The sequence below is a fragment of the Primorskyibacter flagellatus genome (assembly GCF_900176485.1).
Lineage (GTDB): Bacteria > Pseudomonadota > Alphaproteobacteria > Rhodobacterales > Rhodobacteraceae > Primorskyibacter > Primorskyibacter flagellatus.
This window is the reverse complement of sequence record NZ_FWYD01000001.1, coordinates 343,267-572,035: the sequence shown is the minus strand read 5'-3', so window position 1 is coordinate 572,035 and position 228,769 is coordinate 343,267. Positions and strand designations below refer to the sequence as shown.

The following is a 228,769-nucleotide window of genomic DNA, read 5'->3' as shown; positions in this document are numbered from 1 at the left end:
TGCCAGAGGTCGTGTCCTCCAGCCCCGCGATCAGGCGGAGCAGGGTGGACTTGCCGCAGCCCGAAGGCCCGACAAACACCACGAACTCGCCATCGTTGATTTCAAGGTCCAGCGGCGGAATGACGGTCACGTCACCAAAGGATTTCTTGACCTGTTTTAGCTGAATGCGTCCCATTATTCTCTCCTCACTTCACAGCGCCGAAGGTCAAGCCCCGGACAAGTTGTTTCTGGCTGAACCAGCCAAGGATCAGGATCGGAGCGATGGCCATCGTGGAGGCGGCGCTCAGTTTTGCGTAAAACAGACCCTCGGGGCTGGAATAGCTGGCGATGAAGGCGGTCAACGGGGCGGCTTTTGCGGCCGTCAGGTTGAGCGTCCAGAACGCTTCGTTCCAGGCAAGGATGAAGTTCAGCAGCATCGTCGATGCGATCCCCGGCACGGCCATCGGTGTCAGGATGTGGATGATCTCTTCCTTCAGCGTGGCACCGTCCATCCGCGAGGCTTCCAGGATCTCGACCGGAATTTCGCGGAAATAGGTGTAAAGCATCCACACGATGATCGGCAGGTTGATCAGCATCATCACGATGACAAGGCCGGTGCGGGTATCAAGGATGCCCAGTTTGATGAAGATCAGGTAGATCGGGTAGAGAACGCCCACCGCCGGCAACATCTTGGTCGAGAGCATCCAGAGCAGGATGTCCTTGGTGCGTTTGGACGGAACGAAGGCCATGGACCAGGCGGCGGGAACCGCGATGATCAGACCAAGGATGGTCGATCCGCCTGCGATCACGACAGAGTTCCACAAGAAGCGCATGTAGTTGGAGCGTTCTTGCACAACGGTGTAGTTTTCCAGCGTCCAGTCAAAGAACAGGAAGACGGGCGGATCGCTGATGGCCTGCGCTTCGGTCTTGAAGCTGGTCAGGATGGTCCAGAGGATCGGAAAGAAGATCAGGATCCCGATGGACCACGCAATGGCGGTATTCAGCGCTTTGCGATTGTTTGTAACGGCACGTGCCATAATCTTGCTCCTCCCTAGTCCAGGTTTTTGCCGACGATGCGCATCAGGAAGATGGCAACGATATTGGCAAGAATGATGGCATAGACACCGCCCGCAGATCCCAGACCGATATTCTGGCTTTCCAGAACACGCTGGAAGATCAGGTAGGACAGGGTCCGGGTGCCGAAGGCGCCGCCGGTGGTCACGAAGATCTCTGCAAAGATCGACAGCAGAAAGATCGTCTGGATCAGAACCACGATCGTGATGGCCCGCGCCAGGTGCGGCAGGATCATGTAGATAAAGCGGCTGTGGAACGGCGCGCCATCCATCTCGGCCGCCTCCAGCTGTTCGCTGTCCAGCGACTGAACGGCGGTCAGCAGGATCAGCGTCGCGAAGGGCAGCCATTGCCAGCTGACAATCAGGATCAGCGATTGCATCGAAGCCTGACTGAGCCATTCAACCGGGGCTGCGCCGAAAAACTTCCAGATATGTGCAAAAAGCCCATTCACAGGGTCCATGAACATGTTTTTCCAGACAAGCGCGGAAACAGTTGGCATGACAAAGAAGGGGGCGATGACGAGGATGCGGACGACGCCCTGTCCCCACATCGGCTGATCAAGCAAAAGCGCCAGAATGACGCCCAACACGATGGTGATGAAAAGCACACCGCCGACGATGATCAGTGTCGTCTGAACGCTTGGCCAGAATGAGCTGGAATTGATGAAACGGACATAGTTGTCAAACCCGGCCCATCCCAGATCACCACCGCGTAGCGGCAGATAGTTCCGGAACGAAAACCATAAGGTCATGATCAAAGGCACCAGCATCCAGCCCAAAAGCAGGATGACGGCTGGTGCCAACATGAACCGTGCAGCGGATCGTGATTGTTGGGTCGCCATGGACACACCTCCCCCGTTGACGGAAAAACCGCCACAGATGATTGGTCAAAAATGAAAGCTGATCACTGGTGTCGGAGGGCCGCCGAACGGGCCGCCCTCCGGAACGATGACGCTTAGTAGCCGGCGGCTTCCATAGCGTCTGTTGTCAGGGCCTGCGCCTTTTCAAGCGCTTCATCGACGCTTTGCTGTCCTGCCAGAGCGGCCGAGAATTCCTGACCGACTTCGGTTGCGATGCCCGCGAATTCCGGGATGGCCGCAAACTGAACGCCGATATAGGGAACCGGATCTACTGTCGGGTTCTGAGGATCGGCCGACTGGATGCTTTCAAGCGTCATGGCCGCGAATGGAACGTCCTTGTAGTTCTCGTTCTCATAAAGCGACGTCCGCGCACCCGGAGGGACGTTGGCCCAGCCTTCGTTTGCTGCAACAAGCTCGATATACTCTTTCGAGGTTGCCCACTCTACGAACTCTTTCGCGGCGGCTTCCTTCTGGGTGCCGGCAGGGATGCCAAGCGCCCAGGCCCAAAGCCAGTTGGAGTTCTTGCCCAGGCCCGTGTTCGGTGCCAGCGCAAAGCCAACCTTGTCAGCAACAGTCGAATCGTCGGGGTTGGTCACGAAAGAGGCCGCAACTGTCGCGTCGATCCACATGCCGCACTTGCCCTGTTGGAACAGCGACAGGTTTTCGTTGAAACCGTTTGTCGATGCACCCGGAGGGCCCGCATCGTTCATCAGGTTGACGTAGAATTCCAGCGTTTCTTTCCAAGCAGGCTGATCGAACTGGGCTGTCCAGTTTTCGTCAAACCAACGAGCACCAAAAGCGTTCGATGTTGCTGTGAGGAACGCCATGTTCTCGCCCCAGCCGGCCTTGCCGCGCAGGCAGATGCCATAGATTTCGTTTTCCTTGTCCGTCATCTTGCGCGCGGCATCCGCCACAAATTCCCATGTTGGCGCATCGGGCATTTCCAGCCCGGCCTTTTCCATAAGGTCGGTGCGGTACATGATCATCGAGCTTTCGCCGTAGAAGGGCGCGGCATACAATGTGCCGTCAACGCTCAGACCGCCGCGCATGGCAGGCAGAATATCGTCGGCATCCCATTCCTCGGACATGTCGTCCATGGCAACGAGCCAGCCATTTCTGGCCCAGATCGGTGTTTCGTACATGCCGATCGTCATCACATCGAAAGCGCCACCCTTGGTGGAAATATCGGTGGTGACGCGCTGACGCAGAACGTTTTCTTCGAGCGTGACCCACTCGACCGTGTGTCCGGTCTTTTCGGTGAAGTCATCGGTTAAACCTTGCATGCGGATCATGTCACCGTTGTTGACGGTGGCGATGGTCAACTCTTCCGCGAAGGCAGCGGTCGATGCGACCGATACGAGCGCAGACGCAGCAAATAATGCGTTCTTCAATTTCATTCCGGATCCTCCCTAGATCTGTCTGGTGCAGTGGCACGAATTAACCGAGCGTCAAGCCTCGAGTCAACAAAAAACTTTACTCCCGTAAAGTTTTTTGGGCCAGGTACTCTCTTTATGCGGAGGTTCGTAAGACAAGTTTCCCGTCAAGTAGATTCTCAAATCTTGAATGCGTTTGCTTGCCCTCTTGAATCAAATCAAAAAGGATCTTGACGCTTTGATCGGCGATTGCAGAGTAATCCTGCGAGACGGTTGTCAGCGGAGGGCAAGTGTACCGAGACCAGGGATGGTCGTCATGCCCGGCAATCCGAAGCGCGCATTCAGGACCATGCCCGACCCGCAAGCCCTTTTGATAGGCGGCAGCCATCAATCCGATTGCCAGGCGGTCATTGCTGCACAAGACGGTGTTGGACGGCAAAGAGCGCTCTTCGATCAGGCGCATGCCGCCTTCGAAGCCGATCCTTTCGAAATCCCAGTTCGTCCCCTCGACCTTGATTACCTGAGGCGTCAGTCCGAGCCGCTCCATCGACTGGACATAGGCTTCGCGTCGCTTGTTGGCGTTCGGGTTCAGCGGTGGCATCTCGAAGAAACAGGGCGGCTCTCCGGTGCGGCACAGGTAGTCGACGATCAAGCCGATACTCTTGAAATTATCATTGCCTACAAAGGCTTCGCCAACGGCGACGTTGCTGTCAAAAACAACGGTCGGCACTTCATCTGCGAACCGTTTGACAGCTTCGAAATCTGATCTTCGGCCAAGGGGCGCAAGCAAAGCACCGGCAGGACGCAGGGATTGCATCGTTGCAAGAGCGTTGTTTTCAGCCTCTTGGTCACCATGCGCGCTGAACACCGTGGGCCAATAGCCCGCGTCAATGCAATGTCTTTCAAGCCGTCGCGCGACTTCGGCAAAAAACGGGTCCGCCAGGTAGGGAACCAGTATGCCGATGGTCTTGGTCAGCTTGCGGTTCTGATTGATCGCGAAAATGTTTGGCTTGTAATCATACGTCTTGAGCGCTGTTTCAATCTTTTGACGGGTGGTCTTTCGGACGCTTTCCGGATCGTTGAAATATTTCGACAGGGTCGGACGCGAAATGTTGCTGACCTTGGCGAGTTCGTCCATATTCTTGATCTTAGATCCGGTCACTGGGTTTGCCCTCATGTTATTCTGCGCCCTAGCCATCACTTGTATCGTGGAATTTCGAGAAACTTAACGCCAAACAGAAAACTTGACGCCCGTAAATACATGACACTAGGTCCGTAGCGTGTCATCAGTCAAGAAAGATTGTGAAATATCAACGAGCGGGCACCGAAGCGGTAGCGCGCGAAGCATCGGCATGCTGCCAGAGTGCCGTGCGATCAGCGTCTAGAATTTGTACGATTATTCGGCGTTGGCAGCGTCGTTGGTGATGATGCTCAGCGTAAAGGCCCGGAAAAACAACGCAAGCCCGCCGATTTTATCACAAAACGGGCAGGCTTGGTCCAGCAGGTCGAGGTTTGAAAGCCTGCCATGCTTTGCACGTTATTCAAGTCAACGGCGGCGCTTGGCAGGCATCATGTTGGATGTCAGAACTTGATTTTCGCAGGTTTGGCCGCCTCAACGCCATCGGCGAAAATACTGCCATCAAACAGGAATATGCTGACTTCGTTGATCAGGTCATTGTCATCCGCAGATCCGAAGACGATGCGCGAGAAATGTCCGCAGCTTTTGGCGAGGCTGGCCAGAGATGCGTTGTCGCCGGACATGATGCGTGCCGTCAGTTCGGCCTTGCCGCCCGAGGTCAGGTTCGCAAGAGACATGCAATCCGACGAACCGACCATCTGGTTGGGGGCGTCCAGAAGGGCTGCATAGCGATCGGCCATCATCTCGCGCAGGCTGTCCTGCGGCATCGGTTGGGTGAAAGTCAGATGACGGCTCATCGCGCCGACCTTGATCTCCCCGTCAGGCATTTCTTCGGATTTGACGGCGACCAGATCCTGCATGGCGTCGCTTCCCGCTGAGCAATGCGTGACGCCGCTGACCTCTTCACAATTCGTAAGGCCCTCGAAGGCCAACTGCTGTTTCGCTTCGCTCAAGCTGCTGCCGGTGCTGACGTCGAGGATGGAAAACCGCTCTGCTTCAGGGGCCGCGGCTGGTGCGGCAGCACCTTTGGGCATCTGAACGGTAGGTTTGAAGCCAACTGCCTGTGCGGCAGATGTAGCACCTGCTGCAACCGCGACTGCCGCGGTTTGCAGTGAGGGAAAGCTTGACTGAGCAGCCCCGAAAGTTGGCGCGACAGAACCTTCCGTCTTTGGCGTGGCTGCAGAAGCCGTAGAGATTGACGGGAACGCCGGCTGGGGCGCGGCAGCCTGTGTGGTTGCGGATTGCGGCGCGGCAGCCGAAGGCATTGTCGGAAAGGCACCACCTTGTGGTGTGGCAGCAGCCATCTGTCCCTGAGGCTGCGGTGCCTGCGGAAAGCCAGGTGCTGCGACCGCGGGCTGCTGCGTGCCGGTTCCCAGTGTCGGGAAGGCGTTATGCGGTGCGGCTGCCGGTTGACTGGTTGCCTGCGGCGCGGTGCCGGCGGGCATAGCCGGGAAGGCCGGGGACGCGCCTGCGGCCTGTTGGCCAAACGGCACTGCTGCGGGCGCGGGATAGCCCGTTTGCGGTTGGGATTGCTGGAAAGCGGTCTGTGGTTGCGGATAGGCTTGCGGCTGCTGGGCGGCCATCGCGTAACCCGCGCTTGGTCCGGCCGTCGCGATCAAAGGTTGGCTGGATCGTTGAATCAGAATGCCAGCTTCGGACGAGGTCAACTTGCCGGTCATCGGTGCGCCGAGACTCGCCTGAAAGCTGGAAACCGCATTCCGTGTCATTTTTCCATACAAGCCATCCGGGGTGCCCGCGTTGTATCCCAGCGCGTTGAGCCGGGTTTGATAATCGCGCACTTCGGTGCGGGTGGTCGCAAAGGTCGCGATGGTAGAGCGGGGGCCAGAGCTACTTTTTTTGGTCACGGTCTTTTTCTTATAGACCGTTCTGGGAGCGGATTTCCGCTGATTTTTGTTGGCATGGTTGATGATCGCCGCCCCCACGCCACCGACGATAACGCCTTTCAGAAAGTCATTTCCGGCCGAAGCCCGTTCCGGCGCGGTCACAAGACCTGCGGAAACAAGTGCAAGAACGGCAGCCGAAGCGATGGGTTTGCGTGATGAAAAATGCATTGGGTCTATCCTTTCTACAACGGAATTGTCTGGCAGAACAATTCTTTCTATTCAGTGTTTTGAGGCTCCTGAGTTTGAGCAGGTTCTTGGGCCGGGATCGGCTGCGGCGCTTGAAGGGACAACAGCCATCGTGCCATCTCGACATCGCCGCGTGCGCCAAAAAGCGCGATTACATCAGTCAAGTTACCATGATTTTGCGCCATTCCTTCAATCAGAGCAACACAAGATGCGGGAAAGGGCTCATATGTCCGGTTCCCACTGCGTTTTCGTTCACCAATTTGTGCGGCGCGGAATTCGTTCTTGTTGCCGAGGACAAAGCGCAAATAGTCGAAAGAGGGTGTCATTTGAGGCGCTAGAAAAGTGATATAGCGGCACAACGCATCATCGCGCGCGCTGGATTCAACCTGTGCGCTGCTCCAGGGGTTTCCCAAAGCAACCGCCAATGCATCCATGAAATTGAATTGCGGGATGGACAGGTAATTATGCGGCATTTGTGGCGGACGTCTTGCAGCGACATTGCGAACCGGCTGAATGCGCATCGTGTTGTTGTGCTCGCGGTGTGCGGCAAGGGTGGCCGGATCATATGGTTCATCACCAAAAATCATGCCTTTCTGGCTGAGTATCTGGATGTCGGAAATGGAATATTGCGCGCCCAATCGGTCGATGACGTCATATGTGGCAGGAGGTCTGCCAGGGTATAGTTTGTTAAGATCAAGCCCAAGATCGGCAAAAACCGCTATCACATTCGCAGGTGCGCCGGTGACGAGGTCGTGCAGCAACACGCAGGTCTGGCTATCGTTGCCATATTGTCCGCACGTCACCTCCTGGTCCATATCAAACGGTTTGAGCGCTTGCAGATAGCCATGCAATGTGGTGATGGCCTGCGTTTTGGAGGTCAGCTGCTGCCAATAGGCGGCATGGATGATGTTGTAAAAGATTGCACCCGTATCCAGCCGCTCTGGAGTGACCAGGCCGTTTTGCAGATAGAAATTCGCGTTCTCGTAATCTGCGCGGGTCAAAAACTCGACAAAGGCGCGTTCGGTCGACTCGTCATTCGCGGCACCTTGCGAGGGCAGGGCTGATGCGATCCCCCATGCAAAGACGCAGCAGCTTCGTTTGAGTGCGGTGTAAAAATCAGCCCAAATTTTGTAATCCAATGCCATCGAAAACCTTGTCATGAATCGAGAAGTCTTGATTTATTACCCCAATTCTAGCACCAAATTCCCTCATGGATAGTAGAATCGAAAGGATGGTCGAGATGGTAAAGTGCCTTGGTTTGCGTCTGTTTTCGACCGTTCGGCATGCTGGCACCTGCGGGATTATCGCCCTGGCAGTTGGGCTGGGAAACGGTGCCGCCGCTCAGACATCGCAAAATACGACGCAAAGCTTTGAAGAGTTTCAGGCAAGCGTTTCCGCAGGTGCGCAGCGGATCGCCAAGTATCAGGAAGTGCTGCAAAATCCAGACGCTCGCATCCAGTACGAGGCTGTGCGTCTGCTGTTGAAATCCGGCGATCCGGCGCTGGTGCGGATCGCCAAGGAGCACGCGCTTTTTTCGACCAACCCGGTGCTGCGCAACTCGGCGATCCTCGCGATTTTCGAGGCCGGAGGAAATTTGCGGATCGAGGTTACGGCGACGGATGAATCGTCTGCCAACGTTCTTAAATGGGTGTCGGATGCCGGTGGCACGCATGACGGCAAGAAAGGCAACCACATCTTCAACATCGGGGCCAAGGCCGAAAATTGCTGGATGTCGGGGCAGGAACGCTATGCGATTTGCGAGTTGACCGTGTCCGGCACCAGTGTGCAGTTCAAGTCGAACCGTGGAAAAGGATCCCAGGCGTCGCTGGCGTTGGGGCCTGACGGTGTGCTGCGCGGTGTCATCTTTGCCGAAGGCGGGCAGGCGAACGCCGCCATCGACCTCAAGGAATAGTCATTCTACTGTCAGCCCATCGATCCGCAGCGCGTTTCTGTCCGCGAACCACATCGACTGGATGGTTATGCGCACACGGCGGGCAAAGATACCGCCGGTCTGATAGGCGAAGACGCCGTTGGGCGGCATGTCGCGCTGACCCAGACTACGCCAGAACGGTCGGCCCGGCGCGCCTGCATCAACCTCGAACAACACGGTTTTGGGCGGACTTTGATCGGGCGCTGCACCGGGGTCGCTTAGCAGATTTATCGCAGCTAATGGGACCGGAGACGCAGGGTCGAGCGTGATTTCGATCTGCACGGGCTCGTTGCTCCACGGCGACACAAAGGCCTGTGACAAAAGCCCCGGCTCAAGGCTCGCAGCACCGGTACCACCCGCCGCGCCGGTCCAGCCGGTGACACGGAACCCCTGTTCGCCATCGGCCCCATCCGGCGGCGGTAGGTCGTCGGGATGCCGGGCGGACAGCCCGCCGCCAAGCTGCGGGCCAACCCGGCGCAGGATTTCGTCCATGCGGAAAAATCGCGCCTCGCGCCCGCTGATCGCCGCCTGGGCGATGCCCACGACGCGCCCATCAACCTCCAGCACGGAACCACTATTGCCCTGATAGATCTGTCCATCCGCTAGGTTGTCAGTCGTGCGGACAATGACCATTTCGGGCGTCACCGCAAAAATCTGCGCATCGGCCCGGTCCTGAATGCCTTCGGGGCTAAGCCGCACAATCTCTCCCCGTGTGCGGGTTTCCAGCAGGCTGCGCAGGTCGCGGTCAAAACTGTCCCATTGGTCGTGACAATAGGCGGTGACGCCACCCTCGACATAGGCGATGGCGATGTCATTGGCCGTGTCGCGCAGAAACGCCGTGCCGGACCCGACGACCCTTTGCAGCGGCAATTCCAGTGAAAAGCGGTCATTTGCAGCGACATGTGATGGCAGGACCGCAAAACAGTTGCCCCGATGCTGAAACAGCATGGCATGTCCAACGTCGCGGTCCACCAATGCCAATTGAGTGGCCAATGCCGGGGCCGAAGCCATCAGCGCCGTCGAAAAGATCATCAATTTACGCATCAAAGAGCTTGCCAGAAACATCTCATCCCCGTCACTATTGCTTTTGGGGAAGACTACACGATCCGGGGGGCGTGCCAACAATGTCATTGATCCATAGCAGTTTGATCTCAATAGCGACGGTTGTCGCCGTCGTCGTACCAGCCCTTCCTGCTCTTGCCGACCCGGCCCTCCGGCTGCGCGGCGAGCGGGTTCACGAGGAATTGCGCAGCGACGCGCTGATCAATGGCAACTGGCTGGTCGGCGCGCATACCGCGGCACCGCGGAACGCCGAGGGACCAAGACTTTACAGCTATATCCCCGGTGGCGCGGACTGGCAGGGACAAACGCTTTGCGCACGGGCGACGGACAAGGAGGGCCGGTATTCGGCACTGTTCGAGTATCATGTCCCCGTGGCGTGGGGCGGCGGGCTGGTCGATCTCGAATACGAAACCGAGTACGAGGCGTTTGTCAGCGCCAGTGACGAAAGCAATAACGGGATTGCGTTGCACAGAGGCGATTGTCGGCTGGTCACAGACGATTTTCTGCCCGTGCTGTGGAATGCGGCGGAAACGCCCGAAACCGATGGCGAGGGGCGGATGACGCTGATCCTGAACCTGAATGCAGGGCGCGCGGACAGTCTGATCCCGCAGGCCGTCCTGTCGCCGCTCGACGGCGCGGCGGGGGACGTCATGCCCATCCGGTGTGATCCGACATCCGAAGCCGGAGTCGGTTTCAACTACCAATGTCGTATTCAGGTGCCCGCCGATCAGGCCGGGGTGCTGACCGTGGGCATCACGCGTCTGCGCTATGGCAAGGCCGCGCCACCGAGAATGGCAAACATCCACCTTTATACGCCAGAAATACCCTGAAATGTCGAACATGGACGAGACCCGCCCGGCTGACAGGGACACGAAAATTCCCGCCAGTCCGTTTTTCGGTCTCTTGCGAGTGAGCAGGGGCCTGACACTACTGCGGACGCCAGGTGCAGGGATATTGCCGTGGCTGTTGGTCGGCATGCTGGCTCTGGTCATTGCCTATTACGTCTGGCCGCGTCCCAAGTCGTTCTTTCTGGATCTGACTACAGATTATCTTCGCGTGCAAACGGACTCGGATACGCAGATCGTTTGGGAATTGCCCAGCCTGCGGATTTGTCTGCCACGCCATGCGTTGACCGAGGCGCAGGACTTCGGCGACACCGTGGACGCGTCAACGGCAAGCTGCAACGGGGTGGCCTATCTCGAACTCCAGCGGGATTTTGTCGAACTGGACTGGCCGCCGGGGCTGAATCTGGAACTGCGTTCCGGGGAAAACCGCGCTGTCGATGTGGTGGTGCGGTTCGATGAGGATGATGCAGATCTGACCCCGGTTATGATCGGCGATGTCGAGATCGTCAGCGAAACGCTGCTCAGGATCCCTGCAAGCACGTTCAGCGAGTTTGGCGGACTTGGTTTGACGGGGCAGTTGGTGGTCGGACAGAAAGCCGACAACGGTACAGTCAAGCTTTTGCGTTCCGGAAAATTCGAAACGCGTGAAAAGTTCTGGTTGCGCAATGACGCGCGTCTGGTGGATAGCGGTGCGCTTTCTTTGGGCGATGTGGTGTCGGTCGAACGCATGAACCCCGACGCGCCGCTTTCTGCATATGCATTCCTGACGCTCGACACGAACGGCGACGGTATGCGTCTGATCGTTTCCACCGAAGAAGCCTTCAGCCGTTTGCGGCTGGAACGGGCGCGGGCGAAAGCGGCCTTTCTGGAACCAAGCTGGGCGCAGAGGCTGGCCCGCGATCCGCTGGCGGTCGGTTTCGCCTCCTTGCTTAGCCTGTTTGGCGCCACGCTTGCCGTGATGAATGCGCTTCTCAGGAAGAGGCCGTAATTTCAGAATATTACAGACGGTTTTTAATGCTGGCGGTGGCGTGCTGCGTCATGTCAACGGTATGGGCCGCTGTTCGGCGATGGCTTCCATCGCGAAATACGAGGTGACGGTCTCAAGCTCGATCTGTTCGATCAGACGCTTGTAGACCTCGTCAAAACTGGTCATGTCGCGCGTCACGATTTTCAGAAGGTAATCGTATTCGCCGCCGATCCGAAAAAAGTCGATCACTTCGGGGATGGTGGTGACCTGTTGGCGAAACTCTTTCAGCCAGCTTGCGGAATGATGTCGCGTCTTGACCATGACGAACACCACCAGCCCCATGCCCAGCTGTTTGCGGTCCAGCACGACAGTGCGGTTTTGCAGGACGCCGGACGCCTCCAGCGTCTTGAGCCTGCGCCAGCACGCGTTTTGGGACAATCCGATACGATCGCTCAGCGCACGCTGGGACTGCGCGGAATCACGTTGCAGTTCTTGCAGGATGAGGCGGTCAATATGATCCAACTTTTGCGTCATTCTTCGTTCATATGATAGAATAATTGTTCTATCAAGGTGAATATCAGTAACAAAATCTACAGGTAAGGTGTCATATTGGATCGGTCTTACCAACCAATGACGGAGCCGGAATGTCCCCTCTTGATGAGTTCAGAAAATCGCTGACAGGCCCGGATCTTGTGCGCCGCATTCAGGAGGGGCTGATCGGTGATGGCATTACGATCGAAGGACCGTTCGGCCCCCGCCCGTTGCTTTATGCCGACTATGTCGCCTCGGGCCGGGCGCTGGCGCAGGTCGAGGATTTCATACGCGACCGGGTGCTGCCCTATTACGCCAACAGCCATACACAAGCCTCCTATTGCGGTGCCTTTACGACACGGCTGCGCGAATCCGCGCGCGCCGAAATTGCCCGTCTGACCGGTGCCGGCGAAGACACAAGCGTGGTTTTCACCGGATCCGGCTCTACCGCCGGGATCAACCGGATTGCCGGGCTATTGGATATCGCCGGGATCACCGCGCGTGGCGGTCGGGCCGTGTTGATCGTCGGTCCTTACGAACATCACTCCAACCTGCTGCCATGGCGTGAAAGCGGTGCCGAGGTCATAGAGATTTCCGAGGTGTCGTCAGGTGGCCCGGATATGGATGAACTGACAGCGGTGCTTGAAGCCGCGCAGGGGGCGGATCTGTTGGCCGGCTCGTTCTCTGCGGCGTCCAACGTCACCGGGATCGTGACAGATGTCGATGCGGTGACACGATTGCTGAAATCGTATGGCGCGCTGGCGTTGTGGGATTACGGATGTGCTGCACCGTATACGCGGATGGACATGTGCGCCGGAACCGACGCAGCCAAGGATGCCATCGTCTTTTCACCGCACAAGTTTCCCGGCGGGCCGGGGGCATCGGGCGTGATGATCCTGCGGGATGTCATCGCAAGGCAGTTCCGCCCAACCTTGCCGGGGGGCGGCACGGTCAGTTTCGTCTCGCCGTGGGGGCATGTCTATTCCTCGCGGCTTAGCGACCGTGAGGAAGGTGGCACGCCCAACGTCGTCGGAGATATCCGCGTGGCGCTGGCGCTGATGGTGAAAGAAGCGCTGGGACAAGACTGGCTGGACAAACGTCAGGCTGAATTGCGCGCGCGCGCCCTGGCACGCTGGTCGCAAAACCCGCGGCTCGAAATTCTGGGCCAGCCCGACGCGACTGCATTGCCGATTTTCAGCTTTCGCGTGCGCGACGGTGCAGGTGGATACGTCCACCACCAGCTTTTTACCCGACTGCTCAGCGACCTTTACGGCGTCCAGGCGCGGGGGGGCTGTGCGTGTGCCGGGCCTTATGCGCATCGGTTGCTGGGCCTTGACCAGGCCCGGTCCGATACGATGCAGGCCGCGATCGCGCGCGGAGAAGAACTTGAGAAGCCGGGCTGGGTACGTTTGAACCTTTCGGCGCTGCTGTCAGATGACAAGGTGGATGCGATTATTTCAGCGGTGGACAAACTTGCGCTGGACGCGCCAGACTATGCGGACCAATACCGGGCTGACCCGAGAACCGCCCGATTCACACCAGATAGCTCCGTGAAAGAAACGCTCGCATCGTGACAAGCCCACTTTCCAGTCCCGCCTTCCGCCGCCTGTTCGCGGCGCAGATCTGTTCGCTTGTCGGCGTCGGGCTGCTGACCGTGGCATTGTCGCTGGCCGCGTACCGGATCGGCGGGATTGCCGCAGGCGGCAAGGTCTTGGGCCTGCTGCTGGCGCTGAAGATGGTGGCTTATGTGCTGCTTGCACCGTTGGCCGAAACGCTTTTGGTGAATGTCTCGCGCAAACGGGCCATGGTGGGCTTGGATCTGGGGCGGATGCTGATCCTGCTGCCAATGGTTTTTGTCACGGAAACATGGCACGTCGCCGGGTTGGCTTTTGTTTTTTTCGTGCTGGCCGCCGGGTTCACGCCGTTGTTCCAATCGGTGATCCCGGATGTCTTGCCGGAAGAGGAAACCTATACCCGCGCGCTGGCCTGGTCGCGGATTGCCTATACGCTGGAGGCCGTGCTGAGCCCGGTGATTGCCGCCGCCGTCCTGAATCTGGTGACCGGCGAGGCACTTTTTGTTGCGGCTGCGCTGGCTTTTCTGGGGTCGGTCGTTGCTCTGCTGATGGCAAAGTTCCCGGCGCGCGGCGAGGCCGCCCGCAAAGGGCCGTTCCTCAAACGCGCGCTGCGCGGGATGTGGATCTACGGGCGCACGCCGCGCTTGCGCGGCCTGTTCCTGCTGAATTTTGCACTGTCATTGGCAATGGCCTGGGTGCTGGTCAATTCAGTCGTCTACGCAGGTGCGCGCCTGAACGATGCTGAGCGTTTCTATCCGATCCTGATGGCCTTTTACGGGGTCGGTGCCGGCCTTGGTGCCGTCTTCGTGCCCCGCCTTCTGATCCGATATTCCGAGCGTTCCGCGATGCTTGCGGGCGCATTTGGGTTTGCCGCTGCGGGTGCCGCTTTCGCGCTGCTGCCATCGCCGCCGCTCGCCTTTATGGCGGTCGCGTGGATCGCATTCGGCGCGGCATCCTCGCTGGTGCTGACGCCCGGCGGGCTGGTCATCACCCGGTCCGCGTCACAAACCGACCGGGCCGCGGTCTTCGCCGCGCAGTTCTCGCTTAGCCATGCCGGCTGGCTTGTCGCCTATCCGCTGGCGGGCTGGCTGGCGGGAACCGTTTCGCTGGAACCGGCGCTGCTGATCCTGTCGGGGCTCTGCGCGCTGGTGGCCATGATGGCGATGCGCGTCTGGCCTGCACATGATCCGCTGGAGCGCCTGCACAGCCATCCCGAACTTCCCGACGATCACCCGCATCTGCGCAATGTGCCGGCCTCCGGCCCGCAACATCGCCACGTCCATGCCTTTCGGATTGATGAATTTCATCCGATTTGGGCCCGGACCGCTAACTGATGCTGATTAGAAACACATAAATCTCGTAGGATGATTCCCATGCAAACCACGGATTCAAGTCCAATTGACGCGCAGGGCTTGCCTGTACTTGAGGCACGGCTGCGAGAAGACCTCGAATTTCTGTGCGTCCCAGGCAAGGACTGGGTGCCGCATCAGGACGGTGTCTCGGATGTGGTCATCATCGGTGGCGGCATGTGCGGCATGGTCGCTTGGCTGGCCCTGAAAACAGCCGGCATTCACAACGTCCGCGTCCTTGACCGGGCAGAGCCCGGCCGTGAAGGCCCGTGGCTGAACTACGCGCGGATGGAGACCTTGCGCTCGCCGAAAGTGTTGACCGGCCCCGCCTATGGGCATGGCGCATTGACCTTTCAGGCGTGGTTCCGGGCGCAATTCGGCACGAAGGACTGGGACGCGCTGGACAAGATCCCGCGGCCAATGTGGATGGACTACCTTCGTTGGTACAGGCAGGTTCTTGATATACCTGTCGAAAATGGTGTTTCAGTTGATAAGGTCGATCCCGAAGACGATCTGATCCGCTTGTCGGTATCCGGTGCGAAGACCGAAACGACCCTGACCCGAAAGCTGATCTTTGCAACCGGGCGCGACGGCACGGGCGGGCCGAATATTCCGGGCTTTATCAAGGATTTGCCGCGTCATCTTTGGGCACATAGCGCCGACGCGATCGACTTTGACGCTCTCAAGGGCAAGCGGGTCGCGGTGATCGGTGTCGGAGCTTCTGCCGTGGATAATGCCGCCGAGGCGCTGGAACACGGCGCGGCGGAGGTCCGTCATCTGGTGCGGCGCAAAGAAATGCCGACAATCAACAAGATGATGGGCATCGGCAGTTTCGGATTCACCGCAGGCTACGCAGCCCTTCCCGATGAATGGCGCTGGCGGTTCATGCAGTACAGCTTTGCCACGCAGACACCGCCTCCGCACGGGTCCACAAAACGTGTCAGCCGCCATCCGAACGCCTATTTCCACTTCGGCAAGGCCACCACACGGATCGAGCAGCGCGGCAATTGCGCGGTCGTGCATTTTGCTGACGGCACGGCCTACGAGGCGGATTTCGTGATCCTTGGCACCGGGTTTGTCATCGACCCGATGGCCCGGACAGAATTTGGCGAAACCGCAGACGACATCCTGTTGTGGCAGGACGTCTACACGCCACCAGAGGGCGAAGAATCCGGCGATCTGGGGCGCTTTCCCTATCTCAATGAGGATTTCACCTTCCGCGAAAAGCATCCCGGAACAGCGCCTTGGCTGAACAAGGTCTACTGCTTCAACTACGGCGCGTCGGCCAGTCTGGGCAAGATCAGCGGTGATATTCCGGGTATCAGTGAAGGTGCCGCATGGTTGTCCCGCGCGGTGGCTGCAACGCTCTATGCCGAGGATGTGACGACCCATTGGCAAGCGATGCAGGACTATGACACGCCAGAGTTGAAAGGTGACGAATGGGAGCCGACAGAGCTTGAGGTTGGGGCGCAAACGCGAGAAGGTCAGATAGCATGACCCATAATGACTCGACAGTTCTGACAATCGCCGGTGTGACAAACGGCAGCGCCGTGGCAGACGCGACGGCCACCCGTGCCAATATCATCGAAATGACGCAATCCGCTGAAAACGCCGTTCTACGCCCCGAGGATTGCGGTGCATTCGATCACGCCACCCGTGCCGCATTGGCCGCGCGCGTGGCGCGGCTGTCTGCGGATGAGGCTTTGGCACAGCACTATCTGGCTGGGGCCGGGGATCATGCCGTTTTGGCTGACCCGTCAGAGACAGGCGCAGGCCAAGGGCTGGGCACGGTCGTGGCCTTTGTCGACAAAGTCGCCAACCAGACCCGCGATATCGCACCAGAGGATATCGCAGGGCTTCAGGCCGAAGGCATCGCAGACGCCGATATTGTGCGGCTCTGCGAGTTGGTCGCATTTCTGGCCTATCAGATCCGGGTGATCGCCGGGCTGCGCCTGATGCAGGGAGAGCTGACATGAGCCGCGTCGTCCACAAATTCACCCGCACCGTGCCACACTGGCAGCCGCGTGTAACGCCGGTCAAACTGGCCGAGGCCACGCAGGCACAGCTTGATGCGCTTCAGGTCACGCCCTCCAACACCAAGGTTTCGGATTATGTGCTGACATTGGCCCATGATGTCGAAAGCCTGAAAGTCCGCTCGCCGCTGTTCAACGCCATCATGTACGACTCCGGCGGGATGAGCCGGGCAGAGCGAGAACTGGGCGCATTGGCGGCGTCGATGGTCAATCGCTGCATCTACTGTGCCGCCGTCCATGCCGATCGCCATGCCAAGCTTGAGAAAGACACAGCCGTCACTGATACGCTTTTTGCAAAAGGTGAAGATGCTGATCTAAATGACAGGAATCGCGCGATTTTTGACTTTGCGCGCAAGGCGGCAGAGGCACCGCCCGCCGCGGGCGAGGCAGAGATGCAGGCGCTGCGCGCGGCTGGGCTGAGCGAGGAAGAGATCCTCGACCTGATCCTTTCGTCGGCGCTGTTCGGCTGGGCCAACCGGCTGATGCATGTGCTGGGCGATCCGGTGCGACAGGAGGCCAAGGCGTGAGTGGTCAGCATTTTCCTGTTTAGTGGAATTGTGTCCGCCATATTGACGCGCCAGCCTCTCTGCGCATAGCATGAGTCGCATGACGGTAACCGAAAGTGAGAGACTGATGACCACGACCAAAGCCAGAGTTGGAATTGCAGGTGCAGGCTCTATCGCCTTTGGCAGCGCAGCCTTGCTGCACGAGCAGGGGCATGACCCGATGCTCTGGTCGCCTTCCGGTGCCGGAACAGAGGCGCTGAAAGCGGCGCCCTTGCATGCCAGTGGCGCTGTCGAGGCAGAGTTTTCACCGCGCGTTGCTGGCAGCGCACAGCAACTGGCCGAGGAAAACGATGCGGTTCTGATAGCGCTGCCCGGCTATGGCCACAAGACCGTGCTGGACGCTTTGGCACCGCATATCCGCGACGGGCAGCATGTCATCATCTCGTCGCATGCCTCGCTTGGGGCCGTTTATCTGATGCAGTTGCTGGCAAAGCGTGGCGTGACTGCGCCGATCACTGCCTGGGGCACCACAGTTGTCACCGGGCGGCGGCAGGAAGGGGCGGCGGTGAAGGTCAACACGCTGCGCGCCCGTGTGGATTTGTGCACCGTCCCGGAAACCGCAGCCGACGATGCGTTGGCTGTTTGCCAAAACCTGTTCGGAGACCGGTTCCAGCCGCGTGACGGGCTTCTGGCGATTTCATTGTCGAACCTGAACCCGCAGAACCACCTGGGCATCGCGCTTGGCAATATCACACGGATGGAGCGCGGTGAGACATGGAGCCAGGGCCAGAACGTCACCCCCAAAGTGGGCCGCCTGCTGGAACAACTGGATCTTGAGCGGCTGGCGATTGCGGAAAAGCTGGGGCTTAGCGTCCGGACAATCTTTGAACATTTCCATCTGAGCTTTCACGTGCCTGTTGCCTCGATTTCCGAAATGAACCAGCAGATGCATGCGCAGGGCAATGGCGGCACAGGTCCGGCCACCGCCGACAGCCGCTATGTCACCGAAGACGTGCCTTACGGGCTGCAACTGACGGCCGTGCTGGGACGGCTGGCAGGCAGCCCCGCAAAGCTGCATGAGGCGGGTATCGAGATATTTTCGGCCATGTATGGCCGTGATTTCGCCCGCGAGAATACGCTGTTGAACGCGCTGGAGCTTGACCGCTTCAGTCTGGACGATCTGCGACAGGCCGCCCGTACCGGTCTGCTGCAAGACGCACCGGAAACGGTGTCCTGAACATCAAGAGATACGGACAAAACCAAGACCAACAAGGAGACGCCCGATATGTCTAAACTTATTTTTAACCGCCGCCGGTTCCTCGGCACCGCCGCAATGACCGGTGCGGCCCTTGCCAGCCCCGCCTATCTGCGCCGCGCGCATGCGCAGGGCGGCGAGGTCAATATCTGGACCTATAACGACTTCGTGCCCGAGGCGTTCAAGGAACAGTTCGAAGCCGAGACCGGCATCAAGGTCAACGTGCGTCTGGTCGACGACCAGGGCAAACAGTTCAACCTGCTTGCTGCCGAACAACCCAACCCGAGCGTCGACATCATGACCGTCGCGGGCCACCGGTTCCTGCAATTCATCGAAAGTGATTTGCTGGCACCGATGGATACCGACCGTCTGAGCAATTGGGACAAGATCAACCCGACCTTCTCGGAAAGCGACTGGTCGACGATCAATGGCAACAAGTGGGGCGTTCCGATCCTGTCCGGGATGGAGGTGCTGTCCTACAACACCGATCTGGTCACCGCCGAGGAAGCGCAGACCTGGGACACGCTGTTCTCCGAGAAATACAAGGGCCAGACCGCCTATATCATTCAGGACATGCTGTCGATCGTGATGCTGATGAAGGGCTATGACGGCAACTTCATCGAATATGCCGACGATCACGAAAAGGCTGCTGAGATCATGGCAGAGATCCAGCAATTCATGATCGAAAAGAAGCCCTTGGTGCGTAAATATTACGACAGCGGTGCCGAGATCCAGCAGATGTTCGTCAATCAGGACATCGCGCTTGGGCATAGCTGGAATGGCCCGGCGGCGGCCCTGATCAATGACGGCTTCCCACTGGCGATGAGCATCCCGCAGGAAGGCTCTTACGGGTTTGTCTATACGCTGAACGTCGCCAATAACGCGCCCAATGCCGACAATGCCTATACGTTCCTCGATGCAATGTTGTCGTCGCCCGAGATTGGCGCGGCGATGACCAAAGCATCCGGTTTCATCTCTACCTACAAGGATTCCGCTCAGTATCTGACGGATCTGGAGAAGAAGTCGACCTCCTTCCCGGAAGAGCAGCTTGCCAACCTGCAATTCTTCCGCGCCGAGGAAAACGAGCTGAAATACGGTCTCATGGACCCCGCGGTCGAGGCCATCAAGGCCGCTTGATCGCGTCAACAGAGAATTGCCCTTGTCCGCCCAATCTGGCGGGCAGGGCACCACAAACCTTCACACCAGATCTTCTTGAAAGAGGACCCCCGTATGAGCAATGAGGCAGCCTCGCGCGCCACCCAGGATGTCGACGCGCATACCGGGGTCGGGCGCACCTTCTGGGGGCGTCTGTCCAACTGGTCACCTTATCGCGCGCTGATGGGGTTGGTCACGGCGTCTCCGCGCCGGCAGTTCCTGATCCTTGCAATCTTTCCGCTGCTCTGGGTGCTGACCCAGCATCTTGGCCCGATGTTGCAGATGGTCAGGGTCAGCCTGACAGATGCCTATCCGGTGGCCCCCGGGGTAGAGCAGCATTTCACACTGGACAATTACGCGCGCTTCTTCGGCGATCAGATCTTCTGGCAGCCGTTTTTCCGCACATTGATCTTCGCGGGCGGGTTCACTTTCTGCACACTGATCCTGACCTATCCGGTCGCCTATTTTCTGGCCCGGCATGTCAGCCGCAAGAACCAGATGCTGTTTCTTTTGCTGCTGCTGATCCCGTTCTGGGTGGGCGAGATCGTGCGCACCTATGCGATCATGATCCTGCTGGGCAATACCGGAGCGCTGAACCTTGTGCTCAAGACATTGGGACTGATCGACCGGCCGATCCCGTTCATGTATACCAGCTTTTCCATGGGGGTGGGCATCGTCTACCTGACCGCGCTTTATATGTTGCTGCCGCTCTATTCCGCGCTGGAGAAACTGCCGCGCAGCTATAATGAGGCCGCCGCCGATCTGGGGGCAGGGGCATGGACCCGGTTCCGCCGGGTGACGCTGCCCCTGACGATCGAGGGGATTTCGTCGGGCTGTACGCTGGTCTTCCTGATCTCGACAGGGTTCTACGCCACGCCGGTTCTTCTGGGTGGGCCATCGACCACCACCTTTGCCGAAACCATTGCCGGTTTCTTCCATGTGGCGGGTGATCAATGGCCGACAGGCGCGGCCTTTGCCACGATCATGTTCTTTGCGGCTCTGGTCCTGACGGCCGTATTCCAGAAACTGATGAACGCCCTGCGCAAGGGAGATACAAAATGAACCGCGGCAACCGTATTCTGCTATCCTGCGTCTATTGGGCGTTCGTGCTCTATGTCTTTGTTCCGCTGATCCTGATGATCCTGATGGGCTTCAAGGACAGCAAATTCATCGGCTTCCCGATCAAGTCATGGACGCTTGACTGGTATACCGGGGTGTTCGCCGATGCCGAGATTCTCTCGACCCTTGGCTATTCCGCTGCCATCGCCGTGCTGGCTACGCTGATTTCCGTGGCTGTCGGGACATGGATCGCCGTGTTGCTTGAGGGGCGCAAATTCTGGGGCCGGACGGCCATTTTCGGGATGACGGTTCTGCCGGCGCTGGTGCCGGGTATCATCTCGGCCATCGCGTTCCGGATCTATGCCCGTTATCTGGGGATAGAGCCCGGAATGGGCGCGATTGTCTGGGCGCATGCCGTGCATAACGTGCCTTTCGTGGTGCTTGTCGTCATGGCGCGGCTGTCCACCTTGCCGAAAAGCCAGCTTGAGGCCGCGCGCGACCTTGGCGCCGACCCGATCATCGCCTTTCTGCGCATCACGCTGCCCTATCTTGTGCCGGCCATTCTGGGGGCCAGCATCTTCTGTCTTCTCCTCAGCTTTGACGATTTTGTCCGCTCCTTCTTCCTTGGTGGCTATGAGCCGACCCTGCCGGTGCTGATCTTCGCAAAGCTGAAATCGGGCATGTCGCCCGAGATCAACGCCATCGCCACAGTGGCGCTTGTCCTGACCGCCGCCATCGGCATCTGGGCAGAGCGTTTCACCCGCCGCATGAACAAGGACACCAAAGCATGACCGATCAAACACCCCTTGTCCGCATTGAGGGCGTCTCGAAGCATTTCGGCGACACCGTGGCGCTGGACGATCTGACGCTAGACATCGCGCGGGGCGAGTTCGTGACCTTCCTCGGGCCGTCCGGCTGCGGGAAATCCACGACCCTGCGTATTCTGGGCGGGTTCGAACGTCCGACCACGGGCCGGGTTATTCTGGACGGCCAGGATGTGACGACGCAGCCGCCTGAAAAGCGGCAGGTGAACATGGTGTTTCAGGATTATGCATTGTTCCCGCATATGACCGTGGGGCAGAACATCTCTTTCGGGCTGGAACTGAAGGGGATGGACAAGGCATCCATCAAGCGGCGCTCTGACGAGATCATGTCGTTCCTTGAACTGGACGCTTTTGGCGATCGCTATCCGGCGCAACTGTCCGGCGGCCAACGGCAGCGGGTGGCGCTGGCGCGGGCACTGGCCCCCGATCCGGCGCTTTTGTTGCTGGACGAACCGCTGGGCGCGCTGGATGCAAAACTGCGCGGACAGGTTCAGCAAGAGTTGAAATCCATCCAGCGCCGGACCAACAAGACCTTCTTCTTCGTGACCCACGATCAGGAAGAGGCGCTGACCATGTCCGACCGTATCGTGGTTATGAACAAGGGCCGGGTTGAACAGGACGGCACGCCGGAGGATCTGTATTTCCACCCTGCAAGCCGTTTCGTGGCCGAATTCATCGGCGAGACCAACCTGCTTTCGGGTGAAATGCGCGGGCATGACGGCGATGCCGTGGTGATGGACTGGTTCGGCCAGACCTTGCGCGGACATGCCCCCGCTGGCGCGCCGCCGGAAGGCGCACCGATTACGGCATCGGTCCGGCTTGAAAAGCTGGGATTCCACGCCACCCGTCCCGAAACCGGAAACGCCGTGCAGGGCAAGGTGGTCGGCAAGACCTTCCTCGGCAGCCGCATGGCGGTGGATCTGATGGTCGAAGAAGCACAAGGTGCCACATTGCGCGCCTTTGTCGATGCCGAGACCGGTCAGACCGTCGGGGCCGATCCGATCTGGATCGGCTGGGACAGCGACAGCATGGCGGTCTTGCGCGACTAAGCGCAGAAGTCTTGCATGTCTCGTCAGCGGCGGCCCGTAAAACGGACCGCCGTCAGACAGTTGCCCGGTTTACGGCAAACCGGCGCTGGCCGCTCGATGCGAATCCGCTTAGACCCCAAGTGTAAGCTTGGGAGAAGCCAGATGCAGAAAGTTGACTTGGCCGAGCGGCCTGACTGGCGCGACCATGCAAAGGAAGTCGGCTTTACCTTTGCTGACATGCATGGCGAGCCCTATTGGGACGAAACCTCGGCCTATGCGTTCTCGCTTGAACAGATCGAAACCGATCTGGAGGATCCCGCGACCGAGCTTCATGCCATGTGCCGCGAGGCGGTGGCCCATATCCTTGACAGCGAAACCCTGATGGAGCGTTTGGCCATTCCCGAGGCGCATCGCGATCTTGTGGCGGATAGCTGGCGGCGCGGGGATCCCGAAATCTACGGCAGGTTCGATTTTGCCTATGATGGGAAAGGCCCGGCGAAGCTGCTGGAATATAACGCGGACACGCCGACCTCGCTTTACGAAAGTGCGGCGTTTCAGTGGCAATGGCTGGAAGATCAGCTTGCCGCCGGTGTCCTGCCTGACGGGACAGACCAGTTCAACGGCATCCACGAAGCGCTGGTGGCCCGGTTCGGCGCCGTCTTTGAAGCCGAGAGCGATCTGCATTTTACCGCCGTCGGTGGCAACCCGGAGGATTACGGCACCGTCGAAGCGATGGGTTGGGCAGCGCGTGAGGCGGGCCTGGGCGCGCATTATTGCGACCTGGACAAGATCGCGCTTAGCGATGACGGGCAGTTTCTCGACGATCAGGATCGCCGCATCGCCGTGCTGTTCAAGCTTTATCCGTGGGAAGACCTGCTGCGCGATGACTATGCCAGTCACATCGCCGGATCGGGCTGCCTGTTCCTAGAACCCGCTTGGAAAGCACTCTTGTCCAACAAGGGACTGCTGCCGGTGCTCTGGCAGATGTTCGAAGGGCATCCAAACCTTCTTCCTGCCTTCTTCGAGCAGGATGTCAGCGATGCATTGGCCGGGCGGGGCGCTGCGGCACCCGAAGTGGCATCCGCCTTCGGGCGGGCTGAGGCGAAACTGACCGCCGGGTATGTGCGCAAGCCGATCCTGTCGCGGGAAGGCGCATCGGTCGAGATCGTGAAAGAGGGCGAGACCGTCGAGCGGTCGCAGAACACCGACTATGCAGAGCATCCGCGCATTGTTCAGGCCTACGCGCCCTTGCCGCAATTTGACGGGTTTCGTCCGGTGGTGGGCGCGTGGGTTGTCGGTGACACCTGCGTGGGGATCGGGATGCGCGAGGACAAATCCCGGATCACGCAGGATCTGTCGCGCTTCAAGCCGCATTACATTCTTGCGTGATTTGCGCTAGTTCTCCACTGACAACTGATCAAGACACAGGACCGCACATGACCAAACGTTCCAATCGGGTCGCCATCGCCATCCTGGGCGCTGCGGCCTTTACCCTTGCGGGGTGCCGCGAAGAGCAAGTCGATTCCGCGGCCTATCCCGATCTGCAAAGCTGTACCGATGAGGCCACCCGTGGCGGCATGTTCACCGTTCAGGATTGCGAAGCGGCCATTGCCGAGGCAGAGACCCTGCATGTCGAATCCGCGCCGCGCTATGACAGTTTGCAGGTCTGCGAGGAGCAGCACGGCGAAGGTGCCTGCGGAACCGAGGCCAGCGCCCAGCAGGGGGGATCGGGGGGCATTTTCATGCCGCTGCTCGCCGGGTATCTGATCGGCAACATGCTGGGCGGGCGCACCGGGATGGCGGCGTCACAACCGCTTTACAAGACCAAGGATGGCAAGTTCACCAACGCGGCGCGGTCCAGCACGTTTTCCTCCAACCGGGGGGCCGCAAAACTGAACACGGCGCAATTCACCCGCCCGGCGGCGACCGCCGGAAAAACGCCCATGTCGCGCGCCACCGCAACGTCCCGCGGCGGCTTTGGCAGAACCGGTTCGGGGCGCACCGGCTTTGGTGGCTAGGCAGTGATCATCGCAAAGACGGTATCGTGACAGACCGTAGCGGCGAGCCTTGCGCAATCGCCGGTTCAGGCGCGCATCGCTGGTTTGCGATTGAGATTGCCCGGTCAATCCAGTAAGGCGCGCGCAGGCGACGTGGAGAGCAGCGATGAGCGACGGCAAGAACGGCATCACCTATGCGGATGCAGGTGTGGATATCGACGCGGGTAACGCATTGGTGGACCGGATCAAACCGGCGGCCGCGCGGACCAAACGGCCCGGTGTTATGTCGGGGCTTGGCGGATTTGGCGCGCTGTTCGACCTCAAGGGGGCAGGGTACCGCGATCCGGTTCTGGTGGCCGCGACGGACGGTGTGGGCACCAAGCTGCGGATCGCGATTGATACCGGTCATGTCTCGGGCGTGGGGATTGATCTGGTCGCAATGTGCGTCAACGACCTTGTTTGTCAGGGCGCAGAGCCGCTGTTCTTTCTGGATTATTTCGCGACCGGAAAGCTGGACACGGACACCGCCGCGCAGGTCATCGAAGGCATTGCCGAAGGCTGTGCGCAGTCCGATGCCGCGCTGATCGGCGGCGAGACGGCCGAGATGCCGGGCATGTATCCGGCCGGCGATTTCGACCTTGCCGGCTTTGCCGTGGGCGCGATGGAGCGTGGACAGGACCTGCCGGCAGGCGTGGCCGAGGGCGACGTTCTGCTGGGCCTTGCAAGTGACGGCGTGCATTCCAATGGCTACAGCCTTGTGCGCAAGCTGGTCGAGGTTTCGGGCCTTGACTGGAATGCCGATTGTCCCTGGCAGGCTGGCACGCTCGGCGCGGCTTTGCTGACGCCGACGCGGCTTTATGTGCGTCAAGTGCTGGAGGCAGTGCGCGCCGGTGGCGTGCACGCCCTGGCGCATATCACCGGCGGTGGGCTGACCGAAAACCTGCCGCGCGTACTGCCCGAAGGTCTGGGGGCCGAGATTGATCTGAACAGCTGGGATCTGCCCCCGGTCTTTGGCTGGATGGCCGAAACCGGCGGGATGGCAGAGGCGGAACTTCTCAAGACCTTCAACTGCGGCATCGGGATGATCGCCGTGGTGGCGCCAGACCGAGCCGATGCGCTGACCACGATCCTCAGCGACGCCGGTGAGACCGTCACGCGACTTGGCACCGTCACTGCCAAACAGGGCGTGGTCTATTCCGGTTCCCTTCGGTGAAGCGAGTCGCCATCCTGATTTCGGGCGGCGGATCAAACATGCTGCGCCTGGTCGAGGATATGACCGGGGATCATCCGGCGCGCCCCTGTCTGGTGCTGGCCAATGATCCGGACGCAGAAGGGTTGGCAAAGGCCGCAACCCTTGGCGTGCTGACCGCCGCCATCGACCACCGCGCCTACAAGGGCGACCGCGCCGCGTTTGAGGCCGCACTTCTGGGCCGGCTGGAAGCGGCAGCCCCCGATATCCTTTGCCTTGCCGGATTCATGCGCGTTCTGACCGCGCCTTTCGTGAACGGATGGAAAGGGCGGATGCTGAACATCCACCCGTCACTTCTGCCGAAATATCGCGGGTTGCACACCCATGCCCGTGCGCTTGAAGCAGGTGATGCCGAACATGGCTGCACCGTGCATGAGGTCACGGCAGAGCTTGACGACGGCCCGATCCTTGGTCAGGCGCGTGTGCCGGTAAAGGCTGGCGATACACCCGATGATCTCGCTGCGCGGGTGCTTACCATGGAGCACCGTCTTTATCCGGCGGTCCTGCGCCGTTTTGCCGGTAATGACCGAACGCCTCTCCTGCTGGGCTGACCCGCTGGCAATCCGTCTGAATCCCCGCTAACGTCAACGAAATGTGCGGACAAACCGCCATCCTTGCAGGAAGCTGAAGACACGAATGCAGACACTGACGACGACGCAGGCGCTTGCGGAATTTTGCGCCAAAGCCCGGCAAATGCCCTATGTCACGGTTGACACGGAATTTCTGCGGGAGCGGACATATTATTCGAAACTCTGTCTGATCCAGTTGGCCTATCCCGGCGATAGCGATGATGACGCCGTACTTGTCGATCCGCTTGCAGGCGATCTGTCGCTGGAGCCGCTTTACGAACTTTTCCGCGATACCTCTGTCGTCAAGGTGTTTCACGCTGCGCGTCAGGATCTGGAAATCTTCTACGTCGATGCCGGCGTCATTCCCAAGCCGCTTTTCGACACGCAGGTGGCGGCAATGGTGTGCGGATTCGGCGATCAGGTCGGTTACGAGACACTGGTGCGCAAGATCGCCAAACAGCAGCTCGACAAATCCTCGCGCTTCACGGATTGGTCGCACAGGCCGCTGTCTGACGCGCAAAAGACCTATGCGCTGGCGGATGTCACACATCTGCGCGACATCTATGAATATCTAGCCGACAAGTTGGAGCAGACAAACCGCCATCATTGGCTGGCCGAGGAACTGGGCACGCTGACCAGCCCCGACACCTATGTGACGCAGCCCGAAGACGCCTGGAAACGGATAAAGACCCGGTCCAACTCGCCGCGCTTTCTGGCCATCGTGCGGGAACTGGCGACCTTCCGCGAGGCCTATGCACAGGGGCGCGACGTGCCGCGCAACCGGGTCATCAAGGATGACGCGCTGGTGGAACTGGCCTCGACCAAACCCACGAATATGGCAGAGCTTGGGCGTTCGCGCCTGCTGCTGCGCGAGGCCCGCAAGGGCGATATTGCCGATGGAATTTTGAAGGCCATTGCCGACGGGATGAACTGTCCAAAGGAAAACCTGCCGGAACCCGATCGCAGCCGCGAAAAGATGCAGGTGAACCCCGCTTTGGCAGATCTGCTGCGGGTTCTGTTGAAGGCCAAATCAGAAAGCTCTGGCGTTGCGTCAAAACTGATCGCGCCCGCTGCGGATCTGGATGGTCTTGCAGCCGGTCTGCGTGACATTGCGGCGCTGAACGGGTGGCGCCGAGAGGTGTTTGGCGACGATGCCCTGAAACTCTGCGAGGGCCGGATTGCACTGGCGGCCAAAGGCTGTTCCGTCAGGGTCATTGAACTCTGATCGGCTTTGCGGGCTGAAGCGGCGCGTGACCTGTACATGGCAACCTATGCGCTGTGGATATCGTAAAGCGCTCAGATCGCTATCGTGCCTTTCCCGGCCTCAAGCAGTGACGTCGGTTTAGCGATATGTCGCTCGGGTTTCGCCTGTTGCGTCGCGGTGGTGAAATCCCGCTTTTAGCCCGGTGCGGCCTGCGCTAGGCTTTGGCAAAATGAATGGTGGTCAGATGATACGCTCTACGCGAAGAACGGTTCTTTTTGGTCTGGGGGCGATTGGCCTTTCCGCCTGTGGCAACTCCGTCGGCCTGCGCGGCCCCAGCGGCGCGGCGGGCCTGCCTACCGATCTGCGGCCGGTGCCCAATCCGGGCTATGAGGCTTGGGTGAACAGCTTCCGAGCACGCGCGGAACGGCAGGGCATCACGCGCGCCACGCTTGATGCGGGCTTTCGCGGCGCGGGGTATCTTCCGGGTGTCGTCACGCGGGATCGCGACCAGACCGAATTCAGCCGGACGCTTGAGGATTATCTCGCGATCGCCGCCTCGGACGAGCGTGTGTCCAAGGGGCGCGCCGCCTTTGCCAGACACCGCGCGACCCTTTCGGCCGTCGAATCGCGCTATGGTGTGTCAGCCGAAATCGTCACCGCCATTTGGGGGCTGGAGAGCTTTTATGGCGAGCGGCGCGGCGATGTACCGGTCATCTCTGCCACGTCAACGCTGGCCTTTGACGGGCGGCGCGGTGCGTTCTTTGAAAAGCAGTTGATTGCGGCCCTCAAAATTCTTCAGAACGGCGATGTGGCGGCCTCCAATCTCAAGGGCTCATGGGCCGGCGCGATGGGACATACGCAGTTCATTCCCACCTCGTATGAGGCTTTTGCCGTCGATTTTACCGGCGACGGGCGCCGCGACATCTGGTCTGAAGACCCGTCAGATTCGCTCGCCTCGACAGCGGCGTATCTTGCGAAAAATGGCTGGACGCGCGGTGTGAAATGGGGCGGCGAGGCTGGCAATGGCGCGCCGTCGGGCCGGATCATCCAGCCTCAGCCGGGTGGGCCGCGCTTTGCCGTGACGTCCAATTTCGGGGTGATCAAACGCTATAACAACTCTGACAGCTATGCGATCGGGGTGGGCCATCTTGCCGACCGTATCGCGGGGGGCGGTCCAATTCGTGCCAGCTTCCCGCCTGACAGGTTTGGCCTGACCAAGGATGACCGTATTCGGCTGCAACAACGGCTTACGTCCCGCGGTTTTGACGCGGGCGGCGCGGATGGCGTGATCGGGTCCAACAGCCGCAAGGCAATCGCCGCCTATCAGAGCAGTATCGGCATGTCCGCCACGGGTGATCCCTCACCGGAACTGCTTCGCGCGCTTGGCGCGTAACGGGCAGGCGTGATGTTGGCGTGGGCGCGGGGTGTCAGGGCGTGAAACTTGCCGTGCAGCCGCGTTTGTCGCCTGTGATTGGCTGAAACAGCCCCGCGCTAAGCCTCTGCCCAGTCGGTCAGCGTCGTGGCAAGGTCGCCGTAGCCGGTGCCGCGGCGTTCGAACTCCAGGCCCAACCGCTGGGCGCAGTCGCGGGCGGTTTCGGTCAGGGCGGGGTCGTCGGTTTGCGCCAGATAGACCAGTTTTTCGTAATGGCCGAAATAGGTGTCGCGCAGCTGCGGATAGCGATCAAGGCCAAGCGGTCGCCAGACGAAAGCTTCAAACTGTCGCGCCAGAAAGTCGGTCAGATAGAAGGCGGTGAACTCATCCTCGGCACGGGCAGCAAACACCTCGTTACCCTCAAAGAAGCTGTAGCAGTGGGGGCCCGCGATCATGTCGACGCCCATCTGCGCGCAGGCTTCCTGAAGCTGCCCGCCAGTGCCGCAATCGGCATAGGCGATCTGGATCGTGGCATAGTCCTTGCGGTGGCGCGCGACGGCGTCCCGCACTGCATCGGTGATTTGATCGGGGTGGTTGTGCAGGATCGCGGGCAGGCATTGCAGGTCAACATGATCCCAGCGGTTGAGCCGCACCAATGCCAGAACTTCACGGGCCAATGCGCCGCAGGCGATAATCAGCACGCGACCCTTGCCAGAGGCCTCCAATCCGGTCTCTGTCAGGGTCTCGTCGCTGGGGAGCTTTGCTGTCATCTGTAATACAGTCCCGGCCCGACCCCGGCAGGGACGGGCCAAACAGGGATTATCCCGCAGCCATCTGGTTGTGCTTGCGGGCGATGAACTCTTTCGCGGTCTCAACCGCAACGGCGGCATCGCGGCAATAGGCGTCGGCCCCGATCGCGCGGCCGAACTCCTCGTTCAGAGGCGCGCCACCGACCAGCACGATATAGTCGTCGCGGATGCCTTGCTCGACCATCGTGTCGATCACAACCTTCATGTAAGGCATGGTCGTGGTCAGCAGCGCTGACATGCCGACAATATCCGCGCCTTCGGATTTCGCCGTGTCGATATAGGCATCCACGGCGTTGTTGATGCCCAGATCCACCACCTCGAAGCCCGCGCCTTCCATCATCATGCCGACAAGGTTCTTGCCGATGTCGTGGATGTCGCCCTTGACCGTGCCGATCACCATCTTGCCGACGCGCGGCGCGCCGGTTTCGATCAGCAGGGGTTTCAGGATCGCCATCCCGCCCTTCATCGCATTGGCGGCCAGCAGCACTTCGGGGACGAACAGGATGCCGTCGCGGAAGTCGCGCCCGACAATGGTCATGCCGCCGACCAGGGCCTCTGTCAGGATGCGGTAGGGTTCCCAGTTCCGCTCCAGCAGGATGTTCACACCTTCCTCGATCTCTTCCTTCAGACCGTCATAAAGATCGTCGAACATCTGTTGCACCAGATCATTGTCGTCGAGTTCCGACAGGATGATTTCGTCTTCTTCTTCCGACATGGGATTTTCCTTTTCGTATGGGCAGGCCCCAGAGCCGTACCGGTTCAATTTCGTATGTCAGCTTATTGTGGTTGTGTGACTTGGCGTTTTCCGACCTGCATCGGCTTGCAACCGACCTGAGGCCGCGTTTCAACGCGACTGTGATTGCCAATGTTCTCCATCTGTTCTAGTTTGACGTCATGGATTGCCGACGCCCACAGATCGCAGCCGAACAACGTCCGGGACGTGCCGCGCTGAGCCGCGCCACCGGGCGCTATGAACGGCATGTCCGCGAGGCCGTGTCCGACGGTTGGGATATTCCTGAAGACCTGCCGGTTATCCGCACCCAGGTCAGCGAAGAGCGGCCGCGCAGCGTGATCACCTATAACCGCTCGCCCGATCTGCCGTTCGACCGGTCGATCAATCCCTATCGGGGCTGCGAACATGGCTGCATCTACTGTTTTGCGCGTCCGACCCATGCCTATCTGGGATTGTCGCCGGGTCTGGATTTCGAGACGCGGTTGGTGGCGCGGCCCGAGGCCCCCGAGGTGTTGGCACGAGAGTTGCGGGCAAAGCGCTATCGCGTGGCCCCGATTGCCATCGGCACGAATACCGATCCCTATCAGCCGATCGAAAAGACCTATGGCATCATGCGTGCCTGTCTGGAAGTGTTGCGCGCGTTTCGGCACCCCGTGGCCATTGTCACCAAAGGGGCGCTGGTGGAGCGGGACATAGATATTCTGGCGGATATGGCGGCGGACGGGTTGGCGCGGGTGGGCATTTCCGTGACCACACTGGACGCCGGACTGTCGCGGTTGATGGAGCCGCGCGTGCCCGCCCCGAAACGTCGCCTTGCAACCATCCGCAGGCTGACGCAGGCAGGCATTCCCGTGCGCCTGATGGTGTCGCCGGTCGTGCCCGCGCTGACAGATCCCGAACTGGAAAGCATTCTGCAAGCTGGGGCTGAGGCTGGTGCCGATGCGGCCAGCTGGATCATGCTGCGCTTGCCGCGAGAGGTGTCGCCGCTGTGGCAGGAATGGCTGGCCGCGCATTTTCCGGACCGCGCGGGCCGTATCATGACGCGGCTGCGCGAGATGCATGGCGGCAAGGACTATGATGCCAGCTGGGGCAGGCGGATGCGCGGTGAAGGTGCCTATGCGCAGATCATCGCCCGTCGGTTCGCGGTAGCGGCCCGCAGGCTCGGGCTGGACCAAAAGACGCCGCCGCTGCGCTGTGATTTGTTCTGTCCGCCGAAACGGGCGGGCGATCAGCTGAGCTTGTTCTAAGGCGATCTGTTGGGCCATGTCTGTTCCGGCGCACTGTCCAAAACGGGCAGGGCGGTCCTTTTGCAATCTGGGTTGTGGTCGCGGTGTCAGCCGCGGGCGCGGCGGCGTCGCGGACGCGCGGCGGGTTTGTCGGCACCCGTCCCGTCATTGTCGGACGAAAATCCACCCAGCTTTTCGGTGATGATCTCCAGCGATGGGCGCTGACCCTTGGGCCGGGTCTCCAACGCCTCGCGCATGGCGCGCAGATGTTCCGGCATCGTGCCGCAGCAGCCGCCGATGATCCTCGCACCGCAGTCACGGGCCAGAATGGCATATTCCGCCATCAGGTCAGGGGTGCCATCATAGTGGATGTGACCCTCAATGAATTTCGGGATGCCGGCATTGCCCTTGGCGATGATCGGCCGCTCTGTCCCCTGGGCTGAAAAGCCAAGCACGGTGCGCAGCAGGTCGGACGCGCCGACACCGCAATTTGCCCCGAAGCCGATGGGCGGGTTGGGCAGGCTTTCGACCAATTGCACCATATCGGCAGAGGTCAGGCCCATCATCGTGCGTCCCGCCGTGTCAAAGCTCATCGTGCCGCACCAATCCATCTCAGCATTGGCAAAGCCTTCGGCCGCGGCGCGAAATTCCTCGGGGGCCGAGATTGTCTCCAGCCACAGCACATCCGCGCCACCTGCTTTCAATCCCTTGGCCGTTTCCTCGAACATCGCGACAGCTTCGGCATGGCCAAGGTCGCCGACAGGCTTCATGATCGCGCCGGTGGGGCCGACCGACCCGGCCACGATAACCGTGCGGCCCGCCTGATCGGCAATTTCGCGGCCGATTTCGGCGGAAATGCGCGACAGCTCGAAGGCGCGGTCTTCGGCCTTGTGCAGCTTCAACCGCGATGCATTGGCCCCGAAGCTGTTGGTCAGAAAGATGTCGCTGCCCGCATCCACCGCACCTTTGTACAGGCTGACGATCTTCGCGCGTTCATCGACATTCCAGAATTCGGGCGGCTCGCCGGATTCGAGGCCCATGTTGAACAGGTTGGTGCCTGTCGCCCCATCTGTCATCAGCCAGTCACGTTCGGAAAGAAGCTTTGTCAGCGGATTGGTCATTGAACAGGGCACTCGTGTGTCAGGACGTTTGTGCCCATGTCCCACATTGCCTGTCTGGACGCAAATTCATAATGTTCATCTTCATTATGAGAATTTGCGCAAAGCCGGATTGGAGCGGCGGCAAGCGCCAACAAAAAAAAGCGCCCCGAACCGATCTGTCGGCAGGGCGCTTTGTCTAATATCTCGGATATTCGGATCGTGAGAACCTGTCAGAGTTCTTTCATCAACTGGCCTTTGGCCACAATCAGCAGGTCGGCCATCTTGGTGCGGATCTCGTCAGCGGTGGCGATATCGCCCAGATCGCCAGACACCTTGCGCACCACGTCCTCATGCCCGGCTTCCTCGAAATCCGATTTGATGACTTCGCGCGCATAGGCGTTGGCGTCGTCGCCCGTCTTGCCCAGCAACTCCGCCGCCCACAGGCCCAGAAGCTTGTTGCGCCGTGCCTCGGCGCGGAATTTCATTTCTTCGTCATGCGCAAACTTGTTCTCAAAGGCACTTTCGCGGTCGTCAAAGGCGGTCATTGGCGCTGCTCCCTGGTGGAAATCCGGTTTCATCTGATATGCGTGACAGAACGCCCAAGAGCAAGAGGCTTGAGCCGCGCTTGCGACAATGCCGCCCATGCACTAAGAGAGCGCTGTGCGGCGGGGACTCGGCCCCGCACGGCGAAGAAAGAGAAAAAATGGCGCGGCGCAAGAAAATCTACGAAGGCAAGGCAAAGATCCTGTATGAAGGCCCCGAGCCCGGCACAATCGTGCAGTATTTCAAGGATGACGCGACCGCCTTCAACGCGCAGAAAAAAGACGTGATCGACGGCAAGGGTGTTCTGAACAACCGGCTGAGCGAATATTTCATGACCGGTCTGAACAATATCGGCGTGCCCACCCATTTCATTCGCCGGCTGAACATGCGCGAGCAACTTGTGCGGTCCTGCGAAATTATTCCGCTGGAGATCATCGTGCGCAACTTTGCCGCCGGCAGCTTCTCCAAGCGGCTGGGGATCGAAGAAGGCACATCTCTGCCGCGTCCGATCGTCGAATATTGCTACAAGGATGACAAGCTGGGCGATCCGCTGGTCACCGAGGAACATATCGCGGCCTTCGGCTGGGCCAGCCAGCAGGATATGGACGATATTCTCAGCCTCGCGCTGCGGGTCAACGACTTCATGTCGGGCGTGATGATGGCCGTCGGCATCAAGTTGGTGGATTTCAAGATCGAAATCGGACGCGTCTATGACGGTGACTTTCAGCGCTTGATCATCGCCGACGAGATCAGCCCCGATAGCTGCCGCCTTTGGGACATCGAAACCGGGCAAAAGCTGGACAAGGACGTGTTCCGCCGTGATCTGGGGTCCTTGACCGATGCCTATACTGAAGTCGCGCGCCGTCTTGGTGTCATGCCCAAGAACGCTACGCAGATCACCAGACCGACCCTTATCAACTAAACCTTTCCGCGCATGAAGGCGCGGGTGAAACCGATTGAAAATATTAGGAAAAGGGCAGGGCGTTGGCCGTGCCTCAGCCGACCGGAGAGTAAGATGAAGGCACGGGTTCATGTGATGCTGAAAGACGGGGTCCTTGATCCGCAGGGCGAGGCGGTGCGCCACGCGCTTGGGTCGCTGGGCTTTGATGGTGTTGGCGGTGTGCGCCAAGGCAAGGTGATCGAGCTGGACCTGGCCGACGGCACGTCGGAAAAGACCGTGCGCGAGATGTGCGACAAGCTGCTCGCCAATACGGTCATCGAACGCTACGACATCGAATTGGCCTGAGGAGGGCCCCGGACATGCGTGCAGCCGTCATCGTCTTCCCCGGCTCGAATTGCGACCGGGACATGGCCACCGCCCTGACTGCGGCGGGGCTGGATGTCACAATGGTCTGGCACAAGGACACCGAACTGCCCGCGGGGCTGGATCTGGTGGCATTGCCGGGCGGGTTCTCCTTTGGTGACTATCTGCGCTGCGGTGCGATTGCCGCCAATTCGCCGATCTGCCGGTCGGTGAAAGCGCATGCAGAGCGGGGCGGCTTTGTGCTGGGCGTCTGTAACGGCTTTCAGATCCTCGCCGAGACCGGGCTGCTGCCGGGGGCGCTGTTGCGCAATGCCGGGCTGAAATATATCTGCCGAACGACGCCTCTGAATGTTGCGACCGAAAACAGCATCTACACTTCTGCCTATACAAAGGGCGCGCTGATCAACATTCCGATTGCGCATCACGATGGCAACTATACCGCCGATCCGGAGACCGTGGCGCGTCTGCAAGATGAGGATCGCGTGGCCTTCACATATGCCGAAAACCCCAACGGCTCGGCACAGGATATTGCGGGCGTGCTGTCTGCCAACCGCCGTGTGCTGGGCATGATGCCGCATCCGGAACGGGCGGCGGATGCGCGCCATGGCGGGACCGATGGTGCGCCGTTTTTCGCTCATCTGACGCAAGCGCTCGCCAGCGCCTGACTTGAGGATTTCGCGCCATCAGCCTAGGCTGGTGGCCATGGTTACGCGCGCCCTCAAACCACAAAGCAAACGTCGCTCTGCCCCGCTTGGCTGGCGGGTGCGAATCGCGCTTGTCACTCTGTTTTTGTTGGCGGCGGTCACGGTGTATTTCACCAACCGGCTGCTGACCGATCGCTTTACCGAAACCACCCGCAACCGGGCAGAATTGCGACTGGCGCTTTATTCGGGGAACCTGCTGTCGGAACTGCGTCGGAACGCCATTGTGCCTCAGCTTCTGGCGCGCGATCCGGCGCTGATAGGCGCGCTGAATTCAAACGATTTTTCGCAATCGACGCAGCGGCTGATTTCTTTTGTCGATGAAATTGGCGCGGCATCCCTGATGCTGCTGGATCGCGACGGGCGCACTGTGGCCGCGACGGATCGTAACAGATTAGGGTCCAATCATCGCACGGCCAGCTATTTTGTCGAGGGGATGCGGTCCAACCAAACCGTGTTCACCACGCTGCCGCGTGAAAGCGGTGGCTATGTCTTCACCTATTCACGCCGGGTTGAAAGCGACGGCAATACGGTCGGCGTGATCCTGGTAGAGGTCGATCTGGCCAAGTTCGAACGCGCCTGGGCGGGGATCTCTGACGCGGTGCTGGTCACCGACAGCGAAGGCACGATCATTCTGGCGACAGAGCCGCGCTGGCGGGGATTGACGGAACCCGAGGCCCTTGCAAAACAACCGGCCGAGGGTGCCATCGAGCGTGCGATCAAGATCACCGATGGCTGGAGAGGCGATTCCGCCGACGCGTATATTCTGGGCGAGGCGGTGATGCGCACCGAAAACCGGATCAGCTTTCGCGGATGGCGCATGGCCAGCTTTACGACCTATACTTCCGTGCGCGAAAGAGTGAACGGCGTTCTGGCGCTGGAAATCATGGGTTTTGCCATTTTGCTTGCACTGGCCTTCTATGTGCTTAGCCGCAAGACGGCGCTGCGCATGGCGCTGTTCCAGCGCGAATCGGCGGAACTGCGGCAGCTTAACCTGCGGCTTCAGCGCGAGATTGCAGAGCGTGAAAAGGTTCAGGAAAACCTGGCCGTGGCCGAGCAGACTCTGGCGCAAAGTTCCAAGCTGGCAGCGCTTGGCGAAATGTCCGCCGCCGTCAGCCATGAGTTGAACCAGCCATTGGCGGCGATGAAGACCTATCTGGCAGGCGCACGGCTTTTGCTGCGCCGCGAGCGCCCCGAAGAAGCGATGTCAAGCTTCCACCGTATCGACGACCTGATCGAACGGATGGGCGCGATCACCCGGCAATTGAAATCCTATGCCCGCAAGGGCCAGCAAGAGCTAAGCCCCGTGGATTTGCGGGATGCGCTGGCCTCGGCGCTGTCGATGATGGAGCCGCAGTTGAAGCTGCGGCAGGTCAAGATCACCCGCATCCTGCCAGACGATCCGGTGCTGGTGATGGGCGATAGAATGCGGATTGAACAGGTTATGGTGAACCTGTTACGCAACGCGCTGGATGCCACAAAGGGCGAAGATGATGCAGAGGTCGATATTCTGCTTTCTTCGGGCCGATCAGCGACTCTGACGGTGCGCGACAACGGTCACGGGATCGAAGATCTCGATGAATTGTTCGAGCCGTTTTACACGACCAAGCAACCCGGTGACGGTGTCGGCTTGGGACTTGCGATTTCTTCAGGTATCGTAGCGGATCTGGGCGGCCGGCTGACCGCACGAAATTCTGATGCAGGGGGGGCAGTGTTCGAGATGCAATTGCCTATATTAGACCAAACACATGAAACACAGGCCGCGGAGTAGAACGGATGTCCAAGGCAATGAAGATCGCCATCGTCGATGACGAACAGGATATGCGACAGTCGATCAGCCAATGGCTGGCGCTGTCGGGCTATGACACTGAAACTTTCGGCAGCGCCGAAGATGCGCTGAGCAAGCTGGGGGCGGACTATCCCGGCATTGTCATCTCTGACATCAAGATGCCCGGCATGGACGGGTTGCAACTGCTGAAGAAACTGATGAGCACGGACAGCGCCTTGCCGGTCATCATGATCACCGGCCATGGCGATGTGCCGATCGCTGTCGAGGCGATGCGGGTAGGGGCGTTCGATTTTCTTGAAAAGCCGTTCAACCCGGACAAGATGACAGAGCTTGCCAAGAAGGCCACCAATGAACGTCGGCTGACACTGGACAACCGCGCGCTGCGCAAGGAACTGTCGGATGGTGGCCAGCTGATGAAAAAGCTGATCGGCGCTTCCCCGGTAATGGAGCGTTTGCGCGAGGATATTCTGGATCTTGGTCAGGCTGATGGTCATGTGCTGATCGACGGAGAAACCGGGACCGGCAAGACGCTGATTGCCCACGCGCTGCATGCGGTCGGCTCTCGTGCCGGCAAGCGATTTGTGCTGTTGCCCTGCGCCGCCTATGACGAGGACGCCTTGATCCGGCGGCTGTTCGGTCCGGCGCAGCTCGAAGATTCGGAACTGCCCGCGATGGAACAGGCGCGCGGCGGAACTCTTGTGCTGGAAGATATCGAAACGCTGGGCGACACGGCACAGGCACGGCTGCTGAGCGCCATAAATGAACAGGGATCACCACCAGAGACGCGGATCGTCGCGATCTCTAACCTTCAGAATGAAGGCCGCACCTGCGAGGATGCGTTGAAATCGGGGTTGTTCTACCGGCTTGCGGCGCTGCGCATCACCGTTCCGCCCTTGCGTCAGCGCGGCGAGGATATTCTGACCCTGTTCAATCGTCTGAGCGAACAGTTTGCCGATGAATATGGCTGTGACGCGCCGGAAATCTCGGCACAGGAGGCGGCGCAACTGCTTCAGGCACCGTGGCCCGGCAATGTCCGGCAGCTTATCAATCTGGCCGAACGGGCGGTGCTGCAATCGCGGCGCGCATCGGGCACCATTTCATCGCTGCTGATGAACGACCATGACGACATGCAGCCGGTGATGACAACCGAAGGCAAGCCGCTGAAAGAATATGTCGAGGCGTTCGAACGGATGTTGATCGACAATACGATGCGCCGTCACAAGGGCTCGATCGCTAGCGTCATGGAAGAGCTGTGCCTGCCACGCCGCACGCTGAACGAGAAGATGGCTAAATATCAGCTACAGAGATCCGATTACCTGTAATTAGGCCGTACGATATTTCGGATAGAAAAAGGGGCTGGGACAGCCCCTTTTTTATGTCGGCTGCCTAAGTCTGGACGATGAATGACACATGATGGCGGATGACTTGCGTTGTTTGGCGATGTCACAGCAGGCGCGTGGTTGGACGGTCGAACACGCGGCGGCCAAGCGCAGAGGCGGCAAGATCTACCATCAACTGCGCCGTGCGTCCGCGTTCGTCCAGTGCTGGGTTCAGCTCCACCAGATCCAGAGAGGTCATCAACTCGCTGTCATGCAGCATTTCCATGACCAGATGTGCCTCTCTCACGGTTGCCCCGCCGGGAACGGTTGTGCCGACGGCAGGGGCCACAGCCGGATCCAGAAAATCGACATCCAGCGAGACATGCAACGCGCCATTCGCGCGCGATACTTCGTCAAGGAAGGCCGAGAGCGGCTTGGCGATCCCGTGTTCATCAATATCGCGCATATCATGACGGCGGATGTCGCTTGCCTGAAGTGCCTCTTTTTCCGCCGCATCGACGGAACGCAGGCCGATGATGCAGATGTTGCGTTCCTCAAGCGGATGCGCCACGTCCGGCATGCCGGGAAAGCCTGCACGTCCGGTCAGATAGCCCAGCGGCGTGCCGTGCATATTGCCCGAGGATGTGGTGTCAGGCGTGTGAAAATCCGAATGCGCATCCAGCCAGAGTACAAATTGCGGGCGACCTTCCGCCGCCGCATGTTCCGCTACCCCGTGGACAGAGCCCAGCGACAGGCTGTGATCGCCGCCCAGAAAGATCGGTACGCTGTCGGCCATCGCCGCCCTTGCCGCGCGCGACAGGGCATGTGTCCAGCCCGCTGTCTCGGTATAGGCGTGGATGTGGGGCGGAACATCGCCGCCGGGCACGTCGTCCGGGCTCAGGTTTCCCATATCGGTTACATCGTGGCCCAGATCAGCGAGTGCTTCGGCCAGACGTGCGGTACGCATTGCATCCGGCCCCATCAGGCAGCCTCGTCCAACACGGCCGCTATCGACAGGGGCACCGATCAATCGGCAATGGATCTTTGTCATCATATCCTCCGTTTAGGCTGTAGCGGCCGGCATCTAAGAGGCGTGATGGACGCTATCGGTTTGCGCGAAACGCCGCGAGCCATAGCGCGACAAGAATCAGGGACGCGACAGCGTTCCAGCTTGCCATCGACAGGCCCAGCATCTCCCAGGGCACCTCGTCGCAGCGTACCATCGGGGCGGCCATGATCTGATCGAGCAGGGCATCGGTGGACAGACCGCCAACCGGACCAGAGGTGCAGGTATCAGGCCCCGGCCACCAGCCGCGTTCAACCCCGGTGTGATAGATCCCCACGCCGGCGGTTGTCGCAGCTGCCGCGGCCCCCACCAGTGTCAGCAACCGCCAGCCGAATGCCAGCGCAACAACCGCGATCACAACCGCCGCCGCATGCGGATACCGTTGCGTGATACACAGCTTGCACGGTGGCATGTCGCCCAGATACTGAAAACCGAAGGCCCCCAGCAACAGCAGCGCGGAGCCAAGTCCGGCAAGGATTGTCAGTGTTTTGCAATTCATAGATATTTCACCACCAGAAACCCACCCAGAAGCAACACGACAAAGGCCGTAAAGACAAGACCCAGACGCCGTTCGATGAAATCACGAATTGGTGCGCCGAAGACGCGCAAAAGCCCTGCAACGATAAAGAACCGCAATCCGCGCGCCAGCACAGAGGTCGCGATGAACGTCGCCAGCGGCATGCCGGTCCAGCCCGACATGATGGTGATGACCTTGTAGGGAAAGGGCGTGATGCCTGCGATCAGGACCGCCCAAAAGCCGAAATCGTTGAACCGCGTGTTGAATGCAGAAATTGCATCCGCCTTGCCCAGCGATTGCAGAATCGGCAGGCCGAGTTGTTCGTAAAACAGCGCGCCGATGGCATAGCCCAGCAACCCGCCGATGACGGAACTGACCATGGCGATCAGCGCAATCAGCCAGGCGCGGCTGGGACGCGCCAGGATCATCGGGATCATCAGAACATCGGGCGGAATCGGAAAGACAGAGCTTTCGATAAAGGCCACGAAGGCCAGCACCCAAAGCGCGTGCGGATGCTCTGCGAGGCCAAGCATCCAATCATAAAATCGACGAAGCATCGCGAAAATCTCTTGGTTTTTGTTGTCGGGCACAGATCATGCGCCGCTTTGCGGGTCAACATGCGACTTTGCCTCTGGACGAACGCGCCTCGCTTGGGTAGAGAACCCCACGTTGCCCAAGTGGCGGAATGGTAGACGCAGGGGATTCAAAAGCCTCTCAAGCTTGCATAACAACATCAACAATTAAGGGACTTCGTGAGGGTATGCCTTCATTGGTAGACGAATGGTAGACAGACTCGCACAACAACCCAACTCGGCAACGTCACCAACAACCTCTATGGCCACCACTGGCTGCACCAGTCAGTCCTCAGTCAGGTCATCCCGTTTGATCGCATGGATAAGGGCAGGCTCATTGATGGGCAGAAATCCGCTTGCGGTACCGACTTGTTTAGTGCAGCGTGCCAGCGCAACCATAGAGAGAGAATTCCGCATGAGAACTTTAGTAATAGCCTTCGGAGCAACATTTGCGCTGACAGCTTGCACAGAAATGGCGTCAGAGCCGATTGTCACATCTTTCAACGAGTCGACTGTCGGAATTCAAATCCAGCAGAGTTCTTTAGCAGTAATGACACCTGAAGCAGAGGCTAAGTCTATTGCTATGGCTGATGCAAAGGCACAGGAAATCTGTAGCCGTGGCCCTAAGCGTCGTGCTGAGCGGGCAAGTTCCCGTCAGGTTCCTGCTGGTGAGTACATGATTGCAACTGAGTATCTCTACCTTTGCTTAAACTAAGCACTGAGGGAACGAAAAACGTGCTTTTGGCCGCTTACTGCACGACTGTACAAATAGGAATTTAGGGATTGAGACCTGTAACGACAATTAAAATTGCGACCGTCATAGCGCTTATGACTGGTCCGGCATTCTCTCAAAACACGCTCTCAGACAGCAGAGAAGAATCGTCTCTTTCGCGGTATCAAGTCGTAGAGGATGGCGAAGAACTGGTTAAGCTTAGAGATTTACAGGCGCTCGAAGACAAGGCCAAAGCTGCGTTTTCTGACGGACTGTGCTTGGAAGGTGCTGATGTTGGATTCGCTGAGCATGCAAATGTTGCAGCTAACGTATTGCGTCAGTCACTGGAGCCATTTTACTCTGCTGACCGTGACGACTCGAGTGCAATAATCCAGCGGTCCGCCAATTCCGACTTAGCTAATGTAGAGCGAGCTTCTAACAATCTCCTCTTAAAAAGGAACGAATATTGGCTTCTCGAAGCAAAATGCTATTTTGAAAAAGGTGATTTTGATAATGCATTAAACCGCACTTATCGAGCGCTCGAATACATACACCCACTCGATCAAGAGGCGCTGTGGATTGAAGCGCGCGAGATGATGTTTAACATGATCGGTTACGAATAGCTCCTCTGCACGGGGTCGAGCTTGTTTTAAGAATTTTCGCTAGACCTCTGAGGTGGCTGCACGGCCAAAACACGCCTGCCCTACCAGAAACCCACGGGGCCCCACCTTTTAGGCAGTTTCCTTAGCTGATCCCAAGATGCGGTACAGGCTGGCCCTGCTGATCCCCAGTTGCTCACAAACCTTGGCCTTGCTCATACCGGACTTGAGCAGTGACAGGGCGGCATCGGTCTTGGCCATGGCTGTAGGTTTGCGCCCTGTGTACTTCCCTTCAGCCTTGGCCTTGGCAATGCCTTCCTTCTGGCGTTCAAGCATCATCTCACGCTCGAACTGGGCAACAGAAGCCATGACGTTGAGCATCATTCGTCCGGTGGCTGTAGTAGTGTCAACCTGCTGACCGCCCATAGACAGGATAACCACACCAGCACCCTTGGCCTCTAGCTCTTCCAAAAGTTCCCCAAGGTGACGCACAGACCTTGCGAGACGATCCAGCTTGCAGACCACCAACTTGTCACCTGACCTAAGCGACTTAATAGCGGCATCCAACTGCTGACGCTCACCTACAGACGAAACCTGTTCCTGATATAGCTCTTCGCAGCCAAGTGCCTTCAAGTCCCGCACCTGAGCCTCAAGCCCTGCGTCCTGCTCCAGCGTCGATGTTCTCGCGTAACCTACCAACATATCCGTCTCTTTCTCACATGATTCTAAGGATATTATGAATATAGCCTCAATAGGGTGGAATGTATAGGGTTTTGAGACAGTTTCTCGCTGTGTCGCTGGATCAGGGTCTAAAGAGACGTGAGGCAAGTTGCAGGGGTGCGCTTGAGTGCGGCCTTGATAACCCTCCAAAATCTATGGTTCTCTCTGTTGAACCTTTCAGGAGTCCGATCATGAACAGATTGATTTTCACCTTACCGTTGGCTTTGTTCCCCTCAGTGCTTCCAGCAGCAGATGCCAGGTTCGACAGATGCCATGCTATGTCGATGAATGATTTGCGCCTTACATGTTACGATAAAGAGACCGGATACGTTGAACCGCAACCTGATGAGCAAGAAAAGGTTGCCAATAAAGAACAAAAAGTTGAGCCGGAAGAAAAGCCACTTGGAAAACAATGGCGGTACAGGGATGAGGTCAGCGCGCTAGATGATCGAACAGATGTGTGGCTGAGCCTGTCCAGCAAAAACACTGAAGGGAACGCTATTGGCTCACCAACAAGGGCAACACTGTGGGTTCGCTGCATGGAAAACAAAACTAACGTGTTCATTGGATTTGGACGATACACCACTGACAACCAAAGCGTTAAATACAAGCTTGATGATGGTCCGGTTCAAAAACAGTGGATGGAGACCATGCGCGGGGGGGAGGGGATAGGCATTTGGTCTGGCTCTCGCGCTATTCCATTCATTAAGAGAACGTTTGGTAAGCAGAGATTGGTGATCTCATACAACACCTACACCGGACCAGTTGAGTTTAAGTTCGATATTTCTGGGCTAAGAGAGCGGATCGACCCGTTAGCAACAGCTTGTCATTGGAAGCCATAAGCCGTGCTCGCCCCGCCTGATGAAAACTCAAGCGATACCGGCCCCAGCGAAATTGGAGCCACAGAGGAATGAAGTGCCTACAAAACCGAAGGGAATCTTCAGAAGACCTGATGGTTTACCTGAGAGCATGAGACACATCCATTTTGATAAATAAGGCAATATAGGAAATACAACATATAGCCGCTTCAAGCCGCATTTACACAATATCTGCTATACCCTGTAATGTTTATGAAATATCCCTCTGAGGGTAATATCTGTACCACCCTCCTTCAGTTAAGGGTTATAGATCATATATGATTATGGTATACTACTATTAAGGTAATACCTATAGGTTATATATAGTTTGTTCTTTCGCCTACTAATACGATTTAGGACGGCTTTGCACTCCTAGCTGGATGACCATTCGACCGACAGCTTGGGGGGCTTGAATCCCATATGGGCGTAGGCTTCCAAGAAGGCATCTTGAGCATCTTTCATGCTGCTTGTGGGTATGATAAGGCAATCGTGGATCGACAAACAGCCAACCCCCTTGTCTAGCAGGTAGTTCATCGCCCGAAGGATGATTTCGCTCTCTATTCGAAACAGGTCCATTCCATGACCGCTACGAACCTTAGACAGCGCAGGATATGTCTCGCTAAGAGCCTGTGCGTAGGTTTTCCAATCCTGTCCAACGATCAGCTGAGCCGCCTTCGAATCCTCTCTGAAGCTTTTAGGCCAGCTTTTACGATCCAGTGAAACCCCGTTAATCACAGCTTGGATAATCGTCTTGGTCAACTTCCTATTCAAGCCTGATAGCTGGCCATATGTGTAGAGGTCTTCTGTAGCAGGTAGGTCAAAGCCAATATCCTCATCTTCTGCCAAGAGGCGCAGTCCAGACGCATGAACATCAATCTCGGAGGTAGGCTCGCCATCAATCAAGGTCTTTTGACGCCAACCTTTCATCTTGCTGGGAATGCTAAAAGTCAAAGGGTATAGTCGCCCATGCGTTAGCCAAGGCTCTCCATCAGCTTGAGGCAGGTTGGTGAAAATCCGCCGATATTGCACGTCAACCCATTCATCACGCTCCCCGTACGGAAACAAAACAAAGTCATGATCGAGCAACCTATCGTTAAGGTTTTCCACAGGTGGAACAAGATTTTCCCTGATCCAAGCCTTCCACTCACGGTTGGCCATTAGTTCGATATCCCATGGTGCCTGTGATAAATCTGTTCCCCCAAGCCTTACCTGCACGGCAGGTGGGCACCAGGACAGCTCATACTTTTTGAAAGACGGTATCTTGCGCATTGGCGAGCCGCTAAAAGCCTTGTAACGGACCTGTCGGTTCCTGGTCCTTTTACCGTGAAGCTTTAGCCACCCCATACCCACCACGGCCTTCACGGTCTGAGACATAGCATCGTAGTTGATAGGCCATTTTTTTATGTCATAGCTGGCTTTGTTTAGGTCGGTGTAAACTATGCAATTTTCGTCACTTGTGACCGCCCAAAGTAAGCTTGTGAAGGCATTGAACCTGTTTTTTATAGCGTCTGCCCTTTTAGGTGGCTTTTCCCACTTTATCCGAGCAAACAGCTTTTGTGCCTCTTCATAAACAGGGCTGGTTTCTGGTATGAAATATATTGGAGCCGCAAAAGTGCCTTCTGTCTTTTCCGTCGCTGGTTTTGCATTCACTGAAGAATCCTCGCCACTCTTGCTCTTGCTTCACCCGACTCTCACCATAGCAAATAGTCTACAGGCTCCAATAGCAACCGATGAATGACCATGAAGATGCCTGAGAGGCTCTGTGCTGCCCGCTGAGTGCTTGTGTGATGTTTTTGGCTACCCAGCCGCCCAGCGCGGAGAGGCGGCTTACAGCGGCCTTTGAGGGCCTCTGAGGGCATCGTGAGTCCGCGCCTCCTACTGTGGCTGCCAATGAATGGTACTGGAAGGTATCTGAGAGGCGCTGTGCTGCCCGCTGAGTGCCCATATAGTGCTTTCGGCGGGGAGGGGTGGTAGTCTTGAGCGATCACGGCCCTCAGCGGGCCCCTCTGCGGTTGTGGGCGAATTTTTTATACCGGTTCCCAATTTTCGGGTACTTTCCTGACTTGACCGCCATGGTCATACTCATAATATCGGTATTGCGACTCTAGATCAGTATACATCTTTTTCAGAAGTTGCTGTTTGGCTAGTTGACCCGCAAGGTAATGTTTCCTTGTGACCCCATGACCTGATTGGTTGTTAGCAACTGCAATATCCTGCTCTGTGTATCCGATTAGGTTCATGTGTTCTGAGAATGTTCTCCTAAGATCGTGGAGCGTCCAGTCTCCTTTGAGGGTGTGTCGTGCTTTGAACTTATCGACGGCGGTTCTCAGGCTGGATTCTGTATAACCAAAAACTAATTTATCATCAGCTCTGCGATCCTCTAACAGCTCACCGATCAAGCCGACTATAGGTATGACGTGATCTTTTCGGTTTTTGGTATCGCGGATATATATCTGACCTTCCTTTACGTCTGCCCATGTCAACCGAAGAACTTCACTCTTACGCAAACCTGTAAGCATGAAAAATAGCAAAATATTCGCAACCCTAACCTTAAAGGTCGAGCGTACCTGCATAATGTCATAAATCTCTCTTCCAGACAGGAACCTATTGCGAGGCTGGGATTGGACCCGAAGATTCTTCTTGGTGAGGATGTCGCAAGGGTTTGGTGTTATGTCGTGGAAATTCAGAATGGCTGACAGGTTCCTAAAAGCCTTGTTGACGTATGCAGGACTCTTTTCTGCTAAAAGTTCCGAGTACCGGTCTTGAACCATCCTCTTGCTTAGTTGGCGGGTGGGGAGGCTCTTCCAGTCGGAGAAACAATTGCTGAAGGTTTTATTGTAGTCATTCAGCGTGCTAGCTTTCAAGCTGTGCTGCTTGATGTTGGTATATGCCTGCAACGCGCCCAAGAGTGTCTCTGGAAGGGGGTCTTCATCAACTTGGGCATGTCTAGGGTCAAAACCTTGAGAGGCTTGCAGGAGTATTCTCTTGGCCTCCTGACGTGCGTCTACCAGTGGCACAAGGTCAACGTCACCTATCCTGATACGCTTTGCGCTTGCTTGCCCTTTTATTCGCTTTTCCACACAAAAGGTAGCTTTACCCTTTGCGGAGACTTCGATAAGAAACCCACGAGTATCGGTGTCGCGGATGAACTTTCGTTTACCTGTGGCTTCGATGCTCGCTAGGGTTCGTTGGGTTATCTTTGTAGGCATCTAATCCCCTGAGTTTAGTTGGTAGACGTTTGGTAGACGTTATGATGTTACTAACGGGGTGCCTTGAAGGCAAGTAGACGAAAAAACCTAGTATTTTCAGTGTGCCCAAGTGGCGGAATGGTAGACGCAGGGGATTCAAAATCCCCCGCCTTAACGGGCGTGCCGGTTCGAGTCCGGCCTTGGGTACCACCCTGTTTTGCAGGGTCTCCGTTGGATATTCGAAGATCGGCGTGACGCGCCGGTGTTTTCGCAAGAATCACCCCGATATGTTGAGTGGACGGCCGTATTACCGCGCAAGGCTGGATCAGTAATGGCCCTTGACCGTAGAATGGCACCGCTTCGTTTCCGGACGGAACCGGCTTGTGCCTTTTCGCGTTGGTTCATTCCGCAGCAGATGGTCCAAAGCAAATCCGACCCCACGTTACATCATGTCGGACGCCACGGTTCAGCCTGATATGGCTTGTTTCAGTTTGAACAATTCTATCAAACCGCCGGAAACCCATCCCCGACGGCGTTCTCCGGCCGGACTTCCAAATCAAAGGCGAGCGGCGGTACGACGCACAATGTCGATGCGCGCAGAATTCGGAGGATGGCTGCCGAGGAACCGGTTTCCCGGATCGGGGATCCGGGTGAAAAACGCAGCACCGCGTATGGCGTTGAACCCCGCACGGCTGGTGATGATCGTGCCCAACTCATCGGCTTCAAGCTCAAAATCCTTGGAATAGGTCCGTGCGCCCACGGCGGCGCCAAACTCTTCGGCGCTGCGGATCCCGGCCGCATCAGCGCCCGACAGTGAGGCAAGCCCGGACAGGATCACGGCCCCCGCGATTGCGTTATTGCGGCTGCGGGCAAGGTGGCCAAGAATATGGTGCGACGCTTCATGGCCCATCACAAAGGCCAGTTCATCGGCATTCTCGACACTTGCGATAAGCGCGAGATTGAAGGCCACAACCGGCCGGCCCGATCTGTCGAGGGTTTGAAACGCATTGGGTGGTTGACCGGGCCGGTCATCCACAACAATCAGGAAATCGCAATTCATCCCCGGCGCGCGACGGCGGCATTCCGATTCGGCGATAGGCTCCATAATGTTGACGACGCTGACAAATTGCTGGGCTGCGCGTTGCGCCCGAAGCCGTCGCGCGGCATCACTGGGCTGGGCGGCCTGCGCCGAGGACTTTTGCGGCGGCGGGGCGGGTGTCTCGATCACTTCGCAGCCGGCAAAGAGAAGAAGAGCGATAGGAAGTAACCAGCGCATGCGATGTCCTGAACAGAATAGGGGGCCCGGAAGGCAACGGGGGTCAGTTTGACCCGGCCAAGGTGGCAATTCAAGGGGTAGGCCAATGTCAGGGGACAGGAGGCACTGCAAGAACGTCTAGCTTGCCAAAGCAGTGCTTGCACAGATGTCTCCCCCACCGATAGGCTGGTGCCATGTTCAGCATAGAGCACGAATTCGACGCGACCGTTGTGACCCTCGTGGACGAGGGCGAAACCCCCTTGCAAGAGGATGTGGTGGTCAACGGATTTGAAGAATGCATCACTGTTGAACAATACGATCCGCGCACGGACCGGGTGAACACGATTACGCTTTCGATTTCGCAGATGCGGGATCTCGCAGCGGCACTTTCGCTTCCCGAGGGCGTCTATTCGCGCAAGAAAACCTGAGCTTTTCTTTTCCATGATGGGCGGCGCATTATCCATCGGGCGCGCATTTGCCGGTGCCTGACCTCGCGGCACCTGCAACCTCAACACCTCATCTTGCAAAAAAGATCAGCTAAAGGAGCGATTGCATTTGAACCTGCCTAGAGTTTGACGGTTTCATGAGACGAAAGCCATGTGCCGGGGTTCGGCATTTGGTGCGAAAAGTTCGAAAGGTATCGCATGTTTACAAGACGCAAAATGATTGGCGTACTGGGCGCGCTGGCTGCGCCGGCCTTTGTCGGGCCTGCTTTCGCAGCGCCCAGCGATTGGGAGGCTTGGGATGCGCAGGTGACGCCTGCGGGATTTGACTTGAGAACCAGCAATCCATGGGGATTGCACCCTCGGTTTCTGCCAACTTTGGTAAAGGCCAATCCGGATCTGGTGCCGGGGGACGTTCATGTCGATGCGGTCGCGCGCTACTTGTACCACATCCAGCAAGACGGCACGGCCATGCGCTACGGCGTGGCAATCGGGCGCGATAATCTGTACGAGCCGGGCGTTTACACGATCAAACGCAAGGCGAAGTGGCCCCGATGGACCCCCACTGCGACGATGATCAAACGCGAGCCTGAGAAATATGCGCACTGGGCAGGTGGTATGGCTCCAGGTCCGGCGAACGCGTTGGGATCACGGGCGCTGTATCTTTTTGTCGGCAATCGCGACACATATTTGCGTATTCATGGGACGCCTGCGCCGCGTTCTGTCGGAACGCGGGCCAGTTCAGGATGTGTGCGGATGGTGATGCCGCATATCAATGCGCTGTACGAGCAGGTGAATACCGGCGTCACCGCCTATCTGTACCCGACAGATGGCGGGACATTGTAACACGCTGAAACTTAGCTGACCGGGCCGGTGCAGATCGGGCTGCCATTGTCTGTGCGCACGGGCAGTTCGGTCGTCTCAACCGGCCCGCGATGCGTGTACCAATAGCACCCGTCCTCTTTCCGAAGCCTTGCCGTGGTCAGATCCTGATAGGATGCCGCGATTGAGGAGACCGATTCCGGTACGCTGACATAGTCCCCACGGCTTGCGCCGCCATCGGAAGGCACGGTTTCACAGGCGGACAGACCCAGCAGGAACAACGGACCCACGAGAAAAGCCTTGGATTGAATCATTTTCGTACTCTCCGGTTTGATCGTCTTTGTAACACGCTTGCATTGCGCGACCAGAGCCGCAAGCCCGAGCGGTGGTTGCGATGCAAATCATGGCAACGGTGCCGCAGCGATAATAATAGCGATCGCGATTGGCAATGCCCCGCATCTACCGGATTTTCAAACTTTTGAGGTGTGTGGGAGGTGGATCAGCGGTGCCGAACCAACAAAATCTAGGCAACAAAACCTAGCAGAGTTTCATACCCGAAAACGTTGCATTCTAAGCAAGAGCTCGCCTTATGCCGCCGCCGAGCTGGCCATCGACCGCTTGGTTGCCGCCAGCGCGTCACGTTGATAGATTTTGGCGGCCCCGGGTTGTGTTCATCTGAAAATCGCACCTGCTCAGGGCCTTGCCCGCCTAAGCACGGCTCTGACCATCAAAAAAAACCGAATTCGCTGTAAGAGCCACACTACCGATACGCGCTGACAGCATATTGCCGATTGGAGGCTCTGTCGTCTTGCGGGCCTATGACTCAGGTGCAGCCAAAAGGCCCGCCAACAGACATTATTCGATCACAGCACGAAGCCAACGATTGCCACTACAACGACTACAACACCGATGATGTAAAAAATATTATGCATTATCATTTCCTTCCGAGTTCGACGCGTCGGGCGCGCTCTGCAAGGCAACGGTCAAGTTGCGCGAAGGTTCCCGAAAAACTGCTGGCACCTTGAGGACAATCTGGAATCCGCCTTGCCGCCAGTCATGCAAGCCATGACCTTGCGGTTTGCCGGGAGAGGCAAGCCTTTCGTCAAGCCGCCGACACACACATCAACATAAGACGTTTGGAAAGACGCGTTCAAAGATATTCCGGTTCACCAACTGCCGGGTCTAATTCTCAAACGTATGTTCCCGTGAGGGGCAGGGGCTTAGGGCTCTGAAACACCGGCGGGGGGACGGCGGCGCAGCAGCAATAGCAGTAGCGGGATCATCCAGACCGCGATGGTGAAGAGGCCAAGCCCGGCGGCGATGGGGCGCTCGAAAAAAGCGATGAAGCTGCCGTCTGACTTTATCATCGACGTGACAAAGTTCTGCTCCAGCATTGGTCCCAGCACCAGCCCGAGGATTGCCGGGGCGATGGGGATGTCGTTTTCCTCCATCAAGAAACCGATGACGCCGAAGACAAGCATGATGCCGATGCCGAAAGCCGAGTTGTTGATGGCAAAGGACCCGACCATGCAGAACATCAGGATGACCGGCATCAGCACCTTCTGAGGGATCGACAACACTTGCCGCGCGCCCTTGATCGCCAGCCAGCCCAGTGGCAGCATGATCAGATTGGCCAGCAGGAAAACGATGAACACCGCATAGATCATCTGCGGCTGCGTGATGAACACCATCGGACCGGGGTTGATCCCCTTGATGTAAAGTACGCCGATCACGATCGCAGTGATCGAGTCGCCGGGAATGCCAAAAACCAGCGCCGGAATCCACGCCCCCGACATCGCGGCGTTGTTCGAGGCCCCGGCCTCTACCAACCCCTCGACATGGCCTGTTCCGAATTTCTCGGGCGTTTTCGAGAATTTCTTCGAGATAGCAAACGAGATCCACGCGGCGATATCCGCCCCGGCACCGGGCAATGCGCCGATGGCGGTACCCATCGCGCTGCCGCGCAGGGCTTGGACCGGGTAGGTGACCAGGTTCTTCGCCTGCTGACGAAAGATTCCCTTGCCCGGTGTTGCGGGCGGACGCACCTCTTCACCACGCTTGATGAAGGTACGGATAACCTCGGACACGGCAAACAGACCGATCATCGCGGGGATGAATTGCACGCCTCCCATCAGCTCGACCGACCCCATTGTATAGCGTGGCGCACCTGCGGGGTTCTCCAGTCCGATGGTCGCGGCGAACAATCCGATGAACAGAGCGACCAAACCCCGCGCCGGAGAGCCGGGAGAGATGAAAACTGCGCAGGATAAGCCCAGAACGACCAGCCAGAAATACTCGAAGGAGGAAAACTTCAGCGCGATCTCGGCCAAAACCGGCGACGCGGTGATCAGCACCAGCGTCCCGAAGATGCCGCCGATCGAAGAGAAGACGAGAGAGGCACCAAGCGCGGCCTCCGGGCGGCCCTGTTTCGTCAGCGCATAGGCGTCCTGCACATAGGCCGCGCTGGCAGGCGTGCCGGGCATCCGCAACATCGTGCCGGGAATGTCGCCCGCAAAGATCGCCATCGCGGTGGCTGTCACGATGGTGGCGATTGCTGGCACCGGGTCCATGAAGAAAGTCACCGGCACCAGCAGTGCGGTGGCCATGGTTGCGGTCAGTCCGGGGATGGCGCCCACGAACATGCCGAAGGCGGCCGAGCAGAGGATGACCAACAGCACATAGGGCTGAAAAACAAGTTGCGCGGCGTCGATCACCGTGGACATTGGGTATTCACCATAAAAAAGAAAGGAAATCGCTGCGCGGCAGTGGCACCAGCAACAGGCGGCCAAAACTTTGCTGGATGGCAATGGCGGCAACCAGCGCGATAATCACGGCGATCCACCAGCGAACCCGTAGGATGAGCATGCCGATTGTCATCACCGCGACGGCCGTGGGCAGGAAGCCCAGTACAGGGGACAGCGCGATATAGGCCACAATAAGGACCAGAACCGAGACCAGCCGGGCGATGGCCGCAGGGCTTTGGGTCCAGTCAGCCAGGTTCAGTCCGGGCAGGCGTTCGCCCTCCATAACCGCCTTTACGATCATGAAAAGTCCCGTCAAACCTGTCACCAGCGCGACCGCGCGTGGCATCGTCCCGGCACCGTAGGCTTGGCCGGGGATAGCCTGAAATTCGATTGCCGAGATATAGATCGCGATGCCGCCCAGAAGAGTCAGTAGTCCCAAGGTAAGGTCGGTGACGCGCATCCGTTATGTCCTGTTTTCGTGTCTTTATCTGCTTGGTATCCGGCGATCAGCGGCATAGCGGAAAAGGGCCAGGTGGACATGACATACGCACCCGGCCCTGCCCGGAAGAAAGACCTTTATCGCTCGGCGCTATTCTGCGGCGAGTCCGGCCTGTTTCATAACCTCGCCAAAGGCGGCGTCGTCATTGGCCACGATCTCGGTCGCATCGTCACCCTTTGCCCAACGAAGGCCAAAGCCGCGGTCTGCCATGAAGGTCTGGTATGCGTCCGAATTATACGCCACTTCTACCGCGTCCATCAGCTTGGTCTTGACGTCATCGGGAAGCCCGTCCGGAGCGGCCACCGACCGCCAGACCGCAACCGTCCAGTCGGATCCGGTGGTTTCAGCCAGTGTCGGCACATCCGGAAACGCGTCCTGTCGTTCTGCGGACATGGTTGCCAGCGCGACCACGCGGTTGGCGTCGATCATCGAGCGCCCTTCGGCCAGCGAGGAGGGAACAATATCCACGCCGCCCGCGACCATATCGGTCAGGCCCGGCGCGGCACCCTGACTGGGCACGAAGGTGACGTGATCGGGGGCCAGATCCTCGGAGAGCAGCCAGCCGGCAAGGCCGACATGCCAGATGCCACCCTGACCGGTGCCGGAGGCCTTGTAGGTGCCCGCAGGTTCGCTCTTGATGCTTTCAAGCAGCGCCTCGACGCTGTCGAAGCCGGACTCAGCAGAGACCATGACGCCGCCGGGATCGGCGTTGACGATGGCCAGAATGTCGAAGTCTTCATAGGTCAGTTCGGTCAGGCCCTGCCAGTGCATCATGTCAATTTCGATGGTCATGATGCCGATGGTGTAGCCGTCTGGATCCGCGTTGGCGATCGCGCTGTGGCCGACCACGCCGGACCCACCGGTACGGTTCACCACATTGACCGGCACGCCCAGTTCGCGTTGTATCTCGGCACCCAGAAGGCGACCCACGGCGTCGGTGCCGCCACCCGCACCCCAGGGCACGATCAGTTGAATTGGCCGTTCGGGATATTCCTGCGCCGAAACGGTGCCAGCCAGAATCAACAGGCCACCAAGGGCTGCTGCGGTTTTCACAAATTGCATGCGTATCCTCCTAGTTGTTTTTTCAGTGCGTCACTTCTGACCGTGCCCGCCGCCGGTATTCATCGGCTGATACGGCGACCGAAGCCCTATGGGATCTGGTCACACGGCGACGCGTCACCGCTTTGGTGTGATCGCGTTGCGTTCAAGTGTGTTGGCTTGTTCAGTCACGCTCCTCCGGATTGACGCTATCCAGCGCTGTGATAACGTTCCAATGAATAAATTGGGCTCTGCGATCGCGAAACACGATCGCTCTGACAGGTCGTAGATACTTGAAACGGGATATCACCGCGCAACTGAAAATCCGGCACATGTCACTGATCGTGGCTTTGGCCGATCACGGAACAACGCATCGCGCAGCCGATGCAATGAACATGACACAATCCACCGCGTCAAAAATGTTGCGCGACGTCGAAGATATCTTTGAAAGCAGCCTGTTCGAACGAAAGCCACGCGGTCTGATCCCGACACCGTTGGGGGAGTTCGTCATTGCCAATGTGCGGGCACAGCTTTCGCGCCTCAGGCGGTTTTCAGACGAATTTCACGCCCGTCGCTCCGGAGGATACGGCACCCTGTCGATTGGGGCGATTACCGGCGCGGCCCCCGATCTGGTGGCCAGGGCCGTGGCTGAGATAAAGCGCAAGCGGCCGCAACTGATGGTCGAACTCCACGGCGAGACAAGCGACGGTATCCTCGACCAGCTTGAGGGCAGTCTCATCGACCTTGCCGTGGGACGGTTCAGTGATGAACGGCAAAGGAGCAAATTCACCTTCGAGCCACTTGCCGAGGAAAGGCTGGTGGTCGTCGCCCGGTCTGGGCATCCATTGGAAAGCGCAGGCGTCACGCGCCTTGCAGATCTCGCCAATTGCGCCTGGGCGCTTCAACCGGGCACAAACCCCTCGCGGCATGTACTGGATGCGGCCTTCGACCACGAACGCGTGCGACGGCCCACGAACACGATTGAATGCTCGTCGATCCTGTTGATTCTGAACCTTGTGCAGGTGTCGGACGCCCTGGCACTGCTGCCCGAAGCCGTGATCGAGGCCTATGAAAAGGCCGGGTTGTTCATCCGCTTGCCAATACGTCCCGAAATCAGACTTGCCGGGTTTGGGCTGGTGACTCGCCGGAAAGAGCCGCTGGGCGAGGCCGCGATGGAGTTCTGCGACATCCTGCGCGCCCGTGCGCGTCGTCAAATACGGACGTGAGGCATCGCACTGACCCTGCCTGTGATGCTATCGCAAGGCCCGCCAGAGTTTCGGGCGTGCATTAGGCCGTCGACCGTGCGTTGCGCTTTTTTCGGGCGACCAGCGCGCAGATTTTGTCAGGTCCCGCGGTTGCGGTTTTGCCGCAGGACCTGACCGCAGGGCAAAGAGGAACGGGTTGGCAACTACTCGGCCACGCAATCGGCGAAATAGTGGATGGTGCCGTCCTCGCCCAATTCCTGTACCAGCCCGTGGATGTCGGTTTCGAACCCCGGACAGGCAAGAGCGAATGCGCGGTTGAACTTGAGGTAGTCCACGATCTTGCGGTTGAACACCTCACCGGGGATCAGCAGCGGAATGCCGGGCGGGTAGGGCGTGACGAGGCCGGTGGTGATCCGGCCTTCAAGATCGTCGATCGGCACGCGCTGCGTGGTCCGGCGGGCGATGTGTGAAAACGCCTCGGACGGGTTCATCGCAGGTGTCAGATCGCTGAGATACATCTCTGTCGACAGGACGGCCACGTCATTCTTCGCATAGAGTGTATGGACGTGCTGACATAGATCGCGCAGGCCCATGCCTTCGTAGCGCGGCTGTTTGGCGCAGAATTCCGGCATCGTGCGCCACATCGGTGTGTTCTTGTCGAAGTCGTCCTTGAATTGCTGAAGCGCCGTCAAAAGCGTGTTCCAACGTCCCTTTGTGATGCCGATAGTGAACATGATGAAAAAGCTGTAAAGCCCTGTTTTTTCGACAACAACACCGTGCTCCGCCAAATATTTCGTCACGATGGACGCTGGGATACCTGTTTCCTCAAATCGGCCGTCCAGATTGAGACCGGGCGTGATGATCGTGGCCTTGATCGGGTCGAGCATGTTGAAGCCGCGAGCCATGTCGCCAAAGCCGTGCCAGGATTCCTCGCCATCGCTTTTGCGCATGCCGTCGGCATCGGTATTGCCCAGCACCCAGTCCTTGGTGCTGCCGATGCCTTCTTCCTCAAGCGTGTCCGGCCCCCAGACCTTGAACCACCAATCCGCGTCGCCGTATTCGTCATCGACCTTGCGCATGGCTCGGCGGAAATCGAGCGCTTCGTCGATGCTTTCCTCGACCAGTGCGGTGCCGCCGGGCGGTTCCATCATCGCGGCGGCCACGTCGCAGCTTGCGATGATGCTGTATTGCGGGCTGGTCGAGCTGTGCATCAGGTAGGCTTCGTTGAACAGGTGACGGTCCAGCGGCGTGTTCTGGCTGTCCTGCACCAGTACATGGCTGGCCTGACTGATCCCGGCCAGCAGTTTATGGATTGATTGTGTCGCGTAAGTCACTGAGTGTATTGGTCTATCACGCTTGCGACCCATGGCGTGGTAATTCCCGTAAAACGGGTGGAACGACGCATGCGGCAGCCATGCCTCGTCGAAATGCAGGTTCTCGACATAGCCGTCCAGCATGTCCTTGATGGTCTCGGTGTTGTATAGCACGCCATCATAGGTCGATTGCGTCAGCGTCATGATGCGCGGCTTGACCGTGTCGGCATCGACATCTGCCAGCAGCGGGTTGGCGCGGATCTTGGCCTTGATCGTTTCGATCTCGAATTCGCTTTGCGGGATCGGGCCGATGATGCCGAAATGGTTGCGGGTGGGTTTCAGGAAGACCGGGATCGCGCCGGTCATGATGATCGAATGCAGGATCGACTTGTGACAGTTGCGATCCACCACAACCACATCGCCGGGGGCCACGGTGTGGTGCCAGACCATCTTGTTGGAGGTCGACGTGCCGTTGGTCACAAAAAAGCAGTGGTCGGCATTGAAGATCCGGGCCGCGTTACGTTCAGACGCGCCGATGGCACCGTTGTGATCCAGCAGTTGGCCCAATTCCTCGACCGAATTGCACACATCCGCGCGCAGCATGTTTTCGCCGTAGAACTGGTGATACATCTGGCCGATCGGGCTTTTCAGGAAGGCCACGCCGCCTGAATGACCGGGACAATGCCACGAATAGGACCCGTCTTCGGCATAATCCAGAAGCTCGCGGAAAAATGGCGGCTGGATACCTTCAAGATAGCTTTTCGCCTCGCGGATGATATGGCGGGCGACAAATTCCGGCGTATCCTCGAACGCGTGGATAAAGCCATGCAGCTCTCGCAGAATGTCGTTGGGCAGGTGGCGGCTGGTCTTGGTTTCGCCGTAGACATAGATCGGCACGTCGGCATTTTTCCAGCGCACCTCTTCGATAAAACTGCGCAGGTTGAGAACCGCCGGATCAAGGTCGGGACCGGCGCTGAATTCCTCGTCGTCGATGGACAGCACGAAGGCACTGGCGCGCGATTGCTGCTGGGCGAATTTGGACAAGTCGCCGTAGCTGGTGACGCCCAGCACGTCAAAGCCTTCTTCCTTGATGGCGTCGGCCATCGCCCGGATGCCCAGACCCGAAGAGTTTTCGGAGTGAAAATCCTCGTCGATGATCACGATGGGGAAGCGAAACTTCATGGGACTCTCCTGATGGGCAGGTTGTTTCGAACCGCGATGCCGTATGCGCCGCAGGCTTGGGCGGTCGCGTTTGGCTCTGTTGTTTCTGTTGCTCTGCGCGGCGTCAAGGGCCGCAACGCGGTTGTCGGGGAAGAGCGCCGCAAAAGACGACACAGCCGCGTCATGGATGAGCTGGACGCCAGGGGTGAAAGCGCCGGTGAAATCTGCCTTGCGTCACCTAGCAGACCTGCGTCCAGCCGGTCTGACGTTCATTTTCGATAAGGTTGAGCAAGCTTCGGTCAGAGATCCGGCCCTGTACCACGGTGCGGCCAATGACCATTGACGGCGTGCCGATCAGGCCGAACAGCTCTGCCAGTGCCGCGCTTTGGTCCAGCGCGTGCTGCACATCCCCGCCATTCATGTCGGCAATCAGCCGGTCGGGATCAATGCCCATTTGGGCGGCGAGCTTACGAAGATAACTTGGTGTCGGTTGAAACCGGGTGCCGAGCAAACGGTCGTGAAATTGCGTGTAGGTATTCTGCCGTCCGGCCGCCAGTGCCGCCTTCGCCGCGACAACGGAGGCATGCCCCAGCAGTGGCAATTCATGCCAGCTGACACGGATACGCTGCGCCGGATCGGTGGCCAATTCTGCCAGATGCCGAGTTTGGATCCGGCAATAGGGGCAATAATAGTCCGAAAACGACGCGATGGCGACGATGTCATCGGTCTGTTGAATGCTCCCGTATAGTGCCCTGCAGGGATTGGCGCGGACATCGGCCACCGAAACGCCGGGGCGCGGTTTTTGATCCGCATCCAGACCGACGAGAAAATTTCCCGAAGCAGAGATCTGCCCACCGGCGATCCTGCGAAACCCCTCCGGGTCACCCAGCGGTGAAAAGGCGGGTAATGGGGCGAAAATGTCTTTGACGGTTCGGATCGCAGGGCCAATGGACACGGCCGCGGCGGCTACGGTGCCGATGACAAGGATGCGTCTTGTGTTCACTGCGGCCCTCCAATGCTTCTGCCCGCCAGATGGGCCTCGCGGAGGGCCAAAGGTCAACAGTGAGCGGGGTCATTTCTTCGTGCGCATCCGTGTCGAATGGAAAAACCGGGTACCCCTCTTGACCTTACAGTCACTGGAAGCCTTATCTGAGCTGTCTAGCGACAAACGGAGACCGTCATGAACGCGACATATCAGGCAACACTTTCAATTGAGGGCATGTCCTGTGCCTCCTGTGTGGGGCGCGTCGACCGCGCGCTTGCGGACCTGTCCGGTGTGGAATCGGTGTCCGTGAACCTTGCCAACGAGACTGCGCGGCTGGAACTCGATGCGCCCGACCGGTTGGCAGCGGTGGCAGCGGCGTTGGACGAATTGGGCTACCCCGCGCGCCGGGGCGAAGCGGTGCTGAGCATCGCGTCTATGTCTTGTGCGTCCTGCGTCGGACGGGTGGACAAGGCCTTGGCCACCGTGCCGGGGGTGTTGGAGGTGAATGTGAACCTCGCCTCGGAAACCGCGCGCGTCACCTATCTGGAAGGCGCGGTCGAGCCGGGTGATCTGGTACGCACCGCGACCGAAGCGGGCTATCCCGCCCGGATCGCTGGTGCCAATGCGTCCCAGGACCAGACTGCGCGCAAAGAGGAAGAGGCGCGGGGCCTGGCCCGTCGCGTGACGCTGGCCGCCCTGCTTGCCCTTCCGGTGTTCATTCTGGAGATGGGCAGCCATATGATTCCCGGAATGCATGGGCTGATTGGCCGTACCATCGGTCATCAGGCCAGTTGGTTGATCCAGTTCGCGCTGACCAGTGCCGTTCTGATCGGGCCGGGGCGGCAGTTCTATCTCAAGGGCATTCCGGCGCTGCTGAAAGGCGCGCCTGACATGAACAGCCTTGTGGCCGTGGGGACCGGGGCGGCCTATGCCTATTCCGTCGTGGCCACCTTCCTGCCCGGGCTGCTGCCCGAGGCTGTGCGTGCCGTCTATTTCGAAGCCGCCGCCGTGATTGTCGTGCTGATTCTGATCGGGCGCTGGCTGGAGGCGCGCGCCAAGGGCCGCACCGGTGCCGCGATCCGCAAGCTTGTCGGCCTTCAACCCCGCACCGCGCGCGTGATGCGGGACGGCGAGGCGGTGGAGACCGACATCGACATGCTGCAAAGCGGCGATGTCATTGTGGTCCGTCCCGGCGAACGGATCGCCGTGGACGGAGAGGTGGTCGAGGGCGACAGTCATGTAGACGAAAGCATGATCACCGGGGAACCTGCGCCGGTTGCCAAGGAGACGGGTGATCCCGTCACCGGCGGCACCGTCAACGGCGCGGGCAGCTTGCAGTTTCGCGCGACGCGGGTCGGCGCAGATACGACTCTGGCCCAGATCATCCGCATGGTCGAGGAAGCCCAGGGTGCCAAGCTGCCCATTCAGGGGCTGGTGGACCGGATCACCCTGTGGTTCGTACCGGCCGTGATGGGGCTGGCGGCGCTGACCGTGCTGGTCTGGCTGGTGATCGGGCCGGATCCCGCACTGACGCTGGCGCTTGTTGCCGGGGTATCGGTGCTGATCATCGCCTGTCCCTGCGCGATGGGGCTGGCCACGCCGACCTCTATCATGGTGGGGACGGGGCGCGCCGCCGAGATGGGCGTGCTGTTCCGCCGTGGCGATGCGCTACAGGGGCTGGGGCAGGTGGGTGTCGTGGCGCTGGACAAGACCGGCACCGTGACCGAGGGACGCCCCGAACTGACCGATCTGGTGTTGGCAGAGGGATTTGCCCGCGCAGATGTTTTGGCAAAGATCGCAGCGGTCGAGGCGCGCTCGGAACATCCCATCGCCGATGCGATTTTGCGGGCCGCGAAGGCAGAAGGACTGACAATGCACGACGTGTCAGAGTTTGTCTCGACCACCGGGTATGGCGTGCGCGCGCTTGTGGGTGGGGTTGAGGTCCTTGTCGGGGCTGACCGCATGATGACCCGTGAGGGTGTTGATACCTCGGCACTCGTCGAGTCCGAAACCGCCTTGGCAGGTCGTGGCCGCACCGCGCTTTATGCCGCCATCGACGGGCAGATCGCGGCGGTGATCGGCGTCGCAGATCCGGTCAAGCCCGCCAGCCGCGCCGCTGTTGCGGCGCTGCACGGGATGGGGCTGAAGGTTGCCATGATCACCGGCGACAAACGCGAAACCGCCGAGGCCATCGCCCGCGAAACCGGCATCGACCATGTGATCGCGGGGGTTCTGCCCGACGGCAAAGTGGCAGCTCTGGACGAGCTGCGCGCGGGGGGCAAACAGGTCGCCTTTGTCGGCGACGGCATCAATGACGCGCCTGCGCTTGCCCATGCGGATGTGGGCATTGCCATTGGCACGGGCACGGATGTGGCGATTGAGTCCGCCGATGTCGTGTTGATGTCGGGCGATCTGCGCGGCGTGGTCAATGCGCTGGAAGTGTCACGCCGGACCATGGCCAACATCAAACAAAACCTGTTCTGGGCCTTCGGTTACAACGTGGCGCTGATCCCGGTTGCAGCGGGCGTGCTGTACCCGGCATTCGGCGTGTTGCTGTCGCCGGTTCTGGCAGCGGGCGCAATGGCGTTGTCTTCGGTCTTTGTGCTGTCGAACGCGCTGCGCCTTCGCCGGATCGCGCCGCTGATGGACGAGGCGAAAACGCCGGAACCGTTCGAAAGACGGCCTTCGGAGGTGGCGGCGCAGTGAAGGAGGGAGCGATGAATATCGGCGATGTATCGCGGCAGTCTGGTCTGCCGGCCAAGACGATCCGCTATTACGAAGAAATCGGCCTGATCACCCCGCAGCGCAGCGCCAATGGCTACCGTGTCTTTCGCGAACAGGACCTGCACAAGCTGGCCTTCATCGGGCGCGCGCGGGCCCTGGGCTTCGGGATCGAGGATTGCCGCGGGTTAATGAAACTCTACGAGGATACGGACCGCAGCAGTGCCGAGGTCAAACAGATCGCCGAAGAGCATCTGACAGAGATTGACCGCAAGATCGTCGAACTGACCGGAATGCGCCAGACGCTGACACGGCTCGTGCATGCCTGCGCCGGGGATGACCGGCCCGATTGCCCGATCCTGGCCGATCTGTCGGCACCGCCCGCAATATAGGCCGCATCGTGCGGCCGCGCGTGCCTTCGTGCTCACCGGTGTCGTGGCAGTCGGTTCGCCATTCAGATCTGACAGACTCTGATTTCGATCTGAAGATGCGGCACGACTTATCCTGACGATATTATCACTTGCGATATTAAGCAATTCCGCTTGCGCTGTTAACGTCACTCCATAACATGGGCAGCGGTCACACGGCCCGACCGCCACCCCAAGGAGCCTGCCGGTGAACAAGACGCTGCCATTGACCTCACGTTCGCTGCCTATTCTGCTGATCCGCGCGCGCGAGGCTGTCATGGCACCGATCCGTTCGATGTTGGCGGACTCCGGTTTGACTGAACAACAATGGCGGGTTTTGCGGGTGTTATCCGAATACGGACCGCAGGACACGACCGACGTGGCGGACCGGGCGTCTTTGTTGCTGCCCAGTCTCAGCCGCATTTTGCGGACGATGACCGAGAAAGGGCTGATCACCCGTCAGCAGCATGACGGTGATCGCAGGCGCCAAATTCTGATGATCACCCCGGCGGGGCAGGCAGTCATCGATGAAAACATCGCCGAAGCTGCGGCGATCGCCGATGCCATCAAAGCCCGGCTGGGGGACGAGAATTACGAGGCTCTTCTGGATCTGCTTGACTTGGTGACGGCTGAACAAAAAAGCCAAACGTCGAAGTGACACGTGTAGCCGTCTTCGTCGCTTTGAACTATCTGAATGTTTTGACCTCAATGGCCGCGACAAATTCCGTTACGATCTTGTAGGGCCGTCCCTCCCCAAAAAATGGGCGGCGAGGCGCAAAAGCGGCCCGACCTTGCAGCGCCGTCGCCAACGGACAGGGATATGTCTTCGGTATGTGTGGCCCCGCCTGCACAGCGTCAGTCATTATCTGCCGCCTGCCCAGATCCAGCCACCACCCAGGATGCGGGTGCCGACGGTTTCGTAGAACACGCAAGCTTGACCCGGCGCGACGCCTTGCTCGGGCGTCAACAGTTCCACCTCTGCCTCTGTGTCCGAGATCGGGCGCAGGATCGCCTCGCGCGGGGGGCGGGTGGATCGCACCTTGACCGAGATGTGCCACTCGTCGCGGCTGGTGATCGGGGCGTCGCCCAGCCAGTTGATCTCGCGCACCGGAACGATCCTTGTGGCCAGCATTTCCTTTGGGCCCACGATCACCTGCTTGGCATCGACATCCAGCTTGACCACATAAATCGGCTCGCTCAGCCCGCCGATGGCAAGGCCCCGGCGTTGTCCGATCGTGTAATGGATGACGCCTTCGTGCCGCCCCAATACCCGCCCGTCGACATGCACGATGTCGCCGGGGTCAATCGCGTCGGGGCGCAGTTTCTCGATCACCGAAGCATAATCGCCGTTGGGGACAAAGCAGATATCCTGACTGTCGGGCTTGTCTGCCACGGCCAGCCCGTATTTGGCAGCCAATTCGCGGGTTGCGGCCTTCGACGGCAAATGCCCAAGCGGAAACCGCAAAAAGGCCAACTGTTCCGGCGTTGTCGAGAACAGGAAATAGCTTTGATCGCGGTTGGCGTCTTCGGCGCTGTGCAGTTCCGGCCCATGCGCGCCGTCCTTCCGCTGGATATAGTGGCCGGTGGCCATGCAGTCGGCCTCCAGATCTCGGGCGGTTTCCAGCAGATCCTTGAACTTCACCCGCTCATTGCAACGGATGCAGGGCACCGGCGTGGCACCGGCAAGATAGCTGTCTGCGAACTCGTCGATCACCGCATCCTTAAAAATGTTCTCATAATCCAGCACATAATGCGGAAAGCCCATTTCCTCGGCCACGCGCCGCGCGTCGTGAATATCCAGCCCCGCGCAGCACGCGCCTTTCTTGGCCAGCGCCGCGCCATGATCGTACAGTTGCAGCGTCACACCCACCACGTCATAGCCTTCTTCGGCGAGCTGTGCTGCCACGACCGAGCTGTCGACGCCGCCTGACATGGCGACGACAACGCGGGTGTCGGCAGGCGCCTTGGCAAAGCCAAGCGAATTAAGAGGTCTATCGAGGGGCATAACAGGTTCCTTGGGGTTTGCGCGGAATATAGGCAAATGCAAGATACTCTCAAGGGGCGGTTTCATATCTCCTTAAGAGCCGTCGCGGCAATTTTACCCTGTAATGAGAAGGGTAAGGTGATGTTTTTGAAAAAGGTTGAGGGTCCGCGCACGGTTACGTTGCCGGACGGGCGGGTGATGACACATGCGGATCTGCCCCCGCCCGAGACGCGTCGCTGGGTGGCGTCGCGTAAACTTGCCGTTGTCAGGGCCGTAGCTTACGGGCTATTGACCCAGGACGCTGCCAAGTCGCGCTATGCGTTGAGCGACGATGAATTGCACGAATGGGTGCGCGCGCTCGCCGAGCATGGCGAGGAGGCCCTGAAAGCCACAGCGGTGCAGCGATTTCGACAACCATGAGTTGCGTGTCGCTAAATCGCGTCTATAGTAACGCACAGTTAACTAATTTCACGGACGTTCGGGTGTGAAGGGTCTGTAAACGGAGAAAACAATAATGCGCGTTCTGCTGGTGGAAGACGATCCCGCGACGTCCAAGAGCATTGAAATGATGCTTACCCATGCCAATCTCAACGTCTACGCCACCGATCTTGGTGAAGAAGGCATAGATCTGGCCAAACTGTATGACTACGATCTGATTCTGCTGGATCTCAACCTGCCCGATCTCAACGGGCATGAGGTTTTGCGCCAGCTTCGACTGGCACGGATAGAGACGCCGATCCTGATCCTGTCAGGCGCGGATGACACCGAAAGCAAGATCAAGGGATTCGGGTTTGGGGCCGATGATTATCTGACCAAGCCATTCCACCGCGAAGAGCTGATTGCGCGTATTCACGCGATCATCCGCCGGTCCAAGGGACATTCGCAATCGGTCATCCACACAGGCAAGATTGCAGTCAACCTTGACGCGAAAACTGTCGAAGTCGATAATAAAACGGTCCACCTGACCGGCAAAGAGTATCAGATGCTGGAGCTGCTTAGTCTGCGCAAGGGCACCACCCTGACCAAAGAGATGTTTCTCAATCATCTATATGGCGGCATGGACGAGCCGGAACTCAAGATCATCGACGTGTTTATCTGCAAACTTCGCAAGAAACTGTCAGAGGCGACCGGCGAAGAAAACTATATCGAAACCGTCTGGGGCCGTGGGTATGTGCTGCGCGATCCAGAACCCGCGCTTGCGCCCGCGCGGTTGGCTGTCGGGGCCTGACAAGCTCTGGACCTGTCGTCGCGCGAACCCTATCACTGTGACCTGACGCCCAGTTGGGCATCCGCAGAGAGAGTGGGGACGCGTGACGGACAAGATTGCGGTCAAAGACCTGACGGAAGATCAGGCGAAAGCAGAACTGAAAAGGCTTGCGGCACTGATTGCGGTGGCCAACACCGCCTATCATACCGACGACGCGCCGGAGATTTCCGACGCGGAATATGACAAGCTGAAACACCGCAATGCCGAGATCGAGACGCGGTTTCCCGGTCTCAAGCGCGCGGACAGTCCCAGTGAGCAGGTCGGTGCCGCGCCGGCGGACAAGTTTTCCAAAGTCACCCATGCCGTGCCGATGCTCTCACTCGGGAATGCCTTCGATAATGAAGACGTCACAGAGTTTGACGTCCGGATCAGGCGCTACCTCGGCCTGAGTGACATTGACGCGCTGCCCTACACGGCAGAGCCCAAGATCGACGGGCTGTCGCTGTCGCTGCGCTACGAACAGGGCAGGCTGATCCAGGCCGCGACGCGTGGCGATGGACGCATCGGCGAAAATGTCACCGCCAATGCGAAGACCATCGACGACCTTCCCGAACAGATCAAAAACGCCCCTGACGTGCTGGAGGTGCGCGGCGAAGTCTACATGAGCCATGATGATTTCGAAGCGCTCAACGCCCGCCAGTCGGATACCGGACAAAAGCTGTTTGCGAACCCCCGCAATGCCGCGGCAGGTTCGCTGCGGCAACTTGATCCGAACATCACGCGCCAACGGCCATTGCGGTTTTTTGCCTATGCCTGGGGCATGCTTTCCGAACCGCTGGGCGATACCCAGATGGCCTCGATCGAGCGTCTGGAAGGGTTCGGGTTCCAAACAAATCCGTTGACGCGGCTCTGCGACGGGCCGGACGAGATGCTGGCGCAATACCACGAGATTGAAGCCCGGCGCGCGACGCTGGGTTACGACATTGACGGCGTGGTCTACAAGGTGAACGATCTGGCGCTGCAAGAACGCCTGGGCTTTCGCAGCACCACGCCCCGTTGGGCCATTGCCCATAAATTCCCGGCCGAACTCGCCTGGACCCGCCTCGAAGCCATCGACATTCAGGTCGGCCGCACAGGCGCGCTTTCACCCGTGGCCCGGCTGACCCCGGTCACGGTCGGCGGTGTCGTGGTGTCCAACGCGACGCTGCATAACGAAGATTACATCGCGGGACGCGACAGCACCGGTGCCGAGATCCGCGACGGCAAGGACATCCGCATCGGTGATTGGGTGCAGGTCTACCGCGCCGGCGATGTGATCCCCAAGATTGCAGATGTGGATCTAGAAAAACGCCCGGATAATTCCGCGCCTTTCGCGTTTCCGACCACCTGCCCGCGCTGCGGGTCAGAGGCGATTCGCGAAGAAGGCGATGCGGTGCGCCGCTGCTCTGGCGGGATTATATGCCCTGCGCAAGCCGTTGAGAAATTGAAACATTTCGTCAGTCGTGGTGCATTTGACATCGAAGGTTTGGGCGCCAGGCAGGTCGAGCAGTTCTACCACGACGGATGGATCAAGGAGCCCGCCGACATTTTTGAGCTGGAGGCGCGCTATGGCTCTGGCCTGCAACAGCTAAAAAACCGGGAGGGATGGGGCGAAAAGTCTGCCGCCAACCTGTTTTCCGCCATCGAAAACCGCCGGACGATCCCGTTGCGCAAACTGATTTTCGCGCTCGGTATTCGGCATGTGGGCGAGGGGGCATCGAACCTTCTTGCGACGCATTACGGCAGTTGGGAGGCATTCGAGGCCGCGATGGGCGAGGCTGCCTCGCTTGAAGGCGGCGCTTGGGCGGAACTGACCGGGATCGACGGCGTCGGAAACGTGCTCGCGGAATCCGTCGTCACCACGATGAAGCAAGAGGCAGAGCGCGCCTCGATTGATCGGTTGGTGGCGCATCTGACGGTCCAAGAGGCATCCCGCCCCGACACCGAAGGCAGTCCCGTCGCTGGCAAGATCGTGGTCTTTACCGGCACATTGGAACGCATGACACGGGCCGAGGCCAAGGTGCGCGCCGAAGCGATGGGTGCCAAGGTGTCCGGTTCTGTTTCAGGCAAGACAGATATTCTGGTTGCCGGTCCCGGTGCCGGGTCCAAGGCCACGAAGGCGCAAGAGCTGGGCGTGACCGTGATGGATGAGGAGGCTTGGCTGACCCTCATCGGGCAGATATGAGCGGTCGGCCCGAGGTCCTGTTTCCGCTGTTTGCGGATGTTCAGGGGCTGGACGGCGTCGGCCCGAAAACGGCGGCCCATCTGGGCCAGCTTGGCATCGAATGTCCGCGCGATCTGCTTTTCACCTTGCCGTATTCGGGCATTGATCGGGCCTTGCGCGAAACGGTGCAGGGCGCGGATTTGCCCCGCGTTATCACCGTCGAAGTGACGATCGGTCAGCACCGGCCGCCGCGTGGCAAGGGGGCATACCGCGTCGATGTTCAGGATGCGAAGACCAGCTTTCAACTCGTCTTCTTTCATGCGCGGGGTGATTATCTGCTGCGCGCATTACCCGTTGGCGCGCGGATGCTGCTGTCGGGAAGGGTCGAGTTTTTCGACGGGATCGCGCAGATGGTGCATCCCGACCACATGGTTTCACCCGATGCGGGCCATCAAATCCCGGCGTTTGAGCCGGTCTATCCGCTGACGGCCGGAGTGACCCAAAAGCTGATGGTCCGCGCCGTGGCCGATGCGATGACCCGGCTGCCGGATCTGGGCGAGTGGATCGACGGGTCGCAGAAGGCGGCGAAGAACTGGCCTGACTGGAAGGCCGCGATTGGGGCTGCGCATGCGCCGGAGGGCCTCGCCGATCTGGCGGCAAATGCGCCTGCACGCGAACGACTGGCCTATGACGAATTCATGGCGCATCAGTTGACGTTGGCGCTGGCCCGGATGAACCGCAAACGCGGCAAGGGGGTCGCGACGCGCGGCGATGCGCGTCTGCGAAACAGGGTGCGGCAACAGTTGCCTTACGCCCCCACAGGCGCGCAGACCCGCGCGGTTTCCGAGATCGAGGCCGATCTGGCGCGGCCCGAACGCATGAACAGGCTGCTTCAGGGGGATGTCGGCTCTGGCAAGACGCTTGTGGCGTTCATGGCGCTTCTGATCGCGGTCGAGGCTGGCGGGCAGGGCGTGATGATGGCGCCCACCGAAATCCTCGCCCGGCAGCATCTGGAGGGGCTGCAACCGCTCGCGGAACAGGCAGGCGTGGTTCTGGAACTGCTGACCGGGCGCGACAAGGGCGCGGAACGGCGCGCAAAGCTGGAAGCGCTCGCCGACGGAGATATTCAGATCCTTGTCGGCACACATGCGGTGTTTCAGGCGGATGTTGCGTTTCGCGATCTGCGGCTGGCGATCGTGGATGAGCAGCACCGGTTCGGCGTGCGCCAGCGGCTGGAACTTGGCCGCAAGGGGGCGGCTGTCGATGTGCTGGTGATGACCGCGACGCCGATTCCGCGCAGTCTGGCGCTGACGCAATATGGCGATATGGACGTGTCCGTGCTGGACGAAAAGCCACCCGGCAGGCTGCCGATCCGGACGGCGATGATCTCGACCCAACGGATGAGTGAGGTGATTGATCACCTGCGCCGCGCCATCGGCGATGGCAGGCAAGCCTATTGGGTTTGCCCACTGGTCGAGGAAAGCGAGGTTTCCGATCTGTCCTCTGCCGAGGACCGTTTTGCGCATCTACGGGCGGCCTTGGGCGAAGGCATTGTCGGCTTGGTGCACGGGCAGATGCCACCGGCGGAGAAGGACGCCGCGATGGCCCGGTTTCAGCGTGGCGAAACATCCGTGCTTGTCGCGACGACAGTGATCGAGGTGGGCGTGAACGTGCCGAATGCGACGATCATGGTGATCGAGCGCGCCGAATCCTTCGGGTTGGCGCAGTTGCACCAGTTGCGGGGCAGGGTGGGGCGTGGCGACAAGGCCTCGACCTGTCTGCTGATGTATCAGCCGCCGCTGAGTGAGACCGGCGAGAAGCGTCTGACCACCCTGCGCGAAACCGAGGATGGGTTTCGTCTGTCCGAGGTGGATCTGGAGATGCGCGGCGCGGGCGATCTGATCGGTACGGCGCAATCCGGTCTGCCACGGTTTCAGATCGCAGACATGGAAGCGCAGGCGGCGTTGATGGCCGTTGCCCAGTCGGACGCGCGCAAGCTGTTGGCAGACGACCCGACCTTGCAAAGCGATCGCGGTAAAGCGGCACGCGTATTATTGTGGTTGATGCGCCAGGACGAGGCGATCCGGCTGCTTTCGGTCGGCTGAACAGACTTGTGTCGCCCCGGCGATCTCTTCGAAATCCCGTAATGTTCTCAAATGTTCTTAAAAAGTTCTTTACTGGCGGTTAATTTTATGAGAACAAAGTAGCAACAAGATATTAACGACGAGGGTTAGAGATGATCAAGCAAGTCAAATCCACGATCCGATCTTCTGACGCGACGCTGGTGCAGGATGCTGTTGGTGCCGTCGCCCTTGTCGTCATGTTGGTGGCTGCCTTGCATCTGCCCGGTCTTGTCTGAGTTTCTGCCTGCGCCCTTGTGCCGGACCGTCCCGCATCCTGTCCCAACTTAGATGCGTCCTGTGACCGACACTGCCTGTTCCGTCCCCCCCTGAGGTCCCCGCCTCATCCGGACGGTCCGGAAATGACACAAGACAGCGCGACTTGCCGCCGCCTTCTTTTGGAAGTGCGGCGGCTTTTTCTTGCGGTGGCAAAAGTCCTGATTTTCTTTCTATCGCGCAAGGGGCTTCGCGGAAGTGCTATGCGTCAGGCGCAGTCTGACCGCTCGGCCTTTTCCGCGGCCTCGGACGCGGCTTCCAGCGTCAGCAGGATCGAGGCGTGCCGGTTCTTGTAATCGCGGGCCGGGCGCAGAACCTCCAAACCGTCAAACGGCGCGGCGGGTGCGGGCCCGTCCTCTTTCAGCATGGTTTTCAGCGAATCCCTCGCGGCCTCGATCTGGGCGCGGGTGGCACCGACGATGGCACCGCCCACGACCGAGGCAGAGGCCTGGCCCAGTGCGCAGGCCTTCACGTCCTGTGCATAGTCCGACACCTTGCCGTCCTTCATGCACAGATCGACGGTCACGGTTGACCCGCAAAGCGGTGAGCGCCGCTTGACGCTGGCCTCCGGCGCGTCCAGCCTGCCAAGGCGCGGAATATCCGCAGCCAGCGCAAGAATGCGCGTGGAATAGAGCTTTATCAGGTCGCTTTCACCGGGCATGGGTTTTCCTTCGTTCCGCAACCTCATAAATAGGCGTCAAACGCGCCAATGCAAAAAGGTTTTTACCGATGACATTCGATCCTGCGACCTTGGTCTATGACGACCGCGGCCTGATCCCCGCGATTGCCCAGCAAGACGGCACCGGCGAGGTGCTGATGATGGCGTGGATGAATGCCGAGTCGGTGGCGCGGACCCTAGAGACAGGCCGGGTGACCTATTGGTCGCGCTCGCGCCAGTCCTTCTGGGTCAAGGGCGAAAGTTCCGGCCATGTGCAGGAACTTGTCGATCTGCGTGTGGATTGCGACCGGGATTGTTTGCTGGTTGTCGTCAACCAGACCGGCCCGGCCTGCCACACCAACCGCCGAAGCTGTTTCTACACGGGCGTGCGGGATGGTGAAGAGGTAGAGCTGATGGCACCGGAAAGCGCGGCCTAGCCCACGGCGGGCAGACCGACGCGATTGCGAATGTCCTGTGGCGTCGCGCCAGCCTCGCGGAACGCGGCGATGGCGCGGGCGTTGTCGCGCTTGGCCAGCCGTTTACCCGCGTCATCGCGGATCAGCCGGTGATGGTGGTAGGTGGGGCGGGGCAATCCAAGAAGATCTTGCAGCACGATATGGATCTTTGTTGCCTCGAACAGATCCTGCCCGCGCACGACATGGCTTATGCTCTGTGCGGCATCATCCACCACGACCGCAAGATGATAGGATGCGCCGAAATCCTTGCGGGCGACAACGATGTCGCCGATGGCATGGGCAAGATGATCTGACGGGACGCCGATATGCCCGTGCTGTCCGGACGGGCCAGTGCCGGTTTCGTCGAAAGAGATCGGTTGCGAGATCCCGGTGCCAGTGACGGCGTGTTCGGCGCGGTCCAGAACGCTCAGCGCCTTGCTCATGTGCAAGCGCAAATGCACGTCTTTCGGGCGCGGAAATGTACCGTCCGCCCATCGTGCGTCTTCCCATATCGGCTGTCGGCACGTTCCGGGATAGACGGGGCCATCGGGGCCGTGTGGCACAACGCCTTCCTGCGGCGCACCGAGCGCCTCTGCGATGTCGCGCCGGGTGCATGTGCAGGGGTAAAGCACGCCCAGATCCCAAAGCCGGTCCAACGCGGCATCGTATTCTGCAAAACAGTCCGATTCGCGTCGGCACGGCGTGGGCCAGTCCAGACTGAGCCAGCGCAGGTCATCGTAGATTTGCGACTCCCATTCCGGTCGCGCGCGGGTGTGGTCCAGATCGTCGATGCGCAGCAGGAATTTTCCACCCGCCTTGCGCGCCATGTCATGCGCCAGAAGCGCCGAATAGGCGTGACCCAGATGCAATGGTCCGGTGGGCGACGGGGCAAACCGGGTGATGAACATGGGGGTCAGGCCGGGACAGGCGCTTGGGCTGACAGCCAGTCGGACCATGCGGATTTCGCGCGGTCGGTATAGGCCTTGTAGCGGTCCTTGCGGCCACGGCGGCCGCCCTTCATGCCTTCTAGTGGGTGGAACAGGCCGAAATTCACGTTCATCGGCTGGAAGGTCTTGGCCTCTGCACCGCCAGTGATGTGATGGACCAGCGCGCCATGGGCTGTGTCCTGCGGCAGATCAGGCATCGGCGCGCCATTGATTTCCGCCGCCGCCAGACGTCCTGCAAGCAGCCCCATGGCCGAGGATTCCACATAGCCCTCCACCCCTGTGATCTGACCGGCAAAGCGGATGTTCGGACGCGAGCGCAGGCGCATCTGCGCATCCAGCAAAGTGGGCGAGTTCAGGAATGTGTTGCGATGGATGCCGCCCAGACGCGCAAAGCGGGCTTCCTCCAGGCCGGGGATCATCCGCAGGACTTCGGTCTGTGCACCGTATTTCATCTTGGTTTGAAATCCGACAATGTTATACAATGTTCCCAGTGCGTTATCCCTACGAAGTTGAACCACTGCGTAAGCTTTGACATCCGGCTGATGGGGGTTGGTCAGGCCAACGGGTTTCATCGGGCCAAAGCGCAGCGTTTCGCGGCCGCGTTCGGCCATCACCTCAATCGGCAGGCAACCGTCGAAATATCCGGCAGTTTCGCCCTCGTGAAATTCGGTCTTCTCCGCCGCAAGAAGCGCGTCGATGAACGCTTCGTACTGATCGTGGTCCATCGGGCAATTCAGGTAGGCCGTACGTTCTTCCTCTGTCTCGCCCTTGTCATAGCGCGACTGCATCCACGCCTTTGACATGTCGATGCTTTCAGCGTGGATGATCGGGGCGATGGCATCGAAAAACGCCAGCGCCTCCGCACCTGTTTCGGCCTGTATGGCGGCACCAAGCGCGGAAGAGGTCAGCGGACCGGTCGCGATGATCCAGTTGCCATCGTCGGGCAGGGCTGTGATCTCTTCGTAGGAGACGGACACATTGGGATGCGCCATCAGCGCCGCCGTGATGGTTTCGGCGAAAGGATCGCGATCCACGGCCAGCGCGCCACCTGCGGGCAGGCGGTGGCGGTCGGCCGTGGCCATGATCAGCCCGTTTGCCTGACGCATCTCCCAATGCAGCAGGCCCACGGCGTTCTGTTCGTCATCATCCGACCGGAAGGAGTTGGAACACACCATCTCGCCCAGATTGCCGGTCTTGTGGGCAAAGGTTTCTACCTTGGGGCGCATTTCGTGGATCACCACGCGCACCCCGGCTTGTGCTGCCTGCCAGGCGGCCTCGGATCCGGCCATTCCGCCGCCGACGATGTGCAATTCCTGTGTCATACGCTGCATGTAATGCGCCGCACCGGGATTGTCACGGGGCGGCCATCACTGTTCCCATTCGGGGGGCCGCTTTTCAAGAAACGCGCTGATGCCCTCGGCCGTATCGCTGTGCAGCATGTTTTCCACCATGACCTGACCGGTATGCGCATAAGCGTCGGCCGCCGTCATTTCGATCTGGTCGTAAAAGGCGCGTTTGCCGATCCTGACGGCGGTGCCCAGCTTGTCGGCAACGGTCTGTGCAAGCGCCTCGGCCTCTGCCGCCACGGCATCGGGTGCAACGACGCGATTGACCAGCCCGAGTTCCAGCGCGCGCTGCGCGTCGATGAAGCTGCCGGTGGTCAACATCTCAAACGCCTGTTTGCGGGGGATATTGCGTGACAGCGCCACCATCGGGGTTGAACAGAACAGGCCGATATTGACCCCGTTCACCCCAAAGCGGGTGCCCGTCGCCGCCACCGCCATATCGCAGGACGCCACAAGCTGGCAGCCCGCTGCCGTGGCTATGCCATGGACCTGTGCGATGACGGGCTGGGGCAGGGCACGGATCGCCAGCATCACCTCTGTGCAACGGTCGAACAGATCCTTGAAATAGGCGCGGCCGCCATACTCTGCCTGCCGACCGGCCGTCATCTGTTTCAGATCGTGGCCCGCGCAAAACGCCTTGCCCTCGCCCGACAGGATCACCGCGCGAATCGTTGTGTCATCTTGCAGCGTCTCGAATTCCGCCTTGAGGGCCGCCAGCATCTCGTCTGACAGCGCATTCAGCCGTTCCGGCGCGTTCATATGCAGCCGTCTGACAGCGTTTGTATCGTGCCGTTCGAGAATTCCCATCTTGTCCTCCTGCTGCTGACGGGCCAACCCTAGGCGGCGAGCGTCTGAGAGGGAAGAGAATGCAGTTGAAAATGACCACAGAAGACCTGACCGAGTTCATGGCAGAGGTGTTCCCGCAGGTCGTCGGGGATTTCGCGGTCGAGGATGTCCGCCCGATGGGCATCACCATGCGGCTGATCGTCAGTGACCGTCATCTGCGGCCGGGTGGCACAGTTTCCGGCCCGTCAATGTTCGCGCTGGCGGATGTGGCCGTCTATCTTGCCGTCCTTGCGATGATCGGACCGCAGGCCTTGGCGGTGACGACGAACTGTTCCATCGACTTCATGCGCAAGCCTGCCGCGGGCGTTGATCTGATCGCCGAGTGCCGTTTGCTGAAGTTGGGTCGCGTATTGGCCGTGGGCGATGTGCTGATTCACTCTGAAGGCCATGAAGCGCCCGTCGCCCGAGCCAGTCTGACCTATTCGATCCCGCCTGTCCCGGTGGGGTAACTTCGTGCCATTTGTCGTGGAATGAACCGTCGGAGCTGAGAATATTCTGGCCCACGTTATCGGCATAGATCCAGGGCGGGTCGTCTGTGTGCATGGCGGCAAGGCATTACCATTCCTGCCAGCTTCGCCGCGCCAGACGTTCTAAAGACGCGTTCACGATGCAATCGCCCGAGGCGGGGTGGAATCCGGTCCGCAAAATTGGGGTATAATGATACCTATTTTGTAGTAGTTTGTTTTCATTATATAAATCAGTAAAACTGGCGCTTGACCTGCATTCCGTGCCGTATATAACCCGGCAATCGAATTCGGATACCGACCTGTTACCGGTGTTCCAACCAAACCAAAGGGCAATCCCGTCATGAAAACCTTTTCTGCTACTCCGGCAGACATCGACAAGAAATGGATCCTGATCGACGCCGAAGGCGTGATTCTGGGTCGTCTTGCCTCGATCGTGGCCACGCGCCTGCGCGGCAAGCACAAGGCAAGCTTCACGCCGAACATGGACATGGGCGACAATGTCATCATCATCAACGCCGATAAGGTGCAGATGACCGGCAACAAGCGCGCTGACAAGAAATACTACTGGCATACAGGTCATCCGGGCGGCATCAAGCACCGCACTGCCGGTCAGATCCTGGAAGGCAAGTACCCAGAGCGTGTCGTGACCGCCGCGGTCAAGCGCATGCTGCCGGGCAACCGTCTGTCGCGTCAGGTGATGACCAACCTGCGCGTTTATGCCGGGGCAGAGCACCCGCATGAGGCGCAGCAGCCCGAAGTGCTGGACGTGAAGAACATGAACTCCAAAAACACTCGGGTGGCAAAATAATGGCTGACCAGATCAACACTCTCGAAGACCTGAACACGGTCGCCGGCATCGAGCCGGTCGCCGAGGTCGAAACCCCGCGTGAGCCGGTTCGCGACTCGCTTGGCCGTGCGTATGCCACAGGCAAGCGGAAGGATGCGGTTGCCCGTGTCTGGATCAAGCCGGGCTCCGGCAAGGTCGTCGTCAACGGCAAGCCGATCAACGATTACTTCGCGCGTCCCGTGCTTCAGATGATCCTCAAGCAGCCCTTCACCGTGTCGGGCACGGAAGATCAATTCGACGTGATGGCCACCGTCAAGGGCGGCGGTCTGTCCGGTCAGGCCGGTGCGGTCAAGCACGGCGTGTCCAAGGCGCTGCAACTTTATGATCCCAGCTTGCGCGGCGCGCTGAAAGCGGCAGGCTTCCTGACCCGCGACAGCCGTGTCGTCGAGCGTAAGAAATACGGTAAGGCCAAAGCGCGTAAGAGCTTCCAGTTCTCCAAGCGTTAAGCTGGCGATTACGTCTAATCTGCTTACACTATGTACCGCGCGTGCCGGCAATCGGCATGCGCGGTTCTTTAGGATAGTCGACGTTGTCCCTGCAAACCATATATTTCGTTTATACTGAGCGCAAAATCCACGTCGGTAGCACATTTATGCGCTGCGTGCAGATGAATGAAATTCTGAATGCAACGTTTGGTGATCGCATAAGCGCTCGGCTTGTCGTTATGCCCGAGAGGAAGAGCGAAGGGTTTGCAGCACAAGAGCGGTGGGCGCTTTCGATGCCGCGGGATGCGGTATATTTCTTTGCCAAAACATCGGTAAGGTCGTTGACGACGGTAGCGGCCCGCATCCTTGGTTTGCGTGCCCGCGGAATCTTGTTCGACCATGTTGATGAAGAACCGCAAAAGCTGCGACTTGAGCTCGCGGATCGACACATTTGCTGCTCTTACGCACAGCTTCAACGATTTCGCGCGATGGGACCCGAGGTTGCGTCCAAGGCGCGCCTCGTTCTGCATGCGGCGGATATTCGTCTGCATAATCTTCCGCAAGCGCAGCAGGAGCATTTTGCGCCGCTCTATTTGGGTGATCCCCTCAATACTCAAATTCCTGAGACGCTGCGATCGGAAATCGAGGTTCTCAATGCGCGCGATCAGAATGAGTTTCGAGCCGTGCTCCGGCACTTGCCGGAATACAATCTGCATTTCGCAGCGAGGCTTTTCCAGTCGGGATTGGAACAAACAGCAAAACCGTTCCTCAAAGGATTTACCGCTGCACATATCGGAGCGAACATCCTGTTGCCCAGAAACGTAGAAGACGCAGAACATTTCTTGGGCGCGGATTATCCGTATTTCTACGACGAGTCAGAAGGTGTTGAAACGGCTTTCGAGCGCGCATACGACGATTTCGGTGGTGACAATTGGCGCAAGGCGCGTGAACGAATGAGTGCCATGTCGAACGCAGTGAAGCCTAAAATGATTGCAAGCCAGTTGCTGGACGTCGTGGACGAGTTCTATTGACTGGTCGAGCGGCAAAAAGAGAAAGAGCGATAATGAAAGCCTGTATCGTGGTCGGCACTTACTTTTCACCGGGTCAGACATTTGTAAACAGACATATCGAGAAACTCTTTGGCGGCGATACCTGCGTCATCTCGGACAGTCTGAATGATCTGCGTGATACAGATGATCGGTTTATGGGCTGGCATTCAGTGCCGGTATCCGGCGTCACGAAACCTTTTCAAAGACTGACAAACCACCTGCGCCACGGGTCCAGCCGAATGCCGCATGGTGCCGCCGACCGCGCGGTACGCAAATTTCTGCGCGAACAGGCCCCTGATGTAATCCTTGCGGAATTCGGGCCGCAGGGCGTTGCCATAGCGCCAATCGCCAACAAGTTGGGCATCCCGGTGTTTTGTTACTTTCGCGGTAGTGACGCCTCTTCGCGCATTCGCCACGACCATGTGCAGCGCGCCTATCAACGCATGATGCCGCGCCTTGAGGGAATCTTCGCGGTATCGCAATTCCTGCTCGACAATCTGGCGCGGCGCGACATCCGGCATCCGAACGCTGTTGTCATCCCGTCGGGCGTGGATGTGCGGCGCTTCGTGCCCGGGGACAAGACGCCGCTAAGCTGCCTGGGTGTGGGACGTTTTGTCGAGAAGAAAGCGCCTCTGTTGACGATCCGTGCTTTCGCGGAGGCGACTCAGAATCTGGACGATGCGCATCTGACGATGATCGGCGATGGCGATTTGCTGGAGAGTGCCCGTTCGTTGGTGAGTGAACTGGGAATTGCGCACAAAGTCAGCCTGCCGGGTGCCTTGCCGCATGAAGACGTGCGGCAGCATCTGGAGCGGACGGAATTCTACATACAGCATTCGGTCACGGCAAATAACGGCAATACCGAGGGCCTGCCGACGGCCATTCAGGAAGCCATGTCCGCAGGCTGCATCACTGTTTCGACGCGGCATGCGGGTATTCCCGAGGCTGTGGAAGAGGGACGCTCGGGGTTTCTTGTCGATGAGTTGGATGAGGTCGCATTTACCAACGCGATCCGCGACGCGGTGAAGCTGCCCGAAGAAAAACGCCGTGAGATGGCAGCTTATGCGCGAGCAGTTGCACTCGAGAAGTTCGACAATGCCAAACTGTTGACCCAGCTTGAACAAGCACTTGCGACAGCGGTCAATCGGTAGCAGCGCGGCTTACTCGTCCGGACGGATCAATCCCAACCCGCGCAAATAGACGCCGATGCCCGATTCCAGCAGGTCTTCGGGGGGGAAAGGGCTTTGTGTTCCGGGCGAGTTCCTTGCAAAAAGCTCCACGACGCCATGACTCATCGCCCAGATATGGGCTGAGAACATGGCGGCGGGGGGGCGCTTTTCCGGGGGGATGTGCTGGCTGAGGTCAGTTGCGGCTTGTTCCAGCACGCCGCGTGCGCGGGTCGCGATCGCTGCCAGTTCCGGCGAGCGATTGACCGATATGCCGCTTTCGAACATCGCGATATAATGGCCGGGATATTTCCGTGCAAAGGCCAGATAGGCGCGGCCCGTGGCCTCGAACGCCGCCAGCGCCGAAGGTTGGCCCGTGTCATAGGCGAATTGCATGACGTCGGCGAAAATCTCATAGCCTTGCCGGGCGCCTTCGGCGATCAGATCCTCGCGCCCCTCGAAGTGGCGGTAAACAGCGGCCGGCGTGACGCCTGCCTGCTTGGCAGCTTCCGACAGGGTAAAGCCCATCGGACCCTTGACCTCGATCAGTTCAAGTGCCGCCTCGATCAGGGCCTGGCGCAGATTGCCGTGGTGATAGCCGCGTTTAGCCATCCCAGGTGTCCGGCCCCCCGCAGATCTGCCCGTCAATTTTGCCAAGCGCCTTGTGATCCTTGCCCGCGTAGTCGATGCCGTGCAGCACATGCCGGATCGCCGCAAGCCGGGCGCGGCGCTTGTCGTCAGAGCGGACGATGGTCCAGGGAGCTTCTTCGGTGTGACTGCGCGCGAGGGTCTCGCCGATCGCTTCGGAATAGGCGTCCCATTTGTGCAGGCCTTCGACGTCTATCCGGCTGAGCTTCCAGTGTTTCAGGGGGTCTTGCTCACGCGCGAGAAAGCGGCGCAGTTGCTCGGCCCGTCCGACATTAAGCCAAAGCTTGAAAAGCTGGATGCCCTCGTCCACGAGCATCCTTTCAAATTCCGGCACTTGCGTGAAGAAATGTTCGCGCTGTGCGTCGGTGCAAAAGCCGAAAACCTTTTCGACGACACCTCGATTATACCAACTCCGGTCGAAGAACACGATCTCGCCGCCCGCCGGCAGGTGGTCGATATAGCGCTGGAAATACCACTGCGTCGCCTCGGTTTCTGTGGGTTTGGACAGCGCGACCTGACGCGCGCCACGCGGATTGAGGTTTTCGCGGAAGCGCTTGATGGTGCCGCCCTTGCCAGAGGCGTCACGTCCCTCGAACACGATCACGATGCGTGCGCCGCTGGATTTGGCCCAGGACTGCATCTTGACCAGTTCGATCTGAAGCGCATCCATGTCCCTTTGATAGGCTTTGCGCGGCATCCGTTCGGAATGCGGATAGGTCGGGTTGAGAACGTCACCCTTTTCGGCTCGGGCGATGGCATTGCGGATCGCGGTGGGCGCGTCATCTTTGTAGAAAGCGCTGATCGCACCGTCAAAGGGCAACTGCATCGGTAACCTCCGGGTTTTGCTTCAATATGGCCATGCGGAAGGGTCAGTGCAATCCGGCACGCGTCGCGGCCCGGTTTATTGCCGCCACGACATCATCCTCGCGGGTGTGCTGCGGCATATGTCCGGCGTCGGGCAACACTGTCAGATTTGCGTCCGGAACCGCCTCTGCCAGAGGTACAGAGTGGATTTTGAGGTAAACAGTCGTGTCGGCATCGCCATGCAGGATTTCCGTCGGCACAGCGATTTGCGGATAGTGGGGCACTTGTGCCCGCAATTCTTCTTTCAGGCTGGCGCGCTGATCGGCATTGGCGCGCAGCGACTCGCGCCGCAGCGTCAGCGGAGCGCCGATATGTTCGGCGTATCCTTGAGGCGCGTCTTCCGGATCAAACACACCTGTGATGGCGGATTGCACATAGCTTTCGGGGACGAAGGCGGTGAGCAGGGGCACGACCAGCGCCTGCCCCAACGGGTTTGACGTGACCTTGTAGAAAAACGGCAGGCCGGTCGGCCAAGGGTGAGACGCCGCAGCCAATGTGACCAGCGCCGACAGCTTGTCCGGATGCTCCGTCGCCCAGGCCAGCGCCACGGCCCCGCCATAGGACTGACCGACCACGATGGGCTTTGCTGCCCCAAGCTGCGAAGCGGCCTTCTGCAAAAGCGTGGCCTGTCCCGCGATGCTGCGGTCCTCACGGCCCAGACGGTCCGTATATCCCAGTCCGGGCCGGTCAAAAACGATCACCCGGTAGCGATCCGCCAGCCGGTCGACCAAATGAAAGGTGAAGTCACGCATATTGCCGCTGGCTCCGTGGATCAGCACCAGATCCGGGCCAGCGCCTTTGACCAGCGCGTGTACACGGGTGCCGTCCACCTCCAGAAACTGCCCTTCTGGCGGGAAGCTCTGAACGGCCTGCGCCTCGGCTGTTCGGGCGCGCCATTGCACCAGCGCAACGGCCAACAGGATGACCGCTGCGAGGATCAGCCAGCGTATCAATGCGATGGCTCGCCTAGCCCGTGCAGGTCAAACGGCGTCGTCTGGTAGATCTCGTTGATCCAGTTTCCGTAAAGCAGGTGCGCGTGACTGCGCCAGCGGTTTTGCGGCGGCTTCGAGGGGTCGTCGCCGGGGTAATAGTTGGCGGGCACATTGATCGGCGTTCCGGACGCAACGTCGCGGTCATACTCTTCTTTCAGTGTGCCGCTGTCATATTCCAGATGGTTGAAGATATAGAGCGCGCGATGCGCCTTGTCCTCGACCAGACAGGGGCCGGTCTCGGCGCTGTCGATCAGGATATCCAAACCGCCTGCGGCCTCGATCTCTTCTCGCTTCATCTCTGTCCAGCGGCTGACGGGCATGACCATATCGTCCGAAAATCCGCGCAGGTAGGGCGAGGCAGGCGCACAGTTGCGGTGCCGCACACAACCAAAAGCCTTTTGATCGAGCATGTGTTTCTGAACGCCGTGAAAGTGATACATCATCGCCATCGCGCCCCAGCAGACGCCGAAGGTCGAATGCACATGGCTTTGCGTCCAGTTCATCACCTGCCGCAACTCGTCCCAATAGGTGACATCGTCGAAGGCCAGATGCTCTATCGGGGCACCGGTGATCACCAGGCCGTCGAACCGCTCGTCAGAATCCGCGACCTCGGCGAAGGGGCGATAAAAGCTCTCCATATGTTCGGCGGCGGTGTTGCGGGCTTCGTGTTCGGTCATCCGGATCAGCGACAGTTCGATCTGCAAGGGCGTCGCGCCGATCAGCCGGGCAAATTGATTTTCGGTCTGGATCTTCTTCGGCATCAGGTTCAACAGCCCGATCCGCAATGGGCGGATGTCCTGCCGCGACGCCTGATCTTCCGACATGACCATGACGCCCTCTTTCGAGAGAACGTCATAGGCGGGCAGGTCGGCGGGCAGTTTGATGGGCATAATGCAGCTCTTTTTTTCAGGCCGTTGACAGATAAGGCGATCCGCATCGGGCTGCAAGGCTGGCAACCGGTCCGGTCAGTGTCGTTCGTCAGCGAGCGCGTACAGCATTGTCGGTGCCAGCCATATCAAGTCGCTGATCACGGCTTTTGGTCAAGCGCGTTTGCGATCACCTCGGTGAAATCGGCCTCGTCGCGCACCGTGGCCATATCGCTGGCTTCAACCGTCACGCCCCAGTTTTTGGCGATACCTTCATAGCGCGGCTGGCGGTGCGCCAACGCCTGCGAATAGGTCCAGCGGATGAAGGAATTCGGATCAACGTCGCTTTCCTGAATGTTGTTTTCACTCAGATATTGCGCCCATACCCGATGCAGGAATTCGGGCTGATAGGCCATCGGCTTTGGCGCTTTGTCGAAGCGTCGGATCAGTTCCTCGGTGTGGGCCTCGGACCCGCGTATCCAGACCATCAGCGACTGGCGGGACAGGTCGCATAGCAGCGCATCTTGCGGGTCCTCGGGGTCTACCCATTCACAGATTGACCCGCCGGTGTCGCAGATGAAATGCGGATAGCCATAAAGATCCTGCGCACGGTCGATGAAATACCCGGTATCCGTCAGGGCGGCCATTTCGGCGCGGCGGAACTGTCCCTGACGACGTTCGTATTCGGCCATTTCCATCCCGCCCTTGTCGGGGTTGCCCGGTTTGCCAAGGTAGGTGGAGACGGGTGCCAGGTTATCGAACGTGATGTTGGACCCGATATAGATCGAATCCGTCATCAGCAATTCGCGCAGGAACGGCACCTTCATCGCCTCGCGCTTGGCGTTGTCGGCGATATACTCGCCCATGTACCGCGTGCCGATGCGGTAATCTATGGAGTAGTGGAACCAGCTGCCCGACTCGCGCAGGATGTTGGACACATGGGTTTTGCCCAGACCCGACATGGCGAACAGAACGACACGTTTATTGGCGGCGCGGTGCCAGTCCTGGGCGGTCTCGTAGATCATCTGGCATCTGTCCTCTGGCCGGTCCGGATGTTGGTAGCCAGAGTGCCGCGCGGCGTCAAACGCTTCTGCGCTTTCGACTGCGTCCCGGCAGAAGTCGCCCGTCCAGCACCACCAGCCCCAGCGCCAACAGGCCAAAGCCCGCATAGGCCTGCGGTGCAAGCGTCTCGTCGCGCAGCAGGGTGCCGAGTGTGATCGCCACCGGCGGGATCATCAGCGTGACCAGCATCAGATTGCCGCTGCCCGCCATGGCCAGCACGCGGTAATAGAGCAGATAGGCAAATGCCGTCGCGGCCACCGCGAAATAGCCAATGGCAAGCCAGGTGCCAAGCTCCAGCGCCAGCGTGGGCACGCCCTCGAAATGCAGCACCAGGGGGATCATCACCAGGGTCGATCCGGTCAGCATACCAGCGGCGGCCACAACCGGATGCAGCCCGCCCAGATATTTGCGGGCCCAGACGCCGCCAAGCGCATAGAACAGCGTGCCGCCCAGAACCGCCAGTTGCGCCAGCGAGCGCAGGTTGAGCTGCGACAGGTTCTCTATCCCGATGGCGGTCACGACACCTGCAAAGCCCAGCGCGACGCCCGCCAGCTTGCGCGGGCTGAGCCGTTCATCGGCAAAGAAGATCGCGGCGACGAGCACCCCGAAAATCGCCGTGGTGGCGTTGAAGATCGACGTCAGCCCGGACGAGATATGCAACTGTCCCCAGGCCATCAGGCCAAAGGGGATCACGTTGTTGAGGCACCCCATCACCAGAAAGGCCCCCCAGGTGGAGACCGCGCGCGGAACGGGCAGGCGGCGCAGCCTGACCACGCCCCACAGCAGGATCATCGCCCAGCCGGTCCGGTGCAGGACGGCGGTCAGCGGGCCGATTTCGTCCAGGGCGATACGGATCGACAGGAACGACCCGCCCCACAGCAGCGCGAGCAGCGAAAGCTCGGCCCAGGCGCGCGAGGAGACGGATTTTTGTTGCATGCTCATGGCGCGACGATGTCATGGCCTGCGCAAGCGCGCGACCCGTTTCTTGCGCTATGGCACTCAATCGGAGTCTCGGGTGAAATGGCAGACCTGAAACGCAAACCGCCCGGCACGAGGGCCGGGCGGTCATGTGTCGTTCAGCGTGGGCCGCGATCAGAATGCGAAGGTCATCGCAGCGCCAAGACCCATAAACGTGTTGTCTTCGAACTTGGTGCCGGACGCGTCTTCCGCATCCCCCAGCTTGGCAAATTCGACACCGCCGCGGATCGTCATGATGCCATCCGTGTAGGTGCCGCCCAGACCAAGGCTGATCCGCCCGTCCGTGGGTGCCAGCCGCGACGCGATGCCGCCGTTCGATTTTTCGTAGGTCACGCGCGCAAAGCCCGAGAACGCGTCCGAGAAGCGCCGACCAACGCCCAACTGCCAGGTGATGACGTCATCGTCGATACCGGTAATCGCATCGCCCCCGGTCACCCTGTCATATTCCTGGGTCCGGACTTCCCATTTCGACCATTCGGTCCACTTGATCTGGCCAAAGACCAAGGTGTCCTTGGCGACGCCGGTCTGGAAATCCAGTGCCAGGGACTGCGGCAATTCAATCTCGGTCGTGGATTCCACGCCGACCACACCATAGCCAAGGGATGTCTCTGTCGTGTCGAACTCATGCGTGACGGCATTCTGCCACGTAAGGCCGACGCGCAAGGCGATGTCCGGGATCTCGTAGGCCGCGCCCAGCACATATCCGAAAACACCATCCGTCTCGGCGTTGGCGGAAAATTCCAGACTGGTGGGCGAGGAAGCTACGGCACTCAGCCTCGCTGCAAGGTTTTGCGCCCCGATTGTCCGCGGATCCGAGGCACCATATGCCGCCGCCGCCGCCGCCGCCGCGGCGCTGGCCTCTGCGGCGCCCCTGGCGGTCTGAGCGCGGATCATCTGGTCGGGAATTGCAATATCGGCCCTGCTTTCGATGTAGCGCACACCGCCATAGACAGAGACGCGGTCCGTCGCCTGATATTTCAGGATCACAGCGGTCTGGTTCGAATCCCATTCGGCGTTCAACCCGGTGTAGAACCCTTCCCTGTAGGTCGAGCTTGCACCGTAACCCTCATTGAAAAACAGCCCGAAGCTCAACCGGTCGTTGATGTCGGTCTTGTAGGCGACACCGGTGGACGTGTAGTCGCCCGCCATGTCACCGGTGCTGCCGCCCCCGGCCGCCGCCACATAGTCGCCGGACACGTTCGGCGCGACATGCGAGAATGTCAGCTCGACCTGATTTCCGTCGTCGAACAACAGCCCGTAATTGTTCGACGACCGTTCAATCCCACCTGCGACGGCACCCGTCGCACAAAGCGCTGCTACCGACGCACCAAGCACATATGTTCTCATTTCAGTCCTCATCCCTCAATGGCCCTGTGGCCAGTGTCCCTAGAGGAAACGTAGTCGTCGCTGGGTTGAGTGGTCAATCTTTGACCAAGCGTAACCTGAACCTTCGCTCCGTAGCGTCACTTTGCAGCAACGGAGCGGGTTTCTCTGAGGATATTGTAGTAATTCGCGCCGAAAATCACCACCGCTCCCAGGATCACGAAAATGTCCAGAGGCTCGCTGTAGAACAGCATCCCGATGATCGCGATCAACGGCAGGCGGAGAAAGTCAAACGGCATGACAACCGACGCGGGTGCAATTCGCAACGCGCTGGTCAGGCAGAAATGCGCGACCAGTCCGGCGCAGGAAATCAGCGCGATCCATGGCCAGGTTGCGGCAGAGGGCACCGCAATGTCCCCGTCCAGCCCGGCGCAGATCAGGCCAAAGACCGCCTGCATGAGTACCAGCCAGAACAGGATGCAGGTGATGGTCTCGGTGCGCGTCAACAGCTTGGTGAACACCGCAGAGCCCGCGAAGCCGATCGCCGCGCCTGTCGCAAGCAGAAGCCGGATGTCAAAGCTGTCCGGGTTTGGGCGCGCGACGATCAGGATGCCGACGAAACCTATCAGCGCGGCAATGCAGCGCGGTTTTGTCAGCTTCTCGCCAAGGAGCAGCGCAGACAGCAGAACGACCCATAGCGGCGAGGTGAATTCCAGCGCGAAGACCTGCGCCAACGGCAGGATCGCGATGGCGTAAAACCACAGGTTCTGACCGGCGAAATGGCTGATATTGCGCACCAGATGAAGATGCATGCTGCGGGTGGTGATCTGGTGTCGCGTGCCCGCCATGGTCGAGATCAGCAGGACAATGACGATCCCGGCAATCGAGCGGTAGAGCATGATTTCGAAGGTGTCCAACTCGAAGCTGACCGCGCGTCCGGCCACCGCCATAGAGGTGAAAGACGTGATCGCCCCGGTCATCCAGAGCGCGGCTTTGAACACCGGGTTAAGATCCGGTGTCGCTTGCGTTTGTGTGGACATGGTGGCGATCCTTCCGCGAGGGACATGCAGCGTGCGCGTCGGCAACAATGACCGATACCAGTGCGGACCCTGAATGCAAACACGTCGTCTGGCTCAGCCCTTCTGTCCGATCAACTCGCACAGATGCCCTGCGCAGCCGGTCAACGCGGCATAGTCATCCTCGACCACCCAGACCGGGAATTGCTGCATGAACGGCCCGAACCGGCCCTTGTCCATGAATGCCTCGGCCAGACCCATCTGCGTCGCGTGCTGCGCCAAGGCGCGGGCGACGCCGCCGACAAGATAGATGCCGCCAAACGGCAATTGGATCAGCGCAAGGTTTCCCAGAACACGGCCCAGCAGGCGCACAGCCATTGCAACCGCATCATGGGCGCGCGGATCATTTTCTGCGGCGCAGGCTGCCATGATCTCGGCGGCGGCGAGGGCAGGGGCGTCCGATGCGCCCTCCTCTTCGCAGCGCCAGGCATAAAGGCGTTCGATCCCGCGTCCTGACAGTACGTCCTCGACCCCCGGAACGCCGTGCTTGCGCCCGGCAAACCGCATCAGGCGCAGCTCCTCTTCGGACTGCACCGGAAAGCTGATATGGCCGGATTCCGACGGGGGCACCAGCGTGCCGGTCTCTGTCCGGTAGACAAGTGCCGCGTTCATGCCGGTGCCGACACCGACGACAAGCCGGGCGGCATGGCTGCTGACATCCTCATCTGATCCGGGCAGGAGCAGGCGCATCTTGGCCGGATCGACATGACGAAGCGCGTGACCCTGTGCCTGAAGATCGTTCAGCACCGCCACGGTTTCCAGATCCAGCGCCTGTGCCAGATCGGCCCGGTCGATCACCCAGTCCAGATTGGTCATGCGCGCCACACCTTCATGCACAGGTCCGGCGGCCGCCACCGAGGCACAGCTTGGCCGGTCCTCCCTGTCTTTGATGTAGGTTTGCAGAACCTCCGTCAGGCCCGAGAAATCGGCATTTCGGAACCGGCGGATCGAGTCTGTCTGCACCCGCGGCCCGCGCGTCATCGCCACGCGGGTATTGGTGCCGCCGATATCCGCAACAATGGCGAGGGGGTCATTCATGGCAATCCTGCTACTGGTTTCTATGCACGGGGCTTACAGTGGGACGATATTCGACGTCAAATCCGTTGAGTGCCAAGCGAGCCAGAGAATATGAGAGGCCTCAAGTGTGGTTCGGGGCAGGGCCGGTTGACTGGCCGATGATCAGATCCGCCTCCATCAGGTGGGTGGGCAGCGGCAGTCCGGGATTGCGGATCATGTCGAGCAGCATCTGCGCAGACAGCCGTCCCGCCTCGCGGACCGAGGACCGTGTGGCCGTGAAAATCGGCACCTCCTGTCCGTTCGACATATAGGACAGGTCATCGTCATAAGTGATCACCGACACGTCGCGCCCCATTGTCAGCCCCGCATCCGACAGGGCGCGCCTGACCCCGATGGCCGAGATGATGGACGAGCAAAGCACTGCGGTCGGTGGATCGTCGGCCTCAAGCATCGCGCGGGTTTCGCGGTAGCCGTAAATCTCTGTCATCTCATCCGACCGCATCAGCGCCGGCTCGGGTTCCAGGCCACGTCCGGCAAGCGCCTTGATATAGCCCTGACGGCGGCGATGCGCGAAATCCAGAAACTCCAGCCCGTTAAGCAACGCAATGCGCCGATGCCCCAGATCAAGCAGAAATTCCGTGGCGCGCTGAAACGCGCGGCAGTTGTTGACATCAAGCCAAGCATAATTCCGGGTCACGTTCGATGCGCGGCCATGTGACAGGAAGGGCAGACCGAGACTGCTGAGAAGATCAATGCGCGTGTCTTCCATCTTGGGGCCGTGAACGATCAGCCCATCAACATTGCCTTTGGATTTGATCGCCCGGTAGAACTGTTCCTCATTGTCGTCATCGACCAGAGAAATCAGCATGTCATATCCGGCGGCGGAATAGCTTTCGCCCGCGCCGGCGGTGTAATCGCCAAACACCGGATTGACCATTTCATGTCGGCTGGATCGTGCAATGACGTGCCCGATCGCCATGGACTTGCCGGTTGCCAGCCCCTTGGCGCGGGCATTCGGGCTGTAATTCAGCTTGCGCGCCGATTCCAGCACGCGCTGGCGGGTCTTTTCGCTGACCTCCGGATACCCGTTCAGCGCGCGGCTGACGGTTGTCTGGGACAAGCCAAGATGTTCCGAAAGTGTTTTAAGATTCATAATTTGGCCAATCAAAGCGCTTGCATAAACGGACCATAAACGTGAAACCCGCCGAAATAAAAGCCCAAATCCTGGACGCCAGCTTAAGCCGCAGTGCAGCATAAGTGCATTTGTTATCATATAAACTCTGATTGACTCAACCATATGCTGTATGAAATGGTAACGCATCCAAAGCGCTTTGATTTGACGTCGGCGCATGCGAACTATGTGACTCTGCGAAGACACGCAATCTGGGAGGATTACCATGAAAAACCGATTTCTGGCGGGCGTTGCTGCGATCGCGCTGACAGCCGGCACCGCACATGCCGCAGGGCATATGCAATTCACACCGGGCGAGGGCGATTTCAACTGGGACAGCTTTAACGCCTTTGCAGACTCCCATGATTTCAGTGGTGAGCAGGTCACGGTTTTCGGGCCCTGGATCGGCCCCGATCAGGCGCTTGTGGAAAGCGTGCTTGCCTATTTCGCCGAAGCCACCGGGGCTGACGTCCGCTATACCGGGTCGGACAGTTTCGAGCAGCAGATCGTTGTCGATACAGAGGCCGGCTCCGCACCCAATGTCGCCGTGTTCCCGCAGCCGGGCCTGGCCTCCGATCTGGCGCGCCGTGGCTTTCTGACGCCTCTGGGCGACGATGACGCCGCAGCTTTGCGCGATAATTATGCCGCCGGACAGTCCTGGGTCGATCTGGGCACCTATGCGGGGGCCGATGGCGAACCGCATCTTTACGCCTTTCCCTACAAGGCCGACGTGAAGTCGCTGGTGTGGTACAGCCCCGAGAATTTCGAGGATGCCGGCTACGAAGTCCCCGAAACCATGGAAGAGTTGAAAGAGCTCACCGATCAGATCGTCGCCGATGGCGAAACGCCTTGGTGCATCGGTCTGGGATCCGGCGGTGCGACGGGATGGCCCGCGACGGATTGGGTCGAGGACATGATGCTGCGCACGCAGACGCCGGAGGTCTACGACCAGTGGACAACCAATGAAATCCCGTTCAACGACGAACGTGTCGTCGAGGCGATCGAGGAATTCGGTTATTTCGCGCGCAATGACGATTATGTTGCGGGCGGCGCGGGCGCGGTTGCGTCCACTGATTTTCGTGACAGCCCCAAGGGTTTGTTTGCGTCACCGCCGCAATGTTACATGCACCGTCAGGCAAGTTTTATCCCGTCCTTCTTCCCGGAAGGCACAGAGGTCGGTCTGGACGCGGATTTCTTCTACTTCCCGGCCTATGAGGGCAAGGATCTGGGCAAACCGGTGCTGGGCGCGGGCACGCTGTTCGCCATCACCAAGGATTCCCCCGCCGCACAAGGCCTGATCGATTTTCTGGCAACTCCCATCGCGCATGAGGTTTGGATGGCGCAGTCCGGATTCCTGACGCCGCATACCGGCGTGAACCCGGCGATCTATGCCAATGATACGCAGCGGCAGATGGGCGAGATCCTGACCAATGCCACCACCTTCCGCTTTGACGGATCGGACCTGATGCCCGGCGGCGTCGGTGCGGGATCGTTCTGGACAGGTATGGTTGATTATACCGGCGGCAAATCCGCCGAGGAAGTTGCCAGCGAAATCCAGCAAAGCTGGGATGGCTTGAAGTAAGACCTTCTCTACATGCTCTCGCCATGCCCCTGCACATCGGGGCATGGTGTCGAAAAAGTATCATTTTCCAATACTTTAACGGGGGAGAGGCTAATGCATCCGGCACTTCAGGGCATGCTGACCATCGTCATCGGTGTAGGGGCGTGCATCACATACTTCTGGGGATCGAACCAGTTTCTGGACAAGGTTCTCTATCCGCCGAAAGGCCCGAATGCAGGGCGCAATATCAACCGCGCCAACATCATTCGGCCCTGGCTGTTTCTGTTTCCTGCTGTCTTCGCGCTTAGCCTCTATCTCGCCTATCCGGTGGTCGAGACGCTGCGCCTGTCGGTAACGCAGCGCATCCCCGGCGGCGGATCGGAATTTGTCGGCTTCGACAACTACGCGCAGATGTTCGGCGAGCAGAAATTCTGGGAGGCGATGCGCAACAATATGATGTGGCTGCTCGTGGTGCCTGCGGTGTCGACCGCAATGGGCCTGCTGGTCGCTCAGCTGACGGACCGGATCAGATGGGGCGCGATTGCCAAGTCGCTGATCTTCATGCCGATGGCGATTTCCTTTGTCGGTGCCGCCGTGATCTGGAAACTGGTCTATGATGCCCGGCCCCCCGGCACCGAACAGATCGGCGTGCTGAACGCGATCTATGTCGGGCTGATGGATGGCGAGCCGCAGCAATGGCTGACGACGCCGTTCTGGAACAACTTTTTCCTGATGGTCGTGCTGGTCTGGATTCAGACAGGCTTTGCCATGGTGATCCTGTCGGCGGCCCTGCGCGGCATTCCCGAAGAAACCGTCGAGGCGGCGATTGTGGACGGTGCCAACCCGTTTCAGGTGTTCTTCAAGATCAAGGTGCCGCAGATCATGGGCACCATCGTGGTTGTCTGGACGACCATCACCATCGTGGTGCTGAAGATCTTCGACATCGTCTTTGCCATGACCAACGGCCAGTGGGAGACGCAGGTCCTGGCAAATTACATGTATGACAAGCTCTTCCGGTCGAATGACTGGGGCGTGGGGTCTGCCAGCGCGATGGTCATCATGCTGCTGGTGACGCCCATTCTGGTGTGGAACGTATACAACGCCCGCAAAGAAATGCGCTGAGGGAGAGGGATCATGGATAATATCGCAGGAACCAAATCCTCTCTGACATGGGCGGTGCATATCTCTGTCGCCATTCTGGTGGCGCTCTGGCTGTTTCCGACGGTGGGGCTGTTCGTGTCCTCGTTCCGGACGGCGGACCAGATCGCGACATCGGGCTGGTGGAAGGCACTGTTTCCACAGGAACAGAACGAAGTGCTGCGCACCGCCGCACCTGACACGCAGGTGCAGGAGGGCACGCTTTATGTGATCGAGGGCAATCTTTTCGAGACCGGTTCAGAGTCGGAGATTTCCGCCTGGGGCACGTCCTCGCGCGAGATCTCGGCCTATGGTCCCGGCGACACGGCCGATCTGGGCGAGGACGGGCGTCTGACCGTGATGGCGGATGGCAACTATCGCTACGAGAATGACACCGCATTCGAGGGCCGTCGCGGCGAGCGCGTGTTTGTCACCGCCACCGCGCCGCCGGAATTCACGCTCGACAATTACCGACAGGTGCTGTTGTCCGAGGATGCGACCGACAGTATGGCAAAGGCGTTTTTCAACACGCTGACCGTGACCATCCCGGCGACCATCATCCCGATCCTGATCGCGGCATTCGCGGCCTATGCCTTGGCCTGGATGGATTTTCCGGGTCGGGCGCTGCTGATCGCGGCTGTGGTCGGCCTGCTGGTGGTGCCGCTGCAACTGGCGCTGATCCCGCTGTTGAAGCTGCATCTGGGCATCGGCATCGGCAAGGGCTATCTGGGCGTTTGGCTGGCGCATACTGGCTTTGGCCTGCCGCTGGCGATTTATCTGCTACGCAACTACATGGTCGGCCTTCCGCGCGACATTATCGAGAATGCGCGCGTCGATGGCGCGTCGGATTTCCAGATATTCGTGAAGATCATCCTGCCGCTCAGCTTTCCCGCACTCGCGTCCTTTGCGATCTTCCAGTTCCTCTGGACGTGGAATGACCTGCTGGTGGCGCTGGTCTTCCTGATCGACTCGACCGGTGAAACCACGGTGATGACCCGCCAGATCGTGGAGCTTCTGGGCACACGTGGCGGCAACTGGGAGATCCTGGCAACGGCGGCTTTCGTGTCAATATCCGTGCCGCTGATCGTATTCTTCGCAATGCAGAAATATCTGGTGCGCGGTATGCTCGCAGGTTCGGTCAAATGACATATCAAACCAAGAAAGTGCAGGCAGACATGGCTGGACAACTCGACCCGACGGACAAGAACTGGTGGCGTGGCGCTGTCATCTACCAGATATATCCGCGGTCCTACCAGGACAGCAACGGCGACGGTATCGGCGACCTGACCGGCATTGCCCAACGGCTGCCGCATATCGCCTCGCTGGGGGTTGATGCGGTCTGGATTTCGCCGTTCTTCACGTCGCCGATGAAGGATTTCGGCTATGATGTCAGCGATTATTGCGACGTCGATCCGATGTTCGGCTCGCTGGCCGATTTCGATCAGGTGATCGAGACGGCGCATGGTCTTGGCCTGCGGGTGATGATTGATCTGGTGTTGTCGCACACGTCAGACCAGCACCCTTGGTTCGCACAAAGCCGTGCCAGCCGGGACAATGCCAAGGCCGATTGGTATGTCTGGGCCGATCCAAAACCCGATGGCACGCCGCCCAACAACTGGCTGTCGATCTTCGGCGGGTCCGCGTGGCAATGGGACGGGCGACGCGAGCAATATTACCTGCATAACTTCCTGACCTCGCAGCCGGATCTGAACTTCCACAACACGGATGTGCAGGACGCGCTTCTGGACGCGGTGACCTTCTGGCTGCAACGCGGGGTCGACGGGTTTCGTCTGGACACGATCAACTTCTATTTCGCGGACAAGGCGTTGCGGGACAATCCTGCACTGGCACCTGAAGACCGTAACAACTCCATCGCGCCCTCGGTCAACCCGTATAATCATCAGGTGCATCTATATTCCAAGAACCAGCCCGAGAACCTGGAGTTCCTCAAGCGGTTCCGCGCCGTGATCGACCCGTTCGGCGCAGCCGCAGTGGGCGAGGTTGGCGATGCGCAGCGCGGGCTGGAGATCATGGCCGAATATACCTCGGGCGGCGACAAGGTGCAGATGTGCTATCCGTTCGAACTGTTGCAGCCTGCGCGTCTGACCGCGGCATCTGCGGTGGACATCTTCGCAAAGCTGAACGAGGCCGCGCCGGATGCCTGGCCCTGCTGGGCCTATTCCAACCATGACGTCACCCGCCACATCACCCGCTGGGATCTGTCGCCCGCCGCCGCGCGTGTCTACACGACGCTGCTGGTCTGCATGCGCGGTTCTGTCTGCATCTATCAGGGCGAGGAGCTGGGCTTGCCAGAGGCCGATGTTCCGTTCGAGGACTTGCAGGACCCCTACGGCATCGAGTTCTGGCCGGAATACAAGGGCCGCGATGGCTGTCGCACACCGATGGTCTGGGAGCCGTCCAACCAGAATGGCGGGTTCAGTTCGGCCAAGCCGTGGTTGCCGGTCAGCAATGAACATCTGCAACGTTCCGTGGTCAGTCAGGAGCAAGACCCCGGCGCGATCCTGCACCACTACCGCCGCGCACTGGCCTTCAGGCGGATGCATCCGCCGCTGATCACCGGCACCAGCAGCGAGGTCCGGCGGAAAGGCGACGTGCTGTGGTTTTCCCGCGCGCAAGACGGCAAGGAAATCTTCTGCGCCTTCAATCTCAGCGACACCCCCAGCGCGTTGGAGATGCCCGCAGGCGATTGGCATCAGACCGGGGCAGAGTTGGGCAGTGCCACCCCGTCAGCCGATGGCAAGCTGCATCTCGGCCCCTGGCAACCCTGCCTCGCGGAGCGTGATGTTTGACGAAAGACAAGGACATGAGGAAGGACCCGACATGGCCGATCTGAAGCTTACCGATGTCGAAAAGACCTATGGCGGCACGGTGAACGTGCTCAATGACATCAACCTGGACATCAAGACCGGAGAGTTGATTGTTTTCGTCGGCCCGTCTGGCTGCGGAAAGTCCACGCTGTTGCGCATGATCGCGGGGCTGGAGAAGATCACTGGCGGCACGCTGGAAATTGACGGCCAGCGGATGAACGATGTGCCGCCCAGCCAGCGCGGCATCGCCATGGTGTTCCAGTCCTACGCGCTTTATCCGCATATGACGGTGCGCGACAACATGACCTTCGCGCTGAAGATCGCCAAGAAGTCGAAGGAAGAGATTGACGCGGCGGTCGCCAAAGCGGCCAAGATCCTGCAACTGGAACCCTATCTGGACCGCCTGCCCAAGGCTTTGTCCGGGGGGCAACGACAGCGCGTCGCCATCGGCCGGTCCATCGTCCGCGACCCCAAGGTCTATCTGTTCGACGAGCCGCTTTCGAATCTTGATGCAGCCTTGCGCGTGGCCACGCGGATCGAGATCGCACAGTTGAAAGAGCAGATGCCGGACTCGACAATGATCTATGTCACGCACGATCAGGTCGAGGCGATGACCCTCGCCACCCGCATCGTCGTGCTGGCCAATAAAGGCATTGCGCAGGTCGGCAGCCCGCTGGACCTGTACGAACGCCCCAACAGCGAATTCGTGGCGCGTTTCATCGGCTCGCCTTCAATGAATTTGCTACCGGGCGAAATCACAGGAACCGGGCAGCAGACGTCGATCCGGCTGGACGGCGGCGGCACGGCTGTATCGGACGTGCCCAGCCGTTCGGAGGATATGGGCCTGAAGGTCAATGTCGGGGTCCGCCCCGAAGATCTGGTGGAGGCGACGGATTCATTCGTCTTCGAAGGCAAGGTGAATATCACCGAAGCCTTGGGGGAGGTAACGCTGTTGTATTTCGAAGCCCAGGGCGGAGGAGAGCCGGTCATCGGCAAATTGCCGGGCATCCACAAGGATCGCCGTGGCAAGACCGTCCGCCTGACCGCGGATCCCACGAAGGTTCATATCTTTTATAACGAGGTCTCGCTGCTTTACCGCTAATGGTTGTTGTGGTCTCGCCGCGCGCGGAAGGGGCCAGGCCAGTCTGGGCGGGAGGGCTGCTAGAGGTTTGGCGTGACGCTCTGACACGCAGGCTTTGGCCAACTTTCTGTGCGTGCGCTTTCCACGGCACGGGACGACATTCTCGAGGCACCGACACGATCTCCGAAACACGCAACAAAAACCAGCCATCCTACGCTATCCTGACGTCAGGTGCGGCCGCGCCTTGGCAACATGCCCTAGGGTAAGGTCGAAAGTTGGAAAAAGTGTCCAAAAACATTTCGTATAACGTTGTATTTAAATGAAAAAAGAGAAACTTAACCAGTTTTTCACTGAGTTGTTTTTGTCAAATGCGCGGCGTCGTTCTGTGAAACTTTTGTGACTTCGTGGTAGATCGACTGTTATTCACAAGTTAATCCTTGAACTGGCGCGCTTCAATTGTGCACACATAGTTGCGACTGGGATCTCGTGTCCGGCATTTGTCACTTTCTGGGAGAATACTGATGAAATATTCAACATCTTTTATCGCGGGTGCTGCGGTTTTGTGCTCGGCGCAAACCGCCTTTGCGCAGACGGAAATCGAGTTCTGGCATGCGTTTACCGGACGTCTGGGTGAACTGGTCGCCGAACAGGTAGAGACCTTCAATGCCAGCCAAAATGACTACACGGTCGTCGCCAGCCACAAGGGCAACTATTCCGAAACGCTGAACGCGGGTATCGCGGCATTTCGCGCAGGCGAGCAGCCCGACATCCTGATGGTGTTCGAGGTTGGCACGGCCACGATGATGGGTGCCAAGGGCGCGGTAAAGCCAGTCTATGAGGTCATGGAAGATGCCGGTGCCGAGTTTGACCAGTCGAAATATATCGGGTCGGTCAAAGGCTATTACACATCGGCCGATGGTAACATGCTGTCGCTGCCCTTCAACTCTTCCACGCCGGTCCTTTGGGTCAACCGCGACATGCTGGAAGAGGCCGGAATCGACCCCGATACAGATCTTTCCACCTGGGAAAATGTTGGCGCGACGCTGGACCAGTTGAAAGAGGCCGGCGTCGATTGCCCGATGACGACCGCATGGCAAAGCTGGATCCAGCTGGAAAACATGTCCGCCTACCATGACGTGCCGTTTGCCACCAAGGATAACGGTTTCGGCGGCACCGATACCGAACTGGTTTTCAACAGCCCCGCACAGGTCGCTCATATCTCGGCCCTGGGGGACTGGGCGAAAGAGGGCAAGTTCATCTATGCCGGTCGTCGCAACGAGGGCGGTGCCAACTTCCGCTCGGGCGAATGCGCGCTCTTCACCGAAAGCTCGGCTGGCTATGCAGGGATCAAGGCCGAAGCAGAATTTGCCTTTGATGTGCGTCCGTTGCCTTACTGGTCAGAGCTTGTCGATGAGCCGCAGAATACCATCATCGGCGGGGCCTCGCTTTGGGTGATGGAAGGTCAGACGGACGAGGAATACAAGGCCGTCGCGGCGTTCCTGAATTTCCTGTCCTCGCCGGAGATCCAGGCGAAGTGGCATCAGGATACCGGCTATCTGCCGATCACCACTGAAGCTGGCGAAAAGACCCGTGCGGACGGGTTCTACGATGAAAACCCCGGCACCGACATCGCCGTGATCCAGATGACAGCGAACGAGCCGACGAACAACTCCAAAGGTCTGCGCCTTGGGTCGTTCGATCAGATCCGCGGAATCATCGACGAGGAACTGGAAGCGGTCTGGGCCGGTGACAAGGACGCGCAAGCCGCGCTCGACAGCGCGGTAGAGCGTGGCAACGCGTTGCTGCGTCGTTTCGAATCTTCTCAACGCTGAATGACCACAGGGCGGTGCCGGAGCATACGGCCCGGTGCCGCCCCACACACGTTCAAAAGCCGGAGGTTCGGATGCACACCACATACAAACCGCTGATTTTCCTCGCCTGTCTCGGACTAACGGGATGCGTCATGTCAGAGCCATCAGCCAACGATGCCGACCCCGCAACCGGGCAAGTCACCAGTGCCAGTGACGCCGGTCTATACGCCGTGCGCCCCTATCCAGATCCGGGCTCTGTCTGTCAGGTCATCGGAGAAAGCGACGCAACACGCGAATTTCTGGACGATGCCGCCCTGCTTATCGGTTGCCCGACCCAGCAACGCAGCGCCATTGCCGACCGAATGAACGAAGGGGCGAGGGTGGTTGCACAGGTTCGCCAGTGGACGCTTCTTTCGGTGCCCATGCGATAACCTGTCTTACCGGAGCAATCCTGACACATCATGGAAAAGCGCGTCACCTTCAAAGGCATCTGGTTGCCGATCCTGCTGGTCCTGCCGCAGATAGTCATCACGGCTGTGTTCTTCTTCTATCCGGCGGGGCAAGCGGTCTGGCAGTCGCTGTTCATTCCCGACCCGTTCGGCCTGTCGATGCAATGGGTCGGGCTTGGGAATTTCGAATACCTGTTTTCCGACCCGTATTACCGTGCGTCTTTCGTGACAACCGCAGTGTTTTCTATTCTTGTTACAGTGGTTTCCATGGGCGTGGCGCTTTATCTCGCGCTGCTTGCGGATCGGCTGATCAAGGGGGCGGGCGCGTATCGGACGCTGTTGATCTGGCCCTATGCTGTTGCGCCTGCTGTAGCGGGGGTTCTGTGGCTGTTCATGTTCAACACGCGCGTGGGCGTCGTGTCATGGTATCTGGGCCTTCTGGGTTATGACTGGAACCACGTTCTGAACGAGGGCGAAGCGATGGGCCTTGTCGTCGTGGCCTCCGCCTGGGGGCGGATCAGCTATAACTTCCTGTTCTTCCTTGCCGGGCTGCAAGCCATTCCCAAATCGGTGATCGAGGCTGCGGCTATTGATGGCGCCCATTTCTGGACACGGTTTCGCACCATCGTCTTTCCGCTCTTGTCGCCCACGACGTTTTTTCTGCTTGTCGTGAACATCATCTACGCCTTTTTCGAGACTTTCGGCGTCATTCACACAATCACCAGCGGCGGGCCGCAACAGGCCACGACGATCCTTGTTTACAAGGTGTTTTCGGACGGGTTTGTCGGGCAGGATCTGGGGTCATCCGCGGCGCAATCGGTGGTGCTGCTGTTCCTCGTTTCAATCCTGACGGTGGTGCAGTTCAAATTCATCGAACGCAGGGTGCATTACTGATGGCAGAGCGGAACGGCATGGTGGAAAAGCGTGGCGCGGGGCTGTGGCTGACCCATCTGGGGCTGATCATCGGCGTCCTGTTCATCTTCTTCCCGATCTGGCTGGCCTTCGTGGCCTCGACGGTGACGCAGGCCGATATTGTCCGCCCGCCAATGCCACTGTTGCCCGGCGATCAGTTCTTCGAGAATTACGGACGCGCCCTGACGTCCGGGGTAAATGCCCCGGTCGCGACAATGCTGTTGAATTCCATGGTGATGGCGCTTGGAATTGCGGTGGGCAAAATCGCGATTTCGCTGCTCTCGGCCTTTGCCATCGTTTATTTCCGGTTCCCGCTGCGAAAGCTGTTCTTCTGGTTGATTTTCCTGACCCTGATGCTGCCCGTTGAGGTGCGGATCGTGCCGACATATGAGGTCATCGCGAATTTCGGGATGCTCAACAGCTATCAGGGGCTGATCCTGCCGCTGATTGCCTCGGCCACCGCGACCTTCCTGTTCCGCCAGTTCTTTATGACCGTGCCGGATGAATTGGCCGAGGCGGCGCGGGTCGATGGCGCAAAGCCGATGCGCTTCTTCTTCGATATCCTGCTTCCGATGAGCCGGACAAACATCGCGGCGCTTTTTGTCATTCTGTTCATATACGGCTGGAACCAGTACCTGTGGCCGTTGCTGATAACCACCGACCCTGACATGAACACGATCGTCATGGGCATCAAACAGATGTTCCCCAGCGGCGACGATACCGCCGATTGGCCGGTGATCATGGCGACGTCGATTCTGGCGATGGTGCCGCCGGTTCTGGTGGTGGTGGGAATGCAGCGGTTGTTCGTGCGCGGACTGGTGGAGAGCGAGAAATAATGGCGACTGTCACACTTCAAAACGTCAGGAAATCCTTCGGGAAAACCGATGTCATCCATGGCATTGATCTTGATATTGCCGATGGCGAGTTTATCGTGATCGTCGGGCCGTCCGGCTGCGGCAAGTCCACCTTGCTGCGCATGGTTGCGGGGCTGGAAACCGTCACATCCGGTGAGGTGAGGATCGGCGGTAAACTGGTCAACGATGTCGAGCCGATGGATCGCGACATCGCAATGGTGTTCCAGAACTACGCGCTTTACCCGCATATGTCGGTCTTCGACAATATGGCCTACGGGCTCAAGATCGCCAAAACCCCCCGGTCCGAGATTGAAGAGCGTGTGGCAAGTGCCGCAGAGCTTTTGCAGCTTGAACCCTATCTGCACCGTAAACCGCGCGAATTGTCGGGCGGGCAGCGTCAGCGCGTGGCCATGGGCCGCGCCATCGTGCGCAAACCCGCCGTGTTCCTGTTCGACGAGCCGCTCAGCAACCTTGACGCCAAGCTTCGTGTGCAGATGCGGCTGGAGATCAAGGCGTTGCAGCGCAAACTGGGTGTCACGGCGCTTTACGTCACCCACGATCAGGTCGAAGCGATGACGCTCGCGGATCGTATGGTGGTGATGAATGGCGGGGTCGCGGACCAGATTGGCAAACCGCTTGAGGTTTACGCCGACCCGCAGACAGCCTTTGTCGGCGGGTTCATCGGCTCGCCGCCGACGAATTTCCTGAATGCCGGGCTGATACCGGGGCTCGCCACCGGCAACACCATCGGCATTCGACCCGAGCATCTGGTACTGGGCGCGGATGGGCGGCTTCAGACAACCGTCGCCTATACCGAGGCGCTGGGTGCCGAGACATTGATCCACTGCCGTCTGCCGGACGGCAATCAGATCACCGCGCGGCAGGATGCGACGCAGCGCATCCCGGCCGAGGGCGAAACCATCGGCATTGATTGGAACGATGGCGACGCGATGCTGTTCGATGCTGGTGGCCGCCGCACCGGAAAGGTCTAGTCTACGCGGCGTTGTTCGCAGGGATTTCAAATCTTATGATCCAGAAAGGGGCCGCCGGCGGCGTGTCTTTGTTGGACTTGATATACTTGCATTTTGTGCGTCTTCCGGACGTCGTCCCAGTCTGTCGGCTTTGGTAGCAAGATTAACGAAGACGCCGCCACTCTTCATCCGTTTGAACCTGAAGGCGTTCCTGCATTTGAAGCACTGCGGTCAAAGGCAACAAGCGCGCACTGATAGATCGGGCGATCTATTGGAAGAGATACGACAGCTGCCAGAGGCACCCTTAGCGCATGGCCATAAGCATCCTTCGACACTCACGGCCGTGTCACCTGAAATTGATGATCTGAGGTTTACAAACCCGTTCAACGGCCATTCGCGGATTTATTTCGAACCGCGAATCATCGGTCAGATATTTGACGGCTTCAATCTACGACCAAGGTCTGTGCAATTCTTATTTTATAAGAATCGCTTTCATGCCCGGTCATCGTGCAATCTGACACGGCGTAAGCATACGCAGAATAAGGAGATATCGACATGGCATGGACGAAACCGAAGATCCGCGAAATCGAATGCGGGATGGAAATCAACATGTACGGACCTGAAAGCGACGAAGAGCGCGAAGTGCTGTTCTGAACGACCTGCGCGGATTAATGGAATGACGTTTCGCGCATATATTCTGGGCGCTGCGGCGGGCGGTGGCCTGCCGCAGTGGAATTGTGGTTGCCAGAACTGTAATCTTGCGCGCATCGGGCAGATACCGCAGCAGACGCAATCCTCGCTGGCGGTGTCCGGGAATGGCCGGGATTGGGCGATCCTCAATGCCTCGCCTGACATCCGACAGCAACTGGCCGATGCGGTCCCTCTACATCCCACAGGGTCGCGAACGCTTCCTTTGAGTTCTGTTCTTGTGACCAATGGAGACATTGACCACGTGGCCGGGCTGCTGACCTTGCGCGAAATGCAGCCCTTCACGTTATTCGCGACACGGGCGATCCACGATGTGCTGGACAACAACACAATTTTTGATGCCCTGCGCCGGGACGTCGTCGCGCGGGAATCCATCGCGCTGGAACAGCCATTCGAACTGGCACCGGATCTTGCGGCGGAACTTTTCCCAGTGCCGGGCAAGGTCCCGCTTTACCTTGAGGGGGAGACCGTCGAAACCGGCCAGATCGGTGAGAATACCGTTGGTGTGGCGCTGACCTTGGGTAAGACACGGGTCTACTACATTCCCGGCTGTGCGACGCTGAACGACACATTGCGAACGCGGCTGGATGGTGCGGATCTGGTGTTTTTCGACGGAACACTCTGGCAGGATGACGAGATGATCCGCGCCGGGCTGGGACAGAAAACCGGCCAGCGTATGGGCCACATGTCGATGTCGGGCAAGGACGGTTCTATCGCGGCGTTTCGCGACCTCAATATTGGCCAGAAGGTTTTTGTTCATATGAACAACACCAACCCTGTTCTACGCCCCAACGGGGCCGAGCGCGCCGAAGCGCAGGCCGCCGGATGGACAATAGGGCAGGATGGAATGGAGATTACGGCATGACCCGCGTACCGCAGTCACGCGAAGCTTTCGAAGCCCGGCTGCGCCAGATCGGGGCTGAGCGTTATCACGATCTGCACCCGTTTCACGACCGGTTGCACGGCGGTGGGTGCACGCCTGAACAGGTGCAGGCCTGGGTTATCAACCGGTATTATTATCAGCATTCTATCCCGATGAAGGACGCCGCTTTCATGAGCCGTGTGGAGGATTCAAACCTGCGGCGCATTTGGCGTTCGCGGATGGAGGATCACGACGGCACGGATGCAAACGAAGGTGGCATTCGGCGCTGGCTGCGTCTGGCAGAGGCGGTGGGGCTTGATCCGGACTATGTTGCCTCCTGCGACGGGGTGCTTCCGGCGACAAGATTTGCCGTCGATGCCTATGTGCGCTTTGTCCGTGAAAAGACGTTGCTGGAAGCGGTGGCCGCGTCCCTGACAGAACTCTTTGCTCCGAAGATCCACGCCAATCGCATCGAGGGGCTGCTGAAGAACTACGCTTTCGCCGACGATTCATCACTGTCCTATTTCCGCAACCGTCTGAAAGAAGCGCCCAAGGATGTGGCCTTTGGTCTGGCTTGGGTGCTGGATCATGCCGATACGTCGGAAAAGCAGGACGCGGCGGCAAAGGCGCTGATCTTCAAGACGGATGTCCTCTGGTCGCAACTTGACGCGCTTTGGGGCGCTTATGTGGAGCCGGCGCGCATCCCGCCCGGCGCATGGCAGCCCGGAACCGGTACCCTGATCCGGCAGGCGTCCTGATGACGCCCGACGACGTTCCTTTTCTGCCGCGCGGTGTGCGGCTTCATTTTGACAAGGTCCGTGACACCTGGGTTCTGCTGGCCCCGGAACGGGCGATAACGCTTGATGCGGTGGGCCACGCCATCCTTGGCGAAGTTGACGGCACCCGCAGCTTTGGCGAAATCGCACAAGCGCTGGCGGCGCGATATGACGCCCCCGTCGAACAGATCACCGGGGACAGTGCGGGCTTTCTGGGCGCGCTGCGCGATCGGCGATTTCTGGAGGTTGCACCGTGAAAATACCGCCCCCCATCGCCATGTTGGCAGAGCTGACGCATCGCTGCCCGCTGTCCTGCCCCTATTGTTCGAACCCGCTGGAACTGGCCCGGCAAGAGACTGAGCTGGACACCGAAACCTGGGCGCGTGTCTTTCGTGAGGCCGCTGATTTGGGCGTCTTGCAATTGCATCTCTCTGGCGGGGAGCCCGCCTCGCGCCGGGATCTGACGCAGTTGGTTCTGGCCGCCCGCGACGCTGGTCTTTACACCAACCTCATCACGTCCGGCATCGGGTTGACCGAGCGGCGCTTGCAAGAGCTTGACAAGGCCGGGCTGGACCACATCCAGCTTTCGCTGCAAGGCACCACAGCCGAAATGGCGGATGCGGTTGGCGGGTACAAAGGCGGCTTCGCGCGCAAGATGCAGGTTGCCGAATGGATCGGCGCGATTGGCTTTCCGCTGACATTGAATGCCGTGCTTCATCGCCACAACCTGCACCAATTGCCGCGCGCGCTGGAAATGGCCGTTGAAATGGGTGCCCGCCGGATCGAGGTTGCGACCGTGCAGTTTCACGGCTGGGCATTGAAGAACCGCGGTGCCCTGATGCCCACGCATGCGCAAGCGAAAGAAGCCACCCGGATCGTGGCAGAGGCGCGCGCGGCGCTGAAAGGCACGCTCGTCATCGACTACGTCCCGGCGGATTACCACGAGGATTACCCAAAGCGCTGCATGGGCGGCTGGGGGTCTTCGGGGTTGAACGTGGCCCCGGATGGGCAGGTGTTGCCTTGCCACGCCGCGCAAAGCATCCCGCATCTGAAATTCGACCGGGTGACGGATAAATCCCTGACCGAGATCTGGTACCGCGGCGCGGCTTTTAACGCCTACCGCGGAACCGACTGGATGGCTGAACCCTGCAAGTCCTGTGACCGCAAGCTGAAGGATTTCGGCGGCTGTCGCTGTCAGGCTTTCGCGCTTCTGGGTGACGCCACGGCGACAGACCCGGTATGTGTGAAATCGCCCCAACATGGCTGGCTGACGTCGCAAACTCAGGCAGAGCTGCAAGGCGCCGACGCTCCCGCGCTCGGCGATCCTGTCGCTGGCGAGGCCGGGGACGTCTTTGATACGTCAGAATTGACCTATCGCGTGCTTCCCCGTCCGTAAGGCGCGCGGCCCGAGTTTCGTCACTACGCGTCGCAATTGCATCCGGGCGAATGTTCCTTTTGATACGGCACTCAACATGCGACCCGAGCGCGCATCTGGGCGCGTTCCCATTTCGTTCTTCGTTATGGGTTGGCGAAACGCTGACTGTCCACTATGTGTTAACCGTCAATCGCAGGGGCAGTCATGGCTGAGTTGAAGCATATAGAGGTGCGCGGCGCGCGCGAGCATAACCTCAAGAATATCGACGTGGACATTCCGCGCGACAAGCTTGTGGTGATCACCGGGCTGTCGGGGTCCGGCAAGTCGTCGCTGGCCTTTGACACGGTCTATGCCGAAGGGCAGCGCCGCTATGTGGAATCGCTGTCGGCTTATGCCCGGCAATTCCTTGATATGATGCAGAAACCCGATGTGGATCATATCAGCGGTCTCAGCCCCGCGATTTCGATCGAACAGAAGACGACCTCGAAAAACCCGCGCTCGACCGTTGGCACGGTGACAGAGATCTACGACTATATGCGTCTGCTGTTTGCCCGCGCCGGTACGCCCTACAGCCCTGCAACCGGCCTGCCCATCGAGGCGCAACAGGTGCAGGACATGGTCGACCGCGTGATGACGATGGAGGAGGGGACGCGGGCCTACCTTCTGGCCCCGATCGTGCGCGACCGTAAAGGCGAATACCGCAAGGAATTCATCGAGTTGCGCAAGCAGGGTTTCCAGCGCGTCAAGGTCGATGGCACTTTTTACGAGTTGGATGAGCCGCCCACACTGGACAAGAAATTCCGCCACGATATTGACGTGGTGGTTGACCGTCTGGTCGTCAAGGAAGGTCTGGAGGTGCGCCTTGCCGACAGTTTCCGTACCGCGCTGGACCTGGCCGATGGCATCGCCGTGCTGGAGACCGCCGTCAGTGAGGGCGAGCCGGAGCGAATGACCTTCTCCGAGAAATTCGCCTGTCCCGTCAGCGGCTTCACCATCCCGGAGATTGAGCCGCGCCTGTTTTCGTTCAACGCGCCGTTCGGGGCTTGCCCGGAATGCGACGGGCTGGGGGTGGAACTGTTCTTCGACCCCAATCTGGTCGTCCCCGACACAACGCTGAAGATCGGCGACGGGGCGCTGGCACCGTGGCGAAAGGGCAAATCGCCCTATTTCACCCAGACCATCGAAGCCATTGCCAAACATTACGAATTTGACAAATCGGCCAAGTGGAAGGATCTGCCCGCGCATGTACAGCAGGTTTTTCTGTACGGGTCCGGCGAGGACGAGATCCCTTTCCGTTACGACGAGGGTGGCCGTGTCTATCAGGTTGAGCGGAGCTTTGAAGGCGTCATTCCGAATATGGAGCGGCGCTATCGTGAAACGGATTCCAACTGGATCCGCGAAGAATTCGAGCGTTATCAGAACAACCGGCCCTGCGGCACTTGCGGCGGATACCGCCTGCGCGAAGAGGCACTGGCAGTGAAGATCGGGCCGTCCGATGGCAAGCCAGAGGAGCGGCTGCATGTCGGGCAGGTCGTACAAATGAGCATTCGCGAAGCGTTTGACTGGTGCGAAGCCGTGCCGGGCCAACTGACCGCTCAGAAGAACGAGATCGCCCGCGCCATCCTCAAGGAAATCCGCGAACGGCTTGGGTTTCTGAACAATGTGGGTCTCGAATATCTGACCCTGTCGCGTAACGCGGGCACGCTGTCGGGTGGCGAGTCGCAACGGATCCGCTTGGCCAGCCAGATCGGTTCTGGCCTGACGGGTGTGCTGTATGTTCTGGACGAGCCGTCGATCGGTCTGCATCAACGCGACAATGACCGGCTGCTCGGCACACTGAAGAACCTGCGCGATCAGGGAAATACGGTGATCGTTGTCGAACATGACGAAGAAGCCATCCGCGAGGCGGATTACGTCTTTGATATTGGTCCCGGTGCCGGGGTGCATGGCGGGCAGGTGGTCAGCCGTGGCACGCCCGAAGAGATCATCGCCGATCCTGCCAGCCTGACCGGGCAATACCTGTCAGGCGCGCGCGAAATCGCCGTGCCTGAGGAGCGTCGCAAAGGCAACAAGAAGAAGCTGAAGGTCGTCAAGGCCACCGGCAACAACCTCAAGAACGTGACGGCGGAATTTCCGCTGGGCAAGTTTGTCTGCGTGACCGGCGTGTCAGGTGGGGGCAAGTCCACGCTGACGATCGAGACGCTGTTCAAGACTGCCTCGATGCGGTTGAACGGGGCACGGCAGACGCCTGCACCGTGTGAGACGATCAAGGGGTTGGAACATCTCGACAAGGTGATCGACATCGACCAACGCCCCATCGGGCGGACGCCGCGATCCAACCCTGCGACTTATACCGGCGCGTTCACGCCGATCCGTGACTGGTTCGCCGGGCTGCCAGAGGCCAAGGCGCGCGGCTACAAGCCCGGTCGGTTCAGTTTCAACGTCAAGGGTGGCCGCTGCGAGGCCTGTCAGGGTGACGGCGTCATCAAGATCGAGATGCATTTCCTGCCCGATGTCTATGTGACATGCGAGACTTGCAAAGGCGCGCGTTACAACCGTGAAACACTGGAAATAAAGTTCAAAGGCAAGAGCATAGCCGACGTTCTTGATATGACGGTTGAAGACGCTCAGAGCTTTTTCAAGGCCGTGCCGTCGATCCGGGACAAGATGGACGCGCTGGCCCGTGTCGGGCTTGGTTATATCAAGGTCGGCCAGCAAGCGACGACGCTTTCGGGCGGTGAGGCGCAGCGGGTGAAGCTGTCCAAGGAGCTGTCAAAACGCTCCACGGGGCGCACGCTGTATATTCTGGACGAGCCGACCACCGGCCTGCATTTCGAGGATGTGCGCAAGCTGTTGGAGGTGCTGCACGAGCTGGTCGATCAGGGCAACTCGGTCGTGGTGATCGAGCATAATCTCGACGTGATCAAGACCGCCGACTGGATCATCGACATTGGCCCCGAAGGCGGCGATGGCGGCGGCGAGATCGTGGCCACGGGAACCCCCGAGAAGGTTGCGGAAGAGCCGCGCAGTCACACGGGGCATTACCTCAAGGGTATGCTGAGCGCCCGCAAGGTGGCGGCAGAGTAGGGCACTGCTACCAGTCGCTGCGATCAATCGAGGATCGCAGCAACCGCACCGATCAGGTCCAGCACCTCGCGTGTTTCACGGTCGACCCGCAGCACCTGATCACCCACGCGGTAGTAGGTGTCGCTTGGGTCCAGCCCATAACGACCCGGTTCGCGGATGATTATGTAATCGCCGCGCCGCACGACCTCGCCGACGCGGTAATGGTAGCGGTCATGATCGTCATCCCGAATGCCTTGCTTCTTCGCAAGTCCGGGTGGGACGCAGGCCGGGCTCTTCTTGGTCAGTCCCGGGGGGCACGCCTTCGGCCCGGCAAGTCCCGCAGAAGCCGTGCCAACCGTCATCAATCCGGCAAGCATGGCGATGGCAGCAAGTTTCATGTGCATGACTGTTTCTCCAGAGTCGTTCCAAACGCCAATGCGCCGGTATCCAGAAATGTTCCAGCTGTTTCAGTTTCGCGCGCGGATCCTTGCCGTCATGCGGCGGCGACTTGCCTACTTGGTCTTGCAGGTGTTGATGCCGAGCAGCGCATAGGGCGGGCAGGAGCCCATGGCCGCCGTCGCCAGCATCGCCACGCCGACGACGCCCGCAATCCAAGCCCAACCGCCCGTAAGCGACGTGAAGACCAACAGCAGCAGCACGACGCCCAGCACGGCGCGGATCATCCGGTCGGTCTGGCCCATGTTTTTCGCAAGCATTTTCTTTTCTCCAATGAAGGTTTCATTCGAGGCTGAGCTTAACGACATATACAATTCGCGGAATATGACACAGATCAACTCCGCGCGCGTTTCTCGAATCGCGGCAGCATGGCAGAGAAATCCTTGCCTCTGCCATCCTCGTCCTCGACAAACCGCTTGTAGAGTTCCAGTGCGGCCGCGCCCATCGGCGTGTCAGCATCCGCCGCATCCGCAGCCTGCTGCGACAGGCCAAGGTCTTTCAGCATCAGTTCGGCCGCAAAACCTGGCAGGTATCCGTTATCGGCGGGTGATTGCGGACCAACCCCCGGTGCCGGACAATAGGCGTTCATCGACCAGCTATAGCCTGAAGAGGTGGAGACAACGTCGAACATTGCCTCGCGCGCAAGACCCAGCTTGTCGGCCAGCGCGAAGGCCTCGCATGTGGCAATCATGGTGACGCCTAGGATCATGTTGTTGCAGATCTTCGCGGCCTGCCCGTTGCCCGACGGACCGCAATGCACCGCTTTCTGGCCCATGACCTCGAACAGTGGCGCGGCCTTGGCAAAGCCTGTGTCGTCCCCGCCCACCATGAAGGTCAGCGTCCCGCCCGCAGCTCCACCGACCCCGCCGGATACCGGCGCGTCCAGCGCTGACAGGCCCGCCGCCTGCGCCTGCTCGGCCACGGCGCGCGCACTGTCCACATCGACAGTAGAGCAATCCAGAAACACCGCGCCATTTGTCATGGCCGGGATGATCTGGTCCGCGACATCGCGCAAAATCGCGCCACTGGGCAGCATGGTGATGACGACATCGGCCCCTGTTGCGGCCTCCGCGGCGCTTTTCGCCACTGATGCGCCCTCGGCCGTGGCACCCGCCACGTCAAAGCCGATCACATCATGTCCGGCCTTCACAAGATTGGCGGCCATCGGCGCGCCCATATTGCCCAATCCGATAAACCCGATCTTCATGCGTTAATCCTTTCCGTCGAAACTCAATACGTCAGCGCCCAGCGGTTGCAACATCTGCGACACCTCATCCGCAGGCACGCCGTCGATATTGTGCCGCCAGTTCGGGTTGCGATCCTTGTCGATGATCGCGGCGCGGATCCCTTCCAGAAAATCGCCGTGTTCCATGATGCGCCAAGAGACGCGATATTCAAGCGCCAACGCATCCCGGACCGTCAACGGCCCGGAACGCAACCGGCGCAGCATTTCCAGCGTCAGCGCCATCGACAACGGGGATGATCGCATCATGGCCTTGAGGGTCTCGGCGGCAAAGGTGCTGCTGTCCTGACGCAGCGCTGCTACGAGATCGGCAAGCGTATCTGTACTGAACAGCGTGTCGATCCGCGACTGGTGCCCGGCGAGTGTGCTTTCCGGTGCGGGACGCGACGCCGCTGAGATTGCTGTGATGTCGCCGCTCTGTTCAAGCGTCGCGATAAGCTGGGGCCACGCATCCTCTGGCACGAAAGCGTCGGCAAATCCCGCATGGATCGCGTCGCCCGGACCCATCCGCGCGGCGGTCAGGCCAAGATATTCGCCAAGCCTGCCCGGCGCGCGCGCCAGAAGGCAGGACCCGCCGACATCCGGCACAAAGCCGATACCGCATTCGGGCATGGAGATTCGGCTGCTATCGCCCACGATCCGGTGCGAGGCATGCCCGCCCAGACCGACACCGCCGCCCATCGTGAAGCCCTGCATCAGGCTGACGACAGGTTTGGGATACTCGGCAAGCGCCGCATTCATCCGGTATTCGTCATGCCAGAATTGCCGCCCATAGGCGTAGTCGCCATGCGCCCCGGTACGGTACATCTCGGCAATATCGCCACCGGCGCAGAACGCCTTGTCGCCTTGCCCGTCGAGGATCAGCAGGTCCACGTTCGGATCATCGCGCCAATCCTCCAACGCTTTCGCGATGTCGAGACACATGTCATAGGTCAACGCGTTCAGCGCCTTCGGGCGGGTCAGGGTGATCCGTCCGGCGCGGCCTTCGCGGCGGATGTGACTGTCCATGCTCATGCCCGCTCTGCCAACATCTGACGCGAGATGATCAGGCGCATGATCTCGTTCGTGCCTTCGAGGATCTGATGCACGCGCAGATCGCGGACGATCTTTTCGACTCCGTAATCGCCGAGATAGCCATAGCCGCCATGCAGTTGCAGGCATTGGTTGGCCACATCAAAGGCCGCGTCGGTGACGTAAAGCTTTGCCATGGCGCAGAATTTTGTGGCATCGGGTGCCTGATTGTCCAGCTTCCACGCGGCCTGACGCAGGAAGATCCGTGCCGATTGCAGCGCGACCTCCATTTCCGCCAGCCGGAACTGGAGCGCCTGAAACCGGTCGATGGTCTGGCCGAAGGCCTTGCGCTCGCCCATATAGGCCAGCGTCAGGTCCAGCGCGTTTTGGGCGCCACCAAGCGCGGAGGCCGCGATGTTCAGACGGCCGCCATCCAGCCCCGCCATCGCATAGGAAAAACCGCGCCCCTCTTCGCCGATCAGGTGGTCAAGCGGCACGGTGCAATCGTCGAATTGCACCTGGGCGGTGGGTTGCGCGCGCCAGCCCATCTTGTCCTCCAGCCCGCCAAAGCTAAGACCCGCTGTGCCATCCTCGATCACGACGGTCGAGATGCCCTTTGGCCCGTCTTCGCCGGTGCGGACCATGGTGATATAGGCGTCTGAATAGCCCGCGCCCGAGATAAAGGCCTTGGTGCCGTTCAGCACATAGCCCTCATTCGTCTTGTTGGCACGGGTCCGCAGGGCAGACGCGTCAGAGCCTGAACCGGGCTCGGTCAGGCAATAGCTGAACAGTTTCGACATGGTGCAGAGGTCAGGAAGCCATTTCGCCTTCGTCTCTTCACTGCCGAACTTGTCGATCATGCCGCCGCACATATTGTGGATCGACAGGAACGACCCCACGGCGGGACAGGCCATTGCCAGCGCCTCGAAGACCAGCGTGGCATCAAGCCGCGACAGACCCGATCCACCGAAATCTTCGGACACATAGATCCCGCCGAGGCCAAGTTCCGCCACCCGCGGCCACAGATCTTTGGGGATGGTGCCCTGCTTTTCCCAGTCGCGCGCGAAGGGTGCGATATGTTCCTGCCCGAAGGCGCGTGCCATGTCGAAAATGGCGGTCTGTTCCTCGCTCAGCGCGAAATCCATGATGTCCCCTCCGGCGGTAGTGAATTGAACGAATGGTTAATTCGGGTTTGTTGCAGGAGTGTTTCGAGTGTTCAAGGGCATGTCCCAATGATCTGGCTGCCTTCCGATCAGAAAACGTGTCGCCATTTCCGGTCCCCGTCAAAGCCCTTCGTGGAACTCCTCGACCAGATGGGCAACAACGGCGCGCATCTGCCCTTCGTGGTCCTTGCCGTCCGCTTTGGCTGTCGCCAGCACCTCGCGTTGCCGGGTTGATGATGTTCCATCCGCGGCGATGCGGCGCAACTGTTCGATGTCTCGCATGCATTTCAGGGTGCCTGCGTCCTCTTCGACAAGCGCGATCAGTTCATCGACCAATTCGTGAAACGGGACGATTTCGCCCCGGCCAAAATCAATCAGCCCTTCGGTGACGCCGTAGCGCTGCGCCCGCCAGCGATTTTCGCTGATCAGGAAGCGATCATAAATTCGCCAGCGTTGGTTCTTGACGCGAAGCCGCCACAGCATCCGCAGCAGGCATTGGTTCAGTGCCGCCAGCGCCAGCGTGTCCTCAAGCCGGGGCGACACGTCCATGATGCGCGTTTCCAGCGTTGGAAACTGTGCGGAGGGACGCAGATCCCACCAGATTTTCGAGATATCTTCGATCACGCCCAGTTCTATCAGGACATCGACAGAGCGTTGAAAATCCTGCCAGCTTTCGAATTGCGGGGGCAGGCCGGTGCGGGGCAGGTTGTCAAAGACAGAGATGCGGTAAGACGCCATCTTGGTGTCCTGCCCCTGCCAATAGGGCGAAGAGGTCGACAGCGCCAGAAGATGCGGCAGGAAATACGACATTTGCCGCATCAGATCCGCCCGCAGCAGATCGTCGTTCAATCCGACATGCACATGGCAACCGCAGATCAGCATACGCCGCGCCACGCCGCCGAGATCGCGCTCCAGTGTGTTGTAGCGGTCCTTGTCAGTGTGGCTTTGGGTCTTCCAGTCGGCAAGCGGGTGGCAGGACGCGGCGATCGGGGCCAATCCGTATTTGCGCGCATGTTTCGACACTGTGTTGCGCAACCGTTTAAGGTCCTCGCGCGCCTCGCCGGTATCGGCGCAGACCTTGGTGCCAATCTCTATCTGGCATTGCAGGAATTCGGGACTGACCTGATGTTCAAGCTCTGATGTGCAGGCGTCCATCAACTCTTCCGGCGCTTCGGCCAAGGCGTATGTCTCAAGGTCAACGAGCAGGTATTCCTCCTCGATGCCGATGCTGAAGGCGGGTTCTGTCACAGGCTGCCCCTCTTGATCGCTTCTGTCAGTTGACCAGAGCATGCCGGGCAGGGCAAGCCTCGCGCGAACGCCACATGGCGAAAGGGCGGCCCGTGAAGCCGCCCTTTACTGGTCATTTATCCGGCGTCAGGCGCGGATCAGTCCATCGCCTTGAAGTTGAACTCTCCGCCGTCCTTGATGCCCGAGAACCAGCGCGCGGTGACGGTCTTGGTCTTGGTGTAGAACCGGAACGCATCGGGGCCGTATTGGTTGAGATCGCCAAAGGCCGATTTCTTCCAGCCGCCGAATGTGTGGTAGCTCAGCGGCACCGGGATCGGGAAGTTGATGCCGACCATGCCGACATTGACCCGGTGGGCAAAGTCGCGCGCCGTGTCGCCATCCGCCGTGTAGATCGCTGTACCGTTGCCATAGGGATTGTCGATCACAAGGTTCAGCGCGTCCTCGTAGGTCTCGGCACGCACGGTGCTGAGGACGGGGCCGAAGATCTCTTCCTTGTAGATGTCCATATCGGGCGTCACGTTGTCAAACAGCGATGGGCCGACGAAAAAGCCATCCTCATAGCCTTGCAGGCTGAAGTTTCGCCCGTCGATGACCAGCTTGGCGCCTTGATCCACCCCGGAATTGACCAGCCCCTCGATCCGCTCTTTGGAGGCGGCGGTGATGACAGGGCCATAGTCCACATCGTCGCCGGACGTGTAGGGACCGACCTTCAGCTTTTCGACGCGCGGAATCAGGCTTTCCATCAGCCTGTCGGCGGTTTCCTCGCCCACAGGCACGGCAACAGAGATCGCCATGCAGCGTTCGCCCGCCGCGCCGAAACCTGCGCCCACAAGCGCGTCGGCGGCCTTTTCAATATCGGCATCCGGCATGATGATCATGTGGTTCTTGGCACCGCCGAAGCATTGCGCCCGTTTGCCATTATTCGCGGCACGACCATAGATGTATTGCGCAATCGGGGTGGAGCCGACAAAGCCCACGGCCTGCACGGTGTCGTTGTCGAGGATCGCATCCACGACTTCCTTGTCGCCGTTGATGACCTGAAGCACCCCGTCCGGCAGACCGGCCTCTGTCAGCAACTCGGCCAGACGCAGAGAGGTTGACGGGCAACGCTCGGACGGCTTGAGGATCATCGCGTTGCCGCAGGTCAGGGCAGGCGCCATTTTCCACAGTGGGATCATCGCGGGGAAGTTGAACGGCGTGATGCCGGCAACTACACCCAGTGGCTGGCGCATGGAATACAGGTCAATGCCGGGGCCACCATCATCGGTGAACTCGCCTTTCAGCAGCGACGGCCCGCCCATGCAAACCTCGACGACTTCCAGCCCGCGCTGCACGTCACCGCGCCCATCGGGCAGGGTCTTGCCATGCTCGCGGCTGACCAACTCTGCCAACTCGTCCATATGCTCGTTGATCAGCGCGCCGAATTTCATCATCACCCGCGCGCGGCGCTGCGGGTTGGTGGCGCCCCAGGCTTTTTGCGCCTCTTCGGCCTTGGCAACGGCATCGTTCAACTCTTCGACGGTCGCCAGCGGCACCTTGGCCTGCACTTCGCCCGTGGCCGGGTTCATCACATCGGCAAACCGGCCCGACGTGCCCTTGACGTGCTTGCCATTGATATAGTGGCTGAGTTCCTGCATCCGATATTCCTCCTTGGATCCGAGATTGCCGCCACAATAGTCTTGCAAAAATGCGGAAAGAAGGCCCAATTTGCCAAAAAGACATTGCAGAAATGCAAAGGGGGGCAAATGGCGCAGGGCTGGGACGATATGCGGATCTTTCTGGGGGTCGCGCGTGGCGAAAGCCTGTCGGCGGCGGGGCGCGTCCTGCGGATGGACCCCGCGACGGTAGGGCGGCGGATCTCGCGGCTGGAGCAAGACCTCGGTGCGCCGCTTTTTGTCAAGTCGCCGCTGGGCTATGCGCTGACAGAAGCAGGCCAGCGCTTGATCACCCATGCGGAACGCGCGGAGCAGGCGATGCAGGCGGCGCAAGAGGCCGTGACGGGCGGCACCGGTGCGCTTTCAGGTCAGATTCGCATCGGTGCACCGGATGGCTGCGCAAATTTCCTGCTGCCGCAGGTCTGTGCCGAAATTTCCAGCGCCAATCCCGATCTTGAAATCCAGATCGTCGCCTTGCCCCGCGTGGTGAATCTTTCCAAGCGCGAGGCGGACATGGCCATCGCCGTCAGCCCGCCGCAAACCGGGCGGCTGAGCGTGCAGAAGATCACCGATTACCAACTGCATCTGGCAGCGTCACTGGATTATCTGGACCAAAACGGGCCGATCGAAACCACGCAAGCGCTGCGCGGGCATCGTTTGATCGGTTATATTCCGGACATGATCTTTGACAAGGAATTGGACTATCTGGATGAATTCGGCCTGACCCGCGTGGCGCTGGCGTCCAATTCGGTCTCGGTCCAATTTCACTGGGTGCGGCAGGGGGCGGGTCTGGGCGTGGTGCATGACTTTGCCATTCCGTCCACATCGAATGTGCGCCGTGTTCTGACCCATGAGATCTGGCTGACCCGCAGCTTTTATCTGATACGCCATGCTGACGACCGAAAGCTGGAACGGATGAACCGCCTTGCCGCAGCACTGGCGGACGGATTGCGCCGCGAGGTCGCACGTCTTGAAGCACTGACTTGACAGCTACGTCTGTTCTGTAGACGCTGAAACCATTGCAATTTTGTGCGGAGGCTCGCCACATGCTCGTCCACCAGATCCTTAAAGCCAAAGGTGATACCGGTGTGGTTACAATCAAGCCCGGAACCAAGGTTTCCGAAGTGACGCATTTGCTTGCAGAGCGCCGGATCGGCGGTGTGATCGTGTCATCCGATGGCAAGGCGGTCGAAGGTATCTTGTCAGAGCGCGACATCGTGCGGACGCTGGCGCTGAAAGGGGCGTCCTGTCTGGATGAAGAGGCTCGGGAGATGATGACTCGCAATCCGTCCTGCTGCGGATCTGGCGATCAGGCCGATGACATTCTTCAGCGCATGACGGACGGTCGATTCCGCCATATGCCGGTGACACAGAACAACGAACTGATCGGAATTGTCACCATCGGCGACGTCGTCAAGGCACGCCTGCAAGAACTGTCGATGGAAAAAGACGCGCTTGAAGGCATGATCATGGGGCATTGATTTCGCTTTTTTCTTGCATTCCCGTACGCAATAATATTGCGTGCGCGGCAGGAAAAAAGAGAGAAATCCCATGCGCATCGGCCTGTATCCCGGCACTTTCGATCCCATCACGATGGGACATATCGACATTATTCGCCGAGCTGCCGTCTTGGTTGACAGGCTGGTGATTGGCGTCGCCATCAATCGCGACAAGGGGCCGCTGTTTTCGCTTGAGGAACGGGTAGGGATGATTGAGGCGGAATGCGCGTCCTTGTCGGAACAGACCGGGACAGAGATCGTCGCTCATCCCTTCGAGAACCTGTTGATCGACTGTGCCAGTGACGTCGGCGCGCAGGTGATCGTCCGCGGTTTGCGGGCGGTCGCGGATTTTGAGTATGAATATCAGATGGTTGGTATGAATCGCGCGCTAAACAGCTCTATCGAGACGGTGTTCCTGATGGCAGACGCGCGGCATCAGGCGATTGCCTCAAAACTGGTGAAAGAGATTGCGCGATTGGGAGGGGATGTACGCAAGTTCGTCACACCTCCGGTGCGCGATGCGCTGATATCCAGGTTCGATCAGGGATGAATATCTTGCGTCTGACTGAATAAGATATTGAAATCTGTATGCTCTATAACGTCACAGCGCAGCGCCTGTCAAAGCGACGTCGTTGACGTATACCCACGCTAGGCTTCGGAAATCTCTGATCTTGTGCATCCGTGCCGAGGTCGGGCATCCTCTTGCAAAAGGAAACGCCCCGGATTTAACCCCGAGGCGTTTCGTTCATTCTATCAAAGCTGACGCTTAGATGAACTTGCCCATCGCAACGGCCGTGTCGGCCATGCGGTTGGAAAAACCCCATTCGTTGTCATACCAGGTCAGAATGCGGCACATGTTGCCGTCCATCACCTTGGTCTGATCATAAGCAAAGGTAGAGCTGTGCGGGTCATGGTTGAAGTCAGAGCTGACCAGCGGCTCATCCGTGCCTGCCAGAATGCCCTTGAGAGGACCAGACGCGGCCGCCTTGCGGATCGCTTCATTGATCTCCTCGACTGACGTGTCGCGATCCGCTTCGAATGTCAGATCGACGACCGACACGTTGGGGGTGGGAACACGGATGGCGACGCCGTCCAGCTTGCCGTTCAATTCCGGCAGAACCAGACCCACGGCCTTGGCCGCGCCGGTCGAGGTTGGGATCATCGACATGGCCGCAGCGCGTGCGCGGTACAGATCCTTGTGCATCGTGTCCAGTGTCGGCTGGTCACCGGTATAGCTGTGCACCGTGGTCATGAAGCCGCGCTTGATGCCGATGGCGTCGTTCAGAACCTTGGCGACGGGTGACAGGCAGTTGGTGGTGCAGGACGCGTTCGACACGATCAGGTCAGCCGCGCTCAGCGAATCGTGGTTCACACCGTAAACGATGGTCTTGTCTGCATCCTTGCCGGGGGCAGAAATCAGAACGCGGCTGGCACCGTTTTCCAGATGCGCCTGACAGGCGTCCTTCGAGGTGAAAATCCCGGTGCATTCCAGTACGATGTCCACGTCACCCCAGGGCAGGTCGGCGGGGTTGCGCATCGCAGTGACCTTGATCGGGCCACGGCCCACGTCAATCGTGTCGCCATTGACGGTCACGGTGCCGGGGAACCGGCCATGAACGCTGTCATAACGCACCAGATGGGCGTTGGTCTCGACAGGGCCGAGATCGTTGATCGCGATCACCTCGATATCGGTACGACCGGATTCTACGATGGCACGCAGCACATTGCGTCCGATCCGTCCGAACCCGTTGATAGCAACTTTGACTGTCATGTCTGCGCTCCTTGATTTGGCGTAATCTTTGTTAGCGGTAACAACCGCACCTGAGCAAAAAAGTCAACCGGGCTGTCACCACAGGTTTCCTTACCCTAGCGCCAGAAGGCAAGCCAATCGATCAGGGTTGCGAATTTTCTCGCAAGAAAAACGAGGCCAATGCCGTCGTTCAGGACCACATCCACGCCGATGCAAGCAAGCAGTAAGATACCAAGGATGATGGAAAGCGTATTGGTCATGCCAGCCTTGTCGTCACTCTGCGGATCGGGTGCGGGCCGCTTGCCCAAGAACCGGGATGGCAGATGGCTGCGGCCCTGTCACGCGCAAATTGCGGCGTTCGCAAACACAAAAGCGCCCGGCTGACATGATGCCAACCGGGCGTAAAATGATGCATGTCGTCGCAAAACTCAGTGCAGCAGGCGACCCATGCAGGCGGCCACGTCGGCCATGCGTGCCGAGAAACCCCATTCATTGTCGTACCAGGCCAGCACGCGCACTGAGCGACCACCCACGACCTTGGTCTGGTCGGGTGCAAAGATGCACGAATGCGTGGTGTGGTTGAAATCTATCGATACCTTGGGGGCGGCATCATAGGACAGCACGCTGCCCATGCGGCCTGCGGCGGCCTCTGCCATGACCTCGTTCACGTCATCGACGGTGACATCGCGGCCTGCCTCAAAGGTCAAATCCACGGCCGAGACGTTCGGTGTGGGGACGCGAAGGGCGGTGCCATCCAGACGGCCTTCCATTTCCGGCAGAACCTCTGCCAGTGCTTTCGCTGCACCGGTGGAGGTGGGAATCATCGCCAAAGCGGCAGCGCGGGCGCGGTACAGGTCATCGTGACGCCGGTCCAGCGTCGGCTGATCGCCGGTATAGCTGTGGATCGTGGTCATGATGCCGCGCTCGATGCCAATCGCCTCGTGCAGCACTTTCGCCAGCGGGGCAAGGCAGTTGGTTGTGCAGGACCCGTTGGAGACCATGCGCTCGTTCGCCAGAAGGTCGCGGTGGTTGACGCCGTAGACCACGGTGCGGTCAACATTCTTGGCAGGCGCTGAAATGAGGACTTTCTTGGCGCCGCGTTCCAGATGGACCGAGGATTTCTGCCCGTCGTTGAATTTTCCGGTGCATTCCAGAACCACGTCGCAACCGGACCAGTCCAGTTCTGCCGGGTCGTAGGTCGAATAGACCTGCATCGGGCCACGGCCCAGATCCATCGTGTTTCCCTCGACGTGGACCTCGCCGCCAAAGCGGCCATGCACACTGTCATAACGCAGCAGGTGAGCGTTCGTCTCGATCGGGCCGGTGGCGTTGATCTTGACCACCTGAACGTCGTTGCGCGCGGCCTCTGTGATATGGGCAAGGGTGCTGCGGCCAATACGGCCAAATCCGTTGATGCCAAGTGTCACGGTCATGGGGCGGTTCCTGTTCAGCGGTCGGGTTCCCCCGGCTATAGCCACCAATACTGCGACCGCAAAGGTAAAAAACGTTTTTTGGCAATGTGTTAGCGTTAAACGTGACAAGCGGGCACATGGTGGCGCTAACCGTTTTCGCAAACAGGCCAGAACGGATGACCGGCTGGGCAAGCGGCGGGTATCAGGAAATCTTGCGCAGCAGCCTTAGCAGGGTTTCGCGTTCCTTCTCGCGCAGCGGTGCAAGCGTGGTCTCACTGACCTCCACCGCAGCGGCGACAGCCTTGTCAATCAACGTCGTCCCGGCAGGAGTGAGCGACACGAGATGGCGGCGGCGGTCATCAGGGTCGGGGCCGACCTGTAACAGCGACCGTACGATCAGCCGGTCGACGACACCTTTTGTGGTGGCCGCATCCATCGCCACGGAGCGGCCCAGCAGGTTCTGCGAAGCGGGGCCGTTCTCGGCCAGCCTGAACAGAACCGCGAACTGCATCGCCGTCAACTTGCCCGGCACCAGAGCCGCGAAGAGAGTGGAGTTGCGCTGATAGGCCCGGCGCAGAAGAAAGCCGATCTGGTCGTCCAGCACATAGCCATGGCCTCCGTTGGCCCCATCGACATTGTCCCGACTCATGCCACCCTCACGGCGGTTACGATCGGATCAGACCGACAGATAGGCATCACGGATTTCCGGATGGGCTTCAAGCTCGGTAAAGCTGCCGTCGAACTTCTTTTCGCCGCCTTCGATGATGATCGCGCGGTCCGCCACGGCGCGGGCGAAATGCAGGTTCTGTTCAGAGATCATCACCGTCAGCCCTTCGGATTTCAGCTTCAGAATGGTCTCTGCCATTTCCTCGACGATGACCGGCGCGATGCCCTCTGACGGTTCATCCAACAGCAGCAGCAGTGGATTGCCCATCAGCGTGCGCCCGATGGTCAGCATCTGCTGCTCGCCGCCCGACAGGTGCTTGCCACGATTGGTGCGACGCTCGGCAAGATTGGGAAAGATCTCGAAAAGCTGTTCCATCGTCCATTCCGGGGCACCGTCTCGGGGCGGCTGACGGCCGACTTCGAGGTTTTCCAATACGGTGAGGTCGGTGAAGATGCGGCGGTCTTCGGGGACATAGCCCAAGCCCGCCTTGGCCACCCGAAAGGCAGGTTTCCCGATCAGCTCCTGCCCCTGAAAGCTGACCGACCCCTGACGTGGGCGCACAAGCTGCATCACCGATTTCATCGTCGTGGATTTGCCCGCGCCGTTGCGGCCCAGCAGGGCAACCACCTCGCCGCGCGGCACGTCAAAGCTCAGCCCGCCAAGGATATGCGCCTTGCCGTAATAGCTGTGGATGTCGTTGACGTTAAGCATTCCGCGCCTCCGCAAACAGGGTGCCACCGCCAAGGTAAACCTCTTGCACGCGGGCGTCGTTGCGGACCTCTTCGGCGCTGCCTTCGGTGATCAACTCGCCCCGGTTCAGCACCATGATGTGATGCGAATGGGCAAAGACCACATCCATGTCATGTTCGGTGAACAGGACAGACACGCCCTGATCGCGTACGATATCCGCCACCAGTTGCATCAGCGCGATCCGCGCGCTGGAGGCCATGCCCGCCGTGGGTTCATCCATCAGCAAAAGACGCGGACGGTGACATAGCGCGATCGCCAGTTCCAGCCGCTTCAGATCGCCATAGGCCAGAACAGAGCAGGGACGGTCGGCCTGATCTTCCATCTCCACGGTTTTCAGGAACTCGAATGCCTCATCGCGGTAGAGCCGCCAGGCGCGCGGCGCGATGGCGTATAGTTTGCGGTGATGGCTCATCAGCGCCATCTGCACATTCTCGATCACGGTCATCGACGGATAGGTGCCGGTGATCTGGAAGGTGCGCCCGACGCCGCGTCGCCAGATCTCGCGCGGGCGCAGGCCGGTGATCTTCTTGCCATCCAGCCAGACAGTGCCCGCCGTGGGTTTCAACTGACCCATCAGCATGTTGAAACAGGTGGATTTTCCGGCCCCATTGGGACCGATCAGCGCCTTCAACTCGCCCTTGGCCACGGAAAAGGACACGTCATTGACGGCAAGAAACCCGTCATAGCTTTTCTTGAGGTGTTCGACGCGCAGGATCTCGGTCATTTCGACACCTCGCTTTCGCTGCCGCGTATCTGCGTACACAGGCTGCGCAGCGAGCCGACGATGCCTTCGGGGGCGATGATGACCACGGCGATGATAAGCAAGCCCAGCAGCAGCCGCCAGTATTCCAGCCGGGTCAGCCAATCCTCGACCAGTGTCATGAAGCCCGCACCGACAACCCCGCCGGCCAGCGTCTTTACGCCGCCAAGGAAGACCACGATCAGCGCGTCGAAACTGGCACCGATCTCCAGTTCGGTCGGAAAGACAGAGCCTTTTGAGAACACGAAGATGCCGCCTGCGAGGCCCGCCATCGCGCCTGCCAAGGCAAACGCCGCGTATTGGATGCGCTTGACGTCGATGCCCGTCGCCTCGGCCTGTCTTGGGCTGTCACGCCCTGCGCGCAGGGCATAGCCGAACGGCGCGTGGATGACGTGACGCAGGAACAGGATGCCGCCGACACCAAGTGCGAGGGTGAAGTAATAATAGGCCGAAGGGCTGTTCAGCCAGTCGGCGGGCCAGATATTGACCAACCCGTCATCGCCGCGCGTCACATCACGCCACTGGAAGGCCAGCGACCAGACCAGCTGCGAGAATGCCAGTGTCAGCATGGCGAAATAGACGCCCGTCAGACGGATGCAGAACCAGCCGATGCCAAGCGCCAGAAGGCCGGCGGCGAAGGGCGCGAACAGAAAAGCCAGTTCCATGCGCGTGTCGGTGTGAAACACCAGCAGCGCCGCCGCATAAGCGCCGCCACCGAAGAACGCGGCATGGCCAAAGCTGACCAGCCCGCCGGTGCCAAGGATGAAGTGCAGCGACGCGGCGAACAGCGCGAAGACGATCATGTCGACGGTCAGTGTCAGCACGAATTGTTCGGCAAACAAGGGCAGGGTGGCCAATAGGGCCAGCAAGCCCGCCACCAGCATCTTGCCGACACGGCCATAGGGACGGATCGGTGTTTCGGGCGCGCCCGCTTGCCCGTGCTCGCCCGCGACTTCCTCGCGCCCCAACAGGCCGTAGGGCCGCACGATCAGCACGATGGCCATGACCACGAACATCAGCACCAGCGTCGATTGCGGCAGGTAGGTCACGCCGAAGACGCTGAGGACAGAGATCAGGACAGCGGCAATGAATGCGCCGGGCAGCGACCCCATGCCGCCGATCACCACCACCACGAAGACCGCCCCGATGATGTTGAAATCCATCAGCAGATCCGCGCCACCCTTGGGCAGTTGCAATGCGCCGCCCCAGCCGGCAAGGGCAGACCCAAGCGCGAAGACCCCGGTGAAAAGCCACGCCTGATTCACACCCAGAGCGCCCACCATCTCTCGGTCCTGCGTGGCCGCACGGACCAACACGCCGACACGCGTGCGGGTGATGAGATACCACAAGGCGAACAGGATGAAGGGCGTGATGGCGATCAGGATGATGTCGTATTTCGGCACCGGCTCTCCGAAGATGCGCCAGACGCCGCGCAGGCCGGGGGCGCGCGGGCCAAGCCGGTCCTCGGCACCCCAGATCATCAGGGCGAGGTCCTGAATGACGAGGATCACGCCGAAAGTGGCGACAAGCTGGAACAGCTCCGGTGCGCGGTAGATGGGCCGCAAAACGACCATTTCCACAAAGGCACCGATTGCGCCAACCGCAAGGCCGGTCAAAATGATTGCGCCCCAGAAGCCAACGGCACCCGGCAAAACCTCCATGAGAGTAACGCCCACAAAGGCACCTAGCATGTAGAATGACCCATGCGCGAAATTCACGATCCGCGTGACACCGAAGATCAGCGACAGGCCGGAGGCGACGAGAAAAAGTGCTGCGGCATTGGCAAGCCCGGTCAGGAACTGGGCGAAGAAGAAGGCCATGTCGGTCCTCTGTCTGACGGGGAGAAGGCAGTCTCGGCGGCAGATGGACGCCGAGGTGGAGGCCCCGGGTCAGGCCCGGGGCGGGAAGCGCACCGCTGATACGGAAGGACACCTGCCCCGGACTTGATCCGGGGCCTTGCGGCCATGCGCCTGCGGATCACTCGGCAGGACGCATTGCGCGGATTTCGTCGTCAGTGGGCATATAGGGCGCGGGATCTTTGTAAGACCAGTCCACCATCACGCCCTTGCCGTCCTCCACCGCAAGCGTGCCGACATAGGCGCCCATCGTCGACTGATTGTCGAGTTCGCGGTAGCTGAGCAGGCCAATCGGCGTATCCTCGACCTCCAGCCCTTCAAAGGCGGCGATCAGGGATGCAGTATCGGTGGCACCTGCTTTCTCAATCGCGGCGGCAATCGACAACACGGTCATGTAACCCACCAGCGAGCCGATCTTTGGCGTCTCGCCTGTCGTGTCCATATAGGCGTCGACAAAGGTCTTGCCGGGGGTGCCGTCCTCAAGCGCGTACCAGGGATAGCCGGTCACGAACCAGCCTTCGGGTGCCTCATCCCCCAGCGGGTCGAGGTATTCCGGCTCTCCGGTCAGCAGGCCGTAGACATTGCGGCCATCGAACAGGCCGCGGTCGCCGCCGTCGCGCACGAATTTGGCCAGATCGGTGCCAAAGGTCACGTTATAGATTGCGTCGGGCTTCGCACGTTCCAGTGCCTGCACCTCGGCGCCTGCGTCGATCTTGAAGAGCGCGGGCCACTGTTCGGCCACGAATTCCACGTCAGGCTTCAACCGCAGCAGGTTTTCCTTGAAGGCCTCGACAGCGTCTTGCCCGTAGGCATAGTTGGGCGCGATGGTGGCATAGCGGATTGCGTCGGTCTTGGCGGCCTCTTCCGCCAGCATCGCGGCCTGTACCCAGGTTGACGCGCGAAGCCGGAAGGTTTGCGGATTACCGGAGGACCACACAAGGCTGTCCGCCAGCGGTTCCGCCGCAAGATAAAGGTAACCTTTCTCGGCGGCAAAGGACGACAGCGCCAACCCGACATTGCTGAGGATTGTCCCGGTCAGCATCACCGCACCGTCGCGGGTCATCAGTTCCTCGGCGATCTTGATCGCTTCGGCCGGGTCGCCCTGGTCGTCGCGGAAGATGAACTCCAGCGGCTTGCCCAGCACGCCGCCATCGGCGTTGATCTCTTCCACGGCCAGTTCAATACCCAGCTTGTAGGGTTCAGCAAATGCGGCAAGGCGTTTGTAATGGTTGATCTCGCCGATCTTGATACTGTCCTGCGCCAGCGCAGTCACCGGGGTCAATGCCGCAATCGGGGCAAGCGCCGTGGCCATGGCGAGCAATGTGCGTCGCGTGAAGGTCATATGGTCAGTCTCCTGTTGGTCGGCAGGCGTTGGGCTGCCGTATGGTCCGGTCTGACGCCGGTCAATCGTGGTAGACAAAGGCGGGCGAGGGGTCGGCCGCCAGATCCTCGGTACGTTCCAGTTCCAGAAGTTCGCTGATCCGCTTGCGATAGACAAGCGGTCCCTTGTCGATGGCGATGCGGATGGGGCGTCGTTTGGCGGGGCGCAACTCTTCTTCCTGAACGGCCTCCAGGATCGCCTTGTCCTCGTCAAACGCCTTGCGGAACATGGTGTCCATCGTGGCCTCGGCGCCGGCGTCGTCAAGCGCGGTGTTGCGGATATGCATCCAGCGGTCGATCGAAGTGGTCTCTGTCACCGGGGTGATGAAATGCAGGGCAAAGATGCGCACGCCGCGATCACGCTCATCTTCGGCAATGGCATCCTCCACCGGGGCAGACCCGAAATCGATCACCGCCGTACAGGGGGTATAGAGGTAGTAGTAATGCCAGCGATCCACATTGCCGGTGAAGCCGCCAAACCCTTTGAAAAACCCAATCGGTTCAGCGTCGCGAATCCAGCGCCACGCGACAATTGCTTCGCCCTCGGTCTGGACATGCACGGGGACGTTTTCCGACGCGGCATTGCCCAACGTGGTCGGGTGGACAAAGCTGACATGCGCGGGATCAACAAGGTTCTCGGCGACGTTGAGGTAATTTGATTTCAAATGCAGCGCGTCGCCGTGATGCGTGGCCCAGCCGGGATCGCTGAATTGCGGCAGGTCGAACACCTTGCCGGTATCGGCCTTTTCGGGGTCGCCCATCCAGATCCAGACGATGCCGTAGCGTTCGAATGTCGGGAAGGCCAGAACATAGGCGCTTTTGGGTTGGTTGGTCTGTCCGGGCACGCGGATACAGGCACCCGAGCAATCAAACGTCAGCCCGTGATAGCCGCATTGAATGTCGTCCCCGATGCGCTTGCCCTTGGACAGTGGCAGCAGCCGGTGCGGGCAGCGGTCTTCCAGCGCCACGACGCCGCCATCCGATTTGCGGTACATGACGACGTGATCGCCCAGAATGGTAAAGCGGCGCAGCTCGTCGTCTATCTCTGACGACCAGCCCGCGACATACCAGGCATTGCGTATGAAATTGCCCATCTGTCTGCCTCCGTCCTTTCCCTAGCGCAGCCCGTCCGTGCCCAGTACCTCTGCATGGGTCAGCCCGCCGACCCGTGGATTGGGCCTGCCGCCTTGTTGCAGCGCCACGGCCACCACGATTTCATTTGCGCGCGGCGCGTCGGGCAGTTCCAGCCGCATTCCATCAAAATGGCTCCGGACATAGGCCGCATCCTTGTGGCCCAACGGCACGTCGATCACAGCGCCCGGACCACCCATCGCCTTGGAGGAGGGCACCAGAGCCTTGCCGCCGCCCAGCACCTCGCGCAGCGGTGCGCCAAGCTTCGGGTGCAGCAGGGCTGCGGCATGTTCCAACTCTCCGGCCTCTCCGACAAGTGCCGCCTTGCCGTAACCCTGCACGTCACTGGCGTCACAGCCAAGCGCGGCAAGCGCCTCTTGGCCCAAACGCTGGCCAAGCGCGGCACCTGTCTGGATCAACGCGTCCAGATCCTCTGCGTAGCGTCCGGCATAAGGGTTTTCGATCACGGCCGCCGCCAATGCGCGACGGGACGGCGGGGCAATCTCTTGCCCCATCTCGCGCCGCGTCTCCTCGACCAGGGTGATGATCCGGCGCAATTTCACCGCAAGCCGTCCTTGCCCGCCACGTCCTTGGCCTTCAGGCCGCCGACGCGAGCATGGATGCGCGGGCCGGTGGTCATCACCAGCACCAGCAGGATCTCGTCGGCCTTGGGCGCGTCGTTCAGCCCGACCTCCATCGCGTCGAAATGCGAGCGCACATACGAGGCGTTGGTATGGGTCACCGGCACGTCCAGACGCGCCCCCGGCGCGCCGACCTTCTTGGTCGACGGGACGATCGCCATGCTCTCGGCAATCTTGTCGCGCATCGCGTAACCGCCGGGGACATGCCACAGCGCGCCATGCTCCAACTCTCCATTCGTGCCGACGATGGCACCCTTTCCGTAGCCTTCGACCACGGATGCATCGCCACCAAGCGCGTCGATGCAGTGCTGCGCCATCTGAATGCCCAGCGGTTCGAGATCCTTCATGAAGCCTTCGATCTCTTCGACATAGCGACCGGCAAAGGGGTTCGCGATGACCGTCATGCAGGCCGCGCGGCGCAAGGGTGTCTCCGGCGCGGGCCCGCCTTCATGGTAGATCGTCTCGACCAGTGTTGCGGATTTGCGGATCTGCGGTTCAGGCATGGGTCAGGTCCTTCTGGCGGCTGTTCGCGCCGTGTATGGCCGGGTTTTCGGGGTTTGTCACGGCACGGCCCAGCATCACCCGCTCTGCCTGACAGGTCAGGCAGGCAGCGGCGATCAGCCCGTCCGCAATATAGCGTTGCGCAAGGTTCGATCCGTGGGCAAGCGCGCTTTGTCGGTCGCGCAGGGGCAGGGGGCCGACATCGGTCGTCACAAGCCGCGCGCCAAGGTCGCTGTCCGGCGACAGGCTGTCGGCGCGCGCGCGGGAAACGCCGGGATGGCCGGGCAGATCGACGGCATTGGCGATCAGCGTCGCCGCAGCGTCTGCGGTGGCCGCGTCTGCGGCCAGAACCGTCACCGCATCGGCAATGCCCAACGAATGCGACCGCCCGCGCCAGCCAGAGGTCGCCACCCCGCCGATCGCGTCATCCGGCCCGATCACGGCCCGCGCGCCCATGCGGCGCATCAGCGGATCCTCGCAGATCGCCAGCCGAAACGGCGTATCCGCCGTCCAAAGCGCGATATCGCCACCGTTATTGACATGGGCACGGGTCAGGCCGTGTTCCGGCATCAGCAGCGCCGCGAGCAGGTGATCGGCAACCGATCCGGCAACGGCGGCCATCGGCGTGATGAAAACGTCCGGAAAGAGTGACACGGCCCTGTGCATCCGCTTTGCCACCTCGCCCTGTGGGGCCGGACCCGCAGACGCGCGCAACCGGGGCAGTTCTGCGACCAGATCCTCCAGCAGGGGCTGGAACGCGTCTCGGGCGCGCAGATATGCGGCGCGGATCGCATCCTCTGGCCCCTCTGCGCAGATGATCACGTCAATCGGCCCGTGGGTCAGCCGCAACCTGCCATCCGGCAACAGATGCGCGCGGGCGGTCTCAGCCCAGCTCATGGCTTGCCCGCCCGGCCGACCGGCCATGGCGCGCCGGATTTGCGTGGCTCTGCCCGTTGCCCGGAAAGCTGGTGGTCATTTTGCCGACTATGCACACCGCGCAAGGCATCCTCCAGCGGCATGACATAGTCCATATGGCCGCCCAGGGCCGCGTAATCGGTGGCGCTCATCGTGAACTCGATAGGGGCCACAAGGGCTGGCGTCGGCACATAGCCAAACGCGTTCTTCGGCATCTGCGTGACATCCGCCATGAAGGTGATGCCGCCACCCGGCCACATGAAGACCGGCGCACCGCCGCATGTCACCCTTGTCAGCCGCGATTGCACCGAACGTGTCAGGCTGACCGGGTTTTTCGTCACACCGGATCGCAGCGAGCCACCGGCCCCCGCCATGAACAGGACGGAGGCCAGCGACGGTTCGCAATTCTCCTCGATCCGGCGGACAGAGGGGACCAGCCGCGCCGGCATTTCCTGCTGCACCGGCACCAGATCGTCGTTCAACTCGTAATAGGCCGCGTTCTCGCCAGTGGTGGACACCATCAGCAGCGACAGGCCGGGGCGGGCCTGATCCGGCTTCCAGTCCCCGAGGATGGTCAGCGGATCGGTAAGATCGGTGCCGCCCCAGCCGGTGCCGGGATCTGCCACCTGAAAATAGCGTCCGGGGGTCGAACGGCGGCCCTTGATGCGAATGCCCGAAGGGGCCCAGCCGATGACCTTGCCTGCCTGATGCTCGGACATGACGCCGGTGATGTGATCGTCCACCACCACGACCTCGTCCACCAGACCCTGCCATTGCGCGGCAAACATACCGACGGTGGCAGAGCCGCAGCCGACGCGCATCCGCTCTTCTTTCTTGCCATCGACGATGGGCGCCTGTCCGGCGGTCACTTCCAGGTCCGCGCCGCCGTCGATTGTCATGGCGACAGATCCGCCATTGCACAGCGCCAGAAGCGACGCGCAGGTGACACGCCCCTCTTTCTTGGATCCGCCGGTCAGATGGTTGACGCCGCCAAGGCTGAGCATTTGCGAGCCGTATTCCGAGGTGGTGACATGGCCGATCACCTCGCCCTCGGCCCGGACCGGCGCACATTCGGCACCCAGATGCCGGTCCGTGTCGATCTTCACCTTGGCACCGCAATAGGAAAAGATGCCCTCGGTCACGACGGTGATCATATCGGCATCGGCGGTCTTGGAGGCGACGATGAAGGGCGCGGGCTTATAGTCGGGATAGGTCGTGCCGGACCCCACCGCGGTAAGGAACGTCTCCTCGCCGGTCAGCAGATCGCCATCCCATTCGCGGTCCAGAAACGGCACCACAGGCGCTTCGGCTTCGCGGTTCTCCAGAATGGTCAGCGGATCGAGACGGACCAGCGCGCCGCCTTCATTGGCATAGCGGTCGCAGGCACCGGACCGGCCGTCGGCGATGTAGCACATCACCGGGCAAGCGTCGCAGCGGATCTTTTCGGGGCGATCCGTCCGGCTGCGCGGGGCGGTAGGCTCGGTCACGTCATTTGCTCCGATCTGGGGACTGGCGCGGGGTCGCAGCCCGACAGGTTGTTTGTATACGAACGCACAAGAGCGGTTTGCGAGTCAACAGATTTGGCCACTTAAAGCGCGTGTCACTTTGGTGACCGGCGTTTTGGGGTCTGTGGTTTTGTCGTCAGGGACGGGCATGTGGCGCAGGTGTGGGCAGCCCCCGCGCCATGTCCGGCTGCGCCGCGAAGGTCTTGTTTCCCGCTATGCCGATCACGCGTTCATCTGTTTCTGTGATTGACAACTTTTCCGCCAAGTTCTTACGGTGGACCCATGTCGTTCGCATACAAACGATGTCAGATGTGAAGATGAAAGGCCCGCGCAATGCTTCATCGCCCCCAATCGCTTGACGCGGCACTTGCGCTGCTGTCCGGGGAAGGTGCGGTGATCCTGGCCGGGGGCACCGATGTTTACCCCGGTCTGCGTGACGGGCCGCCGCCTGCAACAATGGTGGACCTGTCGGCTCTGCCCGGATTTCGCGGGATCACGCGGGCGCACGGCGTCTGGCGTATCGGGGCGGCGACAACATGGAGCGATGCGATCCGCGCGGATGTGCCGCCGCTCTTCGACGGGCTGAAGCTGGCCGCGCGCGAGGTTGGCTCGGTCCAGATCCAGAATGCCGGGACGGTCGCAGGCAATATCTGCAACGCGTCGCCCGCCGCCGATGGTGTGCCTCCGCTGCTGGCTCTGGACGCCGAGGTTGAACTGCTGGGGCCAGAGGGCGTGCGCCGACTGGCTTTGAGCGACTTCATTCGGGGGCCGCGCGATACGGCGCTGAAACCCGGCGAACTGATCACGGCAATCGTGATTGCCGACACGCCGGGACAGGGGGCCTTTCTGAAGCTGGGCGCGCGGAAATATCTGGTGATTTCCATCGCAATGGTCGGCGCGGTGATTGCCGTTGAGGATGGCTACATCTCCCGCGCCCGCATCGCCGTCGGTGCTTGCTCGGCGGTGGCGTGCCGCCTGCCAGAGCTTGAAACCGCGCTGCGCGGCGCGGGACCGCGCGATATTGCCGAGATCGTCGCGACTGCCGCGATGCCGTCCCTTGCGCCGATCAGTGATGTGCGGGCAACGGCAGCCTACCGGTCCGAGGCCGTGCGCACGCTGGTGACCCGCACGGTCCTGCAAGCGATGGAGGCATGCGATGTCGCTTGACGACCTGGAAGGCCGGATCGGCTTTACCCTCAACGGGACCGCGATCCATGTGCAGGCCGCACCCACCGCGCGTCTGTCGCAGGTGTTGCGCGAGCAGGCCGGGGCGCGCGACGTCAAGGTTGGATGCAACGCGGGCGATTGCGGGGCCTGCACGGTGCTGCTGGACGGTGCGCCTGTCTGCGCCTGTCTTGTCGCGGCCGGTCAGGCAGACGGTCGCCGGATCGACACACAGGCCGGGCTGGTCGCCAATGATCCGCTGGCAGCGCGGCTGGCGCGGGCGTTTCAGCGCCACCACGCCGCGCAATGCGGAATTTGTACCCCCGGCATGATGGTCGCGGCGGTGGCGTTCCTGCGCTCCGGTGCGGTGCTGACAGAGGCGTCCGTCTCGGATGCGCTCGGCGGCGTGTTGTGTCGGTGCACCGGCTATCGCAGCATCATAGCGGCGGTGCTGGACGTGGGCGACGGTGCGCCCGAGACCGAAGGCGGCGTAGGTGCCTCTGTCGAGCGGCTGGATGGCTGGGCAAAAGTGTCGGGGACCGAACGGTTTGGCGATGACGTGGCACCGGAGGATGCGCTGACACTGCGGGTGATCCGGTCGCCCTTTCACCGGGCGTCTTTTCAGTTTGGCGATCTGGACCAGTTCCGCGATGCCAATGGTCTGGACCTGATCCTGACCGCGCGGGATGTGCCGGGCGAAAACCGCTTTGGCGTGATCCCCGGTTTCGAGGATCAGCCGGTCTTCGCCATTGACACGACTCGCTTCAAGGGAGAGGCCATCGCCGCCGTCATTGGCCACGCCGATATTGTAGAGAACTTGCCGGATTTTCCGGTCACTTGGGAAGAGCTGCCCGCAACCCTGACGCCGGACGACGCGCAGCAAGCGGTACTGCTGCATTCCGACCGCGCGGATAACGTGATGTGTCGCGGCTACGTTGCGCGCGGGGACGCCGCAGCGGCGCTAAAGTATGCGGCGCATGTGGTGTCGGGTGACTTTTCCACCGGGTTTATCGAGCATGGATATATTGAACCCGAGGCCGCCACCGTCCGCCGCGTCGGTGACCGGATAGAGGTGCAATGCTGTACGCAGGCGCCCTTTATGAACCGCGACGGGCTGGCGCGCATCCTTGGTATCGCGCCAGACTCCGTGCGCATTCTGCCAACGGCAACCGGAGGCGGTTTTGGCTCGAAACTCGACCTGTCCGCGCAGCCGTTCGTGGCGCTTGCCGCATGGCTGCTGCGCCGCCCTGTCCGCATCACCTATACCCGCGCCGAGAGCATCGCCAGCACGACAAAGCGCCACCCGTCGCAGATCCGGATGGAGATCGGTGCCGATGCTAATGGACGACTGACAGGGGCACGTTTTGACGGCACGTTCAACACCGGTGCCTATGCCAGTTGGGGCCCCACCGTCGCCAACCGCGTGCCGATCCATGCGTCGGGCCCTTATCTGACGCCGAATTACGAGGCCAACAGCACCGGCATCCACACCAACACCGCCCCGGCAGGGGCGTTTCGTGGCTTTGGCGTGCCGCAATCGGCCGTCGCGCAGGAACAGCTTTATGACCGCCTGGCCGAGAAGCTGGGCATGGACCGGCTGGAGTTTCGCGCCCTGAACTGCCTGCGCAATGGCGATCCGACAGTTACCGGACAGGTATTCGATACAGGCATGGCCATCGACGCCTGTTTCGATGCGCTGCGCCCGCATTGGCAGCGCGTCCTGCGCGAGATTGCGGCCTGCAATGCGGGCGGCACGCGTCGTCGGCGCTGCGGCGTTGGCATTGCAGGCGGGTGGTATGGCTGCGGCAATACCTCGATGTCGAACCCGTCGACCATCCGTGCGGGCATCACCTCTGCCGGAGACTTGCGTCTGCATCAGGGGGCGGTGGATATCGGCCAGGGGTCAAACACCGTGATCGCGCAGATCTTTGCCGAAGCCCTGGGCGTGCCGCTGGGGGCCGTCACTCTGCTGGGCGCGGATACCGACCTGACACCCGATGCGGGCAAGACCTCTGCCAGCCGCCAGACCTTTATCACCGGCAACGCCGCGAAACTGTGCGGCGAGGCCTTGCGCACGCAAATCCTTCGGCTGGGCAATGTGGGTGAGGGTGCCACGATCCATCTGGCCGATGGCGCGCTGGAACTGGCCGAAAACGGCACGACGCACAGGGTGGCTCTGCCACGGGTGGAGGGATACGCGCTTGAGGCCACCGAAAGCTATGATCCGCCCACAACCCCGCTGGATGCCAACGGGCAGGGCGCACCCTACGCCGTGTTCGGCAGCGCCGCGCAGATGGCCGAGGTCGAGGTTGATTGCGAACTGGGCACCGTCAAACTGGTGCGGATCATCGCGGCGCATGATGTGGGGCGCGCGATCAACCCCGCGCTTGCCCAAGGGCAGATCGAAGGCGGTATCGCGCAGGGCATCGGGCTTGCGCTGATGGAGGAATTCCTGCCCGGCCGCACTGAAAATCTGCACGACTACCTGATCCCGACAATCGGGGATGTCCCGCCGATCACCTCGATCCTGATCGAGCAAGGCGACCCCCACGGCCCCTATGGTGCGAAAGGGCTGGGCGAGCATTGTCTGATCCCCACCGCACCGGCGATCCTGAACGCCATCACCCATGCTTGCGGCGCGCGCCTTCATCATCTGCCCGCCACACCCGACAGGGTGCGCGCGGCGATCCTGGCGCAGACCGGCGGAGCGGGCCGTTGAGCAGTTTCACCGCAATGGCACGGGGCATTTCACCGATTTATGACAGGGCAGTTTGAATGACGGGGACCAACAGGCTTGGCGGCCGCTTTGCTGGCATCGACGTGGGCGGGACCTTCACCGACCTGCTGCATTACGACAGCGCGGCCCGGCAGGTGCGGCTTGCCAAGGTACCGACCACCCAGGACAATCAGGCCGATGGGGTGCTGGCCGCGCTCGACGCGGCCTCGGTCGATGCGGCGGCGCTTGACCTGATCGTGCATGGCACGACGACCACCACCAACGCCGTGCTGGAACGGCGGCTGTGCAAGACCGGCCTGATCACCACGATGGGGTTCCGCGATGTGCTGGAACTGGGCCGTCGCACCCGTCCGCAGGCATACGGCATGTCGGGGCAGTTTCGCCCGCTGATCCCGCGCGATCTGCGGCTGGAAATACCGGAGCGTATGCTGGCCGATGGCTCGGAATATCGCGCCCTGGACGAACACGCCCTGCGCGCCGCCCTGCGCCAGTTGCGGAACGAAGGCTGCGAGTCGCTGGTGATCCATTTCCTGCATGCCTACGCCAACCCCGCGCATGAATTGCGCGCAGGCCAGATCGCGCGCGAAGTCTGGCCGGAGGTCAACTTGACGCTTGGCCACGCGCTGCTGTCGGAAAGCCGCGAATACGAACGCGGCGTGACGGCGGCCGTCAATGCCTCGGTCCAGCCATTGCTGCGCCGTTATGTCGAACGTCTGGCCGACCGGCTGGCGGCGCGCGGCTACGCACGAGATCTGCTGGTGATGACCGGCAATGGCGGCATGGTCTCGGCCCGCATCGTGGCCGAAGAGGCGGCCAAGACCGTCATGTCAGGCCCGGCTTCGGGCGTGATGGCGGCGGCGTTTACCGGCCGCCGCGCGGGCATTGCGGATCTGTTGACCTACGATATGGGCGGCACCTCGACCGACGTCGCGATGATCCGTGGCGCCGATCCCGCCGTCAGCCACGAGATCGAGGTCGAATACGCCATGCCCATCCATGTGCCGATGGTCGATGTGCGCACCGTGGGGGCAGGGGGCGGCTCCATCGCGCGGGTCAATGCCGCGGGCTTGCTACAGGTCGGTCCCGACAGCGCGGGCAGCACGCCGGGACCGATCTGCTATGGCAAGGGCGGCACGGAGCCGACGATCTCGGACGCCAATATGGTGCTGGGCCGGATGGATCCCGGCAAACTCAACAGCATTTCCGGCGACATTTCCATCACCGCGATCCGCGACGCTTTTGCCGCCAAGCTGGGCGAGCCGCTGGGGCTGGATGCACAAAACGCCGCCGCAGCCGTCTTGCGGGTGGCCAATGCCAAGATGGCCGATGCGGTGCGCATGGTGTCTATCTCGCTGGGCGAGGACCCCCGCGATTTCGCGCTCTTCGCCTTTGGCGGGGCAGGGCCGTTGCATGCCTGTGCGATTGCGCGGGAACTGGGCGTGCCCCGCGTGCTGGTGCCCGCGCGTCCCGGTATCACCAACGCGCTGGGATGTATCGTTGCGGACCTGCGCCACGACTACGTTCAGACGATCAACGCGCCACTCGATGTGTGTGACATGGCCGCGGTCCATCAGGCCTTTACCCACCAGATACAAGAGGGGCGCGACGCGATAGGCAGGGAAAAGGTGGAGATTGCAGAACTGCGCGTCATTCACTCGGTCGATATGCGCTTCATCGGCCAGACCCACCTTTTGCGGGTGCCGCTGCCCGGCCCGGCCCCGACCCGCGACGATCTCCAGACACGCTTCGAAGATGCCTATTTCAAACGATTTCAGGTCACATTGCCAGAGATCCGCGCGGCCCTAGTGAACGTCAACACCTCGGTGATCGGGCGTCGGCCCGAAGTGGACCTGTCGCTGCTGATCGACGCCGGTGGCCGCAGGAATACCCTCGCCGAGGCGCAAACCGGCACCCGGCCCGTCTGGTTCGATGACTGGATCGACACGCCCATCTTCTGGCGCGACCACCTGCCAGCGCAGGCAAGCCTGACCGGTCCGGCGATTGTCGAGCAGATGGACTGCACGTTGGTGCTGGAACCCGGAGACCGCGCCGTTCAGGACGCGGACGGCAATCTGATCGTGACCGTGGCGGCACAGAGATGACCCGGCGCATACATCCTGGCAAAGAACGTCTTGCCCGTGCCGTCCCTCCAATGCTTTCCCAAGCAACTGGACCAGACATCGGCATACCCGACTCTTGCGCTTCTTCTCGGTCAAAATACTCCCGCCGGAGGCTCCCGAACCATCCCGTCGCGCCGCAGTCAGAGGCAATGCAATGACCCTCGATCCCATTACCCTCACCGTCATCCAATCCGGCCTGCAACAGGTCTGCGACGAGATGGATCTCAGCTTTTCGCGCGCGGCCTTCTCGCCGGTGATTGCCGAGGCGAATGACCGTTCCGACGGGATCTACTCGGCTGAGGATGGCAGCCTGATCGCACAGGGCAGCATGGGCCTGCCGGTCTTTGTCGGGGTGATGCAATTCTCGACCGCACAGATCATTAAGATGATCGCGGCAGGCAGCGTGATCGCGCCCGAACCGGGTGACATCTATATCGTCAACGATCCCTATCTTGGCGGCACGCATCTGATGGATGTCCGCTTTGCCATGCCGGTCTGGCGGGATGGCAAAATTTTCTGTTGGCTCAGCAATACCGGCCACTGGCCTGATACCGGCGGCGCGGTACCGGGCGGGTTCTCGGCTTCAGCCACAGCGGTCGAACAGGAAGGGCTGCGGCTGCCGCCCGTCCGTCTTTTCAAGCAGGGCAAGCTGGATCCCGAGATTTACGCCATTATCTGCTCCAACATCCGCGTTGCCGATCAGCGTATCGGCGATGTCAAGGCGCAGGCGGCGGCGCTGTATGTCGGGCAATCCCGGCTGACCCGACTGCTGGACCGCTACGGCGACGACACGGTACGCGAAGCCATCGCCGAACTGCGTGCCCGCGCCGCCCGGCAGATGCGCGCGCATATCGCGCAGATCCCGCCCGGCACCTACCGCGCAAGCGCCTTTATCGACAGCGACGGCGTGGTGAACGAACCGCTGGAGATCCGGCTGGCGATCACGGCGGCTGGCGATGGGCTGACATTTGATTTCACGGGGTCTTCCGCGCCCTGCGCCGGACCGATGAATTCGGTTTTGGCGACGACGCACAGCTCTGTCTACCTCGCCATGCGGCACATCTTTCCCGATGTGCCGATCAGCGCGGGCGCGTTCGAGCCGCTGAACATCCTCAGTCCCGAAGGCACGTTCCTTGACGCGCGCTATCCGCGCCCGGTTTCGGGCTGCGCCGCCGAGGTCAGCCAACGCATCGCCGAGGCGGTGTTTGCCGCATTGGTCGGCCCGCTGCCGGATCTGGTGACGGCCTCGCCCGCCGGGTCCTCGGGCAATTTCGCGCTTGGCGGCGAAGTGCCGGAAGAGGGGCGCTCCTATGTGATGTACCAGATCTCGGGCGGCGGCTATGGCGGTTATGCGGGGGGGGATGGCATCTCGAACGGGTGTTCGACCATCGGTATCTCCAAAGCGCCGCCGGTCGAGATCATGGAGCAGCAATTCCCGGTACTCTATCATCGCTACGCGCTGCATGAAGGCTCTGCCGGGGCGGGAAAACATCGCGGTGGGTTTGGCCTGGATTACGAGGTCGAGGTGCTGAAAGGCACGGCGCGGGCGAGTTTCGTGATGGATCACGGCCGCACTGGTCCGCAAGGCGCATTGGGCGGCGAAGATGGCGGCGTCAACCGGGTGGAGGTGACACAGGGCGGAAAATCTTTCGTCCCCGAACATCTGTCCAAGGCGCAGGATATTGCACTGTCGGCAGGCGACCGTGTGCGCGTCCGCACCCCCGGCGGCGGCGGTTATGGCCCGCCTGCCGAACGCGACCCGGCATCGGTGGCTGAGGATGTCCGGCTGGGGCGGATCACGACCGAGGCTGCGCAACGTGTCTATGGCAAACCATCCCCCTGACGACTGCTCATTGCAACTTGCGCGGTGCTACCGCGAACAATGTATCTTTGCAGATCAAAAGACGGCTCTTGTCGTCGCCTGAAGCCGGTATTCCGAGGCGCAATAGCGCCGGCAAAGGCACCGAGGAAATAGCGTTTGAAGCGCTACCTATCGTTGCGAAATTCGACACAATATAGTTTGAGCTACCCGAACCGGATCCAGAGAAGTCGGTAACGCTTGGCGGGGTCGAGTGAATGACGACCGTTGTGATGATTGCGCGCAAGGCCTGGCGCGCGGCACAAAAAAGGGAGCCATAAATGGCTCCCTTTCGACGTTTTCTCGCTCAACGGCGGATCAAAGCAGCGATTTTGCCAGTTCTACCGTCGCTTCAGACGTGATGCCGAAATGCTCGTACAGCTCTTCCGCAGGGGCGGAGGCACCGAAGCTGTTCATGCCGATGAAGCCGGCCTTGGCCTCGCGACCACGTTCGCCCAGCAGCCAACGGTCCCAGCCTTGCCGCACGCCCGCCTCGATGGCGATCCGGATCGGGCCTCCGGGCAACACGCGCTTGCGATAGGCATCATCCTGTGCGGCAAACAGTTCCATGCAAGGCATGGAGACGACACGGACGCCGATACCTTCGGCCTGCAATGCCTCGCGCGCGGCCATGGCAACAGACACCTCAGAGCCGGTGGCGATCAGGATCACCTGACGCTTGCCTTCCGCATCGGCCAGCACATAGCCGCCCTTGGCGGTCAGGTTGGCGTTCTTGTGTTCAGTGCGCACGGTCGGCAGACCCTGACGCGACAGCGCCAGAACAGACGGCGTGCTGTTGGAGGTCAGCGCGATTTCCCAGGCTTCTGCCGTTTCAATCGTGTCGGCGGGGCGGAAGACATAGGTGTTGGGCGTCGACCGGCTGATCGCGAGATGCTCGACCGGTTGGTGGGTCGGGCCGTCTTCGCCCAGACCGATGCTGTCATGCGTCATCACGAAGACCGACGGCACCTGCATTAGTGCCGCCAGACGCATCGCGGGGCGGGCATAGTCGGTGAAGCACATGAACGTGCCGCCATAGGGTCGGATGCCGCCATGCAGCGCCATGCCGTTCATCGCCGAGGCCATGCCGTGTTCGCGGATGCCGAAATAAATGTAGCGGCCCTTGCGGTTATCCACGTCGAACACGCCCAGATCGCCCGCATTGGTGTTGTTCGATCCCGTCAGGTCGGCAGAGCCACCGATGGTTTCTGGCATGAGCGGATTGACCACTTCCAGAACCATTTCCGAGGATTTGCGCGTCGCGACCTTGGGGGCGGCTTCGGAATTCTGCTTCTTCAGCGCCTTGATCGTGGCGGAAAGACGCTTGGGCGCGGCACCGGTCATCGTGCGCGTGAACTCGTTGCGGCGCTGTTCCGACAGGGCGTCGAAGCGGCTTTGCCACTCTGCGCGGTCGGCGGCACCACGGCTGCCGATCTCTTCCCACTGCGTCTTGATGTCGGCGGGCACCTCGAACGGGCCGGTGGTCCAGCCATAGGCCTCTTTTGCGGCGGCCATCTGATCCGCGTCGGTCAGCGCGCCATGCCCCTTGGAGGTGTCCTGCGCCGCGTGGCCCAGGGCGATATGGGTTTTGCAGGCAATCATCGAGGGCGCGTCGGCCTTCTTGGCGGCCGTGATCGCGGCGTCGATCGCTTGCGGATCGTGGCCGTCGATTTCCTGCACATGCCAACCTGCGGCTTCAAAGCGCGCAACCTGATCGGTGCGGTCGGACAGTTCCACCTTGCCGTCGATGGTGATGTTGTTGTTGTCCCAGAACACCACAAGCCGCGACAGTTGCTGACGCCCGGCAAGGCCGATGGCCTCGTGGCTGATGCCTTCCATCAGGCAACCGTCACCTGCAATGACATAGGTGTAGTGATCGACGACCTTCTTGCCGAACCGCGCGCGCAAGGATTCCTCGGCAATGGCGAAACCGACGGAATTGGCAATGCCCTGACCCAGCGGCCCGGTGGTGGTCTCGATCCCCTTGGCAAGGAAGTTTTCCGGATGCCCGGCTGTCTTGGCACCCAACTGGCGGAAGTTCTTGATCTGATCCAGCGTGATTTCGGCGTCACCCGTGAGGTACAGCAACGAATAAAGCAGCATAGAGCCGTGGCCGGCGGACAGGATAAACCGGTCGCGGTCCGGCCATGTCGGATCTGCGGCGTCAAATTTCAGGTGTTTTTCATATAGCACAGTCGCCACATCGGCCATGCCCATCGGCATTCCCGAATGGCCGGAATTGGCGGCGGTCACGGCGTCCAGCGTCAGGGCGCGGATCGCGGCTGCGCGCATCCAATGATCGGGGTTGGTGGAGCGGAGAGCCTGGATATCCACGTTGTCTGTCCCTTGCGTGAGAAATGTCGCCCTGCTCATACCAGTCCGGGATTGAAGTTCAAGCACCGCCTGTAACACCTTGACACATAAGGGGGCGCAATTGCGCTTTTTGGTTGCTAAAGTTACGCAACAACGGGGCGCGGCTGATTCGTAACAGACCAACCAGTCAAGCCCCGCGATAGACGGAGGTTTGAGGCCGATGACGCAGATTCAAGAGTTGGAACGCCGGATCGTTGCGGCGCTGGACAGGATCGGGCAGGGGGTCGTGGCGCTTGACGCAGCCCAGACTGCTGAACCCGCCGCCGCGACGGCGCATGACCCGGAAGATATGGCAAAGCTGCAAGACGCGCTGGAAAACGAGCGGCAGGCAAATGCCAAGCTTGAAGAACGCGTGCGTGCCATTCACGAGAAACAGCAGGGCGAAGTCCACGCCTTGCGTGCAGAGCTTGAAAGCAAACGTGCCGCTGCCGAACAGATCGACCGGGATTTGCAGCGCCTGCGCAAAGCCAACGATCTTTTGCGAGACAGCAACGACGCTCTGCGCCGCGCTCTGGAAGACGGAATGGCCGACACGGACCTGATAGACACGGCGATGTTGGCAGAATTGGAAGGCCTGCGCGCGACACGCGCGGCAGAGACGGCCGAAAACCGCGCTATTCTCGCGGCGCTGGAGCCGTTGCTCATCGACGCTGCGAACAACTTGAACGGCGACAATGATGCCAACGTAGCGCCAAAAGGAGGCGTCTGATGCCCGAAGTGAACGTCGTTATCGGTGGCCGCACATTCGAAGTCGCCTGTCAGGAAGGCGAAGAACACTTCCTGCACTCCGCCGCCAGGATGCTGGATAGCGAAGCCAGTGTACTGTCCGAACAAATCGGCCGGATGCCGGAAGCGCAGATGCTGTTGATGGCCGGTCTGATGCTGGCCGACAAAACAGCCGGTTTGGAAGACAAGCTGCGCGACGCCGAAGACCGGTTTTCCGCCCTTGAGGCGGAGCTGCGAGACTTGCAGCAACGACCCGAACCGCAGCCAGAGCGTGTCGAGGTTCCTGTTGTGCCGTCATCGGTGACCGATCAATTGGCCGAAATAGCGGCGCGGGCAGAATCCCTTGCGGCGGATGTCGAAGAAAAGCTCAACGTGAAAACGGGTGGCTGAGACGCAGCAATTCGTTCGCGCGGGGAATGTCTGGCGGGCAATCGGTCACAACATGCTTGTGAGAGTCACAATCGAAGTCTGGCAGGCTAAAGAAGAATGTGCTGCCATGAACGACTGAACTGGTTGGCTTGAGCGGCGCTATCCATTGACGCCGCTTGAACTTCCCAACAGCTTTAACACAGTACCCCAAGGAAACACTTCCTTGGGGTACTAAATTTGTCAGCCGCAATGGAGCGGTGTTGAAACTGTGTCAGCCGTTGGCTTCGCGGATCTTCTCTGCGGCGTCCTTGTCATAGGTTACGCCGTTGCTTTCAAACAACTGGTCGAGCTCCCCTGACAGGGTCATTTCGGTGATGATGTCGCAGCCGCCCACAAATTCACCCTTCACATAAAGCTGCGGAATGGTCGGCCATTCGGAATAATCCTTGATCCCCTGGCGAATGGCGTCATCCGCCAACACGTTCACATCGGTGAAGTCGACGCCCATGTAATTCAGCACACCCGCGACCCGGCTGGAGAAGCCACATTGCGGCATGGATTTGGTGCCTTTCATGTAAAGCACCACGTCATTGGCTTTTACTGTTTCGTCGATGCTGGTTTTCGCGTCGGTCATGTCTTGCTCCGTTTCTGGGCATGAGGTGCCGCTCTGCGGACTGCCTCTTGGTGTCAGTGTGTCTCGGCCAGATTTCGTTTGTTGCCTGGCAGGCATGTCGAAATTCGAGCCGTCCCGGTCATTCCGGCGACTTTGTCGTCAGAGCCAGCGCGTGCAGTTCGCCGTGGTTGCCATCCATACTGCCCTTGAGGGCTGCATAGACCGCGCGCTGTTGCTGCACCCGGTTCTTGCCGCGAAAGCTCTCGTCGATGACCTCGGCGGCATAGTGGTTTCCGTCGCCGGCAAGATCCGTGATGGTGATCTGGGCATGTGGAAATTCGGTGCGGATCAAATCCTCGATTTCCTGAGCTTGCATGGGCATGGCGTGTTCCTTCTCTTGTCCCGGAAACTAAGCAGCGCGGGCACGGATGACAAGTGGGGCCTAACCCGGAATCGTCACGCCGGGCAGGGCGCGGATTGCCGCAATATCGCGGGCGTAGCTTGCATTGAAGCACTGTCTGGTCGCAGCGTCCCAGGGATCGAAAGCCGGGTGCGTCGCCGATTTGGGAAAAGCGGCCTGCGCGGCCTTGAACGCCTGTTGTCCCGGGTCGCCCCCTTTGCGCAACAGGGCGACCGCGTCTGAGGACAGGCCCGGGTTCACCCGACCGCCTTTCAGATGTACGTTGCAGGCGGCCTCTTCGCCCAAGAGGTGTTTCAGCAAAGCGGGCACCATGGCGGGATACTCTTCGTATTGCCAGATAGTGAACGGGCACCCGCCTGCGGCATTTTGTAGGCGAGTGACAAGATCGGCCCAGCTGAGCCGGGTCAGGTCGACACCGCGAATATAGTCACGGAACGGATAAAATGCTCCGCCTTTCATATCCTCGCCCCAGGCAGAGACGAGGAAATCGGCGGGGTTGCGGATTGCCAGGCCAAAGTCCAGATCGTGATCCGGAAATAGGGCACAGAGCCGTTCCAGCCGGTCTGGCGCGGGGGCGTAAAGCCGGCTACCGCGCAAAAGCGGCTTTGGCCTGAGTTGCCCCATGATGTTTTCATTCATCAGCACCGCATGCGAGGCAGAGCCGCAGTATTTGGACAGGAACGCCTCGGCCACCATTTGAAGAAAGGCGTGGTCCGTGCGTTTGCCTGCAAGTTCGGCAAACGGGATAAGATCGGCACCCAGCGGCATAGGCCCGACCGCCGCAATGCCATGTTCCGCGAGCGGTTCGGCGCTGGCCTGAAGGCTGCGTTGCAGATGCGTTGTCGCGGTCTTGTGCGCCCCGATCAGGAAAGTAATCCGGCGGCGGCGCACTGTGTTGTTCAGGCGAAGGTGTTGGCAAAGCTGTCGCGGTAGATCGCTGACAGCTCTTCCAGAGGGGCAGAGGAGCGGCCAAGCGAGACCGTATCGCCGGTGAACTTGCCGACCGAGTTGAGCGGCACACCCGCTTGCCCCGCCGCGACGATCAAAGCCTCTGCCTGATCGAAATTGCACGCGATCAGATAGCGGGCCTGATCCTCGCCGAACAATGTCGTCATATCGCCTGCGTCCAGCACCAGACCGACGCCCGCCGCCTCGGCCAATTCGAACGCGGCCAGCGCAAGGCCACCATCGGACAGGTCTGTGCAAGCGGTGATGTAGTCGCGGTTGGCGCGGATGAAATCGCCGTGGCTTTTTTCAGCGGCAAGATCGACATGCGGGGCATCGCCATCCTCGCGGTTGAACACCTCGGCCAGCAGGGCGGATTGCCCCAGATGGCCCTTGGTCTCGCCCAAAAGCAGCGCCACATGGCCTTCGCGCACATCCTTGCCGATCACATTGTCGATATGGTCGATGAGGCCAACGGCGCCGATGGTCGGCGTGGGCAGGATGCCCTGACCGTCGGTCTCGTTATAAAGCGAGACGTTGCCCGACACGATCGGCATATCCAGCGCCGAACAAGCCTCGCCAATACCCTGGATGGCCCCGACGAACTGGCCCATGATCTCGGGCTTTTCGGGATTGCCGAAGTTGAGGTTGTCGGTCGTGGCAAGCGGCAGCGCACCGACGGCGGTCAGGTTGCGATACGCTTCGGCCACCGCCTGCTTGCCGCCTTCAACGGGGTTTGCGCGGACGTAGCGCGGTGTCACGTCAGAGGTGAAGGCCAGCGCCTTGTCGGTGCCATGCACGCGGATGATGCCCGCGCCAAGCCCCGGCCCGCGATTGGTGTCGGCCATGACCTGGCTGTCATATTGTTCGTAGACCCATTGCTTGGACGCATAGTTCGGGCTGGCAAGCAGCGCCTTCAGCCCATCGATCGGATCGATCTCGGGGACATCCGCCAGCGGCTCGACTGCGGGGGTCGGAACCCAGGGGCGATCATATTCGGGCGCAGTGCCTGACAGCGCCTTGAGCGGCAGATCGGCCTTCGTCTCACCGTTCAGCTGAATCAGAAAGCGATCTTCGGGCAGGGTTTCGCCGACAATGGCGAAATCAAGGTCCCATTTGTCGAACACGGCCTTGGCCTCGGCCTCTTTCTCGGGGCGCAGCACCATCAGCATGCGTTCCTGAGATTCCGACAGCATCATCTCATAGGCTGTCATATTCCGTTCACGGCAGGGGACTTTCTCAAGGTCGAGTCGCACGCCAAGCCCGCCCTTGTCGCCCATCTCTACCGCAGAACAGGTCAGACCGGCCGCGCCCATATCCTGAATGGAGATCACCGCGCCAGTCTGCATCAGCTCCAGCGTGGCCTCCATCAGGCGCTTTTCGGTGAACGGATCGCCAACCTGAACAGTGGGGCGCTTTTCCTCGATGGTCTCGTCGAATTCCGCGCTGGCCATTGTGGCACCGCCAACGCCGTCGCGCCCGGTCTTGGCACCAAGATAGACGACGGGCATGCCGACGCCCGAGGCGGCAGAATAGAAAATCTTGTCCGCATCCGCGAGGCCAGCCGCGAAGGCATTGACCAGACAGTTGCCATTATAAGCAGAGTGAAAACGCACCTCGCCGCCGACGGTCGGCACACCGAAGCAGTTGCCATAGCCGCCGACGCCTTCGACCACGCCATGCACAAGCTGGCGCGTCTTGGGGTGAGCCGTCTCGCCAAAGCTGAGCGAGTTCATCGCCGCAATTGGACGCGCGCCCATGGTGAACACGTCGCGCAGGATGCCACCGACACCTGTCGCAGCGCCCTGATAGGGTTCAATATAGGATGGGTGGTTGTGGCTTTCCATTTTGAAGACCACGGCCTGACCATCGCCAATATCGACGACGCCGGCATTCTCGCCGGGGCCGCAGATCACCTGCGGGCCTGTCGTGGGCAAGGTGCGCAGCCACTTCTTGGAGGACTTGTAGGAACAATGCTCGTTCCACATGGCCGAGAATATGCCAAGCTCGGTGAATGTCGGCTCTCGGTTCAACAGCCGCAGAATCTCGGCATATTCGTTTTCTTTCAGGCCGTGGGCCTCGATCAGATCAGGGGTGATCACGGGATCTTGCATCGGTCATATATCCAAGGCTGCGGGTTGGCGTCTCTTTAGGGCAAGGGGCGCATGGGGGAAAGGGGGCGGCACCAAACAAGACGTCAATCATGGATGCCTAGGTAAACGGTCTGTACCAATTTTGCCAATAGGCGTCGCCTGGAAGACCCATATACGCGCGGTTGGCGGACCCTGGGCAGGCAGACAGATTGGTGGGTCGCGCAGTTACAAATGCTTAGGCCCGGCCAAAGGTGCATCGCCAAACGGGGCCGTGCTGCACAGCAACGCAACAGCCATGATTCGTCCGACGTTTGCGCAAACATCTGCAAAAAAAAGGCCGAGCATAAAGCTCGGCCGAAGTCCAACAGGGAGGTGAAAATGATGCGCTGTTGGGCGCGTCATCTTCAAAAGCTCAATTAGTCATCGAAGTTGAGTCGGGCAAGCCCCGCAATGCCGCAGTTGCAGCATTGCCGGTATGCGATTATTGCATGGCTGAAGTGCTGGCGAGCATTTTCAACTGTTTGCGGTGGGCAAAGATCTCTTCTTCGACAAAATCGCGGAACACAGAGATCCGTTTGGAGTGTCTCATCTCTTCGGGATAGGCGAGGAACACCGGCACTTCGATTGATTGGACATCCGGAAGAACGCGGACTGCCTGTGGGAAGTCCTCGATGATGTAATCGGGCAGAACGCCGATGCCGAGATGATTTATGACGCCCTGTAAAACGCCGAAATAGTTGTTCACGGCCAGCATCGACCTGATGTCATGCGTCAGCAGTTCCTGCACGAGGTTCAGGCCGGCCCCGACCTGCGCAGATGTGGTGTTCTGGCAAATCAGCCGGTGGTTCGACATATCGGACATCTCAACCGGTACGCCGTTCTGTTTCAGGTATTCCGATGACGCGTAAAGCCGCATCCGCACGCTCATCAAGCGCTTGCGGATCAGATCGGCCTGACTGGGTTCTTTCATGCGGATCGCCACATCGGCCTCGCGCATCGGCAGGTCAAGCACGCGCTCTTCCAACATCAGGTCGATCTTGAGATTGGGGTATTTCTCGTACAGCTTCGTCAGGCGCGGGGCCAGCCAGAGCGAGCCGAACCCGGTCGTGGTGGTGACCTTGAGGTCACCGAAGGCTTCTTCTTCGCTGTCGCGTATCCGCGCAGAGGCGGCATCAAGGCGTTTGATCATCGCATTCGTGGCTTCGAACAGCAATTCACCCTGTTCGGTCAGAATCAGTCCTCGGGCATGCCGGCGGAACAGCGTCGTGTTAAGCGATTCCTCCAGCGCGCGCACCTGTCTGCTGACGGCTGATTGCGACAGGTGCAAGACGTCGCCCGCATGGGTTAGACTGCCAGCATCCGCCACTGCGTGAAATATTCTGAGCTTGTCCCAGTCCATGTCGGCAACTTTCACTCTGTTGTTGATCGTATTGTGAAATACAGTCTCTTACGCAAGTTACATCCGGAGATCACGGAAAAATCAGAAATAATTTGCTATGCAGGTCAGTTGTTATGACCTAATATAGCGCTAAATGATGCATCAACTGGCGACGGGAGACGCGAGATGGGCAAGACCGAGATCACCCTCAACGACAGATTCGATCTGGAAAAGTCACCGGTTCTGCTGAACGGGACGCAGGCGCTGGTGCGCTTGATGCTCATGCAGAAAGAGCGTGACCGCGCGGCAGGATTGAACACTGCGGGATTTGTCACCGGCTATCGAGGATCGCCGCTGGGGGCCGTCGATCTGCAAATGACCCGTGCCGGCAAGGTGTTGGGCAAATATGATGTCACTTTCCAGCCCGGACTGAACGAAGATCTGGCCGCGACGGCGCTTTGGGGCAGCCAGCAGGCTGAATTGCGCGGCGAGGGCAAATATGACGGCGTTTTCGGTCTGTGGTACGGCAAAGGGCCGGGGGTGGATCGGTCCGGAGACGTGATGCGCCACGCCAATATGGCCGGATCGTCAAAGCATGGCGGTGTGCTGATGGCGATGGGCGATGACCACACCGGCGAAAGCTCTACCGTGTTGCATCAGTCGGAATGGGCGATGGTCGATGCCTATATGCCGGTGGTCAGCCCCGCCGGTGTGCAGGAAGTGCTGGATTACGGCATCTACGGCTATGCCCTGTCGCGGTTTTCCGGCCTCTGGGTTGGTCTCAAGACGATGAAAGACACGATCGAGGCGACCTCTGTGGTAGATGGCCGTCCGGACAGGATGCAGCTGAGCCTGCCGAATTTCGTGATGCCCAAGGATGGGCTGAACATTCGCTTGGGCGACACTCCGCATGCGCAAGAAGCGCGGATGATCGACTTCAAACGCTTTGCTGCCGAAGAATTCAGCCATGTCAACAAGATGGACAAGCGCGTCTGGGGCAAGCCCGGTGCCAAGATCGGCTTTGTCGCGGCTGGCAAGAACTGGCTGGATCTGGTGCATGCTTTCAGCCTGCTGAATATTGACGCGGATGAGGCGCTGCGTCTGGGCCTGACCACCTATAAGGTCGGACAGACTTGGCCGCTGGACATGAAGGGCTTTCACGACTGGGCCGAGGGGCTGGATCTGATTGTTGTGGTCGAGGAAAAGCGCAAGCTGATCGAGGTTCAGATCAAGGAGGCGATCTTTGACGACCGACAGGGACGCCGCGTCTATGGCTGGTACAAAAGCGGTGCAGGGGGCATGCATGACGACGAGTTGTTCCCGACACGCGCCGCCCTGGACCCGATCCTGATTGCCGAGAAAATCGGTGGCATCCTGATCGATGAAGGGCGCGGCACAGATGGTGTCAAGGCCGGGATGCAGGCGCTGGACGAGGCGCGCCGCGCCGATAATGCCGAAGATATTGCCGCACGTCTGCCGTATTTCTGCGCCGGCTGCCCGCATAACAGCTCTACCAAACTGCCCGACGGCAGCCGCGCCTATGCGGGTATCGGCTGTCACTACATGGTGCAGTGGATGGACCGTGAAACGACCGGGTTCACCCATATGGGCGGCGAAGGGGCGAACTGGATCGGCGAGGCACCTTTTTCTACGCGCGACCATGTGTTCCAGAACCTCGGCGACGGCACCTATAACCATTCAGGCGTGCAGGCGATCCGGGCCGCTTTGGCGGCCGGGACGAACATCACCTACAAGATCCTGTATAACGACGCCGTTGCCATGACGGGTGGCCAGCCCAACGAAGGCGGTCTTAGCCCGCAGCGCATTGCCGCCGAGGTCAAGGCGATGGGGTGCAAGAATATTGCGGTGGTTTACGACGAAAAGGAAAAAATTGACCTTAAGTCTTTTCCGCAAGGCATTGAATTGCATGAGCGTTCTGAAATGCCTGCGATACAGGAAGCGTTCACGAAACACGAAGGCGTCTCGGCGATCATCTACGTTCAGACCTGTGCAGCCGAAAAGCGCCGTCGGCGCAAGCGGGGCAAGTTTCCCGATCCCGACAAGCGCGTGTTTATCAACACCGATGTCTGTGAGGGCTGCGGCGACTGCGGCGTGCAGTCGAACTGCGTTGCCATCGTGCCGGAAGACACCGAGCTGGGCCGAAAACGCGCGATTGACCAATCCGCGTGCAACAAGGATTTCTCTTGTCTGAAAGGGTTTTGCCCGTCTTTCGTGACGCTGGAAGGGGCGCAGCTCAAGAAGGGCGCGACGGCCGCTCTGGACTTGCCGGACCTGCCTGACCCGCAGATCCCGGCGATCAACGGAACCTATAATGTTGTCATCACGGGCGTTGGTGGCACCGGGGTCGTGACCATCGGAGCAGTGCTTGCCCAGGCCGCGCAGATCGACGGCAAGGGCGCAGGCATGATGGAAATGGCAGGCCTTGCCCAAAAGGGCGGCGCGGTGCACATCCATTGCCGCATCGCCGAACGGCCCGAAGATATCAATGCGATCCGCGTGGCCACGGGTGAAGCAGATGCTTTGATCGGCGGCGATCTGGTGGTCAGTGCGGGTGCCAAAACGCTTGGCTTGACCCGCACGGGCCGCAGCGGTGCGGTCGTGAACAGCCATGAGATCATCACCGGGGACTTCACGCGCGACACGGATTTTACGTTGCCCAGCGACAGGTTGCGGCTTGCTCTTGAAGCAAGGATGAAAGACCGGGTCGATCTGTTCGACGCGACCGAACTTGCGCGCGCCACGATGGGCGACTCGATCTTTTCGAACATGATGATCCTCGGGGCCGCGTGGCAGCGCGGGCTGGTGCCGCTTAGCCTGGATGCGATAAATCAGGCGATAGAGCTGAACGGTGCGGCGGTGGAGCGCAATCAGCGCGCCTTCCAGATCGGACGTTGGGCCGTGCTGCATCCGGAACAGGCCAGACAGTTGATAGAGCCGAATGTCGTCGGCCTGCCGCAATCGCTGGACGAGAAGATCGCGTTCCGCGTCGAACATCTGACCGCCTATCAGGGCAAGCGTCTGGCCAAGCGCTACATGCAGATGGTTGACCGCTTCACCGATCCAGCCCTGCGCGAGGCCGTGGCAAAAGGCTATCATAAGCTATTGTCATACAAGGATGAATACGAGGTCGCCCGTCTGCTTTTGACCAGCCGCGACAAGGCCAGGGAAGAGTTTGACGGCGATTTCAAGATGAGCTTTCACCTCGCGCCGCCGATGCTTGCTCGCATGGGCGCGGATGGCCGTCCTCAGAAGCGTGAATTCGGGCCTTGGCTGGAACGTCCGTTGCGAATGATGGCGCGGTTCAAGGGGTTGCGCGGCACGCCGCTCGATCCGTTCGGCTATACCGCGGAACGCAAGATGGAACGCGCGCTGATCGCGCAATATCAGGCGGATATGGACGAGGTCGAAAAGCATCTGAGCGCCGACACGATGGATGTGGCGGTCGCATTGGCGGAATTGCCGTTGCAGATCAACGGGTTCGGGCCGGTAAAGATGGCGAATGAGACCAAGGCTGCCAAACGACGCGAAGAACTGTTGGCGATGCTGCGCGCGGGCGGCGCGCCGATGTCCAAGGCAGCGGAATAGATCCGGCGCACCGCGTGGTCGGCAAGCCCATCGGCGCCGTCCGGAATGGGACTCGCGCACTTGTGGATTTCTTGCGAAAAGAGACGTAAGAGCTTTCACCGATCCCGCTTCGGTCTTATGACTGCGGGTTCGAGGTTTAAGACAAACGCAAGGGCTGACGGCCGGGGTATCCGCATGGCGGTAGGAATTTTTGACAGTGGTCTTGGGGGGTTGACGGTCCTCGACGCGGTGTCCAGGCGGTTGCCGGACGTGCCTTTTGTCTATCTGGGCGACAACAAGAATGCGCCCTACGGTGTCCGGGATGCCGAGGATGTCTACAACCTGACAACCGCCGCCGTGTCGCGGCTTTGGGAGGAAGGCTGCGATCTGGTGATTCTGGCCTGTAACACCGCGAGCGCTGCGGCGTTGCGGCGGATGCAAGAAAGCTGGATACCGCCTGAAAAGCGCGTGCTGGGCGTTTTTGTCCCATTGATCGAGGCACTTACAGAACGGCAATGGGGCGATAACAGCCCGCCGCGCGAAGTGGCGGTCAAGCATGTTGCGTTGTTTGCGACGCCCGCCACGGTGCGCAGCCGTGCGTTTCAGCGTGAATTGGCGTTCCGCGCCATTGGCGTGGATGTCGAGGCGCAGGCCTGCGGCGGGTTGGTCGATGCCATCGAAGAGGGCGACATGATCCTGGCCGAGGCTTTGGTGCGCAGCCATGTCGATGCTTTGAAACGGAAAATGCCCGAACCGCAGGCGGCCATTCTGGGCTGCACGCACTACCCGTTGATGCAGGATGTGTTTCAGGCAGCGCTTGGCCCGGACGTGACGGTTTACAGCCAGGCCGATCTGGTCGCCGCCAGCCTCGCCGACTATCTGGAGCGTCATCCGGGAATGTTGGGGCGTGGTGAAAACGCGATTTGCCTGACCAGTGGCAACCCGCGCAAAGTGTCCGATCAGGCGACGCATTTCCTGCGACGACAGGTCGAGTTTCAAAGCGCCTGACGCGCCGCGTTTGGTGCCTTTTGTGACATTTGCCCCCCCGAATTTGTACAAATGCCCCCTGAAGGGAAACGACATGACTCATAAAATCGCGATCCTCGGTGCCTCTGGCTATACCGGTGCGGAACTGATCCGGCTGATCGCCACCCATCCGTCGATGCAGATTGCTGCTCTTGGTGCCAATGCCAAAGCCGGCCAAAGCATGGCGACGGTTTATCCGCATCTGCGGCATCTCGACCTGCCGGATCTGGTGACGGCGGATGAGATCGACTTTGCCAAGATCGACCTGTGCTTTTGCGCGCTGCCGCACAAGACCAGCCAGGAGGTGATCCGCGATCTGCCGAAAGACCTGAAGATCGTCGATCTGTCGGCGGATTTCCGGCTGCGCGATCCGGCGGAATACGAAAAGTGGTACGGCAACCCGCATGCCGCCGTCGAGGTGCAGAAAGAGGCGGTCTACGGCCTGACCGAATTCTACCGCGACGAGATTCGGGAAGCGCGGCTTGTGGCCGGCACTGGCTGCAATGCGGCGACCGGGCAGTTTGCCTTGCGGCCGTTGATCTCGGCCGGTGTGATCGGTCTGGACGATATCATCCTCGATATGAAATGTGCCGTGTCGGGCGCGGGCCGGGCGCTGAAGGAAAACCTGATGCATGCCGAATTGTCCGAGGGCTACAACGCCTATGCCGTTGGCGGCACGCACCGGCATCTGGGCGAGTTCGATCAGGAATTTTCCAAGCTTGCCGGACGGCCCGTAGAGGTGCAGTTCACGCCGCATCTGATGCCCGCGAACCGCGGCATTCTTGCCACCACATATGTCAGCGGCGATCCGCAAGCGGTTTATGCCGCGCTGCGCGACGCCTATGCCGACGAGCCGTTCCTGCACGTGCTGCCCTTTGGCGAGACACCCTCGACGCATCATGTGCGCGGGTCGAATTTCTGCCATATCGGCGTGACCGGCGACCGCAAACCGGGTCGGGCCATCGTCGTGGCGGCGCTGGACAATCTGACCAAAGGGTCGTCGGGCCAAGCATTGCAAAATGCGAATTTGATGTTAGGTGAGGAAGAGATCGCAGGGCTGACCCTGGTGCCCTGTTTCCCGTAATTGCATTGTGCCGGGACGTTTTGACATCTGTTCCGGCAAAACTGTTCGGGTAGGTTTCGCGTGTTCCAGAGGAGAGGACGCATGAAGAGCCTCAAGAAAAAGCGCCGTATTCAGGTTATCGCAGTGGCCGTGGTCGCGCTTGCGGCCAGCACCGTGCTGATCGGATACGGGATGCAGGACGGGATCAACTTTTTCCGCTCACCCAGTCAGGTGATGGCGGAACCACCCGCCCCGAATGAGACATTCCGGATTGGCGGATTGGTCGAGGAAGGATCGCTGCAACGCGGCCAGGGAGAGCTGATCCGCTTTCGCGTGACCGATGGGGGCGCGACCGTTCCGGTGGTGTTCGGCGGCGTCCTGCCGGATCTGTTCGGCGAGAAGCAAGGCATGGTGGGCACTGGAAAATACATCAACGGTGTCTTCGAAGCCTCTGAAATTCTTGCAAAACATGACGAGACCTACATGCCGAAAGAGGTTGTGGACGCGCTGAAGGAACAAGGCGTCTACCAGGCCCCCGAAAGCTGACGCGCGGGGCTGCGCACGGTCAGATCGGGCCGCATTAACCAATTGCTGCAATCGTTTGTGCCGAGGTTTCAGGCAAGCGAGAGGCAGCCCACATGCCCAATGTCAGGCAGATTGCAGAGCAGATTGTCGCCCGTGAAGGCGGCTATGTGAACGACCCCGACGATCCCGGCGGGGCCACGAACCATGGTGTGACGATCCACACGATGCGGCGGTTGGGGTTGGATCTGACCCGCGACGGCAAAGTTGATGCTGCGGATGTTCGGCAGCTTGATCGTGCCCAAGCGGTCGAGATCTTCCTGCGCCATTATTTCGTCGAGCCGCGCTTGGCAGAACTTCCCGAGGCGCTTCAGCCCTCGGTTTTCGATATGTATGTCAATGCCGGGGCCAATGCGGTCAAGATCCTGCAACGGCTGCTGTGCGAGATGGGCGAAGCTGTCTCGGTCGATGGTGCCTTGGGTCCACAGACCATCGCGGCGGCGGCACGGTGCATGGCTGCGGCCCCGGCCTATCTGGTGGATGCCTACGGGATTGCCCGGCGGAATTACTATTTCGGCCTCGCCGATGCGCGGCCGAGTTCGCGCAAATATGCGCGCAGCCGAAAGGGCGGCAAGGGCGGCTGGATCAAACGCGCCGAGGAGTTCATCTCGCCGCGGTTCCATCTGAGTGAAAACGCGTTTCGGGCACGGGTGTCGGCATGGGGTTGATCGAAAGACTGCTGGGGGTCGTCTTTGGCGGCGGGCGCAATGTGGTGGCGCAAACCGCCGAGATCTTCCGGGTGAATGCCGAGGCCGAGGCAATGCGTGGCGCGACACTTCGCGGCGATGCCTTGCGGCAATTCGGGCAGGAATTCGTGCAACCCAAACGTGGCGGGTTCGACAGGTTCATGGATGGCGTGAACCGCTTGCCACGGCCCGCGCTGGCACTTGGCACGCTGGGGCTGTTCTGTGCGGCGATGGTGGACCCGGTGTGGTTCGCCGCGCGCATGGCCGGGATTGCGCTGGTGCCGGAACCGATGTGGTGGCTTCTGGGCGCAATCGTGTCGTTCTATTTCGGCGCGCGGCATCAGGCAAAGGGGCAGGCCTATCAGGCGGATCTGGCGCGCACGGTCGGCATGACGCCAGGGGTGATGCGCACGGTGGAAGAGATCGAGTCGTTGCGGGAAACATCCTTCCGGCAGACACAGGCAGCGCCCGCACCGGCCCCCGAGCCGGTGCCTCTGGCCGAAAGCAATGCAGAAAATCCCGCGCTTGCAGAGTGGCGGGCCAGCAAAACCGGGCAGGGCGCGACAATGTGAACGGGGCGGGGCGGGGAAAACCATTGGCTCGCCCCGCTTTACGCGAATATAACCGAAGCATGATTACAGAGCTCGGGCATTTCGCCCTCATCCTCGCCTTCCTCGTCGCCATCGTGCAGACGGTTGTCCCCATCATCGGTGCGCATAAGCGATGGCCGGGCTGGATGTCGGTTGCCGAACCGGCCGCCACCACGCAGTTTTTGCTGCTGGGCTTTGCCTTTGCGGCGCTGACCTATGCCTTTGTGACCAGCGATTTCAGCCTGCGCCTTGTGGTGTTGAACAGTCATTCGGCCAAGCCGATGCTTTACAAGATTTCGGGCGTTTGGGGGAATCACGAAGGCTCCATGCTGTTGTGGGTGCTGATTCTCAGCCTCTTCGGCGCGATGGTGGCGTGGTTCGGGGCGCAACTGCCACCCAGTCTGCGCGCGCGGGTCCTGTCGGTTCAGGCCGCGATCGGTGTGGCCTTTCTGGCGTTCATCCTGTTTACCTCCAACCCGTTCCTGCGCCTCGCGGTGCCGCCCTTTGACGGGCAGGACCTGAATCCGCTGTTGCAGGATCCGGGATTGGCCTTCCATCCGCCCTTTCTCTACCTCGGTTATGTCGGCCTGAGCGTCTGCTTCAGTTTCGCCGTCGCCGCGCTGATCGAGGGGCGCGTGGATGCCGCATGGGGTCGCTGGGTGCGGCCCTGGACGCTGGCGGCGTGGATCTTCCTGACCATCGGCATCGCGCTCGGGTCCTGGTGGGCCTATTACGAGCTTGGCTGGGGCGGGTTCTGGTTCTGGGACCCGGTGGAAAATGCCAGCTTCATGCCGTGGCTCTTTGCGGCGGCGCTGCTGCACAGTTCCATTGTCGTGGAAAAGCGCGAGGCGCTGAAAAGCTGGACCATCCTGTTGGCGATCATGGCGTTCGGCTTCTCGATGATTGGCACATTCATCGTGCGTTCCGGCGTGCTGACCAGTGTACACGCCTTCGCCAATGACCCCGAACGCGGCGTGTTCATCCTGATGATCCTTGCCGTCTTTACCGGAGGTGCGTTGACGTTGTTTGCCGCGCGGGCCGGAACCATGGAGGCAAAAGGCGTGTTTGCCGTTGTCAGCCGCGAAAGCGCGTTGGTGGCGAACAACATCCTGCTGTCGGTGGCGTCGCTGGTGGTGTTTGTCGGCACGATCTGGCCGCTGGCCGCCGAGATGTTCTTTGACCGCAAGCTGAGCGTCGGCGCACCCTTCTTCGATATGGCGTTCACGCCGTTCATGGTGGTGCTGGGGCTGATCCTGCCGCTGGGCGCAATGCTGCCCTGGAAACGTGCCAAGCCTGGCCGGGTGACCCGTCAACTACTTCCCGCGCTGGTGCTGGCCTTGGCGCTGGCGGGGCTGACCTGGGCCATGCAGTCCGGGCGCAGCCTGCTGGGGCCGGTGGGGCTGTTCCTGGGGAGTTGGCTGGTTTTCGGGTCTTTGACGGATCTGTGGACCCGCACGGGCCGATCGCGTGATCTGCGCCGCCTGATGCGCCTGCCGCGCGCCGATTGGGGCAAATCGGTGGCCCATGCCGGGCTGGGCATCACCATCTTCGGCATTGCCGGTCTGACCGCCTGGCAGACCGAGGATATCCGCGTCGCGAATATCGGCGAGCCTTTCGAGGTGTCGGGCTATGAATTGACCCTGAACAGCGTCGAAAGGGTGCGCGGACCGAATTATTTCTCGACCACGGCAAATGTCACCCTGGCACAGGACGGGCAGCAGATCGCGACGCTTTATCCCGAAAAGCGCAGCTATCCGGTGGCCAAGATGCCCACGACCGAAGCGGCCATCGATTACCGGTTTTTGCGCGATGTCTATGTGGTGATCGGGGATGCGCAGGGCAATGACGCGTGGACCATGCGCACCTATGTCAAGCCGCTGGCGGGCTGGATCTGGGCCGGGTGCCTGATCATGGCACTTGGCGGCGGATTGTCCCTGACGGACCGCCGCTACCGGGTGGCCGCGGGGGCGCGCAAAGCGCCTGCACCTGCGGGCGTGCCTGCGGAATGAGGCGGTTCCGGGAATGGTGGGGTAAAACCCCACCCTACATCCTTGTGCTTTGCCTTGCGCTGCTGGCCGCACCGGTCTGGGCTGTGCAACCGGACGAGGTGCTGGACGACCCGGCGCTGGAGTTGCGTGCGCGCGAACTGTCCAAGGGGCTGCGCTGTCTGGTGTGTCAGAACGAGAGCATCGACGAATCCAATGCCTCGCTGGCGCGGGATCTGCGCCTTCTGGTGCGCGAACGTCTGGTCGAGGGCGACAGCGACGCAGAGGCGCTGGCCTTTATCGTCGATCGCTATGGCGAGTTCGTGCTGCTGAAACCCACGACCGGGGGCGCGAACTGGTTGCTTTGGGCGGCAGGCCCCTTGATGCTGGTCGCCGCGCTTGGGGTGGGTGTCGTTTATATCCGCCGCCGGTCACACGCGCGGGCACCCGGCGAGCAGGGGCTGAACGCTGACGAAAGCGCGCGGCTGAAAGAGATCCTTGATCGCAACGACCCGTGACGTTGCGTTGGGCTTTGCCATTTCCGGCGGCTGCGTGTTTGATGCGGCGCAAAGATTGCTCAAAAAGGAGACCGCGCCCGTGCATTACGAAACCATCACCTATGAGGTCAGCGACAACATCTGCGTCGTGACGCTGAACCGGCCCGACGTGATGAACGCTCTGGACACGCAGATGCGTGCTGAGATCACGCAAGCCGTGCGCCAAGGCGGTAAAGAGGCGCGCGTCGTGGTCCTGACAGGCGCGGGCGGGCGGGCCTTCTGTTCCGGGCAGGATCTGGGCGACCGGGCCAATGCGGCCAATCTGGATCTGGAACGCGTGCTGCGCGACGAATACGAACCGATGCTCAAGGCGATCTACGAATGCCCGGTGCCGACGATCTGTGCCGTGAACGGTGCGGCTGCGGGGGCGGGGGCGAATCTTGCGCTTGCGGCGGATGTTGTCATTGCCACGGAAAGCGCTGCCTTCATTCAGGCCTTCACCCGGATCGGCCTGATCCCGGATGCAGGCGGCAGCTATTACCTGCCGCGCCAGATGGGCATGGCCAAGGCGATGGGGGCGGCGTTGTTTGCCGACAAGATTTCCGCCCGACAGGCCGATGACTGGGGCATGATCTACGAGGCCGTGGCGGATGACGGGTTTGAAGCCCATTGGCGCAAACGCGCGGCGCATTTGGCAAATGGTCCAACGGCCGCATATAATGCGCTGAAACAGGCAATTCGCGGCAGCTTTGACAATACGCTGGACGAACAATTGGCGCTGGAGGCGCAATTGCAAGGCAAATGCGGTCAGACCCGTGATTTCAAAGAAGGTGTCGTGGCCTTTCTTGAAAAACGCCCGGCCAATTACGAAGGGCGCTGAAGCGCAACCACCGGATTGACCCGTGCCGGACCACAGTTCGGCACGCTTGAGGCGTTCACCTGATGCCGTGGGTTTCAGGCGCTAGGCATCCGTGCAGAGCGTGTTTTGCGGCCACGCTCTCGAAGCGGAGCACAGGGCGTGCAGGCTGCCACAAGTCGAATGACGTTGGGTAAGTTGATTCCCGACGCATTTGAATTGCATTCATTTAATTTCATTCGTTGATTCTACAGGGTTTTTTCTTCAACTTAATTGTTGAAATTGTCTCAATGTATATCGTATACAATGTCTACACTTTATTCATATATATAGACCTGTAATTCGAAGGATTTTCGGGTCTGCAACAATTTTATCAAAGATCTCTTTGCAAGAGGAGGTTTTTTATGACGGCGGGAAACGGGTGAGTGGCCCTGATTCTTCTCATGTCGCGAAGTGGATCCCATGTAGGAGTGCGTGGCATTCATTTCGCGGCATATTTTATCCCCAACGACAGATCCCCTGAAGACCACAGCAAGACTCGCACCGGCCCGGCCGGGGTGGCAACTCTGGCAAATGAAAAAAGCCCGCCCCTGTAAGGGACGGGCTTGCGGTTTGCGTCGCTGAGCAGACTTAGCGCTTTTCGATATCGGTGTAGTCGCGCGCGGTGCTGCCCAGGTAAAGCTGACGCGGACGGCCGATCTTGTTCTGCGGATCGCCGATCATTTCCTTCCACTGCGAAACCCAGCCGACGGTGCGCGACAGCGCGAAGATCGGGGTGAACATCGAGGTGGGAAAACCCATCGCTTCGAGGATGATGCCGGAATAGAAGTCGACATTCGGGAACAGCTTCTTCTCGGTGAAGTAGGGGTCCGCAAGGGCAGCAGCTTCGAGTTCCTTGGCAACCTGCAATGTGGGATTGTTCTCGATCCCCAGCAGGTCCAGCACCTCGTCTGCGGATTGTTTCATCACCTTGGCGCGCGGGTCGAAATTCTTGTAGACACGGTGGCCAAAGCCCATCAGGCGGAATGGGTCGTTCTTGTCCTTGGCGCGTTCGATGAATTCGGGGATGCGGTCCGGGGTGCCAATCTCGCGCAGCATTTCAAGACAGGCCTGGTTGGCCCCACCATGTGCCGGACCCCAAAGACACGCAACGCCGGCGGCGATACAGGCAAAGGGGTTGGCACCGGAGGATGACGCCAGCCGCACCGTCGAGGTCGAAGCGTTCTGTTCGTGATCGGCATGCAGGGTGAAGATCCGGTCCATCGCGCGGCTCAGGATCGGGTTGACCTCGTATTCCTCGGCCGGAACGGAAAAGCACATGCGCAGGAAGTTGGACGCGTAATCCAGATCGTTGCGCGGATACACAAATGGTTGGCCGGTGTGATACTTGTAGGCCCAGGCGGCAATCGTCGGCATCTTGGCGATCAGCCGGATAGAGGCGACCTCGCGCTGCCAGGCATCGGTGATGTCGGTGCTGTCGTGGTAGAAGGCCGACATCGCCCCCACGACGCCGACCATGATCGCCATCGGATGCGCGTCGCGGCGGAACCCGCGGAAGAAATACTGCATCTGCTCGTGCAGCATCGTGTGGTTGGTCACGCGGTTTTCGAAATCCTCAAGCGCTTGCGCCGAGGGAAGCTCGCCGTAAAGCAGCAGGTAGCAGACTTCGAGATAATGCGATTTCTCGGCCAACTGGTCGATCGGATAGCCGCGGTGCAAAAGCTCGCCCTTGTCGCCATCAATGAAGGTGATCGTGCTGTCGCAGGCCGCAGTAGAGGTGAAGCCGGGGTCGTAGGTGAACACACCTGCATTGGCATATAGCTTGCGGATGTCTATCACGTCGGGGCCCACGGTTGGGCTAAAGATCGGCAAATCAAAGCTTTTGCCATCCAGTTGCAGGGTAGCGTTCTTGGTACTTTCTGCCATGAAGTGGTCCCTTCGTCTCAATGCCGTTGAGCGAATGCAACGGCTTCCTATGTCAACAGGCATTGAGACAAGATGATCTGGTCAGCTTTTCCCAATGGCCGCAGCCTGATCCAGCCGGACGAGTGTTTCGTCCCGGCCCAAAACGAGCATCATGTCGAATACGCTGGGTGTCACTGAACGTCCGGCAAGTGCGGCCCGAAGCGGACCTGCTAGTTTACCGAATTTCAGTTCATTCTCCTCGGTAAACCGGGACAAGACACCCTCCAATTCGTCTCGGGACCAGCTAGCATTTTGCAATTGCGGCGTCAATGCAGCCAGTATACCACGGGATACCGCATCAAGTTGTCCGGCGGCTTTCTCATCCGGAACGATCGGAGATTTCGCCAGAATAAACTCTGCCTTTTCAAGAAGCTGCGGGAATGTTTTTGCGCGATCCTTGAGGCAATACATCGCACGTCCCAATCCGTCGCGCTGCGCGGATGTCAAGGCGGGCTGTTCGGCTGCCTTAAGGTAAGCGTCAATTTCGTGCAGCAGCGCAGCATCGTCGGCGGCCGCGATGTGCTGGCCGCAGAGATTCTCCAGCTTCTTGAAGTCCAGACGCGCCGGGCTTTTGCCGATTCCATCCAGCCCGAACCACTGCTGCGCCTGTTCGTCGGTAAAAAATTCGTCGTCGCCATGGCTCCAGCCCAAACGGGCCAGATAGTTGCGCATACCTGCCGACGGATAGCCCATCGCCTGATATTCCTCGACGCCCAATGCACCGTGGCGTTTCGACAGTTTCTTGCCGTCCGGTCCGTGGATCAGCGGGATATGCGCCCAGACCGGTACATCCCAGCCCATCGCGGTATAGATTCCCATCTGGCGCGCGGCATTGTTGAGGTGATCGTCGCCCCGGATGACATGGGTCACGCCCATGTCATGGTCGTCTACCACCACCGCCAGCATGTAGATGGGCGTCCCGTCCGACCGCAGCAGGATCATGTCGTCCAACTGGTCGTTGCGGATCGTGACCTTGCCCTGCACCTGATCGTCGATCACGGTCGTGCCTTCCAAGGGTGTCTTCAGGCGGATCACGAAGGGCGCATCGGGCTGGGTGGCCGGGTCGGCGTCGCGCCAGGGGCTTTGGAACAGGGTGGATTTGCCCTCGGCCTTGGCAGCCTCGCGGAAGGCCGCGATTTCATCCTGGGTGGCAAAGCACTTATACGCCGCACCCTTGGCCAGCAACTCATGCGCAACCTCGGCATGGCGCGCGGCCCCTGCGGCCTGGCTGATCGCCTCGCCGTCATGGTCCAGCCCCAGCCAGTCCAGCCCTTTCAGGATGGCGGCCGTCGCTTCGGGGGTAGAGCGTTCGCGGTCCGTATCCTCGATCCGCAGCAGAAAACGCCCGTCACGCCCGCGCGCGAACAGCCAGTTGAACAGCGCCGTGCGCGCCCCGCCAATATGCAGGTAGCCGGTGGGAGAGGGCGCGAAACGGGTCACGACTTGGCCGGTCATGGGCAATATTTACCTTCTGTAAACCTTGGGAGGGATAGCGTTGAGGCATCCTTAAACGTCACACACGCGAAGGACAAGATGCGCGCCCTGGACCGGATCGAAGCCGCCATGCTGGAACAGCGCGGCCATCTCTTCGCCTGGGCGCCGGTTTTCCTGGCGCTGGGGATCGGCGGCTATTTCCTGCTGCGGGTGGAGCCTGCGATCTGGATGCTGTGGCTGTGTGGCGGAACCGGACTGGGCCTGCTGATGCTGCAAAGGCGGCTGGGTGCCGCATCCGGCCCTCTGGTGGCGGCACTGGCGCTGGTCCTTCTGGGCCTTGCCGTGGCGGGTGCGCGGACGCATCAGGTATCCGCCCCGGTGCTGAGCTTTCGCTATTACGGGCCAATCGAAGGGCGGATCGTCGGGATTGACCGCTCGGCCTCGGACGCGGTGCGGCTGACGCTGGACACTGTCGTGCTGCGGCGCACCTCGCCCGCGCGCACGCCTGACCGCGTGCGGGTGTCCCTGCACGGAGAGCAGGGGTTCATCACCCCCACGCCCGGCATGACGGTGATCCTGACCGGGCATCTGTCACCGCCCCAAGGGGCGGTAGAGCCGGGCGGTTTCGATTTTCGCCGCCATTCGTGGTTTTTGCGTCTGGGGGCGGTCGGCTACACCCGTACGCCCGTTCTGATGCTGGAGCCGCCAGCGGGCGGGCTGCATGTCTTTCGCGCCCGCATGGCCCTGTCGGCGCGGGTGCAGGCGGCGCTGCCGGGCGAGACAGGCGCTTTTGCCGCTGCCGTGATGACCGGCGATAGGTCGGGCATGGGGCAGGGCACGCTGGACGATCTGCGCCGCACCAACCTTGCCCATCTTCTGGCGATTTCCGGTCTGCATATGGGGCTGCTGGCGGGGTTCGTCTTCGCGGCGCTGCGTCTTGGCTTTCTGCTTTGGCCCGCCGCCGCCCTGCGCCTGCCGGTCAAGAAACTTGCGGCGGCGGGGGCGATGCTGGCGGCGGGGGGCTATCTGGCATTGTCTGGCGGCAATGTCGCGACCGAGCGTGCCTTCGTGATGGTCGCGGTGGCGCTGGGGGCGGTGATCGTCGACCGCCGGGCGCTTAGCCTGCGGGCCGTGGCGATGGCCGCGCTGATCGTGTTGCTTTTGCGGCCCGAAGCGTTGCTGGGGCCGGGGTTTCAGATGTCCTTTGCGGCCACCACCGCGCTTGTCGCGGTGTTCGGGGCGTTGCGGAACATCGACATGGATTGGATGCCGCGCTGGGTGCGGCCGGTTCTGGCGGTCGTGATCTCGTCGGCCGTGGCAGGGGCCGCGACCGCGCCCGTCGGCATGGCGCATTTCAATCAGGCGGCGCATTACGGGCTGATGGCGAACCTCGTTTCCGTGCCTTTGATGGGGCTGTTGGTCATGCCGGCGGCGGTCGTTGCGGCGTGCCTTTTGCCGCTGGGGCTGGAGGGGTTGGCACTTTGGGTGATGGGGCTGGGGCTGGACTGGATCCTGCTGGTCGCGGGGACGGTGTCGGGGTGGGATGGCGCGGTGGGGCAGGTGATCAGCCCCGGCCCCAGGGTGCTGCCCCTGCTGGCCTGCGGCATGCTGCTGATGATGCTCTGGCACGGGCGGTTTCGCTGGGCGGGTCTGGCACCGGTGGCGCTGGGTCTGGTGCTGTGGGCCGGGGCGGAACGGCCGGGTGTGCTGGTGGCCGAGAATGGCGGGCTGGTTGGCATCCTCGGGCCGCAGGGCCGGGCGCTGAGCAAGCCGAAAGGCGCGGGATTCGTCGCCGGGGTCTGGCTGGAAAACGACGGCGATGCGGCAGAGCAACCGCAGGCCGCCAAGCGCTGGCCCGGCACCGGAGTGCTGCGCGACCTGATGTTCGGCGACCGGCTGTTCCGGCACGCGCAGGGCAAACGCGGGCTGGCGGCTTTGCTAAAAGCGGGCTGTGCGCCGAATGACATCGTGGTGATGACAGTTGATCTTGAGGGCCAGAAACTGCCTTGCGAGGTGTACGGCCCCAAAAGACTGCGCCGGACCGGTGCGCTGTCTTTCGACGTTGTAAACGGGCGGATGGAGCGCCGCACCGCAACGGAACATGCCGGACAAAGACCGTGGACTGGCGGTGCGCGCAAATCCCTGAATCTCGCCACTGCCAAATAAGCGCAATGCAGAGACAACCAACAGGCGCGCACCGCATCCCGTTTTCGTCAGACACAGGGCCCGAACGGAAACGTTCGTTTGTCTCGGACATGGGACCGGTGACAAAGCGTATCTACAAGCCGCGCGCCCGCAAAGCTCGCCCTGCCGGAAAAGAGGCAGAGCGGTAAGGTTTAGTAAGTGCGGATCAGACCGACAAGCTTGCCCTGAACCTTGACCTGTCCGGTCGGCAAGACGCGCGGTTCATAGGCAGGGTTGGCGGGTTCCAGAACGATCATGTCGCCCTTGCGCTGAAAGCGTTTCAGCGTTGCCTCGTACCCATCGACCTGGGCGACGACGATATCGCCATTATCGGCCTGGCTGGTTTCGCGGATCACCACCACGTCGCCATCATTGATCCCGGCTTCGATCATGGAATCACCTTTGACTTCAAGCGCATAGTGCCGCGCAGAGCCATTCAGCATCTGCCCGGGCACAGCGATGTTTGGCGGGCTGTCCGACACGGCCTCGATCGGGACACCGGCGGCGATGCGGCCCATCAATGGCAGGTCCATCGCGTGCACAGGCTCGATCGGTTGGGCATTTGCCGGCTGCCCGTTCGAACCGCCGTCGATCACGCGGGGTGTAAAGCCTGCGGGCGTCGAATTCATGCTGTCGGGCAGTTTCACGATCTCGATCGCACGGGCGCGGTGGGCCAGACGGCGGATAAAGCCGCGCTCTTCCAGTGCCGTGATCAGCCGGTGTATTCCGGATTTCGAGCGCAGATCCAGCGCCTCTTTCATCTCGTCGAAACTGGGTGGGACGCCGTCACGCAGCATCCGTTTGTTAATGAACTCCAGCAGGTCCAGTTGCTTCTTCGTGAGCATTTCTTGCCACTCCACCTCGTTTATCTTGATTTGTTCTACCCTTGTTCCCGTTTTGGGTCAACGGTTTGTGCCGCGCGGACCGATTCCGACGAAAGCGTGCGTAGCGTGACAAAGATATTGGCAGTGCTTTACAGAGATATTTACAGCAAACGGTTTTTAAGATCCGGTTAACTCTGATCTGCGATCACCCCTTTCACTGGCCTTTCAAGGGATTGTCCCCGCACGACACCGAAGCGCGGCGCGGAGTGTAGCGGGCCATGTAACCGCTCAGCGGGCGCGCAGTCCGTCCGGGCCAAAGTCCGGGTCGGCCATGGCGCACACGGTGGCGGGGGCGCTCCAGCATCGGGCCGCGCTGGCTGTCCGTGGCCACCGCCTCACGCGGGTATTCATAGGGCAATCCAGTATTGTTACAGTTCGGAAAAAGGTCGGTGTCCGGCGAATCCGCCGCGCCAAGGATATTCGCGCATCTCTCGAATGTCGTCAGATGCGCCCATTTCTGCGCGTTGCTGTTCTTGCGGGCCTGCGTGTAGGCGCTGCCCGTCACCTGCATTTGACGACACCAAACCCTCCGTGGCGCCGTGCAGATCAGAAAACAGTCCGGACGACGATTTTTACGACGCAGGGCCAGGTCAAGCACATGACCCGCATGATCAAGGAAGCGATGCCAATACGACAACAACGATCAGTTGCGAGTGCAGCACTTTGACGTCCCTCGCGGTATTCCCCGGCACATATGACAAGAGCACAAGAGATGAGCGGCGTTAATTCCGGAAACTTTCCATGCGCTCATCCTCGTTCTTTCACACGCGATACTTCAACTTATTTTAATATTCCTGTGTAGGGTATTCCTGAAATCGTAACCTTCTTGCTTCAAATCTATACGCTGCAAGGTGCCTTGCTTTCATAGCGGCCATTCAGTTTGCGCTATCTTGTCTTGCAGGTTACAAGCAGCAGCGCCTTTATCGGCACATGGTCGCGCTTCCCGGCGGGGTCAATGGAAAGATCCTGCGTCGTGCGCTGCCCGACCAATTCAAGGCCAACTGGATGGTTAAGCTCGATATTATGTCCGATCCGATCTGCCCCTGGTGCTATATCGGCAAGGCGCAACTGGATCGCGCGTTGGAGAAAAACCTCAACCATCCGTTCGAGATTGAGTGGCATCCGTTCCAGCTGAACCCCGACATGCCCGCAGAAGGGATGGACCGGCGCGCGTACCTGGAGGGCAAGTTTGGCGGCAAGGAAGGCGCGGTGAAGGCCTATATGCCGGTTGGCGAACATGCCAAGGCCGCGGGGCTGGATCTGAACCTCGAAGGCATCACTCGCACGCCCAATACGCTGGATGCGCATCGCTTGATCCATTGGGGTGGCATCGAAGGACGGCAGACCGCCATCGTCTCCTCGTTGTTTCGAGCTTATTTCCAAGAGGGTCGTGATATTGGCAACCGCGAAGTGCTGGCGGATATTGCTGACGCATGCGGCATGGACGCATCCGTGGTGATGCGGTTGATGCATTCCGATGCCGATGTGGACGAGATCCGCAACCGTGACGCGGCAGCCCGCGAGATGGGCGTGACTTCGGTGCCGACTTTCATCGTGGACCGCAAACATGCCGTGCCGGGCGCGCAATCGGCGGAGCTATGGACCAAAGTCATCGAAGAGCTGGGTCAACAGGCCTGATCCTTACATCGCTATCGACGATTGGGGCCTTTGATAACGCCTGACCGATCTGTTACTCACCATGTCAGGCAGCACGGTTCATCAAAGAGCCGCTGACCTGCCTTTCCCCGAAATCCCTCATTATGATGTGAGGGCCGACTGACCTTTGCCCCACTGTTTTTCAGTATCCACGCCCGAGAGCAAACCGATTGAGCAACGTGTCGTCTGGAAATTCGGCGCGGGTGTGATCGTGCATCCTGGCATTCCCATTTGATGTAGGCTTTGGTTTCGGCGTCCCATTTATCGGCGATCTCGACCAGCATGGCGCTTGTCAGCCGTTCCGGAGAATCCTCGTTCGGAAACAGCCCGACCTTTTCGATGCGGCGTTTTAGCTCCTGTTGGACGGTAAGTGTCGGTGTCCCAGGAGCCGATCCAGAAGCGCAGTGGCGACGACCGGACCGCCAACGACCTCGCCCCATTCGGCGAAGCCGCGCTTGGATTTGAGGACCATGGCGTCTTTTTCTTAGCGCGCGTTGACCGAGCTGGAAGAACAGGTTCGCGCGGCCCTGGGGAATGGGCAGGTAGCCGATCTCGACCACGATCAGCAGGGACGCCCGTGCGTAGAGGCGGATTGTCTCGACCAAGCGGCGTCTGCGTTCGGCGTTGGACAGCCCTTCGCAAAAAATCGGGGAAATTCCTCAAGTAGAGAACGACTTTTCTGGGGCGCATTCCACTTGAGGACCTGCGCGAGAACCCGATCAGGACTATTCCTTTCCGCTACTGACGGACACAGGAAACATCGCCTTCTTCACAATAAAGATGTTTCTCCAACAAGTCGGTTTGCGACGTTGTGACCGCCTCCAGACAGTTGGCAAGAACCATCGGATGGATGCTGCCGTCAAGATAAGGTTCTGCCTCGAAGGCACATTGTGCATCCTTGTAGGCAATCCATGCCCGTTGCGCCTTTTTCAACCTTTGCTGGCTGGGCGCAGCAAGCTGTCGCATGAGCGCCTTGTAGGTCCGGTTGAGAGTCGCATCGGCGGCCTTCAATGCCTGGTCCGCGCACCGATTGAGGCTGGCTTGATCGGCCGCATAGCTACAGTTCGATTGGGCATTGGCACCGGTTGAAAAAAGGGCCGCCGCGAAGGCAATGGCAAGCCGGGTTCTCGTCATTTTTCAGTGTCCTTTCCTAACTGAGCGCAGCGTGGATGTCGCTATTGTCCGATCGGATCAATCCGCAACAACCGCCGCGTTGCCAGTCATCATGTCCGGCGCCGCTTCGGCGCGCCGAAAAGATGTTGATGTTGACCGCGATGGCACCTTTGATGTCGACGGGATCCGGAAGAATGAGCCCGGCGATAGAGACGGCCAAATCGCCCTGCGGCGGCGAGATCTGCAACGCGTCCGCTCCAAGGCTGATCATGCCGGTATCGTTCGTTTCCAATTTGCCGTCGCCTGCGGGGGCTGCCGAATAGATTTCGCTTACGATCACCCGCTCTGACGATTGGTCGAGCTTTTCCATCGTGGCGTCCGAGTGGGAAATCCCGATGCGGATCGTTTCCGGGTCTGCCGCAGAGGCCGCAATGGCGGTCAGCAGCGCGAGGGCAATGGCCACCTTGGTGCCTTTCAGATCGTGCAGGCTTGCCATACTCTTTCTCCTTGACCGCTCGTCGGACAGTTAAAGAAACCGGAATTTGGAACCGATCCACCAAAGCTCGGCAAGGATGGCGATCAAGCCGAATACCAGGTGAAGCCGTCCGTTCCGGATGAAGATGGCAATACAGCACAGCATCGCCAGGCCGATCTGCCGCACCGGATACCAGGGCCCAAGCCCGGTGAAATGGGCGCGTCCTTTCACCAATGTGTCGAGCATGTCGACGACAAAAACCAGCGCGAGCAAGGCGAAGAACCACCCGGCGCGGGATGTGAAATATTCCGCGAACCCGGAATAGTCCTCCATCCGGTCCGGAAACAGCAGCGTTGTTATGAAAAACAGCAACGCTGCGTAACCAATGACAAAGGCGTAATGCTCGAATTCCCAGCGCTCGATGACCGACAGGCCGAATTCGAACCACCAGAAGTGGATGATGTAGATCAGCATGAACAAGGTCCACGCCAGATGCGCCGGGTGTATCTGCGTGCGGCTGGGATGCTGGACGAACCGTGACAGACCGTTCAGCAATCGTGTCAGGCCAAGGCCGGTGACAAGGCCGATCAGAACCCGCACATGGAAATAGGCATCCGCGCTGTGGCTCATCGTTTGCACCGCGGATTTCTCACCATGCATCCCCGAAATAGTCGCGCTTCAGCTGGTCGATTGTCCCGTCTTCCTTGAGGGCCAGAAGCTGGACGGTAATCGGCTTTCGCAAAGGGCTGCCCGGTTCGAGGGCAAATGCGTATTTGTCCGGCTCGAATATCGGGCCAACGACGTCCAGACCCAGACCGGGGTTGATCTTGACGTAGTATTCCAGAACCGGCGCATCGCCGATGACCGCGGAGATCGTGCCGGCTCCGAGGGCGGTGACCGCGGACTCGATCCCCGGATAGGAGTGCGTATCCAGCCCCATGGTCACTGCAAACTCTTCCTCCACGGTCCCTTCGAAAACACCCACCGTCAGGCCGGGAAGGTCACCCGGCCCGGTGATCGTTCCGGTGATGGCAAGCGTGGTCATCACGCTGGTCACGGTGGACGTGACATAGGCAAGCACGCCGATCCCGCAGACCAGCCAGATCGCGGACCAGATGCGCCCGACCCAGCCGAACAGGTTTTTGCGCGACGGAATACGCCCCGAGGTGACCACGGACATCACGTTGTGAAAGCTGTTGGCGACCCCGTCGCGCCACCGCTTGGGAAACTCGGGATCGAAACGGCGGTCGAAGAACGTCAGTCCCAGCGTGGACAGGACGATCACAAGGGCCAGCCAGCCATAGGCCTTGAGGTGTCCCGCCGACGACAGCCCCCGGATAACCGCGGCCAGACCGGTATCGGCTGTCTGGTTCGTCAGGATCCTCATGCCACCGTCGAACCAAGGATGGGTGAAATCCACCGTCTTGGCGCGTTCGTGGGTCACGGTCATATTCGTGACGGCGACACCAACGTCGCCGCGCTGTGTCGCCTTCCTCAGTTCGGACATGGATGGATAGACGGTATAGTCGGATGTGATCTCAAGGCCTTCGGCGAGCTTCTCCCAAAGGTCGACCGCCATGCCGCTTGGGTTTTCACTGGATCCCGCCATCACGAAGGGCGGGCTTTCATAAAGCCCTATCTTGACGGTCTCCCGCGTAACCCCGGTAGCATTCTGCGCGACGGCAAACCCCGGCAGGACAATCAGCGCCAACATGCATAGAGCCAGCGCGGTGACTGTGTATTGTCGCAACGGCCCCCGCCGGGTTTTTGCTGTCATCGGTATTTGGTCGCTGGTCGTCATGCCGTCATCCGCTTTTGTAGGTGCGTTGGTGTCGGGGCGGACCCGAAGAAAACGATTTGAACCCAGAAGGTTCCGGGAGAAAATTGACGACCTGCCGAAAAGGTCCGACGCATCGCCAAATTCGATTCGTCCCATCCGATGCCTTAATAATCGAGCGGAGCGAAGCTACAGTCTTCACGCAGTGCGCCATCCGAGCATCTGGTCATATTCGCTGTTCCGGGATCAACACCCATGCTTTCAGCGGTTGGTCGCGTCGACGCGGGAACACGCGAAATATCCGTTTTCTTCTTGGCCTTTTTCCTGGCTTCGGATGCCTGATAGCTTGCCTCGGCACGGGCCTGTGCGGCCTGGCGTTCATTCGAGATGGTGGCCATGCACGTTGCCATTGCGTTGGTTCCGGTTACGAAGCCCTGACTGTTGCATTTTTTGAGATCTGCGGCCTGCTGTTCCGCGTCTATCTCTGCCTCCCACTCGTTGATCTCGTCGCAGGCACTTAAAGCCAGCGGAAGCGCAAGAATTGCCGTGATGGCAACCAATTTCATCATTATTCGTATCCTCGTTTTCGAATTGTTTGCAGTCAGGCGGGCGTTCCGGAAACGGAAAGGCACCAATCGTGCCAACGATGCCGGCCCGCTTTTGACTTCACTTGAGAGTGCCGGTCCCAGATTTGTCAGCCGCATCGAAATCCTTGGCGGTCTGCAAATCAAATTCGGCACGAGAAACCGTCCCGTCACCGTTCGCGTCCATTGCGGAGAACTCTGCTGGCGTCAGAAGGACGTCGAAATCCGCAGCGGTCAGGCCGCCATTACCGTTGTCATCCAGCGCGTCGAACGCCATATCCATGAAGGCGACATATTCCGCCTTGGAGACAACGCCGTCCTTGTTGGTGTCCATCACCTGCAAATCGCTTTCGGAGATGAACTCCTCTGCGATGGCCGGTGCTGAAACAAGCGCTACGACTGCTGTCGCGATCAAAAATCCTGTTCTCATCTGTCTTACTCCTCAAAATCCATCAGCTGCCACAGGCCAGACGACGACCTTCACTCGCACCGATGCCGCCGCCTGCGCCAATCAGGATGTCCTTGCCAAGCCCACCGCCGAAAAGGCTGCCGACCGCGGCCCCGACCAGCGCACCGCTGACGCTGCCGGCAAGGCAGGATACTTCGTGGTTACGCGCGGCTTGCGCTTGCGGTGTTGGCGCGGGACTGCACGCGCTCAGTCCGATCGCGGTTGCGGCACATAGCCCTATCATGGGTGTCAGTCTGGGCATTCCTGGTCTCCAATCCTTCAGTTGCACCTGCCCACATCTGCAATTCGGACCGGCTGTTTTTTCAGTTCACACTGCATCGCTCTTGAAACGTGCAAGCGCGGCACCATGAATCATGTCCTTCACGAACATTTTTTCCGTTGTGACATTGCAACCTGTGGTTTACGAGGGACGTTCGCGCCACAAAATCGGCAACTCTTGTCGGAATGATCGAACAATGGGGACCCGATGGACAGACTTCTGAACCTGCGGGCATTCGTGAGGGTGGCGGATACCCTGAATTTCAGCGAGGCTGCGGCCTCGCTTCAAATAGCGCGTTCATCGGTGTCCAAGCTGATTCAGGATCTCGAAGATGAACTGGGCACGCGCCTGATCCAACGCTCGACGCGCCAGGTGTCCTTGACACCGGACGGGCACGCGTTCCGCGAGCGATGTATCGCCCTGATCTGCGAAGCGGAATCCATGCAGCAGATGTTCGCGCGGGATGGTCCGGCACCCAGGGGGGCGCTGCGCGTCAGCCTGCCCAGCCGGATCGCGCACCACATCGTTGCTCCGGCGCTGCCGGATTTCTTCGCGCGATATCCGGATATCGAACTCGATCTGGTCTCGACCGACCGCCCCGTCGATCTGTTGGGCGAGGGGTTCGATTGCGTCGTCCGGGTGGGCCGGCAAAAGGACTCCAACCTGATGTCACGCAAGATCGGCGAGCTTGAAATGCTCAACTGTGCCAGCCCTGCCTATCTGCAACGCTACGGAGTGCCGCAGACCGTGGATGACCTGCATCGGCATATCACAGTTGGATATTCCTCGCGGCGTGCCAGCCGGGACCAACCGTGGACGATCGTCGAGAACGGCGTTGAATCGTCGATCCGGATGAAGTGTCTGGTCAGCGTGAACAGCGCCGAGCTTTTTATCGCGTGCTGCAAGGCCGGAATGGGCCTCATCCAGATACCCGCATATGACGTGCAGTTGATGCTTCAGGACGGCTCGCTGGTCGAAGTCATGTCGGACCAGCGCACCGCAGCCATGCCGATTGCTGTTGTCTCGCCGGAGAGACCAAGCGCCAGCCCGATGATCAGCGCGTTTGCGGACTGGTTAAGTACGCTGATGGACGAATACATGGCTGAGAGGTTTGCCGGTCCGTCCCGAACATAGCGCGCAGAGCGCCCATGTGCCTGCCCGGGACTGGACCTTATCTCGATCCGGACCCCTGATCTTCTGTCAAAGGTCTTTCAAGATCAGTCTGGTCGATCAACCAGGCAACCCATGTCGTGACAGCCATTATAGTCGTTCGGCACCGTAAAGCCCGGTCCGTCTGAAGGGTAACGGTTGCTGCTATGGTGCTTGTGATGGTGTTTTTTCCCATCATCCAGAATCGCGCCGATGATTACCTCACCCAAAAGCGCGCCGACGGCCGCACCATTGTCGTGTCCGTGCCTATCATAGTGACGGGCACCTTGATCCGATGTGTTGGTCTTTCCGTGGTGATAGCCGTGGTTGTCGGCAAAGATACCGCTGCAACCATCTCCAACCCAGATATGGCGTGTCTTGGAATTAAAGCCCCACGTCCGGTTCATGATGCAGGTCGAATTGGACGTCTGCCGAATGAGAACGGGGCTTTTCAACGGCCCGGCTTTGCATTCGTTGTAGTTATGGTTATGTGAAACGCATTCGACAGTGGGTTCTGCCATCGCTGAGGTTGCAGAAGCCATGAAGCCGGCTGCTGCGAGAAGGATGAGGGGAGTTCGCATGGAAACGTCCTTTCTGAGGGTTACGAGATATAGAAGGGGTCAGGGGCGAATGGCACCGCGAGACCCCGTTTTGGCCTGCCTTTCCAAAGCAGGTGTCGTTCGATGAAATCGTCCTGCGGCCCCGTCAGGTGACCTGCTGCGATGAGGCGTGCAGTCCGACCAGGCGCGACAGCAGGATGACGGTATAAAGCGTGCCGATGATCGCTTCGAAGGCGGCAAATGCCTGCGCGTAAAAGCCGACGGGCACGATGTCGCCATATCCCAGCGTCGTCAGCGTGACGTAGCTGTAGTAGAGAAGCTGCTGCCATTGCACCTCGGCCCCGGACGAGGCGATGAAAGCGCCCGGCTCCAGCCACAGGACCAGCCCGAACACGGCGGCGAATATCGACCCCAGCACAAGGTAAGCGATGTCGCGGCGAGGATCACCTCGGTCATCACGGTGCGCGCGGTAAAGGTATAGCGCACGAGCACGACAATCATGACGGCGTGATACGCAATGGAGGTCAGATAGACGGCAAGGGCCACACCGCCTGACCCGGCATAGGAATTGACCACCCCGGCGGCAAAGACGGCCACGCCGGAGCCGAGCGCCGCGACCCGCCAGCGGGCATCAGCGGTCAAAGCCCATGTTCCGGCGACGAAGATCGAGGCATAGACGGCATAGAAAATCAGCGGACCGACCCCGCCGCCGGTCGACAGCGGATAGATCAGGTTGTGCAACACGATGGCTGCAAGCAGCGCGCCGGTCTTTGCGACTTCCGAGAACTGGCGCGTGGGGTGGTTTCCAATTCGTCTCACGGACGGGGTTCGCGTGCGGCCATGATTGTCAGTCCGATCATGACGGCCAGCACACCCGCGCCCAGAACAAGGCCCGAGGCGTGGGATGTGTGGACCACCCAACCAACGATGATGAGCGCCGCTAAGCCACCGAGATAGGCAAGCGGGATACGTTCCGCCATCGTGCGATAGAAAAGCGCGCTGCCCGCCAGATAGATTGCGGGACCGAAGACCGCGACAAGGATCGTGGGCAGGTGCGCGGGGTCGGATGGATGCGCGATGATCTCCTCGATTGCGACAGCGACGACGATGGCCCCTGCCACCATGATGCCGTGCGCATAGGCAAGACCGCTGCGGGCGAGTTTCGTGTGATCACCGCCGCGTTCGAAGGCGTGTTCGCCCGTGTTCGTCGTATGCACGAAATAAAGCCACCACAGCGTCACGATGATGCCAAAGCCGAGAGCGGCAGCAAGCAGGGTCGACCCCAACAGCGCCGCACCGACAAGCGTCCCGCCCAGCAGAAGAATGGATTCCCCAAGCGAGATGATGAAAACCTGCTGGTTGCGTTCCAACAGATGCAACCCGGCCAGAGGCCAGCTTTCCATCGGCGTCGCCCCGACGCGCGGCAGCCAGAACCCGACATAGGGTGCGCCGTAGTCGATCAGCATCGCAACGATCCAAAGCTCCAGTCGCAGGGCAGGGACCAACGCACCGGCAACCCAGAACAGACCGGACAACGCGCTCCATGCGCTCAGTTGGGCATAGTTCTTCCCCATCTGTTGGCCCCGAAAGATAGCCGCCATATAGCCCGCGCGAACCAATGCCATGATGACGTAGGCACCCACAAACAGACCCGCCCGCCCGTCGAAGGCATGAGGAATGGCGATGGCCATCAGGATCGCGCAGCCCATCAGCGCGATCATCAGAAACCGTCCGGCGGTATGATCGGGATCAATCCAGTTCGTGGCCCAGGCGGTGTAATTCCATGCCCACCAAACGGCGGCAAAGATCGTTGCGGCCTGAAGCGCGCCGGTCCATGTCTGATGCTCCAGCAGGAAATGCGACAGCTGGATGATCGAGAAGACATAGACCAGGTCGAAGAACAGCTCCAGATTTGTGACCCGGACATGGCCGCCCGCACGCGTCCGCAGCGCCTCGGCCGGAGCCAACCGGGTCAGAAGGGATGAAAGCATGGATATTCCTTCGTTCTTGGCTATTTCCGTCGAAGTCGCGGTATTCGTTGGGGCTACGGACTGTTTTGCCGGCTCCATTTAGCGCGACGCTTGCCGTGATCATGATATGCAAAAGAAGCGCCACTGTAAGAGCGTGTAGCTGACGCAAATCTCGACTTCACTTGTCACGAAAATAGAACAATGTGGCTGTTTTTGACCGGATGCGTCATTCTCAGGCGTTCGGCAGCCCCATGTGACAGTGAATTTCTGCCGGTCCATCGAAGGTCGGTTCAGTGTCGACGCCTGGTCTGCGCGGTTCGTGTCAAACCGGCAATGACCAGTGCAACGCTCTGTTCGATCCCTGCAACAAAGTGTAAGGCTCAGTCTCTTTGTCAATCGGATCGCGACCTATCAACGGGAATGACGACAGGGCTTATATCCTGCGGCAAAACGGGTCATTCCAAGTAAACGAGGACCAAGGATGAAATGTGTTTTTGCAGGCTGGCGAATGATGTCGGCGCTATGGTCCCGCCGGACGCACCTGTTTTCCGCGCTTGCTGTCATCCTGTTGCTGACCTGCATGCAGGCTCCCGTCATCGCGCACGCACAGAGCGCCGGTTCGGGCGATCCTCCCGTCATGGCCGCGTCCGGTGAAGAAAATGCCACCACCACATGGTCGAGTCTTGTCCGGATGATCCATGACCGGTCGGAGCAGAGCCAGGCTCTGCGCAGCAGACTCGACAGCATTGTCCATAACCCCATTTCACCGCCCGATACGCGCAGCCCAAGGGCGACGCTGAGCAGCTTCCTCGTGATCATGGCCGAGGCCAACGAGCTTTGGTTCGCCACCCGTGACCGCTATCTGGCGCGGCACAGCCTGTGGATGAGCCCGGAGGAGGAGGAAAACGTCGCCAAGGTCCGGGCATTGTTCGAGAAAGCCGCACAGACGCTCGACCTTTCCCAGATTTCCGCCTCCAACCGTGAACAATCCGTCATCGAGCTTGTGTTGCAGTTGCAAGAGATCCTGAGCCGCATCCACTTGCCCGAGCTGGTCGAAATCCCCGGGGTTGGCGCAGGCGCTGCGGAAACGGGCGAGAACGGGACCACGCGGGACAAGTGGATTCTTCCCGGCACAAGCTTGACGATCGAGCGGCAGGCGGATGGTCCACGGCGTGGGGAATACCTGTTCACCACCGCAACCGTAGACCGCATACCCGACGATTACGATACGCTGAAAACGCTGCCGGTGATCTCGGAAATGACCGAGGACACCTACCGCTACTACATCTACACGCCCGGCACGCTGATCGCCCCGCGTTGGAACCAGCTTATCCTCGACGGCCCGGACTGGCTGATGCGGCAGATCGGTCGTCAAACCGTCTGGCAATGGATCGGGATGATCCTGACGGTCGTGGTGCTCCTGTCAGCGATCATCGTCTATCTGCGTTGGAACGCGCGCCGCCCCATCCCGCAGGGCCGTGGTCGCAGACAGTTGCGGCGCATTGCCCACCCGGTGCTGCTGATCCTGGCCGTGAACCTCGCCGTTCATGTCTGTAACGATCAGTTGAACATCACCGGTGCGCTGTTGTTCTTCATCACTACCGTCGGCAGCCTGATCGTTTGGATCGCGGCCGCCTGGCTGAGCTACCAGGTCTTGCAACTCATCTACATCTGGACCGTGCAAACCACCGAAAGCCCGACCAGCTTTGACTCCAGCCTGCTTCAAACCGGCTTCAGGGCGCTTTCCTTCGGGATCGCGTTGCTGGTTCTGGGATACGGTGCAACCCAGATCGGCATCCCGATCTATGGTGTGATCGCCGGTCTGGGCGTTGGTGGTCTGGCCATCGCCCTGGCCGCGCAGCCAACGCTTGAAAATTTCATCGGCGGTCTGATCCTCTATGCTGACGGGATCGTTCGGGTCGGGGAATATTGCGCGTTTGACGACCTGGCCGGCACCGTGGAGGAAATCGGCATCCGCTCCACCCGAATTCGCGCGCTGGATCAAACCCTTATCACCGTTGCCAACGCTGACTTGTCGAAGCGCAAGATCGTCAATTACAGCAAGCGCGGCGCGTTCATGTTCCGCCACCAGATCCGCCTTCGCTACGACACACCGTCCGATACAGTAAAAGAAATCATCGCCGGGGTGCGCGATTATCTGGCGGCACATGACCGGGTGCCCGAAAGCCCGTTGCGGGTGCGGCTGGTGGAATACGGCGAGTTCGCCATCCTGATCGATATCTACGCAAATCTCGCCGCCGAAAGCATGGACGAATTCACCGCCCTTCAAGAAGAACTGCTCTATGAGATCCGCGAAGTGGTCGAAACCAACGGAACCGGGTTCGCCATCCCGTCCTCAACCATACATGTGGTCAGCGGCATGGAAGCGTAGCCGAGTTGAATTTCTTCGCAAGTGCCTGGTTCTGAAGACCGCCGTTGGTCAATGCCGAATTCTGATGGCCAAGATTGAAGACGAAGTTCCCGGTGTTGCGTCCTCCCGGATGCCGAGGTTTCTTGATAAGAAGGATCGGTTTTAAGCCTTTGAAATTCAATGCATGCATGCAGGACGGACCGTACCGATACCTGACGAGGGTGCGTTGGCGAACACGAATGCAGCCTGCCCAAAATTTCAATTGTATTGTAAGCGGTGGCCCCGCCCCACGTTGTGGCTGATGTCCTCGCAGGGCGTCAGGATCTCGGTGGCGACGAAGCCCGTAGACTTGCGGAAGGGTCATGACGGTCTCGTCGCCCTGATCCCGTCGGAATTGGAGGTAGATCCGTTCACCGGCATGGGCTGCGTCTTTCGGGCGAAGCGCGCCGATCGGATGACGATCCTGTTCCGGGACGGAAGCGAACTTGTGACGGCCTGCAAGCGCTTGGAGGAACGCGCTTTCCCCTGGCCCGCGATCCGCGACGGTATCATCACGCTGAGCCGGGCGCAGGTCGACGCCCTGCAAACCGTGCATGACTGCTGCGCGCCCAAGACGCCCTGAACGAGTTGCGCCGGTCACTCTATTCACAATCTTCCCCTGAGATGCGCGGGCTTAGACACCCCGCTTCAGGCGCGCTGGAGACCCTTCTGCTGCTGAAGATGTCAGCACGCCGCACTGTGAACGAGAAGAATCGTGTAGCAAATTGTCTAGCAACCTGACGCATTCAGGTGTGCCTGCGCTTTACTAAGACGCTGTATTGGGAAAGTAAAATCCGAAACCTATGCAGGTTTTATGGCGGAGAGACAGGGATTCGAACCCTGGGAAGGCTTGCACCCTCAACGGTTTTCGAGACCGCCCCGTTCGACCACTCCGGCACCTCTCCGCGGGGGTCTGGTGGAGGTGGCATTTAGCGGCTCTGGCGGTGGGGTGCAACCGCAAAAGTCACTGATTGAGGCATGAAATCTTTGTCGGCATCTGTGTTCGGGATCAGGCCCATCGGTCGGGCGCAGCATGCAAAACCGGAAGACCGTGACGCGCGGCAATACGATTTTCCAACCGACGACCACCAATTGTGCAGCCGGTAAATCGAACAGTGTAACTGCCGCAGTCCTCGTCGGCGATGCGGCACGGCTTGGAAATCGCGCGTCAAGGGACTAATTGACGTTCTGAACCGCTACAATGGATGCCCATCATGTTTCTTCGTCAAATTCTGGCACTGCCTTTTATATTCCTGGCACTGCCTGCCGCGAGCAGCCAGGCAGACGCGTTGCTGGATGCGCTTGGTATCCCCGAGGTGATCGCGGTGATGCAGGACGAGGGGGTTGCTTATGGTGCGGAACTGGCCGAGGATTTGATCCCCGGCGGTCCAAGCCCAAGCTGGAACGCAACGGTTCAGCGGATCTATTCAGTCGAAAAGATGGAAGCCTCGGTCCGCGAAGGGTTCCGTGAAGCGTTGGCGGATACCGATCTGGATCCGCTGCTTGCGTTTTTTCGCACCACACAAGGCCAGCGCATCGTCAGGCTGGAAATCAGTGCCAGGCGGGCCCTGGTCGATGAGGATGTCGAAGAGCAGGCCCGCGCCGCGTTTCGTAATCTTGATGGCAGTGACGATGATCGCCTGCGGTTGCTCGACGAATTTGTCGAGGTCAACGATCTGATCGAGGCCAATGTCGTCGGCGCGTTGAATTCCAGCTATCAGTTCTATCGTGGGTTGGCCGAGGGCGGCGCGGTCGGCATGTCCGAAGACGAGATTGTTTCGGATGTCTGGGCACAGGAGGAAGAAACCCGCGTTGATACGCGCGAATGGCTTTACGGGTATCTTTTGATGGCGTACGGCCCGCTGGAGCCGGAGGTCATCGAGGATTATACCGCGTTATCGCGAACCGAGGCTGGGGCGGCCATGAACCGGGCGCTGTTTGCCGGGTTTGACGATATGTACGGTGATATTTCATATGCACTTGGACTGGCTGCCGCGCGCCAGATGCAGGGTCAGGACCTGTAGGCCCGGGACATCCGTCAGAAAGCCAGTTTGAAAGCTTGACAATCGGGGGGCGGTTCACGATAAGCGCCCGACATGTTCGGCGGGGCTTTTGGCTCCGCTGTCGTGTTTTTATTAACGTTGTCCCGCAAAGGGGCACGCAGTTCGAGGCGGGCGCAGGCCCATGAACACCGGCAGGGCCGGGGCCACAGGACGCGGAAGAGACAAGGAAGACCGAAATGTTCGCGGTTCTGAAAACCGGCGGCAAGCAATACAAAGTACAGTCGGGCGATGTGCTTCGGGTGGAAAAGCTGGCTGCCGATGCTGGAGACAAGATCCAGTTCAACGAGATTCTGATGGTTGGTGGCGACAGCCCCGTTGTCGGTTCACCTCTGGTGGCCGATGCTGCCGTGCAGGCCGACGTGATCGACCAGATCAAGGGTGACAAGGTCATCAACTTCGTCAAGCGCCGCCGGAAGCACAGCTCCAAGCGCACCAAGGGCCACCGTCAGCAACTGACGCTGCTGCGGATTACCGACATTCTTGCCTCTGGCGCGGATGCATCCGGTGTGAAGGCCGCCGTAGGTGCCGGTTCAGTCGCAGGCGTGCCCGTTGCCACACCGAAAAAGGCTGCCGCTAAGAAAGCCGCGCCGAAAGCCGCAGCCGCTGGCGGTGATGACCTGAAAAAACTGTCGGGCGTCGGCCCCGCGCTGGAAAAAAGACTGCATGAAAACGGCGTGACAACATTCGCCCAAATCGCAGCCTGGACCGAAGCGGACGTCACCGAGATGGACGAGAAACTGTCGTTCAAGGGCCGGATCGAGCGTGAAGGCTGGATCGCTCAGGCCAAAGATCTGGCATCGAAGTAAGGAGAGCTGAAAGATGGCACATAAAAAAGCAGGCGGTTCCTCCCGCAACGGTCGCGACTCTGCCGGCCGCCGTCTGGGCGTAAAGCTCTACGGTGGGCAGCATGCAATCCCCGGAAACATCATCTGCCGCCAGCGCGGCACGAAGTGGTGGCCGGGTGAGGGCGTCGGCCTTGGCCGCGACCACACGATCTTTGCCACCGAAGAAGGCAAGGTGACGTTCCACAAGGGCCTCAAGGGCCGCACCTTTATTTCGGTTCTGCCAGTGGCGGAGGCCGCTGAATAAGCCGACCCATTGGTGAGATACAATTTGGGGGATCGGCTTCGGGGCCGGTCCCTTTTTCTTATTTCATAACTTTGGCGGACGTGGCAGATCAAGCGATCTGCGGAGGCACGTCTTGCAAGCCAAAGCGCCAATCGCCATCTATCAGGATAGGTTACGCAGGTTTTCTCATCCGGCTGAAATGTCTGGAACGTGGCGCGACAAGCCCATCGACGGCGGCCGTAGTGCGCCGGGCAACCATAATCCTGTGTCCGTTATATGCGGCAACAGCCATACGCTCTTTTAGGGAGGAACCCGATGAGCCTTGACCAGAAGATCAACCCGCAAGCGGTTGTTCAAGCCCACCGCTTTGACCTGCGCCCGTTGCGCAAAAGCGATATTGGCCTGATCGAACTGCATGCAGGCGACGAACGCGTCGCGCAGATGACCGCCTCTATCCCGCATCCATTGCCGCCGGGCACTGTTGAGGCTTTCATCGAACGGGCACAGGCACCGGTGCGTGATGAGGACGTCTGGGTGATCGACGGGACGAAAATCCAGGGGCCGGAAGTGATGGGGATCATCTCGCTTGAGAAGATGGACCGCAACCAATCCGAAGTCGGCTATTGGATTGCGCCTGCCTACTGGAACACCGGCCATGCGTCCGAGGCGGTAGAGACCTTGGTCGCAGCGAATCCGCTGGAGAATGAGACGATGTTCGCAAGCGTGTTTCAGGACAATCCGGCGTCGGCGCGGGTGCTGACCAATTGCGGCTTTGAATATATTGGTGACGCAGAAGTTTTCTGTGTCGCGCGCAACGCCACGGTTCCGACCTGGACCTACATCAAGAAACTGCGCGGCTAGGCCGCTTTTGCGGCGCTGGGTCAAGCGCCGCAGACCACCTCGGGGCTTGAGCCTTGACGCCAGACACAGTAACGCCTGACAGGCAAAACCTCCGGGGGCTCCGATGAAATTCCTAGATCTGTGCAAAGTCTACATCCGCTCGGGCTCGGGCGGGGGCGGCGCAGTCAGCTTCCGCCGTGAGAAATATATCGAATTCGGCGGTCCCGATGGCGGCGACGGCGGCAATGGCGGTAACGTCTGGGCCGAAGCGGTCGATGGGCTGAACACGCTGATTGACTTTCGCTATCAGCAGCATTGGTTCGCCGATAACGGTCAGCACGGCATGGGCCAGCAGCGCACCGGCAAGACGGCCGAAGACATCGTGCTGCGGGTGCCTGTGGGCACCGAAATCCTCGATGAAGACGAAGAGACGGTGATTGCCGACATGACCGAGCTTGGCCAGCGCGTTCTGCTTGCCAAGGGCGGCAATGGCGGCTGGGGCAACCTGAACTTCAAGACCTCCACCAACCAGGCACCGCGCCGTGCCAATCCGGGGCAGGAGGGTGTGGAACGGACGCTCTGGCTGCGGCTGAAACTGATCGCGGATGCGGGCCTGCTGGGTCTTCCCAATGCGGGAAAATCCACCTTTCTGGCCGCCACCTCGAATGCGCGGCCGAAGATTGCAGACTATCCCTTTACCACGCTGCATCCCAATCTTGGCGTTGTCGGCATTGATGGCGCGGAATTCGTGATGGCCGATATTCCCGGCCTGATCGAAGGCGCGCATGAGGGCAGGGGGCTGGGTGACCTGTTCCTTGGCCATGTCGAACGATGCTCTGTGCTTTTGCATCTGGTCGATGGCACATCGGGCGACCCCATGGTGGATTACCGGACAATTATCGACGAACTTGAAGCTTACGGTGCTGCGCTGGCGGACAAACCGCGCGTGACGGCGCTCAACAAGATCGACGCGCTGGACGACGAAGAACGCGCCTTCCTGAAAGAAGAGCTGGAAGCCGTGGTGGGCGGTCCTGTCATGCTGATGTCCGGCGTGTCCGGTGAAGGCCTGCCCGAGGTGCTGCGCGCCGTGCGGGCACAGATTTCCGAGGACCGCATCCGCCAGAAAGGCCCCGAGCAGGAGACGGAAGCGTGGCGTCCCTAAGTCAGGCGAAGCGGCTTGTCGTCAAGATCGGTTCGGCCCTTTTGGTCGACCGGACCACAGGTGCGTTACGATCCGAATGGCTGCACGCGCTGGCCGCGGATGTGGCCCGGATCAAGGCGCGCGGGACGGATGTGATCCTTGTGTCTTCGGGGTCCATCGCTTTGGGTCGCGGTGTGCTGCGCCTGCCCGAGACGGTTCTCGCGTTGGAGCAAAGCCAGGCCGCCGCCGCAGTTGGCCAGATCCGCCTGGCCCGCGCTTACGAAGAGGCGCTGACCCCGCATGACATCACCACCGCGCAGGTGCTGGTCACGCTGGAGGACAGCGCCAACCGCCGTCGCTACCTCAATTCCCGCGCCACACTGGAGACGCTGGTCGGCTTCGGCGTGGTGCCGATCGTCAACGAGAACGACACCGTGGCCACGGATGAGATCCGCTATGGTGACAATGACCGGCTGGCCGCTCAGGTCGCGGTCACGGTGGGGGCGGACCAGTTGATCCTGTTGTCGGATGTCGATGGGTTCTACTCGGCCAACCCGGCGACGGACGCGACCGCGCGCCGATACGATGTCATCGACGCAATCACGCCAGAGATCGAGGCCATGGCAGGCGATGCGGGTTCGGGCCTTTCCAAGGGCGGCATGAAGACAAAGCTGATGGCGGCCAAGACCGCGACGGCGTCTGGCTGTGCCATGGCCATCGCCGATGGCTTTGTGCTGCACCCGCTGCGCGCGTTGGAGAACGGCGCGCCCGCGACCTGGTTCACGCCATTGCTGGATCCGCATGCCGCGCGCAAACGCTGGATTGCGGCGATGAAACCGCGCGGAACGCTTGTGCTGGATGAAGGGGCCGCGCGCGCCCTCGGACAGGGCAACAGTCTGCTGCCTGCGGGTGTCACCGAAGTTTCCGGCACATTCGGGCGTGGTGATCCGGTGCAGATCAGCGATCTGTCTGGCCGTACTCTGGGGCAGGGGCTGTCGCGCTATACCGCCGCAGAGGCGCGCGTGATTTCCGGCCATCGCAGTGACGAGATCGAGGCATTGCTGGGCTATCCCGGCCGGGCCGCACTGATCCACCGCGATGATATGGCGCTGTGAGCGCGTCGTCTGTTATACTGTCCGCGGCCGTTTCCGCCCGGCCCCATGCGAAAGGTTGACCCATGAAAGACCTCGATAACATTCCCGCCGTCATGGCCGAGATTGGTGAACGTGCCAAAGCGGCCGCCGCAAAGTTGGCCTATGCCGACCCGTCGGCCAAAGCTCGAGCGCTTGAGGCTGCCGCCGATGCCGTGTGGTCCGCGCGGGCCGACATCGTCGCCGCGAATGCCAAGGATCTGGAATTCGGCCGCGAAAAGGGTCTGACCGATGCGATGATGGACCGGCTTTCGCTAACCGACGAGCGTATCAAGGGAATTTGCGACGGATTGCGCGCCGTGGCGGGGCAGGATGATCCGGTGGGCGCGGTGATGACCGAATGGGACCAGCCCTCAGGCCTGCATATCAAGCGCATCCGCACACCGCTGGGCGTCGTCGGCGTGATCTACGAATCCCGCCCCAACGTGACGGCGGATGCCGGGGCGCTGTGCCTCAAGGCCGGTAATGCGGTGATCCTGCGCGGCGGTTCCGAAAGCTTTCATTCCTCGCAGGCGATCCATGCCTGTCTGGTCGAAGGTTTGCGCATAGCGGGTCTGCCCGAAGATGCGATCCAGCTTGTGCCCACCCGCGACCGTGCCGCCGTGAGCGAAATGTTGACGATGACAGACACGATCGACGTGATCGTGCCGCGTGGAGGCAAGGGCCTTGTCGGCTTGGTTCAGCGCGAGGCACGCGTGCCGGTTTTCGCCCATCTTGAAGGCATTGTGCATATTTTCATCGACAAGGACGCCGATCCGGTCAAGACGCTGAACATTGTCCTGAACGCCAAGACGCGGCGCACCGGAATTTGTGGTGCCGCCGAATGTGTGCTGATCCATCAAGAGGCTTTGGACACGGTGGGCCAGGGCGTCATTCGCGCCTTGATCGACGCAGGCGTTCGCGTGCATGCGGATGAGACGCTTCAGACCATCGAAGGCACGCAGGCGGCCTCGACCGACGATTGGGGGCGCGAGTATCTGGATATGGATATTGCTGCGCGGGTCGTACCGGATATTGATGCAGCGATTGCCCATATCCGGCAGTATGGCTCCAACCACACCGATTGCATCATCACCGAGGATGACGCCGCCGCGGAGCGGTTTTTCGAGCGGTTGGACAGCGCCATTCTGATGCGCAATGCTTCAACCCAGTTCGCCGACGGGGGAGAGTTCGGCATGGGTGCCGAGATCGGTATCGCCACCGGCAAGATGCATGCACGCGGTCCGGTGGGCGCAGAGCAATTGACAAGCTTCAAGTATATCGTGACGGGCGATGGCACTTTGCGCGACTGATTGCGCGGATCAGGCCTCAGAACCGGATATCCAGCGTCTCGCTGTTTTCGCGCCAGTTAATATCGCGCCCAAGGTCGCTTGCGCGCACCGACAGCAACGGGAACTGCACATCGGCGGGCATGACATCCGACCCGCCGGTGGCATTACGCAGAAGTTTCCACATTTCGGGATCAACACGAAGCTGAGGACCGCTTGCAGACAGATGCCATTCGCCTTGATCGCAGTCGATGCGGACCTCTCCGCCGCGACTTAACGCCCTGTCCATGCAAAGCAGGGCCAATAGCGCCAGTTGCACCTCTTCGCGGGGCGTGGCGTCGCGGGGATTCCACGTCGCGCTCAGCCGGTCGCCCTGAAACATGCCCGCGATGATGCTTTGCACTTCGCCGGCACTCAGCGATTGCCCGCCCCCGGTGGATCCGAATGCAACGCGGAAAAACCGGATCCGGGCATTGGCATGCGCGCAGCTTTCCGAAATCAGGTCCATCTCCGGGCTGGGTCCCATTTCGCCGGTCAGCGACATCAGTTCCAACCCATTCTGGATTGCGCCAATCGGGCTGATCAGGTCATGACAGATCCGAGAGCCTATCAACTCTGCCAGGTTCGCGTTACCCTGCATCATTGGTCCCCCTCACGACAGGAGCCGTCATGGACGACCTGAACGCTTTTCTGGAGCCAGGAATGATTGTGCGCCATCCAGACTGCCCTGATTGGGGGCTGGGACAGGTGCAATCCAATATTGCCGGACGTATCACCGTGAATTTTCGCGAAGCCGGAAAGAAAGTCATAGAAGGTTCCCGCGTGAGTCTGGTGCCGGTGTTTGATGCCGACGACTAGGACATAGGAGTCTTTACGAATGGTAAACGCAACCTTAGATCACCCCAAGGTTGAATTGCCAGTGGCAAAACGGTTGCGATCTTGCAACGGGCAGTCTTATTAATGTGTTCGCTCAGCGCAACAATAGAACCGGACGGAATGCACTCAGAACTCCCTCGATATGTCGCGCGGCTGGCGCAAAGCCGGGCAGAGGTCACAGCGGCGCAACGGCTTCGCTATGACGTGTTTATCCGTGAACTGGGCGGCGACGGTGTGCTTGTCGACCACGCTGCCGGGCTGGAGCGTGACCGTTTCGATGCCTATTTCGATCACCTGATTCTGCTTGATACTCACGCGCCGGCTGGCACCGATTTATCTGTTGTCGGCGTCTACAGGGTTTTGCGAAGCGATCAGGCCAAAGCTGCTGGGCAGTTCTATTCCGAGGATGAATATGATCTTGCGCCGCTGCGCGCCTCGGGACGGCGTTTGCTGGAACTGGGGCGGTCGTGCCTTCACCCCGATCACCGCGGAGGCACGGCGATGGTGCATCTGTGGGGGGCGCTGGCGGAGTACGTTCAAGAACACGGGATTGAAATCCTGTTCGGCGTGGCCAGTTTTCACGGCACCGATCCGCAGGCCTTGGCGCAACCTCTATCGCTTTTGCGGGCGCGCCATCTTGCCCCGCCTGAGTTGCGGGTGCGGGCGCGGAGCTATCACCCGATGGATCTGCTGCCCGAGGACAGGATCGACCGTCGCCGTGCGATGGTCGAGACGCCCGCGTTGATAAAGGCCTATCTGCGGATGGGTGGGTTTGTCGGGGACGGTGTCTTTGTCGATACCCAGTTCAATACGACCGATGTCTGCCTGGTGATGGACACTGCACGGATGAATCAGCGGCAGAGATCGCTTTATCAACGCAGCGACGCATGAGCGGCACTTGGGATGCAGATGAGCCGGAAGAGCCGGTTCGCATTGGCCCGGCAGGCTGGCTTCGTGTTGTCTTGCGGGGGTTGGCGGTCGGGACGGTGGTGTTCGGCGGGTTGGGTGTGCTGCTGTTGTTGCGCCTGATCGAAAGGCCGCTGAACGGGGTGCAGCGCCCGTGGACGCCCTATGTCACTCAGAGCGTTTGCCGGGTGGCACTGGTGTTGATGGGGTTACGGCTGACGGTGCGCGGCCAGCAGATGCAGCATCATGGTGCAATCGTCGCCAACCATTCGTCCTGGCTGGATATTTTCGTGCTCAACTCGCGAAAGAATATCTATTTCGTCTCGAAATCTGAAGTCGCGGGCTGGCCCGGCATCGGCTGGTTGGCGCGGGCGACGGGAACGCTGTTTATCCGGCGTGATCCGCGACAAGCGCGGGCGCAAACCCGGTTGTTCGAGGACAGACTTCTGGCCGGGCACAAGCTGCTGTTCTTCCCCGAAGGAACCTCGACCGATGGACTGCGTGTACTTCCATTCAAGTCAACGCTTTACGCGGCGTTCTTTTCCGAACACCTGAAGCACAGGATCTGGGTTCAGCCGGTCACGCTGGTGTATCATGCGCCGAAGGGTGAAAGCCTGCGCTTCTATGGATGGTGGGGCGATATGGATTTCGGCTCGCATCTGCTCAAAACACTGGCAGCGCGGCGTCAGGGGTGGATAGAACTGATCTACCATGCGCCTTTGCGTGTCGACGATTTTCCGAACCGCAAGAGTTTGGCCCGCGCTACAGAAGATTCGGTGCGCGAAAGCCATAAGAAGTCATTGGAAAATCAGAAGCTAAGAGAGCGATCCTAGCGATGTTTCGCGCGTCGGTGCCTTACCCCATCGCCGCGATCAGGTCGGACAGTGCCTTCACCGGATCATCTGCTGTCCAGACCTCTTCGCCAAATCCAAAAAAGTCCGTATAGCCTGAAAGTTCAGCCACGGTCTTCACGTCAAGCGCGCCCTCGGCAACCACCGGAACCTCGACGACCTCGGACCACCACTCGAACAGTTCTGTTTCTGCACGCGTTCCGTCGCCCAGGGGGCTGTCTCCGACCGGGCCGAAGCTGATGTAATCGGCCCCAACTTCACCGGCAATCAGCCCGTCATGGCGGGACTGTCCGCAAAACGCGCCAACAATCGCATCCGCACCCAGATCCTTGCGGGTCTTGCGCACAGAGCGCGACCCGTCGGTCAAATGGACCCCGTCCAACCCGATCCGCTGCGCCAGCAGGACATGTTCCTCGATCACCAGCGCAATGTCGCGGGTATGGGCGACTTCGCGCACGGCGTCGGCCGCGCGGCAAATGCGGTCTTCGTCCCGTGTGGCAAGGGCCAGGCGGATGCAGGCGATCTCGGCGCTGTCCAGCACACGGCCCAGAAGCTCGGGAAAGGTACTCAGCTCGAATTCCGGCGGAGTGATGAGATAGATTTGCGGCGTTTCCGTCTCGGCCATCATTTTGGCTCCCAAAGCTGTCGAGCGCCTTCTATAGCGCGGGTTTTTGCCCTTGGCCATGGGGGTTTGCACAGCGCGGCGGGCCTATTTGTCAAACAAGGAGCCGACAAAGGCCACGGCCATCTGTGTCAGCCTCTTCTGGATGGTTTCATTATCGCAGGCATCCTTCGGCAGCGGTAGCGCCCCGTGTGGTTTGCAGGCATTCTAGCCGCGCAAAACCGGTCATGGCATGATGATCTGCGCCCGCGTCTCTTGCAGTCCGGGGGCGGCTTGCGTATCGGGAACCGCGAAACCACACCGGAGACTTCATGCCGTCCGAGACGCCCCAGCCTGCCTTCGTGCTCGTCCGCCCGCAAATGGGTCAGAATATCGGTGCCGCGGCCCGCGCGATGTGGAATTTCGGGCTGGACCGGATGCGGCTGGTCGCGCCGCGCGATGGCTGGCCCAATCCAGATGCGACCGCCATGTCGGCCGGTGCCGGACGGTTGCTGGACGAGGCACAGGTGGCGGGGACTGTGGCAGAGGCCGTGGCCGATTGCACCTACGTTCTGGCGACAACGGCCCGACCGCGCGGCTTGACGAAACCTGTGCTCAGCCCCGAACGTGCCATGGCAGAAGCCCGCGACCGGATTGCACGCGGCGAGAAGGTCGCCGTGCTGTTCGGGCCGGAACGCGCGGGGCTGGAAAACGCCGATATCGCACAGGCCAATGCCATCATCTCGGTGCCTGTTAACCCGGACTTCGCCTCGCTGAACCTTGCGCAATGTGTTCTGCTGACCGCCTATGAATGGCGCCGCCAAACGGTTGATGTCGTGGCCGAGGACATGGCCATGGGCGGGTCCGAATGGGCCAACGTAAAGGAACTGGACGCGCTGGCCAAGCATTACGAGGAACGCCTGGACACGGCCGGGTTCTTCTTTCCCGAAGCCAAGGCCGAAAGCATGAAGATCAACCTGCGCAACCTCTGGAGCAGGATGCCGATGACGCGTGCCGATGTGCAGATGCTGCACGGCATCCTGCGGCAGATGGTCCGATGGAAGGAACGTGGCGACTGACTTGAAGCCACGGGGGGGTAGCCCTAATGTCTGCGCACACCCGCGCCGGGCTTGACCCGGTGCCTTGCGGGCCGCGAAGGAGAAAGCCTGATGAGCCAGAAACGCAGCATCTTCGAAGAGGTCGAGACGCGCGACAAGGCGGTCCCGCAGACCGGCGTGATCGACCGCGCCAAGCGCGGTGCGCGCGGGCCGGTCAGGCTGTGGCTGGTGCTGATCTTCGCGCTGGTCGTGGCGATGATCCTCGTGGGCGGGCTCACCCGTCTGACCGATAGCGGCCTGTCGATCACAGAATGGAAGCCCGTGACCGGCGCTCTGCCGCCAATAACGCAGGCAGATTGGCAAGCAGAGTTCGAGCTTTATCAGAAAATCCCGCAATATGAATTGCAAAACATGGACATGACCCTGTCCGAATTCAAGGCGATCTACTGGTGGGAATGGGGGCATAGACAGCTTGGTCGGGTGATCGGGCTGGTCTGGGCGCTTGGGTTCATCGGCTTTCTGCTGGCGCGGAAGATCCCGCCGGGCTGGTCACCGCGCCTGCTGCTTCTGGGGGCGTTGGGCGGGCTTCAGGGCTTTGTCGGCTGGTGGATGGTGACCAGCGGATTGGAAGGCTCGATGTTGAGCGTGGCCAGCTACCGCTTGGCGATTCACCTTGGGCTGGCCTTCGTGATCCTGGGCTTTCTGACCTGGTACATCCTGATGCTGTCGCGCGAGGAACGCGACCTCATTCAGGCCCGAAGGTCCCGCGAACGCAAACTGTTCGGCATGGGCACGGGCCTGATGCATCTGGCGTTTGTGCAAATCCTGCTGGGTGCCCTTGTCGCGGGCATCGATGCGGGCCGCAACTATATCGACTGGCCGCTAATGGCCGGGGGCTTTTTCCCGCCGGATCCTTTCCAGATAGAACCGCTGTGGCGGAATTTCTTCGAGGATGCCGGGCTGGTGCAGTTCATGCACCGGATGGCGGGCTATCTGCTGGTCGTCTGCGCCATCGTCGTCTGGCTCAGGGCGCGCCGTTCGCCCAATGGCACCACGCGTTTTGCCTTCAACGCGATGATCGCCATGATCCTGCTGCAAATGGTGCTGGGCATCGTCACGGTGATGTATTCCGCGCCGCTGCATTTCGCCATTCTACATCAGTTGGGCGCGATCCTTGCCTGGGTGCTGATCCTGCGGGCGCGCTTTGCCGCGCAATATCCCCATGCTCAATCCGTGAGAGGCTAGCCCATGTCGGCATATCAGGACCTGCTGGCATTCCAGCGCGAAACCGAAGCGTTGCAGCAGGTGTCCGGCCGTCTGGGCTGGGATCAGGAAACCGTCATGCCGCGCGGCGCTGCGGCCCAGCGGGGCGAGGAAATGGCCGCGATGGAGGGCGTCTTGCACGCCCGCCGCACCGATCCGCGCGTTGGCGACTGGCTGGCCGGGATCGACGATGCCGCGCTGGACACTGTGGCCGCCGCCCAGATGCGCCATATCCGCCGGGCGCATGATCGTGCCACACGGGTGCCTGCGCGCCTGTCGGCGGAACTGGCGCGTGTGACCAGCCTTGCACAGGGTGCCTGGGCAGAGGCCCGCGCGGCGGATGATTTCCAGCGGTTTGCCCCGATTCTGGCCGAGGTGATCCGCCTGCGTCAGGAAGAGGGCGCGGCGCTGGCCGAGGGCACGGATTACACGCCCTATGACGCGATGATACAGGATTACGAACCCGGCGCCTCTGCCGCCTTTCTGGAAAACCTCTTCGGCGCGCTACGCCCCCGGTTGGTATCCTTGCGCGAGAAATTGTTGGGCGCGCCCACGCCCAAGGGGCTGAGCGGCACGTTCGACGTGGCGCAACAACTGGCCCTGTCCGAAACCATCGCCAAAGCCTTCGGCTACGACCTTGCGCGTGGTCGGATCGACAGGGCCGTGCATCCGTTCAGTTCCGGCAGCGGACAGGACGTGCGTATCACCACGCGCACCGATGCCGAGAACCCGTTTGATTGCGTATATTCGACGATCCACGAAGTTGGGCATGCCTGTTACGAGCAGAATATCCATTCCGATTTCCTGCTGACGCCGCTGGGGGCAGGGGTCAGCATGGGGGTGCATGAAAGCCAAAGCCGGATCTACGAAAACCAGATCGGCCGCAGCCGTGCCTTCTGCGAATATCTTTACAGGCAGATGCGCGACAGGTTTGGCGATATTGGCGTGGACAGTGCTGATGCCTTCTATGCCGCCGTCAACACGGTGCATCGCGACTATATCCGGACCGAGGCGGATGAGGTGCAATACAACCTGCACGTCCTGATCCGCTTTGACCTGGAACGTCAGCTGATCTCGGGCGATCTGCCCGTGGCGGATCTGGAGCAGGCGTGGAACGAAAGGTTCGAGGCGGATTTCGGCTATCCGGTCAACAAGCCTTCCAACGGTTGCTTGCAGGATGTGCATTGGTCGGTGGGTCTGTTTGGCTATTTCCCGACCTATACGCTGGGCAATGTCTATGCCGGATCACTGCACGAGGCGTTGCTCCGGGACGTGCCGCAGCTTGATGAACAACTGATGCGCGGCGATACCAGCGGCGCGACGGGCTGGTTGCGGGAGAACGTGCAGCAGCATGGCGGGCTATATGAGCCGCGCGAGCTGATCACGCTGGCCTGCGGTAAGGCACCCAGCGAGGCGCCCTTGCTGGATTATCTGGAGGCCAAGTTCGGCGCGATCTACGGGGTCTGACGCGCGGCTTCTAAGTATTAGAGATACCGCAGGCTATGCGGCCCAACGGAGCAATGGTTTTGGGGACCCCGCGCAGCATGATCGCAACGGCCTTCACGCGACGTCGAAGATCAGGTCGGTCCTTGGATAGCCGCGAAGTCTATCCTGTACCGGGGCGTTGATTTGATCTTGTCCAGTGCCTTCTCCAAAACCTTCTTAAAAGAAAACGGGCGACAAGATTGCCGCCCGTTTTCAGGTATTACCGTTGATCGGGAAATCAGCCTTCTTCGGCGGGGTCATCCTCGCCCTGATCCGCGATCCAGGCGACGCTGACGACTTCCTCGCCTTTGGCCGTGTCGAACACCTTGACGCCCCCGGCGCTACGCGAGCGGAAAGAGATGCCCTCGACCGGGACGCGGATCGACTGGCCGCGGCTGGTGGCAAGCATGATCTGATCGTCAATCTCGACCGGGAAGGCGGCAACCACGGCCCCGCCACGCATGGCCCTGTCGATGGCATTCACGCCCTGACCGCCGCGCCCGCGTACCGGATAGTCATGGCTGGAGGAAAGTTTGCCCGACCCCTTGGCCGTGATCGTCAGGATCAGGTTTTCCGCCGCCGACATTTCTGCATAGCGTTCCTGGGTGAACACCTCGACACCCGCGACGGCTTCTTCGTCGTCATCGGTATCAACCTCATCCGTCAGCCCGGCCATCGCCCGGCGCATCTTGAGATAGGTCGCGCGCTCCTGCGGGCTTGCCTCGAAGTGACGGATCACGGCCATGGACACAACGCGGTCCTCGCCGTTCAGACGGATGCCGCGCACGCCGGTCGATTTGCGGCCCTTGAAGACGCGCACATCAGTGGTGCGGAAACGGATCGCGCGGCCTGAATCTGTCACCAGCATCACATCATCATCCATGGATGCGATACGGGCATTCACCAGTTCCACGCCTTCGGGCAGATCCATCGCGATCTTGCCGTTGCGCATCACGTTGGTGAAATCCGACAGCGCGTTGCGGCGCACGTCGCCCGCGCTGGTGGCAAAGACGATTTGCAGCGCGTCCCATTCCTCTTCGGGGCGGTCCACCGGCATGATCGCGGCAATCGAAACGCCTACCGGGATCGGCAGGATATTGACGATCGCCTTGCCCTTGGACGTGCGGCCACCCTGCGGCAGACGCCAGGTTTTCAGCTTGTAGACCATCCCATCCGTGGTGAAGAACAGCAGCTGCGTATGGGTATTGGCGACGAAAAGCGTGGTGACAACGTCATCGTCCTTGGTGGACATGCCCGACAGTCCCTTGCCGCCACGCCGTTGCGCGCGGAAATCCGAAAGCGCCGTGCGTTTGATGTATCCGGACTGGGTGACGGTCACGACCATATCGTCACGCTCGATAAGGTCTTCGTCCTCCATATCGCCGGACCAGTCGACGATCTCCGTGCGGCGGGGCACGGCGAATTGCTCGCGCACCTCCAGAAGCTCGTTCGAGATGATCTCCATGATCCGTTCGCGGCTGCCCAGAATCTCAAGATATTCCTTGATCTTGCCGGCCAGTTCTTCCAACTCGTCCGTGACTTCCTTGACACCCAACTGGGTCAGGCGTTGCAGGCGCAGTTCCAGAATGGCACGGGCCTGAACTTCGGACAGGTTATATGTGCCGTCTTCATTGGCCTTGTGGGTCGGGTCGTCGATCAGCGCGATATATTGCAGGATCTCGCCGGCTGGCCAGCGTCGTTCCATCAGCTTGGTGCGTGCTTCGGCGGCATCGGCAGAGGCGCGGATCGTGGCGACGACCTCGTCCACATTGCTGACGGCGACAGCCAGACCACACAGGATATGGCTGCGTTCGCGCGCCTTGCGCAGCAGATAGGCGGTGCGCCGCGCCACGACATCCTCGCGGAAATCGACAAAGGCGGTCAGAAAACCGCGCAGCGTCAATTGTTCCGGACGTCCGCCATTCAACGCCAGCATGTTGCAGCCAAAGTAAGTCTGCATCGGGGTAAAGCGGAAAAGCTGGTTCAGCACGACCTCGGCCGTGGCATCACGTTTCAGCTCGATCACCACGCGCACGCCGTCACGGTCGGATTCGTCCTGAACGTGGGAAATGCCTTCGATGCGCTTTTCGCGCGCAGCCTCGGCGATCTTTTCGATCATCGTGGCCTTGTTCACCTGATAGGGGATTTCTTCGATGATGATTGCCCAACGGTCGCGGCGCAACTCTTCGACGCGCGTTCTGGCGCGGATGATGACGCTGCCACGCCCCTCAAGGTAGGCTTTGCGCGCGCCGGTTCGGCCCAGCATGATGCCGCCCGTTGGAAAATCGGGTCCGGGCACATATTCGATCAGCTGTTCGGAACTCAGATCCGGGTCTTCGATCAGTGCCAGCGTGGCATCCACGACTTCGCCCAGATTGTGCGGCGGAATGTTGGTGGCCATGCCGACGGCGATCCCGCCGGCCCCGTTGACCAGCATGTTCGGATACCGTGCAGGCAGGACCGTCGGTTCGCGATCCTTGCCATCATAGTTGTCCTGAAAATCGACCGTGTCCTTGTCGATATCGTTCAGCAGGTAGGCCGCAGGCTTGTCCATGCGGACTTCGGTATAGCGCATGGCGGCGGCGTTATCGCCATCCATCGAGCCAAAGTTGCCCTGACCGTCCAGAAGCGGCAGCGACATGGAGAAATCCTGCGCCATCCGCACCAGCGCGTCATAGATCGCGGAATCGCCATGCGGGTGATACTTACCCATGACATCGCCAACGGGACGGGCCGACTTGCGGTACGGCTTGTCGTGGCTGTTGTTGGTTTCATGCATCGCATAAAGAATACGCCGATGCACGGGTTTCAGCCCGTCACGCAAATCGGGAATCGCCCGGCTGACGATCACGCTCATCGCGTAATCGAGATAGCTGGTCTTCATCTCGTCGGTGATCGACACCGTCGGCCCGCTATAGGCCGGGCGTTCCGGTGCATTTTCTCCCATTTTTTCAGGGGGTTCCGGTGTATCGCTCACGTCAGGTTCCCATCTTCCTGTTTTTCTATATCTTGTTGCCCGCCTTATATCAGAGGCAGGATATGGGGTGCAATGGGTGTGACCAAGTTCCTCTGGCAGCCACCAGAACACTCTGCCAACACACTGTTTTTATTGAAAAGTAAATCTTTGCCCGGCATGATTTACAGACCCATAAGAAACGTGAGGTTCCCAATGCAGGAAAACGAAACCGAACTGATGCTGCGTGGCTACGGGCTGACCACGGCCGAAATGTTCTACCGGATGCCGGACTACCGGAATGTTCTCAACACATTTATCTGGCAGGAATACGATCTTGCGCCGGATCATCCGAAACTGTTCCGGTTCATCGAATACTGGCAGGACGAGATCGAAGGCCCGTTGCATTCTGTCCGCTTCACCCATCGCAAGATGCTGTCATCGGGGGAATGGCAGAACGTCGTCGGGGAATTTACCTACCACTGATGACATGCAAAAACGTTTGGCGGGGGGCATATAGCCCCCCGATTGGCTTGGCGTTTCGCCTTGTCGCTATGGAATGATGCGGGTGTATTTCACACCTTCCAGAGTCGCGCCGACGCGCAGGCCGGACTGGCCGAAGACAACCGCAATGACCGGTGCCATGGAGGTTGTCGTTTCGGCCCCAAGCGTCGCACCGGTTTCCGGCGTGGCATAAAGCACGTTCGCACCGGCGGCCCATCCGGGCGAGCGGCGGAAATTCAGCAAGGCATCTTCGGTCATGAAAAACAGCACATGCGCATATTGTTGCGCGCCGATCTGAATGCCTGCGCTGGCCTTTGTCGTCGAATAGTAATCAACCGTCACACCACCGACACGCAGCGCGCCGCGCCCATAGGCACCGCCAAGGCCAAGTCCGGCTTCGGTGACCAGCGGCATGACCAGCATGCCGGTCGATTTGCTTTCCAAAGAGCGCGTGCCCGGAAAGTTCGTGAAAAGCTGCGCCAGGGTAGCGTCTACGCGGGCGTCGATCCGTTGCGGACCGTCACTGCCGATGCCGTTGGCACAGGCCGCGACAAGGGGCAGGGCCCCCAGAGAAAGTGTAAGATTGCGTCGGGAAATCTGGCTCATGTTGCCTGCTCTCGTTCTGATGCGGCGCGTGTCGGTTGCGCCTGATTGCCTCGGATCCGACGCTTCTGGCCGGTTATGCCGGTTTATACGCGGAAACCCGCCGTCTGTCACGCCAAAGCGTGGCCGTTCGGCGGGTGTCCGCTATGCTCCCAGCGCGCGCGCAGCTTCGGGCGCGAAATAGGTCAGCACACCGTCGCAGCCTGCGCGTTTGAAACACATCAGACTTTCCAGCATCGCGCGCTCTCCGTCGATCCAGCCGTTCTGCGCCGCCGCCTGGATCATCGCGTATTCGCCCGATACCTGATAGGCAAAGGTAGGCGCGCCGAATTCGGTCTTCACGCGGCGGCAAATGTCCAGATACGGCATGCCCGGCTTGACCATCACCATATCCGCGCCTTCGCCCAGATCGCGGGCCACCAGACGCAACGCCTCATCACCATTGGCCGGATCCATCTGATAGGTTTTCTTGTCGCCTTTCAGCGCGCCCGATGCGCCCACGGCATCGCGGAACGGGCCGTAAAAGGCGCTGGCATATTTCGCTGCATAGCTCAGCAACATGACATTGGAATGCCCCGCGCCCTCAAGCGCCTGACGCAGCGCGCCGATGCGCCCGTCCATCATATCCGACGGCCCGATAATATCCGCGCCGGCATCGGCCTGAGACAGCCCCTGTTTCACCAGCGCCTCCACCGTACGGTCATTGACGATCTCGCCATTCTCGACAAAACCATCATGGCCGTCACTGTTATACGGATCAAGCGCCACATCCGTCATCACAGCCATGTCGGGCACTGCTGCCTTGATTGCCCGTGTGGCGCGGTTCGACAGATTTTCGGGGTTCCAGGCCTCGGCGCAATCGGCGGTCTTGAGTGCCGGATCGGTATAAGGGAACAGGCAAATCGCCGGGATGCCCATGGCAAACGCCTCGCGCGCCGCCTGCGCCACAAGATCGACCGACCGCCGCACGACGCCGGGCATCGAGGGGACGGGTTCTTCGATCCCCTCGCCATCGCGCACGAAGATCGGCCAGATAAGATCTGACGGGCAAAGCGCGTTCTCGCGGACCAGCGACCGGATGGCCTCGGACTGGCGCGCGCGCCGAAACCGGGCGGCGGGGAAGGGGGCCGGTTGATGTGACAAGGATGTTCACCTCTGGCAATTGCGTCTGGCCCTTTGGATGCACCGTCAGGGGGCGCATTGTCCAGACCTTGCAGGTGCGCAAATTGGCAAAGGGCTTCGGAAGCAACCGACGATTTGTTGTCATCACTGCCTGTCGACAACCAAGACGGAGCAACAGGGCAGGCCCGCCATTGTGCAGGCCTGCAACCGGACAGCTTTGCGGCGCATTCACGATGTGGCAGGCCACTCCCGGCCCGTCGTCCCAAACCGGATTTGCACGCGCATGTCTTGCGAAAGGGCGCGGTTAAGGGCAAACGGTCATGGCCAGCATGCATATCGACACGAAATTACGCGGAAAAGGCAGAGGATAGAATTTGTACGGAACCATATTCGAGGCAATCGACATGCGGTCGTTTTCCAGCATTTGGTTCTGGATCATGCTCGCGACTGTCTGGTCGATGGTCAGCCACCATGTGCTTGGCGTGCCCTACCACATGATTGCCGCCGCGCGCAGACAGGGTGGTCAGGCAGAGCAAGACCTGGAAGACATGGTCCGCATCAACGTCCTGCGACGTCTCCGCATGGTCGATCAGGCCGGAATTTGGCTGCTGGGTCTGGGTTGTTTCATGCTCACCGGGCTTTTGATTCTTGGCTGGGTGTATTGGATTGAGTTGGCCCAGGCACTGTTTCTTCTGGGCTTGCCACTGGGTTTCGTGGCGCTTCTGTCGCTGCTTACCGCAAAACGTATCCGGGCCGAGGGTCCTCAGGGTGAGGCGCTCTTTCGCCATTTGCACCGCCACCGTGTCTGGGTCCAGTCCGTGGCTATGGCGGCCATTTTCGTGACGACGCTTTGGGGCATGTACAGGACCTTGTCCGTCGGCGTTCTGGGATCATAAGGGCCGCCGCAGGTCCCCGCTTGAAATGGCACACCACCGCTCCTCAGGCTCTTTTGCGCTTCTTCTTGGCCAAAATACTCCGGGGAGTATGAGGGGCTGGCCCCTCATTCCCGCACGTGTTTCCGGGCACGCGATCACGACGATGTGCTTGCGTGCCTAGGGTTAAGCTGGCCTGAATCCCAAGCCATCACGCACGAATGTGGCGGCCATCCAGGATGCCGCCCCTACCAGCACCGGGCATCAGCGCAGACATGTTCCGGCTCTTCTAGGCGCGGCCCGCGTATAGCCCCCCGCACCCTTGACCGCCAAAGCTCCAAGAACAAAAAATCACACACGGTCCTGCAAATGTGCTTGTCCCTCAAACGTGATCTCATCGAGAGCATCGACAATTTCGTGTGCGCCCTGCGCCAATAGCAATTGGCGATGCGATTTTTGCGATCCTGCAAGATGTTGCCCCCCCAGAAAGCCGATTGAACGCATTCCCGCGGCCCTTGCGGCCAGGATGCCATATGGCGAATCTTCGATCACTACGCATCTTTCGGGGGCAATGTTCATACTCCGGGCCGCATACAGGAACAGGTCTGGAGCTGGCTTGCCTTGCGTCACCTGTTGGGCACTGTAAACACAGGGGAAATGGTCGGTCAGCTTCATGACACTCAGCGCAAAGTAGATGCGTTCGAACCCGCTGCTTGACGCAATGCAATAGGGGAGCCCATCCGCTTTGAGACGTGCAAGAAAATCGGCCACGCCTGCAACAGGAACCAGTTCTTTCGAGAACCTTTCAAACAGGATGGAATGCCAGTGGTTTTCGAAACCGTCCCATTTTCCTTCGGGGGCGATTTGGCTCGCATCGGCTTTGATCGCGTTCAGGGATTTTCCCAAAAAGCGACGACGCGTCTCGGGCAGATCGAAAACGACGCCAAAGTCTTTCAGGGCGGATTGCAAACTGCCCAGTGAAATGACCTCGCTATCCGCCACAACGCCGTCGAAATCCAGGATCACCAGGTCGGTGACGGGGGCGGAGCATCGGGGGTCATTGTTGTTGAGCGCCAAAAGGACCGTCCTATCGCAGCGCGCGGCCAGTCTGATCGAATTGATGCAGGCGATTGGGAGGAAGTTCGACGCCGACCTCGGCATTCACCGCCGTCTGGTCGTCGCCATCAACGCGTGCGACCAAGGTCAGCCCGTCAGCCAGTTTCAGATACAGCAGGTTTTCGCCGCCCAGTTGTTCCTTGTTCGAAACAACCGCGTCGACATTCCCGCCGCCCTTCGGGTGGATAACCATATGTTCCGGACGGCAGCCGATATAGGTCGCCTCCGGGCGCAAAGCCATATCGCGCATGCCGCTGTGCCGGAACACGTTCATGGCCGGTGAGCCCATGAATTCGGCGACGAACTTGCTGTCCGGCGTGTGATAGATCTCCATCGGGGTGCCGACCTGTTCGATGCGACCGCCGTTGAGCACAACGATCCTGTCCGCCATCGTCATGGCCTCGACTTGGTCATGGGTCACATAGATCATTGTCGCGGCCAATTGCTTGTGCAAAGCCTCAAGCTCCACCCGCATCTGAACGCGGAGTTTCGCATCAAGGTTGGACAGTGGTTCGTCGAACAGGAAAACCGACGGGTTCTTGACGATCGACCGGCCGATCGCGACCCGCTGACGTTGACCGCCTGACAGTTGCGACGGCTTGCGGTCAAGATAGTCGGTCAGTTGCAGAATGCGCGCGGCCTCATCTATCCGCTCGGTGCGTTCGGCAGGGGCGACGCCGTTCACCTTCATCCCGAATTCCATGTTCTGGCGGACGGTCATATGCGGGTAAAGCGCATAGGACTGGAACACCATCGACAGGCCACGATCCGCAGGTTCAGCATTCGACACGTCTTTTCCGCCAATCTTCACCGTGCCGGAATCAATGCCTTCCAATCCTGCAAGGGCGCGCAGGAGCGTTGATTTCCCGCAGCCGGAAGGCCCGACAAAGACCACGAAATCACCGTCCGCCACATCCAGATCCACATCAAAAAGGGCCTGCATCTTACCGTAATACTTGTTGAGTTTTCGGATCTGTACTGTGGCCATCGTGGACTTCCTCCGTCGTCACCTTTGGGTTTCAACCGGCTTGAGTGAAAGAAAGCACTTGCTTTTTCATACCCGTCGAATTTACATTTGTATCCATGCAGACACATATGATTGTCAATCAATTACTGCGATAGGGAGGATGAGAAAATGAGTATCAGGAAGCTACTATGTTCCGTGGCTTTGAGCGGGGTCATGGCGACGGGGGCATTGGCTGAAGGGCATGGCTGGAGCCTGGCGAAAGCGGCGGAGCCATATGCGGGCACCACTGTTGATGTCGTGTTCCTGCTGCGTCCGGGCTACGAGGCGATTGAAGCCATGTTGCCGGCGTTCGAGGAAGAAACCGGCATCAAGGTAAACGTCATCAAGCACCCCTATGAGAATGCTCTGGGCGAACAGGTTCGCGACTTCGTGGCTGGCGGCGATCTGGATGTCGTGCTGATCGACCTTGTCTGGATCGGCAACTTTGCGGAAAACGACTGGGCGTTGCCGCTTGCTGATGTTCAGGCCAAGTTTCCAGATATTGTCGATCCTGATCTGGATATCGACGACTTCTTCCCGCTTGTGCTGAACGCGTTCGGAAGCTGGAACGGCACAACCTATGGCCTTCCGGTCGATAACTATTCGGGCCTGATGTTCTATAATCGCTGCATGCTTGAAGAAGCCGGTTTTGACGGTCCACCAGAGACATGGACAGAGTTGAAGGATGAGTACGGACCGGCGTTGACCAAAGACGGAAAATACGCCTTCGCGCTGCAATCCAAGCGCAATGAAACCCAGTCGGCAGACAGTTTTGCCCGGATGATCTGGCCGTTTGGCGGGTCTTTCCTGGACGCGGATTTCAAATCCAACCTCAATTCGCCTGAATCGCAGGCCGGTCTTCAGTTCCGTCAGGATCTGATGCAATACATGCCGGATGGCATCGTGGCCTATGACCATGCCGAGGTCGTGAACGGTTTCGCCCAAGGCGATATTGCCATGATTACCGAGTGGTCGGCGTTTTATTCCAGCGTCGTCTCGCCGGAAACTTCCAAGGTCGCGGACTGCGTTGAAATCGCGCCAGAGCCAAAAGGCCCGGCAGGCCGCAAGCCTGCACTTGGGGGATTCTCTATGGCTGTGGCAAGTCAGGCGGACGAGGCCGAGCAGGCCGCAGCCTATCTGTTCATCCAGTGGGCCACCTCCAAAGCCAATGCAGTCGAGTATGTCGAACGCGGCGGTGTCAGCGCCCGGCAGTCCGCCTATGAAGATCCGGCACTGGCCGAGACGTTCAAGTATATCCCCGCGCTGGTCGAAAGCTGGCAGGACGGAGTGCCTGAATTCCGCCCACGCTTTGCCGAATGGCCCGAAATCACCGAGATCGTGCAGGAATGGGGCACGAAGATGATGCTGGGTGAGGTGACGACCGAAGAGGGCGCACAGGAGATCGGCACCCGCATGGAAGCGGTGCTGGATGACGCTGGCTATTACTCCGGCGACAAACCTCTCGCTCAATAATCCACACACTAAAAAGAGGGCGGCGCAGAACGTGCCGCTCTCGCTCTGACTGCCGGGAGGCGCACCATGCGCGGACAAGTTTCCAGACGTACAGTTATCGGTTTTATTGCTCCGGCAGTTTTCGGTCTTGCGATCGTCGGCATCGCGCCCTTGCTTTACGCGGCGTGGACCTCGCTGCATTTCTTCAACCTGATCAAGCTCAAGCAGGTCAAGTTCATCGGGCTTGAAAACTATTGGACAGTGCTGACGGACGAGGTGTTCTGGCAGGCAATGGGACGGACGTTCTTTCTGCTTTGCACAGCATTGCCTCTGCAATTGGCGCTTGGGCTGGGCATCGCGCTGGTCCTGCACAAACCGGGGCTGACCATCCTCAAGACCCTTGCGCGGCTATCGCTGGTGCTGCCGATGGCCACGACCTATGCGGTTGTCGGCCTCTTGGGGCAGGTGATGTTCAACCAGAAATTCGGTGTCATCAATCAAATGCTTGGCGGCGCGAACATCAACTGGATCGGCGATCCGACCAATGCCTTTGCCATGATCATCTTCTGGGATGTCTGGCAATGGACGCCTTTTGTCGCGCTGGTGCTGCTGGCAGGTCTGACCATGGTCCCCGGCGAGGTGGAGGAAGCCGCGCGGCTGGAAACCAAAAGCTGGTGGACGGTCCTGCGCTATGTTCAATTGCCCTTCCTGCTGCCCGGTCTTGTGGCCGTGCTGATCCTGCGGACGGCGGACACGCTGAAGCTGTTTGACATGGTGTTCACACTTACACGCGGCGGGCCCGGTGCCGCGACCGAGTTCATCTCGTTGATGATCCAGCGCGTCGGATTTCGCGGGTTCGATCAGGGGCTGGCATCTGCGCAGGCGATCATCCTGCTGATCATCACCATCATTCTGGCGCAGATCTATATTCGCGTCTTCTACAAAGAGGTTTGAGCGATGAACACCACGCGGTCACTGGCCTCTCAGATCCTTTTGCTTTTCGTCATCATCGCTGTCTGTGTCTTTCCGTTCTACTGGATGGTGACGACCTCGCTGAAGACACAGATCGTGGCGCTCGAAGCGCCGCCGGTCTGGATATTCGAGCCGACGCTGAACAACTACCGCGAAGCGCTGTTCGAAGATGGCGTGTTGCGCACGCTGATCAACTCTCTGATCATTGCGATCTCGACCACGGTTCTGGCGATTGTTCTTGGTGTACCTGCGGCCTTCGCGCTGGCCCGGTTTGAATTTCGTGGGAAAAAGGACCTTTGGTTCTGGTTCATCACCAACCGCATGGTCTCGCCCATTGTGCTGGCGTTGCCGTTCTTTCTGATTGCGCGGAACCTGGGTATGTTGGACAAGCATATTACGCTGATCCTGATCTACCTGACCTTCAATCTGCCGATCGTGATCTGGATCGTCACGGACCAGTTCCGCGGCATTCCTTATGATCTGGATGAAGCCGCGCGTCTGGAAGGCGCCTCGCAATTTACGATCATGCGCAAGATCTGTCTGCCTCTGGCCATGCCAGGCGTCGCAGTGTCCGCGATCTTCTCGTTTATCTTTTCCTGGAACGAGCTGATGTTCGGCCTGATCCTGACCCGGTCCGAAGCCAAGACAGCCCCCGCAATGGCGGTGTCCTTCATGGAAGGCTACAACCTTCCCTATGGCAAGATCATGGCAACCTCTACGCTGATCGTGATCCCGGTGCTGATCTTTGCGCTGCTTGCGTCCAAGCAACTGGTGCGCGGTCTGACCATGGGGGCGGTCAAATGAGCGATGCCGGTTCCGGATTGTGCACGCGCGGCAAGCTCCACCTGCGGCCCCGCCGCTATGACGTCTAGCGGTTCAGATGTCGCGGAGTGTCAAAATTGAACAGATCGACGAGGACGAACAGCTTTTGGTACGTCTCGCCTGGGCCTGCGAGATCGAAGGCCTGACACAGGCCGACGCCGCAAAGCGGTTCGGAATCACCCGAATGCGCGTGAACAAGGCACTTGGCGAGGCCCGGCGCCGCGGTATCTTGAGGATCAGTGTCGATTCCATTTATGCGGCCTCGGCGGATCTGGAATGGAAAATCGAACGCGGTTTCGGGCTGGCGCGTGCCGTGATCGTCCCTTCGCCGCAAAGCCCTGCCTCGACAACGCCACTGATAAGCGCGGGGTTGGGCAGCTATCTGGGACCAATTCTGACTGATCCCGGTTTGCAAAAATTTGGCATGTCCTGGGGAAATACGCTTAATCTGGCCACCCGGTTCATGCAGCCAATCGACCGGCCCGATCTGGAGATCGTGTCGATCATGGGCGGCATCGTGCGCGGGTCGGATGTGAACGGCTATGAAATCACCACAAGGCTTGCCGATCTGTGCAACGCGGAACACAGCTTTTTCACCGCGCCGTTATTTGCCGGAAGTGCCGAAAGCCAGGCGATGTTCATGCAGCAGGACATTATCGCGGATATGCTTGACAAGATCCGCTCTTGCGGGGCGGTCGCGTTGGCGACCGGGGATCTGTGCAGTTCGCTGCTGGTCCGCGATGCGCTTCCCAAGGATATTGACGCCGAAGAGCTGCGCGCGTGCGGCGGCGTGGGCGACATTATCGGGCATGTGCTTGATGAGAATGGTGCGCTTATCGACCATCCGGTGAATCAGCGCGTTATCGGTGTTTCGCTGGAGGACCTGAGGGCGATACCCAACGTGATCCTTGCCGCCGGGGGCGCGCATAAGGTGCCGGTAATAACGGCGGCGCTACGGCGCGGTTTTGTGAACACGTTGGTGACGGATGAGGACACGGCCCGCGCATTGCTTGAAAACTCGACAGTGGCGCGGGACACTGATTGAACAGGTTCAGTTTAGACGGGGGTAGCGATGCCGATTGCACTGGTATTGGAAGAAAAGAACAAACTGGCGCTGAGGGAGATCGACCTGCCAGATGATGTGGGGCCGGGTGACGTGCGGATCGCCGTGGATACGGTCGGTGTCTGCGGTAGCGATGTGCATTATTACACGCATGGAAAGATTGGCCCCTTTGTTGTCAACGCGCCGATGGTTCTGGGCCACGAGGCCGCGGGCATTGTCACGGAACTGGGCGAGGGCGTGTCACATCTGGCGGTCGGGGATCGCGTCTGCATGGAGCCGGGTATTCCCAACATGGCCTCCAAGGCCACCAAGCTGGGTGTCTATAACGTCGATCCCGATGTGCGGTTCTGGGCCACGCCGCCGGTGCATGGATGCCTGACGCCGTCGGTGGTCCATCCCGCTGCGTTCACCTATAAACTGCCCGAGAATGTGACCTTTGCCGAGGGTGCGATGGTCGAACCCTTTGCGATCGGAATGCAAGCGGCAACCCGTGCCCGGATCAAGCCCGGCGATGTGGCGCTGGTCACAGGGGCCGGCCCAATCGGAATCATGGTGGCGCTGGCGGCTTTGGCAGGCGGGTGTTCCAAGGTCTATATCTCTGATCTGGTCGATGAAAAGCTGGGCGTTGCCGCGAATTACGGAAATATCCACCCGATCAACGTGACCAAAGACGACGCGGCAGAGGTCGTGCGCGCGGGCACGTCTGGCTGGGGCGCTGATGTGGTCTTTGAATGTGCTGGTGCCGCAAAATCGGTGCAGACAGCGCTGGAGGCAGTGGCACCTGCGGGCTGCGTGGTTTGGGTCGGGATGCCGGTGGATCCGGTCCCGTTGGACATCGTGCTGGCCCAATCCAAGGAAATCCGCATGGAAACGGTGTTTCGCTATGCAAACATGTATGATCGCGCGATAGAGCTTTTGGCGTCTGGCAAAGTTGATCTCAAACCGCTGATCTCGGCCACATTTGCATTCTCCGACAGCGTGAAAGCCTTTGATCGCGCCGTCGAGGCGCGCCCGACCGACGTCAAGATCCAGATCAATATGCAGGACGCCTGAGCGATGGCCCCGTCCCGAGAGAGACTGGCAGATCGGGTTCTGGACGAATTGCGTCCGGGCCTGGGCAAAGCGGTTCTGGATCAGATCGACAACCTTTCAACGGAACTGACCGGTGCCGGCCGTATCGTCTGCTACGGCGTCGGGCGCGAGGGGTTGATGATGAAGGCGCTGGCAATGCGTCTGTTTCATCTGGGCCTTGATGCGCATGTGGCGGGCGACATGACAGTGCCGCCGGTCGCGGATGGCGACGTGTTGTTCATAAGCGCGGGCCCCGGTGATTTCTCGACCGTTGCGGGCTTGGCACAGGTCGCGCGGAACGCGGGCGCAAGGGTGCTGTGCATTACGGCGACGCCTGACGGGGCTGTGCCGCTGAAAGCGGATTTGGTAATCCATCTGCCCGCGCAGACCATGGCGTCGGATCAGGGGGTAACTGACAATTCTGTGTTGCCGATGGGATCATTATTCGAGGTGCTGATGCTGTTGTTCTTTGAATTTCTGGTTCTGGATCTGCGCGATCGTCTGGCCCTGTCATCAGAGGCGATGCGCGCCAATCACACCAATCTGGAGTAGACCATGTCGGACTGGGAAACCCGATTTAGCCTTGCCGGGCGCACGGCGCTTGTGACGGGCGCATCGTCGGGGATCGGCTTTGCCATTGCCGAGGTGTTTGCCGATGCAGGCGCGGATATCATCGGTCATGGGCGGGATCGGGACAGGTTGTCGGAACTGGGCCGGATCGTGTCGGCACGGGGACGCAAATTTACGGCTGTGACGGGTGATCTGGCCTGCGCGGATGAAACTGCCGGCATCGCCAAAGCAGCATTGGCAGGTGCAGCGGGACACATCGACATTCTGGTCAATTCGGCCGGGATCGCGGTCACCGGGCCCGTGACCACCTATGCCATTGAGGATTGGGCACGGACGATGGCCGTGAATTTGACAGCCCCCTTTGTGCTGTCGCAGGCTTTGCTGCCCGGAATGATGACGCGCGGATCGGGGAAGATCATCAACATTTCGTCGCAGACCGGCGTGATCGCTTTGCAGGATCACGCGGCCTATGCCACATCAAAGGGCGGGCTGAACGCCCTGACCAAATCGCTGATGGTCGAGGCCGCGCCACATAACGTGCAGGTCAATGCGATCTGCCCGACCGTGGTGATGACCGAGATGGGCAAACAGCTTTGGTCCGCACCCGAGAAAAAGGATCCGTTTATCGCCCGGACTCCACTTGGGCGTTTCGGGGAACCGGTCGAGATTGCGGATATGGCGCTTTATCTTGCCTCACCCGCTTCGGACCTCGTGAACGGGGCCATCATGATGATCGAAGGCGGTCATTCCAGCATTTAGGGAGCAGTCGAAATGAATGATCTGAACGGCAAGGTTGTTGCCATCACAGGCGCGGCCTCTGGCATCGGTCTGGCTTGCGCGCGGGAATGTCTGGTTGCAGGTGCGCGGGTGGCGCTGATCGACAGCAACGAGGCTGCGGTGCAGAAAGCCTGTGCAGAGCTTGGCGCAGGCACCTATCCGGTGGTGACCGATTTGTTGAACCCGGAGAGCGTCGCGCAGATGCTGCCGCAGATTTTGGCACAGGCCGGCAGGCTGGATGTGTTCCACGCCAATGCGGGGGCCTATGTGGGGGGCGACGTTCTTGAAGGCGATCCGGATCAATGGGACAGGGTGCTGAACCTCAACATCAACGCGGCGTTCCGATCGGTTTATGCCGTGCTGCCGCATCTGGCGGCGCAGAAATCCGGCGATGTCATTTTTACCAGCTCTGTCGCCGGGGTCGTTCCCGTCGTATGGGAACCAATCTATACAGCGTCCAAACATGCGGTGCAGGCCTTCACCCACACAGTGCGTCGGCAAATGTCCAAACACGGGGTGCGGGTGGGTGCGATCCTGCCGGGGCCTGTTGTCACGGCGTTGCTGGATGACTGGCCCAAGGCCAAGATGGATCAGGCGCTGGCCGAAGGCAGCCTGATGCAACCCAAGGAAGTTGCGGATTGCGTGGTGTTCATGCTGACACGGCCGAGAAACGTGACCATTCGCGATCTGGTCCTTCTGCCCAATGCTGTGGATCTGTAGATGACCGGACCTTATTTTGTAGGTGTTGATGTCGGAACCGGCAGCGCGCGCGCCGGGCTGTTCGATGCGGCAGGCACCTTGCTGGCCAGCCGGAAGCGCGACATTCAGATGTGGCGTGATGCGGGCGATATCGCCGAACAATCGTCCGACGACATCTGGGCCGCTGTCTGCCATGCGGTACAAGACGTGATGGCGCAGACGGGGATTGATCCCGAGCAGGTCGCGGGCCTTGGCTTTGATGCGGCCTGTTCGCTGGTGATGCTGGATGCGCAGATGCAGCCGCTCTCGGTCAGCCTGACCGGGGATGCCGCGCGCAACGTGATGGTCTGGATGGATCACCGCGCCATGGATCAGGCCGCGCGGATCAACGCCACAGGCCATTCGGTGCTGGACTATGTCGGTGGGCGGATTTCGCCGGAAATGCAGACGCCGAAACTTCTTTGGCTCAAAGAAAACCTGCCTGACAGCTTCGCGTCTGCAGGGCAGTTTTTCGACTTGCCTGACTTTTTGACATGGGCCGCGACGGGGTCTCTGACGCGTTCCGCCTGTACCGTGGCCTGCAAATGGACCTATCTGGCCCATGAAGACAGGTGGGATTCCAGTTATTTCCACCAGATCGGATTGGAAGAGTTGGCAGAGGAGGATTACGCGCGCATTGGCCAGACAATCGTCGCTCCCGGCAGTCCTTTGGGGCGCGGGCTGACCAAGGAGGCAGCGAAATCCCTGGGCTTGCGTCCGGGCACACCCGTCGGTGCGGGGCTGATTGACGCCCATGCTGGTGGCATTGGCACCGTTGGCGCAGACCGTGATGCCGGGGCAGAGGCGACAATGGCCTATGTCTTTGGAACCTCGGCCTGCACGATGGCGTCGTCTGCAGAGGCGCATTTTGTACCGGGGGTCTGGGGCCCTTATTATTCGGCCATGGTGCCGGGGCTTTGGCTGAGCGAGGGCGGGCAATCCGCGGCCGGCGAGGCCATAGCGCATCTGATCGCCACACATCCCGCCCGTGCCGAAGCCAAGTCCCTTGCCGATGATGCCGGACAAAGTATCCAAAGCTTTCTGCTTTGTGAAGCACAGCGCAGATGTCCTGACCTGAGTTCTGCCGTCACCTTGGCAGGCGCGCGCATCATCGTTCCTGATTTTCTGGGCAACCGCGCGCCCCATGCCGATCCACACGCAACAGCGGTGGTGTCCGGCCTTACATTGGCGGCGGATTTCGAGGACATGCTGGCAACTTATGTGGCGGGGGTCTTGGGCGTCGGCTACGGGCTTCGCCAGATCATCGAGGCACAGCACGCCCACAATGTTGCACCGCGCGCGCTGGTGATCAGCGGCGGAGCAGGCGAAAGCGATATGATGAAGCAGCTCATGGCGGATGCGGGCGGATTGCCGATCCTGTCAACCACATGCCCCGAGCCGGTTCTGCTTGGGGCTGCAATGCTTGGGGCCGTTGCCTCTGGTCATCATGCGACATTGCAGGATTGCATGGACAGCATGTCCCATATCGGCGCGCGGTTTGACCCTGCCGGGGGCCATATCGCTGCACAACACAACCTGCGCTTTGCAGCTTATCAAAGCCTTCAAGAGGTCGAGAGGGATTTGCGGGCGCGTTTGGCAAAGCTCGACGAAGCAGAACGGGCGTGACGCACTCAATTCGCATGTCGATGATGTGTCGGACGAGGGTGGCGCAGCATGCATCTGCCAGCGGCAGCCCGATCTTGCGGTGATCGCATCTGGCGCATTGCCGGTCACGTCTGTCACCGGCCAGCGGTCTGCTGCCTCACCGGACAGGCGGGCAGGATTTTCAGAAAATGACACCTTTGCGCAGGATGAAGCATCCGAAGGGGCGGTCCTCGCTGCATTGCACAACGGCAAAGCTGCCCCCGGCGCGGCGATAGAACGCCTGTCGTTCGATGCTTGATAAAATGCCGCCCTCCGGCAAGCGCGGTGTCAGCACGTCCCAGACGGCCTGATGCACGTCTGACATTGTGTCGGGCTGATTGTCGATTTCCATGCGCAAGACGGAATGGCTGTGAAAAGTGTCCAGCGGCATAAGGCGGGTGATAAGATCGGCCACAACCGTTGCGTCATGGCCGGGATAGTTGATCACGTCCTTGACCAGACAGCCTGCGGCCGACCACTGCGCCGGATAGTTTCTGTCTGCGATCACGATCTCGTCGCCATGCCCCATCCGCGCAAGCGTGTAGAGCAATTCGGGTGTCGTTCGTGGGTCCAGTCCGATCAGCATTGGGGCGCTCCGTTCCTGTTGGGGGTCCGGCCCGGAAACTGTCAGGGCCGGATCAGTTTGCATCAGCGCGCGGGCAGGGCCATCCAGTCGGCCATCGCTACATCGGCATGCTGGAACTGGGGCATCTTCGCGCCCAGATCCTCCATATTGCGGATGTTGTTATCGTTCAGGAATGACTGCGTGATCAGGGTGGGTGGCACGACCACGGACGCGCCGGGGTTTTCGCCAACCAGCATCAGCGCCAGTGCCCGGACCGAAACCTCTCCCACCACGGATGGGTTCGTGGCCACGGTCGCTTTCCAGGCGCTGCCCGGTTCCCGCATCAGGGCGATATCCGCGGTCGAGACGTCGGCGGAATAGATGCTCAAGTCACCACTCAGGCCCAGCTCGTCCGCGGCGATTTTCACGCCTTTCGCAAACTCGTTAAAGGGCGCGAAAAACACCGAGATGTTGGGATTGGCCTGAAGCGCCGCGCGCGCCTGATTGGCGTTGGCGTTGGCAATCGGATTGTCGAGCGTGCCGACCCGCGCCGTCTCGGTGATGCCGGGATTGGCCTGCTTGACCTCTTCCCAGGCGACATGGCGACGATCCAGCGGGGCAATGCCCGGAACATAGACATAGCCTGCCGCGAAACTGTCGCCATTGTCGGCAATCGCCTGTTCCAGCGCCAGCTTGCCCAGCAGGTAATCGGATTGTTCGATCTGGGGGATGGCCTCGTTTTCGACATTCACATCGAAGGCCACAACCTTGATGCCCGCATCCACGGCCCGCTGCGCGGCCTCGCGCATGGATTCCGTCAGCCCGTGCTGGATGATGATCCCGTCCACACCCAGCGCAATCGCCTGATCGACCATATCGGCCTGAAGTGCCGCGTCCTGACGGCTGTCCAGCACGCGCAGGTTGACGCCAAGCGCATCAGCCTGGGTTTCGACGCCGGACAGATAGGCCTGAAAGAAGTCGCCCGTGGACAGGTAGCGCACCAGCGCGATGGTCACATCCTCGGGTTTGTCCAGAGGGGCGGGCGCCTCTTGTGCCGTTGCCGCGCCCGCGCCAAGCGCAAGGCTTGCCACGCTCGCCATGGCCATGAAGTGACGTCTTAACATATCGCGTTCTCCCATTCGCTGATGATCAATGTCCCGTGCCGGTACGGCGTGAGGACAGGTAAAATGTGAAGACAAGAGCGGCGACAAGCACGGCCCCCTTGACGAAATCCTGTGTGTAATAGGGCGCGTTCATCATCGTCATGCCTTGCAGCAGGATGCCGACGAACAGCGCGCCAATGGCGGTGCCGAATGCGTTTGGCCGGGCCACGCCCAGAACCGCAAAGCCGATCAGCGCCGCCGCGACGCTGTCCAGCAGCAGGTTGTTGCCGCTGGCGATGTCGCCGCGCCCCAGCCGTGCGGCCAGCAGAATGCCCCCGATAGAGGCCGTCACGCCAGAGATCATGTAGGCGGCGATCTTGTAGCGGTTGACCGGTGTGCCGACGAGCGCGGCCGCCCGCGCGTTAGACCCGATTGCGTACATCAGGCGACCATGCCGGGTGAACCCCAGAAACAGCCAGATGAGCACGGCAATGGCAACGAAGATCACCACGGGCATCGGCAACAGCCGGTCGATCACCACGTCGAAACGATGGCGGCCCAGCCACAGGAACGCGGCCGAGAATGTGCCTTCGGCCACGCTGCCGTCCGGCAGCATCATGCCTGTCGCGATGGAGTTGCCCTGCGTCGGGATGCGCTGCAAGCCGATCAGAAGGAACATCATGCCCAGCGTCGCCAACAGGTCCGGCACCCGGAATTTCACGATCAGCAATCCGTTGATGAACCCGACCAGCGCACCCATCGCAAGGCACAGCGCAACGGCCACAGGGGCCGGATGTTCGAGGATCACCATGGAATAGGCCGACAGCATCAGCGCCGATGTCGCGACCGCCCCGATGGACAGGTCAAACCCGCCGACAACCAGCGTGCAGGTCACACCAAGCGCGAGGATGCCCGTGATCGCCACCGATTGCAGCACGAATGCGGCGGATAATGGGCCAAAGAAGCCCGGTGCCGCGAGGCTGAAATAGACGATCAGCCCGATCAGCAGGATCAAAAAGCCATAACGGATGGCGAAGTCTAGAAGTCGGTCGTTCATGTAGCAGTGCCTGTTGCGATAGGTTTGGCCCCCGAAATATCCGCGACCAGCGCGGCGAGGTCGATGTTCTGGTTTGCGTGCTCGCCGACGATTGCGCCCTCATTCATCACGATGATGCGGTCGGCGAGTTCAAGCGCCTCGTCAATCTCGGCAAGAAAGACCAATGTGGCGCGCCCCGGTGCCGTGGCGCGGATATGGCGACCGATGTCACGACGCGCCCCGATGTCCACGCCCTGAAACGGCTCATCCAGCAGCAGCACCTTCGCGGGTTCCAGCAGCCAGCGGGCGATCATCACCTTTTGCTGGTTTCCCCCAGACAGCGTGTTGATGCCGTCGCCCACCGACTGACAGACGATGCCAAGCTGGTCGATCATCTCTTGCGCCTTGCTACGTTGTCTGCGGGCCTTGAGGAAAGACCCGACGCTCAGACCCTGAAGGAAGGGCAGGGTCATGTTGTCGGCAATGTCGAAAGCCGGGATCACCGCATTTGTGCCCCGGTCCTTGGGGGACATGAAAACCCCCTGAGCGACCGCATCCTCGACCGAGCGGGGGGCGTAATCTTTGCCGTTGATGCGGATCTGTCCCTGTGCGGCGCGCGCGATACCGAACAGGATTTCGGCCAGCCGGCTTTTGCCGCTGCCCAGCAACCCGACAAGCGCCACCACCTCGCCATCATGCGCTGCAAGGTTGATCGGTGCGGCATTGGCGAACAGTTGCAGATCCTGCAATTCGAGAACCGGTTTGGTGCCGTTTTGCACCGCGACATCCACATCGGTCATGCGGTGCCCCAACATCGCCGTGACGGCGGCTTCGTAATCAAGCGGGTCCGTGTCGAACACACCAGAGATTGCACCGTCGCGCATCACCACGATGCGGTCGGCAATGCGGCGGATGTCAGACATGCGGTGCGAGATATACAGGATCGCGACGCCCTGATCGCGCAGCCGGTCGATCAACGCAAAAAGCCGGTCCGCTTCGGTTGCGGACAGCGATGAGGTCGGCTCGTCCAGGATCAGCACTTTCGGGGCGCGGGCCATGGCGCGGGCGATGGCGATCATCTGGCGATCGGCAACAGCCAGGTCGGACACCCGCGCGCGCAGGTTCACGTCGATGCCCATCGCGGCGGCCACCTTTGCGGCCTCGGCACGCATGTGGCGTTCGCGCACGAACAGACCGTGACCGCGATCCACCAGACTGTCCAGCATCAGGTTGTTGGCGACGTCCAGATCCGGGATCACGCCGTCGTCAATCGACTGATGCACCGTGACCACGCCCTTGCGGATTGCGTCCGCCGCATCTGTCGGCTCGAACGCTGATCCGGCCAGTGTCATGGTGCCGCCATCGGCGCGATGATGGCCGCAGATCACCTTGACCAGCGTCGATTTCCCCGCTCCGTTCGCCCCCATCAGAACAGTGACGGAGCCCGGCGAAAGGGTCAGGTCGATCTGGCGCAATACATGGTTTTTCCCGAAGGATTTTTGCAATCCGTTTACTTTGAGCGCGTCACCGGCCACTCGCTTCCTCCCGTTGATGGGGCGACGGTAGGCGCGGGGGAATGCATTTGTCAAATGATTTGACAAAAGTATAAATACGAGGCTACCCAAGACGTGACAGCGCGTCGAAGCAAGAGGGAGACATCGCTGATGAGCGCAGACACGGCGTATGAAGCATTAACCGTGGAGACCTTGCCGGAACGGTTGAAAGACGTGACGGCCCTGACAGCGCAGGTTGGTGAAGATCCGGCGTTGTGGCAGGTGGAAGAGGTCGGGGACGGCAATCTCAACCTTGTGTTCATCGTCACGGGCCCCGGCGGTAAAGTCATCGTCAAACAGGCGCTGCCCTATGTGCGCCTTGTCGGGGATAGTTGGCCGCTGCCCCTATACCGGGCGTTTTACGAATATCACGCGCTGATCCGTCAGGCCGCCCGCGATCCGGGGGCGGTGCCGGCCATTTACCATTTCGACGAGTCTCAGGCGCTGATCATCATGGAGTTTCTGGCCCCGCATGTGATCCTGCGCCGCAAGCTGATCGCGGGCGAACATGTCGCCGGTCTTGCAGAGTTTCTGGGGCGTTACTGCGCACGCACGGCGTTTCGCGGGTCGGAACTGTCGATGAGCAGTCCGGACAAGAAAGCGGATGTGGCGCTGTTTGCCGGCAATGTGGAAATCCCCGCCATTACCGAAGCGTTGGTCTTTACCGATCCGTATTTCGATGCAGAGATGAACAGCCATACGAAGGGTCTGGAACCCGTCATTGCAACGCTGCGCGCGGATGTTGCCCTCAAGGTCAAGGCGCAGCAGGCGTTGCAGCGCTTCGTGTCGAATACCGAAACCATGGTGCATGGCGATCTGCATTCCGGTTCCATCATGTCGACGGGTCGCGACAGCCGGGTGATCGACCCGGAATTCGTGCAATACGGCCCTCTGGGGTTCGATATCGGGATGCTTTGTGCGAATTTCCTGATGGCCTATTTCAGCCAGCCTGCGCATCGCGGGGCTGACCTTGACGAATATCAGGACTGGATCCTTGGGATCATCGCGGACACCTGCCGCATTTTCGAGGCGGAGTTTCGCCACCTCTGGGCGACCGAGCGGACAGGCATCCTGTTTCCCGCCGCACTGTTCGAAGATCAGGGCCATGACAGCACCCCGGCCTGCGACGCCGTTCTGACGGGGCTGTGGCGCGACGCCTGGGCCGTTTGCGGGATCGAGATGCATCGGCGTTGCCTGTCATTGGCACATAATGCCGATTTCGAAGACATCGCCGATATGTCGGTCCGCGCATCGCTTGAGGCCCGGAACCTCCTGATGGGCGCGGAGCTGATTCACACGGCAGATACGGTTGCAGATGCGCAGGCGGTTTGCGCCCTTGCACGAGCCTACAATGGAAAGGACGTCTTATGAAGATCGACGGCACGCATTACCGGTCCCTGTGGTGGAACGATGACAAGGACGTTCTGGAGATCATCGATCAACGCTGGTTGCCGCATGAGTTCCGCGTCGTTCCTGTGGCGACAATGCAGGATTTTGCGGATGCGATCTACCAGATGCGGGTGCGGGGGGCACCGCTGATCGGGGCCACGGCGGCCTATGGCATGGCACTCGCGATGGCCGAGGATCCAACGGATGCGAATATGGATGCGGCCTGGACGTTTCTTGAGAAGACCCGCCCAACGGCCATCAACCTTCGCTGGGCACTGGACCGCTGCCGGGCGGCTTTGCGCCCCGTGGCTGAGGCCGACCGCGCCGCAGCCGCGCTGACCCTCGCGCATGAGATCGCCGATGAGGATGTCGAGATCAACCGCCGGATCGGTGAGAACGGTCTTGCCCTGATCCACGAGATCGCCGCCAGAAAACCGGCGGGCGAGCCTGTGCGGGTGCTGACCCATTGCAATGCCGGATGGCTGGCCACCGTGGATTGGGGTACCGCGACCAGCCCGATGTACCATGCACATGACGCGGGCGTTGCTTTGCATGTCTGGGTCGATGAGACCCGGCCACGCAATCAGGGCGCGCTGACCGCATGGGAACTGGGCAAACACGGCGTGCCGCATACCTATATCACCGACAATGCGGGCGGCCATCTGATGCAGCACGGCATGGTGGATCTGGTCATCACCGGAACCGACCGCACCACCCGGCGCGGCGATGTCTGCAACAAGATCGGCACCTATCTCAAGGCGCTGGCGGCGCGGGACAATGGGGTGCCTTTCTACGTCGCGCTTCCATCGCCGACAATCGACTGGACCGTCAGCGACGGCGTAGCCGAAATCCCCATCGAAGAGCGCAACGCGCAGGAGATCACCCATGTGCAGGGCCTGACAGAGGACGGGCGCATCGGCACCGTGCAGGTCACGCCCGCCGGGACGGACGGGGGCAACCCCGCCTTTGACGTGACGCCGAACCGTCTGGTCACCGGCCTGATCACCGAACGCGGGGTTTGCGAGGCATCCGAGGAAGGACTGGCCAATCTGTTTCCTGATTTTGCCAGAGCGGCAGAATAGGCGATGCCCATGTCCGTCGGGCCGTTGGGCAAGGCAAAACCCGGTGCCACGGATGTTGCGCGGCTTCCGCCGCGCGACGACACGCCGTTTGTCGAGGCGGCATGGCTTTATTATCACGACGGGCTGAACCAGAACGAGATCGCGGAACGTATGCGGATCAGCCGCGGGTCGGTGGCGAATTACCTCAATGAGGCGCGCGCGCGGGGCTGGGTGCGGGTGCATCTGGACAGCGATGTGTTTCGCGGCCATCGGCTCGCGGCAGAGCTTTGCGCCGTCTACGGGCTGGCCGAGGCGCTTGTGGTGCCCGATGATCCCGTCGATCCCGAGGGCACTGCGGCGAGTGTCGCGCGGGTGACGCGGGCGGCGGCAGACTGGTTGCCCCGCTTGCTGGGGCCGGGCGACAGGCTGGGCGTGTCCTGGGGCGCCACCATCTATCGCATGGCGCAGCAATTGCCCAACATGCCGGTGCCGGATCTGACGGTGATCCAGCTTCTGGGGTCGCGCCCGGCAGCCCTTGGCTTTGCCGCCGAGGCCTGCACCGCGATGCTGGCGCAACGGCTTGGCGGGCAATGCATCAACCTGCATGTGCCGCTGGTCCTGTCGAGCAAGGCGTTGCGCGACGCGCTGTCGGCCGAACCGGTTGTGCGTGACCAGCTTGACGCGCTGGCAGGCTGCAACAAGACCGTGCTGGCCTGTGGCACCTGCGATGCCGACGCCCATGTGGTGCGCTCCGGTATCCTGAGCGCCGAAACCATCGCTGATGCCCGTGACGATGGTGCGGTCGGCGTGATCTGCGGACGGCTGATCGACAGCGCGGGACAGCCCGTGCCGACCGAGGTTGAGGACCGCATGATCGGCGTGACCCTCGATCAGATGCGCGGCAAGGACATGGCGCTTCTGGTCGCGGCCGGGCCGGGGCGCGCGGCACCTGCAAAAGCGGCCATCAAGGGCGGCTTCGTCACGCATCTCGCAACCAGTACCCGCGTCGTAGAGGAACTTTTGGAGATGACAGCATGACGCCCGCCACCCCGCTTCCCGATACCAACGCGACCCGTCAGGCCTTGATCGACGCCTGCCTCTGGATGAACGACCGGCACCTCAACCAAGGCACCTCCGGCAATATCTCGGCCCGGACCCATGACGGTATCCTGATCACGCCCTCCGGTGTACCCTACGAGGCCCTGACGCCCGAGGCACTGGTCACGATCCCGCTCTCCGGCCTGCCGGGTGGGGGCAGCGGAAAGCCATCCTCGGAATGGCCGTTTCATCAGGGCATGCACAACGCGCGCCCCGATATGCCGGTGGTGCTGCACGCGCATCCGCCCTTTTGCAGCGTCCTTGCGGTCCAGCGCCGGTCGATCCCGGCCTGTCATTACATGATTGCGGCCTTTGGCGGAAACACGGTGCCGCTGGCGGATTATGCGCTCTTTGGCAGCCCGGAACTTTGTGCCAACATGGCGCAGATCATGGCGGACCGGCATGGTTGCCTGATGGCCAATCACGGCGCGACGGTTCTGGGCGAAACGATCGACAAGGCCCGCTGGCGGCTGGAAGAGCTTGAAACGCTGGCGCGCACCTACCTGTTCAGCAGCATCGGCGGAGAGGCGCAGATCCTGTCGGATGCAGAAATCGCAGAGGTGCTGGTCGCGTTTCAGAACTACGGGCCGCGCAGCGCGGACAACACAAAAGGTTAAGGAAACACATCATGCAGTATCGCACCCTTGGACAGACCGGGCTGAAGGTTTCGGCACTTACGATGGGGACGTTCACATTCGGCGGGCGCGGGGCCTTCGGGCGCGCCGCCAGTCAGGATGTCAGCGATGCACGGCTGCTTGTCGACACCTGCATCGACAACGGCATCAACCTGTTCGACACGGCGAATATGTATTCCACAGGACTGTCCGAGGAAATTCTGGGCGAAGTGCTGGAAGGCCGATATGACAACATCCTTGTCACCTCGAAGGCGCGGATGCCGATTGGCGACGGCCCGAACGATGAAGGCCTGTCGCGCTGGCATCTGATCCGCGAATGTGAACGCTCGCTCAAACGGCTGCGCACCGATCATATCGACATCTACTACATGCATGAATGGGACGGCCTGACCCCTGTCGAGGAAACGATGGAGGCACTGGATACGCTGATCCAGCAGGGCAAGATCCGCTATGCGGGATGTTCCAATTTTTCAGCGTGGCATGTGATGAAATCTCTGGCCGCCGCACCGCGCCACTCCAGCCGATTTGCCACCCAGCAGATCCACTATACGATCGAGGCGCGAGAGGCGGAATACGAGCTTTTGCCGCTTTCGGTCGATCAGGGGCTGGGCGTGCTTGTGTGGTCGCCTTTGGCAGCTGGCCTTCTGTCGGGCAAGCACCGTCGGGGTGCGGGTCCGGCCGAAGGATCGCGGCAGGCTGCGGGCTGGGACGAGCCGCCGATCCGCGACACCGAGCGGCTTTGGAACATCGTCGATGTGCTGGTTGAAATCGGCGAGACGCATGATGTCGAGGCGGCTCAGGTCGCGCTGGCCTGGCTTCTGACGCGTCCGGCGATCGCGTCGCTGGTGATCGGTGGGCGCAGGGTGGAACAGTTCGAGCGTAACTTCCGCGCCGTGGATCTGGTGCTGTCCGAAGACGAGTTGACCCGCCTCAACGATGTCAGTCGCTTGCCGTTGGTCTATCCTTATTGGCACCAGCACAACTTTGCGCGGCCGCGTTTCAGCGCTGCCGATCAAGCGCTGCACGCGGATTACGCGGATCGCTATTACGGCGGGGAAGATCCGCTGATCTAGGGCAACGCGGTCCGGGCGAGATCCGGACCGCATCTTCTGTAAATTTTCTGTTCGGCTTTCCCGTTTGGCAGCGGTTTTACTGCCCGGTCGCCGCCTTGACCACGGATCGCATCGCCAGCATGCCGGGATCGTCCAGGCCGATGCTTTTCTCGCCGAATATCCGCGCGCGACCGACCGTTGCGGGTCTGTCGCGAAAATCGTCCAGCGCCTTGTCCACGGCCTGGGCGGCGGCAACCACCATATCCCCGGTGTCGGCCTCGGCCGTGGCGCGAGAAACGTAGTCCAGACTGTCCAGCACGGTTTTGCCACCCAGGTCCGCCTTGCCGCGTTCCTGCATCTTGTCACGCGCACCCGCGATCAGGTCCGGAACGCTGGCCACGTCGATCGACTGCGCGCCGCGCAAGGCTTTGGCGGCGCTCATCAATCCGGTGGCCATCAGCGTACCATAGGACGACCCCGAGGACTTGGTGAACGCCTGCGCACATTGAAACAGCGCCATACCGATATCGTCGGGCAAGTCGTCCTTCATGGCGCTGATGGCGCGCATGCCGCGGCTCATCGTGACCCCCAGATCCCCATCCCCCAAGGCGCCATCGGCGGTGTTGAGCATGTCGAAATCGCGTTCCATCGCCGCCGCGACGCGGTCAATGGCGGCCAGAAGCATGTCACGGGTGATCGTCATTCCACCCTCCAGAACGCGCAGTCGCAGGGGGCTTGCAGCAGGTTTTCCAACTCCTCATCCAGCTTGCACAGGGTGAAGGAGGCACCCGCCATCTCCATCGAGGTGGCATAGCGTCCGACCAGCGGCATGACGATTGTCGCGCCTGCCTCCTCCAGCCGGACCTTCACGGTGCGATACAAAATATACAGCTCTTCCGGCGGGGTCGCGCCCAGAGAATTGACCATGACCGATACACGGTCGCCGCTGGAGATTGGCATATCGGCCAGCAGCCGATCCATCATCTCACCGGCGATCTGGTCCGCCGTTTGCAGCTTGCCGCGCCAGACACCCGGTTCACCGTGGATGCCCATGCCCATTTCCATTTCGTCATCGGCGATTTCGAAGGTGGGTTTGCCGGCTTGCGGGACCGTACAGGGCGACAGGGCCGCCCCGATTGAACGACACGCATCGGCGGCTTTCTGCGCCACGGCGGTCACGCCCTCCAGATCGCGGCCTTCCTCGGCGGCAGCACCGGCCATTTTGAAGGCGTAGACCATGCCAGCCACGCCGCGACGCTTTTCATGCTCCTCGGGTGGGGCAGAGGCCACGTCATCGGCCAGCAGCACGGTGGAGCAGGTGATGTCCTCAAATTCCACCAACTCTCCGGCCATGTCGAAATTCATCACATCGCCGCCGTAATTGCCGTAGAGCCGCAGCACGCCCGCGCCGCTATCGGCCACACGGATCGCATCCGCCATCTGTTCGGCAGAGGGCGAGGAAAAAACATCACCGATCGCGCAGGCGTCAAGCAGACCCGTGCCCACATAGCCGGTAAAGACGGGCAGGTGGCCCGATCCGCCGCCCGTGACGATGCCGACTTTGCCATCCTTGCCCGGTTTTGCGCGGGCGACGACCTTGCCGCCGTCGCCATGCAGGCGGTAATATTCGGGATGTGCGGCAACCAGCCCCTCCAGCATCTCGTCTACATAGTGTTCCGGATTGTTGAGTATCTTTTTCATCATGTCCTCCTCCCGTAGGGGACCGGTGTTTATTTTGAAGGTTTCAGACTGCCGCGCAGGGCGGTGACGGCATGTGTGTTGATGACCATGACCAGGATCAGCAGCGCGCCCCAGATCAGCTCGCGCGCAAAATTGGACACCTGAAGCATGTTCAGGCCACTGGACAGGAACTGCATGGACAGCACCGCCAGCACGACACCGATGACGCGCCCGTAGCCGCCATAGGGGTTCACCCCGCCCAACACGGCGATCAGCACCGCCAGCAGCAGGTAGGACGACCCGTAATCGGCCTTGGCCGAATTGGCGCGGCTCATCACGATGAGGCCCGCGATGGACGAGAACACCCCCGCGCTCATGTAGACCTTGAGAAGCACCCGGTTGACATCAATCGCGGCATAAAGCGCGGCCATCGGGTTGGCCCCGTACATCGTCACTCGCAGTCCGAACGCAGTTCGTGTCAAGATCAGGTGCAGCAGGACGGCCAGCAGGACAAACAGGATCAGCGGCACGGGAATGCCTGCAAGCGTCGCGTTTCCGATCAGCGCAACGGTGCCCGGAAATCCCATCACAGCGCTGCCGCCGGTCATGGCAACGGCAAAACCGGTAAAGACCAGACCCGATCCAACCGTGGCAAGAATGGGCGGCAGGCCAAAGAATGCGATCAGGGATCCGTTGATGAGCCCGGCAATGGCCCCGATACACAGCGCCGCCGTGACGGCGACGGCAAGCCAGATGGCCGATTGCGAGGCGGGCATCTCGGCATCCGAGAATTGCGTCAGAATCAGGGCGGCCACCACCGCCGACAGGTTGGCGACCCCCACCACCGACAGGTCGATGCCGCCGGTCATCATGGCGATCGTCATGGCCAGCGCCAGAATTGCAAATTCCGGAAACTGAAACGCCATGGAGGTCAGGTTCTGCGTTGACAGGAAGCGGTCCGGCGACAGGACGGACATCAGCCCAAAGACAAAGACCGCGATGACCAGCAACCGGAATTCCGGGGCGGCGGTGACGTCTTTCATGGATGTGTGTGTAGACATGATACCCTCATCCTGCCTGTGCTGCGGTCCGCTTGGCGCGATAGGCGGGAATGCCTGTGCCCAGCAAGATCAGGATGCCGATTGTGACGGATTGCCATGTGGTCGGAATGCCAACCACGATCAGGCTGTTCTGGACGATGACGATCAGGGCGACACCCAGCATCGTTCCGGTCAGCGTGCCGTACCCCCCGATCAATCGCGCCCCGCCCAGAACCACGGCAGCGATCACCGACAGTTCCAGCCCGACCAGCGAGAACGGGTCTGCCATACGCCCGACCGCCCCGTGAATGATGCCCGCAAGGCCCGCCAGAGCGCCGACATAGACATAGACAAAGAACTGGGTCCATTTGACATTGATGCCGATGCGCCGCGCGCTTTCGACCGATCCGCCGATGGCATAGATCGACCGGCCCAGCATGGTCTTGCGCAGGATGAACCATGTCAGGACGATCACGAACACAAGCGCAAGCACCGCCCAGGGGATCGAGTAGAAATTCCCCGCCTCCGTGGTGCCTCGCGCAAGAACGCCGCGTGAGAAATCGCGCATCGAGGGTGGCAGGTTCGAAATCCGTTGCGAGCCGATAAAGGTCAGCAGAAAGCCGCGAAAGATCGACAATGTGCCAAGCGTGACGATCAGCGTGGGAAGGCCCAGAAAGGCGATGAAGAACCCGTTGATCGCCCCCAGTCCGGCACCGATCATGACCGCGATCACGAAGATCATCGGCCAGGGTATGTCGGGCCAGATGGCCAGCGCCAGCACAGTTGACGAATACATGGCGACAACGGCGATCGCCGTGAAACTGACGTCGATCCCGCCCGAGACCAGCACCAGCATCGCGCCCACGGCCAGAATGCCGATCACGATAGAGGCGCGCAGCAGATCCGACACGGTCGTGATGCTGAAGAACCGCGGATCCGACAGCGTCGCGAGAACGCAGAACAGCACGATCACACCGGCGACCAGCGTTTCGTTGCGGCTCCAGAAATCCTTGGGAAGTAGATTGGTCATGAGGCAAGCCTCTGGGCTAGGTCGTCTTCGGTCACTGATTTTCCGTCCAGCGCGTCGATAATACGGCCGTCGCGCATCACCAGGATGCGGTGACAGGTGGCCAGCAATTCAGGCAGGTCGTCCGAGATCACGATAATCCCGATGCCCTGACTTGCCAGATCGCGGATGATGCCGTGTATATCGGCCTTCGATCCGACATCGACGCCGACGCTGGGGCCGTTCAGGACCAATACACGGGGCGTGCGCGACAGCCAGCGTGCCAGCGCGACCCGCTGCTGGTTGCCGCCAGACAGGGATTTTACCGGGGCTTCGACATCCGGTGCCTTGACCTTGAGCCGACGGAGCCACTCCGACGCCTCCTCGGTCAGACCCTGCATGTTAAGAAATCCACCGCTGCTATGCGCATCGAGACGCCCGACAGCGACGTTGCGCAGGATGGACTGACCGAGAAACAGGCCTTCGGTCAGGCGGTCCTCGGGCACATAGCCGATCCGCGCCATCGACGCCGATTGCGGATCGCCCAGCGGCACTGGCTTGCCATCGACCGTGATGCTGCCTGCATCCGGAGAGACCAAACCGAAGAGCGCCTTGGCCACAGAGGTGCGTCCGCATCCCAGCAGGCCGGTGATGCCCAGCACTTCGCCGGTCTTGAGTTCGAAATCAATGTCGGAGAACGACCCTGCCTTGGTCAGCCCCTGAACCTGCATCAGGGTCTGTGCCCCGGCGGTCACGTCGCTGGGCGGCATTTCGGGGACGTCGCGGCCGGTCATGTGATAGGTCAGCGATTGCGTGTCAAAATCGGATGCTGGGCCTTCGGCAACCTTCTTGCCATTGCGAAGCACCACCACCTTTTCCGACACGTCAAGAACTTCGGCCAGTTTGTGGCTGACGAAAATCACCGCGACGCCTTCTTCCTTGAGCATCCGGATGATGCCCTGAAGGCGGCGAACTTCTTTCTCGGTGAGCGCCGTGGTGGGTTCGTCCATGATGATCAGCTGCGCCTTCGATGCCAATGCGCGGCAAATCGCGACCAACTGTTTTTGCGCGACGGGCAGGGACTCGACCCGTGCATCCAGGTCGATCTGCACGCCGATCCGCTCCAGCGCGGCGCGGGCAATCTTGCGCACGGCACCGGTCCTGAAAAAACGCTGATGGGTCGAAAGCTGGGTGGCGAAGGCGATATTCTCGGCCACGCTGAGATTCGGAAACAGCGAGAAATCCTGAAAGATCACCATAACGCCAGCCGCTGCCGAAATCCGCGGATTGAGCGTCGGGCGCTCCTGACCGGCGATGCGGATCGTGCCTTCGGTGGCAGGCTCCACGCCAGAAATGATCTTGATAAGCGTCGATTTCCCGGACCCGTTTTCACCGGCCAGACAGACGGCCTCGCCGGGCTGCACGGTGAAATCGACAGAGTCGAGCGCTGTAACGCCGGCGTAGCGTTTGGTGATCGCTCGCAGGTCGATAAACGCGGTGTCATGGTCTGAGGACATGAACAACCAACTTGATTTGAGTGTAGTTGAAAAATGGGGACGGCCCGCAAGCCGCCCCCGGATGCGACAGGATCAGAACGGATATTCGCTCATGTTTTCCTTGTTCACGTTCACCCAGGCCTGGCCGAAGATGACCTTGCCATCGAGTTTCACATTCTCATAGCCAGTCAGGCCAAGATCCATGCCGTCGGTGACTTCTTCACCGTTCAGCAGCATGACCGCGATCTTGTTCATCGCTTCGCCTGCAACCGCCGGATCCCAGAACCCGATGCCATCCACCGCGCCGGTTTCAAGATATTGACCGGCGATCGACGGCAGCGAAGTGCCGAAAATGCAGGTGTCGTCTTCCATGCCGCGTTCTTCAATGGCGCGGCCAACACCCGCCACGTCGGTCGAGGCTGATCCCTGCATGCCCTTGATGTCCGGGAAAGCGCGCAGAACTTCTTGCGCCTTGGTATAGGCTTGTTCGGCATCGTCGAAGGTTTCGTTCTTGTCACCGACCAGCGTCATGTCGGGATAGTTGGCTTCCTGATGGGCGATTGCGCCATCGACCCACTGGTTGTGGGTTTGCGATGTCAGCGAGCCGACGAACACGGCATATTCGCCTTCACCGCCCATGCAGGTGGCAAGCTGTTCCATCAGGTTTGCGCCGAAATCCTCGTTCACGAAGGCCTCAAGATCGTAGGTGGTGTTTTCCTGTGCCGCCGCCTCGTGGGTGACCACGGCGATGCCCGCTTCCATGGCGCGACCCAGTACCGGTTCCAGCGCCTCGGGGGACATCGGAACAACGGCCAGCGCGTCAACACCCTGGGCGATCATGTCTTCGATCAGCGCAACCTGCTGCTGCGGATCGGCCTGCGCGGGGCCAACCTGAAACGCGTTCATGCCGGTGTCTTCGGCAAACTTATTCACGCCTTCTTCCATGCGGTTGAACCACTGGATGCCCGCGATCTTGACCACGGTGGCAATGTTCTTGGAGTGGCTGTCCGCTGTTGCCTGAGTGCCTAGAAAGGCGGTCGATACAAGCGCAGCACTGGCAAGCAGTTTGATCTTGGTCTTCATGTCTCTCTCCCTATGCCCGCCTTTTGCGGGTCATTGACTTGGACCACGAGGAAACTCATCGACCCAAGCAGAATATGTTACTTCGAACCTCCGACGAAAGGGCCGCAGCCGCTAGGCCCGGCGCGCTTTCAACACTTGTGCATTGACTGCACGTTTGTGACTATATTAGCATCATTTCGTCGGTCAAGCCATTTTGTCGTTGGAAATCCAAGGAGTCTCGGACGCGCGATGATGATGCAGAAACGCCAGGCTGATGACGATATCGCACAGGCAGCGTGGCTTTATTACGTTGGCAACCTCAGCCAGCAGGAGGTCAGCAAGCGGTTGGGCATTTCACGCTTCAAAGTGCTGCGTATGCTGGCCGACGCGCGCGAACAGGGGTTGGTGCGTATCACGGTCGAGCATCGAACCTCGCGCACTTTGGCACTGGCCGATCAACTGGTTGACGGGTTTGGCCTGCAAGAGGTGCAGGTCGCGCCCACGGGTGCCGCGACCGATGATGACGTCATGTCGCGCCATGCGGTTGCGATCCTTGCAAGCGGCTATCTTGCCCGGATCGCCGGGGCCGACAGCCAGGCCACGGTCGGGCTGGGATGGGGGCGCACGCTGTCCGCCATGGCAGACAACCTGACAGGTGTGCGCAACACGGGCCTGACCTTTGTGTCGCTGATGGGGTCTGTAACCTATGCCTCACATACCGCCCCCGGCGATGTCTGCGTCAGGCTGGCGGCACAGACCGGAGGACGGGCAATTCTGCTGCCCGCGCCTTTTGTGACGGACAGTGCAGTTGCCTGTGAGGGGATCATGTCACAGCGTCTTGTCCGCGAAGCGATGGATGTCGCCCGCAAGGCCGATCACGCGCTGATGAGCGTCGGCGAATGCCGCGAAGGCGCGATCCTGTTCGACAGCGATATCTTCACCGCCGATCAAATCCAGCAACTGCTTGACGCACAGGTCGTCGGCGATTGCTGCGGTGTTTTTTACCGGGCCGACGGCACGGTTGCAGATATAGAACTGAACCGCTGTACGCCCTGCGTACAACCTGCTGATATGGCGAAGATGGACACGGTGTTGCTCGCCGCCGGCATTGGCAAGCTGGCCTCGACACTGGCGGTCCTGCGTGCCGGGTTCGTCAAGAAACTGATGATTGATGAAGGGCTTGCCGTTGCGCTTGTGCAGGCCAGAAAGGATCTGGGAGGATAAGATGGAAGGCTTCGGCGTTCATACAAGCATGTGGACCATGACATGGGACCGGGCAGGCTGCGAGAGGGCTGTCACCAAGGCGAAATCCTATGGCATGGATTTCCTTGAAATTGCGCTGCTTGATCCGCCAAGCGTCGATGCTGCGCATAGCCGTCAGATGCTGGAGGCGGCACAGATGCGGGCGGTCTGTTCGCTCGGCCTGCCGCAAGAGGTATGGGCCTCGCATAACCCCGATGGCGCGGTCGATTTCCTGACCGTGGCGCTGGATAAATGTGCCGCAATCGGCGCAGAGGCATTGTCCGGCGTGGTTTACGGCGGCATCGGCGAACGGACGGGCCAGCCGCCGACGCAAGCCGAACTGGATAACGTCGCGGATGCCATGACCCGCGCGGCGAGACACGCAAAATCACTGGGCCTGCTGTTCGGGATCGAGCCGGTCAATCGCTACGAGACCCATCTGATCAATACCGGCTGGCAAGCGGTCGAGATGATCGAACGCATCGGCGCGGACAACATATTCGTCCACCTCGACACCTATCATATGAACATCGAGGAAAAGGGCATCGCGCAAGGCATCATCGATGCACGCGACCACCTGCGCTACATCCACTTGTCGGAATCCGATCGGGGAACGCCGGGCGCGGGGACAATCGCCTGGGACGAGATTTACAGTGCGTTGCGCGCGATCGGTTTCAAAGGGGGACTCGCGATGGAGAGCTTTATCAACATGCCGCCCGCGCTTGCAAACGGCCTGTCCGTCTGGCGGCCTGTCGCGTCCGGCGAAACCGAAGTGATGGAGAACGGGCTGCCATTCCTGCGAAACAAGGCCCGCCAATACGGATTGATCTGACGGGTTCAGACGGACGGCGCGTTCGGTGACAGGCCTCACATGCCTGACCACCGGGAGTGCCCATGTTTCGGTGTTGTCACGACGATGAAGGGTTTCGCTAGGCCAACGACATCTGCATTTAATCTGGACCCGGCACCCACCGGAGAGAAGCTTGTTTGTATTGGCTATTCCCTGCGCGCTGAGTAGTCCAGAAGGGACAGAACGGGGGATATCGGCATGTCAGTAAACGTTCAAAACTGAGCCGGTTTCAGCGATTAAATCCACCTCTCTATGTGGTGCAAAGCGCTCAGTCGGGCCACCCTCATGTAGCGGATCCGTCTGGGGGCTTTGCTTGCGCGAGGTTTATGTTTTTCCGCGTTGCTTGCTTTGTGCGAACCGCTATGAGGTGTTGCCCGTTTCGATGATGGCACAATGCTGGCTTGCGCGATCCGGAAGCGCTGTTGTCATTTTGGCATCGCCGAAGACAGTGGCCCATTCCCTGAATCTCAGATTTGTGGTGATGACGACGCTTGTCTTCTCGCAACGCTTTCTAAGCAGCTGAAAAAAACAGCGCGCTGCCTGATGTACTGACCGGCAGGTAGCCGAGGTCATCATCACCGCCGTCGCCAGAAAGCTGGTCACCATCGCTAATGCGTTGTGCAAGAGCCGTCAGAAATGGGCAGCCAAGACGACCTGACAGGTACAGTTGCTAATGGTTCCCATGGGGATTTCCTCTTCGATGTGTGTTTCGATATCCGGGAAATCGGCTCAGGAACCGTTGGGCGGTTGGATCCATGCTCAAGGTTCGATAACTCACCGCTGTTGCGTTGACGTGGGCTTGTGTCGCTGCGGGAACTTGCCGCCGTTTCCATTATGGAAAAACGGCGCGGAGGATCGCGAGCGCGGCGTTGTAACATTTCGGGTTTGGTGCAACATTCTGTTGCGCCGGGGGCAAGAACGGGGGCAAACACGCCCAAACAGAGAAAGACCGAACGGATGGCTGAGCAGGAATACCCAATAAAACAAGGGAAGTCGGACGTTTCCCGCGCCGCTCGCCTAGCCATCGCACCGATGATGGACTGGACCGACCGTCACTGTCGTTATCTGCATCGGAAGCTTAGCCGCGACACGCTGCTTTACACCGAGATGGTTACCGCTCCGGCGTTGGTTCGCGGTGGGGCGACGCATTTGCTTGCCTTTAACGCTGAAGAGCATCCGGTGGCGTTGCAACTGGGAGGCTCGGACCCGGTGGAGTTGGCAGAGGCAGCCCGGTTGGGGGCGGCTGCGGGCTATGATGAGATCAACCTCAATGTCGGCTGCCCGTCGGACCGCGTGCAATCAGGCACGTTCGGCGCGGTGCTGATGAAAGATCCCGGCCTTGTTGCGGAGTGCTGTGCCGCGATGATTGAGGCCAGCCCGGTTGAAGTGACGGTAAAATGCAGGATCGGCGTGGACGATCAGGATCCCGAAGCCGTGTTGCCGGAGTTTCTGGCACGCATTTCGGCGGCCGGTGTGCAGCGTTTTGCCATTCATGCGCGCAAGGCGTGGTTGCAGGGGCTCAGCCCGAAGCAGAACCGTGACGTGCCGCCGCTGGATTACGCATTGCCGTTGCGCATGAAGGGGCTGTTTCCGGCGCTGCATCTGTCGGTGAATGGCGGCATCGGATCGCTGGATGAGGCGGAGGCGTTCCTTGAGCAGGGCTTTGACGGGGTGATGATCGGACGGAGCGCGTATCATTCCCCGGCCGAGATCCTGGCGCAAGCTGATCGGCGGATCTTTGGGAGTGGGACAGACACCGATCCGGTCGGGGTGGCGCGCCAGATGATGCCCTATGCAGCCGATCATATCGCGTCGGGCGGGAAGCTGGCGCAGGTCACACGCCACATGCTGGGACTGTTTTCGGGACGTCCCGGAGCGCGTATCTGGCGAAGGGTGCTGTCGGAACAGGCGCATCTGCCGGGGGCGGGGCCGGAGCTGATCGAACAGGCGCTGTGCGCGGTGCTTGATGCACAGGCGGGTGATCGCGGATCCGAAACGCGCGGCAGCGCAGGAACAACTTTGACTGTGTGAACGCGCCGCGTTTTCGAACATCAAACGGGCTGATCGGCGCGTCCGGCCGCAACGCTGCTTTGTCGCATTGTCGTCTCCGGTTTGCGCGGGGGTGCCTGACCCCGCTCGCCACCAGAGGAAAAGCGCCTCAGTCTGCCGGTGATGGCGGGGTGGAATTGCGCGCAAGCCGTCCGGCACGGCCGCCCCTGCGTTTGGTCAGCTTGGACCGGCGGGCGGGCAGGGTGTCCATGATCTGCTGCCGTTCTTCCACCGGCATCTTCGACCAGCGGGTGATTTCGTCGATACTGCGCAGGCAGCCCGTGCAAAGGCGCACCTCGGGGTGAACGACGCAAAGATTAACGCAGGGCGATGCGAGCTCATCGCGCTTCCAGATATCGTCTTTCACATCATGCCCTTTCACTGCGCCGCGATATGCCGAACCCGGTCAAGCAGCCCTTGCAGGATATATGAAGCCGCGACATGATCTATGACCTCGGCGCGACGTTTTCGTGACGTATCCGCCTCCAACAGCGCTCTTTCGGCGGCGACGGTGGATAGACGCTCGTCCCAAAACGCAATCGGTCCGTCCCAAAGTCGCGACAGATTGCGCGCGAATGCGCGTGTCGACTGGCACCGCGGCCCTTCGGAGCCGTCCATGTTGCGCGGCAGCCCAAGCACAAGCCCGCCGATGTTGCGATGCGCGATGATTTCCTGAATGCGCGCGGCGTCCAGGGTAAATTTCTTGCGGCGGATCGTCTCCAGCGGTGTGGCCACGGACATCAGCCCGTCCGAGACGGCAACACCGATGGTCTTTGTGCCGAAATCAAGGCCGATCAACGGACAGGGCCGGGGCAGGGCGGCGACAAAATCGCTGGTTTCTTCGTAGATCATCAAGACACCTTGCGCGGTTGTTGCGCGCGCATCGCGCAGCGCGGGAGGATGGCCGCCACGCCAAGACGCAATAGGCGCGCTTGAACGCAACGTCGGGCAGGGCGGGGCATTGCCGGATCATGGCAGCATACCCGCGCTGCGGGCGGCGGCCCGGATCGTCTCCAAGGCGGGCGCATTGCCGACAAACACTTCTTCAGCGTTTTGCAGGATGGCTCGGGCCTGGGCGGTGTCGCCCAACACGCTGTGCGCACCGATCAGGCGCGCCCAGTCCTCGGGCGGGCCGCCTTCTGTAGCAAGCCGGTTGGACAGGCGCGCGACCATGCCTCGGATCATTTCCTGCCGGTCGGCCTCTGACATCTCGCCTGCGGCGTCTATATCGGCTGCGCTGGGGCCGGGCGCATCCACAAGCGGTGGCAGCTGATAGTCAACGCCCGCGCGCATCGCCATATCCTCGATCTGGGCGCGCAGCGGCACGATCCAGGGATCGGTCGCAGTGCTGTCACGCAACAGGTCCTGCCAAAGACGGAAGGCGGCATCCGGGCGTCCGGTCTGGGCCATCATCAAACCGTAATAGTAGCGCGCGACGCCATTGGCCGGATCGCGCGACAGGGCGGCATTCAATGCGTCCTCGGCTTCCGGCGAGACATAGCCGCCTGCTGCAAGGATACGCATATCGGCAAGGTCTGCATAATCGCGCGCCGTGGCACCCTCGCCCCTCAGAGAAACCACCTGCGCCTGTGCTTCGGACGCAGCCACATAGTTGCCCAGCGCCGCCTCGCTACCGGCCAAAAGCGTCTGCCCTTGCAGATCATCGGGCCGCTCTTGCACCGCACCGCGCAACCGCTTGACCAGTGCGAGATATTCAGCAGGCGGCTCTTCCAGCAGCGGGGCGGGTCCGGCGCGGGCGATTTCTGCTTCCGCCTCTGCCTGCGAGGGGCGGCTTTCGCGGGCGTCGCGGGCCATCTCCTTGCGGCGCTCAAGACCAAGATCACCGTAACCGGGCGCACCCAACTGCCAATACAGCCCGATCCCGCCACCAAGCAACGCCAGTGTCAGAACAGCCGGGAAAACCATGCCGCCCCGGCGCACCTGCGAAACATCCTTCCCTTCCTGAACGCGACTGTCCGCCGCCAGAATGCGCCGCGACACCTCGGTGCGCAGCCGTTCGGCATCTTCCGGCGCGATCACGCCGCGGGCGGCGTCCCTGTCAATCTCGGCCAACTGGTCGCGATAGACTTTCAGGTCGAACGCTTCGGCGGGGCCGGTGTCGCGGCGTCCCCGCACAAGTGCCAGCGTCAAAAGCGCAGCCACGCCGCAGGTCAACGCCACGGTAAGGAACCAGAAAACCGTCATGCTTGCTCCTGCGCCAATCATGCAGGTCATGTATAGCGCCGCGCGCCATCACAAAAGGGCAAAACCGCGCGGGGGTGCGCCGATGTCGCAACTGCACATGATCGTGACGGTTGCGATCATGGGGCGGTTCGGGCCAAGGTTCAGTCAGGACACCTGAACAGATTGCCGGATTCGACGCCCATGAAACGCTATTCCGCCTTTGCCATCGCCAAAGAAGCCCTGCGTGACCACACAGGCTGGGACCGCGCCTGGCGGCGTGCCACACCGAAGAAGCGCTACGATGTGGTGATCGTGGGGGCAGGCGGGCATGGCCTTGCCACCGCGTATTACCTTGGCAAGAATTTCGGCATCACCAATGTCGCGGTACTGGAAAAAGGCTGGCTGGGCGGCGGCAATACCGGGCGCAACACCACGATCATCCGGTCGAACTACCTGCAAGATCCCTCTGCCGCGATCTACGAAAAATCCCGCAGCCTCTACGAGACGATGAGCCAGGACCTCAATTACAACGTCATGTTCTCGCCGCGCGGGGTTATGATGCTGGCCCAGACCGAACATGAGGTGCGCGGCTTCAAACGCACCGCACACGCCAATGCCCTGCAAGGCGTTGTGACCGAGTTCATATCGCCCGCCCGCGTCAAGCAACTGGTGCCGATCATGAATATCGACGGGCCGCGCTACCCGGTGCTTGGCGCGCTCTGGCAGGCGCGGGCCGGCACGGCGCGCCACGATGCGGTGGCCTGGGGCTATGCGCGGGCCTGTTCGGATATGGGCATGGACATCATCCAGAAATGCGAGGTCACGGGCGTGCAGTCCGACGGTGGGCGCGTCACGGGCGTATCCACCACACAAGGCAACATTGCCTGTGACAAGCTGGGGATGGTCGTCGCGGGCCATTCAGGGGCGCTGGCGGATATGGCGGGCTTCCGCCTGCCTATTGAAAGCGTGGCCCTACAGGCGCTGGTCAGCGAACCCATC

At 60.3% G+C, this 228,769-nt stretch carries 221 protein-coding genes, 2 tRNA genes and 1 pseudogene (2 of these 224 running past the window's edge); 119 read left to right on the top strand and 105 right to left on the bottom strand.

Features of this window, described 5'->3' with window-relative positions; all coding sequences use genetic code 11:
• The 7 genes from B8991_RS02695 to B8991_RS02665 all read right to left on the bottom strand — a co-directional run.
• Positions 1–175, bottom strand: partial view of an ABC transporter ATP-binding protein gene (locus B8991_RS02695; RefSeq protein WP_084350239.1) — the 5' portion only. 830 nt of this gene lie to the left of the window's left edge; only the first 175 of its 1,005 coding nucleotides appear in the window; it begins with the start codon at positions 173–175; the stop codon falls past the left edge of the window.
• A gap of 10 nt (positions 176–185) precedes the next feature.
• On the bottom strand, positions 186–1,016 hold the full coding sequence (locus B8991_RS02690) for a carbohydrate ABC transporter permease (protein WP_084350238.1): 831 nt from the start codon (positions 1,014–1,016) through the stop codon (positions 186–188).
• A gap of 14 nt (positions 1,017–1,030) precedes the next feature.
• Positions 1,031–1,894: a carbohydrate ABC transporter permease gene (locus B8991_RS02685; protein WP_084350237.1), complete on the bottom strand. Its 864-nt coding sequence runs from the start codon at positions 1,892–1,894 to the stop codon at positions 1,031–1,033.
• Between the two features lie 113 nt (positions 1,895–2,007).
• Positions 2,008–3,309: an ABC transporter substrate-binding protein gene (locus B8991_RS02680; RefSeq protein WP_084350236.1), complete on the bottom strand. Its 1,302-nt coding sequence runs from the start codon at positions 3,307–3,309 to the stop codon at positions 2,008–2,010.
• Between the two features lie 112 nt (positions 3,310–3,421).
• Positions 3,422–4,447, bottom strand: coding sequence for a LacI family DNA-binding transcriptional regulator (locus B8991_RS02675; RefSeq protein WP_084350235.1), 1,026 nt, complete (start codon positions 4,445–4,447; stop codon positions 3,422–3,424).
• 419 nt (positions 4,448–4,866) lie between these two features.
• A complete protein-coding gene (locus B8991_RS02670; RefSeq protein ID WP_084350234.1) occupies positions 4,867–6,495 on the bottom strand; it encodes a peptidoglycan-binding domain-containing protein in 1,629 nt (542 codons plus the stop codon).
• A 47-nt stretch (positions 6,496–6,542) separates the two neighbouring features.
• Positions 6,543–7,658, bottom strand: a complete 1,116-nt coding sequence (locus B8991_RS02665; RefSeq protein WP_084350233.1) for a hypothetical protein — start codon at positions 7,656–7,658, stop codon at positions 6,543–6,545.
• A gap of 65 nt (positions 7,659–7,723) precedes the next feature.
• Here B8991_RS02665 and B8991_RS02660 point away from each other — a divergent pair, with 65 nt between their 5' ends.
• Positions 7,724–8,425, top strand: coding sequence for a HEAT repeat domain-containing protein (locus tag B8991_RS02660; protein WP_143514466.1), 702 nt, complete (start codon positions 7,724–7,726; stop codon positions 8,423–8,425).
• Here the strand turns inward: B8991_RS02660 and B8991_RS02655 are convergent, their stop codons facing one another.
• Positions 8,426–9,487 (bottom strand): hypothetical protein, encoded by a 1,062-nt coding sequence (locus tag B8991_RS02655; RefSeq protein ID WP_143514465.1) that lies wholly within the window; start codon positions 9,485–9,487, stop codon positions 8,426–8,428.
• Between the two features lie 80 nt (positions 9,488–9,567).
• On the opposite strand from B8991_RS02655, the gene B8991_RS02650 reads away from it, so the two are divergent.
• Together B8991_RS02650 and B8991_RS02645 are read left to right on the top strand one after the other, a co-directional pair.
• On the top strand, positions 9,568–10,335 hold the full coding sequence (locus B8991_RS02650; protein WP_084350230.1) for a hypothetical protein: 768 nt from the start codon (positions 9,568–9,570) through the stop codon (positions 10,333–10,335).
• A gap of 124 nt (positions 10,336–10,459) precedes the next feature.
• A complete protein-coding gene (locus B8991_RS02645; RefSeq protein ID WP_179141414.1) occupies positions 10,460–11,338 on the top strand; it encodes a hypothetical protein in 879 nt (292 codons plus the stop codon).
• 48 nt (positions 11,339–11,386) lie between these two features.
• On the opposite strand, the gene B8991_RS02640 is transcribed toward B8991_RS02645, so the two are convergent.
• On the bottom strand, positions 11,387–11,851 hold the full coding sequence (locus B8991_RS02640; RefSeq protein WP_084350228.1) for an Lrp/AsnC family transcriptional regulator: 465 nt from the start codon (positions 11,849–11,851) through the stop codon (positions 11,387–11,389).
• Positions 11,852–11,961: 110 nt separating this feature from the next.
• Here B8991_RS02640 and B8991_RS02635 point away from each other — a divergent pair, with 110 nt between their 5' ends.
• From B8991_RS02635 to B8991_RS02560, 16 genes are all read left to right on the top strand, one after another.
• Positions 11,962–13,422: an aminotransferase class V-fold PLP-dependent enzyme gene (locus B8991_RS02635; RefSeq protein WP_084350227.1), complete on the top strand. Its 1,461-nt coding sequence runs from the start codon at positions 11,962–11,964 to the stop codon at positions 13,420–13,422.
• Positions 13,419–14,756, top strand: coding sequence for an MFS transporter (locus B8991_RS02630; protein ID WP_084350226.1), 1,338 nt, complete (start codon positions 13,419–13,421; stop codon positions 14,754–14,756). Before B8991_RS02635 ends, B8991_RS02630 begins: the two co-directional genes overlap by 4 nt.
• A gap of 39 nt (positions 14,757–14,795) precedes the next feature.
• Positions 14,796–16,268, top strand: coding sequence for an NAD(P)-binding domain-containing protein (locus tag B8991_RS02625; protein WP_084350225.1), 1,473 nt, complete (start codon positions 14,796–14,798; stop codon positions 16,266–16,268).
• Positions 16,265–16,747: a hypothetical protein gene (locus B8991_RS02620; protein ID WP_084350224.1), complete on the top strand. Its 483-nt coding sequence runs from the start codon at positions 16,265–16,267 to the stop codon at positions 16,745–16,747. Before B8991_RS02625 ends, B8991_RS02620 begins: the two co-directional genes overlap by 4 nt.
• A complete protein-coding gene (locus B8991_RS02615; RefSeq protein WP_084350223.1) occupies positions 16,744–17,331 on the top strand; it encodes a peroxidase-related enzyme in 588 nt (195 codons plus the stop codon). The genes B8991_RS02620 and B8991_RS02615 overlap by 4 nt, the downstream gene beginning before the upstream one ends.
• 106 nt (positions 17,332–17,437) lie before the next feature.
• Positions 17,438–18,547 (top strand): NAD/NADP octopine/nopaline dehydrogenase family protein, encoded by a 1,110-nt coding sequence (locus tag B8991_RS02610; RefSeq protein ID WP_084350222.1) that lies wholly within the window; start codon positions 17,438–17,440, stop codon positions 18,545–18,547.
• Positions 18,548–18,595: 48 nt separating this feature from the next.
• Positions 18,596–19,702, top strand: a complete 1,107-nt coding sequence (locus B8991_RS02605) for an ABC transporter substrate-binding protein (protein WP_084350221.1) — start codon at positions 18,596–18,598, stop codon at positions 19,700–19,702.
• Positions 19,703–19,795: 93 nt separating this feature from the next.
• Positions 19,796–20,782 (top strand): ABC transporter permease, encoded by a 987-nt coding sequence (locus B8991_RS02600; RefSeq protein ID WP_084350220.1) that lies wholly within the window; start codon positions 19,796–19,798, stop codon positions 20,780–20,782.
• Positions 20,779–21,570, top strand: coding sequence for an ABC transporter permease (locus B8991_RS02595; protein WP_084350219.1), 792 nt, complete (start codon positions 20,779–20,781; stop codon positions 21,568–21,570). Before B8991_RS02600 ends, B8991_RS02595 begins: the two co-directional genes overlap by 4 nt.
• The gene (locus B8991_RS02590) at positions 21,567–22,652 is read left to right on the top strand and encodes an ABC transporter ATP-binding protein (RefSeq protein ID WP_084350218.1); all 1,086 of its coding nucleotides are present in this window, start codon (positions 21,567–21,569) and stop codon (positions 22,650–22,652) included. Before B8991_RS02595 ends, B8991_RS02590 begins: the two co-directional genes overlap by 4 nt.
• A gap of 141 nt (positions 22,653–22,793) precedes the next feature.
• Complete coding sequence (locus B8991_RS02585) at positions 22,794–24,020, top strand: glutathionylspermidine synthase family protein (RefSeq protein WP_084350217.1); 1,227 nt, start codon at positions 22,794–22,796, stop codon at positions 24,018–24,020.
• A 47-nt stretch (positions 24,021–24,067) separates the two neighbouring features.
• Complete coding sequence (locus tag B8991_RS02580; RefSeq protein WP_084350216.1) at positions 24,068–24,649, top strand: DUF1190 domain-containing protein; 582 nt, start codon at positions 24,068–24,070, stop codon at positions 24,647–24,649.
• Between the two features lie 145 nt (positions 24,650–24,794).
• Complete coding sequence (purM, locus tag B8991_RS02575; RefSeq protein ID WP_084350215.1) at positions 24,795–25,841, top strand: phosphoribosylformylglycinamidine cyclo-ligase; 1,047 nt, start codon at positions 24,795–24,797, stop codon at positions 25,839–25,841.
• Positions 25,838–26,428 carry a phosphoribosylglycinamide formyltransferase gene (purN, locus tag B8991_RS02570; RefSeq protein ID WP_084350214.1) on the top strand — a complete coding sequence of 197 codons (591 nt, stop codon included), beginning with the start codon at positions 25,838–25,840 and terminating at the stop codon, positions 26,426–26,428. Before purM ends, purN begins: the two co-directional genes overlap by 4 nt.
• An 85-nt stretch (positions 26,429–26,513) precedes the next feature.
• Positions 26,514–27,671, top strand: a complete 1,158-nt coding sequence (rnd, locus tag B8991_RS02565; protein ID WP_084350213.1) for a ribonuclease D — start codon at positions 26,514–26,516, stop codon at positions 27,669–27,671.
• A 223-nt stretch (positions 27,672–27,894) separates the two neighbouring features.
• The gene (locus tag B8991_RS02560; protein ID WP_084350325.1) at positions 27,895–29,043 is read left to right on the top strand and encodes a lytic murein transglycosylase; all 1,149 of its coding nucleotides are present in this window, start codon (positions 27,895–27,897) and stop codon (positions 29,041–29,043) included.
• Positions 29,044–29,141: 98 nt separating this feature from the next.
• Here B8991_RS02560 and B8991_RS02555 read toward each other — a convergent pair whose 3' ends face one another.
• Together B8991_RS02555 and B8991_RS02550 are read right to left on the bottom strand one after the other, a co-directional pair.
• Positions 29,142–29,792, bottom strand: coding sequence for a DUF1638 domain-containing protein (locus B8991_RS02555; protein ID WP_084350212.1), 651 nt, complete (start codon positions 29,790–29,792; stop codon positions 29,142–29,144).
• Between the two features lie 49 nt (positions 29,793–29,841).
• Positions 29,842–30,546 carry a corrinoid protein gene (locus B8991_RS02550; protein WP_084350211.1) on the bottom strand — a complete coding sequence of 235 codons (705 nt, stop codon included), beginning with the start codon at positions 30,544–30,546 and terminating at the stop codon, positions 29,842–29,844.
• A 179-nt stretch (positions 30,547–30,725) separates the two neighbouring features.
• Between B8991_RS02550 and B8991_RS02545 the strand changes: the two genes are divergently transcribed.
• Positions 30,726–31,811, top strand: coding sequence for a PA0069 family radical SAM protein (locus B8991_RS02545; RefSeq protein ID WP_084350210.1), 1,086 nt, complete (start codon positions 30,726–30,728; stop codon positions 31,809–31,811).
• Between the two features lie 86 nt (positions 31,812–31,897).
• Here B8991_RS02545 and bmt read toward each other — a convergent pair whose 3' ends face one another.
• Together bmt and B8991_RS02535 are read right to left on the bottom strand one after the other, a co-directional pair.
• The gene (gene bmt / locus B8991_RS02540) at positions 31,898–32,911 is read right to left on the bottom strand and encodes a betaine--homocysteine S-methyltransferase (protein ID WP_084350209.1); all 1,014 of its coding nucleotides are present in this window, start codon (positions 32,909–32,911) and stop codon (positions 31,898–31,900) included.
• A gap of 209 nt (positions 32,912–33,120) precedes the next feature.
• The gene (locus B8991_RS02535) at positions 33,121–33,435 is read right to left on the bottom strand and encodes a DUF1476 domain-containing protein (RefSeq protein WP_084350208.1); all 315 of its coding nucleotides are present in this window, start codon (positions 33,433–33,435) and stop codon (positions 33,121–33,123) included.
• A gap of 158 nt (positions 33,436–33,593) precedes the next feature.
• Between B8991_RS02535 and purC the strand changes: the two genes are divergently transcribed.
• The 5 genes from purC to B8991_RS02510 all read left to right on the top strand — a co-directional run bounded on the left by purC (position 33,594) and on the right by B8991_RS02510 (position 38,509).
• Entirely contained in the window at positions 33,594–34,355 is a 762-nt protein-coding gene (purC, locus tag B8991_RS02530; protein ID WP_084350207.1) for a phosphoribosylaminoimidazolesuccinocarboxamide synthase, read from the top strand.
• A 93-nt stretch (positions 34,356–34,448) separates the two neighbouring features.
• Complete coding sequence (gene purS, locus B8991_RS02525; RefSeq protein ID WP_084350206.1) at positions 34,449–34,679, top strand: phosphoribosylformylglycinamidine synthase subunit PurS; 231 nt, start codon at positions 34,449–34,451, stop codon at positions 34,677–34,679.
• Between the two features lie 14 nt (positions 34,680–34,693).
• Positions 34,694–35,362 (top strand): phosphoribosylformylglycinamidine synthase subunit PurQ, encoded by a 669-nt coding sequence (gene purQ, locus B8991_RS02520; RefSeq protein ID WP_084350205.1) that lies wholly within the window; start codon positions 34,694–34,696, stop codon positions 35,360–35,362.
• Positions 35,363–35,399: 37 nt separating this feature from the next.
• The gene (locus tag B8991_RS02515) at positions 35,400–37,169 is read left to right on the top strand and encodes a sensor histidine kinase (RefSeq protein ID WP_084350204.1); all 1,770 of its coding nucleotides are present in this window, start codon (positions 35,400–35,402) and stop codon (positions 37,167–37,169) included.
• Between the two features lie 5 nt (positions 37,170–37,174).
• Positions 37,175–38,509 (top strand): sigma-54-dependent transcriptional regulator, encoded by a 1,335-nt coding sequence (locus B8991_RS02510; protein ID WP_084350203.1) that lies wholly within the window; start codon positions 37,175–37,177, stop codon positions 38,507–38,509.
• Positions 38,510–38,630: 121 nt separating this feature from the next.
• Here B8991_RS02510 and rocF read toward each other — a convergent pair whose 3' ends face one another.
• From rocF to B8991_RS02495, 3 genes are read right to left on the bottom strand one after another with little or no spacing between them, the layout of a single operon-like run.
• The gene (gene rocF, locus B8991_RS02505) at positions 38,631–39,557 is read right to left on the bottom strand and encodes an arginase (RefSeq protein WP_084350324.1); all 927 of its coding nucleotides are present in this window, start codon (positions 39,555–39,557) and stop codon (positions 38,631–38,633) included.
• A 52-nt stretch (positions 39,558–39,609) separates the two neighbouring features.
• Positions 39,610–40,071 (bottom strand): disulfide bond formation protein B, encoded by a 462-nt coding sequence (locus B8991_RS02500; protein ID WP_084350202.1) that lies wholly within the window; start codon positions 40,069–40,071, stop codon positions 39,610–39,612.
• Positions 40,068–40,646, bottom strand: coding sequence for a YqaA family protein (locus B8991_RS02495; RefSeq protein ID WP_084350323.1), 579 nt, complete (start codon positions 40,644–40,646; stop codon positions 40,068–40,070). The genes B8991_RS02500 and B8991_RS02495 overlap by 4 nt, the downstream gene beginning before the upstream one ends.
• A gap of 355 nt (positions 40,647–41,001) precedes the next feature.
• Between B8991_RS02495 and B8991_RS21020 the strand changes: the two genes are divergently transcribed.
• Positions 41,002–41,376, top strand: a complete 375-nt coding sequence (locus B8991_RS21020; RefSeq protein ID WP_143514463.1) for a hypothetical protein — start codon at positions 41,002–41,004, stop codon at positions 41,374–41,376.
• Positions 41,377–41,444: 68 nt separating this feature from the next.
• Complete coding sequence (locus B8991_RS02490; RefSeq protein WP_179141412.1) at positions 41,445–41,996, top strand: hypothetical protein; 552 nt, start codon at positions 41,445–41,447, stop codon at positions 41,994–41,996.
• Between the two features lie 108 nt (positions 41,997–42,104).
• Here B8991_RS02490 and B8991_RS02485 read toward each other — a convergent pair whose 3' ends face one another.
• Positions 42,105–42,674 (bottom strand): recombinase family protein, encoded by a 570-nt coding sequence (locus tag B8991_RS02485; protein WP_084350200.1) that lies wholly within the window; start codon positions 42,672–42,674, stop codon positions 42,105–42,107.
• Positions 42,675–42,883: 209 nt separating this feature from the next.
• Here B8991_RS02485 and B8991_RS02480 point away from each other — a divergent pair, with 209 nt between their 5' ends.
• Positions 42,884–43,534, top strand: coding sequence for a type VI secretion system-associated protein TagO (locus B8991_RS02480; protein ID WP_179141411.1), 651 nt, complete (start codon positions 42,884–42,886; stop codon positions 43,532–43,534).
• A 387-nt stretch (positions 43,535–43,921) separates the two neighbouring features.
• Here the strand turns inward: B8991_RS02480 and B8991_RS02475 are convergent, their stop codons facing one another.
• Both B8991_RS02475 and B8991_RS02470 read right to left on the bottom strand, forming a co-directional pair.
• Complete coding sequence (locus B8991_RS02475; RefSeq protein ID WP_084350198.1) at positions 43,922–45,199, bottom strand: hypothetical protein; 1,278 nt, start codon at positions 45,197–45,199, stop codon at positions 43,922–43,924.
• Positions 45,200–45,576: 377 nt separating this feature from the next.
• Positions 45,577–46,758 carry a tyrosine-type recombinase/integrase gene (locus tag B8991_RS02470; RefSeq protein ID WP_084350197.1) on the bottom strand — a complete coding sequence of 394 codons (1,182 nt, stop codon included), beginning with the start codon at positions 46,756–46,758 and terminating at the stop codon, positions 45,577–45,579.
• Positions 46,759–46,861: 103 nt separating this feature from the next.
• Between B8991_RS02470 and B8991_RS02465 the strand changes: the two genes are divergently transcribed.
• Positions 46,862–46,947, top strand: a tRNA-Leu gene (locus B8991_RS02465).
• A gap of 346 nt (positions 46,948–47,293) precedes the next feature.
• On the opposite strand, the gene B8991_RS02460 is transcribed toward B8991_RS02465, so the two are convergent.
• Positions 47,294–48,013, bottom strand: a complete 720-nt coding sequence (locus tag B8991_RS02460; RefSeq protein WP_084350196.1) for a M48 family metallopeptidase — start codon at positions 48,011–48,013, stop codon at positions 47,294–47,296.
• 173 nt (positions 48,014–48,186) lie between these two features.
• On the opposite strand from B8991_RS02460, the gene B8991_RS02455 reads away from it, so the two are divergent.
• Together B8991_RS02455 and B8991_RS02450 are read left to right on the top strand one after the other, a co-directional pair.
• Complete coding sequence (locus B8991_RS02455) at positions 48,187–48,420, top strand: hypothetical protein (RefSeq protein ID WP_084350195.1); 234 nt, start codon at positions 48,187–48,189, stop codon at positions 48,418–48,420.
• A gap of 216 nt (positions 48,421–48,636) precedes the next feature.
• Entirely contained in the window at positions 48,637–49,281 is a 645-nt protein-coding gene (locus B8991_RS02450; protein ID WP_084350322.1) for a L,D-transpeptidase, read from the top strand.
• An 11-nt stretch (positions 49,282–49,292) separates the two neighbouring features.
• Here the strand turns inward: B8991_RS02450 and B8991_RS02445 are convergent, their stop codons facing one another.
• The 4 genes from B8991_RS02445 to B8991_RS02430 all read right to left on the bottom strand — a co-directional run bounded on the left by B8991_RS02445 (position 49,293) and on the right by B8991_RS02430 (position 53,562).
• Complete coding sequence (locus B8991_RS02445) at positions 49,293–49,571, bottom strand: hypothetical protein (RefSeq protein ID WP_084350194.1); 279 nt, start codon at positions 49,569–49,571, stop codon at positions 49,293–49,295.
• Between the two features lie 906 nt (positions 49,572–50,477).
• Positions 50,478–51,980 (bottom strand): tripartite tricarboxylate transporter permease, encoded by a 1,503-nt coding sequence (locus B8991_RS02440; protein WP_084350193.1) that lies wholly within the window; start codon positions 51,978–51,980, stop codon positions 50,478–50,480.
• Between the two features lie 7 nt (positions 51,981–51,987).
• The gene (locus B8991_RS02435; RefSeq protein ID WP_084350192.1) at positions 51,988–52,461 is read right to left on the bottom strand and encodes a tripartite tricarboxylate transporter TctB family protein; all 474 of its coding nucleotides are present in this window, start codon (positions 52,459–52,461) and stop codon (positions 51,988–51,990) included.
• Positions 52,462–52,590: 129 nt separating this feature from the next.
• A complete protein-coding gene (locus B8991_RS02430; protein WP_084350191.1) occupies positions 52,591–53,562 on the bottom strand; it encodes a tripartite tricarboxylate transporter substrate binding protein in 972 nt (323 codons plus the stop codon).
• A 269-nt stretch (positions 53,563–53,831) separates the two neighbouring features.
• Between B8991_RS02430 and B8991_RS02425 the strand changes: the two genes are divergently transcribed.
• Positions 53,832–54,764: a LysR family transcriptional regulator gene (locus B8991_RS02425; RefSeq protein WP_235866513.1), complete on the top strand. Its 933-nt coding sequence runs from the start codon at positions 53,832–53,834 to the stop codon at positions 54,762–54,764.
• A gap of 182 nt (positions 54,765–54,946) precedes the next feature.
• Here the strand turns inward: B8991_RS02425 and B8991_RS02420 are convergent, their stop codons facing one another.
• Together B8991_RS02420 and B8991_RS02415 are read right to left on the bottom strand one after the other, a co-directional pair.
• Positions 54,947–57,238 carry an arginine/lysine/ornithine decarboxylase gene (locus tag B8991_RS02420; protein WP_084350189.1) on the bottom strand — a complete coding sequence of 764 codons (2,292 nt, stop codon included), beginning with the start codon at positions 57,236–57,238 and terminating at the stop codon, positions 54,947–54,949.
• 217 nt (positions 57,239–57,455) lie between these two features.
• Complete coding sequence (locus tag B8991_RS02415) at positions 57,456–58,220, bottom strand: DsbA family protein (RefSeq protein WP_179141410.1); 765 nt, start codon at positions 58,218–58,220, stop codon at positions 57,456–57,458.
• Between the two features lie 177 nt (positions 58,221–58,397).
• Between B8991_RS02415 and B8991_RS02410 the strand changes: the two genes are divergently transcribed.
• The 3 genes from B8991_RS02410 (at position 58,398) to hpaR (ending at position 61,988) form a co-directional block, all read left to right on the top strand.
• Positions 58,398–60,908, top strand: a complete 2,511-nt coding sequence (locus B8991_RS02410; RefSeq protein WP_084350187.1) for a heavy metal translocating P-type ATPase — start codon at positions 58,398–58,400, stop codon at positions 60,906–60,908.
• Between the two features lie 11 nt (positions 60,909–60,919).
• Positions 60,920–61,315 carry a Cu(I)-responsive transcriptional regulator gene (gene cueR / locus B8991_RS02405; protein ID WP_084350186.1) on the top strand — a complete coding sequence of 132 codons (396 nt, stop codon included), beginning with the start codon at positions 60,920–60,922 and terminating at the stop codon, positions 61,313–61,315.
• A 223-nt stretch (positions 61,316–61,538) separates the two neighbouring features.
• A complete protein-coding gene (gene hpaR / locus B8991_RS02400) occupies positions 61,539–61,988 on the top strand; it encodes a homoprotocatechuate degradation operon regulator HpaR (RefSeq protein WP_084350185.1) in 450 nt (149 codons plus the stop codon).
• 204 nt (positions 61,989–62,192) lie between these two features.
• On the opposite strand, the gene mnmA is transcribed toward hpaR, so the two are convergent.
• Positions 62,193–63,335, bottom strand: coding sequence for a tRNA 2-thiouridine(34) synthase MnmA (gene mnmA, locus B8991_RS02395; protein WP_084350184.1), 1,143 nt, complete (start codon positions 63,333–63,335; stop codon positions 62,193–62,195).
• Positions 63,336–63,455: 120 nt separating this feature from the next.
• Here mnmA and sciP point away from each other — a divergent pair, with 120 nt between their 5' ends.
• The 5 genes from sciP to B8991_RS22130 all read left to right on the top strand — a co-directional run bounded on the left by sciP (position 63,456) and on the right by B8991_RS22130 (position 69,083).
• The gene (gene sciP, locus B8991_RS02390) at positions 63,456–63,734 is read left to right on the top strand and encodes a CtrA inhibitor SciP (RefSeq protein WP_084350183.1); all 279 of its coding nucleotides are present in this window, start codon (positions 63,456–63,458) and stop codon (positions 63,732–63,734) included.
• 94 nt (positions 63,735–63,828) lie between these two features.
• Positions 63,829–64,542, top strand: a complete 714-nt coding sequence (ctrA, locus tag B8991_RS02385) for a response regulator transcription factor CtrA (RefSeq protein WP_084350182.1) — start codon at positions 63,829–63,831, stop codon at positions 64,540–64,542.
• Positions 64,543–64,624: 82 nt separating this feature from the next.
• Positions 64,625–66,745 (top strand): NAD-dependent DNA ligase LigA, encoded by a 2,121-nt coding sequence (ligA, locus tag B8991_RS02380; RefSeq protein WP_084350181.1) that lies wholly within the window; start codon positions 64,625–64,627, stop codon positions 66,743–66,745.
• Positions 66,742–68,829 carry an ATP-dependent DNA helicase RecG gene (gene recG / locus B8991_RS02375; protein WP_084350180.1) on the top strand — a complete coding sequence of 696 codons (2,088 nt, stop codon included), beginning with the start codon at positions 66,742–66,744 and terminating at the stop codon, positions 68,827–68,829. Before ligA ends, recG begins: the two co-directional genes overlap by 4 nt.
• Before the next feature lie 131 nt (positions 68,830–68,960).
• Positions 68,961–69,083 (top strand): hypothetical protein, encoded by a 123-nt coding sequence (locus B8991_RS22130; protein ID WP_268876726.1) that lies wholly within the window; start codon positions 68,961–68,963, stop codon positions 69,081–69,083.
• Positions 69,084–69,328: 245 nt separating this feature from the next.
• Here B8991_RS22130 and B8991_RS02370 read toward each other — a convergent pair whose 3' ends face one another.
• Entirely contained in the window at positions 69,329–69,781 is a 453-nt protein-coding gene (locus B8991_RS02370) for an iron-sulfur cluster assembly scaffold protein (RefSeq protein ID WP_084350179.1), read from the bottom strand.
• 68 nt (positions 69,782–69,849) lie between these two features.
• Here B8991_RS02370 and hisI point away from each other — a divergent pair, with 68 nt between their 5' ends.
• A complete protein-coding gene (hisI, locus tag B8991_RS02365) occupies positions 69,850–70,215 on the top strand; it encodes a phosphoribosyl-AMP cyclohydrolase (RefSeq protein ID WP_084350178.1) in 366 nt (121 codons plus the stop codon).
• Here the strand turns inward: hisI and gluQRS are convergent.
• Genes gluQRS through B8991_RS02350 form a run of 3 tightly spaced genes read right to left on the bottom strand, consistent with a single transcriptional unit; the run spans position 70,212 to position 73,360 of the window.
• Positions 70,212–71,189: a tRNA glutamyl-Q(34) synthetase GluQRS gene (gene gluQRS, locus B8991_RS02360; protein WP_235866512.1), complete on the bottom strand. Its 978-nt coding sequence runs from the start codon at positions 71,187–71,189 to the stop codon at positions 70,212–70,214. The genes hisI and gluQRS overlap by 4 nt on opposite strands.
• On the bottom strand, positions 71,147–72,502 hold the full coding sequence (gene trmFO / locus B8991_RS02355; RefSeq protein WP_084350177.1) for a methylenetetrahydrofolate--tRNA-(uracil(54)-C(5))-methyltransferase (FADH(2)-oxidizing) TrmFO: 1,356 nt from the start codon (positions 72,500–72,502) through the stop codon (positions 71,147–71,149). Before trmFO ends, gluQRS begins: the two co-directional genes overlap by 43 nt.
• A 45-nt stretch (positions 72,503–72,547) precedes the next feature.
• Positions 72,548–73,360: an enoyl-CoA hydratase gene (locus B8991_RS02350; RefSeq protein WP_268876725.1), complete on the bottom strand. Its 813-nt coding sequence runs from the start codon at positions 73,358–73,360 to the stop codon at positions 72,548–72,550.
• Positions 73,361–73,392: 32 nt separating this feature from the next.
• On the opposite strand from B8991_RS02350, the gene B8991_RS02345 reads away from it, so the two are divergent.
• The 5 genes from B8991_RS02345 to B8991_RS02325 all read left to right on the top strand — a co-directional run bounded on the left by B8991_RS02345 (position 73,393) and on the right by B8991_RS02325 (position 77,311).
• A complete protein-coding gene (locus tag B8991_RS02345; protein ID WP_084350175.1) occupies positions 73,393–73,821 on the top strand; it encodes a PaaI family thioesterase in 429 nt (142 codons plus the stop codon).
• A gap of 358 nt (positions 73,822–74,179) precedes the next feature.
• Positions 74,180–74,647 (top strand): 50S ribosomal protein L13, encoded by a 468-nt coding sequence (gene rplM / locus B8991_RS02340; RefSeq protein ID WP_084350174.1) that lies wholly within the window; start codon positions 74,180–74,182, stop codon positions 74,645–74,647.
• Positions 74,647–75,132 (top strand): 30S ribosomal protein S9, encoded by a 486-nt coding sequence (gene rpsI, locus B8991_RS02335; RefSeq protein ID WP_084350173.1) that lies wholly within the window; start codon positions 74,647–74,649, stop codon positions 75,130–75,132. Before rplM ends, rpsI begins: the two co-directional genes overlap by 1 nt.
• Positions 75,133–75,215: 83 nt before the next feature.
• Complete coding sequence (locus tag B8991_RS02330) at positions 75,216–76,142, top strand: hypothetical protein (protein ID WP_143514462.1); 927 nt, start codon at positions 75,216–75,218, stop codon at positions 76,140–76,142.
• Between the two features lie 32 nt (positions 76,143–76,174).
• Positions 76,175–77,311 (top strand): glycosyltransferase, encoded by a 1,137-nt coding sequence (locus B8991_RS02325; protein ID WP_084350171.1) that lies wholly within the window; start codon positions 76,175–76,177, stop codon positions 77,309–77,311.
• A gap of 9 nt (positions 77,312–77,320) precedes the next feature.
• On the opposite strand, the gene B8991_RS02320 is transcribed toward B8991_RS02325, so the two are convergent.
• The 10 genes from B8991_RS02320 to B8991_RS02275 form a co-directional block, all read right to left on the bottom strand.
• Positions 77,321–77,938 (bottom strand): TetR/AcrR family transcriptional regulator, encoded by a 618-nt coding sequence (locus tag B8991_RS02320; protein ID WP_084350170.1) that lies wholly within the window; start codon positions 77,936–77,938, stop codon positions 77,321–77,323.
• Positions 77,931–78,800, bottom strand: coding sequence for a polyphosphate kinase 2 (gene ppk2, locus B8991_RS02315; protein WP_084350169.1), 870 nt, complete (start codon positions 78,798–78,800; stop codon positions 77,931–77,933). The genes B8991_RS02320 and ppk2 overlap by 8 nt, the downstream gene beginning before the upstream one ends.
• Before the next feature lie 43 nt (positions 78,801–78,843).
• Positions 78,844–79,791 (bottom strand): alpha/beta fold hydrolase, encoded by a 948-nt coding sequence (locus B8991_RS02310; RefSeq protein WP_084350168.1) that lies wholly within the window; start codon positions 79,789–79,791, stop codon positions 78,844–78,846.
• The gene (gene metA, locus B8991_RS02305) at positions 79,788–80,720 is read right to left on the bottom strand and encodes a homoserine O-acetyltransferase MetA (protein ID WP_084350167.1); all 933 of its coding nucleotides are present in this window, start codon (positions 80,718–80,720) and stop codon (positions 79,788–79,790) included. The genes B8991_RS02310 and metA overlap by 4 nt, the downstream gene beginning before the upstream one ends.
• A gap of 137 nt (positions 80,721–80,857) precedes the next feature.
• Positions 80,858–81,721, bottom strand: a complete 864-nt coding sequence (locus B8991_RS02300; protein WP_084350166.1) for an ATPase — start codon at positions 81,719–81,721, stop codon at positions 80,858–80,860.
• 55 nt (positions 81,722–81,776) lie between these two features.
• The gene (locus B8991_RS02295; protein WP_084350165.1) at positions 81,777–82,700 is read right to left on the bottom strand and encodes a DMT family transporter; all 924 of its coding nucleotides are present in this window, start codon (positions 82,698–82,700) and stop codon (positions 81,777–81,779) included.
• A gap of 150 nt (positions 82,701–82,850) precedes the next feature.
• Positions 82,851–84,083, bottom strand: a complete 1,233-nt coding sequence (locus tag B8991_RS02290; RefSeq protein WP_179141409.1) for an OmpP1/FadL family transporter — start codon at positions 84,081–84,083, stop codon at positions 82,851–82,853.
• A 116-nt stretch (positions 84,084–84,199) separates the two neighbouring features.
• Entirely contained in the window at positions 84,200–85,099 is a 900-nt protein-coding gene (locus tag B8991_RS02285) for a DMT family transporter (protein WP_084350163.1), read from the bottom strand.
• Between the two features lie 93 nt (positions 85,100–85,192).
• Positions 85,193–86,173 (bottom strand): glucokinase, encoded by a 981-nt coding sequence (locus B8991_RS02280; protein ID WP_084350162.1) that lies wholly within the window; start codon positions 86,171–86,173, stop codon positions 85,193–85,195.
• A 100-nt stretch (positions 86,174–86,273) separates the two neighbouring features.
• A complete protein-coding gene (locus tag B8991_RS02275; RefSeq protein ID WP_084350161.1) occupies positions 86,274–87,305 on the bottom strand; it encodes a LacI family DNA-binding transcriptional regulator in 1,032 nt (343 codons plus the stop codon).
• 244 nt (positions 87,306–87,549) lie between these two features.
• Between B8991_RS02275 and B8991_RS02270 the strand changes: the two genes are divergently transcribed.
• From B8991_RS02270 to uvrA, 16 genes are all read left to right on the top strand, one after another.
• Complete coding sequence (locus tag B8991_RS02270; RefSeq protein WP_084350160.1) at positions 87,550–88,905, top strand: ABC transporter substrate-binding protein; 1,356 nt, start codon at positions 87,550–87,552, stop codon at positions 88,903–88,905.
• 93 nt (positions 88,906–88,998) lie between these two features.
• Positions 88,999–90,006 (top strand): carbohydrate ABC transporter permease, encoded by a 1,008-nt coding sequence (locus B8991_RS02265; protein WP_084350159.1) that lies wholly within the window; start codon positions 88,999–89,001, stop codon positions 90,004–90,006.
• Between the two features lie 12 nt (positions 90,007–90,018).
• Positions 90,019–91,167 (top strand): carbohydrate ABC transporter permease, encoded by a 1,149-nt coding sequence (locus B8991_RS02260; protein WP_084350158.1) that lies wholly within the window; start codon positions 90,019–90,021, stop codon positions 91,165–91,167.
• The gene (locus tag B8991_RS02255; protein ID WP_084350157.1) at positions 91,164–92,831 is read left to right on the top strand and encodes an alpha-amylase family glycosyl hydrolase; all 1,668 of its coding nucleotides are present in this window, start codon (positions 91,164–91,166) and stop codon (positions 92,829–92,831) included. Before B8991_RS02260 ends, B8991_RS02255 begins: the two co-directional genes overlap by 4 nt.
• Positions 92,832–92,862: 31 nt before the next feature.
• The gene (locus tag B8991_RS02250) at positions 92,863–93,951 is read left to right on the top strand and encodes an ABC transporter ATP-binding protein (RefSeq protein ID WP_084350320.1); all 1,089 of its coding nucleotides are present in this window, start codon (positions 92,863–92,865) and stop codon (positions 93,949–93,951) included.
• Between the two features lie 500 nt (positions 93,952–94,451).
• A complete protein-coding gene (ugpB, locus tag B8991_RS02245) occupies positions 94,452–95,762 on the top strand; it encodes a sn-glycerol-3-phosphate ABC transporter substrate-binding protein UgpB (RefSeq protein ID WP_084350156.1) in 1,311 nt (436 codons plus the stop codon).
• Positions 95,763–95,833: 71 nt separating this feature from the next.
• Positions 95,834–96,172: a hypothetical protein gene (locus B8991_RS02240; protein ID WP_084350155.1), complete on the top strand. Its 339-nt coding sequence runs from the start codon at positions 95,834–95,836 to the stop codon at positions 96,170–96,172.
• 30 nt (positions 96,173–96,202) lie between these two features.
• A complete protein-coding gene (gene ugpA / locus B8991_RS02235) occupies positions 96,203–97,084 on the top strand; it encodes a sn-glycerol-3-phosphate ABC transporter permease UgpA (RefSeq protein ID WP_084350154.1) in 882 nt (293 codons plus the stop codon).
• Between the two features lie 17 nt (positions 97,085–97,101).
• Positions 97,102–97,938: a sn-glycerol-3-phosphate ABC transporter permease UgpE gene (gene ugpE, locus B8991_RS02230; RefSeq protein WP_084350319.1), complete on the top strand. Its 837-nt coding sequence runs from the start codon at positions 97,102–97,104 to the stop codon at positions 97,936–97,938.
• Positions 97,938–98,948 (top strand): sn-glycerol-3-phosphate ABC transporter ATP-binding protein UgpC, encoded by a 1,011-nt coding sequence (gene ugpC / locus B8991_RS02225; protein ID WP_084350153.1) that lies wholly within the window; start codon positions 97,938–97,940, stop codon positions 98,946–98,948. The genes ugpE and ugpC overlap by 1 nt, the downstream gene beginning before the upstream one ends.
• Before the next feature lie 534 nt (positions 98,949–99,482).
• Positions 99,483–99,581 (top strand): pyrroloquinoline quinone precursor peptide PqqA, encoded by a 99-nt coding sequence (gene pqqA, locus B8991_RS02220; RefSeq protein ID WP_084350152.1) that lies wholly within the window; start codon positions 99,483–99,485, stop codon positions 99,579–99,581.
• Between the two features lie 22 nt (positions 99,582–99,603).
• Complete coding sequence (gene pqqB, locus B8991_RS02215; protein ID WP_084350151.1) at positions 99,604–100,500, top strand: pyrroloquinoline quinone biosynthesis protein PqqB; 897 nt, start codon at positions 99,604–99,606, stop codon at positions 100,498–100,500.
• Positions 100,497–101,255 carry a pyrroloquinoline-quinone synthase PqqC gene (pqqC, locus tag B8991_RS02210; RefSeq protein WP_084350150.1) on the top strand — a complete coding sequence of 253 codons (759 nt, stop codon included), beginning with the start codon at positions 100,497–100,499 and terminating at the stop codon, positions 101,253–101,255. The genes pqqB and pqqC overlap by 4 nt, the downstream gene beginning before the upstream one ends.
• Entirely contained in the window at positions 101,255–101,530 is a 276-nt protein-coding gene (gene pqqD / locus B8991_RS02205; protein WP_084350149.1) for a pyrroloquinoline quinone biosynthesis peptide chaperone PqqD, read from the top strand. The genes pqqC and pqqD overlap by 1 nt, the downstream gene beginning before the upstream one ends.
• On the top strand, positions 101,527–102,669 hold the full coding sequence (pqqE, locus tag B8991_RS02200; protein WP_084350148.1) for a pyrroloquinoline quinone biosynthesis protein PqqE: 1,143 nt from the start codon (positions 101,527–101,529) through the stop codon (positions 102,667–102,669). The genes pqqD and pqqE overlap by 4 nt, the downstream gene beginning before the upstream one ends.
• A gap of 183 nt (positions 102,670–102,852) precedes the next feature.
• Positions 102,853–105,735, top strand: a complete 2,883-nt coding sequence (gene uvrA, locus B8991_RS02195) for an excinuclease ABC subunit UvrA (RefSeq protein ID WP_084350147.1) — start codon at positions 102,853–102,855, stop codon at positions 105,733–105,735.
• Between the two features lie 23 nt (positions 105,736–105,758).
• Here the strand turns inward: uvrA and B8991_RS02190 are convergent, their stop codons facing one another.
• The 7 genes from B8991_RS02190 to B8991_RS02160 form a co-directional block, all read right to left on the bottom strand.
• On the bottom strand, positions 105,759–106,118 hold the full coding sequence (locus B8991_RS02190; RefSeq protein ID WP_235866511.1) for an excinuclease ABC subunit A: 360 nt from the start codon (positions 106,116–106,118) through the stop codon (positions 105,759–105,761).
• Positions 106,119–106,226: 108 nt separating this feature from the next.
• Positions 106,227–106,430: a YgaP family membrane protein gene (locus B8991_RS02185; protein ID WP_084350146.1), complete on the bottom strand. Its 204-nt coding sequence runs from the start codon at positions 106,428–106,430 to the stop codon at positions 106,227–106,229.
• 74 nt (positions 106,431–106,504) lie between these two features.
• Positions 106,505–107,377 carry a 3-hydroxyisobutyrate dehydrogenase gene (gene mmsB, locus B8991_RS02180; RefSeq protein ID WP_084350145.1) on the bottom strand — a complete coding sequence of 291 codons (873 nt, stop codon included), beginning with the start codon at positions 107,375–107,377 and terminating at the stop codon, positions 106,505–106,507.
• A 3-nt stretch (positions 107,378–107,380) separates the two neighbouring features.
• Positions 107,381–108,427, bottom strand: a complete 1,047-nt coding sequence (locus tag B8991_RS02175) for an enoyl-CoA hydratase/isomerase family protein (RefSeq protein WP_235866510.1) — start codon at positions 108,425–108,427, stop codon at positions 107,381–107,383.
• Positions 108,424–109,569: an acyl-CoA dehydrogenase family protein gene (locus B8991_RS02170; RefSeq protein ID WP_084350143.1), complete on the bottom strand. Its 1,146-nt coding sequence runs from the start codon at positions 109,567–109,569 to the stop codon at positions 108,424–108,426. Before B8991_RS02170 ends, B8991_RS02175 begins: the two co-directional genes overlap by 4 nt.
• A 138-nt stretch (positions 109,570–109,707) precedes the next feature.
• On the bottom strand, positions 109,708–110,835 hold the full coding sequence (locus tag B8991_RS02165) for a carboxylate-amine ligase (RefSeq protein WP_143514461.1): 1,128 nt from the start codon (positions 110,833–110,835) through the stop codon (positions 109,708–109,710).
• A 137-nt stretch (positions 110,836–110,972) separates the two neighbouring features.
• Entirely contained in the window at positions 110,973–112,472 is a 1,500-nt protein-coding gene (locus B8991_RS02160; protein WP_084350317.1) for a CoA-acylating methylmalonate-semialdehyde dehydrogenase, read from the bottom strand.
• A 108-nt stretch (positions 112,473–112,580) separates the two neighbouring features.
• Between B8991_RS02160 and B8991_RS02155 the strand changes: the two genes are divergently transcribed.
• From B8991_RS02155 to coaD, 3 genes are all read left to right on the top strand, one after another.
• Positions 112,581–113,477 carry a LysR family transcriptional regulator gene (locus B8991_RS02155; RefSeq protein ID WP_084350141.1) on the top strand — a complete coding sequence of 299 codons (897 nt, stop codon included), beginning with the start codon at positions 112,581–112,583 and terminating at the stop codon, positions 113,475–113,477.
• A 59-nt stretch (positions 113,478–113,536) separates the two neighbouring features.
• Positions 113,537–113,971, top strand: coding sequence for a CBS domain-containing protein (locus B8991_RS02150; protein ID WP_084350140.1), 435 nt, complete (start codon positions 113,537–113,539; stop codon positions 113,969–113,971).
• 70 nt (positions 113,972–114,041) lie between these two features.
• On the top strand, positions 114,042–114,539 hold the full coding sequence (coaD, locus tag B8991_RS02145) for a pantetheine-phosphate adenylyltransferase (protein WP_084350139.1): 498 nt from the start codon (positions 114,042–114,044) through the stop codon (positions 114,537–114,539).
• Between the two features lie 216 nt (positions 114,540–114,755).
• Here the strand turns inward: coaD and gap (B8991_RS02140) are convergent, their stop codons facing one another.
• The 13 genes from gap (B8991_RS02140) to B8991_RS02080 all read right to left on the bottom strand — a co-directional run bounded on the left by gap (B8991_RS02140) (position 114,756) and on the right by B8991_RS02080 (position 127,167).
• Positions 114,756–115,760, bottom strand: coding sequence for a type I glyceraldehyde-3-phosphate dehydrogenase (gap, locus tag B8991_RS02140; protein WP_084350138.1), 1,005 nt, complete (start codon positions 115,758–115,760; stop codon positions 114,756–114,758).
• Positions 115,761–115,855: 95 nt separating this feature from the next.
• Positions 115,856–115,999 (bottom strand): hypothetical protein, encoded by a 144-nt coding sequence (locus B8991_RS21390; RefSeq protein ID WP_179141408.1) that lies wholly within the window; start codon positions 115,997–115,999, stop codon positions 115,856–115,858.
• A gap of 168 nt (positions 116,000–116,167) precedes the next feature.
• The gene (gene gap / locus B8991_RS02130) at positions 116,168–117,172 is read right to left on the bottom strand and encodes a type I glyceraldehyde-3-phosphate dehydrogenase (protein WP_084350136.1); all 1,005 of its coding nucleotides are present in this window, start codon (positions 117,170–117,172) and stop codon (positions 116,168–116,170) included.
• A gap of 181 nt (positions 117,173–117,353) precedes the next feature.
• Positions 117,354–117,800, bottom strand: a complete 447-nt coding sequence (locus B8991_RS02125) for a MarR family winged helix-turn-helix transcriptional regulator (protein ID WP_084350135.1) — start codon at positions 117,798–117,800, stop codon at positions 117,354–117,356.
• Positions 117,801–117,827: 27 nt separating this feature from the next.
• Positions 117,828–118,529 (bottom strand): ABC transporter ATP-binding protein, encoded by a 702-nt coding sequence (locus B8991_RS02120; protein WP_084350134.1) that lies wholly within the window; start codon positions 118,527–118,529, stop codon positions 117,828–117,830.
• Positions 118,522–119,292, bottom strand: coding sequence for an ABC transporter ATP-binding protein (locus B8991_RS02115; RefSeq protein ID WP_084350133.1), 771 nt, complete (start codon positions 119,290–119,292; stop codon positions 118,522–118,524). Before B8991_RS02115 ends, B8991_RS02120 begins: the two co-directional genes overlap by 8 nt.
• Positions 119,289–121,148, bottom strand: coding sequence for an ABC transporter permease (locus tag B8991_RS02110; protein WP_084350132.1), 1,860 nt, complete (start codon positions 121,146–121,148; stop codon positions 119,289–119,291). The genes B8991_RS02115 and B8991_RS02110 overlap by 4 nt, the downstream gene beginning before the upstream one ends.
• A 157-nt stretch (positions 121,149–121,305) precedes the next feature.
• Positions 121,306–122,526: an ABC transporter substrate-binding protein gene (locus B8991_RS02105; protein WP_084350131.1), complete on the bottom strand. Its 1,221-nt coding sequence runs from the start codon at positions 122,524–122,526 to the stop codon at positions 121,306–121,308.
• 61 nt (positions 122,527–122,587) lie between these two features.
• Positions 122,588–123,658: an aromatic ring-hydroxylating dioxygenase subunit alpha gene (locus tag B8991_RS02100; RefSeq protein ID WP_084350130.1), complete on the bottom strand. Its 1,071-nt coding sequence runs from the start codon at positions 123,656–123,658 to the stop codon at positions 122,588–122,590.
• A gap of 21 nt (positions 123,659–123,679) precedes the next feature.
• Positions 123,680–124,258: an amino acid synthesis family protein gene (locus tag B8991_RS02095; protein ID WP_084350129.1), complete on the bottom strand. Its 579-nt coding sequence runs from the start codon at positions 124,256–124,258 to the stop codon at positions 123,680–123,682.
• Positions 124,255–124,839: an amino acid synthesis family protein gene (locus B8991_RS02090; protein ID WP_084350128.1), complete on the bottom strand. Its 585-nt coding sequence runs from the start codon at positions 124,837–124,839 to the stop codon at positions 124,255–124,257. Before B8991_RS02090 ends, B8991_RS02095 begins: the two co-directional genes overlap by 4 nt.
• Positions 124,832–125,734 carry a UPF0280 family protein gene (locus tag B8991_RS02085; protein WP_084350316.1) on the bottom strand — a complete coding sequence of 301 codons (903 nt, stop codon included), beginning with the start codon at positions 125,732–125,734 and terminating at the stop codon, positions 124,832–124,834. The genes B8991_RS02090 and B8991_RS02085 overlap by 8 nt, the downstream gene beginning before the upstream one ends.
• On the bottom strand, positions 125,731–127,167 hold the full coding sequence (locus tag B8991_RS02080; RefSeq protein ID WP_235866526.1) for a 6-hydroxynicotinate reductase: 1,437 nt from the start codon (positions 127,165–127,167) through the stop codon (positions 125,731–125,733). The genes B8991_RS02085 and B8991_RS02080 overlap by 4 nt, the downstream gene beginning before the upstream one ends.
• Before the next feature lie 423 nt (positions 127,168–127,590).
• Here B8991_RS02080 and B8991_RS02075 point away from each other — a divergent pair, with 423 nt between their 5' ends.
• The 4 genes from B8991_RS02075 (at position 127,591) to B8991_RS02060 (ending at position 135,121) form a co-directional block, all read left to right on the top strand.
• Positions 127,591–128,424 (top strand): FAD binding domain-containing protein, encoded by an 834-nt coding sequence (locus B8991_RS02075; protein ID WP_084350126.1) that lies wholly within the window; start codon positions 127,591–127,593, stop codon positions 128,422–128,424.
• Entirely contained in the window at positions 128,414–131,140 is a 2,727-nt protein-coding gene (locus B8991_RS02070) for a molybdopterin-dependent oxidoreductase (RefSeq protein WP_084350125.1), read from the top strand. Before B8991_RS02075 ends, B8991_RS02070 begins: the two co-directional genes overlap by 11 nt.
• A gap of 56 nt (positions 131,141–131,196) precedes the next feature.
• Entirely contained in the window at positions 131,197–133,260 is a 2,064-nt protein-coding gene (locus B8991_RS02065) for a hydantoinase/oxoprolinase family protein (RefSeq protein WP_084350124.1), read from the top strand.
• Positions 133,261–133,432: 172 nt separating this feature from the next.
• Positions 133,433–135,121 carry a hydantoinase B/oxoprolinase family protein gene (locus B8991_RS02060; protein WP_084350123.1) on the top strand — a complete coding sequence of 563 codons (1,689 nt, stop codon included), beginning with the start codon at positions 133,433–133,435 and terminating at the stop codon, positions 135,119–135,121.
• Between the two features lie 333 nt (positions 135,122–135,454).
• Here the strand turns inward: B8991_RS02060 and tkt are convergent, their stop codons facing one another.
• Entirely contained in the window at positions 135,455–137,470 is a 2,016-nt protein-coding gene (gene tkt / locus B8991_RS02055) for a transketolase (protein ID WP_084350315.1), read from the bottom strand.
• Between the two features lie 199 nt (positions 137,471–137,669).
• On the opposite strand from tkt, the gene B8991_RS02050 reads away from it, so the two are divergent.
• Together B8991_RS02050 and B8991_RS02045 are read left to right on the top strand one after the other, a co-directional pair.
• Positions 137,670–138,218, top strand: coding sequence for a hypothetical protein (locus tag B8991_RS02050; protein ID WP_084350122.1), 549 nt, complete (start codon positions 137,670–137,672; stop codon positions 138,216–138,218).
• A complete protein-coding gene (locus B8991_RS02045) occupies positions 138,218–138,625 on the top strand; it encodes a cell division protein ZapA (protein ID WP_084350121.1) in 408 nt (135 codons plus the stop codon). Before B8991_RS02050 ends, B8991_RS02045 begins: the two co-directional genes overlap by 1 nt.
• 250 nt (positions 138,626–138,875) lie before the next feature.
• Here B8991_RS02045 and grxD read toward each other — a convergent pair whose 3' ends face one another.
• The 5 genes from grxD to B8991_RS02020 all read right to left on the bottom strand — a co-directional run bounded on the left by grxD (position 138,876) and on the right by B8991_RS02020 (position 144,075).
• On the bottom strand, positions 138,876–139,238 hold the full coding sequence (gene grxD / locus B8991_RS02040; protein ID WP_084350120.1) for a Grx4 family monothiol glutaredoxin: 363 nt from the start codon (positions 139,236–139,238) through the stop codon (positions 138,876–138,878).
• A gap of 118 nt (positions 139,239–139,356) precedes the next feature.
• Complete coding sequence (locus tag B8991_RS02035) at positions 139,357–139,599, bottom strand: BolA/IbaG family iron-sulfur metabolism protein (RefSeq protein WP_084350119.1); 243 nt, start codon at positions 139,597–139,599, stop codon at positions 139,357–139,359.
• Between the two features lie 60 nt (positions 139,600–139,659).
• Entirely contained in the window at positions 139,660–140,529 is an 870-nt protein-coding gene (locus B8991_RS02030; protein WP_084350118.1) for a hypothetical protein, read from the bottom strand.
• An 8-nt stretch (positions 140,530–140,537) separates the two neighbouring features.
• The gene (purL, locus tag B8991_RS02025; protein WP_084350117.1) at positions 140,538–142,697 is read right to left on the bottom strand and encodes a phosphoribosylformylglycinamidine synthase subunit PurL; all 2,160 of its coding nucleotides are present in this window, start codon (positions 142,695–142,697) and stop codon (positions 140,538–140,540) included.
• A gap of 460 nt (positions 142,698–143,157) precedes the next feature.
• On the bottom strand, positions 143,158–144,075 hold the full coding sequence (locus B8991_RS02020) for a LysR family transcriptional regulator (protein ID WP_084350116.1): 918 nt from the start codon (positions 144,073–144,075) through the stop codon (positions 143,158–143,160).
• A 165-nt stretch (positions 144,076–144,240) separates the two neighbouring features.
• Here B8991_RS02020 and B8991_RS02015 point away from each other — a divergent pair, with 165 nt between their 5' ends.
• From B8991_RS02015 to B8991_RS01975, 9 genes are all read left to right on the top strand, one after another.
• Entirely contained in the window at positions 144,241–147,660 is a 3,420-nt protein-coding gene (locus B8991_RS02015) for an indolepyruvate ferredoxin oxidoreductase family protein (RefSeq protein ID WP_084350115.1), read from the top strand.
• Positions 147,661–147,834: 174 nt separating this feature from the next.
• A complete protein-coding gene (gene murI, locus B8991_RS02010) occupies positions 147,835–148,647 on the top strand; it encodes a glutamate racemase (RefSeq protein ID WP_084350114.1) in 813 nt (270 codons plus the stop codon).
• Between the two features lie 73 nt (positions 148,648–148,720).
• Positions 148,721–149,749, top strand: a complete 1,029-nt coding sequence (argC, locus tag B8991_RS02005; RefSeq protein WP_084350113.1) for an N-acetyl-gamma-glutamyl-phosphate reductase — start codon at positions 148,721–148,723, stop codon at positions 149,747–149,749.
• A gap of 81 nt (positions 149,750–149,830) precedes the next feature.
• Positions 149,831–150,274, top strand: a complete 444-nt coding sequence (gene ccmE, locus B8991_RS02000) for a cytochrome c maturation protein CcmE (RefSeq protein WP_084350112.1) — start codon at positions 149,831–149,833, stop codon at positions 150,272–150,274.
• A 92-nt stretch (positions 150,275–150,366) separates the two neighbouring features.
• Positions 150,367–150,978: a holin-associated N-acetylmuramidase gene (locus tag B8991_RS01995; RefSeq protein WP_084350111.1), complete on the top strand. Its 612-nt coding sequence runs from the start codon at positions 150,367–150,369 to the stop codon at positions 150,976–150,978.
• Positions 150,969–151,568 carry a holin family protein gene (locus B8991_RS01990; protein ID WP_084350110.1) on the top strand — a complete coding sequence of 200 codons (600 nt, stop codon included), beginning with the start codon at positions 150,969–150,971 and terminating at the stop codon, positions 151,566–151,568. Before B8991_RS01995 ends, B8991_RS01990 begins: the two co-directional genes overlap by 10 nt.
• A 59-nt stretch (positions 151,569–151,627) precedes the next feature.
• Positions 151,628–153,595 (top strand): heme lyase CcmF/NrfE family subunit, encoded by a 1,968-nt coding sequence (locus B8991_RS01985; RefSeq protein ID WP_084350109.1) that lies wholly within the window; start codon positions 151,628–151,630, stop codon positions 153,593–153,595.
• The gene (locus B8991_RS01980) at positions 153,592–154,089 is read left to right on the top strand and encodes a cytochrome c-type biogenesis protein (protein ID WP_084350108.1); all 498 of its coding nucleotides are present in this window, start codon (positions 153,592–153,594) and stop codon (positions 154,087–154,089) included. The genes B8991_RS01985 and B8991_RS01980 overlap by 4 nt, the downstream gene beginning before the upstream one ends.
• Positions 154,090–154,168: 79 nt before the next feature.
• Complete coding sequence (locus B8991_RS01975) at positions 154,169–154,948, top strand: enoyl-CoA hydratase-related protein (protein WP_084350314.1); 780 nt, start codon at positions 154,169–154,171, stop codon at positions 154,946–154,948.
• A 606-nt stretch (positions 154,949–155,554) separates the two neighbouring features.
• Here the strand turns inward: B8991_RS01975 and gltA are convergent.
• Both gltA and gltX read right to left on the bottom strand, forming a co-directional pair.
• Positions 155,555–156,850: a citrate synthase gene (gene gltA, locus B8991_RS01970; protein ID WP_084350107.1), complete on the bottom strand. Its 1,296-nt coding sequence runs from the start codon at positions 156,848–156,850 to the stop codon at positions 155,555–155,557.
• Positions 156,851–156,931: 81 nt separating this feature from the next.
• Complete coding sequence (gene gltX / locus B8991_RS01965; protein WP_084350106.1) at positions 156,932–158,344, bottom strand: glutamate--tRNA ligase; 1,413 nt, start codon at positions 158,342–158,344, stop codon at positions 156,932–156,934.
• Positions 158,345–158,422: 78 nt separating this feature from the next.
• Between gltX and B8991_RS01960 the strand changes: the two genes are divergently transcribed.
• Complete coding sequence (locus B8991_RS01960; protein WP_084350105.1) at positions 158,423–160,489, top strand: ComEC/Rec2 family competence protein; 2,067 nt, start codon at positions 158,423–158,425, stop codon at positions 160,487–160,489.
• Between the two features lie 170 nt (positions 160,490–160,659).
• Here the strand turns inward: B8991_RS01960 and lexA are convergent, their stop codons facing one another.
• Positions 160,660–161,352 (bottom strand): transcriptional repressor LexA, encoded by a 693-nt coding sequence (gene lexA, locus B8991_RS01955; protein WP_084350104.1) that lies wholly within the window; start codon positions 161,350–161,352, stop codon positions 160,660–160,662.
• Between the two features lie 193 nt (positions 161,353–161,545).
• On the bottom strand, positions 161,546–161,902 hold the full coding sequence (locus B8991_RS01950; protein WP_084350103.1) for a hypothetical protein: 357 nt from the start codon (positions 161,900–161,902) through the stop codon (positions 161,546–161,548).
• A gap of 494 nt (positions 161,903–162,396) precedes the next feature.
• Between B8991_RS01950 and B8991_RS01945 the strand changes: the two genes are divergently transcribed.
• Positions 162,397–163,029, top strand: coding sequence for a DsbA family oxidoreductase (locus tag B8991_RS01945; RefSeq protein ID WP_084350313.1), 633 nt, complete (start codon positions 162,397–162,399; stop codon positions 163,027–163,029).
• Between the two features lie 56 nt (positions 163,030–163,085).
• On the opposite strand, the gene B8991_RS22380 is transcribed toward B8991_RS01945, so the two are convergent.
• From B8991_RS22380 to B8991_RS01900, 8 genes are all read right to left on the bottom strand, one after another.
• The gene (locus B8991_RS22380; RefSeq protein ID WP_459562007.1) at positions 163,086–163,652 is read right to left on the bottom strand and encodes a transposase; all 567 of its coding nucleotides are present in this window, start codon (positions 163,650–163,652) and stop codon (positions 163,086–163,088) included.
• A 133-nt stretch (positions 163,653–163,785) separates the two neighbouring features.
• On the bottom strand, positions 163,786–164,181 hold the full coding sequence (locus B8991_RS01930; RefSeq protein WP_084350101.1) for a lysozyme inhibitor LprI family protein: 396 nt from the start codon (positions 164,179–164,181) through the stop codon (positions 163,786–163,788).
• A 16-nt stretch (positions 164,182–164,197) separates the two neighbouring features.
• Positions 164,198–164,656, bottom strand: coding sequence for a hypothetical protein (locus B8991_RS01925; protein ID WP_084350100.1), 459 nt, complete (start codon positions 164,654–164,656; stop codon positions 164,198–164,200).
• Positions 164,657–164,686: 30 nt separating this feature from the next.
• Positions 164,687–165,265, bottom strand: a complete 579-nt coding sequence (locus tag B8991_RS01920; RefSeq protein ID WP_084350312.1) for a hypothetical protein — start codon at positions 165,263–165,265, stop codon at positions 164,687–164,689.
• A gap of 19 nt (positions 165,266–165,284) precedes the next feature.
• The gene (locus B8991_RS01915) at positions 165,285–166,412 is read right to left on the bottom strand and encodes a transporter substrate-binding domain-containing protein (RefSeq protein WP_218673183.1); all 1,128 of its coding nucleotides are present in this window, start codon (positions 166,410–166,412) and stop codon (positions 165,285–165,287) included.
• Between the two features lie 167 nt (positions 166,413–166,579).
• Positions 166,580–166,981 carry a hypothetical protein gene (locus B8991_RS01910; protein ID WP_084350099.1) on the bottom strand — a complete coding sequence of 134 codons (402 nt, stop codon included), beginning with the start codon at positions 166,979–166,981 and terminating at the stop codon, positions 166,580–166,582.
• Between the two features lie 97 nt (positions 166,982–167,078).
• Positions 167,079–167,426 (bottom strand): EF-hand domain-containing protein, encoded by a 348-nt coding sequence (locus B8991_RS01905; RefSeq protein ID WP_084350098.1) that lies wholly within the window; start codon positions 167,424–167,426, stop codon positions 167,079–167,081.
• Positions 167,427–167,448: 22 nt separating this feature from the next.
• Positions 167,449–167,706 carry a glycine zipper 2TM domain-containing protein gene (locus B8991_RS01900; protein WP_235866509.1) on the bottom strand — a complete coding sequence of 86 codons (258 nt, stop codon included), beginning with the start codon at positions 167,704–167,706 and terminating at the stop codon, positions 167,449–167,451.
• Between the two features lie 225 nt (positions 167,707–167,931).
• On the opposite strand from B8991_RS01900, the gene B8991_RS01895 reads away from it, so the two are divergent.
• A complete protein-coding gene (locus B8991_RS01895; RefSeq protein WP_084350097.1) occupies positions 167,932–168,858 on the top strand; it encodes a LysR family transcriptional regulator in 927 nt (308 codons plus the stop codon).
• Positions 168,859–168,941: 83 nt separating this feature from the next.
• Here the strand turns inward: B8991_RS01895 and B8991_RS01890 are convergent, their stop codons facing one another.
• The 4 genes from B8991_RS01890 to B8991_RS01880 all read right to left on the bottom strand — a co-directional run bounded on the left by B8991_RS01890 (position 168,942) and on the right by B8991_RS01880 (position 171,424).
• Complete coding sequence (locus tag B8991_RS01890; protein ID WP_084350096.1) at positions 168,942–169,454, bottom strand: DUF3011 domain-containing protein; 513 nt, start codon at positions 169,452–169,454, stop codon at positions 168,942–168,944.
• Positions 169,455–169,578: 124 nt separating this feature from the next.
• Positions 169,579–169,767: a potassium channel family protein gene (locus B8991_RS21835; RefSeq protein ID WP_235866508.1), complete on the bottom strand. Its 189-nt coding sequence runs from the start codon at positions 169,765–169,767 to the stop codon at positions 169,579–169,581.
• Positions 169,725–170,252 carry a hypothetical protein gene (locus B8991_RS01885; protein ID WP_235866507.1) on the bottom strand — a complete coding sequence of 176 codons (528 nt, stop codon included), beginning with the start codon at positions 170,250–170,252 and terminating at the stop codon, positions 169,725–169,727. Before B8991_RS01885 ends, B8991_RS21835 begins: the two co-directional genes overlap by 43 nt.
• Complete coding sequence (locus B8991_RS01880) at positions 170,249–171,424, bottom strand: low temperature requirement protein A (protein ID WP_084350095.1); 1,176 nt, start codon at positions 171,422–171,424, stop codon at positions 170,249–170,251. Before B8991_RS01880 ends, B8991_RS01885 begins: the two co-directional genes overlap by 4 nt.
• A gap of 460 nt (positions 171,425–171,884) precedes the next feature.
• Here B8991_RS01880 and B8991_RS01875 point away from each other — a divergent pair, with 460 nt between their 5' ends.
• Together B8991_RS01875 and tnpB are read left to right on the top strand one after the other, a co-directional pair.
• The gene (locus B8991_RS01875; RefSeq protein ID WP_084350094.1) at positions 171,885–173,795 is read left to right on the top strand and encodes a mechanosensitive ion channel family protein; all 1,911 of its coding nucleotides are present in this window, start codon (positions 171,885–171,887) and stop codon (positions 173,793–173,795) included.
• 163 nt (positions 173,796–173,958) lie between these two features.
• Positions 173,959–174,396, top strand: a complete 438-nt coding sequence (tnpB, locus tag B8991_RS21385) for an IS66 family insertion sequence element accessory protein TnpB (protein ID WP_084350092.1) — start codon at positions 173,959–173,961, stop codon at positions 174,394–174,396.
• Between the two features lie 232 nt (positions 174,397–174,628).
• Here the strand turns inward: tnpB and B8991_RS01860 are convergent.
• Positions 174,629–174,718: transfer RNA gene (locus B8991_RS01860), tRNA-Ser, on the bottom strand.
• Positions 174,719–175,027: 309 nt separating this feature from the next.
• Here B8991_RS01860 and B8991_RS01855 point away from each other — a divergent pair.
• The 7 genes from B8991_RS01855 to B8991_RS01825 all read left to right on the top strand — a co-directional run bounded on the left by B8991_RS01855 (position 175,028) and on the right by B8991_RS01825 (position 181,368).
• Positions 175,028–175,837 carry a DUF2059 domain-containing protein gene (locus tag B8991_RS01855; RefSeq protein ID WP_084350309.1) on the top strand — a complete coding sequence of 270 codons (810 nt, stop codon included), beginning with the start codon at positions 175,028–175,030 and terminating at the stop codon, positions 175,835–175,837.
• Positions 175,838–176,052: 215 nt separating this feature from the next.
• Entirely contained in the window at positions 176,053–176,682 is a 630-nt protein-coding gene (locus B8991_RS01850; protein WP_084350091.1) for a 50S ribosomal protein L21, read from the top strand.
• Between the two features lie 13 nt (positions 176,683–176,695).
• Entirely contained in the window at positions 176,696–176,965 is a 270-nt protein-coding gene (gene rpmA, locus B8991_RS01845) for a 50S ribosomal protein L27 (RefSeq protein WP_084350090.1), read from the top strand.
• 294 nt (positions 176,966–177,259) lie between these two features.
• A complete protein-coding gene (locus B8991_RS01840; protein WP_084350089.1) occupies positions 177,260–177,805 on the top strand; it encodes a GNAT family N-acetyltransferase in 546 nt (181 codons plus the stop codon).
• Between the two features lie 103 nt (positions 177,806–177,908).
• Positions 177,909–178,946 carry a GTPase ObgE gene (obgE, locus tag B8991_RS01835; RefSeq protein WP_084350088.1) on the top strand — a complete coding sequence of 346 codons (1,038 nt, stop codon included), beginning with the start codon at positions 177,909–177,911 and terminating at the stop codon, positions 178,944–178,946.
• Positions 178,934–180,040, top strand: coding sequence for a glutamate 5-kinase (proB, locus tag B8991_RS01830; RefSeq protein ID WP_084350087.1), 1,107 nt, complete (start codon positions 178,934–178,936; stop codon positions 180,038–180,040). The genes obgE and proB overlap by 13 nt, the downstream gene beginning before the upstream one ends.
• Before the next feature lie 62 nt (positions 180,041–180,102).
• Positions 180,103–181,368: a glutamate-5-semialdehyde dehydrogenase gene (locus B8991_RS01825; protein WP_084350086.1), complete on the top strand. Its 1,266-nt coding sequence runs from the start codon at positions 180,103–180,105 to the stop codon at positions 181,366–181,368.
• 16 nt (positions 181,369–181,384) lie between these two features.
• Here the strand turns inward: B8991_RS01825 and B8991_RS01820 are convergent, their stop codons facing one another.
• On the bottom strand, positions 181,385–181,987 hold the full coding sequence (locus B8991_RS01820) for a histidine phosphotransferase family protein (protein WP_084350085.1): 603 nt from the start codon (positions 181,985–181,987) through the stop codon (positions 181,385–181,387).
• Positions 181,988–182,013: 26 nt separating this feature from the next.
• Between B8991_RS01820 and B8991_RS01815 the strand changes: the two genes are divergently transcribed.
• The 3 genes from B8991_RS01815 (at position 182,014) to olsA (ending at position 183,959) form a co-directional block, all read left to right on the top strand.
• A complete protein-coding gene (locus B8991_RS01815; RefSeq protein ID WP_084350084.1) occupies positions 182,014–182,202 on the top strand; it encodes a DUF3553 domain-containing protein in 189 nt (62 codons plus the stop codon).
• A 138-nt stretch (positions 182,203–182,340) separates the two neighbouring features.
• Positions 182,341–183,111: an L-ornithine N(alpha)-acyltransferase gene (gene olsB, locus B8991_RS01810; RefSeq protein ID WP_084350083.1), complete on the top strand. Its 771-nt coding sequence runs from the start codon at positions 182,341–182,343 to the stop codon at positions 183,109–183,111.
• Positions 183,108–183,959, top strand: coding sequence for a lyso-ornithine lipid O-acyltransferase (gene olsA / locus B8991_RS01805; RefSeq protein WP_084350082.1), 852 nt, complete (start codon positions 183,108–183,110; stop codon positions 183,957–183,959). Before olsB ends, olsA begins: the two co-directional genes overlap by 4 nt.
• 22 nt (positions 183,960–183,981) lie before the next feature.
• On the opposite strand, the gene B8991_RS01800 is transcribed toward olsA, so the two are convergent.
• Positions 183,982–184,602: a thiamine phosphate synthase gene (locus B8991_RS01800; protein WP_084350308.1), complete on the bottom strand. Its 621-nt coding sequence runs from the start codon at positions 184,600–184,602 to the stop codon at positions 183,982–183,984.
• 308 nt (positions 184,603–184,910) lie between these two features.
• Between B8991_RS01800 and B8991_RS01795 the strand changes: the two genes are divergently transcribed.
• From B8991_RS01795 to B8991_RS01785, 3 genes are all read left to right on the top strand, one after another.
• On the top strand, positions 184,911–185,657 hold the full coding sequence (locus B8991_RS01795) for an RNA methyltransferase (RefSeq protein WP_084350081.1): 747 nt from the start codon (positions 184,911–184,913) through the stop codon (positions 185,655–185,657).
• Positions 185,658–185,747: 90 nt separating this feature from the next.
• Positions 185,748–186,881 (top strand): heme A synthase, encoded by a 1,134-nt coding sequence (gene ctaA, locus B8991_RS01790; protein ID WP_084350080.1) that lies wholly within the window; start codon positions 185,748–185,750, stop codon positions 186,879–186,881.
• A 3-nt stretch (positions 186,882–186,884) separates the two neighbouring features.
• Positions 186,885–188,366 carry a carboxypeptidase M32 gene (locus B8991_RS01785; protein WP_084350079.1) on the top strand — a complete coding sequence of 494 codons (1,482 nt, stop codon included), beginning with the start codon at positions 186,885–186,887 and terminating at the stop codon, positions 188,364–188,366.
• Positions 188,367–188,622: 256 nt separating this feature from the next.
• Here the strand turns inward: B8991_RS01785 and gyrA are convergent, their stop codons facing one another.
• Positions 188,623–191,331 (bottom strand): DNA gyrase subunit A, encoded by a 2,709-nt coding sequence (gene gyrA, locus B8991_RS01780; protein ID WP_084350078.1) that lies wholly within the window; start codon positions 191,329–191,331, stop codon positions 188,623–188,625.
• 222 nt (positions 191,332–191,553) lie between these two features.
• On the opposite strand from gyrA, the gene B8991_RS01775 reads away from it, so the two are divergent.
• The gene (locus B8991_RS01775) at positions 191,554–191,823 is read left to right on the top strand and encodes an usg protein (protein ID WP_084350077.1); all 270 of its coding nucleotides are present in this window, start codon (positions 191,554–191,556) and stop codon (positions 191,821–191,823) included.
• Between the two features lie 66 nt (positions 191,824–191,889).
• On the opposite strand, the gene B8991_RS01770 is transcribed toward B8991_RS01775, so the two are convergent.
• Both B8991_RS01770 and hemB read right to left on the bottom strand, forming a co-directional pair.
• The gene (locus B8991_RS01770; protein WP_084350076.1) at positions 191,890–192,447 is read right to left on the bottom strand and encodes a lipid-binding SYLF domain-containing protein; all 558 of its coding nucleotides are present in this window, start codon (positions 192,445–192,447) and stop codon (positions 191,890–191,892) included.
• Between the two features lie 141 nt (positions 192,448–192,588).
• Positions 192,589–193,587 (bottom strand): porphobilinogen synthase, encoded by a 999-nt coding sequence (gene hemB / locus B8991_RS01765; protein WP_084350075.1) that lies wholly within the window; start codon positions 193,585–193,587, stop codon positions 192,589–192,591.
• A gap of 353 nt (positions 193,588–193,940) precedes the next feature.
• On the opposite strand from hemB, the gene B8991_RS01760 reads away from it, so the two are divergent.
• On the top strand, positions 193,941–194,462 hold the full coding sequence (locus B8991_RS01760) for a component of SufBCD complex (RefSeq protein ID WP_235866506.1): 522 nt from the start codon (positions 193,941–193,943) through the stop codon (positions 194,460–194,462).
• 327 nt (positions 194,463–194,789) lie between these two features.
• Here B8991_RS01760 and B8991_RS01755 read toward each other — a convergent pair whose 3' ends face one another.
• Both B8991_RS01755 and B8991_RS01750 read right to left on the bottom strand, forming a co-directional pair.
• Entirely contained in the window at positions 194,790–195,599 is an 810-nt protein-coding gene (locus tag B8991_RS01755; protein WP_084350074.1) for an HAD family hydrolase, read from the bottom strand.
• Positions 195,526–196,542, bottom strand: a complete 1,017-nt coding sequence (locus B8991_RS01750; protein WP_084350073.1) for an ABC transporter ATP-binding protein — start codon at positions 196,540–196,542, stop codon at positions 195,526–195,528. Before B8991_RS01750 ends, B8991_RS01755 begins: the two co-directional genes overlap by 74 nt.
• A gap of 147 nt (positions 196,543–196,689) precedes the next feature.
• Here B8991_RS01750 and B8991_RS01745 point away from each other — a divergent pair, with 147 nt between their 5' ends.
• The 9 genes from B8991_RS01745 (at position 196,690) to B8991_RS01705 (ending at position 205,651) form a co-directional block, all read left to right on the top strand.
• Positions 196,690–198,033, top strand: coding sequence for an ABC transporter substrate-binding protein (locus B8991_RS01745; RefSeq protein ID WP_218673181.1), 1,344 nt, complete (start codon positions 196,690–196,692; stop codon positions 198,031–198,033).
• 66 nt (positions 198,034–198,099) lie between these two features.
• A complete protein-coding gene (locus B8991_RS01740; RefSeq protein ID WP_084350071.1) occupies positions 198,100–198,966 on the top strand; it encodes a carbohydrate ABC transporter permease in 867 nt (288 codons plus the stop codon).
• 3 nt (positions 198,967–198,969) lie between these two features.
• Positions 198,970–199,788, top strand: coding sequence for a carbohydrate ABC transporter permease (locus tag B8991_RS01735; RefSeq protein ID WP_084350070.1), 819 nt, complete (start codon positions 198,970–198,972; stop codon positions 199,786–199,788).
• Positions 199,789–199,864: 76 nt separating this feature from the next.
• Positions 199,865–200,851, top strand: coding sequence for a sugar-binding transcriptional regulator (locus B8991_RS01730; RefSeq protein WP_084350069.1), 987 nt, complete (start codon positions 199,865–199,867; stop codon positions 200,849–200,851).
• Positions 200,852–200,878: 27 nt separating this feature from the next.
• Entirely contained in the window at positions 200,879–201,922 is a 1,044-nt protein-coding gene (locus tag B8991_RS01725) for an NAD(P)-dependent alcohol dehydrogenase (RefSeq protein ID WP_084350068.1), read from the top strand.
• A gap of 3 nt (positions 201,923–201,925) precedes the next feature.
• On the top strand, positions 201,926–202,492 hold the full coding sequence (locus B8991_RS01720) for an SIS domain-containing protein (RefSeq protein WP_084350067.1): 567 nt from the start codon (positions 201,926–201,928) through the stop codon (positions 202,490–202,492).
• A 3-nt stretch (positions 202,493–202,495) separates the two neighbouring features.
• On the top strand, positions 202,496–203,269 hold the full coding sequence (locus B8991_RS01715; RefSeq protein WP_218673180.1) for an SDR family NAD(P)-dependent oxidoreductase: 774 nt from the start codon (positions 202,496–202,498) through the stop codon (positions 203,267–203,269).
• 12 nt (positions 203,270–203,281) lie between these two features.
• Positions 203,282–204,007 carry an SDR family oxidoreductase gene (locus B8991_RS01710; RefSeq protein WP_084350066.1) on the top strand — a complete coding sequence of 242 codons (726 nt, stop codon included), beginning with the start codon at positions 203,282–203,284 and terminating at the stop codon, positions 204,005–204,007.
• Complete coding sequence (locus B8991_RS01705; protein ID WP_084350065.1) at positions 204,008–205,651, top strand: FGGY-family carbohydrate kinase; 1,644 nt, start codon at positions 204,008–204,010, stop codon at positions 205,649–205,651.
• Between the two features lie 160 nt (positions 205,652–205,811).
• Here the strand turns inward: B8991_RS01705 and B8991_RS01700 are convergent, their stop codons facing one another.
• The 4 genes from B8991_RS01700 to B8991_RS01685 form a co-directional block, all read right to left on the bottom strand.
• On the bottom strand, positions 205,812–206,255 hold the full coding sequence (locus tag B8991_RS01700) for an RbsD/FucU family protein (RefSeq protein WP_179141405.1): 444 nt from the start codon (positions 206,253–206,255) through the stop codon (positions 205,812–205,814).
• A 62-nt stretch (positions 206,256–206,317) separates the two neighbouring features.
• Positions 206,318–207,358: a substrate-binding domain-containing protein gene (locus B8991_RS01695; RefSeq protein WP_084350063.1), complete on the bottom strand. Its 1,041-nt coding sequence runs from the start codon at positions 207,356–207,358 to the stop codon at positions 206,318–206,320.
• A gap of 25 nt (positions 207,359–207,383) precedes the next feature.
• On the bottom strand, positions 207,384–208,394 hold the full coding sequence (locus B8991_RS01690) for an ABC transporter permease (protein WP_084350062.1): 1,011 nt from the start codon (positions 208,392–208,394) through the stop codon (positions 207,384–207,386).
• Positions 208,391–209,908 carry a sugar ABC transporter ATP-binding protein gene (locus B8991_RS01685; RefSeq protein WP_084350061.1) on the bottom strand — a complete coding sequence of 506 codons (1,518 nt, stop codon included), beginning with the start codon at positions 209,906–209,908 and terminating at the stop codon, positions 208,391–208,393. The genes B8991_RS01690 and B8991_RS01685 overlap by 4 nt, the downstream gene beginning before the upstream one ends.
• Before the next feature lie 129 nt (positions 209,909–210,037).
• Here B8991_RS01685 and mtnK point away from each other — a divergent pair, with 129 nt between their 5' ends.
• Genes mtnK through B8991_RS01660 form a run of 5 tightly spaced genes read left to right on the top strand, consistent with a single transcriptional unit; the run spans position 210,038 to position 215,182 of the window.
• Positions 210,038–211,297, top strand: coding sequence for an S-methyl-5-thioribose kinase (gene mtnK, locus B8991_RS01680; protein ID WP_084350060.1), 1,260 nt, complete (start codon positions 210,038–210,040; stop codon positions 211,295–211,297).
• A complete protein-coding gene (gene mtnA, locus B8991_RS01675; RefSeq protein WP_084350059.1) occupies positions 211,294–212,397 on the top strand; it encodes an S-methyl-5-thioribose-1-phosphate isomerase in 1,104 nt (367 codons plus the stop codon). The genes mtnK and mtnA overlap by 4 nt, the downstream gene beginning before the upstream one ends.
• 3 nt (positions 212,398–212,400) lie before the next feature.
• A complete protein-coding gene (locus B8991_RS01670) occupies positions 212,401–213,414 on the top strand; it encodes a sugar-binding transcriptional regulator (protein WP_084350058.1) in 1,014 nt (337 codons plus the stop codon).
• Positions 213,411–214,091 (top strand): class II aldolase/adducin family protein, encoded by a 681-nt coding sequence (locus B8991_RS01665; RefSeq protein ID WP_084350057.1) that lies wholly within the window; start codon positions 213,411–213,413, stop codon positions 214,089–214,091. Before B8991_RS01670 ends, B8991_RS01665 begins: the two co-directional genes overlap by 4 nt.
• Before the next feature lie 11 nt (positions 214,092–214,102).
• Positions 214,103–215,182, top strand: a complete 1,080-nt coding sequence (locus B8991_RS01660) for an aldo/keto reductase (RefSeq protein WP_084350056.1) — start codon at positions 214,103–214,105, stop codon at positions 215,180–215,182.
• Positions 215,183–215,258: 76 nt separating this feature from the next.
• On the opposite strand, the gene B8991_RS01655 is transcribed toward B8991_RS01660, so the two are convergent.
• The 6 genes from B8991_RS01655 to B8991_RS01630 all read right to left on the bottom strand — a co-directional run bounded on the left by B8991_RS01655 (position 215,259) and on the right by B8991_RS01630 (position 221,466).
• The gene (locus B8991_RS01655; RefSeq protein ID WP_084350055.1) at positions 215,259–215,864 is read right to left on the bottom strand and encodes a dihydroxyacetone kinase subunit L; all 606 of its coding nucleotides are present in this window, start codon (positions 215,862–215,864) and stop codon (positions 215,259–215,261) included.
• A complete protein-coding gene (locus B8991_RS01650) occupies positions 215,861–216,862 on the bottom strand; it encodes a dihydroxyacetone kinase subunit DhaK (protein WP_084350305.1) in 1,002 nt (333 codons plus the stop codon). The genes B8991_RS01655 and B8991_RS01650 overlap by 4 nt, the downstream gene beginning before the upstream one ends.
• Before the next feature lie 29 nt (positions 216,863–216,891).
• Complete coding sequence (locus tag B8991_RS01645; RefSeq protein ID WP_084350054.1) at positions 216,892–217,902, bottom strand: ABC transporter permease; 1,011 nt, start codon at positions 217,900–217,902, stop codon at positions 216,892–216,894.
• Positions 217,903–217,909: 7 nt separating this feature from the next.
• On the bottom strand, positions 217,910–218,911 hold the full coding sequence (locus B8991_RS01640; protein ID WP_084350053.1) for an ABC transporter permease: 1,002 nt from the start codon (positions 218,909–218,911) through the stop codon (positions 217,910–217,912).
• Entirely contained in the window at positions 218,908–220,404 is a 1,497-nt protein-coding gene (locus B8991_RS01635) for a sugar ABC transporter ATP-binding protein (RefSeq protein ID WP_084350052.1), read from the bottom strand. The genes B8991_RS01640 and B8991_RS01635 overlap by 4 nt, the downstream gene beginning before the upstream one ends.
• Before the next feature lie 72 nt (positions 220,405–220,476).
• Positions 220,477–221,466 carry an autoinducer 2 ABC transporter substrate-binding protein gene (locus tag B8991_RS01630; protein WP_084350051.1) on the bottom strand — a complete coding sequence of 330 codons (990 nt, stop codon included), beginning with the start codon at positions 221,464–221,466 and terminating at the stop codon, positions 220,477–220,479.
• A 234-nt stretch (positions 221,467–221,700) separates the two neighbouring features.
• On the opposite strand from B8991_RS01630, the gene B8991_RS01625 reads away from it, so the two are divergent.
• Positions 221,701–222,669, top strand: a complete 969-nt coding sequence (locus tag B8991_RS01625; RefSeq protein WP_235866505.1) for a sugar-binding transcriptional regulator — start codon at positions 221,701–221,703, stop codon at positions 222,667–222,669.
• A 37-nt stretch (positions 222,670–222,706) separates the two neighbouring features.
• Positions 222,707–223,519, top strand: coding sequence for a sugar phosphate isomerase/epimerase family protein (locus B8991_RS01620; RefSeq protein WP_235866504.1), 813 nt, complete (start codon positions 222,707–222,709; stop codon positions 223,517–223,519).
• A gap of 378 nt (positions 223,520–223,897) precedes the next feature.
• On the opposite strand, the pseudogene B8991_RS01615 reads toward B8991_RS01620, so the two are convergent.
• Positions 223,898–224,111: pseudogene (locus B8991_RS01615) on the bottom strand (ATP-binding protein); the annotation flags it as partial.
• 383 nt (positions 224,112–224,494) lie between these two features.
• Between B8991_RS01615 and dusA the strand changes: the two are divergent.
• Positions 224,495–225,568, top strand: coding sequence for a tRNA dihydrouridine(20/20a) synthase DusA (gene dusA / locus B8991_RS01610; protein WP_084350048.1), 1,074 nt, complete (start codon positions 224,495–224,497; stop codon positions 225,566–225,568).
• A gap of 127 nt (positions 225,569–225,695) precedes the next feature.
• Here dusA and B8991_RS01605 read toward each other — a convergent pair whose 3' ends face one another.
• From B8991_RS01605 to ccmI, 3 genes are all read right to left on the bottom strand, one after another.
• Positions 225,696–225,953 (bottom strand): DUF1289 domain-containing protein, encoded by a 258-nt coding sequence (locus B8991_RS01605; RefSeq protein ID WP_084350304.1) that lies wholly within the window; start codon positions 225,951–225,953, stop codon positions 225,696–225,698.
• A gap of 11 nt (positions 225,954–225,964) precedes the next feature.
• Positions 225,965–226,438, bottom strand: a complete 474-nt coding sequence (gene ruvX / locus B8991_RS01600; RefSeq protein WP_084350047.1) for a Holliday junction resolvase RuvX — start codon at positions 226,436–226,438, stop codon at positions 225,965–225,967.
• Positions 226,439–226,555: 117 nt separating this feature from the next.
• Positions 226,556–227,791 carry a c-type cytochrome biogenesis protein CcmI gene (ccmI, locus tag B8991_RS01595; protein ID WP_084350046.1) on the bottom strand — a complete coding sequence of 412 codons (1,236 nt, stop codon included), beginning with the start codon at positions 227,789–227,791 and terminating at the stop codon, positions 226,556–226,558.
• Between ccmI and B8991_RS21380 the strand changes: the two genes are divergently transcribed.
• Both B8991_RS21380 and B8991_RS01590 read left to right on the top strand, forming a co-directional pair.
• On the top strand, positions 227,790–227,948 hold the full coding sequence (locus B8991_RS21380) for a hypothetical protein (protein ID WP_179141404.1): 159 nt from the start codon (positions 227,790–227,792) through the stop codon (positions 227,946–227,948). The two genes, ccmI and B8991_RS21380, sit on opposite strands and share 2 nt — an antisense overlap.
• A gap of 23 nt (positions 227,949–227,971) precedes the next feature.
• On the top strand, positions 227,972–228,769 hold the 5' portion of the coding sequence (locus B8991_RS01590) for a sarcosine oxidase subunit beta family protein (protein WP_084350045.1). It continues 447 nt past the right edge of the window; 798 of the gene's 1,245 nt are visible here — the first part of the coding sequence; the start codon lies at positions 227,972–227,974; its stop codon lies beyond the right edge, outside the window.

Bases quoted from the DNA above. Each gene is read 5' to 3' on its own strand.
- B8991_RS02690 (WP_084350238.1), bottom strand. From the start codon at position 1,016: ATGGCACGTGCCGTTACAAACAATCGCAAAGCGCTGAATACCGCCATT.
- B8991_RS02685 (WP_084350237.1), bottom strand. From the start codon at position 1,894: ATGGCGACCCAACAATCACGATCCGCTGCACGGTTCATGTTGGCACCA.
- B8991_RS02680 (WP_084350236.1), bottom strand. From the start codon at position 3,309: ATGAAATTGAAGAACGCATTATTTGCTGCGTCTGCGCTCGTATCGGTC.
- B8991_RS02670 (WP_084350234.1), bottom strand. From the start codon at position 6,495: ATGCATTTTTCATCACGCAAACCCATCGCTTCGGCTGCCGTTCTTGCA.
- B8991_RS02665 (WP_084350233.1), bottom strand. From the start codon at position 7,658: ATGGCATTGGATTACAAAATTTGGGCTGATTTTTACACCGCACTCAAA.
- B8991_RS02660 (WP_143514466.1), top strand. From the start codon at position 7,724: ATGGATAGTAGAATCGAAAGGATGGTCGAGATGGTAAAGTGCCTTGGT.
- B8991_RS02655 (WP_143514465.1), bottom strand. From the start codon at position 9,487: ATGCGTAAATTGATGATCTTTTCGACGGCGCTGATGGCTTCGGCCCCG.
- B8991_RS02650 (WP_084350230.1), top strand. From the start codon at position 9,568: ATGTCATTGATCCATAGCAGTTTGATCTCAATAGCGACGGTTGTCGCC.
- B8991_RS02640 (WP_084350228.1), bottom strand. From the start codon at position 11,851: ATGACGCAAAAGTTGGATCATATTGACCGCCTCATCCTGCAAGAACTG.
- B8991_RS02635 (WP_084350227.1), top strand. From the start codon at position 11,962: ATGTCCCCTCTTGATGAGTTCAGAAAATCGCTGACAGGCCCGGATCTT.
- B8991_RS02625 (WP_084350225.1), top strand. From the start codon at position 14,796: ATGCAAACCACGGATTCAAGTCCAATTGACGCGCAGGGCTTGCCTGTA.
- B8991_RS02620 (WP_084350224.1), top strand. From the start codon at position 16,265: ATGACCCATAATGACTCGACAGTTCTGACAATCGCCGGTGTGACAAAC.
- B8991_RS02615 (WP_084350223.1), top strand. From the start codon at position 16,744: ATGAGCCGCGTCGTCCACAAATTCACCCGCACCGTGCCACACTGGCAG.
- B8991_RS02610 (WP_084350222.1), top strand. From the start codon at position 17,438: ATGACCACGACCAAAGCCAGAGTTGGAATTGCAGGTGCAGGCTCTATC.
- B8991_RS02605 (WP_084350221.1), top strand. From the start codon at position 18,596: ATGTCTAAACTTATTTTTAACCGCCGCCGGTTCCTCGGCACCGCCGCA.
- B8991_RS02600 (WP_084350220.1), top strand. From the start codon at position 19,796: ATGAGCAATGAGGCAGCCTCGCGCGCCACCCAGGATGTCGACGCGCAT.
- B8991_RS02595 (WP_084350219.1), top strand. From the start codon at position 20,779: ATGAACCGCGGCAACCGTATTCTGCTATCCTGCGTCTATTGGGCGTTC.
- B8991_RS02590 (WP_084350218.1), top strand. From the start codon at position 21,567: ATGACCGATCAAACACCCCTTGTCCGCATTGAGGGCGTCTCGAAGCAT.
- B8991_RS02585 (WP_084350217.1), top strand. From the start codon at position 22,794: ATGCAGAAAGTTGACTTGGCCGAGCGGCCTGACTGGCGCGACCATGCA.
- B8991_RS02580 (WP_084350216.1), top strand. From the start codon at position 24,068: ATGACCAAACGTTCCAATCGGGTCGCCATCGCCATCCTGGGCGCTGCG.
- purM (WP_084350215.1), top strand. From the start codon at position 24,795: ATGAGCGACGGCAAGAACGGCATCACCTATGCGGATGCAGGTGTGGAT.
- rnd (WP_084350213.1), top strand. From the start codon at position 26,514: ATGCAGACACTGACGACGACGCAGGCGCTTGCGGAATTTTGCGCCAAA.
- B8991_RS02560 (WP_084350325.1), top strand. From the start codon at position 27,895: ATGATACGCTCTACGCGAAGAACGGTTCTTTTTGGTCTGGGGGCGATT.
- B8991_RS02555 (WP_084350212.1), bottom strand. From the start codon at position 29,792: ATGACAGCAAAGCTCCCCAGCGACGAGACCCTGACAGAGACCGGATTG.
- B8991_RS02550 (WP_084350211.1), bottom strand. From the start codon at position 30,546: ATGTCGGAAGAAGAAGACGAAATCATCCTGTCGGAACTCGACGACAAT.
- B8991_RS02545 (WP_084350210.1), top strand. From the start codon at position 30,726: ATGGATTGCCGACGCCCACAGATCGCAGCCGAACAACGTCCGGGACGT.
- bmt (WP_084350209.1), bottom strand. From the start codon at position 32,911: ATGACCAATCCGCTGACAAAGCTTCTTTCCGAACGTGACTGGCTGATG.
- B8991_RS02535 (WP_084350208.1), bottom strand. From the start codon at position 33,435: ATGACCGCCTTTGACGACCGCGAAAGTGCCTTTGAGAACAAGTTTGCG.
- purC (WP_084350207.1), top strand. From the start codon at position 33,594: ATGGCGCGGCGCAAGAAAATCTACGAAGGCAAGGCAAAGATCCTGTAT.
- purS (WP_084350206.1), top strand. From the start codon at position 34,449: ATGAAGGCACGGGTTCATGTGATGCTGAAAGACGGGGTCCTTGATCCG.
- purQ (WP_084350205.1), top strand. From the start codon at position 34,694: ATGCGTGCAGCCGTCATCGTCTTCCCCGGCTCGAATTGCGACCGGGAC.
- B8991_RS02515 (WP_084350204.1), top strand. From the start codon at position 35,400: ATGGTTACGCGCGCCCTCAAACCACAAAGCAAACGTCGCTCTGCCCCG.
- B8991_RS02510 (WP_084350203.1), top strand. From the start codon at position 37,175: ATGTCCAAGGCAATGAAGATCGCCATCGTCGATGACGAACAGGATATG.
- rocF (WP_084350324.1), bottom strand. From the start codon at position 39,557: ATGACAAAGATCCATTGCCGATTGATCGGTGCCCCTGTCGATAGCGGC.
- B8991_RS02500 (WP_084350202.1), bottom strand. From the start codon at position 40,071: ATGAATTGCAAAACACTGACAATCCTTGCCGGACTTGGCTCCGCGCTG.
- B8991_RS02495 (WP_084350323.1), bottom strand. From the start codon at position 40,646: ATGCTTCGTCGATTTTATGATTGGATGCTTGGCCTCGCAGAGCATCCG.
- B8991_RS21020 (WP_143514463.1), top strand. From the start codon at position 41,002: ATGGGCAGAAATCCGCTTGCGGTACCGACTTGTTTAGTGCAGCGTGCC.
- B8991_RS02485 (WP_084350200.1), bottom strand. From the start codon at position 42,674: ATGTTGGTAGGTTACGCGAGAACATCGACGCTGGAGCAGGACGCAGGG.
- B8991_RS02480 (WP_179141411.1), top strand. From the start codon at position 42,884: ATGAACAGATTGATTTTCACCTTACCGTTGGCTTTGTTCCCCTCAGTG.
- B8991_RS02470 (WP_084350197.1), bottom strand. From the start codon at position 46,758: ATGCCTACAAAGATAACCCAACGAACCCTAGCGAGCATCGAAGCCACA.
- B8991_RS02460 (WP_084350196.1), bottom strand. From the start codon at position 48,013: ATGCGCTGGTTACTTCCTATCGCTCTTCTTCTCTTTGCCGGCTGCGAA.
- B8991_RS02455 (WP_084350195.1), top strand. From the start codon at position 48,187: ATGTTCAGCATAGAGCACGAATTCGACGCGACCGTTGTGACCCTCGTG.
- B8991_RS02450 (WP_084350322.1), top strand. From the start codon at position 48,637: ATGTTTACAAGACGCAAAATGATTGGCGTACTGGGCGCGCTGGCTGCG.
- B8991_RS02445 (WP_084350194.1), bottom strand. From the start codon at position 49,571: ATGATTCAATCCAAGGCTTTTCTCGTGGGTCCGTTGTTCCTGCTGGGT.
- B8991_RS02440 (WP_084350193.1), bottom strand. From the start codon at position 51,980: ATGTCCACGGTGATCGACGCCGCGCAACTTGTTTTTCAGCCCTATGTG.
- B8991_RS02435 (WP_084350192.1), bottom strand. From the start codon at position 52,461: ATGCGCGTCACCGACCTTACCTTGGGACTACTGACTCTTCTGGGCGGC.
- B8991_RS02430 (WP_084350191.1), bottom strand. From the start codon at position 53,562: ATGCAATTTGTGAAAACCGCAGCAGCCCTTGGTGGCCTGTTGATTCTG.
- B8991_RS02420 (WP_084350189.1), bottom strand. From the start codon at position 57,238: ATGAAGTTTCGCTTCCCCATCGTGATCATCGACGAGGATTTTCACTCC.
- B8991_RS02410 (WP_084350187.1), top strand. From the start codon at position 58,398: ATGAACGCGACATATCAGGCAACACTTTCAATTGAGGGCATGTCCTGT.
- cueR (WP_084350186.1), top strand. From the start codon at position 60,920: ATGAATATCGGCGATGTATCGCGGCAGTCTGGTCTGCCGGCCAAGACG.
- mnmA (WP_084350184.1), bottom strand. From the start codon at position 63,335: ATGCCCCTCGATAGACCTCTTAATTCGCTTGGCTTTGCCAAGGCGCCT.
- sciP (WP_084350183.1), top strand. From the start codon at position 63,456: ATGTTTTTGAAAAAGGTTGAGGGTCCGCGCACGGTTACGTTGCCGGAC.
- ctrA (WP_084350182.1), top strand. From the start codon at position 63,829: ATGCGCGTTCTGCTGGTGGAAGACGATCCCGCGACGTCCAAGAGCATT.
- recG (WP_084350180.1), top strand. From the start codon at position 66,742: ATGAGCGGTCGGCCCGAGGTCCTGTTTCCGCTGTTTGCGGATGTTCAG.
- B8991_RS22130 (WP_268876726.1), top strand. From the start codon at position 68,961: ATGATCAAGCAAGTCAAATCCACGATCCGATCTTCTGACGCGACGCTG.
- B8991_RS02370 (WP_084350179.1), bottom strand. From the start codon at position 69,781: ATGCCCGGTGAAAGCGACCTGATAAAGCTCTATTCCACGCGCATTCTT.
- hisI (WP_084350178.1), top strand. From the start codon at position 69,850: ATGACATTCGATCCTGCGACCTTGGTCTATGACGACCGCGGCCTGATC.
- gluQRS (WP_235866512.1), bottom strand. From the start codon at position 71,189: ATGGTCCGACTGGCTGTCAGCCCAAGCGCCTGTCCCGGCCTGACCCCC.
- trmFO (WP_084350177.1), bottom strand. From the start codon at position 72,502: ATGACACAGGAATTGCACATCGTCGGCGGCGGAATGGCCGGATCCGAG.
- B8991_RS02345 (WP_084350175.1), top strand. From the start codon at position 73,393: ATGCAGTTGAAAATGACCACAGAAGACCTGACCGAGTTCATGGCAGAG.
- rplM (WP_084350174.1), top strand. From the start codon at position 74,180: ATGAAAACCTTTTCTGCTACTCCGGCAGACATCGACAAGAAATGGATC.
- rpsI (WP_084350173.1), top strand. From the start codon at position 74,647: ATGGCTGACCAGATCAACACTCTCGAAGACCTGAACACGGTCGCCGGC.
- B8991_RS02325 (WP_084350171.1), top strand. From the start codon at position 76,175: ATGAAAGCCTGTATCGTGGTCGGCACTTACTTTTCACCGGGTCAGACA.
- B8991_RS02320 (WP_084350170.1), bottom strand. From the start codon at position 77,938: ATGGCTAAACGCGGCTATCACCACGGCAATCTGCGCCAGGCCCTGATC.
- ppk2 (WP_084350169.1), bottom strand. From the start codon at position 78,800: ATGCAGTTGCCCTTTGACGGTGCGATCAGCGCTTTCTACAAAGATGAC.
- metA (WP_084350167.1), bottom strand. From the start codon at position 80,720: ATGCCCATCAAACTGCCCGCCGACCTGCCCGCCTATGACGTTCTCTCG.
- B8991_RS02300 (WP_084350166.1), bottom strand. From the start codon at position 81,721: ATGATCTACGAGACCGCCCAGGACTGGCACCGCGCCGCCAATAAACGT.
- B8991_RS02295 (WP_084350165.1), bottom strand. From the start codon at position 82,700: ATGAGCATGCAACAAAAATCCGTCTCCTCGCGCGCCTGGGCCGAGCTT.
- B8991_RS02290 (WP_179141409.1), bottom strand. From the start codon at position 84,083: ATGAGAACATATGTGCTTGGTGCGTCGGTAGCAGCGCTTTGTGCGACG.
- B8991_RS02285 (WP_084350163.1), bottom strand. From the start codon at position 85,099: ATGTCCACACAAACGCAAGCGACACCGGATCTTAACCCGGTGTTCAAA.
- B8991_RS02280 (WP_084350162.1), bottom strand. From the start codon at position 86,173: ATGAATGACCCCCTCGCCATTGTTGCGGATATCGGCGGCACCAATACC.
- B8991_RS02275 (WP_084350161.1), bottom strand. From the start codon at position 87,305: ATGAATCTTAAAACACTTTCGGAACATCTTGGCTTGTCCCAGACAACC.
- B8991_RS02270 (WP_084350160.1), top strand. From the start codon at position 87,550: ATGAAAAACCGATTTCTGGCGGGCGTTGCTGCGATCGCGCTGACAGCC.
- B8991_RS02265 (WP_084350159.1), top strand. From the start codon at position 88,999: ATGCATCCGGCACTTCAGGGCATGCTGACCATCGTCATCGGTGTAGGG.
- B8991_RS02260 (WP_084350158.1), top strand. From the start codon at position 90,019: ATGGATAATATCGCAGGAACCAAATCCTCTCTGACATGGGCGGTGCAT.
- B8991_RS02255 (WP_084350157.1), top strand. From the start codon at position 91,164: ATGACATATCAAACCAAGAAAGTGCAGGCAGACATGGCTGGACAACTC.
- B8991_RS02250 (WP_084350320.1), top strand. From the start codon at position 92,863: ATGGCCGATCTGAAGCTTACCGATGTCGAAAAGACCTATGGCGGCACG.
- ugpB (WP_084350156.1), top strand. From the start codon at position 94,452: ATGAAATATTCAACATCTTTTATCGCGGGTGCTGCGGTTTTGTGCTCG.
- B8991_RS02240 (WP_084350155.1), top strand. From the start codon at position 95,834: ATGCACACCACATACAAACCGCTGATTTTCCTCGCCTGTCTCGGACTA.
- ugpA (WP_084350154.1), top strand. From the start codon at position 96,203: ATGGAAAAGCGCGTCACCTTCAAAGGCATCTGGTTGCCGATCCTGCTG.
- ugpE (WP_084350319.1), top strand. From the start codon at position 97,102: ATGGTGGAAAAGCGTGGCGCGGGGCTGTGGCTGACCCATCTGGGGCTG.
- ugpC (WP_084350153.1), top strand. From the start codon at position 97,938: ATGGCGACTGTCACACTTCAAAACGTCAGGAAATCCTTCGGGAAAACC.
- pqqA (WP_084350152.1), top strand. From the start codon at position 99,483: ATGGCATGGACGAAACCGAAGATCCGCGAAATCGAATGCGGGATGGAA.
- pqqB (WP_084350151.1), top strand. From the start codon at position 99,604: ATGACGTTTCGCGCATATATTCTGGGCGCTGCGGCGGGCGGTGGCCTG.
- pqqC (WP_084350150.1), top strand. From the start codon at position 100,497: ATGACCCGCGTACCGCAGTCACGCGAAGCTTTCGAAGCCCGGCTGCGC.
- pqqD (WP_084350149.1), top strand. From the start codon at position 101,255: ATGACGCCCGACGACGTTCCTTTTCTGCCGCGCGGTGTGCGGCTTCAT.
- uvrA (WP_084350147.1), top strand. From the start codon at position 102,853: ATGGCTGAGTTGAAGCATATAGAGGTGCGCGGCGCGCGCGAGCATAAC.
- B8991_RS02190 (WP_235866511.1), bottom strand. From the start codon at position 106,118: ATGCACATGAAACTTGCTGCCATCGCCATGCTTGCCGGATTGATGACG.
- B8991_RS02185 (WP_084350146.1), bottom strand. From the start codon at position 106,430: ATGCTTGCGAAAAACATGGGCCAGACCGACCGGATGATCCGCGCCGTG.
- mmsB (WP_084350145.1), bottom strand. From the start codon at position 107,377: ATGAAGATCGGGTTTATCGGATTGGGCAATATGGGCGCGCCGATGGCC.
- B8991_RS02175 (WP_235866510.1), bottom strand. From the start codon at position 108,427: ATGAGCATGGACAGTCACATCCGCCGCGAAGGCCGCGCCGGACGGATC.
- B8991_RS02170 (WP_084350143.1), bottom strand. From the start codon at position 109,569: ATGGATTTCGCGCTGAGCGAGGAACAGACCGCCATTTTCGACATGGCA.
- B8991_RS02160 (WP_084350317.1), bottom strand. From the start codon at position 112,472: ATGCAGGAACTCAGCCACTATATCAATGGCAAGCACGTCAAGGGCACG.
- B8991_RS02155 (WP_084350141.1), top strand. From the start codon at position 112,581: ATGGCGCAGGGCTGGGACGATATGCGGATCTTTCTGGGGGTCGCGCGT.
- B8991_RS02150 (WP_084350140.1), top strand. From the start codon at position 113,537: ATGCTCGTCCACCAGATCCTTAAAGCCAAAGGTGATACCGGTGTGGTT.
- coaD (WP_084350139.1), top strand. From the start codon at position 114,042: ATGCGCATCGGCCTGTATCCCGGCACTTTCGATCCCATCACGATGGGA.
- gap (WP_084350138.1), bottom strand. From the start codon at position 115,760: ATGACAGTCAAAGTTGCTATCAACGGGTTCGGACGGATCGGACGCAAT.
- B8991_RS21390 (WP_179141408.1), bottom strand. From the start codon at position 115,999: ATGACCAATACGCTTTCCATCATCCTTGGTATCTTACTGCTTGCTTGC.
- gap (WP_084350136.1), bottom strand. From the start codon at position 117,172: ATGACCGTGACACTTGGCATCAACGGATTTGGCCGTATTGGCCGCAGC.
- B8991_RS02125 (WP_084350135.1), bottom strand. From the start codon at position 117,800: ATGAGTCGGGACAATGTCGATGGGGCCAACGGAGGCCATGGCTATGTG.
- B8991_RS02120 (WP_084350134.1), bottom strand. From the start codon at position 118,529: ATGCTTAACGTCAACGACATCCACAGCTATTACGGCAAGGCGCATATC.
- B8991_RS02115 (WP_084350133.1), bottom strand. From the start codon at position 119,292: ATGACCGAGATCCTGCGCGTCGAACACCTCAAGAAAAGCTATGACGGG.
- B8991_RS02110 (WP_084350132.1), bottom strand. From the start codon at position 121,148: ATGGCCTTCTTCTTCGCCCAGTTCCTGACCGGGCTTGCCAATGCCGCA.
- B8991_RS02105 (WP_084350131.1), bottom strand. From the start codon at position 122,526: ATGACCTTCACGCGACGCACATTGCTCGCCATGGCCACGGCGCTTGCC.
- B8991_RS02100 (WP_084350130.1), bottom strand. From the start codon at position 123,658: ATGGGCAATTTCATACGCAATGCCTGGTATGTCGCGGGCTGGTCGTCA.
- B8991_RS02090 (WP_084350128.1), bottom strand. From the start codon at position 124,839: ATGCCTGAACCGCAGATCCGCAAATCCGCAACACTGGTCGAGACGATC.
- B8991_RS02085 (WP_084350316.1), bottom strand. From the start codon at position 125,734: ATGAGCTGGGCTGAGACCGCCCGCGCGCATCTGTTGCCGGATGGCAGG.
- B8991_RS02080 (WP_235866526.1), bottom strand. From the start codon at position 127,167: ATGTGCTACATCGCCGACGGCCGGTCCGGTGCCTGCGACCGCTATGCC.
- B8991_RS02075 (WP_084350126.1), top strand. From the start codon at position 127,591: ATGCTTCATCGCCCCCAATCGCTTGACGCGGCACTTGCGCTGCTGTCC.
- B8991_RS02070 (WP_084350125.1), top strand. From the start codon at position 128,414: ATGTCGCTTGACGACCTGGAAGGCCGGATCGGCTTTACCCTCAACGGG.
- B8991_RS02065 (WP_084350124.1), top strand. From the start codon at position 131,197: ATGACGGGGACCAACAGGCTTGGCGGCCGCTTTGCTGGCATCGACGTG.
- B8991_RS02060 (WP_084350123.1), top strand. From the start codon at position 133,433: ATGACCCTCGATCCCATTACCCTCACCGTCATCCAATCCGGCCTGCAA.
- B8991_RS02050 (WP_084350122.1), top strand. From the start codon at position 137,670: ATGACGCAGATTCAAGAGTTGGAACGCCGGATCGTTGCGGCGCTGGAC.
- B8991_RS02045 (WP_084350121.1), top strand. From the start codon at position 138,218: ATGCCCGAAGTGAACGTCGTTATCGGTGGCCGCACATTCGAAGTCGCC.
- grxD (WP_084350120.1), bottom strand. From the start codon at position 139,238: ATGACCGACGCGAAAACCAGCATCGACGAAACAGTAAAAGCCAATGAC.
- B8991_RS02035 (WP_084350119.1), bottom strand. From the start codon at position 139,599: ATGCCCATGCAAGCTCAGGAAATCGAGGATTTGATCCGCACCGAATTT.
- purL (WP_084350117.1), bottom strand. From the start codon at position 142,697: ATGCAAGATCCCGTGATCACCCCTGATCTGATCGAGGCCCACGGCCTG.
- B8991_RS02020 (WP_084350116.1), bottom strand. From the start codon at position 144,075: ATGGACTGGGACAAGCTCAGAATATTTCACGCAGTGGCGGATGCTGGC.
- B8991_RS02015 (WP_084350115.1), top strand. From the start codon at position 144,241: ATGGGCAAGACCGAGATCACCCTCAACGACAGATTCGATCTGGAAAAG.
- murI (WP_084350114.1), top strand. From the start codon at position 147,835: ATGGCGGTAGGAATTTTTGACAGTGGTCTTGGGGGGTTGACGGTCCTC.
- argC (WP_084350113.1), top strand. From the start codon at position 148,721: ATGACTCATAAAATCGCGATCCTCGGTGCCTCTGGCTATACCGGTGCG.
- ccmE (WP_084350112.1), top strand. From the start codon at position 149,831: ATGAAGAGCCTCAAGAAAAAGCGCCGTATTCAGGTTATCGCAGTGGCC.
- B8991_RS01995 (WP_084350111.1), top strand. From the start codon at position 150,367: ATGCCCAATGTCAGGCAGATTGCAGAGCAGATTGTCGCCCGTGAAGGC.
- B8991_RS01990 (WP_084350110.1), top strand. From the start codon at position 150,969: ATGGGGTTGATCGAAAGACTGCTGGGGGTCGTCTTTGGCGGCGGGCGC.
- B8991_RS01985 (WP_084350109.1), top strand. From the start codon at position 151,628: ATGATTACAGAGCTCGGGCATTTCGCCCTCATCCTCGCCTTCCTCGTC.
- B8991_RS01980 (WP_084350108.1), top strand. From the start codon at position 153,592: ATGAGGCGGTTCCGGGAATGGTGGGGTAAAACCCCACCCTACATCCTT.
- gltA (WP_084350107.1), bottom strand. From the start codon at position 156,850: ATGGCAGAAAGTACCAAGAACGCTACCCTGCAACTGGATGGCAAAAGC.
- gltX (WP_084350106.1), bottom strand. From the start codon at position 158,344: ATGACCGGCCAAGTCGTGACCCGTTTCGCGCCCTCTCCCACCGGCTAC.
- B8991_RS01960 (WP_084350105.1), top strand. From the start codon at position 158,423: ATGCGCGCCCTGGACCGGATCGAAGCCGCCATGCTGGAACAGCGCGGC.
- lexA (WP_084350104.1), bottom strand. From the start codon at position 161,352: ATGCTCACGAAGAAGCAACTGGACCTGCTGGAGTTCATTAACAAACGG.
- B8991_RS01950 (WP_084350103.1), bottom strand. From the start codon at position 161,902: ATGCAGGTGACGGGCAGCGCCTACACGCAGGCCCGCAAGAACAGCAAC.
- B8991_RS01945 (WP_084350313.1), top strand. From the start codon at position 162,397: ATGGTTAAGCTCGATATTATGTCCGATCCGATCTGCCCCTGGTGCTAT.
- B8991_RS01930 (WP_084350101.1), bottom strand. From the start codon at position 164,181: ATGACGAGAACCCGGCTTGCCATTGCCTTCGCGGCGGCCCTTTTTTCA.
- B8991_RS01925 (WP_084350100.1), bottom strand. From the start codon at position 164,656: ATGGCAAGCCTGCACGATCTGAAAGGCACCAAGGTGGCCATTGCCCTC.
- B8991_RS01920 (WP_084350312.1), bottom strand. From the start codon at position 165,265: ATGAGCCACAGCGCGGATGCCTATTTCCATGTGCGGGTTCTGATCGGC.
- B8991_RS01915 (WP_218673183.1), bottom strand. From the start codon at position 166,412: ATGACAGCAAAAACCCGGCGGGGGCCGTTGCGACAATACACAGTCACC.
- B8991_RS01910 (WP_084350099.1), bottom strand. From the start codon at position 166,981: ATGATGAAATTGGTTGCCATCACGGCAATTCTTGCGCTTCCGCTGGCT.
- B8991_RS01905 (WP_084350098.1), bottom strand. From the start codon at position 167,426: ATGAGAACAGGATTTTTGATCGCGACAGCAGTCGTAGCGCTTGTTTCA.
- B8991_RS01900 (WP_235866509.1), bottom strand. From the start codon at position 167,706: ATGCCCAGACTGACACCCATGATAGGGCTATGTGCCGCAACCGCGATC.
- B8991_RS01895 (WP_084350097.1), top strand. From the start codon at position 167,932: ATGGACAGACTTCTGAACCTGCGGGCATTCGTGAGGGTGGCGGATACC.
- B8991_RS01890 (WP_084350096.1), bottom strand. From the start codon at position 169,454: ATGCGAACTCCCCTCATCCTTCTCGCAGCAGCCGGCTTCATGGCTTCT.
- B8991_RS01880 (WP_084350095.1), bottom strand. From the start codon at position 171,424: ATGCTTTCATCCCTTCTGACCCGGTTGGCTCCGGCCGAGGCGCTGCGG.
- B8991_RS01875 (WP_084350094.1), top strand. From the start codon at position 171,885: ATGAAATGTGTTTTTGCAGGCTGGCGAATGATGTCGGCGCTATGGTCC.
- tnpB (WP_084350092.1), top strand. From the start codon at position 173,959: ATGCATGCAGGACGGACCGTACCGATACCTGACGAGGGTGCGTTGGCG.
- B8991_RS01855 (WP_084350309.1), top strand. From the start codon at position 175,028: ATGTTTCTTCGTCAAATTCTGGCACTGCCTTTTATATTCCTGGCACTG.
- B8991_RS01850 (WP_084350091.1), top strand. From the start codon at position 176,053: ATGTTCGCGGTTCTGAAAACCGGCGGCAAGCAATACAAAGTACAGTCG.
- rpmA (WP_084350090.1), top strand. From the start codon at position 176,696: ATGGCACATAAAAAAGCAGGCGGTTCCTCCCGCAACGGTCGCGACTCT.
- B8991_RS01840 (WP_084350089.1), top strand. From the start codon at position 177,260: ATGAGCCTTGACCAGAAGATCAACCCGCAAGCGGTTGTTCAAGCCCAC.
- obgE (WP_084350088.1), top strand. From the start codon at position 177,909: ATGAAATTCCTAGATCTGTGCAAAGTCTACATCCGCTCGGGCTCGGGC.
- B8991_RS01825 (WP_084350086.1), top strand. From the start codon at position 180,103: ATGAAAGACCTCGATAACATTCCCGCCGTCATGGCCGAGATTGGTGAA.
- B8991_RS01820 (WP_084350085.1), bottom strand. From the start codon at position 181,987: ATGATGCAGGGTAACGCGAACCTGGCAGAGTTGATAGGCTCTCGGATC.
- B8991_RS01815 (WP_084350084.1), top strand. From the start codon at position 182,014: ATGGACGACCTGAACGCTTTTCTGGAGCCAGGAATGATTGTGCGCCAT.
- olsB (WP_084350083.1), top strand. From the start codon at position 182,341: ATGCACTCAGAACTCCCTCGATATGTCGCGCGGCTGGCGCAAAGCCGG.
- olsA (WP_084350082.1), top strand. From the start codon at position 183,108: ATGAGCGGCACTTGGGATGCAGATGAGCCGGAAGAGCCGGTTCGCATT.
- B8991_RS01800 (WP_084350308.1), bottom strand. From the start codon at position 184,602: ATGGCCGAGACGGAAACGCCGCAAATCTATCTCATCACTCCGCCGGAA.
- B8991_RS01795 (WP_084350081.1), top strand. From the start codon at position 184,911: ATGCCGTCCGAGACGCCCCAGCCTGCCTTCGTGCTCGTCCGCCCGCAA.
- ctaA (WP_084350080.1), top strand. From the start codon at position 185,748: ATGAGCCAGAAACGCAGCATCTTCGAAGAGGTCGAGACGCGCGACAAG.
- B8991_RS01785 (WP_084350079.1), top strand. From the start codon at position 186,885: ATGTCGGCATATCAGGACCTGCTGGCATTCCAGCGCGAAACCGAAGCG.
- gyrA (WP_084350078.1), bottom strand. From the start codon at position 191,331: ATGGGAGAAAATGCACCGGAACGCCCGGCCTATAGCGGGCCGACGGTG.
- B8991_RS01775 (WP_084350077.1), top strand. From the start codon at position 191,554: ATGCAGGAAAACGAAACCGAACTGATGCTGCGTGGCTACGGGCTGACC.
- B8991_RS01770 (WP_084350076.1), bottom strand. From the start codon at position 192,447: ATGAGCCAGATTTCCCGACGCAATCTTACACTTTCTCTGGGGGCCCTG.
- B8991_RS01755 (WP_084350074.1), bottom strand. From the start codon at position 195,599: ATGCCGAGGTCGGCGTCGAACTTCCTCCCAATCGCCTGCATCAATTCG.
- B8991_RS01750 (WP_084350073.1), bottom strand. From the start codon at position 196,542: ATGGCCACAGTACAGATCCGAAAACTCAACAAGTATTACGGTAAGATG.
- B8991_RS01745 (WP_218673181.1), top strand. From the start codon at position 196,690: ATGAGTATCAGGAAGCTACTATGTTCCGTGGCTTTGAGCGGGGTCATG.
- B8991_RS01740 (WP_084350071.1), top strand. From the start codon at position 198,100: ATGCGCGGACAAGTTTCCAGACGTACAGTTATCGGTTTTATTGCTCCG.
- B8991_RS01735 (WP_084350070.1), top strand. From the start codon at position 198,970: ATGAACACCACGCGGTCACTGGCCTCTCAGATCCTTTTGCTTTTCGTC.
- B8991_RS01730 (WP_084350069.1), top strand. From the start codon at position 199,865: ATGTCGCGGAGTGTCAAAATTGAACAGATCGACGAGGACGAACAGCTT.
- B8991_RS01725 (WP_084350068.1), top strand. From the start codon at position 200,879: ATGCCGATTGCACTGGTATTGGAAGAAAAGAACAAACTGGCGCTGAGG.
- B8991_RS01720 (WP_084350067.1), top strand. From the start codon at position 201,926: ATGGCCCCGTCCCGAGAGAGACTGGCAGATCGGGTTCTGGACGAATTG.
- B8991_RS01715 (WP_218673180.1), top strand. From the start codon at position 202,496: ATGTCGGACTGGGAAACCCGATTTAGCCTTGCCGGGCGCACGGCGCTT.
- B8991_RS01710 (WP_084350066.1), top strand. From the start codon at position 203,282: ATGAATGATCTGAACGGCAAGGTTGTTGCCATCACAGGCGCGGCCTCT.
- B8991_RS01705 (WP_084350065.1), top strand. From the start codon at position 204,008: ATGACCGGACCTTATTTTGTAGGTGTTGATGTCGGAACCGGCAGCGCG.
- B8991_RS01700 (WP_179141405.1), bottom strand. From the start codon at position 206,255: ATGCTGATCGGACTGGACCCACGAACGACACCCGAATTGCTCTACACG.
- B8991_RS01695 (WP_084350063.1), bottom strand. From the start codon at position 207,358: ATGTTAAGACGTCACTTCATGGCCATGGCGAGCGTGGCAAGCCTTGCG.
- B8991_RS01690 (WP_084350062.1), bottom strand. From the start codon at position 208,394: ATGAACGACCGACTTCTAGACTTCGCCATCCGTTATGGCTTTTTGATC.
- mtnK (WP_084350060.1), top strand. From the start codon at position 210,038: ATGAGCGCAGACACGGCGTATGAAGCATTAACCGTGGAGACCTTGCCG.
- mtnA (WP_084350059.1), top strand. From the start codon at position 211,294: ATGAAGATCGACGGCACGCATTACCGGTCCCTGTGGTGGAACGATGAC.
- B8991_RS01670 (WP_084350058.1), top strand. From the start codon at position 212,401: ATGCCCATGTCCGTCGGGCCGTTGGGCAAGGCAAAACCCGGTGCCACG.
- B8991_RS01665 (WP_084350057.1), top strand. From the start codon at position 213,411: ATGACGCCCGCCACCCCGCTTCCCGATACCAACGCGACCCGTCAGGCC.
- B8991_RS01660 (WP_084350056.1), top strand. From the start codon at position 214,103: ATGCAGTATCGCACCCTTGGACAGACCGGGCTGAAGGTTTCGGCACTT.
- B8991_RS01655 (WP_084350055.1), bottom strand. From the start codon at position 215,864: ATGACGATCACCCGTGACATGCTTCTGGCCGCCATTGACCGCGTCGCG.
- B8991_RS01650 (WP_084350305.1), bottom strand. From the start codon at position 216,862: ATGAAAAAGATACTCAACAATCCGGAACACTATGTAGACGAGATGCTG.
- B8991_RS01645 (WP_084350054.1), bottom strand. From the start codon at position 217,902: ATGTCTACACACACATCCATGAAAGACGTCACCGCCGCCCCGGAATTC.
- B8991_RS01640 (WP_084350053.1), bottom strand. From the start codon at position 218,911: ATGACCAATCTACTTCCCAAGGATTTCTGGAGCCGCAACGAAACGCTG.
- B8991_RS01635 (WP_084350052.1), bottom strand. From the start codon at position 220,404: ATGTCCTCAGACCATGACACCGCGTTTATCGACCTGCGAGCGATCACC.
- B8991_RS01630 (WP_084350051.1), bottom strand. From the start codon at position 221,466: ATGAAGACCAAGATCAAACTGCTTGCCAGTGCTGCGCTTGTATCGACC.
- B8991_RS01625 (WP_235866505.1), top strand. From the start codon at position 221,701: ATGCAGAAACGCCAGGCTGATGACGATATCGCACAGGCAGCGTGGCTT.
- B8991_RS01620 (WP_235866504.1), top strand. From the start codon at position 222,707: ATGACATGGGACCGGGCAGGCTGCGAGAGGGCTGTCACCAAGGCGAAA.
- dusA (WP_084350048.1), top strand. From the start codon at position 224,495: ATGGCTGAGCAGGAATACCCAATAAAACAAGGGAAGTCGGACGTTTCC.
- ruvX (WP_084350047.1), bottom strand. From the start codon at position 226,438: ATGATCTACGAAGAAACCAGCGATTTTGTCGCCGCCCTGCCCCGGCCC.
- B8991_RS21380 (WP_179141404.1), top strand. From the start codon at position 227,790: ATGCTTGCTCCTGCGCCAATCATGCAGGTCATGTATAGCGCCGCGCGC.
- ccmI (WP_084350046.1), bottom strand. From the start codon at position 227,791: ATGACGGTTTTCTGGTTCCTTACCGTGGCGTTGACCTGCGGCGTGGCT.